The 204041-nt window shown below is 71.9% G+C and carries 164 protein-coding genes, 5 tRNA genes and 4 pseudogenes; 105 read left to right on the plus strand and 68 right to left on the minus strand.

The features are described 5' to 3' along the window. The first annotated feature begins 9 nt into the window (after positions 1-9). From ACGFRF_RS28495 to ACGFRF_RS28515, 5 genes are all read left to right on the plus strand, one after another. Positions 10-1071, plus strand: a complete 1062-nt coding sequence (locus tag ACGFRF_RS28495; RefSeq protein WP_393745116.1) for an iron-containing alcohol dehydrogenase family protein — start codon at positions 10-12, stop codon at positions 1069-1071. Between the two features lie 188 nt (positions 1072-1259). Next, on the plus strand, positions 1260-1580 hold the full coding sequence (rplU, locus tag ACGFRF_RS28500) for a 50S ribosomal protein L21 (protein ID WP_030653874.1): 321 nt from the start codon (positions 1260-1262) through the stop codon (positions 1578-1580). Between the two features lie 14 nt (positions 1581-1594). Further along, a complete protein-coding gene (gene rpmA, locus ACGFRF_RS28505; protein ID WP_023550764.1) occupies positions 1595-1849 on the plus strand; it encodes a 50S ribosomal protein L27 in 255 nt (84 codons plus the stop codon). Between the two features lie 119 nt (positions 1850-1968). Next, on the plus strand, positions 1969-3414 hold the full coding sequence (gene obgE, locus ACGFRF_RS28510) for a GTPase ObgE (protein ID WP_393744697.1): 1446 nt from the start codon (positions 1969-1971) through the stop codon (positions 3412-3414). Positions 3415-3626: 212 nt separating this feature from the next. Next, positions 3627-4733, plus strand: a complete 1107-nt coding sequence (locus ACGFRF_RS28515) for a glycosyltransferase family 2 protein (RefSeq protein ID WP_393744699.1) — start codon at positions 3627-3629, stop codon at positions 4731-4733. 100 nt (positions 4734-4833) lie between these two features. Here ACGFRF_RS28515 and ACGFRF_RS28520 read toward each other — a convergent pair whose 3' ends face one another. Next, positions 4834-8397, minus strand: a complete 3564-nt coding sequence (locus ACGFRF_RS28520) for a CDP-glycerol glycerophosphotransferase family protein (protein WP_393744701.1) — start codon at positions 8395-8397, stop codon at positions 4834-4836. Between the two features lie 23 nt (positions 8398-8420). After that, positions 8421-10652 carry a CDP-glycerol glycerophosphotransferase family protein gene (locus tag ACGFRF_RS28525; RefSeq protein WP_393744703.1) on the minus strand — a complete coding sequence of 744 codons (2232 nt, stop codon included), beginning with the start codon at positions 10650-10652 and terminating at the stop codon, positions 8421-8423. A 335-nt stretch (positions 10653-10987) separates the two neighbouring features. Here ACGFRF_RS28525 and galE point away from each other — a divergent pair, with 335 nt between their 5' ends. After that, the gene (gene galE, locus ACGFRF_RS28530) at positions 10988-11959 is read left to right on the plus strand and encodes a UDP-glucose 4-epimerase GalE (RefSeq protein ID WP_393744705.1); all 972 of its coding nucleotides are present in this window, start codon (positions 10988-10990) and stop codon (positions 11957-11959) included. A gap of 108 nt (positions 11960-12067) precedes the next feature. Here galE and ACGFRF_RS28535 read toward each other — a convergent pair whose 3' ends face one another. Continuing rightward, positions 12068-12796, minus strand: coding sequence for a L,D-transpeptidase family protein (locus ACGFRF_RS28535; RefSeq protein WP_393744707.1), 729 nt, complete (start codon positions 12794-12796; stop codon positions 12068-12070). Continuing rightward, positions 12736-13359, minus strand: a complete 624-nt coding sequence (locus ACGFRF_RS28540; RefSeq protein WP_393744709.1) for a hypothetical protein — start codon at positions 13357-13359, stop codon at positions 12736-12738. The genes ACGFRF_RS28535 and ACGFRF_RS28540 overlap by 61 nt, the downstream gene beginning before the upstream one ends. Before the next feature lie 216 nt (positions 13360-13575). Here ACGFRF_RS28540 and proB point away from each other — a divergent pair, with 216 nt between their 5' ends. The 6 genes from proB (at position 13576) to ACGFRF_RS28570 (ending at position 19897) form a co-directional block, all read left to right on the plus strand. After that, positions 13576-14682 (plus strand): glutamate 5-kinase, encoded by a 1107-nt coding sequence (gene proB, locus ACGFRF_RS28545; RefSeq protein WP_393744711.1) that lies wholly within the window; start codon positions 13576-13578, stop codon positions 14680-14682. 168 nt (positions 14683-14850) lie between these two features. Further along, on the plus strand, positions 14851-15276 hold the full coding sequence (locus ACGFRF_RS28550; RefSeq protein WP_393744713.1) for a hypothetical protein: 426 nt from the start codon (positions 14851-14853) through the stop codon (positions 15274-15276). Between the two features lie 87 nt (positions 15277-15363). After that, on the plus strand, positions 15364-16329 hold the full coding sequence (locus tag ACGFRF_RS28555) for a teichoic acid biosynthesis protein C (protein WP_393744715.1): 966 nt from the start codon (positions 15364-15366) through the stop codon (positions 16327-16329). 430 nt (positions 16330-16759) lie between these two features. Next, positions 16760-18046, plus strand: coding sequence for a glutamate-5-semialdehyde dehydrogenase (locus ACGFRF_RS28560; protein ID WP_393744717.1), 1287 nt, complete (start codon positions 16760-16762; stop codon positions 18044-18046). A 121-nt stretch (positions 18047-18167) separates the two neighbouring features. Further along, positions 18168-18740 (plus strand): hypothetical protein, encoded by a 573-nt coding sequence (locus ACGFRF_RS28565; protein WP_393744719.1) that lies wholly within the window; start codon positions 18168-18170, stop codon positions 18738-18740. A gap of 89 nt (positions 18741-18829) precedes the next feature. After that, positions 18830-19897: a hypothetical protein gene (locus ACGFRF_RS28570; RefSeq protein ID WP_393744721.1), complete on the plus strand. Its 1068-nt coding sequence runs from the start codon at positions 18830-18832 to the stop codon at positions 19895-19897. 158 nt (positions 19898-20055) lie between these two features. On the opposite strand, the gene ACGFRF_RS28575 is transcribed toward ACGFRF_RS28570, so the two are convergent. Further along, positions 20056-21150, minus strand: a complete 1095-nt coding sequence (locus ACGFRF_RS28575) for a M48 family metallopeptidase (RefSeq protein WP_393744722.1) — start codon at positions 21148-21150, stop codon at positions 20056-20058. A gap of 100 nt (positions 21151-21250) precedes the next feature. Here ACGFRF_RS28575 and ACGFRF_RS28580 point away from each other — a divergent pair, with 100 nt between their 5' ends. The 7 genes from ACGFRF_RS28580 to ACGFRF_RS28610 all read left to right on the plus strand — a co-directional run bounded on the left by ACGFRF_RS28580 (position 21251) and on the right by ACGFRF_RS28610 (position 25618). Continuing rightward, the gene (locus ACGFRF_RS28580) at positions 21251-21415 is read left to right on the plus strand and encodes a hypothetical protein (RefSeq protein WP_393744724.1); all 165 of its coding nucleotides are present in this window, start codon (positions 21251-21253) and stop codon (positions 21413-21415) included. 165 nt (positions 21416-21580) lie between these two features. Further along, positions 21581-21745: a hypothetical protein gene (locus ACGFRF_RS28585; RefSeq protein ID WP_190013708.1), complete on the plus strand. Its 165-nt coding sequence runs from the start codon at positions 21581-21583 to the stop codon at positions 21743-21745. A 56-nt stretch (positions 21746-21801) separates the two neighbouring features. After that, complete coding sequence (nadD, locus tag ACGFRF_RS28590) at positions 21802-22488, plus strand: nicotinate-nucleotide adenylyltransferase (RefSeq protein ID WP_393744726.1); 687 nt, start codon at positions 21802-21804, stop codon at positions 22486-22488. Between the two features lie 16 nt (positions 22489-22504). Beyond that, complete coding sequence (locus ACGFRF_RS28595; RefSeq protein WP_393744727.1) at positions 22505-24226, plus strand: LytR C-terminal domain-containing protein; 1722 nt, start codon at positions 22505-22507, stop codon at positions 24224-24226. A 113-nt stretch (positions 24227-24339) separates the two neighbouring features. Further along, positions 24340-24786 (plus strand): ribosome silencing factor, encoded by a 447-nt coding sequence (gene rsfS / locus ACGFRF_RS28600; RefSeq protein WP_393744728.1) that lies wholly within the window; start codon positions 24340-24342, stop codon positions 24784-24786. Further along, on the plus strand, positions 24783-25451 hold the full coding sequence (locus tag ACGFRF_RS28605) for a histidine phosphatase family protein (RefSeq protein ID WP_393744729.1): 669 nt from the start codon (positions 24783-24785) through the stop codon (positions 25449-25451). Before rsfS ends, ACGFRF_RS28605 begins: the two co-directional genes overlap by 4 nt. 94 nt (positions 25452-25545) lie before the next feature. After that, positions 25546-25618 (plus strand) — tRNA-Ala (locus tag ACGFRF_RS28610). 74 nt (positions 25619-25692) lie between these two features. On the opposite strand, the gene ACGFRF_RS28615 is transcribed toward ACGFRF_RS28610, so the two are convergent. Then, positions 25693-26589, minus strand: a complete 897-nt coding sequence (locus tag ACGFRF_RS28615; protein ID WP_393744730.1) for a helix-turn-helix transcriptional regulator — start codon at positions 26587-26589, stop codon at positions 25693-25695. Positions 26590-26712: 123 nt separating this feature from the next. On the opposite strand from ACGFRF_RS28615, the gene ACGFRF_RS28620 reads away from it, so the two are divergent. From ACGFRF_RS28620 to ACGFRF_RS28630, 3 genes are all read left to right on the plus strand, one after another. Then, on the plus strand, positions 26713-28290 hold the full coding sequence (locus ACGFRF_RS28620; RefSeq protein WP_393744731.1) for an MFS transporter: 1578 nt from the start codon (positions 26713-26715) through the stop codon (positions 28288-28290). A gap of 69 nt (positions 28291-28359) precedes the next feature. Next, positions 28360-28533, plus strand: a complete 174-nt coding sequence (locus tag ACGFRF_RS28625) for a hypothetical protein (protein ID WP_014672673.1) — start codon at positions 28360-28362, stop codon at positions 28531-28533. Positions 28534-28536: 3 nt separating this feature from the next. Further along, positions 28537-28770 carry a hypothetical protein gene (locus tag ACGFRF_RS28630; protein ID WP_006136074.1) on the plus strand — a complete coding sequence of 78 codons (234 nt, stop codon included), beginning with the start codon at positions 28537-28539 and terminating at the stop codon, positions 28768-28770. Here ACGFRF_RS28630 and ACGFRF_RS28635 read toward each other — a convergent pair. After that, entirely contained in the window at positions 28760-29968 is a 1209-nt protein-coding gene (locus ACGFRF_RS28635) for a glycosyltransferase 87 family protein (RefSeq protein ID WP_393744733.1), read from the minus strand. The genes ACGFRF_RS28630 and ACGFRF_RS28635 overlap by 11 nt on opposite strands. A 102-nt stretch (positions 29969-30070) precedes the next feature. Here ACGFRF_RS28635 and ACGFRF_RS28640 point away from each other — a divergent pair. Continuing rightward, positions 30071-30143: transfer RNA gene (locus ACGFRF_RS28640), tRNA-Ala, on the plus strand. Positions 30144-30264: 121 nt separating this feature from the next. Here ACGFRF_RS28640 and ACGFRF_RS28645 read toward each other — a convergent pair. After that, the gene (locus ACGFRF_RS28645) at positions 30265-31875 is read right to left on the minus strand and encodes an NADH-ubiquinone oxidoreductase-F iron-sulfur binding region domain-containing protein (protein ID WP_393744735.1); all 1611 of its coding nucleotides are present in this window, start codon (positions 31873-31875) and stop codon (positions 30265-30267) included. Further along, complete coding sequence (locus ACGFRF_RS28650; RefSeq protein ID WP_393744737.1) at positions 31872-33164, minus strand: cytochrome b/b6 domain-containing protein; 1293 nt, start codon at positions 33162-33164, stop codon at positions 31872-31874. The genes ACGFRF_RS28645 and ACGFRF_RS28650 overlap by 4 nt, the downstream gene beginning before the upstream one ends. Positions 33165-33565: 401 nt before the next feature. Between ACGFRF_RS28650 and leuS the strand changes: the two genes are divergently transcribed. The 8 genes from leuS (at position 33566) to holA (ending at position 44812) form a co-directional block, all read left to right on the plus strand. Beyond that, positions 33566-36448, plus strand: a complete 2883-nt coding sequence (leuS, locus tag ACGFRF_RS28655; protein ID WP_393744739.1) for a leucine--tRNA ligase — start codon at positions 33566-33568, stop codon at positions 36446-36448. Positions 36449-36589: 141 nt separating this feature from the next. Beyond that, entirely contained in the window at positions 36590-37330 is a 741-nt protein-coding gene (locus tag ACGFRF_RS28660; RefSeq protein ID WP_393744741.1) for a hypothetical protein, read from the plus strand. Between the two features lie 115 nt (positions 37331-37445). Beyond that, positions 37446-38291 carry a DegV family protein gene (locus tag ACGFRF_RS28665; protein ID WP_393744743.1) on the plus strand — a complete coding sequence of 282 codons (846 nt, stop codon included), beginning with the start codon at positions 37446-37448 and terminating at the stop codon, positions 38289-38291. Positions 38292-38874: 583 nt separating this feature from the next. Then, positions 38875-39648, plus strand: a complete 774-nt coding sequence (locus ACGFRF_RS28670) for a helix-hairpin-helix domain-containing protein (RefSeq protein WP_393744745.1) — start codon at positions 38875-38877, stop codon at positions 39646-39648. Continuing rightward, positions 39645-42458 carry a ComEC/Rec2 family competence protein gene (locus tag ACGFRF_RS28675; protein WP_393744747.1) on the plus strand — a complete coding sequence of 938 codons (2814 nt, stop codon included), beginning with the start codon at positions 39645-39647 and terminating at the stop codon, positions 42456-42458. Before ACGFRF_RS28670 ends, ACGFRF_RS28675 begins: the two co-directional genes overlap by 4 nt. A 78-nt stretch (positions 42459-42536) precedes the next feature. After that, positions 42537-43376 carry an arylamine N-acetyltransferase gene (locus tag ACGFRF_RS28680; protein ID WP_393744749.1) on the plus strand — a complete coding sequence of 280 codons (840 nt, stop codon included), beginning with the start codon at positions 42537-42539 and terminating at the stop codon, positions 43374-43376. 113 nt (positions 43377-43489) lie between these two features. Next, a complete protein-coding gene (locus ACGFRF_RS28685; RefSeq protein WP_393744751.1) occupies positions 43490-43735 on the plus strand; it encodes a hypothetical protein in 246 nt (81 codons plus the stop codon). 87 nt (positions 43736-43822) lie between these two features. Further along, positions 43823-44812 carry a DNA polymerase III subunit delta gene (holA, locus tag ACGFRF_RS28690; RefSeq protein WP_393744753.1) on the plus strand — a complete coding sequence of 330 codons (990 nt, stop codon included), beginning with the start codon at positions 43823-43825 and terminating at the stop codon, positions 44810-44812. Between the two features lie 603 nt (positions 44813-45415). Here the strand turns inward: holA and rpsT are convergent. Next, complete coding sequence (rpsT, locus tag ACGFRF_RS28695; RefSeq protein WP_360144457.1) at positions 45416-45682, minus strand: 30S ribosomal protein S20; 267 nt, start codon at positions 45680-45682, stop codon at positions 45416-45418. A gap of 226 nt (positions 45683-45908) precedes the next feature. Here rpsT and lepA point away from each other — a divergent pair, with 226 nt between their 5' ends. The 4 genes from lepA to hemW all read left to right on the plus strand — a co-directional run bounded on the left by lepA (position 45909) and on the right by hemW (position 53623). Further along, the gene (lepA, locus tag ACGFRF_RS28700) at positions 45909-47783 is read left to right on the plus strand and encodes a translation elongation factor 4 (protein ID WP_393744755.1); all 1875 of its coding nucleotides are present in this window, start codon (positions 45909-45911) and stop codon (positions 47781-47783) included. A gap of 257 nt (positions 47784-48040) precedes the next feature. Then, the gene (locus ACGFRF_RS28705) at positions 48041-49915 is read left to right on the plus strand and encodes an AMP-dependent synthetase/ligase (RefSeq protein WP_393744757.1); all 1875 of its coding nucleotides are present in this window, start codon (positions 48041-48043) and stop codon (positions 49913-49915) included. A gap of 627 nt (positions 49916-50542) precedes the next feature. After that, a complete protein-coding gene (locus tag ACGFRF_RS28710; protein ID WP_393745118.1) occupies positions 50543-52363 on the plus strand; it encodes a SpoIIE family protein phosphatase in 1821 nt (606 codons plus the stop codon). Between the two features lie 27 nt (positions 52364-52390). Continuing rightward, positions 52391-53623 (plus strand): radical SAM family heme chaperone HemW, encoded by a 1233-nt coding sequence (gene hemW, locus ACGFRF_RS28715; RefSeq protein WP_393744759.1) that lies wholly within the window; start codon positions 52391-52393, stop codon positions 53621-53623. An 11-nt stretch (positions 53624-53634) separates the two neighbouring features. On the opposite strand, the gene ACGFRF_RS28720 is transcribed toward hemW, so the two are convergent. Together ACGFRF_RS28720 and ACGFRF_RS28725 are read right to left on the minus strand one after the other, a co-directional pair. Beyond that, complete coding sequence (locus ACGFRF_RS28720) at positions 53635-54504, minus strand: DUF3097 domain-containing protein (protein WP_393744761.1); 870 nt, start codon at positions 54502-54504, stop codon at positions 53635-53637. A gap of 34 nt (positions 54505-54538) precedes the next feature. Beyond that, complete coding sequence (locus ACGFRF_RS28725; protein ID WP_393744763.1) at positions 54539-55273, minus strand: MBL fold metallo-hydrolase; 735 nt, start codon at positions 55271-55273, stop codon at positions 54539-54541. Positions 55274-55447: 174 nt separating this feature from the next. On the opposite strand from ACGFRF_RS28725, the gene hrcA reads away from it, so the two are divergent. From hrcA to ACGFRF_RS28775, 10 genes are all read left to right on the plus strand, one after another. Then, on the plus strand, positions 55448-56464 hold the full coding sequence (hrcA, locus tag ACGFRF_RS28730) for a heat-inducible transcriptional repressor HrcA (RefSeq protein WP_393744765.1): 1017 nt from the start codon (positions 55448-55450) through the stop codon (positions 56462-56464). After that, positions 56465-57601 (plus strand): molecular chaperone DnaJ, encoded by a 1137-nt coding sequence (gene dnaJ / locus ACGFRF_RS28735; protein WP_393744767.1) that lies wholly within the window; start codon positions 56465-56467, stop codon positions 57599-57601. A 138-nt stretch (positions 57602-57739) separates the two neighbouring features. Next, positions 57740-58828: a nitronate monooxygenase gene (locus ACGFRF_RS28740; protein ID WP_393744769.1), complete on the plus strand. Its 1089-nt coding sequence runs from the start codon at positions 57740-57742 to the stop codon at positions 58826-58828. After that, positions 58825-59565: a 16S rRNA (uracil(1498)-N(3))-methyltransferase gene (locus ACGFRF_RS28745; RefSeq protein ID WP_393744771.1), complete on the plus strand. Its 741-nt coding sequence runs from the start codon at positions 58825-58827 to the stop codon at positions 59563-59565. The genes ACGFRF_RS28740 and ACGFRF_RS28745 overlap by 4 nt, the downstream gene beginning before the upstream one ends. Positions 59566-59583: 18 nt before the next feature. Then, complete coding sequence (locus ACGFRF_RS28750; RefSeq protein ID WP_393744773.1) at positions 59584-59976, plus strand: VOC family protein; 393 nt, start codon at positions 59584-59586, stop codon at positions 59974-59976. A gap of 87 nt (positions 59977-60063) precedes the next feature. Beyond that, entirely contained in the window at positions 60064-60612 is a 549-nt protein-coding gene (locus ACGFRF_RS28755; protein WP_393744775.1) for a hypothetical protein, read from the plus strand. A gap of 46 nt (positions 60613-60658) precedes the next feature. Continuing rightward, positions 60659-63892 (plus strand): S41 family peptidase, encoded by a 3234-nt coding sequence (locus ACGFRF_RS28760; protein WP_393744777.1) that lies wholly within the window; start codon positions 60659-60661, stop codon positions 63890-63892. A 92-nt stretch (positions 63893-63984) separates the two neighbouring features. Beyond that, positions 63985-64338: a histidine triad nucleotide-binding protein gene (locus ACGFRF_RS28765; protein WP_393744779.1), complete on the plus strand. Its 354-nt coding sequence runs from the start codon at positions 63985-63987 to the stop codon at positions 64336-64338. Between the two features lie 6 nt (positions 64339-64344). Then, positions 64345-65250 carry a ribonuclease Z gene (locus ACGFRF_RS28770; RefSeq protein ID WP_393744781.1) on the plus strand — a complete coding sequence of 302 codons (906 nt, stop codon included), beginning with the start codon at positions 64345-64347 and terminating at the stop codon, positions 65248-65250. Between the two features lie 20 nt (positions 65251-65270). Continuing rightward, positions 65271-66275, plus strand: a complete 1005-nt coding sequence (locus ACGFRF_RS28775) for an adenosine deaminase (RefSeq protein WP_393744783.1) — start codon at positions 65271-65273, stop codon at positions 66273-66275. On the opposite strand, the gene ACGFRF_RS28780 is transcribed toward ACGFRF_RS28775, so the two are convergent. After that, on the minus strand, positions 66227-67456 hold the full coding sequence (locus ACGFRF_RS28780; RefSeq protein ID WP_393744785.1) for an MFS transporter: 1230 nt from the start codon (positions 67454-67456) through the stop codon (positions 66227-66229). The two genes, ACGFRF_RS28775 and ACGFRF_RS28780, sit on opposite strands and share 49 nt — an antisense overlap. A gap of 518 nt (positions 67457-67974) precedes the next feature. On the opposite strand from ACGFRF_RS28780, the gene ACGFRF_RS28785 reads away from it, so the two are divergent. From ACGFRF_RS28785 to ACGFRF_RS28825, 9 genes are all read left to right on the plus strand, one after another. Next, positions 67975-68871 (plus strand): 5-dehydro-4-deoxyglucarate dehydratase, encoded by an 897-nt coding sequence (locus ACGFRF_RS28785; protein WP_393745120.1) that lies wholly within the window; start codon positions 67975-67977, stop codon positions 68869-68871. Continuing rightward, a complete protein-coding gene (locus ACGFRF_RS28790; RefSeq protein WP_393744787.1) occupies positions 68868-70157 on the plus strand; it encodes a glucarate dehydratase family protein in 1290 nt (429 codons plus the stop codon). Before ACGFRF_RS28785 ends, ACGFRF_RS28790 begins: the two co-directional genes overlap by 4 nt. Positions 70158-70249: 92 nt before the next feature. Beyond that, positions 70250-71374: a carbohydrate kinase family protein gene (locus tag ACGFRF_RS28795; RefSeq protein WP_393745122.1), complete on the plus strand. Its 1125-nt coding sequence runs from the start codon at positions 70250-70252 to the stop codon at positions 71372-71374. A gap of 142 nt (positions 71375-71516) precedes the next feature. Beyond that, the gene (locus ACGFRF_RS28800; RefSeq protein WP_393744789.1) at positions 71517-72593 is read left to right on the plus strand and encodes a PhoH family protein; all 1077 of its coding nucleotides are present in this window, start codon (positions 71517-71519) and stop codon (positions 72591-72593) included. Positions 72594-72605: 12 nt separating this feature from the next. Then, positions 72606-73103, plus strand: coding sequence for an rRNA maturation RNase YbeY (gene ybeY / locus ACGFRF_RS28805; protein ID WP_393744791.1), 498 nt, complete (start codon positions 72606-72608; stop codon positions 73101-73103). A 9-nt stretch (positions 73104-73112) separates the two neighbouring features. Beyond that, complete coding sequence (locus ACGFRF_RS28810; RefSeq protein ID WP_393744793.1) at positions 73113-74414, plus strand: hemolysin family protein; 1302 nt, start codon at positions 73113-73115, stop codon at positions 74412-74414. Then, entirely contained in the window at positions 74411-74770 is a 360-nt protein-coding gene (locus ACGFRF_RS28815) for an MmcQ/YjbR family DNA-binding protein (protein ID WP_393744795.1), read from the plus strand. The genes ACGFRF_RS28810 and ACGFRF_RS28815 overlap by 4 nt, the downstream gene beginning before the upstream one ends. Before the next feature lie 43 nt (positions 74771-74813). Next, on the plus strand, positions 74814-75833 hold the full coding sequence (locus tag ACGFRF_RS28820; protein WP_393744797.1) for a S66 peptidase family protein: 1020 nt from the start codon (positions 74814-74816) through the stop codon (positions 75831-75833). 81 nt (positions 75834-75914) lie between these two features. After that, a complete protein-coding gene (locus ACGFRF_RS28825) occupies positions 75915-76268 on the plus strand; it encodes a cytidine deaminase (protein ID WP_393744799.1) in 354 nt (117 codons plus the stop codon). 84 nt (positions 76269-76352) lie between these two features. Here the strand turns inward: ACGFRF_RS28825 and ACGFRF_RS28830 are convergent, their stop codons facing one another. Together ACGFRF_RS28830 and ACGFRF_RS28835 are read right to left on the minus strand one after the other, a co-directional pair. Further along, complete coding sequence (locus tag ACGFRF_RS28830; protein WP_393744800.1) at positions 76353-76691, minus strand: P-II family nitrogen regulator; 339 nt, start codon at positions 76689-76691, stop codon at positions 76353-76355. Next, complete coding sequence (locus ACGFRF_RS28835) at positions 76688-78010, minus strand: ammonium transporter (protein ID WP_393744802.1); 1323 nt, start codon at positions 78008-78010, stop codon at positions 76688-76690. Before ACGFRF_RS28835 ends, ACGFRF_RS28830 begins: the two co-directional genes overlap by 4 nt. Positions 78011-78184: 174 nt before the next feature. Here ACGFRF_RS28835 and era point away from each other — a divergent pair, with 174 nt between their 5' ends. Next, positions 78185-79138, plus strand: a complete 954-nt coding sequence (era, locus tag ACGFRF_RS28840; RefSeq protein ID WP_393744804.1) for a GTPase Era — start codon at positions 78185-78187, stop codon at positions 79136-79138. Between the two features lie 181 nt (positions 79139-79319). Here the strand turns inward: era and ACGFRF_RS28845 are convergent, their stop codons facing one another. The 3 genes from ACGFRF_RS28845 to ACGFRF_RS28855 all read right to left on the minus strand — a co-directional run bounded on the left by ACGFRF_RS28845 (position 79320) and on the right by ACGFRF_RS28855 (position 82322). Continuing rightward, the gene (locus tag ACGFRF_RS28845) at positions 79320-80672 is read right to left on the minus strand and encodes a GH1 family beta-glucosidase (RefSeq protein ID WP_393744806.1); all 1353 of its coding nucleotides are present in this window, start codon (positions 80670-80672) and stop codon (positions 79320-79322) included. Between the two features lie 291 nt (positions 80673-80963). Beyond that, positions 80964-81230, minus strand: a complete 267-nt coding sequence (locus ACGFRF_RS28850; RefSeq protein WP_393744808.1) for a protealysin inhibitor emfourin — start codon at positions 81228-81230, stop codon at positions 80964-80966. 21 nt (positions 81231-81251) lie between these two features. Continuing rightward, positions 81252-82322 carry a M4 family metallopeptidase gene (locus tag ACGFRF_RS28855; protein WP_393744810.1) on the minus strand — a complete coding sequence of 357 codons (1071 nt, stop codon included), beginning with the start codon at positions 82320-82322 and terminating at the stop codon, positions 81252-81254. A gap of 344 nt (positions 82323-82666) precedes the next feature. Between ACGFRF_RS28855 and leuA the strand changes: the two genes are divergently transcribed. The 3 genes and pseudogenes from leuA to ACGFRF_RS28870 all read left to right on the plus strand — a co-directional run. Then, on the plus strand, positions 82667-84388 hold the full coding sequence (gene leuA / locus ACGFRF_RS28860) for a 2-isopropylmalate synthase (RefSeq protein ID WP_393744812.1): 1722 nt from the start codon (positions 82667-82669) through the stop codon (positions 84386-84388). Between the two features lie 184 nt (positions 84389-84572). Beyond that, positions 84573-85268 (plus strand): TerB family tellurite resistance protein, encoded by a 696-nt coding sequence (locus ACGFRF_RS28865; protein ID WP_393744814.1) that lies wholly within the window; start codon positions 84573-84575, stop codon positions 85266-85268. Positions 85269-85427: 159 nt separating this feature from the next. Beyond that, positions 85428-85496 (plus strand): annotated as a pseudogene (locus tag ACGFRF_RS28870) (DNA-binding response regulator); the annotation flags it as partial. A 23-nt stretch (positions 85497-85519) separates the two neighbouring features. On the opposite strand, the gene ACGFRF_RS28875 reads toward ACGFRF_RS28870, so the two are convergent. Beyond that, positions 85520-86446, minus strand: a complete 927-nt coding sequence (locus ACGFRF_RS28875) for a dihydrodipicolinate synthase family protein (protein WP_393744816.1) — start codon at positions 86444-86446, stop codon at positions 85520-85522. Between the two features lie 268 nt (positions 86447-86714). Here ACGFRF_RS28875 and recO point away from each other — a divergent pair, with 268 nt between their 5' ends. The 3 genes from recO to ACGFRF_RS28890 are packed head-to-tail and all read left to right on the plus strand — an operon-like array spanning position 86715 to position 89719. After that, on the plus strand, positions 86715-87464 hold the full coding sequence (gene recO, locus ACGFRF_RS28880) for a DNA repair protein RecO (RefSeq protein ID WP_393744818.1): 750 nt from the start codon (positions 86715-86717) through the stop codon (positions 87462-87464). Between the two features lie 36 nt (positions 87465-87500). After that, entirely contained in the window at positions 87501-88337 is an 837-nt protein-coding gene (locus ACGFRF_RS28885) for an isoprenyl transferase (protein ID WP_393744820.1), read from the plus strand. Between the two features lie 56 nt (positions 88338-88393). Next, on the plus strand, positions 88394-89719 hold the full coding sequence (locus ACGFRF_RS28890) for a histidine-type phosphatase (protein ID WP_393744822.1): 1326 nt from the start codon (positions 88394-88396) through the stop codon (positions 89717-89719). A gap of 146 nt (positions 89720-89865) precedes the next feature. Here ACGFRF_RS28890 and ACGFRF_RS28895 read toward each other — a convergent pair whose 3' ends face one another. From ACGFRF_RS28895 to ACGFRF_RS28910, 4 genes are all read right to left on the minus strand, one after another. Continuing rightward, a complete protein-coding gene (locus tag ACGFRF_RS28895) occupies positions 89866-90288 on the minus strand; it encodes a Fur family transcriptional regulator (protein WP_393744824.1) in 423 nt (140 codons plus the stop codon). A gap of 61 nt (positions 90289-90349) precedes the next feature. Next, complete coding sequence (locus ACGFRF_RS28900; protein ID WP_393744826.1) at positions 90350-91252, minus strand: metal ABC transporter permease; 903 nt, start codon at positions 91250-91252, stop codon at positions 90350-90352. Continuing rightward, on the minus strand, positions 91252-92019 hold the full coding sequence (locus tag ACGFRF_RS28905) for a metal ABC transporter ATP-binding protein (RefSeq protein ID WP_393744828.1): 768 nt from the start codon (positions 92017-92019) through the stop codon (positions 91252-91254). Before ACGFRF_RS28905 ends, ACGFRF_RS28900 begins: the two co-directional genes overlap by 1 nt. 20 nt (positions 92020-92039) lie before the next feature. After that, positions 92040-92996 (minus strand): metal ABC transporter substrate-binding protein, encoded by a 957-nt coding sequence (locus ACGFRF_RS28910; protein ID WP_393744830.1) that lies wholly within the window; start codon positions 92994-92996, stop codon positions 92040-92042. A gap of 174 nt (positions 92997-93170) precedes the next feature. On the opposite strand from ACGFRF_RS28910, the gene ACGFRF_RS28915 reads away from it, so the two are divergent. Further along, complete coding sequence (locus ACGFRF_RS28915) at positions 93171-94553, plus strand: glycine--tRNA ligase (RefSeq protein ID WP_393744832.1); 1383 nt, start codon at positions 93171-93173, stop codon at positions 94551-94553. Between the two features lie 67 nt (positions 94554-94620). On the opposite strand, the gene ACGFRF_RS28920 is transcribed toward ACGFRF_RS28915, so the two are convergent. Together ACGFRF_RS28920 and ACGFRF_RS28925 are read right to left on the minus strand one after the other, a co-directional pair. After that, on the minus strand, positions 94621-95673 hold the full coding sequence (locus ACGFRF_RS28920; protein WP_393744834.1) for a chitinase: 1053 nt from the start codon (positions 95671-95673) through the stop codon (positions 94621-94623). A gap of 291 nt (positions 95674-95964) precedes the next feature. Further along, a complete protein-coding gene (locus tag ACGFRF_RS28925) occupies positions 95965-97416 on the minus strand; it encodes an MFS transporter (protein WP_393744836.1) in 1452 nt (483 codons plus the stop codon). 150 nt (positions 97417-97566) lie between these two features. Between ACGFRF_RS28925 and dusB the strand changes: the two genes are divergently transcribed. Next, positions 97567-98700 (plus strand): tRNA dihydrouridine synthase DusB, encoded by a 1134-nt coding sequence (gene dusB / locus ACGFRF_RS28930; RefSeq protein ID WP_393744838.1) that lies wholly within the window; start codon positions 97567-97569, stop codon positions 98698-98700. On the opposite strand, the gene ACGFRF_RS28935 is transcribed toward dusB, so the two are convergent. From ACGFRF_RS28935 to ACGFRF_RS28945, 3 genes are all read right to left on the minus strand, one after another. After that, positions 98701-100527 carry a CDP-alcohol phosphatidyltransferase gene (locus ACGFRF_RS28935; protein ID WP_393744840.1) on the minus strand — a complete coding sequence of 609 codons (1827 nt, stop codon included), beginning with the start codon at positions 100525-100527 and terminating at the stop codon, positions 98701-98703. A gap of 104 nt (positions 100528-100631) precedes the next feature. Beyond that, positions 100632-102569 carry a glycogen debranching N-terminal domain-containing protein gene (locus tag ACGFRF_RS28940; protein ID WP_393744842.1) on the minus strand — a complete coding sequence of 646 codons (1938 nt, stop codon included), beginning with the start codon at positions 102567-102569 and terminating at the stop codon, positions 100632-100634. Then, positions 102566-104005, minus strand: coding sequence for a hypothetical protein (locus tag ACGFRF_RS28945; protein ID WP_393744844.1), 1440 nt, complete (start codon positions 104003-104005; stop codon positions 102566-102568). The genes ACGFRF_RS28940 and ACGFRF_RS28945 overlap by 4 nt, the downstream gene beginning before the upstream one ends. Before the next feature lie 121 nt (positions 104006-104126). Here ACGFRF_RS28945 and ACGFRF_RS28950 point away from each other — a divergent pair, with 121 nt between their 5' ends. Continuing rightward, positions 104127-105356 carry an ROK family protein gene (locus ACGFRF_RS28950; RefSeq protein ID WP_393744846.1) on the plus strand — a complete coding sequence of 410 codons (1230 nt, stop codon included), beginning with the start codon at positions 104127-104129 and terminating at the stop codon, positions 105354-105356. A 439-nt stretch (positions 105357-105795) separates the two neighbouring features. Next, on the plus strand, positions 105796-108516 hold the full coding sequence (ppdK, locus tag ACGFRF_RS28955) for a pyruvate, phosphate dikinase (RefSeq protein ID WP_393744848.1): 2721 nt from the start codon (positions 105796-105798) through the stop codon (positions 108514-108516). A gap of 351 nt (positions 108517-108867) precedes the next feature. Here ppdK and ACGFRF_RS28960 read toward each other — a convergent pair whose 3' ends face one another. The 5 genes from ACGFRF_RS28960 to ACGFRF_RS28980 form a co-directional block, all read right to left on the minus strand. Continuing rightward, the gene (locus ACGFRF_RS28960; RefSeq protein ID WP_393744850.1) at positions 108868-109641 is read right to left on the minus strand and encodes an SDR family NAD(P)-dependent oxidoreductase; all 774 of its coding nucleotides are present in this window, start codon (positions 109639-109641) and stop codon (positions 108868-108870) included. An 82-nt stretch (positions 109642-109723) separates the two neighbouring features. Beyond that, positions 109724-110308, minus strand: coding sequence for a TetR/AcrR family transcriptional regulator (locus tag ACGFRF_RS28965; RefSeq protein ID WP_393744851.1), 585 nt, complete (start codon positions 110306-110308; stop codon positions 109724-109726). Between the two features lie 57 nt (positions 110309-110365). Next, positions 110366-110716: a nitrite reductase small subunit NirD gene (gene nirD / locus ACGFRF_RS28970; protein ID WP_393744853.1), complete on the minus strand. Its 351-nt coding sequence runs from the start codon at positions 110714-110716 to the stop codon at positions 110366-110368. Next, the gene (gene nirB, locus ACGFRF_RS28975; protein WP_393744855.1) at positions 110713-113316 is read right to left on the minus strand and encodes a nitrite reductase large subunit NirB; all 2604 of its coding nucleotides are present in this window, start codon (positions 113314-113316) and stop codon (positions 110713-110715) included. The genes nirD and nirB overlap by 4 nt, the downstream gene beginning before the upstream one ends. After that, a complete protein-coding gene (locus tag ACGFRF_RS28980) occupies positions 113317-114531 on the minus strand; it encodes an NAD(P)/FAD-dependent oxidoreductase (protein ID WP_393744857.1) in 1215 nt (404 codons plus the stop codon). A gap of 208 nt (positions 114532-114739) precedes the next feature. Here ACGFRF_RS28980 and ACGFRF_RS28985 point away from each other — a divergent pair, with 208 nt between their 5' ends. Beyond that, positions 114740-115522: a sulfite exporter TauE/SafE family protein gene (locus tag ACGFRF_RS28985; protein WP_393744859.1), complete on the plus strand. Its 783-nt coding sequence runs from the start codon at positions 114740-114742 to the stop codon at positions 115520-115522. Positions 115523-115553: 31 nt separating this feature from the next. Here ACGFRF_RS28985 and ACGFRF_RS28990 read toward each other — a convergent pair whose 3' ends face one another. From ACGFRF_RS28990 to ACGFRF_RS29000, 3 genes are all read right to left on the minus strand, one after another. Further along, a complete protein-coding gene (locus ACGFRF_RS28990; protein WP_393744860.1) occupies positions 115554-116192 on the minus strand; it encodes a class F sortase in 639 nt (212 codons plus the stop codon). Positions 116193-116311: 119 nt separating this feature from the next. Then, positions 116312-116821: a hypothetical protein gene (locus ACGFRF_RS28995; RefSeq protein WP_393744862.1), complete on the minus strand. Its 510-nt coding sequence runs from the start codon at positions 116819-116821 to the stop codon at positions 116312-116314. A 321-nt stretch (positions 116822-117142) separates the two neighbouring features. Further along, entirely contained in the window at positions 117143-118792 is a 1650-nt protein-coding gene (locus ACGFRF_RS29000; protein ID WP_393744864.1) for a M4 family metallopeptidase, read from the minus strand. Between the two features lie 142 nt (positions 118793-118934). Between ACGFRF_RS29000 and ACGFRF_RS29005 the strand changes: the two are divergent. Then, positions 118935-119359, plus strand: a pseudogene (locus tag ACGFRF_RS29005) (gamma-glutamylcyclotransferase family protein). Between the two features lies 1 nt (position 119360). Here the strand turns inward: ACGFRF_RS29005 and ACGFRF_RS29010 are convergent. From ACGFRF_RS29010 to ACGFRF_RS29020, 3 genes are all read right to left on the minus strand, one after another. Beyond that, positions 119361-120191 carry an arylamine N-acetyltransferase gene (locus tag ACGFRF_RS29010; protein WP_393744866.1) on the minus strand — a complete coding sequence of 277 codons (831 nt, stop codon included), beginning with the start codon at positions 120189-120191 and terminating at the stop codon, positions 119361-119363. 57 nt (positions 120192-120248) lie between these two features. Further along, complete coding sequence (locus ACGFRF_RS29015) at positions 120249-122675, minus strand: molybdopterin-dependent oxidoreductase (protein ID WP_393744868.1); 2427 nt, start codon at positions 122673-122675, stop codon at positions 120249-120251. 437 nt (positions 122676-123112) lie between these two features. Beyond that, positions 123113-123790, minus strand: coding sequence for a vancomycin high temperature exclusion protein (locus ACGFRF_RS29020; RefSeq protein ID WP_393744870.1), 678 nt, complete (start codon positions 123788-123790; stop codon positions 123113-123115). Positions 123791-123949: 159 nt separating this feature from the next. On the opposite strand from ACGFRF_RS29020, the gene ACGFRF_RS29025 reads away from it, so the two are divergent. The 4 genes from ACGFRF_RS29025 (at position 123950) to dnaG (ending at position 129574) form a co-directional block, all read left to right on the plus strand. Further along, entirely contained in the window at positions 123950-124810 is an 861-nt protein-coding gene (locus ACGFRF_RS29025) for a sirohydrochlorin chelatase (protein WP_393744872.1), read from the plus strand. A gap of 161 nt (positions 124811-124971) precedes the next feature. After that, positions 124972-126261 (plus strand): deoxyguanosinetriphosphate triphosphohydrolase, encoded by a 1290-nt coding sequence (locus tag ACGFRF_RS29030; RefSeq protein ID WP_393744874.1) that lies wholly within the window; start codon positions 124972-124974, stop codon positions 126259-126261. Between the two features lie 104 nt (positions 126262-126365). Then, on the plus strand, positions 126366-127631 hold the full coding sequence (locus ACGFRF_RS29035) for an NAD(P)/FAD-dependent oxidoreductase (protein WP_393744876.1): 1266 nt from the start codon (positions 126366-126368) through the stop codon (positions 127629-127631). A gap of 47 nt (positions 127632-127678) precedes the next feature. Beyond that, positions 127679-129574 carry a DNA primase gene (gene dnaG, locus ACGFRF_RS29040; protein ID WP_393744878.1) on the plus strand — a complete coding sequence of 632 codons (1896 nt, stop codon included), beginning with the start codon at positions 127679-127681 and terminating at the stop codon, positions 129572-129574. Here dnaG and ACGFRF_RS29045 read toward each other — a convergent pair. Beyond that, positions 129545-130549 (minus strand): nucleotidyl transferase AbiEii/AbiGii toxin family protein, encoded by a 1005-nt coding sequence (locus ACGFRF_RS29045; RefSeq protein ID WP_393744880.1) that lies wholly within the window; start codon positions 130547-130549, stop codon positions 129545-129547. The two genes, dnaG and ACGFRF_RS29045, sit on opposite strands and share 30 nt — an antisense overlap. Then, positions 130546-131163 (minus strand): hypothetical protein, encoded by a 618-nt coding sequence (locus ACGFRF_RS29050; RefSeq protein WP_393744882.1) that lies wholly within the window; start codon positions 131161-131163, stop codon positions 130546-130548. Before ACGFRF_RS29050 ends, ACGFRF_RS29045 begins: the two co-directional genes overlap by 4 nt. A gap of 111 nt (positions 131164-131274) precedes the next feature. Here ACGFRF_RS29050 and ACGFRF_RS29055 point away from each other — a divergent pair. Next, positions 131275-132574 (plus strand): annotated as a pseudogene (locus ACGFRF_RS29055) (RNA polymerase sigma factor). Between the two features lie 113 nt (positions 132575-132687). On the opposite strand, the gene ACGFRF_RS29060 reads toward ACGFRF_RS29055, so the two are convergent. The 4 genes from ACGFRF_RS29060 to ACGFRF_RS29075 all read right to left on the minus strand — a co-directional run bounded on the left by ACGFRF_RS29060 (position 132688) and on the right by ACGFRF_RS29075 (position 138393). Beyond that, positions 132688-134613: an ABC transporter ATP-binding protein gene (locus tag ACGFRF_RS29060; RefSeq protein WP_393744884.1), complete on the minus strand. Its 1926-nt coding sequence runs from the start codon at positions 134611-134613 to the stop codon at positions 132688-132690. Further along, the gene (locus ACGFRF_RS29065; RefSeq protein WP_393744886.1) at positions 134613-136346 is read right to left on the minus strand and encodes an ABC transporter ATP-binding protein; all 1734 of its coding nucleotides are present in this window, start codon (positions 136344-136346) and stop codon (positions 134613-134615) included. Before ACGFRF_RS29065 ends, ACGFRF_RS29060 begins: the two co-directional genes overlap by 1 nt. 144 nt (positions 136347-136490) lie before the next feature. After that, on the minus strand, positions 136491-137948 hold the full coding sequence (locus ACGFRF_RS29070) for an FGGY family carbohydrate kinase (RefSeq protein WP_393744888.1): 1458 nt from the start codon (positions 137946-137948) through the stop codon (positions 136491-136493). A 139-nt stretch (positions 137949-138087) separates the two neighbouring features. Further along, positions 138088-138393: a YtxH domain-containing protein gene (locus ACGFRF_RS29075; protein WP_393744890.1), complete on the minus strand. Its 306-nt coding sequence runs from the start codon at positions 138391-138393 to the stop codon at positions 138088-138090. A gap of 160 nt (positions 138394-138553) precedes the next feature. Between ACGFRF_RS29075 and ACGFRF_RS29080 the strand changes: the two genes are divergently transcribed. The 6 genes from ACGFRF_RS29080 (at position 138554) to fxsT (ending at position 146343) form a co-directional block, all read left to right on the plus strand. Then, a tRNA-Asn gene (locus tag ACGFRF_RS29080) sits at positions 138554-138626 on the plus strand. Positions 138627-138632: 6 nt separating this feature from the next. Beyond that, positions 138633-138705, plus strand: a tRNA-Asn gene (locus tag ACGFRF_RS29085). 175 nt (positions 138706-138880) lie between these two features. After that, a tRNA-Ile gene (locus ACGFRF_RS29090) sits at positions 138881-138957 on the plus strand. A 290-nt stretch (positions 138958-139247) separates the two neighbouring features. After that, entirely contained in the window at positions 139248-140702 is a 1455-nt protein-coding gene (locus tag ACGFRF_RS29095) for a hypothetical protein (protein ID WP_393745124.1), read from the plus strand. Continuing rightward, the gene (locus ACGFRF_RS29100; RefSeq protein WP_393744892.1) at positions 140699-141835 is read left to right on the plus strand and encodes an AAA family ATPase; all 1137 of its coding nucleotides are present in this window, start codon (positions 140699-140701) and stop codon (positions 141833-141835) included. The genes ACGFRF_RS29095 and ACGFRF_RS29100 overlap by 4 nt, the downstream gene beginning before the upstream one ends. Further along, a complete protein-coding gene (gene fxsT / locus ACGFRF_RS29105; protein ID WP_393744894.1) occupies positions 141835-146343 on the plus strand; it encodes an FxSxx-COOH system tetratricopeptide repeat protein in 4509 nt (1502 codons plus the stop codon). Before ACGFRF_RS29100 ends, fxsT begins: the two co-directional genes overlap by 1 nt. A gap of 51 nt (positions 146344-146394) precedes the next feature. Here the strand turns inward: fxsT and ACGFRF_RS29110 are convergent, their stop codons facing one another. Continuing rightward, positions 146395-147738: a cation:proton antiporter gene (locus tag ACGFRF_RS29110; protein ID WP_393744896.1), complete on the minus strand. Its 1344-nt coding sequence runs from the start codon at positions 147736-147738 to the stop codon at positions 146395-146397. Positions 147739-148008: 270 nt separating this feature from the next. Between ACGFRF_RS29110 and ACGFRF_RS29115 the strand changes: the two genes are divergently transcribed. The 12 genes from ACGFRF_RS29115 (at position 148009) to ACGFRF_RS29170 (ending at position 160153) form a co-directional block, all read left to right on the plus strand. Next, positions 148009-149091 carry a hypothetical protein gene (locus tag ACGFRF_RS29115; RefSeq protein ID WP_393744898.1) on the plus strand — a complete coding sequence of 361 codons (1083 nt, stop codon included), beginning with the start codon at positions 148009-148011 and terminating at the stop codon, positions 149089-149091. Beyond that, positions 149088-150188, plus strand: coding sequence for a caspase family protein (locus tag ACGFRF_RS29120; RefSeq protein WP_393744899.1), 1101 nt, complete (start codon positions 149088-149090; stop codon positions 150186-150188). The genes ACGFRF_RS29115 and ACGFRF_RS29120 overlap by 4 nt, the downstream gene beginning before the upstream one ends. A gap of 86 nt (positions 150189-150274) precedes the next feature. Next, on the plus strand, positions 150275-150454 hold the full coding sequence (locus ACGFRF_RS29125; RefSeq protein WP_393744901.1) for a hypothetical protein: 180 nt from the start codon (positions 150275-150277) through the stop codon (positions 150452-150454). A 21-nt stretch (positions 150455-150475) separates the two neighbouring features. Then, on the plus strand, positions 150476-152302 hold the full coding sequence (locus ACGFRF_RS29130) for an HEXXH motif domain-containing protein (RefSeq protein WP_393744903.1): 1827 nt from the start codon (positions 150476-150478) through the stop codon (positions 152300-152302). A gap of 581 nt (positions 152303-152883) precedes the next feature. After that, the gene (locus ACGFRF_RS29135; protein WP_393744905.1) at positions 152884-154254 is read left to right on the plus strand and encodes an ATP-binding protein; all 1371 of its coding nucleotides are present in this window, start codon (positions 152884-152886) and stop codon (positions 154252-154254) included. 2 nt (positions 154255-154256) lie between these two features. Then, positions 154257-154679 carry a roadblock/LC7 domain-containing protein gene (locus ACGFRF_RS29140; RefSeq protein ID WP_393744907.1) on the plus strand — a complete coding sequence of 141 codons (423 nt, stop codon included), beginning with the start codon at positions 154257-154259 and terminating at the stop codon, positions 154677-154679. Continuing rightward, positions 154676-155029, plus strand: a complete 354-nt coding sequence (locus tag ACGFRF_RS29145) for a DUF742 domain-containing protein (RefSeq protein WP_393744909.1) — start codon at positions 154676-154678, stop codon at positions 155027-155029. Before ACGFRF_RS29140 ends, ACGFRF_RS29145 begins: the two co-directional genes overlap by 4 nt. Continuing rightward, positions 155007-155633 carry an ATP/GTP-binding protein gene (locus ACGFRF_RS29150; protein ID WP_393744911.1) on the plus strand — a complete coding sequence of 209 codons (627 nt, stop codon included), beginning with the start codon at positions 155007-155009 and terminating at the stop codon, positions 155631-155633. The genes ACGFRF_RS29145 and ACGFRF_RS29150 overlap by 23 nt, the downstream gene beginning before the upstream one ends. Next, positions 155630-156850, plus strand: a complete 1221-nt coding sequence (locus ACGFRF_RS29155) for a cytochrome P450 (protein WP_393744913.1) — start codon at positions 155630-155632, stop codon at positions 156848-156850. Before ACGFRF_RS29150 ends, ACGFRF_RS29155 begins: the two co-directional genes overlap by 4 nt. Positions 156851-156862: 12 nt before the next feature. After that, positions 156863-158089 (plus strand): cytochrome P450, encoded by a 1227-nt coding sequence (locus ACGFRF_RS29160; protein WP_393744915.1) that lies wholly within the window; start codon positions 156863-156865, stop codon positions 158087-158089. 802 nt (positions 158090-158891) lie between these two features. After that, the gene (locus tag ACGFRF_RS29165; protein ID WP_393745126.1) at positions 158892-159212 is read left to right on the plus strand and encodes an STAS domain-containing protein; all 321 of its coding nucleotides are present in this window, start codon (positions 158892-158894) and stop codon (positions 159210-159212) included. Then, entirely contained in the window at positions 159209-160153 is a 945-nt protein-coding gene (locus ACGFRF_RS29170; protein ID WP_393744917.1) for an anti-sigma factor RsbA family regulatory protein, read from the plus strand. The genes ACGFRF_RS29165 and ACGFRF_RS29170 overlap by 4 nt, the downstream gene beginning before the upstream one ends. A gap of 225 nt (positions 160154-160378) precedes the next feature. On the opposite strand, the gene ACGFRF_RS29175 is transcribed toward ACGFRF_RS29170, so the two are convergent. Next, complete coding sequence (locus ACGFRF_RS29175; RefSeq protein ID WP_393744919.1) at positions 160379-161416, minus strand: rod shape-determining protein; 1038 nt, start codon at positions 161414-161416, stop codon at positions 160379-160381. Between the two features lie 356 nt (positions 161417-161772). Next, a pseudogene (locus ACGFRF_RS29180) lies at positions 161773-162018 on the minus strand (CU044_2847 family protein); the annotation flags it as partial. Positions 162019-162230: 212 nt separating this feature from the next. Here ACGFRF_RS29180 and ACGFRF_RS29185 point away from each other — a divergent pair. Beyond that, positions 162231-165854 (plus strand): S8 family serine peptidase, encoded by a 3624-nt coding sequence (locus ACGFRF_RS29185; RefSeq protein ID WP_393744921.1) that lies wholly within the window; start codon positions 162231-162233, stop codon positions 165852-165854. Between the two features lies 1 nt (position 165855). On the opposite strand, the gene ACGFRF_RS29190 is transcribed toward ACGFRF_RS29185, so the two are convergent. The 4 genes from ACGFRF_RS29190 to ACGFRF_RS29205 are packed head-to-tail and all read right to left on the minus strand — an operon-like array spanning position 165856 to position 170598. Continuing rightward, positions 165856-167454 (minus strand): carboxyl transferase domain-containing protein, encoded by a 1599-nt coding sequence (locus ACGFRF_RS29190; RefSeq protein ID WP_393744923.1) that lies wholly within the window; start codon positions 167452-167454, stop codon positions 165856-165858. Next, entirely contained in the window at positions 167447-168892 is a 1446-nt protein-coding gene (locus tag ACGFRF_RS29195; RefSeq protein ID WP_393744925.1) for an acyl-CoA synthetase, read from the minus strand. The genes ACGFRF_RS29190 and ACGFRF_RS29195 overlap by 8 nt, the downstream gene beginning before the upstream one ends. Positions 168893-168947: 55 nt before the next feature. Next, positions 168948-169553, minus strand: coding sequence for an O-methyltransferase (locus ACGFRF_RS29200; RefSeq protein WP_393744927.1), 606 nt, complete (start codon positions 169551-169553; stop codon positions 168948-168950). 10 nt (positions 169554-169563) lie between these two features. Next, positions 169564-170598, minus strand: a complete 1035-nt coding sequence (locus ACGFRF_RS29205; RefSeq protein ID WP_393745128.1) for a MerR family transcriptional regulator — start codon at positions 170596-170598, stop codon at positions 169564-169566. 137 nt (positions 170599-170735) lie between these two features. On the opposite strand from ACGFRF_RS29205, the gene ACGFRF_RS29210 reads away from it, so the two are divergent. Further along, positions 170736-171611 (plus strand): RimK family alpha-L-glutamate ligase, encoded by an 876-nt coding sequence (locus ACGFRF_RS29210; RefSeq protein WP_393745130.1) that lies wholly within the window; start codon positions 170736-170738, stop codon positions 171609-171611. A 66-nt stretch (positions 171612-171677) separates the two neighbouring features. Here ACGFRF_RS29210 and ACGFRF_RS29215 read toward each other — a convergent pair whose 3' ends face one another. Continuing rightward, on the minus strand, positions 171678-172583 hold the full coding sequence (locus tag ACGFRF_RS29215; protein WP_393744929.1) for a LysR family transcriptional regulator: 906 nt from the start codon (positions 172581-172583) through the stop codon (positions 171678-171680). A gap of 153 nt (positions 172584-172736) precedes the next feature. On the opposite strand from ACGFRF_RS29215, the gene ACGFRF_RS29220 reads away from it, so the two are divergent. Continuing rightward, the gene (locus tag ACGFRF_RS29220) at positions 172737-173567 is read left to right on the plus strand and encodes an oxidoreductase (RefSeq protein ID WP_393744931.1); all 831 of its coding nucleotides are present in this window, start codon (positions 172737-172739) and stop codon (positions 173565-173567) included. Positions 173568-173779: 212 nt separating this feature from the next. On the opposite strand, the gene ACGFRF_RS29225 is transcribed toward ACGFRF_RS29220, so the two are convergent. Further along, positions 173780-174337, minus strand: coding sequence for a hypothetical protein (locus tag ACGFRF_RS29225; RefSeq protein WP_393744933.1), 558 nt, complete (start codon positions 174335-174337; stop codon positions 173780-173782). 159 nt (positions 174338-174496) lie between these two features. Between ACGFRF_RS29225 and ACGFRF_RS29230 the strand changes: the two genes are divergently transcribed. After that, positions 174497-175270 (plus strand): IclR family transcriptional regulator, encoded by a 774-nt coding sequence (locus ACGFRF_RS29230; RefSeq protein ID WP_393744935.1) that lies wholly within the window; start codon positions 174497-174499, stop codon positions 175268-175270. Beyond that, complete coding sequence (locus ACGFRF_RS29235) at positions 175267-176112, plus strand: SMP-30/gluconolactonase/LRE family protein (protein ID WP_393744937.1); 846 nt, start codon at positions 175267-175269, stop codon at positions 176110-176112. Before ACGFRF_RS29230 ends, ACGFRF_RS29235 begins: the two co-directional genes overlap by 4 nt. Before the next feature lie 146 nt (positions 176113-176258). On the opposite strand, the gene ACGFRF_RS29240 is transcribed toward ACGFRF_RS29235, so the two are convergent. Further along, positions 176259-177497: an MAB_1171c family putative transporter gene (locus ACGFRF_RS29240; RefSeq protein WP_393744939.1), complete on the minus strand. Its 1239-nt coding sequence runs from the start codon at positions 177495-177497 to the stop codon at positions 176259-176261. Beyond that, positions 177494-178096 carry a toxin-antitoxin system, toxin component family protein gene (locus ACGFRF_RS29245; RefSeq protein WP_393744941.1) on the minus strand — a complete coding sequence of 201 codons (603 nt, stop codon included), beginning with the start codon at positions 178094-178096 and terminating at the stop codon, positions 177494-177496. The genes ACGFRF_RS29240 and ACGFRF_RS29245 overlap by 4 nt, the downstream gene beginning before the upstream one ends. Positions 178097-178422: 326 nt before the next feature. Between ACGFRF_RS29245 and ACGFRF_RS29250 the strand changes: the two genes are divergently transcribed. Beyond that, positions 178423-179943, plus strand: a complete 1521-nt coding sequence (locus ACGFRF_RS29250) for an alpha-N-arabinofuranosidase (RefSeq protein WP_393744943.1) — start codon at positions 178423-178425, stop codon at positions 179941-179943. Between the two features lie 28 nt (positions 179944-179971). Here ACGFRF_RS29250 and ACGFRF_RS29255 read toward each other — a convergent pair whose 3' ends face one another. Further along, positions 179972-182941, minus strand: a complete 2970-nt coding sequence (locus ACGFRF_RS29255; protein ID WP_393744945.1) for a beta-galactosidase — start codon at positions 182939-182941, stop codon at positions 179972-179974. 75 nt (positions 182942-183016) lie between these two features. Between ACGFRF_RS29255 and ACGFRF_RS29260 the strand changes: the two genes are divergently transcribed. The 3 genes from ACGFRF_RS29260 (at position 183017) to ACGFRF_RS29270 (ending at position 184840) form a co-directional block, all read left to right on the plus strand. Then, the gene (locus ACGFRF_RS29260) at positions 183017-183475 is read left to right on the plus strand and encodes an RrF2 family transcriptional regulator (protein ID WP_393744947.1); all 459 of its coding nucleotides are present in this window, start codon (positions 183017-183019) and stop codon (positions 183473-183475) included. Between the two features lie 183 nt (positions 183476-183658). Continuing rightward, complete coding sequence (locus tag ACGFRF_RS29265; RefSeq protein WP_393744949.1) at positions 183659-184030, plus strand: DUF1330 domain-containing protein; 372 nt, start codon at positions 183659-183661, stop codon at positions 184028-184030. Between the two features lie 159 nt (positions 184031-184189). Next, on the plus strand, positions 184190-184840 hold the full coding sequence (locus ACGFRF_RS29270) for a DUF4360 domain-containing protein (RefSeq protein WP_393744951.1): 651 nt from the start codon (positions 184190-184192) through the stop codon (positions 184838-184840). Between the two features lie 120 nt (positions 184841-184960). Here ACGFRF_RS29270 and ACGFRF_RS29275 read toward each other — a convergent pair whose 3' ends face one another. The 8 genes from ACGFRF_RS29275 to ACGFRF_RS29310 form a co-directional block, all read right to left on the minus strand. Next, on the minus strand, positions 184961-186682 hold the full coding sequence (locus tag ACGFRF_RS29275; RefSeq protein ID WP_393744953.1) for a pyridoxal phosphate-dependent aminotransferase: 1722 nt from the start codon (positions 186680-186682) through the stop codon (positions 184961-184963). Positions 186683-186783: 101 nt separating this feature from the next. Next, on the minus strand, positions 186784-187944 hold the full coding sequence (locus ACGFRF_RS29280; RefSeq protein WP_393744955.1) for an aldose epimerase family protein: 1161 nt from the start codon (positions 187942-187944) through the stop codon (positions 186784-186786). 24 nt (positions 187945-187968) lie between these two features. After that, positions 187969-189213: a multiple monosaccharide ABC transporter permease gene (mmsB, locus tag ACGFRF_RS29285; RefSeq protein ID WP_393744957.1), complete on the minus strand. Its 1245-nt coding sequence runs from the start codon at positions 189211-189213 to the stop codon at positions 187969-187971. Then, positions 189210-190760 carry a multiple monosaccharide ABC transporter ATP-binding protein gene (gene mmsA, locus ACGFRF_RS29290; protein WP_393744959.1) on the minus strand — a complete coding sequence of 517 codons (1551 nt, stop codon included), beginning with the start codon at positions 190758-190760 and terminating at the stop codon, positions 189210-189212. Before mmsA ends, mmsB begins: the two co-directional genes overlap by 4 nt. Positions 190761-190794: 34 nt before the next feature. Next, positions 190795-191904 carry a multiple monosaccharide ABC transporter substrate-binding protein gene (gene chvE, locus ACGFRF_RS29295; protein ID WP_393744961.1) on the minus strand — a complete coding sequence of 370 codons (1110 nt, stop codon included), beginning with the start codon at positions 191902-191904 and terminating at the stop codon, positions 190795-190797. 144 nt (positions 191905-192048) lie between these two features. After that, the gene (locus tag ACGFRF_RS29300; RefSeq protein ID WP_393744963.1) at positions 192049-193026 is read right to left on the minus strand and encodes a hypothetical protein; all 978 of its coding nucleotides are present in this window, start codon (positions 193024-193026) and stop codon (positions 192049-192051) included. 145 nt (positions 193027-193171) lie between these two features. Then, positions 193172-194176, minus strand: coding sequence for a zinc-binding dehydrogenase (locus tag ACGFRF_RS29305; protein ID WP_393744965.1), 1005 nt, complete (start codon positions 194174-194176; stop codon positions 193172-193174). Next, a complete protein-coding gene (locus ACGFRF_RS29310; protein ID WP_393744967.1) occupies positions 194173-195330 on the minus strand; it encodes a mandelate racemase/muconate lactonizing enzyme family protein in 1158 nt (385 codons plus the stop codon). Before ACGFRF_RS29310 ends, ACGFRF_RS29305 begins: the two co-directional genes overlap by 4 nt. Before the next feature lie 285 nt (positions 195331-195615). Here ACGFRF_RS29310 and ACGFRF_RS29315 point away from each other — a divergent pair, with 285 nt between their 5' ends. Together ACGFRF_RS29315 and ACGFRF_RS29320 are read left to right on the plus strand one after the other, a co-directional pair. Further along, the gene (locus ACGFRF_RS29315) at positions 195616-196494 is read left to right on the plus strand and encodes a hypothetical protein (protein WP_393744969.1); all 879 of its coding nucleotides are present in this window, start codon (positions 195616-195618) and stop codon (positions 196492-196494) included. Positions 196495-196682: 188 nt separating this feature from the next. Beyond that, complete coding sequence (locus ACGFRF_RS29320) at positions 196683-197843, plus strand: serine hydrolase domain-containing protein (RefSeq protein ID WP_393744971.1); 1161 nt, start codon at positions 196683-196685, stop codon at positions 197841-197843. A gap of 156 nt (positions 197844-197999) precedes the next feature. Here ACGFRF_RS29320 and ACGFRF_RS29325 read toward each other — a convergent pair whose 3' ends face one another. Then, positions 198000-198419, minus strand: a complete 420-nt coding sequence (locus tag ACGFRF_RS29325; protein WP_393744972.1) for an organic hydroperoxide resistance protein — start codon at positions 198417-198419, stop codon at positions 198000-198002. Between the two features lie 98 nt (positions 198420-198517). Further along, a complete protein-coding gene (locus tag ACGFRF_RS29330; protein WP_393744974.1) occupies positions 198518-199516 on the minus strand; it encodes an NADP-dependent oxidoreductase in 999 nt (332 codons plus the stop codon). An 88-nt stretch (positions 199517-199604) separates the two neighbouring features. Between ACGFRF_RS29330 and ACGFRF_RS29335 the strand changes: the two genes are divergently transcribed. The 3 genes from ACGFRF_RS29335 to ACGFRF_RS29345 are packed head-to-tail and all read left to right on the plus strand — an operon-like array spanning position 199605 to position 201494. After that, positions 199605-200042, plus strand: a complete 438-nt coding sequence (locus ACGFRF_RS29335) for a MarR family winged helix-turn-helix transcriptional regulator (RefSeq protein WP_393744976.1) — start codon at positions 199605-199607, stop codon at positions 200040-200042. Positions 200043-200079: 37 nt separating this feature from the next. Continuing rightward, positions 200080-200883, plus strand: a complete 804-nt coding sequence (locus ACGFRF_RS29340; protein ID WP_393744978.1) for an EI24 domain-containing protein — start codon at positions 200080-200082, stop codon at positions 200881-200883. Beyond that, entirely contained in the window at positions 200880-201494 is a 615-nt protein-coding gene (locus ACGFRF_RS29345; RefSeq protein ID WP_393744980.1) for a LysE family translocator, read from the plus strand. The genes ACGFRF_RS29340 and ACGFRF_RS29345 overlap by 4 nt, the downstream gene beginning before the upstream one ends. On the opposite strand, the gene ACGFRF_RS29350 is transcribed toward ACGFRF_RS29345, so the two are convergent. Beyond that, positions 201466-202734, minus strand: a complete 1269-nt coding sequence (locus ACGFRF_RS29350) for a pyroglutamyl peptidase (protein ID WP_393744982.1) — start codon at positions 202732-202734, stop codon at positions 201466-201468. The two genes, ACGFRF_RS29345 and ACGFRF_RS29350, sit on opposite strands and share 29 nt — an antisense overlap. A 668-nt stretch (positions 202735-203402) precedes the next feature. Between ACGFRF_RS29350 and ACGFRF_RS29355 the strand changes: the two genes are divergently transcribed. Continuing rightward, positions 203403-204041: tetratricopeptide repeat protein (locus ACGFRF_RS29355; protein WP_393744984.1), on the plus strand; the 639-nt coding region annotated here is incomplete at its 3' end.

Genomic DNA, 204041 nt, shown 5'->3' on the forward strand with positions numbered 1-204041 from the left:
GGAGATCGCGTGCCAGTACTGACCCGGCTGATTCCCTCGCCGGTCGTGGTGGACATCCGCGCGGGTGCCCTCGACGACCTGGCGGGTGTCCTCGCTGATCAGCGGATCTCGCACTCCGGGCGGCTCGCCGTCGCCGTCAGCGGCGGCTCCGGGGCCCGGCTGCGCGAGCGCCTCGCGCCGTCGCTGCCCGGGGCGACCTGGTACGAGGTGGGCGGCGGCACCCTGGACGACGCGGTCCGCCTGGCGGACGAGATGAAGTCCGGCCGCTACGACGCGGTGGTGGGTCTCGGCGGCGGAAAGGTCATCGACTGCGCGAAGTACTCCGCGGCGCGCATCGGCCTGCCCATGGTCGCCGTCGCCACCAACCTCTCCCACGACGGCATCTGCTCGCCCGTCTCCATCCTGGACAACGACGCCGGCCGCGGCTCCTACGGCGTGCCGACCCCCATCGCCCTCCTCATCGACCTCGCCGTGATCCGCGAGGCGCCGATGCGTTTCGTGCGCGCCGGCATCGGCGACGCCCTGTCCAACATCTCCGCGGTCGCGGACTGGGAGCTGGCGAACCGGGTCAACGGGGAGCAGATCGACGGCCTGGCCGCCGCCATGGCCCGGCAGGCCGGCGAGGCCGTGCTGCGGCATCCGGGCGGATGCGGCGACGACGGGTTCCTGACCGTGCTGTCCGAGGGGCTCGTGCTGTCGGGCATCGCCATGTCGATCGCCGGGCACACCCGCCCGTCCTCCGGCGCCTGCCACGAGATCAGTCACGCGCTCGACCTGCTCCACCCCAGGCGGGCGGCGAGCCACGGTGAACAGGTGGGGCTCGGCGCCGCCTTCGCCACGCACCTGCGGGGCGACACCGAGGGCTCCCTGCTGATGGCCGAGACACTGCGCCGGCACGGGCTGCCGGTGGTGGCGGAGGAGATCGGCTTCAGCGACGAGGAGTTCGTCCGCGCCGTGGAGTTCGCGCCGGAGACCCGGCCCGGCCGTTACACGATCCTGGAGCACCTCGAGCTGTCCCCGGAGGGCATCAGGAGGGCGTACGCGGCCTACGTGGCCGCGGTCGCCGGCTGAGCACGGGCCCGGTTTGACCCTTACGGGCCGGGCCCGTAACCTTGACCGTCGGCGTGTCCACTGAGCACGCCACATCCCCGTAAACCTCTTCCTCCCGGGCACAGGGTTGGCCGGGAGAGGTCGTCCGTGCTGTTTGTGGGCGGCTGGCCTGCGGGGGTGCCGTTTCTTCGAGCGAAAGTGAGATCCGCGTGTACGCCATCGTGCGCAGCGGTGGTCGCCAGCACAAGGTTGCTGTCGGCGACATCGTTGAGGTTGACAAGATTTCCACTGCCAAGGTTGGCGACACGGTCGAGCTCTCGACCCTGCTCGTTGTCGACGGCGACTCCGTGACCAGCGACCCGTGGGTGCTGGCCGGCATCAAGGTCCAGGCCGAGGTCGTGGACCACCACAAGGGCCAGAAGATCGACATTCTGCGCTACAAGAACAAGACCGGCTACCGCCGTCGGCAGGGCCACCGCCAGCAGTACACGGCGATCAAGGTCACGTCGATCCCCGCGGCTGCGAAGTAAGGGACTGAGGAGAAATGGCACACAAGAAGGGCGCATCGTCCACCCGGAACGGTCGCGACTCCAACGCCCAGCGGCTCGGCGTGAAGCGCTTCGGCGGTCAGGTCGTGAACGCTGGTGAGATCCTGGTCCGCCAGCGCGGTACCCACTTCCACCCCGGCGCCGGTGTCGGCCGTGGCGGCGACGACACGCTGTTCGCGCTGCAGGCCGGTGCGGTGGAGTTCGGTACCCACCGTGGCCGCAAGGTCGTGAACATCGTTCCGGTCGCCTGAATCGTCTGATTCAGCACCGAACGCTTTCGCGAGGCGGACCTCACTTCCCGGTCGGGAAGGCGGGTCCGCCTTTCGCGCGTTAAGAGAGAAACACCCGTACTTTCTGGAGGCACTGAACCATGACCACCTTCGTGGACCGCGTCGAACTGCATGTCGCCGCGGGTAACGGAGGTCACGGCTGTGCCTCCGTACACCGCGAGAAGTTCAAGCCGCTCGGCGGCCCGGACGGCGGCAACGGCGGGCGTGGCGGTGACGTCATCCTGACCGTCGACCAGTCCGTGACCACCCTTCTCGAATACCACCACTCCCCGCACCGCAAGGCCACCAACGGCAAGCCCGGCGAGGGCGGCAACCGCTCCGGCAAGGACGGCCAGGACCTGATCCTGCCGGTGCCGGACGGCACGGTCGTGCTGGACAAGGCGGGCAACGTGCTCGCGGACCTGGTCGGCCAGGGGACGTCGTACGTCGCCGCGCAGGGTGGTCGGGGCGGTCTCGGCAACGCGGCGCTGGCCTCCGCCCGCCGCAAGGCGCCCGGCTTCGCGCTGCTCGGCGAGCCCGGCGACCTCCAGGACATCGTGCTGGAGCTGAAGACAGTCGCCGACGTGGCCCTGGTGGGCTACCCGAGCGCCGGCAAGTCCTCGCTGATCTCCGTGCTCAGCGCGGCCAAGCCGAAGATCGCCGACTACCCCTTCACGACGCTGGTGCCGAACCTGGGCGTCGTCACCGCCGGTTCGACCGTCTACACCATCGCCGACGTGCCCGGTCTGATCCCCGGCGCCAGCCAGGGCAGGGGCCTCGGCCTGGAGTTCCTGCGGCACGTGGAGCGCTGCAGCGTGCTGGTGCACGTGCTGGACACCGCCACCCTGGAGTCCGACCGCGACCCCGTCTCCGACCTCGACATCATCGAGGAAGAGCTGCGGCAGTACGGCGGCCTCGACAACCGGCCCCGGATCGTCGTCCTGAACAAGGTCGACGTGCCCGACGGCAAGGACCTCGCCGAGATGGTCCGCCCCGACCTGGAGGCGCGCGGCTACCGCGTCTTCGAGGTGTCGGCCGTCGCCCACATCGGGCTGCGCGAGCTGACCTTCGCGCTCGGCGAGCTGGTCGCCAAGGCGCGCGCCGCCCAGCCGAAGGAGGAGGCGACGCGGATCGTCATCCGGCCCAAGGCCGTGGACGACGCGGGCTTCACCGTCACCCGCGAGGAGGTCGGCGGCGAGCCGCTGTTCCGGGTGCGTGGCGAGAAGCCCGAACGCTGGGTCCGCCAGACCGACTTCAACAACGACGAGGCCGTCGGCTACCTCGCCGACCGCCTCAACCGCCTCGGTGTGGAAGAGCAGTTGATGAAGGCGGGCGCCCGCACCGGTGACGGGGTAGCCATCGGCCCGGAGGAGAACGCGGTCGTCTTCGACTGGGAGCCGACGGTCATGGCCGGCGCGGAGATGCTGGGCCGTCGTGGCGAGGACCACCGCCTCGACGCGCCCCGGCCCGCGGCGCAGCGCCGTAGGGACCGGCAGGCCGAACGGGACGACCCCGAGCAGGAGTTCGACGACTTCGAGCCCTTCTAGGCGCAGCGCAGCGGTGCTTCGGCTCGCTGTTACAGCACCTTTACGGCACTTCGCGCCGACCGTCGTACGAGTGACATCGAGTCGGCGGTCGGGCGGCGATACGATGACATGACCGATGGGTGAGGAGCGTCCGGTCGGCGCTCCTCACCGCATGCACGTCGTGTTCCGTGGGGGAAATACATATGGGCTCCGCGCCCGACAATCGTCCTACAGTGTCCGTGATCATTCCGGTCTACAACGCTGCCGATCATCTGCCGGAGTGCTTGCAGTCCATCGCCGCCCAGTCGATCGGGTTCGAGCGGCTCGAGATCGTCGCGGTGGACGACGGGTCCACCGACGGCAGCGGCGACCTGCTCGACACGTGGGCGGAGCGCCATCCAGGCCGGGTCCGGGTGGTGCACCAGGAGAACTCCGGCGCACCGGGCGGCCCGCGCAACCGGGCCATCGAGATGGCCGAGGGCGAGTTCCTGTTCTTCGCCGACCCCGACGACCATCTGGGCACCGAGGCGCTGGAACGCCTGGTCGCCGCCGCCGAGCGCAACGACTCCGACGTGGTGCTGGGGAAGATCAAGGGTGTGGGGCGCAAGGCCCCGGTCACCCCGTTCCGGGCGAACGTGGACGGGGGTGACGTCTTCACCTCCAAGGGCGTGTGGTCCCTCACCGCGCACAAGCTCTTCCGGCGCTCACTGGTCGAGGAGCACGGACTGCGGTTCGCGGAGGGCATCCGGCTGGCCGAGGAACAGGTCTTCGTCGTGCCCGCCTACCTGCACGCCCGGTCGATCTCCGTCGTGGCCGACTACGACTGCTACTACCTGGTCCGCCGCGACGACTTCCCGCACCTCACCCAGGAGGTCCCGGACCCCGCCCCGTTCTACGCGAACGTGCGCGACGTACTGAACATCGTCGTGGCGCACGTCCCGTCCGGCGGCCGGCGCAACAAGCTGCTGTACCGCTGGCTCACCCTGGAGATCCTCGGCCGCTTCGACGGACGCTTCGCCGACCTGCCCGAGGAGACCCGCGGTCTGCACGTGAAGCTGGCCGGGGACCTGCTGCGCGACTTCATGCCGCAGACGCTCGTGGACCAGTTGCCGCCGTTGTCCCGGCTGCGCTGCCTGCTGATCTCCCAGGGGCTCGTCGAGGAACTCACCGCCCTCACCACGCTGGTCCCCAGGCCGGAACCGAAACCGAAGCCTGAGCAGCGACCCGCGCCCGCCGCCGGGCCGGCCCGGCCGACACCCCGGCCGCGCGGCGGGCTGGGCCGGTACGCCCCCGCCAACGTGCTCAAGGGCGTCAAACGGCGTATACGCCGCAGGCGTTGACGGACTCTCCCGGACGGCGAAGGGCAGGATCCCACGTCCCGGAACGGCAAAGGGCGGGGCCCGGAGGACATTCCTCCGGGCCCCGCCCTTTCACGCTCGCTCAGAGCTCCTTGGCCTGCTCCAGCATCCGGTCCACGACCCGCGCCGAGGCGTGGCCGTCGTCCAGGTCGCAGAACAGGTGGTGGAAGCGGTCGAAGCGGTCCTGGTACTCGACGGACACCTGGTCGATGTCCCGGATCGCGTCGATCAGCTCCTTGGAGGTGAAGACCAGCGGGCCGGGCGAGTCCTGCTCGAAGTCGAAGTAGAAGCCGCGCAGGGTGTCCCGGTAGTGCTCCAGGTCGTAGGTGAAGAAGAGCATCGGCCGCTTCAGGTGGGCGTAGTCGAACATGACCGACGAGTAGTCCGTGATCATGATGTCGGCCGCCAGGTACAGCTCGGCGATGTCCGGGTACTCGGACACGTCCCACACGAAGCCGTTGCCGGCACCGGGCACCGCGTCCACCACGTTGGAGTGACGGCGGATGAGCAGGACATGGTCGTCGCCCAGGCGCCGCTGCGCGTCCTCGATGTCGATCCGCAGGTCGAACAGGTACTGGCCCTGGCTGTGCGCCTGGTCGTCCCGCCAGGTCGGCGCGTACAGCACGACCTTCTTGCCGGCCGGCAGGCCGAGCTGCTTCTTCACCCGCTCGGCGATGGCGTCCTTGTCCGGCGAGTACAGGTAGTCGTTGCGGGGGTAACCCGCCTCCAGGATCTCTCCGTCGTAGGAGAAGGCACGCTTCAGGATCGGCGTGCTGAACCGGTTGGAGGACACCACCATGCTCCACTGCTTCGCCTCCAGCGCCAGCTTCTCCTGGTAGCGGCGGTCGAAGTGCAGGGTGTCGATGTCGTGGCCGATCTTCTTCAGCATCGTGCCGTGCCAGGTCTGGACGATGACCTGGCCGGGGCGGCGCTCGATCCAGTCCGGCAGGTGGCCGTTGGTGACGATGTAGCGGCTGGAGGCCAGCGCCTCGTACCACTCGCGGCCCCACATGCGGACACGCTCCACGCCCTCGGGCAGGAGAACCTGGCCGTCGCGCACGGCCCACAGGTGCTTGAGCTTCGAGCCACGGGCCACCAGCTCTTCGTACATCGCCTTCGGGCTGTCGGAGAACTGCTTGCCGTTGTAGCTGAGGTAGAAGACCTGGTCCTTCAGCGGCTGCTGCCGCAGGGGCGCGTACACCTCCTGGCGCAGCTGCCGCTGCCGGTACGGGCCGCGCTCGAGGTCGTCGAGTTCGGAACGGCAGTTCAGCTGAGGGAAGTCCGCCCAGCGGTTCTCCAGCCAGTAGCGGCGGCCGCCCAGTTCGGCACGGAGCGGGAACTGCTCTGCCGCGAGACGGTCGGTGACGAAGGGCACGTCGGGCCCCTCGCCGTCGGCCGGGCGCAGGAAGAGGTTCCAACGGCCCGCGCGCAGCGGCACGTTGCCGTTGCCGCCGAGGGTCGAGGGGTCGAAGGCCACCTCGAAACGGCCGTCGTCGAACCAGCGCGGCTCCACGAAGCGCTCCTCGAAGCGGGCGCGGGGCTTGAGCAGCAGCCGGGCGCCGGTGAGCCGGGCGTCGGTGCGCGCGGTGATGGCGATACGGCCGTTCTCCAGCGCGACCCGGTCGATCACGGCGCGCCGGGTGCGGCCGGCCAGCTTCAGATAGCCGTTGTGGCCGCCGACCACGGCCAGTTCACACAGCTCGGCGTGGTCGCCGAGCGAGGCGGGCAGGTCGAACCGGCCGTCGGCCAGGCCCTCCTTCAGCACGGTGCTGAACTGGCGCTCGCCGCCCGTCGGGTCCGTGGCCACCAGCACGGTGGACCAGATGCGCTTCTCCGGCTGGGCCAGGGCGTCGACACCCTCGTGGAACATCAGCGCCACGTCGGCCACCGGGACCTGGACCGAGAACCGGCGGGAGCCGCTCTCCTCGGTCACGTCCACCGGGTACTCGTGGACCTCGGCGCCCTTCTGGTTCTTCACCCGCAGCGCCACGCGCTCGCCCGCTGCCAGGGGAACCCGGATCTCGCCGGTCACGCGCAGCAGGTCGCCCTCCAGCGTCCAGCCGGTGATCAGCGCGCGGACCTTCTCGATGCGCAGCTTGAGCGCACCGCGCTCGACCGACGGCAGCATCCGGAAGTCGGGGCTCAGCCAGCGGTACGGCGGGAAGTTGCAGGCGGCGCCGCCGCTGGACTGCACGGCGGCACGGCGCACCAGGCCGGAGGCGTACAGGCCGAGGCCCACGTGCCACAGGCCCTCCTGCCACTCACCGCCCTTGCGCAGCTTCGCCGGGTCGATGGTGACCTCCCAGCCGGCCCAGTCGTAGTTGTACCGGTCCTGGCCGGAGTCGGTGGTGCGCTCCGGGCACTCCGTGTTCCGGGTGGGCAGCACCATGCGGCGGCGGGACTTGTCCTTGCGCAGCTGCAGTACCTTGACGGACGAGCGCCTCGAGGGCAGGTCGATCTTGTCGATCCAGGCGTGCCCGGCCAGCACCAGCTTGCCCTCGGACCAGCTGACGTCCTGCAGCGGAGCGCGCATGACCAGGTCCTGGTCGATGCGCAGCGCCTTGCGCGGGACGTCCAGGTCGGCGCCGGCCAGGGCCGGGAAGGAGGCGTACTTGCGGACCAGGCCGCTGACCTCGATGGCCTCCTTGCGCCGCTGCGAGGCCAGCAGGGTGATCAGCTCGTCGAGCTGGTGCTTGCGGACCAGCAGCCACTGCACCCGCAGGTGGGTCGGCAGGGCCATCACGACCTTGGGGTCGATGTGGTCCAGGAAGCGGTTGGCCGACCGCAGGAACTCGGCGCGGTACTCCTCGTCGCCGTCGGGCACCACGTTGAGGAACAGCCGCAGGTCGTCCACGAGGACCCGGGTGTCGTACTCCTGCTTGAGGCGGGCGAAGGTCTCGCCGGGCTGCTTGCCGAGGAAGTCGCTGATCTCCAGGACCGAGGTGACGCGGTCGCGGACACCGGCCGGGTCGGTACGGCGCTGCGTGATGGAGGGGGCGGACTCACCCTCGCGCAGCCGCCAGTAGTAGCAGGGCTCGGAGATCACGTCGACGGCGTCGGCGAGGTAGTGCGCCCGCATGGTCACGGGCGTGTCCTCGTACAGGCGGCCCTCGGGGAAGGCGAAGCCGTGCTTCTCCCAGAACGTCCGGCGGAACACCTTGTTGCAGGCTATTCGGTCGGCGACGAGCTTGGCGTACTGGGCGATGTGCGTGCGCTGGCGTGCCTCGCCCGCGAGCATCCGCATCAGCGGGACCTGCCAGGTCTTCTCGCCCTTGAGGTGGAAGACGTTACCGGTGGCGAAGTCGGAGCCGGTTTCGTCGAGGCTGCCCACCATCAGGCGGTAGGCGTCCGGCGGGATGAGGTCGTCGCTGTCGACGAACGTCAGGAACTCCGCCTCCGGGGACATGTGGGCGATGCCGGTGTTGCGGGCGGCCCCCAGCCCTCCGTTCTCCTTGCGGATCAGCCGGAACCGCGCGTCGCGCGCCGCGTAGGTCTCGGCTATCGCCGCGGAGTTGTCGGGGGAGCCGTCGTCCACCATCAGGACCTCGAAGTCCTGGAACGTCTGCGCCGCCAGCGAGTCGAGACAGGCCGGCAGATAGTGCTCGACGTCGTACATGGGGACGATGACACTGAGCCGAGGGGCCATGTTTGTCGATCTCCTTCTCGGGGTCAGGCCCGCTCGACGGCTGCGAGCGCCTGGGCGGGGGCCGGTGCGTGGGAACGCTCTGCGAACGGCACGAAGGGCAGTGGCTGCGTCTCGCCGAGGAAGACGCGCCGTACCACGCGTTCGGCGGCGCGCCCGTCGTCGAACTCGCAGAACCGACGGCGGAAGGCGTCGCGGCGCGCGGCCGCGTCCTGCCCCCGGTACTCGTCCGATCCGAGCAGGTGGATCAGCTCGTCCTGCGAGGTGGCCACCGCGCCCGGCGACTCCTGGAGCAGGTTGAAGTAGGTGCCGCGCACGGCCGAGTAGATGTCCCAGTCGGGCGCGTAGATGATGATGGGCCGGTCCAGGACGGCGTAGTCGAACATCGCGGAGGAGTAGTCCGTGATCAGCGCGTCCGCGGCGAGGTACAGCTCCTCCACCCGGGCGTGCCCCGACACGTCGACGATCCGTCCGCTGCGGCGCAGCTCGGTCACGTGGGAGGAGCTGCCGTAGAAGTAGTGGCCGCGCACCAGCAGGGTCACGTCGGGCCCCAGCTCGTCGGCGAGGCGGGCGAGGTCGAGGCTCGGCACGAAGCCGGGCTGGTACTCGCGGTGCGTGGGCATGTACAGGAACGCCTTGGTGCCGTCGGCGAGCCCCAGCGCCGTGCGGGCCCTGCGGACGTCCTCGGACGTGCCGTTGACGAGGACGTCGTTGCGGGGGTAGCCGGTCTCCAGCGAGACGTAGGAGCACGGGTACACCCGCTCCCAGACGGCGGTGGAGAAGCGGTTGGAGCTGATGCTGAAGTCCCAGCGGTCGCAGCGCTCCAGCAGCTTGTCGAAGTCCATGTCCGTCGAGGCGGGGTACTTGCGCTGGTCGAGCCCCATGGTCTTCAGCGGGGTGCCGTGGTGGGTCTGCAGATGGACCTGGCCCTCGCGCTTGACCACGCTGTCGGCGAAGTTCACGTTGTTGACCAGGTACTTGGCGCGCGCGAGTGCGGCCCAGTACCCCTTGGAGCCGACCCGGACGTAGTCCACGCCCTCGGGCACCCGGTCCACCGCGTCCGGCCGCACGGCCCAGACCCGGCGGACGTGCGGGGCGAGCCGGGCCAGTTCGGCGCCGATGGCGGCCGGGTTGCAGGAGACGCTGCGGCTCCAGTAGGCCGAGAAGAGCGCCAGGTTCTCGTCCAGCGGCAGCCGGAGCTGCGACTGGTAGAAGACGCCCATCGCGCTGCGCTTGGACCGGTTGATGGCCGTGCGGGTGCGGGTCCTGACCGCCTTGCGGAGCTTCACGGCGGCGGTGGCACCGGCCATGGCGGTGTACGCGTCCTTCTCCAGCATCGCGTACTTGTGGCCGCGGCCGCCGCCCGGCCGCTGGAAGCCCTCGGGGAGCCGGGCGCGGTAGTCGGCGGAGGCGCGGTGGAAGAACTCCGCCCGCGCGTTCGCCGGCAGGCGGTCGGGCCGCTCCAGGATGGTCAGGAAGTGGTCGACCATCTTCCGGAACAACGGCTCCCGCCACTCGGCGAGTTCCGGGCGGGCGTCGAGGTAGTCGAAGACGCGGCGGTACTGGTCGAAGACGTCGAAGTGCTTACGGCTGACCGTCTTCAGGATGTTGCCGCCCTCGCGGCGCTGGCGGTACATCACGCAGACCCGGTTCAGCACCGCGATGCGCTCGGCACTGATCATGGAGCAGAACGTCCAGGGGGCGTCCTCGTAGTAGCCGGGCGGGAAGGTGAGGTCGTTGCGGGTGACGAAGTCCCGGCGGTAGGCCTTGTTCCACACGATCTGCAGCAGGTTCAGCAGCTGCGGCCGCTCGGCGAGCGGGAACGTCTGCGGGCCGTCGGGCTGGAGCAGTTCGGCGCGCTGGTTGGGGCGGACCCGGCCGTCCCAGTAACTGCGGGCGTAGTCGTAGACGAGGATCTCGGGGTCTCCGGCGGCTTCCAGCCGCTCGGCTATCGCCCGCAGCGCGCCGTCGGTCAGGGTGTCGTCGCTGTCCAGGAACAGTACGTAATCGCCCTGAATCTTCTCCATGCCCGCATTGCGTGCGCGCCCCAGCCCCACGTTCTCCGTGAGGTGAATCACGTGAATGCGCGCGTCCCGCTCCGCGTACTCATCGAGAATGGCACCCGAAGCGTCCGGCGAGCAGTCGTCGACCGCGATGACCTCGAAGTCCGTGTAGTCCTGCCCGAGCACCGAGTCCAGGCACTCGGTGAGGTAGCCCTGCACCTTGTAGACAGGGACGACGAGAGAAAGTCTGGGCATCCTTACAACCTGTTCCGAGACTGATCACGAGAGCGTGGGCCGAGGCCAGAGCACGCTCCGCCCGCCGACGGGCTGCAGCGCGCCGTCGCATCAGAGTAAAGGATTCACTTGAAGTTTCCGTGAGCAAGGTAGCGGGGCGGCGGGGTCACGGAACAGCCGCACAGACCATACCTCTCCTTGCTCAGAACATTGTTCCATCCGGACCGGCCGAGTAACTCCCCCTCACCTCCACCCCCAAAGCTTTTCGCCTTAGTTGTCCGAAATTACCCGACTCGATTTTCCGCACTCCATGAACGAGTCTGCTCTCCACTGACACAGACCGAGGAGGCACGGGAATGAGCTGGCTGGTCACGGGCGGCGCCGGGTACATCGGTGCGCATGTGGTGCGCGCCATGACGGAGAACGGCGAGCACGTGGTCGTGTACGACGACCTGTCGACCGGCAGCGCCGACCGGGTGCCCAGTGACGTCCCGTTGATCGTGGGCAGCGTGCTGGACCAGGCCCTCCTGGAACGGACGATTCGTGACCATGCCGTGACGGGTGTGGTGCACATCGCAGCCAAGAAGCAGGTGGGGGAGTCGGTGGAGCGGCCCCTGCACTACTACCGCGAGAACGTCACCGGCCTGCAGACCCTGCTGGAGGCGATGGCGGCCACCGGTGTCGGCCGGATCGTCTTCTCCTCGTCCGCCGCCGTCTACGGCATGCCGGACGTCGACCTCGTGACCGAGGACACCCCCTGCGTCCCCATGAGCCCCTACGGCGAGACCAAGCTGATCGGCGAGTGGCTGATCGACGCCGCCGCCAGGGCCCACGGGATCCGGGCCGTGTCCCTGCGCTACTTCAACGTGGCCGGTGCCGCCGCCCCGGAGCTGTCCGACGCGGGTGTCTTCAACCTCATCCCCATGGTGTTCGAGCGGCTCGAGGCCGGCGAGGCACCCCGGATCTTCGGCGACGACTACGCCACGCCGGACGGCACCTGTGTACGTGACTACATTCACGTCCAGGACATCGCCTCCGCCCACCAGGCGGCCGCGGCACGTCTGCGGGAGGCCCCGGAGGGGACCTCGCTCGTCCTCAACATCGGTCGCGGCGAGGGCAGCTCGGTCCGGCAGATGGTGGACCGCATCCTGAAGGTGACCGGCAACGAGCAGCTGACGCCCGAGGTGACCGACCGCCGCGCCGGGGACCCGGCGAGGGTGGTCGCATCCGCGGACCGCATCCACGCGGAACTGGGCTGGACCGCCCGTCTCGGACTGGACGACATGATCGAGTCCGCCTGGCTGGGGTGGCGTCACCGGCACGCCTGAGCACGCCCGCGAAGCCGGGCCGTCAGCCGCGGCCCGGCTCCCGGCAGGCGTCGGACCGCGCCTTGAGTCCGTCGGCGTTCAGCTCGCCAGTTCCCGCCCTGCGTCCCGTCAGGCCTTCAGGTCGGCCCTGTCGCCCATCACCACGACGGGGTGGAGCTCGGGGTCGAGGGTGCGCAGCAGGTACTCCATGTCCGACTGGGACTGGCTCACACACGCCGATGTGCCGCTGCCGTGGTCCATGTGCAGCCAGATGCTGCCGCCCTTCGACTGCCCCTGCGGCCGGGTCGGGTCATTGGGGGCAGTGCCCTTGACGCGGTTGTAGTCGATGGCGATGACGTAGTCGAAGTCGTGCCAGTACGCCTTCTTCCAGTAGTGGGGGGCCTGGAAGGCAGCGGACCGGGTGTACGGCAACTTGGCCCCCGGCGCCGCGAGTACACCGCCCGCGTCGCTCAGTGTGAACACCCCCACGGGGCTGCGCAGATCGCCCTCGTGATGGTCCGTCGTCCAGCCCTTGCGCCCGTTGTGCGCCGCCCAGGAGCGCTCCTGCTTCCAGACGGAGCCGTGCTTGGTGAAGAGAGCGACGGTGGAGTCGGGGGAGTTCTTCCCCGCGCCGTACACGGCGACCACCTGGCGGGAGCCGGCTGGTACGCGTCGCCACAGCCGGTCCCCGATGCCGGGTACGCGCTTCAGGACCGTCTTCCGTGGCTGCGCGTCATCGGCCCGGTCGTGCGCGTCGGCGGTCCCGTGGTCCGAAGCACCGCACGCCGCGAGGGACATCACCGACAAGGCACCGCAGACCGCGCCGACCGCGACCCGTATCGAACCTCTGCTCCACATGGGTTCCATGGTCGCAGACCGCCTGTAACGGGCCGGTATTGCCCTGTCACGGGATCAGACCAGTACGTCCTGTGCGTGTCCGTGCTGGAGGTCTCGGAGGCGAAACCGCTGCACAGGCACACGGCTTGGGGAGTGTTCGGGCCGGGGACCTGGATGGCCATGCCCTCGGGTTCGCGGTGGAGCAGGGTGTATCCGGCCTTGGTGAGTCGCTGCTCCACGAGGGCGCCGGTGTTCCAGTCCCCACTGGTGAGGCAGGTGTTGCCGTCCGGAGAGACCGAGCCGTCCTTGCCGTAGGCCGAGCCGGCCAGCAGGTAGAGGTGGCTGCCGTAGCTCGCGAAGCCCTGGCAGGTGTCGGCGTAGCCGGGCTGGAGGTCGGCGGGCCGGGCCACGTCGGCGAGGGTGGTCCGACCGCCCGCCCTGAAGGCGGCGAGGTCGTGGAGGCGGTACCGGAAGGCTCCGCTGACCCGGCAGCGGACCGCGAGGCGGTTGTTGACCGTACTGGGTGAGAGCGGGTGAGTCGGCGGTGACCCGGTGTCCGCGTTCAGCGCCGCCCTGACGGGCATCGGACTCCGGAGTGGCTGGGACCCGGCCTCACCCTCGCGCTCCTCCTCGCGGCGATCGTCGTGTCGGGTATCGGCTGACGCCGGTCCGCCTCCCGGACGAGTGGACGGTATCCGCTCCCCTTCGCGTAGATTGCCGTCTAGAGACCCGACTGGCGCGATGCGCGCCTTGCGCGCGTGAAGGGGACGAGGCCGCAGGTGGCAAGGGCAAGGCAGGCCGTGAACGAAGCCCGCAGGATCGTCGTCAAGGTGGGGTCCTCGTCCCTGACCACCGCCGCCGGCGGCCTGGACGCCGACCGCGTCGACGCGCTCGTCGACGTGCTCGCCAAGAGCCGCAGCGGGGGAGAGAAGGAGATCGTCCTGGTCTCCTCCGGCGCCATCGCCGCGGGGCTCGCCCCGCTCGGGCTGCGCCGCCGCCCCAAGGACCTCGCCCGGCAGCAGGCCGCCGCCAGCGTCGGACAGGGACTGCTCGTCGCCCGCTACACCGCCTCCTTCGCCCGCTACGGCGTCCGCGTCGGGCAGGTCCTGCTGACCAGCGACGACATGAGCCGCCGCGCCCACCACCGCAACGCCTCCCGCACCCTCGACAAGCTGCTCGCGATGGGCGCCTTCCCGATCGTCAACGAGAACGACACCGTCGCCACCGACGAGATCCGCTTCGGTGACAACGACCGCCTCGCCGCCCTTGTCGCCCACCTCGTCCACGCCGACCTGCTGGTCCTCCTCTCCGACGTGGACGGCGTCTACGACGGCGACCCCAGCAAGCCCGGCACCTCACGGATAGCGGAGGTACGGGGCCCCGAGGACCTCGCCGGCGTCGAGATCGGCAGCGCGGGCAAGGCCGGCGTGGGCACGGGCGGCATGGTCACCAAGGTCGAGGCCGCCCGCATCGCGGCCGCCGCCGGCACCCCCGTGGTGCTGACCAGTGCCGTTCACGCCGCCGAGGCGCTCGCCGGCGGTGACACCGGCACCTACTTCCACCCCACCGGCAAGCGCTCCGCCGAGCGGCTCCTCTGGCTCCAGCACGCCTCCACCCCGCAGGGCGCGCTGACCCTGGACGACGGCGCGGTGGACGCGGTCGTGAAGCGGCGTACGTCGCTGCTGCCCGCCGGAATCGCCGCCGTGGAAGGGGAGTTCAGCGCCGGCGACCCGGTCGAGCTGCGGGACGCGACGGGCCGGGCGGTGGCCCGGGGGCTCGTCAACTTCGACGCCAAGGAGATCCCCCGGCTGATCGGGCGTTCGACCCGCGAGCTGGCACGCGATCTGGGCCCGGCGTACGAACGCGAGGTCGTACACAGGGACGACCTGGTGCTCCTGCACGCGTGACCCTCGCCAGACCACTCGTAAAGCGGGACCCAAGGACCGCCCCGCTGGGGAACGTTCCGTAAAACCACCACGCGGAGCCCTGCGGCCTGCTCAACTTTGTCTCGGGGACCTGTTGGGGGGACACGTTCCGTCAAGGGGCCGTGCGAGCCATGCGTGAAGGAGGCCGTCGTGAGACGAGTGCGCCCTGGGGCGGCGTCCCGCGGTGCTCTGACGAGCGTCGCGGCCGGGGACACCTACGAGGAGCCCAAGGACCTGCCCCGGCTGTGGCATGTCACCCTCAGCGTCTCCGGTGAGAAGGTCCCGCTGCCGGAACTGCGGCGAGCCCTGGAACAGCTCGCCCACGACCACCCTTTCCTGCTGACCAGCAGATACGCGACCGACCACGCGGAGATCCGCTACTGGGAAGAGGCCCGCGACCTGCACGACGCCGCCGCAGTGGCGCTGCGTCTGTGGGGCGAGCACCGGCAGAGCGCGGGACTGCCGGCCTGGGAGATCGTCGGCCTGGAGGTCATCGACCGGGAGACCTACCACCAGCGCATCGCCGCGGGATACGGACCGGCCCCCGCCACCCCCGTCGGCGTCCACCCCTTCTGACGTGCGGGCTCCTTCTGCCTGCCGGTAGGTTCGGCTGGGCGCATGTGGATCATGCGTCCAACGACCTACTGCCACACAAGGGGGACCATGGAGCAGCACACCATCGGACGCCGGGGAATCCTGCGGGCCGCGGGCGGTCTCGGGATCGCCGCGCTCGGCGTGGGGGCCGCGCCGGGCACCGCGTCCGCCGCCATCGCCACCTCGCCGCGCTTCGACCTCGCCGCGCCGTCCTACGACCTGTTCCGCAACCGGCGGCTGCACGACGACACCGTCCAGCAGGGCTTCGCCTTCGACAGCGTCAACAAGCGCCTGTTCGTCGCGCAGCGACGCAACGGCAGCGGCGAGAAGTCCGGCGATCTCTGCATCACCGAACTGGACCTCAAGGGCAACTACGTCTCCGCCATGCACCTGAAGGGCTTCGGCCACGGCGTCTCCTTCGGCGTGGAGCCGAGGGGCCGCGACAGCCGACTGTGGATGGAGGTGGACGCGAACAAGAACGGTTACGGCACCCGGCTCGGCCGCTTCACGTTCGTGCGGGGCGGCACGCTGTCCCACACCTCCTCGGCGATCAAGAAGTACCGCCCGGTGGCCGGCGCCGTGGAGTTCACCTGCTCCATCGACCACGTGCACGGCATCATGCTCGTCCGCTACCACAAGAACGGCGCCAAGCACCTCGCCACCTACCGGATGAGCCAGGCCGCCGCCGGTGACTTCAGCAAGCCGCTGACGAACATCAAGCAGCCGTCGATCCCGGGCACCCCGCAGGGGTACACCTCCTACGGCCGCTACATGTACTACCTGACGGGCAACTCCTACTCCACCCACAACCCCCGGCCCGGGAACGCCCGCCTCACCTGCGTCGACCTGAACACGAGCGCCGTCAAGCAGGGGCCCGTCCTCACCAAGGCGGGCGAGAGCCTCTCCTTCCGCGAGCCGGAGGGCCTGGCCGTCTACCGCACGGACTCGGGGCAGGCCCGCCTCTTCCTCGGCTTCGCCTCCGGCACCGGGGGCGACCGCCGCTCCAACCTCTTCTACAAGAAGGGCCTGGTCTGACCGCCGGGTGAGACGGCAGGGCCCTGCTGTGACCGTGGGTGAGGGGGAGGGTCCCCCTGTGACCCCGTACGAGGCGGCAGGGCACTGCTGTGACCGCCGGATGCCGGGAGGGGGCGCTGGTCTGGTCGGCGGGTGAGGCTGGAAGCCCTGGTCCGGCCGGAGGGCGAGGCCGGAGCGCGCTGGTCGGCCGCCGGGTGCGGGGGAGGGCTCTGGTCCGGCCGCCGGGTGCGGGTGAGGGCTCTGGTCCGGCCGCCGGGGCGGGGGGAGGGCCCTGGTCCGGCCGCCGGGTGGGGCCGGACGGCCCAGGTCCGGTCGCAGTGTGGGGCCGGGCCGGCGGTGACGTTCCTGGGCCCTGTGCTGCCAGGGGCGTGCCGTCTCGGCTTCCGGGACGGTTGCCGCACCCCGTCTCCGCGCGCACTACCCTGCGGGTATGACCACGCTCTCGCCCTACGACTCGATGTCCCCGGTCACCCAGGCCGCCTACCGGGCCAAGGCCGCCGCCGCCGACCTCGCGCCGCTGCCGCGTGCCGTCAAGGACGACGCGCTGCTCGCCATCGCCGACGCCCTGGAGGTCCGGACCGCCGAGATCGTCGAGGCCAACGCCAAGGACGTGGCCAAGGCCCGGGAGAACGGCACCAGCGAGGCCATCGTCGACCGGCTCACCCTCACCCCGGAGCGTGTCCGCGCCATCGCCTCCGACGTCCGCGACGTCGCGAAGCTGCCCGATCCGGTCGGCGAGGTCGTCCGCGGCTCCACCCTGCCCAACGGCATCGACCTGCGCCAGGTCCGCGTCCCGCTCGGCGTCGTCGGCATCATCTACGAGGCCCGTCCCAACGTCACCGTCGACGCCGCCGCCCTCTGCCTGAAGTCCGGCAACGCCGTCCTGCTGCGCGGGTCCGCCTCTGCCTACGAGTCCAACACCGCCCTCGTCCGGGTGATCCGGGACGCCGTCGGCGGCGCCGGGCTGCCCGCCGACGCCGTCCAGCTGGTGCCCGGCGAGAGCCGCGAGTCCGTACGCGAGCTGATGCGCGCCCGCGGCCTGGTCGACGTCCTCATCCCGCGCGGCGGGGCCTCCCTGATCCAGACCGTGGTGAACGAGTCCGTCGTCCCCGTCATCGAGACCGGCACCGGCAACTGCCACGTCTACGTCGACGCCCAGGCCGACATCGACACGGCGATCGAGATCCTGATCAACTCCAAGGCCCAGCGGGTCAGCGTCTGCAACGCCGCCGAGACCCTCCTGGTCCACCAGGACATCGCCGCCGAGTTCCTGCCGCGCGCCCTGGACGCCCTCGCCGAAGCCGGCATCACCGTCCACGCCGACGAGCGGGTCATGGCCTACGCCAAGGACTCCACGGCCACCGTGGTCGAGGCGACCCCCGAGGACTGGGAGACCGAGTACCTCTCCCACGACATCGCCGCCGCGGTCGTCGACTCCCTGGACCGGGCCGTCGAGCACATCCGGCTGTGGACCTCCGGGCACACCGAGGCGATCGTGACCACCTCCCAGCAGGCCGCCCGCCGCTTCACCCAACTGGTCGACTCCACCACCGTCGCCGTCAACGCCTCCACCCGCTTCACCGACGGCGGCCAGTTCGGCTTCGGCGCGGAGATCGGCATCTCCACCCAGAAGCTGCACGCCCGCGGCCCGATGGGCCTGCCGGAGCTGACCAGCACGAAATACATCGTCACCGGCGACGGCCACGTCCGCCGCTGAGGTTCATCCCTTCGGCCGCGCACCGGTACAGCCGCCGGGCGCGGCCGAAAACGTGTCTCACCAGGCGGATGAATTTCCATACCGTCTGCCCAAATTGACCCCCCAGGTCTACTCTGGATGCGTGCCGGAGGACGTGGGGGGCACGCCGTTCCCTGACGGCTGGGAGCCCGACGACGACCGCGACCATGGGGTGTCGGACGAAGAGTTCGCCTCCGTGGTCTTCGACGAGGCCTTCGTGCAGGCGGCCACGGTCCATGAGCCGACCGCCGTCGAACGCCTCCTGGCCGCCGCGCAGGCCAGAGCCGAGGCCTCCGAGGCCGAGGCCCGCCGCGCCCACTCCAGAGGCGACCGCTACGACGACGCCTACGGCCCCGAGGAGACCGGATTCGGTCAAGATCGGGACGACGGCGAACTGGACGACACCTACGTCCTCGGCGACCACCACGGCCCCTTCGGCGCCTACGGCAAGCAGGTCCGCTGGCACCGCCCCGTGGCCTGGGTGCTCGCCGTCGTGATGGGTATCGGCATGGTCGCCCTGGCCTTCGCCGCGGTGTACCGGGGAGCCTCCTCGGGCACCCGGGACAGGGTGCCCGCGCCCGCCTCGACCGGCCTGGAACAGGGCAGCGCGGCCGCTCCGTCCGTCTCAGCCGACTACTCCCAGCCGGCCGTCTCGGCCAGCCCGCGCTCCCCCTGAGAGCAGGCGCCCGCGCCGGGTGAGAACCTGTCAGAACTTGTCGTGCAGCGGGGCGTTTACCCGGGGCCCGCCAGACCTACCCTGAAAGTATGGGCGGGCCTGGAGACCCACCGGAGGGGACACCCGAGGGCGGCCCCGGCGGTGCAGAGGACGAGTACCGATCCGTCGTGTTCGACGAGTCGTTCGTCCGTGCTGCCCGCCTCCAGGAGTACTCGGCCGAGGAGCGGATGGCCGATCACGCCCCCGCCGTACGCCGCCGCCCACCCCGGCACCGCGGACTCACCCGGCAACTGCTGATCCTCGCCGTGCTGGTCTCCATCGCCTTCGCCACCGCGATCTACCTGGGCGTCCGCCACCCCTACAGCTCCCCGCAGGGCCGGCGGCCCGTCGAGCCCCTGCGGATGACGATCATCCCGCTCGCCCCGCCGGGCAAGGTGCCCGGTGCCGCCGACGCCGAGAGCCTGTACGCGAACAGCCCCGCCGCCCACTTCGAGATCGGCGCCGAGGGCATACCGCTGCCCGCCTCCCGCAGCACCGCCCACTTCTCCGACAGCCAGGTCGTGGCCGCGCTCACCACCGCCAAGGACTACATCGTCCGCTCCTCGCTCTACCCGGAGGTACTGACCGGCCGCCAGGTCCGCCCCGCCCGTGCCCTCCTCGACCCCGACCAGCTGGACCAGTTCGACCAGAGCTTCGCCCACCCGGCGGCGGACGGCCGGCACGCCCCCAATGGCTGGCTGGTCCGCCTCGACCCCTCCCGGGCCCAGCTGGCCGACGACAAGATCCGCGTCCAGGGCAGCCTGCAGGCCGCCGAGAGCGACCCGGCCACGCTGAAGATCACCGCCGACCACACCTTCGTCTACGCCCTGCGCCCCACCGGGGTTGCCGACGCGCCCGTGTCCCTCTTCACGGTCCGCCGCGAGGTGACCTTCCGCTTCCACCGTGACGACCTGCGCACCCACCAGGTCCAGCTCGTCACGTCCTACGTCCAGGCGGGCCCCCTGTCCTGCGCCGAGGACTCCAGCACCTACCTCCGCCCCCTCCTGGCCGGCCAGACGGCCAAGACGGGTGGCCCCCCGGGCACCAACCCCTACGAGACGGACAACACCCCGGCCCTGTGCGGCACGCTGTCCACCGCGGCCGAGCCGAGGGCGTGAGGGGGCCCAAGGCCGTAGGCCCAGGCCCGCCCGCCCAGGGCGTAAAGGGGGCCCAGGGCGTGTGACCGGGGCCCCGGGGCGTGGCCCAGCGCGTGAGGGCCCGGGGCATGAGTGATTCCCCGGCGTGGGGGGAGCCGAGCGGTACGGGCTCCTGGCGGCTACTCCTGGTCCCCTCGCGGAGCATCCGCGGAAGCCCCGTCGGCCGGCGGCGGGCTCCTGAAGCCGTCGAAGCCGCGCCGGACCCGGCCGCCCAGGTCGCCCGCGCCGCCCGCAAGATCCGTGACCAGCTTCATCAGCGGGTCCTTGGAACCCTTCACATCGCTGGCGTAGCTGGCCGCCGACTCACGGAAGGAGTCGCTGACGGAGGTGTCCATGTCCTCGCTGCGCCGCGGGTAGTGGCCGTCCATGATCCGCTGGTAGTCCCGGGACTCGGCCCACTTCTTCAGCTCGGCCGCCCGCACGGTGGTGAACGGGTGTGACCGGGGCAGCACGTTCAGGATCTTCAGCACCGAGTCACGCAGGTCGCCCCCGGAGTCGTACTCCTCGGCCTGCTCCAGGAACGCGTCCACGTTCATCTCGTGCAGATGGTTGCCGCCGGCGATCTTCATCAGGCCCCGCATCGAGGCCCGGACGTCCTGGCCCACCAGCAGCCCCGCCCGGTCGGCGGACAGCTCCGACTTGCGGAACCACTCCCTGAGCGCCGTGACGATCGCCATGATCGCCAGGTTGCCCAGCGGGATCCAGGCGACCTTCAGCGCGAGGCTCGTCAGGAACAGCAGGATGGTGCGGTACACCGAGTGCCCGGACAGCGCGTGCCCCACCTCGTGCCCGACGACGGCCCGCATCTCCTCCTCGTCGAGCAGCTCGACGAGCCCCGTGCTGACCACGATGATCGGTTCGTCCAGGCCGATGCACATCGCGTTCGGCTGCGGGTCCTGCGTGACGTACATCGGCGGGACCTTCTCCAGGTCCAGGATGTAACAGGCGTCCAGCAGCATGTCGTGCAGGTGCGAGAACTGCCGCTCGGATACCCGCACCGAGTCGGACAGGAACAGCAGCCTCAGGCTCCGCTCCGGCAGCAGCCCGCTGAGCGCCTTGAAAACGGTGTCGAACCCGCTCAGCTTGCGCAGCGCGACGAGGGCCGACCGGTCCGCCGGGTGCTCGTACGCACGCGAGGAGATCCCCGGGAAGCGCCTGCGCTGCCTGCTCGGCACGCGCTCGTGCCCGGTCTGCTGGTGGCCGTCGTCGGACATGTCTTCCCCCATGTGCGTGTAAGTGCCCTGTGCCCCGAGGCGGGGCACAGCCTAGGCGGAGATACCGTGGACGGGCAGTACAGCCGAAGGAGTCCACGTCATGGAGCACCACCCCGCAGCCGCCTGGCTGACCGAGGCCGTCGCCGGCGCCGTCCAGCAGCACGGGACGGGCAATCTGCTCCGCATCGTCCTCATCGTGATGGTCCTGGGCTGTGTACTGACCGCCTGGTTCCTGCTGCGCGGCTACAAGCGGAAGGACGACTGACAGGCGGCGAAGGTTCCCCGCCGGGAGGCGGTGGACGTTCCCGCCGTGGGCGCCCCCGGCCGCCGCCCGTCACCAACGGCGGAGTCGGCGTGAGCGCCGCGCGGCCGCCCGCTTACGATGAGCCGACATCTTTAACCCGCCCACACGCGATAGGTCCTGCCGAAGATGAGCTTCCACAGCGCCGCAGCCCAGTTGGTCACCCTTGCCGCCGAGGGCGAGGAGCACGGCGGAAACCACAACAGCCTGAACCCGGCCGTCACCGGTGGTGGCGCCCTGATCATCCTGCTCCTCCTGCTGTGGATCACCACGCGCTTCAACCGCGACCGCTGAGCGGGGAGCCCGTCCCCGGCCGGACGCCCGAGGCCGGGCCGGTAGGGTCTGCACGCATGGGAGAGCAGGACATGCCTACCGGTCCGGCGCACGAGGCCGCCGACGACACGGTGAAGCACCCGCAGTACCGCCCGGGCAACGGACCCGTCCACACGGGCAAGCGCCGCCTGGGCGTCATGGGCGGAACGTTCGACCCGATCCACCACGGGCACCTCGTGGCGGCCAGCGAGGTCGCCGCGCAGTTCCAGCTGGACGAGGTGGTGTTCGTGCCCACCGGCCAGCCGTGGCAGAAGTCCCACAGCAAGGTCTCCCCGGCTGAGGACCGCTACCTGATGACGGTCATCGCGACCGCCGAGAACCCCCAGTTCTCCGTCAGCCGCATCGACATCGACCGCGGCGGCCCGACCTACACCGTGGACACCCTGCGCGACCTGCGCGCCCTCAACCCCGACACCGACCTGTTCTTCATCACCGGCGCCGACGCCCTGGCGCAGTTGCTGACCTGGCGCGACTCGGCGGAACTGTTCTCCCTCGCACACTTCATCGGCGTCACGCGCCCCGGGCACAACCTGACCGACCCGGGTCTGCCGGAGGGCGGCGTCTCGCTCGTCGAGGTGCCGGCGCTCGCCATCTCCTCCACGGACTGCCGGGCGAGAGTCGCCAAGGGAGACCCCATCTGGTACATGGTGCCGGACGGAGTCGTGCGCTACATCGACAAGCGCGAGCTGTACCGCGGCGAGTGAGCCGAGAGGGGCACCGGTGAACGACCGATACGACGCGGGGGACGCCAGCTACGGCGCCGGCCCGTACGAAGTCGTCGGCTACGACGAGTACGGCCGGCCCGTGTACGGGCAGGTCCCGACACAACAACAGGCTCCGCAAGCGACCTACGACCCGTACGCCCAGCAGCAGGGCGGCTACGGCTACGACCCGTACCCCACCGGCCAGCAGCCATCGGCGGCCTCCTACCACTCCGCTCCGCAGGCACCCGCCTACGACCCCTACGGCTCCCAGGCCCCCTACGACCCCTACGGCACCGGCGCCCACGACACCGCCTCCTACGACCCCTACGGGCAGGCCGCGAGCAGCGGGCAGCAGCCCCGGGTCGCCGAGCAGACCGCCTACATCCCGCAGCAGGGCGGCCCGGCGGAGGACAGGCATGCCCCGGAGGAGCCCGAGCGGCAGAGCGAGACGGGCGAACCGGACTACCGCACCGAGCAGTTCGCGTTCGTCGAGGAGCCGGACGGCGACTCCGAGGACGTCATCGACTGGCTGAAGTTCACCGAGAACCGCACCGAGCGCCGCGAGGAGGCCCGCCGCCGAGCCCGCAGCCGGATCATCGCCCTCGTCGTCGTCCTCGCCCTCGTCGCCGTCGGTGGCGTCGGCTACCTCTGGTACGCCGGAAAGCTGCCCGGTCTGTCCTCCTCCGGTGCCAAGACCGGCACGGCCACGTCCGCCGCCGCCCAGAAACGCGACGTGATCGTCGTCCACCTGCACAACACCGGCAAGGGCGGCACCTCCACGGTGCTGCTGGTCGACAACACCACCACCAAGCAGGGCACCACCGTGCTGCTGCCCAACTCCCTCGCGCTGTCCGGCGACGACGGCTCCACCACCACCCTCGCCAAGTCGGTCGACGCCGACGGTTCCTCCGGCACCCGCGACCAGCTCGACACCGTCCTCGGCACCGACATCCAGGGCACCTGGCGCCTCGACACCCCCTACCTGCAGAACCTCGTCGATCTGTTGAGCAACATCGACATCGACACCAACACCGACGTGCCGGACCCGGACACCAAGAAGAAGGGCACCGCACCCCTCGTCCACAAGGGCACCGACCAGACCCTCAGCGGCAAGATGGCCGTCGCCTACGCCACCTACCGCGCCGCCGGCGAGCCCCAGAACGCCCAGCTGGAGCGCTTCGGCCAGGTCATGCAGGGCATCCTGCGCAAGATGTCCTCCGAACCCTCCTCGGCCACCACCACCGTCCAGACGCTCGCGCAGATCCTCGACCCGCCGCTCACCGACAAGGACCTCGGCACCTTCCTCGCCAGGCTCGCCGACCTCGCCAAGAGCGGTGACTACAAGACCGCCCTGCTGCCCGTGCGGGCCGACGGCACACTGAGCGCCGACACCAGCGACAGCGTGGTCAAGGACATCCTCGGCGGCACCGCCAAGAGCCCCGACGCCGGCTCCGCGGTCCGGGTCTCCGTCCAGAACGCCACCGGCGTGAAGGACGACTCCGAGAAGGCCCGCGTGGCGCTCCTCAACGGCGGCTTCACCTTCCGGGAGGGCGGCACCGCCTCCGGCACCCAGGCCACCTCGAAGGTGCTCTACTCGGACGCCTCCCACAAGGCCGACGCCGCCGAGGTCGCCAAGACCCTCGGCCTGCCCGCCGGCTCCGTGACCAAGGGCACCGTCTCCTCCGGCGCCGACGTCTCGGTCGTCCTCGGCGCCGACTACGAACCCGCCGCCTCCTGACGGCGGAGCCACGACGGCCGGGGCACCCCACGCGACGCCGTAATCACGTGGGGTGCCGCGGGCGGTCCGTGAGACCCTTGAGGTCCAGTGACCGCCGACGGAAAGCCATGTAAGTGACCGCCACCGACCGTTCCCTTGAGCTCATCAACACCGCCGCCCAGGCGGCGGCCGACAAGCTCGCCCACGACGTCATCGCCTACGACGTCAGCGACGTCCTGTCGATCACGGACGCCTTCCTGCTGGCGTCCGCGCCGAACGACCGCCAGGTCAGGGCCATCGTCGACGAGATCGAGGAGCGCCTGCTGAAGGACCTCGGCGCCAAGCCGGTACGCCGCGAGGGCGACCGTGAGTCCCGCTGGATCCTGCTCGACTACGTCGACATCGTCGTCCACGTCCAGCACAGCGAGGAGCGCGTCTTCTACGCCCTGGAGCGGCTGTGGAAGGACTGCCCCGAGCTGGAGCTGCCCGCCGACGCCAAGGCCACCCGCGGCAAGGCCGAGGAGCACGCCAAGCTGCAGGCCGCCGAGGCAGACCAGGAGCCGGACGGGGAGTGGCGATGAGCGCCACCGGCGAGGTGACCGACCGCAAGGCCCGGGGCCGCCGCATCATCCTGTGGCGGCACGGCCAGACCTCGTGGAACGTGGAGCGCCGCTTCCAGGGCAGCACGGACGTCGAGCTGACCGAGACCGGCATCGGCCAGGCTCGCCGCGCCGCCCGGCTGCTCGCCTCCCTGGGACCCGACGCGATCGTCTCCTCGGATCTGCAGCGGGCCGCGGACACGGCCGCCGAGCTGGCCGCCCTCACCGGTCTCGACGTCACCCGCGAGGAGGGCCTGCGCGAGACCTACGCGGGCGTCTGGCAGGGACTGACGCACGACGAGATCATCGCCCGCCACGGTGAGGAGTACGCCGCCTGGAAGCGCGGCGAGCCGGTCCGCCGCGGCGGTGGCGAACTGGAGACCGAGGTCGCGGACCGCGCCGCCCCCGTCGTGCTGCGGCACGCCGAGAAGCTGCCCGAGGACGGCACCCTCGTCGTCGTCAGCCACGGCGGCACCATCCGCACCACCATCGGCCGGCTCCTCGGCCTGGAGCCCCAGAACTGGGAGAGCCTCGGCGGTCTCTCCAACTGCTGCTGGTCCGTGCTCGGCGAGGGCGTCCGCGGCTGGCGCCTGCTCGAGCACAACGCGGGCACCCTCCCGGAGCCCGTCCTCGGCGACGACGACTGAGCGTCCCGAGGCCCCCCGGACCCCGGATTTCACTTTCCGGCAGGTCACAGGCTAAAGTTCTTCTTGTTCGCCCCGCCGAGCGGGAAGAACACCAGGGGCTATAGCTCAGTTGGTAGAGCGCCTGCATGGCATGCAGGAGGTCAGGAGTTCAATTCTCCTTAGCTCCACTGATCGACACTCTGTTGAGTTGTCAAAGATCGGTATGAGGATCCCGCCCCCCCAGGGGCGGGATTTTCTGTGTTCAGGTGCGGATCAACTCGTCGGCCTCCCGGTCCTTCGGCGGCCACAGCGGCTGTCTGCGCTCCCGCAGCATCGCGATCTTCCGGCACGCCTCGTCGTCCGCCGGTCTGTAGACCACGATCCGGCACTCGGGCATCCCGTCGACGGACAGCGACTGCGAGGTCATCCGCAGCTGACCCACCGCCTCGTGCCGGAAGGTCTTCACCCTGGGCCCCGGAGGTGTCACCTCACCGCTCGCCCACAGTTCGGCGAAGTACGGACTGGCCGCACACAGCGCGCGTATGTACCCCTCCCAGGCCGGTTCCCCCACGTGTCTGCCGTACGAGGACCGCAGCGTCGCCACCATCACCGGCAGCTCGCGTTCCCGGTACAGGATCGGGCAGGTCTCCGCCGGCACGGTGAACAGGGTCCACAGCACGTTGGGCACGCCGGTCGCGCGGGTCTGCGGCACCACGAACAGATCCCGGTAGGCCGGGTTCGTCGCCAGGACGTCGTATCGCGAGTTGTAGACCACCGCCAGCAGTGGGTCCAGCGCGTCGATGATCGCCTGCACCTCCGGTCCGACCTGCCGGGTCAAGCCCTCCGCGTCCGGCTCGAACGGCACCTCCGCCAGCCGGTACAGGTGCTCCCGCTCCGGCGGGTCCAGCCGCAGTGTGCGTGCGACCGCGTCCAGCACCTGCGGCGAGGCGTTGATCGGCCGGCCCTGCTCCAGCCAGGTGTACCAGGTCACGCCCACGCCCGAGAGCTGCGCGACCTCCTCCCGGCGCAGCCCGGGAGTGCGCCGCCGCAGCCCCGGCGGCATCCCCACGTCGGCCGGTGTCACCCGCGCACGCCGGCTGCGCAGAAAGGCGGCCAGCTCCGGCCTGCGTCGCTGGTTGCCCGTCGCCCTCGTCACCATCGTCCAACCCCCGTAGTCCCCGTATCCATCGTCGGCACCCGGGCCTGCCCCTGCCAGGTGCTGGCAGTACCAGCATCGGCGGGCACTCGGCACCGGTACCGACCCGTCGTCAGGCTCGACGCCATGACGACGCCATCCCGCACCGGGCCGGACACCGAGGCCCTACCGAACCCTGCGAACAGTGAAGCATCCGCCACTGACAGTGACGCACCGGCCGCCGCAAACCCCGACCCGCCCGTCATCGGCAGCGCATTACCGACTTCCGGTCATGCGCCGACCGTCACGGACAGTGAAGCACCCGCCACTGACAACCGGCCCCGGCTGCTGCTCACCGTCCTGCTCGCCGCCCTGTTCATGGCGGCCCTCGACGTCTTCATCGTGAACGTCGCCGCCCCCACCATCGGTTCCGAACTGCACTCCTCCGGCGCCGACCTGCAACTGGTGATCGCCGGCTACGCCATCACCTACTCCGTGCTGCTGATCACCGGTGCCCGGCTCGGCGACCGGCTCGGCCACGGCCGGGTCCACCTCGCCGGGCTCGCCCTGTTCACCGCGGCCTCGCTGGCCTGCGGTCTGGCGCGGGCATCGACCGATCTGATCGTGTTCCGGCTGGTGCAGGGCGCGGGCTCGGCGCTGATGATCCCGCAGGTGCTCAGCCTGATCCAGCGCACCTTCACCGGCGAGGCCAGGGCCCGGGCGCTCGGCGCCTACTCGGCGGTCCTCGCCGTCGGCGCCGCCGCCGGGCAGATCGCGGGCGGGGTGCTGGTCAGCGCGGATCTCCTCGGCACCGGCTGGCGGCCGGTGTTCCTGGTCAACGTGCCGGTCGGCGCCGTCCTGCTGGTGCTGGGCAGGCGGGTGCTGCCCCTGGGCGCGGCGGCCGCGAAGGAGCGCGCCCGGCCGCTCGACCTGCCCGGACTCGTGCTGCTCGGCGCGGCCGTGTCGCTGCTGACGGTGCCGCTGGTGCTCGGCCAGGAGGAGGACTGGCCCGCGTGGTCCTGGCTGTCGCTGGCCGGAGCGGTGGTGCTGTTCGCACTGTTCTGCGGCTACGAGTCCCGGCTGGCCCGGCGCGGCGGCGCCCCGCTGATCGCGCCCCGGGTGCTGCGCCACCCCGGCATCGGCCTGGCCGTCCTGCGCATCCTCGCCGTGATGTCGGTCAACGCCGGGTTCCTCTTCGCGCTGACGCTGCACGTCCAGGGCGGCCTCGGCTACAGCGCGCTGCGGGCCGGACTGAGCTTCGCACCGACCGCGGCCTTCTTCGGTGCCGTCAGCCTGACCTGGCGGAAGTGGCCCGTGGTCTGGCAGCGGGCGCTCGCTCCGGCCGGGTTCACGCTGACCGCGGTGTCCATCGCCGTGGTGGGGCTCGCCCTCCACGACGGCGGCGACGGGGGAGCGGCCCTGTACGCCGGATACGCGGGGCTGGGTGTCGGGCTCGCGCTCGCCTTCAGCCCGACCCTGACCGGCGCGCTGGCGACGGTGCGCCCCCAGGACGCGGCGGACGCCAGCGGGCTGCTGGCGACGGTCACCCAGCTCGGTCAGCTGCTCGGCGTGGCGTCTTTCGGCACACTGTTCCTGAACCGGCTTGAGTCACTCGGGGCCCTGCGGTCGTATACCTCTGCGGAGGCGTTCTCGGTGTGTGCTTGGGCGCTGGCCGGAACGGCCGTGGTGGGAGCCGTGTCCGGACTGGTACTGAGGCGTCGCTGACCGTATTGGTCCGGCCGTGGCAGAATCAAACGGCCGGAAGGGGGCGCGGCCCGACGGGAGGGAGTAGCGATGCCTGCGAGCATCCTTGAGGAGGTCGGCCACCTCCTCGGTGCGGCGTTGATACGGGATACCACCACCCGGCTCAGCTGCCCTTCCTGCGGTTCCGCGCACGTGGCCCAAGTACTCGGCGACAACGGCGGAATCTCCTACGTGTGCACGGCCTGCGGCCACAGCTGGAGCTGATCGATGGGTGCACACAGGCGGAAGTGCGACTGGTGCGGCAGCGGCACGCCGATCGTCCGTGACATGGAGCCGATCAATCCCGACTACCAGTACTGGTGCGAGGAATGCGCGCGGGCGCTGATCATAAAAGGCGACCCGATCGAGACGTACCGGGAATTGGAGGGCGAGCCGATCTACGGCCGGCTCCTCGAGGAGCACTGCACGCTCAAGAGGTTCTATTCCTTCGTCACGGCTTGACGCGGACCGCACCGGCGCCGGGCCTCGGCAACGATGTCCACGCCAGCACGAGGAAGAGGGCACCGGCTCCTCCGTAGAGCGCCGAAAGCGTCAACTCGACGCCTCCCTGGTGCATTTCCGGTCGTCCGGCGCCATGGGGCACCCACCATGGCGCGTACGAGCAGAACACCAGCAGCGAGCCCAGGGCCACCGCCCTGTGCCCGCGCGTCCACAGCAGCAGGACCAGTGGCACGCACCACACCCAGTGGTGCGTCCAGGACACCGGGCTGATCAGCAGCGCGGTGACCGCGCAGACGCACACCGCCCACGCCCGCCGTCCGCGCAACTCCGCCGCCACGGCCACCGCGAGGCCCAGGGCGGCCACCACGGCCGCGAGGACGGCCCAGAGCGCTCCCGGGTCCGGCGTGTGCAGAAGACGGGCCAGGACGCCGCGCAGGGCCTGATTGGCGGTGTCCTCGGCATGCCCGACCCGGCCGGCGCGGAAGACCATGTCCGTCCAGAACCGCCATGAGTCGTACGGCAGGACGGCCGCCGCCAGCAGCGTCGCCCCGGCGAACGCGACGGCGGCCCCGCGCGCGTGCCGCAGCCAGGGTTCTGCGTCCCTGCCGCCGAGCCGGGCCACGACACCCGTGACGAGCAGGACCAGCGGGAACAAGGCGGGCGTCAGCTTCACCGCGGCGGCCAGCCCCAGCCCCACCCCGGCCCAGCGGTCGGGGCGGCGGGACAGGTCCCACAGCACCAGGACGGCCAGCAGCAGGTTGACCTGGCCGTAGCGCAGGGTCGTCCACACCGGCTCGCACCACACCGCCGACGCCGCGACCCACCAGACGGTCTCCACGCGCGCGTGGCCGACGAGTATCAGCGACAGCCGTACGAACACCACCAGCAGCGCGAGGTTGGCGGCCGTCGCCAGCGTGCGCAGGGGAACGGTGTCCAGCAGGGACAGCGGTGTGAACAGCAGGGCCGCGAACGGCGGATAGGTGGTGGGCAGGTGCGCGGCCGTCGCCCGCAGCGCGTAGAGGTCGCCGCGGGCGCGCACGGTGGCGCCCTCGGCCCGGTAGACCATCAGGTCGATCATCGACACGTGCGCGGCCCGCTGCGCGACCCAGAAGGCCGTGAACGACACCAGGCACACCCCCAGGGCGGCCGGTGCCCGGCGGGCTGCGGAGAACGCGATCACGGTCACGGAAGCCGACATTAGCGCCCGAATGGGAGCAGAGCGGAAACCAATTTGGTACTGCACCCCCGGGACCGTGTAATGTTGGCGTCGCCGCCAGGGAAACCGGGCGGAACGAAGCAAGGGGCTATAGCTCAGTTGGTAGAGCGCTTGCATGGCATGCAAGAGGTCAGGAGTTCAATTCTCCTTAGCTCCACAGAAATCGAAGGCGGATCATCCCGACGGATGGTCCGCCTTCGGCGTGTTCCGGAGCGAGAACGACGCACCCGCACGGCAACGGCGGGTCACCCGGCCCGGATGACCCGCCGTTCTCGCACTCAGCGGCCCAGAGCGCGCCGGCCGCGGCCCTGGGAGAGGACCGGCAGGTTGCGCGACGGTGCCTGCCCGCGCGTGTCCTCCTCGATGCGCAGGGCGAGCGCCGGGCAGCGGCGCACCGCGCGCAGCGCCTTCGCCTCCGCGTAGCGCGGCACCTGCGCCTGTGCCACGGTCGGGAAACCGTCCGCGCCGAGTTCGAAGACCTCCGGAAGGATGTCGGCACACAGTCCGTGGCCCCGGCACAGCGTCCAGTCGACGTAGATCTTTTGGCGGCTGGCACCGGTCTCCTCGGGCTCTGCGCCGCCCGGGATACCCGAAGGGGCCCTGCCCCCCTCGAAGAGCGGCAGAACGCCCTCCACGGGCCGTCCGCAGCCGTTTCCGAGGACATGGGCGGCCAGGTCGTCGGTGAACGCCTTGATGGTCGACTCCAGGAACATCGCCGAGCCGTCCGGGTGCGAACACGCCCCGCGCCGCTTGACGTTCTTCGCGACCTGTTTCAGCGCCTCCAGCGCGGCCGGTCCGCCGCCGTTGAGGATGTCCTCCATGCCGCGCGCGGCGGCGGGCAGTCCGAGGTAGCAGGGGCCGCACTGGCCGGCGCTCTCCTCGGCCAGCCACTGCGCCACCCGCAGCGACTCGCCCAGCGGGCAGGTCTCCTGGCTGATCGGCAGGATCGCGCCCGCGCCCAGCGAACCGCCCACCGCGTCCAGCGAGTTGCGGGAGACGATCGCCTCGTCGACGGTCGCCGCGTCGATCCACTTGCCGTGGTAACCACCGGTCAGCACGCCCTGCGGCACCGGCGGGGCCCCCGCCAGCTGCAGCACGTAGCGCAGCGGCACGCCCGTCGGGACCTCGATCACCATCGGGCGGGCGACCGCGCCGGAAACCGTCAGCATGACGGTGCCCGGCTCGTCGTACAGGCCGGTGTTGCCGTAGCGCTCGGGGCCGATGCGGGCGGCGATGGCCAGTTGCGCGAACGTCTCCGCGTTCGACAGCAGCGTGGGCGCGCCGCCGACGCCGGTCTGCGAGGCGCTGATCTTGCGGCCGGGCGGGATCGCCGGGCCGCCGTCGATCGAACGGATCAGCGACGCGGCGGCGCCGGTGACCATGCGCACCGGATTGCGCTGCACCCACGCGCGTAGCGCCGATCTACGGCTGTTGCTCAGACCTCGCTCGGCGAGCGCGGCCTCCATGGAGCGCTGTGTGGACTCCCGGGTGACGCCGATCACGAGGGTGCGGGCGCCGAGCGCCTCGGCGCACAGCAGCGCACCGTCCAGGATCAGGTGCGGGGCACGGTTGATGAGCACCGTGTCCTTGCGGCAGGCGGGTTCGTCCTCGCTGCCGTTGACCACGACGACCGGCCGCACCCCGCGCTTGATCGCCGACTCGGCGACCGAGCGCAGCTTCTTGTGGAAGGGGAAACCCGCGCCGCCCCGGCCCTTGAGGTTGATGCGTTCGGCGAGCTGGGCGAGCTGTTCGCCGCCCAGCGGATCGAGCGGCCCGTGCACCTTCAGGTGCATGGGCAGGTCGAGCCGCTCCACAAGGTCGAAACCCGACGTGAGCTGCGGAAGGCCGACCACGCGGACTTCGGGGACGTCGGGCAGGGCCTCGTTCACCTATAGCCTCCGGAAGGCATGTTCCAAGGTTCGCCCGAACCCGGCGCCTCGTAGGAGGTGCCGGGGGTTGGTTCAGTGGCGGGACCGCTGTTGAACGTGTCACTCGGGTTGTACGCGCCGTAGAGGCCGTTTGTCTCACCGGTGTCGTACACGTCACTTCCGCCGTACCCAGGCGTGCCCGAATTGCCGTAGACGGGGATGGTGTATCCGGTGTCCTGGAGCGGGTCGTACGCGGACGGCGGGGCCTCGCCGACCGGCGGCGGGGACGGGATCGGCCAGCTGCCCGAGGTGCTGGAGGGGCCGTCCACGCGCGGGACGGCCTCCGTGGGCTGGAGGTCCAGCGGCAGGTCCATGCGGGCGGTCCGGCCGGCCGCGAACGGCTCCTGGGCCCGGCCCGGTGCGGACACCGCGCGGTAGGCGGCCGCGAAGCCCGACGCGGGCTCCGCGGCGGGGGCCGCGGGGGACTGGTACAGGGGCGCGGAAGGGGAAGCCGCCGGAGCGGCGGGTGACGGCCTCGGCTCCCGCCGGCCCTCGTAGCCCGGCAGGGCCGAGTCGGCGACCCGGGAACGACTCGCGTCCAGCTCCTCGAGTCCCGGACGCTGCGAGCTGCCGAACAGCGCCACCAGCCGGTCGGCGACCTTGCGCTTGACCGGGCGCGGAGCGGCGCGCAGCGCGAGGGCGCCCATCACGCCGAGCAGGGACAGGCTGTACAGGATCACGAAGATCGGCTTGGCCGCGCGACCCGCGTAGAGCCCGTGGACCAGCGCCGCGCACCAGGCCGGATAGGCCAGCATGTGCATGGCCCGCCAGCGGGCGGCGACCGGGGCCGGGGTGGCGAAATTGCTGCGCAGGGCGCCGGTGACGCCCACGAAGATCATCAGCAGGCCGGCCAGCGAGCCCAGACCGATCAGACCGGCGATTCCGGTGACGCCGAGCGAGAACGGAATGATCGCCGCGATCAGCTTCGTGTGACCGAGCGCGATCTTCGTGGTGATGTGCAGCAACAGGAACGCGATGGAGGCGACCGCGGTCGTCCGGTGCACCGCCTGGCCGATGATCCGCTGCCGCGTGTTCAGGAAGATCCGGTCCTGGGCGAACAGGCCCCAGATCACCGAGCAGCTGAGCGAGACGAGGGACAGCACGCCCGCGCCGAAGTTCAGGAACTCGCGGAACTGGCTACCTCCGACCAGCACGACCAAGGGTATGAGCAGCAGGACGACAGCGGACGCCACCCCATAGGCCGAGCGGCCCGGTTTGGGGAGCGAGCTGGTACTACGACGAGGGTTCATGGGGGCAACTCCGAGCAGTTCCGGGAAAGCGGTCCCGCTGCCGAACTCTAAGTGGCGCCATACTGATCAGTACGGGGTTTGAGTTATTGCGTTGTTATCAACGGACAATGCGACTTGAGCGATGTCCCTTAGTGGGCGGTACGCGAAGTAATCCTTGACCTTGGTTCAGTTCCGGCGTGGTTCGTGGCATGTCCACCACTCATACGGAAGCGCGTCGCGGCTTGCTCAAGGGCTGCGGTACCCTAGCGCCATGCGTGCCGTACGCCTTCTGCTTAGCGGGCCGCGCTGATCAGTACCGACCCCCGGTCAGCCGTGAGGTCGGCATCGGCGCGGCGTCCCCTCCTGTGCGAGGGGATTTTTCATTTCCGCAGGCAGAGACGATCGATGGAGCTTTGAGGATCATGAGCGAGACGAACCCCGCTGCCGCCGCTGCTACGTCGGCGGAGGCCGCCCCGCACCGCTACACGGCCGCCATGGCAGCCGAGATCGAGGCACGCTGGCAGGACTTCTGGGACGCCGACGGCACGTACGCGGCGCCCAACCCCAAGGGCGATCTGGCCGGCGATCCCGAGCTGGTCGCCAAGCCCAAGAAGTTCATCATGGACATGTTCCCGTACCCCTCCGGTGCGGGCCTGCACGTCGGCCACCCGCTGGGCTACATCGCCACCGACGTCTACGCCCGGTTCCAGCGCATGACCGGCCACAACGTCCTGCACACCCTGGGCTTCGACGCCTTCGGCCTGCCCGCCGAGCAGTACGCCGTGCAGACCGGCACGCACCCGCGCGTGTCCACCGAGGCCAACATGGAGAACATGAAGGCCCAGCTGCGCCGGCTGGGCCTGGGCCACGACAAGCGCCGGTCCTTCGCCACGATCGACCCGGACTACTACAAGTGGACCCAGTGGATCTTCCTGCAGATCTTCAACTCCTGGTACGACGAGAAGGCGAAGAAGGCCCGCCCGATCGCCGAGCTGATCGCCCAGTTCGAGTCCGGTGAGCGGCCGGTTCCGGGCACCACGCGCGCGTGGAGCGAGCTGAGCGGCACCGAGCGCGCCGACATCCTGAGCGAGTACCGCCTGGCCTACGCCTCCGACGCGCCGGTCAACTGGTGCCCCGGCCTGGGCACCGTACTGGCCAACGAGGAGGTCACCGCCGACGGCCGCTCCGAGCGCGGCAACTTCCCCGTCTTCAAGGCCAAGCTGCGCCAGTGGAACATGCGCATCACCGCCTACGCCGACCGGCTGCTGGAGGACCTGGAGGAGCTGGACTGGCCGGAGGCCATCAAGCTGCAGCAGCGCAACTGGATCGGCCGCAGCGAGGGCGCCCGCGTCGACTTCCCGATCGACGGCGAGCGCATCACGGTCTTCACCACGCGCCCCGACACCCTGTTCGGCGCGACCTACATGGTGCTGGCGCCCGAGCACCCGCTGGTCGAGAAGTTCACCCCCGAGGCGTGGCCCGAGGGCACGCACGAGGTGTGGACCGGCGGCCATGCCACCCCCGCCGAGGCCGTCGCCGCCTACCGTGCGCAGGCCGCCTCCAAGTCCGACGTCGAGCGGCAGGCCGAGGCCAAGGACAAGACCGGCGTCTTCATCGGCGCGTACGCGACCAACCCGGTCAACGGCGACAAGGTCCCCGTCTTCATCGCCGACTACGTCCTGATGGGCTACGGCACCGGCGCGATCATGGCCGTCCCGGCGGGCGACCAGCGCGACTTCGAGTTCGCGCGCGCCTTCGAGCTGCCGATCCACTGCATCGTCGAGCCGACCGACGGCCGCGGCACCGACACCTCGACGTGGGAGAACGCCTTCTCGTCGTACGACGCGAAGATCATCAATTCCTCGAACGACGACATCTCCCTGGACGGCCTGGGCGTCGCGGAGGCCAAGACCCGCGTCACCGAGTGGCTGCAGGACAAGGGCATCGGTGAGGGCACCGTCAACTTCCGGCTGCGCGACTGGCTGTTCAGCCGCCAGCGCTACTGGGGCGAGCCCTTCCCGATCGTCTACGACGAGGACGGCGTCGCCCACGCGCTGCCCGAGTCGATGCTGCCGCTGGAGCTGCCGGAGGTCGAGGACTACAGCCCGCGCACCTTCGACCCGGACGACGCCGACACCCAGCCCGAGACGCCGCTGTCGCGCAACGAGGAGTGGGTCAACGTCACCCTGGACCTGGGCGACGGGCCGAAGAAGTACCGCCGCGAGACCAACACCATGCCCAACTGGGCCGGTTCCTGCTGGTACGAGCTGCGCTACCTGGACCCGCACAACGACCGGCAGCTGGTCGACCCGGAGATCGAGCAGTACTGGATGGGCCCGCGCGAGGGCCAGCCGCACGGCGGCGTCGACCTGTACGTCGGCGGCGCCGAGCACGCCGTCCTGCACCTGCTGTACGCGCGCTTCTGGTCCAAGGTCCTGTACGACCTGGGCCACGTCTCCTCCGCGGAGCCGTTCCACAAGCTGTTCAACCAGGGCATGATCCAGGCCTACGTCTACCGCGACAGCCGTGGCATCGCGGTGCCGGCCGCCGAGGTGGAGGAGCGCGACGGCGCCTACTACTACCAGGGCGAGAAGGTCAGCCGCCTGCTGGGCAAGATGGGCAAGTCCCTGAAGAACGCGGTGACCCCGGACGAGATCGCCGCCGAGTACGGTGCCGACACCCTGCGCCTGTACGAGATGGCCATGGGTCCGCTGGACGTCTCCCGCCCGTGGGACACGCGCGCGGTGGTCGGCCAGTTCCGGCTGCTGCAGCGGCTGTGGCGCAACGTCGTCGACGAGAACACCGGCGAGGTCACCGTCACCGACGCCGAGCCCGACGAGGAGACCCTGCGCGCCCTGCACAAGGCGATCGACGGCGTCAGCCAGGACCTGGAGGGCCTGCGCTTCAACACCGCCATCGCCAAGGTCACCGAGCTGAACAACCACCTGACCAAGGCCGGCGGTGCGGTGCCGCGGTCCGTGGCCGAGCCGCTGGTGCTGATGATCGCGCCGCTGGCCCCGCACATCGCCGAGGAGCTGTGGCGCAAGCTGGGCCACACCGACTCGGTCGTCCACCAGGACTTCCCGGTCGCCGACCCGCAGTACGTGGTGGACGAGACCGTGACCTGCGTCGTGCAGATCAAGGGCAAGGTCAAGGCCCGCCTGGAGGTGCCGCCGGCCATCTCCGAGGAGGAACTGGAGAAGGTGGCGCTGTCCGACGAGAAGGTCGTCGCCGCACTGGACGGCGCGGGCATCCGCAAGGTGATCGTGCGGGCGCCGAAGCTGGTGAACATCGTCCCGGCGTGATCATCGGCTGCCGGGTGGAACCGGCGTCGGGGTAGTCCCCTACGGGCAGGTTCGGGGTTCGTCCGGAACTCCGGACCTGCCCGCTGCGTTTACCGTGGAGAGCACAGCGGCTCGTGCCGTGCCGACCGGAGGAGGAGCGTCATGGAAGCAGTGTTGGCCGTGTTCGCCCTGCTCTTCCTGCTCTTCGTCGGCCTGGGCGCCTACGCCACGGTCAAGGCGGTCGGCGCCGCCAAGCGCGGGGTGGACCGGACGATCGCACAGGCCCGCCGCACGGTCGAGGACCACACCCTGCGCGCCAAGTCCTTCGCCCAGATCGGCCCGGCCGGAGAGATCGCCCAGCTGAGGCTCAGGCTGCGCACCTCCATGCGCGCCACGCAGGACGCGCTGTACGCGGGCGCGGCCGAGGACGAGTCCCTCAAGGAGTCACTCGGTCTGTTCGAGCGGCTCAGCGCGCACGGCCACGAGCTGGACGCGGACCTCAAGCGCCTGGAGTCCGAGCCGGACCGGGCCACGCTCGCCGCGCGCCTGCCCGAGCTCCGCAGCCGCACCGAGCGCATCACCGACTCGGCCGACTCGCTGCGCTGGGCCGTCCGCGACCGGGCACACCGCTTCGCCGACGACGATCTTGGTTCGCTCAGCGCCCAGATAGACATCGAAGCGGACGCCCTGCGCCACTGGACCCGGTCCGAGAACACCCGGACGCCTCCGCAGTGGCCGGCGGCCGACGCCGACGCCGACGCCGACGGCCCGGCAGCGCAGGGGACCCGGCCGACACCCGGTTCCCGCGCCGCCGAGGAACAGTCCCCCCACGCGATCACCTCACCACCGCCGCGCCCCGCGTATCCCTGGCAGAAGAAGCCCCGTCCCGAGAGCACCACCTGACCGAGGGCCGCGCCCGCCCCGCAGCACAGGGGCCGGGCTGCCGCGCCCGCCCAGCAGCCCAGCAGCACAGGGGCCGGGCTGCCGCGTCGGCACTACGGCAGGTAACCTCCAGCTCATGTCCCGCCATGTCGCGATCGTCACCGATTCAACGGCCTACCTGCCGCCACGGACGATGGAGCGCCACGGCATCACAGCGGTACCCCTGACAGTGGTCCTCGGTGACCAGGCGCTCGAAGAGGGCACCGAGATCTCGACGCGCTCTCTGGCCCAGGCGCTGCAGAAGCGGCGGTCCGTCACCACCTCCCGCCCCAGCCCTCAGGTCTTCGCCGAGACCTACCGCAGGGTTGCCGAGTCCGGCGCGACCGGCATCGTCTCCCTGCATCTGTCCGCCGAACTGTCCGGCACCTACGACGCGGCGGTCCTCGCGGCGCGCGAGGCACCGGTGCCCGTACGGGTGGTGGACACCGGGATGGTCGCGATGGCCCTCGGCTTCTGCGCGCTCGCCGCGGCCGATGTCGCGGAGGGCGGCGGCACGTTGGACGAGGCCGTCACAGCCGCGGAGAAACGGGCGGCGGGCACGTCCGCCTATTTCTACGTCGACACCCTCGACTACCTGCGCCGGGGTGGCCGCATCGGGGCCGCCCAGGCTCTCCTCGGCTCTGCACTCGCCGTCAAGCCCCTGCTCCAGCTGGACGGCGGCCGCATCGAGCTGCTCGAGAAGGTCCGTACGGCGTCCAAGGCGATCGCCCGCCTGGAGGAGATCGCCGCCGAGCGGGCGAGCAGCGCGGAGGTCGACATCGCCGTCCACCACCTCGCCGCGCCTGACCGCGCCGCCGCACTCGCCGACCGGCTGCGGGTTCGGGTGCCGGGCCTGGCCGATCTGCATGTCAGCGAGATCGGAGCGGTGATCGGGGCGCACACGGGGCCCGGACTGCTGGGAGCCGTGGTCTCGCCCCGCTGACGAGGGCCGGACTCCTTCGTCCGGCTTCACTCGTGCGGGTGGCGGAGTTTTCCACAACCGGGCGCTGGTCCACGGGAATTGACCAAGATCATCGCGAGACGGCGGGATGTTCCATCCTCGTCGCATGGCACTTCGATCACGTTCCCGTACAGCCACTCCGACCAGCGGCCCCGGCCGTGGTCCCGCCTCCGACGGCCGCGTCCGCAACCGCCGCGGCACCGACCACCGCCGGGCCCGTCACCGCCCGCCCGCACCGGCGGAAGAGCTGCGCCGCCGGGCGGAACTCCTCTTCGGCGAACGAGCCGTGCGCCGGCGGGAGTCAGGCAACGGACCGCCGGACGGGGCCGGGTCGCCGGATGGGGCCGGGTCGCCGGGCGAGGCCGGGGCCACGCGCACAGCGACGGAGACGGAGACGGCGACGGTGACGGTGATGGGACTGGCGCCCGGGATGAGTCCGGCGCGGACCGCAGTTCCCTCGGCTGCGACTCCGGCTCCGACCGCGCCTGCGACTCCCGCTCCCACCGCGACCGCGGCTGCGGCTGCGACCGCAGTTCCCTCCGCGGCTGCGACCGCAGCAGGACCGATGGTGGCGTCGGAGCCCGAACCGGCCGGATCCGCAGCCCAGTTGGAAGCGGGCGTGCCCGTGGTGCCGGACTGGCGGGAGCGGGCCGGGTTGGCACTGCGCGAGCGGCTGCCGGTGTGGTTGCAGGCGCGGTGCGGGGTGGAGCGGCGGGGAGTCGTGGCGCTCGCCGTGGTGCTCGTGGCCGCCGCCGTGTTCGCCGTGCAGCACTTCTGGACAGGCCGTACCCAGTCCGTGAGCGCCCCTCGGGTGGTGCGCGCCGAGGCGTCCTACGCCCAGCGGCACGACGACGCGAAGGGCGGTGCCTCCGTGAGTGCCTCGGCGGCACCGGGCGGGGAGATCGTCGTGGACGTCGGCGGCAAGGTCCGAAAACCGGGCATCCTGCGGTTGCCGGCCGGTTCCCGGGTGGCCGACGCGCTGCGAGCGGCGGGCGGTGTCCGTCCGGGCGTGAGCACCGAGGGCCTCAACCGGGCCCGCTTCCTGGTCGACGGCGAACAGGTCGTCGTCGGCGCAACCGCCGGGGCACCCGCTCCGCCCGGCCCGGTGGGCGGAACTGCCGCCGGACCGGCCGGCACGGGCCCCACGGCCCCGGTCTCCCTCAACACAGCCACCGCTGACCAACTCGACACCCTGCCCGGAGTCGGCCCGGTGCTGGCCCAGCACATCATCGACTACCGCACCCGGCACGGCGGTTTCCGCTCGGTGGACGAACTGCGCGAAGTGAACGGCATCGGCGACCGCCGCTTCACCGATCTGCGGAATCTGGTGCGGCCATGAGCCGCGTGCTCCACGAAGCCGCCCTCCACGCTGAGGGGGAGGAGCGCGGGAGTACACACGCCGACCGGGCGGGCCCCATGGATCTGCGCCTCGTACCGCCCGCCCTGGCCGCCTGGGCCACAGCGGCGCTGACGCTGGACGCACCGGCGCCCTGGACCGCCGGTATCGCGGTCGTCTGCTTGACCGTCGGGGTCCTCCTGCTGTCGGTGCGGCGGCCGGGAGGGGGTGCAAGGGCGGCGCGGAGCGGACGGGCGGGGCCGGCCGAGGGGACCGGGCCGAGTCAGGGGCCGGCCGAGGGGACCGGGCGGACTCTGCGAGCGGTCGGACGCCGCTCGCGCCCCGCGGGGCCGGAGCATGCACGCGGCCGGTTCGTATGGGCGCGCGCGTCGGCCGCCGCCGTGCTGCTCTGCGTCGCCGCGGCCGCCGCCTCCGCCGGACTGCACGGTGCGGATGTGCGGCGCGGGCCGGTGCCCGAGCTGGCCCGGCGGTTCGCGACCGTGACCGCCGAGGTGGAGGTGAGCGGTGACCCCTGGCTGAGCCGGCCGCGGGTGCGCGGCGATCACACGGCGCCCACGGCGGTGCTGGCCCGGGCGGAGGTGCGGCGGGTCGAGAAGGGCGACGGGACGAGTGTGCGGACGCGGACTCCTGTGCTGCTGGTCGTCGACGCGGACGTGCCGGCACCGCAGGGGAGTGCCGTGCTGAGCGGGAGTTCCGAGGAACCACCGGGCACGGCCGTCCGGGGAGTGCCGGGTGGGCCTGGCACGCGGAGCGAGGACTTTGAGGGCGTGCCCGCGACCGCTGCCCGGGGAGCGCCGGGTGGACGTGCTGCCTGGCTCGGGCTGTTGCCGTCCACACGATTGCGGGTGGGCGGGCGGCTGGCGCCGGCTCTGACCGATGGTGACCGGACCGCGGCCGTGCTGCGGGTGCGCGGCCGGCCGGGGCCGCGGATCGTTGCAGGGCCGAGCGGGCCTCAACGGCTGGCGGGACGGCTCAGAGCAGGGCTGCGAGAGGCGACCGACGGTCTCGGCGGGGATGCGCGGGCCCTGCTTCCCGGACTGGTCGTCGGGGACACCTCGCGGATCACGCCCGAGCTGGACGAGGCCTTCAAGGAGACGGACCTGGCGCACACGCTCGCCGTCTCCGGCAGCAACCTCACCGTTCTGCTCGCCCTGCTCATCGGACCGCCCGGCCTGGCCCAGCGGGCCGAGCGCCGCGGCCTCGCCCCGCGCCTGGGGCTCTCACTGCGGGCGACCGCCCTGTCCGCAGGAGCGCTGACCCTGGGATTCGTGGTCGTGTGCCGACCCGACCCCAGCGTGCTGCGGGCCGCCGCCTGCGGATCGGTCGCCCTGCTCGCCCTGGCCACCGGGCGCCGCAGATCCCTGGTCCCGGCCCTGGCCACGGCCGTGCTGCTGCTGGTGCTGTACGACCCGTGGCTGGCCCGCGGTTACGGCTTCCTGCTCTCCGTGCTGGCCACCGGGGCGCTGCTCGTCCTGGCACCCGGCTGGAGCGAGGCGTTGCGGCGGCGCCGGGTGCCCCCGCGGCTCGCCGAGGCACTGGGAGCGGCCGCCGCCGCGCAGGCCGTGTGCGCGCCGGTGGTGGCGGTGCTGTCGGCCCGCGTGAGCCTGGTGGCGATGCCGTGCAACCTGCTGGCCGAGGTGGCGGTGGCCCCGGCCACGGTTCTGGGGTTCGCGGCGCTCGCGGCGGCACCGGTGGCCATGCCGGTCGCCAAGGCGCTGGCCTGGTGCGCGAGTTGGCCGGCCGGGTGGATCGCCGGGGTCGCCCGGACCGGGGCGGCGCTGCCCGGTGCGGGAGTGGACTGGCCGGGCACCTGGGCGGGAGCGCTGTGGCTCGCGGTGGTCACGGTGGCCGTCGTCCTGGCCGGACGGAGGTTGCTGCGCCACCGGTGGTGGTGCGGACTGCTCGGGGCGCTGCTCCTGCTGGTGGTCGTCCGGCCGACGCCTTTGACCCGGGTGATCACGGGGTGGCCGCCACCGGGGTGGCGGCTGGCGATGTGCGATGTCGGGCAGGGCGACGCGACCGTGCTGGCGGCCGGGGAGGGAGCCGCGGTGGTCGTGGACGCCGGGCCCGATCCGGCACCGGTCGACCGCTGCCTGCGGCGGCTCGGCATCACGCGTATCCCGCTCCTCGTCCTCACCCACTTCCACGCCGACCATGTGGCGGGCCTGCGCGGTGTTCTGCGGGGCCGCTCGGTGGCCGAGATCGAGACGACGGGCTTCGAGGAACCCGCCGAGCAGGCCGAGTTCGTCAGAAGGGAGGCGGCCGCACGGCACATCCCGGTCACGCGGGCCGTGGCGGGGGAGGAGCGGCGCACCGGGCCGCTGGCCTGGCGCGTCCTGTGGCCCCCGCCGTACGAGCGGCTGCCCTCGGGCGCCCAGGCACCCCCGGCACAGCAGGGCGCCTCGCCGGAGCCGGACGGGCCGAACGACGCCAGTGTCGCGCTGCTCGTCCGCACGGGCGGCCTGCGGATGCTGTTGCTCGGCGACCTCGAACCACCGGCTCAGCAAGCGTTGCTGAGATCTCCGGCGGCGTCCGAGCTGGCCGGTGTGGACGTCCTGAAAGTGGCCCACCACGGCTCGGCCTACCAGGACCCCGAGTTGATACGGCTCGCGGCTCCCCGGGTGGCCCTCATCTCCGCCGGCGCCGACAACCCGTACGGTCACCCGGCACCGTCGACCGTCGCCGGGTTGCGGGCCGGTGGCGCGGTGGTGCTGCGCACCGACCGGGACGGAGCGCTCGCGGTCGGGGGCCCCGGAGAGGTGGGCGGGGAGGTGCGGGTGACGAGAGAGTGACCGAGGGCGTGCGAGCCGCCACCGTGACAGGTGAGCCCGGCGCAGGCTCCAGGGCGGTCGCTCGCCCACACTGGAGCCATGCGTACAGAACCGGTCGATGCCTATCTCCTCCGGCTCGGGGCGGCGCGCCCGCACCGGCCCACCAGCGAGGCCCTGCGCGAGCTGCACCTGCGCCATCTGCGGACCGTTCCCTTCGAGAACCTTTCCGTCCACCTCGGCGAGGAGATCGTGCTGGAGGAGAAGCGACTGCTGGACAAGATGACGGGGACCCGGCGGGGCGGCTTCTGCTACGAACTGAACGGCGCCTTCGCCACGTTGCTCACCGGCCTCGGCTACGAGGTGGAGTTGCTCGCGGCACGCGTGTACGACGACGAGGGGCGGCTCGGGATCCCCTATGACCATCTCGCGCTGCGGGTGCGGACGGCGGACGGGGACACCTGGCTCGCCGACGTCGGGTTCGGGGCGCACAGCCACTATCCGCTGGCGTTCGCGGAGCGCGGCGAGCAGGACGACCCGGGCGGGAGGTTCCGCCTGGTCGAGGCCGGGCCCGACGCGGCGGGAGCGCGGGGCGGGGGCGATTCGGCGAGCGCCGGGGACCTGGACGTCCTGCGGGACGGCAGGCCGCAGTACCGGCTGGAGACGCGGCCCCGGGTGCTCGGGGACTTCTCGGCCGGTGCCTGGTGGCACAGCACCTCTCCGCTGTCGCACTTCACCCGCTCGCTGGTGTGCTCACGGATCACCGAGGACGGAGGGAGGATCACGCTCGGCGGGCGCACGCTGACGACGACGGCCCCCGACGGCGCGCGCGAGAAACGGGAGTTGGAGACGGACGAGGAGGTGCTGGCGGTGTACGGGGAGCGGTTCGGGATCGATCTGGACCGTGTGCCGACTGTGCCGAATCGGAACGGTGGTTGTTGATCCGGCCCGTTTCCGGCGTGTGCGCCCGAATGTCGTGACGTGGGGTCCGTGTCGCCTCCCCCACCGGCCGCCCTCGCCCCTCGGCTGCTGGCCGGTGCCGGAGAATGGGGCCCGTGAGCGATGTGAGACATGTGCTGGTGCTGCCCGACCGCGATGCCGCGAAGGAAGCGGTCGAGGCGCTCGGGGAACGCTTCGGGATCGACGAGGAGCCCCAGCTCGTCCGGGACGCGCTGGCCGGTGAGGACGACGCCGAGGACGCCCAGTGGCTGGTGGTCCTGCGCGACGAGAAGGAGCGGCTGGACCCGGCGGAGCTGGACGCGTTCGCGGGGGAGTGGGACGGCTGGCGCGAGGAGCCCTGACCCTGAGACGGGCTCCGGGTACGGTCGGGGGCCGGCCAGGGTGCGCGGCCGGCTTCGTTGTCAGTGCCGCGTGGGATGCTGTAGGCGATGGCCAGGAAAACTGCGAATGACGACCCTCTCGCCCCGGTGACCCTTGCCGTGGGCCAGGAGGACCTCCTGCTCGACCGTGCCGTGCAGGAGGTGGTGGCCGCCGCCAAGGCCGCCGACGCCGACACGGACGTACGGGACCTCACCCCGGACCAGTTGCAGCCCGGCACGCTCGCCGAGCTGACCAGTCCATCGCTCTTCGCCGAGCGCAAGGTAGTGGTCGTACGCAACGCGCAGGATCTGTCCGCCGACACGGTCAAGGACGTGAAGGGGTACCTCACAGCGCCCGCCGAGGAGATCACGCTCGTGCTGTTGCACGCCGGCGGGGTCAAGGGCAAGGGGCTGCTGGACGCCGCGCGCAAGGCGGGGGCGCGGGAGGTGGCCTGCCCGAAGATGACCAAGCCGGCGGACCGGCTGGCCTTCGTACGCGGGGAGTTCCGCTCGTTCGGGCGGTCGGCCACGGCCGAGGCGTGCCAGGCGCTGTGCGACGCGATCGGCAGTGACCTGCGGGAGCTGGCCTCGGCGGTCTCGCAGTTGGTCGCCGACGTGGAGGGGACGATCGACGAGGCGGTCGTCGGGCGGTACTACACCGGCCGCGCCGAGGCCTCCAGCTTCACGGTCGCCGACCGGGCCGTGGAAGGGCGCACGGCGGAGGCCCTGGAGGCGCTCAGATGGTCGCTGGCGACGGGGGTGGCACCGGTGATGATCACCAGCGCGCTGGCGCAGGGCGTGCGGGCGATCGGGAAGTTGTCCTCCGCGCGCGGGGGACGCCCGGCCGATCTGGCCCGAGAGCTGGGCATGCCGCCGTGGAAGATCGACCGGGTGCGGCAGCAGATGCGGGGCTGGACGCCGGACGGGGTGGCCGTGGCGATGCGCGCCGTTGCCGAGGCCGACGCCGGGGTGAAGGGGGGCGGGGATGATCCCGAGTACGCGTTGGAGAAGGCCGTCGTGGTGATCGCGCGGGCCGCTCGGTCGCGGGGACGCGGCTAGCCGCCAGGGCCGCCCAGGTCCCCGTTCGCCCGCCACGCAGCCCGCCCCAGGGCCCGTTCGCCCGCCACGGCCAGCCCGCCCCGGAACCCCGTGCGCCGGCCACGCTCAGCCCGCCCCAGGGCCCGTTCGCCCGCCACGGCCAGCCCGCTCCGTCCGCTGAGGCGTGGCCGCCCGGAACCCCGTGCGCCGGCCACGCCCAGCCCGTCCGGGCCCCGCCACGGCCAGCCCGCCGGAACCCCGTGCGCCGGCCTGGCTCAGCCCGCCCCAGGGTCCCGTTCGCCCGTCACGGCCAGCCAGCCCGGGCCCCGTTCGCCCGTCACCCCCAGCCCGCTCCGTCCGCTGAGGCGTGGCCGGTTGCGCGGCCGTGGACTCGGACGGTCGAGGAGGAGCCGCCTCAGCCAGCCGACCCGTCAGCTCGCCGAGGAAACCGAAAACCCCGCCACCCGCCCTGGGGAAGGGAAGGCGCCGGGGTTCTCGGTTCAAGCTGGTGAGCCCGTTCCCGCGTGGCGAACGCAGGCCGCGAACAGGCTCTGGGTGCCGGACGGGAGCGGATGAGAGAGGGCCCGCTCTGGGTCCTTCCGGCGGTCAGATCAAAAGGGAGTTTCAGCCCTTGAGGGACACGACCTTGGAAGCAAGCGCCGACTTCTTGTTGGCGGCCTGGTTCTTGTGGATGACGCCCTTCGAGACGGCCTTGTCGAGCGCACGCGCGGCAGCGCGCTGCAGCTCGGTGGCCTTCTCGACGTCACCCGCGGCAGCGGCCTCACGGGCCTTGCGGATCGCGGTCTTCAGGGAGGACTTGACGGCCTTGTTGCGCAGCCGGGCCTTCTCGTTGGTCTTGATCCGCTTGATCTGGGACTTGATGTTCGCCACGAAGGAGCCTTTTCAGGTTCAGGCGCGGGGCCGCTCGGGTCCCGCTACCGGTGATCCAAAATTTTCTGTAGCGCCTCGCGCTGAGAGGGCATGAGGCACAGCCATCTACAGTACCAGTGGCCCTCCGGACGGCCCAAAACGGCTGCCGGTCCCTGCCCGTGGGACCATGGAGACTACGTATCGATCCGACCCGAGGCATAAGGCGCCTCAAGAGACAGGACCCTGCGTGCCCGCGACCCCTAACCATGTGCCCGAGCCGAGCCGTACCGCCCCGGCTCTGATCCGCAACTTCTGCATCATCGCGCACATCGACCACGGCAAGTCCACGCTCGCCGACCGGATGCTCCAGCTGACCGGTGTGGTCGAGCAGCGGCAGATGCGTGCTCAGTACCTCGACCGGATGGACATCGAGCGCGAGCGCGGCATCACGATCAAGTCCCAGGCGGTGCGTCTGCCCTGGGCCCCGACCGAGGGCCCCGACCAGGGCACGACCCACATCCTCAACATGATCGACACCCCGGGGCACGTCGACTTCACCTACGAGGTCTCGCGGTCGCTGGCCGCCTGCGAGGGGACCATCCTCCTCGTCGACGCCGCCCAGGGCATCGAGGCGCAGACCCTCGCCAACCTCTACCTGGCGATGGAGAACGACCTCACGATCATCCCGGTGCTGAACAAGATCGACCTGCCGGCCGCGCAGCCGGAGAAGTTCGCCGAGGAGCTGGCGAACCTGGTCGGCTGTGACCCGCAGGACGTGCTCAAGGTCTCCGCCAAGACCGGTCTCGGTGTGGACGCGCTGCTGAACAAGGTCGTCAAGGAGATCCCGGCGCCGGTCGGGGTCGCCGACGCGCCCGCCCGCGCGATGATCTTCGACTCGGTCTACGACTCCTACCGCGGTGTCGTGACGTACGTCCGTGTCATCGACGGCCAGCTCAACAAGCGCGAGCGCATCAGGATGATGTCGACCGGCGCCACGCACGAGCTGCTGGAGATCGGTGTCAACTCGCCCGAGATGCTGCCGGCCGACGGCCTCGGCGTCGGTGAGGTGGGCTACCTGATCACCGGTGTGAAGGACGTCCGCCAGTCCAAGGTCGGTGACACCATCACCAGCCAGGCCAAGGGCGCCACCGAGGCGCTCGGCGGCTACAAGGACCCGAAGCCCATGGTCTTCTCGGGTCTGTATCCGCTGGACGGCTCCGACTACCCCGACCTGCGCGAGGCCCTGGACAAGCTTCAGCTCAACGACGCCGCGCTGGTCTACGAGCCGGAGACCTCCGCGGCCCTCGGCTTCGGTTTCCGCGTCGGCTTCCTCGGTCTGCTGCACCTGGACGTGATCCGCGAGCGGCTGGAGCGCGAGTTCGGCCTCGACCTGATCGCCACCGCGCCCAACGTGGTCTACCGCGTGATCATGGAGGACGCCAGCGAGATCACCGTCACCAACCCGAGCGAGTTCCCCGAGGGGAAGATCGCCGAGGTGTACGAGCCGGTCGTACGGGCCACGATCCTGGCGCCCACCGAGTTCATCGGCGCGATCATGGAGCTGTGCCAGACCCGGCGCGGCACCTTGCTCGGCATGGACTACCTCTCCGAGGACCGCGTCGAGATCCGCTACACGCTGCCGCTCGCGGAGATCGTCTTCGACTTCTTCGACCAGCTGAAGTCCAAGACCCGCGGGTACGCCTCCCTGGACTACGAGCCCACGGGCGAGCAGAGCAGCTCTCTCGTCAAGGTCGACATCCTGCTGCACGGCGACAAGGTCGACGCCTTCTCGGCGATCACCCACAAGGACCAGGCGTACGCCTACGGTGTGCGGCTCGTCGCCAAGCTCAAGGAGCTGATCCCGCGGCAGAACTTCGAGGTGCCGGTGCAGGCCGCCATCGGCTCGCGGGTCATCGCCCGCGAGACCATCCGCGCCATCCGCAAGGACGTCCTCGCCAAGTGCTACGGCGGTGACATCTCCCGTAAGCGGAAACTGCTGGAGAAGCAGAAGGAAGGCAAGAAGCGGATGAAGATGGTGGGTTCCGTGGAGGTTCCGCAGGAGGCCTTCATCGCCGTCCTGTCCAGCGATGACAGCGCGGGGTCGGCCAAGGGCAAGAAGTAACCGCAGGTAACAAAGGGTTACGCCCGTAAACCGGGCGCAGCGGGGCCCGTCGTACGAAAGTGCGGCGGGCCCTACGCGTGCGTAGCGTCGCTCTGCGTGGAAAGTGACAGGCCGAGGCCCCTTACGCAGCGGCCGGTCGCCCCTTACTCTGAACCCTGCTCGATAGTTACTCGCGAGTTAAACAACGCTGAGACCCCACCGTGAGTTAACCCAGCCGCACCGAGTCAGCCGCACTGTCGCGGGCCCCGGAGGATGTCGTGAGCGACACACAGACTTTGATCGAGAACCGTCCGCCGTCCGTGGCGGCCCTCTTCCTGGAGCGCGTGGCGGCCACACCGGACGCCGAGGCCTACCGCTACCCGGTGCCGCCTGCCTCGGGCCAGGGCCCCGACGACTGGAGGTCGCTCAACTGGGCGCAGGCGGCCGACCGGGTGTACGCGATCGCGGCCGGTCTCATCGAGCTGGGCGTCCAGCCGGAACAGCGGGTGGCGCTCGCCTCCTCGACCCGTGTCGAGTGGATCCTCGCCGACCTCGGCATCATGTGTGCCGGGGGCGCGACGACCACCGTCTACCCGCAGACCAACGCCGACGAGTCGGCCTTCATCCTCTCCGACTCCGAGAGCCGGGTGCTGATCGCCGAGGACGCGGCCCAGGTCGCCAAGGCCCTCGAGAAGCGGGCCGAGCTGCCCGACCTGGCGAAGGTCGTCGTCGTCGACCCGGCCGGCGTCGAGACGGACGACTGGGTGACCACCCTCGCCGAGCTGGAGCAGCGCGGCGCCGCCTACCTGGAGCAGCACCCGCAGCTGATCAAGGAGCGGGTCGGCGCGATCACCAAGGACCAGCTCGCCACCCTCATCTACACCTCGGGCACCACCGGCCGCCCGAAGGGCGTGCGCCTGCCGCACGACAACTGGGCGTACATGGCGAAGGCGATCGCAGCGACCGGCCTGATCAGCGGCGAGGACGTCCAGTACCTGTGGCTGCCGCTCGCCCACGTCTTCGGCAAGGTGCTCACCTCCGGGCAGATCGAGGTCGGCCACGTCACCGCCGTCGACGGACGCGTCGACAAGATCATCGAGAACCTCCCGGTGGTGCAGCCGACGTACATGGCGGCCGTGCCGCGGATCTTCGAGAAGGTCTACAACGGCGTCGCGGCCAAGGCCCGTGAGGGCGGCGCCGCCAAGTACAAGATCTTCCAGTGGGCCGCCGAGGTCGCCCGCGAGTACGCCAAGGTCAGCCAGGACAACTTCCGGCGCACCGGCACCGCCGCGGTGCCCTTCAGCCTCGGCGCCAAGCACAAGGTCGCCGACACCCTCGTCTACAGCAAGCTCCGCGAGGCCTTCGGCGGCCGGTTGCGCGCCTGCGTCTCGGGCGCCTCCGCGCTCGCCCCGGAGATCGGCTACTTCTTCGCCGGCGCCGGCATCCACATCCTCGAGGGCTACGGCCTCACCGAGTCCTCCGCGGCGTCCTTCGTCAATCCCGGCGAGGCCTACCGCACCGGCACGGTCGGCAAGCCGCTGCCCGGCACCGAGGTCCGCATCGCCGACGACGGCGAGATCCTCCTGCGCGGTCCCGGCATCATGGAGGGCTACCACAAGCTGCCCGAGAAGACCGCCGAGGTGCTGGAGCCCGACGGCTGGTTCCACACCGGCGACATCGGTGAGCTGTCGCCCGACGGCTATCTGCGCATCACCGACCGCAAGAAGGACCTCATCAAGACCTCCGGCGGCAAGTACGTCGCACCCGCCGAGGTCGAGGGACAGTTCAAGGCGGTGTGCCCCTACGTCTCCAACATCCTGGTGCACGGCGCCGACCGGAACTACTGCACCGCGCTCATCGCGCTGGACGAGCCGGCGATCCAGGACTGGGCGAAGGAGAACGGCCTGGCGGGCAAGTCGTACGCCGAGATCGTCGCGGCGCCGCAGACGGTGGAGCTGGTCGACGGGTACGTGCGGGAGCTCAACGCCGGACTCCAGCGCTGGCAGACGATCAAGAAGTTCCGGCTGCTGCCGCGTGACCTCGACGTGGAGCACGGGGAGATCACGCCGAGCCTGAAGCTGAAGCGGCCGGTGGTGGAGCGGGAGTACAAGCACCTCATCGACGAGATGTACGCCGGGGCCCGGGAGGCGTAGGGGCCGTTCGCACCTGGGGAACCGCGGGTGGTCCGCGGCTGTCGGACCTGGGGAAACCGCCGGTGGTCCGCGGCTGGTGACGCGGTTCCCCGCAACCTCGGGGTTTCGCGGGCTGGTCACGCGGTTCCCCGCGCCCTGGGGTGTTCGCGGGCTGGTCACGCGGTTCCCCGCAACCTCGGGGTTTCGTGGGCCGCTCACGCGGTTCCCCCGCGCCCTGGGGTGTTCGCGGGCTGGTCACGCGGTTCCCCGCAACCTCGGGGTCTCGCGGGCCGCTCACGCCGTTCCCCGCGCCCTGGGGTGTTCGCGAGCCGGTCACGCCGTTCCCCGCAACCTCACCGGCCGGTCACGCGCATCCCCGCGCCCTCAGGGGTCGCCGGCCGGTCACGCGCATTCCCGCGCCCTCGGGGTGTTCGCGGGCCGGTCACGCGGTCCTCGCGCCCTCGGGGCTTTCGCGGACCGGTAACGCGGCTAGCGGTTCCCCGGCGCCCCGAGGGGTGTTTGCGCTCAGCCTCGCTCGAAAGTTGGCGTCTTCTGACCCGCCCGTAGCACCGTTCTCGGCCACGGCTGTCCACTTTGGTGACTCAACGCTCATGCGTGGGGCCTGTCTGTCACCCTGGCCGCATGGACATGGCGGCCATACCGACGCAGCGGGAGAGTTCGGCCCCGGGCCGTGAGGCGCGGGGGCGCGCCACGCTGCCCGGAAGTCCTCTCGCGCCGGCGTCGGCCCGCGCCCTGGTACGGGCTGCGCTGGCCGACGCGCCCGGGGTGCCCGCCCGGCTCGCCGACGACGCCATGGCCGTCGTCAGCGAACTGGTCACCAACGCGGTCGTGCACGCCGGCACCGAACTGGAGGTCGCCTGGCGCCTGGAGGAGTCGGGCGCGTTCGTCGTGGAGGTGTGCGACCAACATCCCTCCCGCGCCCCGCGCGATCCCGTCGGCGGGGAGGCGCCCTACGACGCGGCCGAGTACGGGCGCGGGCTGCGGCTGGTCGCCACCCTCGCGGAGTCCTGGGGCGTCACCTACCGCATCGGTGCCAAGACGGTGTGGGCGCGGCTGCCCCCGGGCGGCAGCGAGACCGCGGACGGGCCCGCCCCGAGCCCGGCCCTGGAGATCGCAGAGGAGCTGGCCCCCCAGCCGCACGGTGCCGACGGCGACCGGGACTGGCTCGGCCGGGGCGCGCTGTCCTTCCTCGCCGAGGCCTCCGACCTGCTCGCCGGACAGCTGGACGAGAACCTGGTCGCCGCCCTCACCGGCCAGCTGATCGTGCCCCGGCTCGCCGACTGGTGCGCGGTGTGGCTGGAGGACGAGGCGACCGCGCGCGGCGGCACGGGCTGCGGCCCGGCCCGGGTCTGGCACGCCAGCGAGGCCCGCATCGAGGAACTGCGGTGCGCCCTGGAGAAGGAGCCGCCGTGCCCGCGCGAGGGGCTGCGCTCCGGCCCGGAACCGTACCCCTGGCCCGGCGACGCGCTCGGTCCCCAGGGCGCTCACGGCACGGCGCTGGCGTACCGGCTGATCGCGGGCGGCCGGCCGCTCGGCACGCTGGTCATCGGCCGGTGCGGGCTGACCCGTTTCCCCGACGAGGTCACCGGGCTCGTCGAGGACCTCGGCCGGCGGGTCGCCCTCGCCATCGGCGCGGCCCGCCAGTACGCCCGCCAGGCCACCATCAGTGCCGTCCTGCAGCGCGGCCTGCTGCCCGGCGCGGTCGCCGAGATCCCCCGGGTGCGCAGTGCGCTCGTCTACGAGCCCTGCGACAAGGGCGGCCCCAGCGGCGACTTCTACGACCTGTTCCCGGCCGGCGACGGCCGCTGGTGCTTCGCCGTCGGCGACGTCCAGGGCAAGGGCCCCGAGGCGGCGGTCGTGATCGGCCTCGCCCGCCCCTGGCTGCGGCTCCTCGCCCGCGAGGGCTACCGCGTCGCCGACGTCCTCGACCGACTCAACCAGCTCCTCCTGGACGACGCGACGGAGGCCGCGGACGCCGCCGCCCGTGCCCTGGTGGCCGCCGGCGGCCGGCCCGTGACGTCCGGGGACGGCCCGCAGACCCGTTTCCTGTCCCTGCTCTACGGCGAGCTGACCCCGCACGACGGCGGTGTCCGCTGCACCCTCGCCTCCGCCGGCCACCCGCTGCCGCTCGTCCTCAGCCCCGACGGCGGCGTGCGCACCGCCGCCCGCCCGCAGACCCTGCTCGGCGTGGTCGAGGACGAGACCTACACGAGCGAGACCCTCGACCTGCGGCCCGGCGACAGTCTGCTGTGCGTCACCGACGGGGTGACCGAGCGCCGCTCCGGCTCCCGCCAGTTCGACGACGGCGACGGGCTCGCGCGGGCCCTGTCCGGTTGTGCGGGCCTGAGCGCGGAGCTGATCGCGGAAAGGATCCGCCGCCTGGTGCACGACTTCGGCGGCGGTCTGCCGGAGGACGACCTGGCCCTGCTGGTGCTCCAGGCCGAGTGACCGCCGTCGTACGTGACAATGGGGGACATGCCTTCCGCACTCCCCGACGGCGAGCCCGTCCCCGCCGACGGCGCGCTGCCCGCCGCCGCGCTCGCCGGGGCCGCCGACCGCCCCCTCGGGTTCTACCTGCACGTCCCGTACTGCGCGACCCGCTGCGGCTACTGCGACTTCAACACCTACACCGCGACCGAGCTGCGCGGGACGGGCGGCGTGCTCGCGTCCCGGGACAACTACGCGGACACGCTGACCGACGAGGTCCGCCTGGCCCGCAAGGTGCTCGGCGACGACCCGCGCGAGGTCCGTACGGTCTTCGTCGGCGGCGGTACGCCGACGCTGCTGGCCGCGGGCGATCTCGTACGGATGCTGGGCGCGATCCGCGACGAGTTCGGTCTCGCGCCGGACGCGGAGATCACGACGGAGGCGAACCCGGAGTCGGTGGACCCGCGGTATCTCGCCACACTCCGGGAGGGTGGCTTCAACCGGATCTCCTTCGGCATGCAGAGCGCGAAGCGGCATGTGCTGAGGATCCTGGACCGCACGCACACCCCGGGCCGCCCCGAGGCGTGTGTGACGGAGGCGCGGGCGGCCGGCTTCGAGCACGTCAACCTCGACCTGATCTACGGCACCCCCGGTGAGTCGGACGACGACTGGCGGGCGTCCCTGGACGCGGCGATCGGCGCCGGCCCCGACCACATCAGCGCCTACGCCCTGATCATCGAGGAGGGCACGCAGCTCGCCCGCCGCATCCGCCGCGGCGAGGTACCGATGACCGACGACGACGTCCACGCCGACCGCTACCTGATCGCCGAGGAGACCCTGTCCGCGGCGGGCTTCGACTGGTACGAGGTCTCCAACTGGGCCACCTCGGAGTCGGGCCGCTGCCTGCACAACGAGCTGTACTGGCGGGGCGCCGACTGGTGGGGCGCGGGACCGGGCGCGCACAGCCATGTGGGCGGGGTGCGCTGGTGGAACGTGAAGCATCCGGGGGCGTACGCGGCGGCCCTCGCCTCCGGCCGCTCACCGGGCGCGGGCCGCGAGCTGCTGTCCGAGGAGGACCGGCGGGTGGAGCGGATCCTGCTGGAGCTGCGGCTGCGGGAGGGGGTGCCGCTGTCGCTGCTGAAGGAGGAGGGGCTGCGCGCTTCCTCGCGGGCTCTGGCGGAGGGCCTGCTCGACGCCGGCCCGTACGAGGAGGGGCGCGCGGTGCTGACGCTGCGCGGGCGCCTGCTGGCGGACGCGGTGGTGCGGGACCTGGTGGACTGAGACCGTCGCGGTTACCGGGCCTGAGCGGGTGCCGTCACGAAGTCGATCAGTTCCTCCACCCGCCCCAGCAGCTCCGGCTCAAGGTCCTTGTAGGACCGCACCCGCCCCAGAATGCCCTGCCAGGCCGCCCCCGTGTTCTCCGGCCAGCCCAGCGCCCGGCACACGCCCGTCTTCCAGTCCTGCCCGCGCGGAACCGTCGGCCAGGCCTCGATCCCCACGGAAGACGGCTTCACGGCCTCCCAGATGTCGATGTACGGGTGGCCGACGACCAGCGCGTGCTCGCTCGTCACCGACTCGGCGATGCGCCACTCCTTCGTGCCCGGCACCAAGTGGTCCACGAGGATGCCCAGCCGCGCGTCCGGTCCCGGCCCGAACTCCGCCACGACCGACGGCAGATCGTCCACGCCCTCCAGGTACTCCACGACCACGCCCTCGACGCGCAGGTCGTCGCCCCACACCTTCTCGACCAGTTCGGCGTCGTGCCGGCCCTCGACGTAGATGCGGCCGGCGCGGGCGACACGCGCGCGTGCGCCGGGGACGGCCACCGAGCCGGATGCCGTACGGGCGGGGCGTACCGGACCCGAGGGGGGCCGTACGAGGGTGACGACCCTGCCCTCCAGCAGGAAGCCGCGCGGCTCCATCGGGAACACCCGGTGCTTGCCGAAGCGGTCCTCCAGGGTCACCGTGCCCGCCTCGCAGCCGATCACCGCCCCGCAGAACCCGGTGCCGGGCTCCTCCACCACCAGCCCCGGCTCGGCCGGTACCTCCGGGACCGGCTTCGGCTTCTTCCACGGCGGTGTCAGGTCGGCGGAGTACACACGAGGGCGCGGGCCCGAAGGGCCCTCGTGGGAAGGGCGGTTGCGGGAGACGGGTGGGCGCATTCGGATGACGATAGGAGAAGCCGCGCACCGAGGCTCACGACACGCCGAAACGCGCTGCCAGCTCCTCGCGTTGCCGTCGTACGAAGCCCGCGTCCACCACCGCTCCGTGCCCGGGCACGTACAGCGCGTCGTCACCGCCCAGCGCCAGCAGCCGGTCCAGCGCGTCCGGCCAGCGGGACGGGACCGCGTCCGGGCCGGCCTGGGGCTCGCCGGACTCCTCGACCAGGTCACCGCAGAAGACCACCTCCGGCCCGCCGGAAACGGAGCCGGGGACCAGGACCGCCAGGTCGTAGGCGGTGTGCCCGGGGCCCACGTTGGCCAGCAGGGCCTGGCGCCCGCCGCCGAGGTCGAGGGTCCACTCGCCGGAGACCAGGTGCCGAGGCGGGCCCAGCGCGTCCACCGCCTCGTCGGCGTCGGCCACCGGCAGCCCGTTGCGGATCGCGTCCAGGCGCAGCTCCCCGCGCTCGTGGGCGAACACCGCGTCGACGCCCACCGCCGCGTACACCTCGGTCCCGGCGAACGCGGCCGTCCCGAAGACGTGGTCGAAGTGGGGATGGGTGAGCGCGAGATGGGTCACACGGCCGCCGGACAGCTCCTGGGCCCGGGCCCGCACCCGCGCCCCTTCGGCCAGGCTCGAGCCGGCGTCCACCACCAGTGCCGTACCCTCGCCGAGGATCAGGCCCACCGTGCAGTCCCAGCCGGGCAGCCGGCACCGCCCGACACCGGCGGCCAGCCGTTCCCACCCCAGCTCTTCCCAAGTCACCGTCATACCGCGACGCTAGCGGTACGCGGGGTTACGAGCCGGTAGGGACGGGACCCGACCTTGCCCAGTGCGTACCTGACAGCCGTACACTGGGCCGGGGAAGTCTGGCACTCGCACGGGAAGAGTGCCAGGCGGACGACCTGACGGGCCGAGGGGACGACGTGCTGGAGGTGCGCGCGGATGCTGAGTGAACGCAGGCTGCAGGTGCTGCGCGCGATCGTCCAGGACTACGTCGGCACCGAGGAGCCGGTGGGTTCCAAGGCGCTCACCGAGCGGCACAACCTCGGCGTCTCCCCGGCGACCGTCCGAAACGACATGGCCGCCCTGGAGGACGAGGGGTACATCGCCCAGCCGCACACCAGCGCCGGGCGCATCCCCACCGACAAGGGCTACCGGCTGTTCGTGGACAAGCTCGCGGGCGTCAAGCCGATGACCGCGCCCGAGCGGCGGGCGATCCAGAGCTTCCTGGAGGGCGCCGTCGACCTCGACGACGTCGTGGCGCGCACGGTGCGGCTGCTCGCGCAGCTGACCCGGCAGGTCGCCGTCGTGCAGTACCCGTCGCTGACCCGGTCCACCGTCCGGCACGTGGAGCTGCTCTCGCTCGCTCCCGCGCGCGTGATGCTCGTGCTGATCACGGACACCGGCCGGGTCGAGCAGCGGATGGTCGACTGCCCGGCGCCGTTCGGCGAGACCTCGCTGGCGGATCTGCGGGCCCGGCTGAACAGCCGGGTCGCGGGCCGCCGGTTCACGGACGTGCCGAGACTGGTCGAGGACCTGCCGGACGCCTTCGAGCCGGAGGACCGCGGTACGGTCTCCACGGTGCTCTCCACTCTCCTGGAGACACTCGTCGAGGAGAACGAGGAGCGGCTGATGATCGGCGGCACCGCCAATCTCACCCGCTTCGGGCACGACTTCCCCCTCACGATCCGGCCCGTCCTGGAGGCCCTGGAGGAGCACGTCGTGCTCCTCAAGCTCCTCGGCGAGGCCAAGGACCCCGGCGTGACCGTGCGCATCGGCCACGAGAACGCCCATGAAGGACTCAACTCCACCTCCGTGGTGTCGGTCGGCTACGGTTCGGGCGGCGAGGCGGTTGCCAAGCTCGGCGTGGTCGGACCGACCCGCATGGACTACCCGGGAACGATGGGAGCGGTACGCGCAGTGGCACGGTACGTCGGACAGATCCTGGCGGAGTCTTAAGTGGCCACGGACTACTACGCCGTTCTCGGCGTGCGCCGCGACGCGTCGCAGGATGAGATCAAGAAGGCGTTCCGTCGGCTCGCGCGCGAGCTGCACCCGGACGTCAACCCCGATCCGAAGACCCAGGAGCGGTTCAAGGAGATCAACGCCGCTTACGAGGTGCTGTCGGACCCGCAGAAGAAGCAGGTCTACGACCTCGGCGGCGATCCGCTCTCCCAGTCGGGCGGCGCGGGCGCGGGCGGCTTCGGGGCCGGTGGCTTCGGCAACTTCTCCGACATCATGGACGCGTTCTTCGGTACGGCGTCGCAGCGCGGGCCACGCTCGCGCACCCGGCGCGGCCAGGACGCGATGATCCGTATCGAGGTCGAGCTGGACGAGGCCGCGTTCGGTACGACCAAGGACATCCAGGTCGACACCGCGGTCGTCTGCAACACCTGCAACGGCGAGGGCGCGGCTCCGGGCACCTCCGCCCAGACGTGTGACATGTGCCGCGGCCGGGGCGAGGTCTCCCAGGTCACGCGGTCCTTCCTGGGCCAGGTCATGACCTCGCGGCCCTGCCCGCAGTGCCAGGGCTTCGGAACCGTGGTGCCGACGCCGTGCCCCGAGTGCGCGGGTGACGGGCGCGTACGGTCGCGGCGCACGCTCACCGTGAAGATCCCGGCCGGTGTCGACAACGGCACGCGGATCCAGCTCGCCGGTGAGGGCGAGGTCGGGCCGGGCGGTGGTCCGGCCGGTGACCTGTACGTCGAGATCCACGAGCTGCCGCACCCGACCTTCCAGCGGCGCGGCGACGACCTGCACTGCACGGTCACGATCCCGATGACCGCGGCGGCGCTCGGTACGAAGGTGCCGCTGGAGACGCTGGACGGGATGGAGGAGGTCGACATCCGGCCCGGCACCCAGTCCGGTCAGTCGATCCCGCTGCACAACCGTGGCGTCACGCATCTGCGGGGCGGCGGCCGGGGTGACCTCGTCGTCCACGTGGAGGTCCAGACCCCGACCAAGCTCGACCCGGAGCAGGAACGCCTGCTGCGCGAGCTGGCCAAGCTGCGGGGCGAGGAGCGGCCCACGGGGCAGTTCCAGCCGGGGCAGCAGGGGCTGTTCTCGCGGCTGAAGGACGCGTTCAACGGTCGCTGAGAGGCCGGCCCCCGGGAAGGCACTGTCAGCCGGGGCGGCGGAGGCCGGACGGGGTGCCCCGGCACCCCGTATGCCGGTGTCCTATGCCACCGGAAGCCTGGGTTCGGACTTGTTCGGGCGACGTGACACCATGCGGTCATGTCCTCCGCGCTGACCGATCTCTTCCCTCACCCGATCGTGCAGGCCCCCATGGCGGGCGGTGTCTCCGTCCCGCAGCTCGCCGCCGCCGTCTCCGAGGCCGGTGGTCTCGGGTTCCTCGCCGCCGGGTACAAGACCGCCGACGGGATGTACCAGGAGATCAAGCAGCTGCGAGGGCTCACGGGCCGCCCCTTCGGCGTGAACGTGTTCATGCCGCAGGCCGAGTACGCCGAGTCCGGGGCCGTGGAGATGTACGCGCACCAGCTGGCCGGCGAGGCCGCCTGGTACGAGACCGAGCTGGGCGACCCGGACTGCGGCCGGGACGACGGCTACGACGCCAAGCTCGCCGTCCTCCTGGACAACCCGGTGCCGGTGGTCTCGTTCCACTTCGGCGTGCCGAGCCGGGAGGTGCTGGACTCGTTGCGCCGGGCCGGAACCTTCACGCTGGTCACCGCCACCACCGCCGAGGAGGCCCGCGCGGTCGAGCGGGCCGGGGCCGGCGCGGTGATCGCCCAGGGCGTGGAGGCCGGCGGCCACCAGGGAACGCATCGGGACCTTGCCGAGAACGACCGCGCCGGCATCGGACTGCTGTCGCTGATCGCGCAGGTCCGCGAGGCCGTGAGCATCCCGATCGTCGCCGCCGGCGGCATCATGCGCGGCGGCCAGATCGCCGCCGTCCTCGCGGCGGGCGCGAGCGCGGCCCAGCTGGGCACCGCCTTCCTCGCCACCCCCGAGTCCGGCGCCCACACCCTGCACAAGCAGGCGCTGACCAACCCCCTGTACGCGCGCACCGAGCTGACCCGCGCCTTCACCGGCCGCCCGGCCCGCGCACTGGTCAACCGCTTCCTGCGCGAGCACGGCCCGTACGCCCCCGCCGCCTACCCGGAGATCAACCACCTGACCGCGCCGCTGCGCAAGGCCGCCGCCAAGGCCGGGGACGCGCAGGGCATGGCGATGTGGGCGGGGCAGGGCCACCGGATGGCCCGGGAGCTGCCGGCCGGACGGCTGGTGGAGGTGCTGGCGGCCGAACTCGCCGAGGCGCGGACAGCGTTGTCGGAGCGTCCCGGGACCGGGGGTGACCGGCGGTGACCAAGCCCGTCTTCGTCGTGGACCAACTCGACCCCGTCGGCCCCGAGTTCGTGCTCGAGGGCCCCGAGGGGCGGCACGCCGTGTCCGTGAAGCGGCTGCGGCCGGGCGAGGACGTGGTCCTCACCGACGGGCGCGGCCGCTGGACCGAGGGTGTCGTCAAGGCGGCCGAGGGCAAGGACCGGCTGGTGGTCATGGACCTGGAGTCCGTCCACGCGGAGCCCCCGGCCACCCCGCGGATCACCGTCGTCCAGGCCCTGCCCAAGGGCGACCGCGGCGAACTCGCCGTGGAGACGATGACCGAGGTCGGCGTCGACGCCATCGTGCCCTGGCAGGCGTCCCGTTGTATCACCCAGTGGAAGGGCGACCGCGGGCTGAAGGCCCTCGGCAAGTGGCGGGCCACCGCCCGCGAGGCCGGCAAGCAGTCCCGCCGGGTCCGCTTCCCCGAGGTCGCGGACGCGGCGACGACCAGACAGGTCGGCGCGCTTCTCGCCGAGGCCGACTTCGCCGCCGTGCTCCACGAGAGCGGCGAGGAGCGGCTGGCCACCGCTGAACTGCCTACCCACGGCGAGATCGTGCTGGTCGTCGGGCCCGAAGGCGGCGTCTCACCGCAGGAGCTGGCGCTGTTCGCGCAGGCGGGTGCGAAGCCGTACGTCCTCGGTCCTACCGTGTTGCGCACATCCACCGCCGGCACCGCCGCCGCGGCCCTCCTGCTGGGACGCACCGGCCGCTGGTCCTGACACCGCCTGGGGGACACCGTGGAACTCGCCCAAGTCCGGCTCCTGGTCACCGACTTCGCCGCCTGCTACCGCTTCTACTGCGACGTCCTCGGCCTCAACCCGCAGTCCGGCATGGCGGAGGGCCCGTACGAGAAGTTCAGCCCGCACGCGGGCTCCGCCGGGATCGCGCTGCAGGACCGGGCGATGATGGCCGAGGTCCTGGACGAAGTGGGCGAGACCGCCACCGGCCACCGCTCCCTGGTCGTGCTGCGCGTGGACGGCCTCGACGCCTACTGCGCGGAGATCACCTCCCGGGGCGCCACCCTGCTGCACGGACCGGCCCCCCTGACCGACCGCATGCGCGTGGCCCATCTCAAGGACCCCGAGGGCAACCTGGTCGAACTCCAGGAGTGGCTGCTGCTGCGCGGCTGACGGCCACGCGGGCACCGGGCCCCACGAACGGGTGAGTGACCGTATGCGGCCTTTCGCCCCGCCCGTTCCGGTGGCACGCTGCCCTTCATGGGGGCATGGAGACTGATGCGGCGCGGGCCGCGCGGGACGCGGGCGGTGGCCGTCGCGGGCCTGGTCGTGACGGCCGGTGGTGTCATGGTGGCCTGCCGGCCGGGCGATCTCAGCACCGTGACCGCCGCCTACACCACCGACACGACCGCCACCGCCCGGCTCGAACGGCAGCACGTGGACGTGCGTTGGCTCACCTGCACCGGCGACTACCGCACCGGCGGCACGGCGGACAGGAACCCCTCGCCGACCGAGTCCACCGTCGTCTCCGTCGACTGCCGGGGCGAGACCGAGGACGGGCGGAGGATCACCGTCACCGGCAAGGTGACCAAGGCGGTCGACGGCGCCTGCGTGCGCGGTGACCTGACGGCCGAGGTCGGCGGCAGGCAGGTGTTCCACGTGACCGGGCTCGGCGACTGCGACGCCACGCCCGGACCGACCTACCGCCCGCCCACCGGGGGGCAGCCGCGGCCCACCGTCACGGTCACCGTCACCCAGACCGTCTGGTGCGAGCGCTACCCCACCTGCCGGCCCGTCGAGGGCAAGTGATCGGAACCGGGAGCGGGGCGCACCGGCCGCTGCGTACAGTGACGGGGTGACTCAGGGTGCTTCGACGGGAACCACGGAATCCTCCGCCTACCTCCGATTTCCCCATCTGCGCGGCGACTTGGTGACGTTCGTCGCCGAGGACGACGTCTGGCTCGCGCCCCTCGACGGCGGCCGCGCCTGGCGGGTCAGCGCCGACAACATGCCGGTGACCCGCCCCCGGATCTCGCCGGACGGGCGGCACCTCGCCTGGACCTCCACCCGGGACGGGGCGCCCGAGGTGCATGTCGCCCCCCTCGACGGGGGCCCCGCCGAGCGGCTGACGTACTGGGGCAACGTCCGTACGCAGGTGTGCGGTTGGACCACCGACGGGCGGGTGCTCGCGCTCGGCGCGCAGGGCCGGCCCAGCTTCCGCCACAGTTGGGCGCACGCCGTCCCGCTGGACGGCGGACCGGCCGAGACCCTCCCGTACGGACCGGTCGGCGATGTGGCGTCCGGGCCGGCCACCGTGCTGCTGTCCGCGCCGATGGGCCGCGAGGCCGCCTACTGGAAGCGCTACCGCGGCGGCACGGCGGGCAAGCTGTGGATCGACCGTGCCGCCGCGGGCGACGAGGGCGCCGGCGATTTCGTGCGGCTGCACGAGGAGATCGACGGGAACATCGAGTGCCCGGTGTGGGTGGGGGACCGGATCGCGTTCCTCTCCGACCACGAGGGCACGGGTGCGCTGTACTCCTCCCTCGCCGACGGTTCCGACCTGCGCCGGCACACGCCCCTCGGCGGCTTCTACGCCCGGCACGCGGCCGGAGACGGCAACCGGGTCGTCTACAACTGTGCCGGTGAACTCTGGCTGCTGGACGACCTGGAGGGAGCCGAGCCGCGCCGGCTGGAGGTACGGCTCGGCGGACCCCGCGTGGACCTGCGGCCGTATCCGGTGAACGCCTCCCGCTGGTTCGGGGAGGCATCCCCCGACCACACCGCCCGGGGCAGCGCCGTCTGCGTGCGCGGCGGCGTCCACTGGGTCACCCACCGCTCCGGTCCCGCCCGCGCCCTGGCAGCCACCCCCGGCGTCCGCGCCCGGATGCCCCGCACCTTCCGCGCCGAGGGCGAGGAGTGGGCGGTGTGGGTGACGGACGCGGAGGGCGACGACGCCCTGGAGTTCGCCCCCGCCACCGGTACCGTGCCCGGCGCCCCGCCCCGCCGGCTCGCCGCCGGGCAGCTCGGCCGGGTCCTGGAGCTGGCCGTGTCACCCGACGGCAGCCGGGTGGCCGTCGCCGCGCACGACGGACGGCTGCTGCTCGTCGAGCGGGAGACCGGCGAGGTCCGCGAGGTCGACCGCAGCGACGACGGCGAGGTATCCGGGCTCGCCTTCTCCCCCGACTCCGCCTGGCTGGCCTGGGCCCACCCCGGCCCACGCCCGCTGTCCCAGCTGCGGATCGCCCACACCACCGACCTGTCGGTCACCGAGGCGACCCCGCTGCGCTTCCAGGACTACGCGCCCGCCTTCACCCTCGACGGCAGACACCTCGCCTTCCTCTCCAACCGCGCCTTCGACCCGGTCTACGACGAGCACGTCTTCGACCTCGCGTTCGTGGTCGGCGCCCGGCCGCACCTGATCACGCTGGCCGCCCTCACCCCGTCCCCGTTCGGCCCGCAGCGGCACGGCCGCCCCTTCGAGACCCCCGACAAGGACGAGACCCCCGACAGCGAGGGCACCCCCGCCACCCGCATCGACCTCGAAGGCCTCGCCGACCGGATCGTGCCCTTCCCGGTCGAGGCCGGCCGCTACTCCGCCCTGCGGGCCGCCAAGGACGGCGTCCTCTGGCTGCGCCACCCGGTGCAGGGCGTCCTCGGCGCCTCCCGCGCCCACCCCGAGGACCCCGACCCGCACACCGAGCTGGAGCGCTACGACCTGGCCCAGCGCCGCCTGGAGCACCTGGCCTCCGACGTCGACCACTTCGAGGTCAGCGGCGACGGCAAACGCGTCCTGCTGTGGAGCGACGGCCGGCTGCGGGTCGTCCCCAGCGACCGCCGTACCGGCAGCGACGACGACGGCGACACCAGCGTCACCGTCGACCTGGCCCGGGTCCGGCAGACCGTCGACCCGGCCGCCGAATGGCGGCAGATGTACGAGGAGACCGGCCGCCTCATGCGCGACCACTTCTGGCGGCCCGACCTCGGCGGCGTCGACTGGGACGGTGTCCTCGCCCGCTACCGGCCGCTGCTGGCCCGGCTCGCCACCCACAGCGACCTGGTCGACCTGCTGTGGGAGGTGCAGGGCGAACTCGGCACCTCGCACGCCTACGTCAGCCCGCGCGGCGGCCGAGGCGGTGGCGCCCGGCACGGTCTGCTCGGTGCCGACATCTCCCGCCACGAGGACGGCAGCTGGCGCATCGACCGCATCCTGCCCGCGGAGACCTCCGACCCGGACGCCCGCTCCCCGCTCGCCGCCCCCGGCGTCGCCGTACGCCCCGGCGACGCGATCGTCGCCGTCGCCGGGCACCCCGTCGACCCGGTGACCGGCCCCGGCCCGCTCCTCGTCGGCACGGCCGGCCACCCCGTCGAGCTGACCGTCTCCCCGGCGGGCGGCGGCGAGCCGCGCCACACGGTCGTCGTGCCCGTCGCCGACGAGGAACCGCTGCGCTACCACGCCTGGGTCGCCGACCGCCGCGCCCATGTCCACGCGGCCTCCGCCGGCCGGCTCGGCTACCTCCACGTCCCCGACATGCAGGCCCCCGGCTGGGCGCAGATCCACCGCGACCTGCGCGTGGAGGTCGCCCGGGAGGGGCTCGTGGTCGACGTCCGCGAGAACCGCGGCGGCCACACCTCCCAGCTCGTGGTGGAGAAGCTGGCCCGCCGGATCATCGGCTGGGACCTGGCCCGTGGCATGCGTCCCACCAGCTACCCGCTCGACGCGCCCCGCGGCCCCGTCGTCGCCGTCGCCAACGAGTTCTCCGGCTCCGACGGCGACATCGTCAACGCGGCCATCAAGGCCCTCGGTATCGGCCCGGTCGTCGGCACCCGCACCTGGGGCGGTGTCATCGGGATCGACAGCCGCTACCACCTGGTCGACGGCACCCTGGTCACCCAGCCCAAGTACGCGATCTGGCTGGAGGGCGTCGGGTGGGACGTCGAGAACCACGGGGTGGACCCGGACGTGGAGGTCGTACAGAGGCCGCAGGACTGGGCCTCCGCCACGGATGCCCAGTTGGACGCGGCCGTCCGGCTCGCACTGGAGGCACTGGAGGAACGGCCCGCGCGAACCCCGCCCGGCCTGCCGACCTGAGGGGCGGGGAACTGCGCGATCAACCCCCACCGGCCCGCGGACGAACGACTACGATGCACCGGTATCGATCACCAGCGTGAGGAGGCACACGCATGGCCGGCGAACCGCAGAGCGACTGCCTGTTCTGCAAGATCGTGGCGGGAGAGGTCCCGGCCACGATCGTCCGCGAAACCGAGACAACCGTGGCCTTCCGTGACATAAACCCCCAGGCTCCCACCCACATCCTGGTGATCCCGAAGGCTCACTACGAGAACGCCGCCGCGCTGGCGGCCGGTGCGCCGGAACTCGCCGCCGACGTCCTCGCCGCCACCCAGGCCGTGGCGGACGAGGAAAAACTCGAGAGCTACCGCACCGTCTTCAACACCGGCAGCGGCGCCGGCCAGACCGTCTGGCACGCCCACGCGCACATCCTCGGCGGCCGTGGCCTGGAATGGCCCCCCGGGTAAGGCGCCATGTCCGTCCGTGAACTGGTGGTCCTCGGCACCGCCAGCCAGGTCCCGACCCGGCACCGCAACCACAACGGCTACCTGCTGCGGTGGGACGGCGAGGGCATCCTGTTCGACCCCGGCGAGGGCACGCAGCGGCAGATGCTGCGCGCCGGGGTCGCCGCGCACGACCTGAACCGGCTGTGCGTCACGCACTTCCACGGCGACCACTCCCTGGGCCTCGCCGGGGTCATCCAGCGGATCAACCTCGACCAGGTCCCGCACGAGGTCACCGCGCACTACCCGCGCTCCGGGCAACGCTTCTTCGACCGGCTGCGCTATGCCACGGCCTACCGGGAGACGGTCCGCCTCACCGAGGCCCCGGTCGCCGCCGACGGCACCCTCGCGGTGACCGGCTCGTACACCCTGGAAGCCCGCAAGCTGTCCCACCCGGTCGAGTCCTACGGCTACCGCCTGACCGAACCCGACGGCCGCCGCATGCTGCCCGACCGCCTCGCCGCGCACGGGATCAAGGGCCCGGACGTGGGACTCCTCCAGCGCGAGGGCCGGCTCGGGGACGTGCGGCTGGAGGAGGTCAGCGAGGTCCGGCGCGGGCAGCGGTTCGGGTTCGTCATGGACACCCGGCTGTGCGACGGGGTGCACGCGCTCGCCGAGGGCTGCGACCTGCTCGTCATCGAGTCCACCTTCCTCGACGAGGACGCCGCACTGGCCGTGGACCACGGGCACCTGACGGCGGGCCAGGCCGCCGCGGTGGCCCGGGACGCGGGCGTACGGCACCTGGTCCTCACCCACTTCAGCCAGCGCTACTCCGACCCCGGGGAGTTCGAGCGGCAGGCACGGGCGGCGGGGTTCGAGGGGGAGCTGACCGTGGCCCACGACCTGCTGCGGGTACCGGTTCCGAAACGGCGGTAAATCACCCGTACGATGCTTTGATGCCCCTCCCGAAAGCAGAACTGCACCTCCATATCGAAGGCACGCTGGAGCCTGAGCTGGCGTTCGAGCTGGCCGCCCGCAACGGCGTCGAGCTGCCCTACGCCGACACGGACGAACTGCGCGAGGCGTACCGGTTCGAGGACCTCCAGTCCTTCCTGAACCTGTACTACGAGCTGATGGCCGTCCTGCGTACCGAGCGGGACTTCGCGGACCTGGCGGACGCCTACCTCGCCCGGGCCGCCGCGCAGGGCGTGCGGCACGCGGAGATCTTCTTCGACCCGCAGGCCCACCTCGCCCGGGGCGTGTCCATGGGCACGGTCGTGGAGGGGCTGTGGCGGGCGCTCGGCCGCAGCGAGGACAACCACGGGATCTCCACCCGGCTCATCCTGTGCTTCCTGCGCGACGAGTCCGCCGAGTCGGCGCTGCGGACCCTGGAGGCGGCCGAGCCGTACCTGGACCGGATCACCGGGGTCGGCCTGGACTCCGCCGAGGTCGGGCATCCGCCGGTGAAGTTCCGCCGGGTGTACGAGGCCGCCGCCGCGCTGGGGCTGCGCCGCGTCGCGCACGCCGGTGAGGAGGGGCCGCCGGAGTACATCACCGAGGCGCTCGACGTGCTCGGTGTGGAGCGCGTCGACCACGGCCTGCGCTGCATGGAGGACCCGGCCCTGGTCGAGCGGCTGGTCCGGGACCGCGTCCCGCTCACCTTGTGCCCGCTGTCCAACGTCCGGCTGCGCACCGTGGACACCCTGGCCGACCACCCGCTGCCGGCCATGCTCGACGCCGGCCTGCTGTGCACGGTCAACTCCGACGACCCCGCCTACTTCGGCGGGTACGCGGGCGACAACTTCGAGGCGGTGCGCGCGGCGCTGGGCCTGGGGGAGGACCGGCTGCGCGAGCTGGCCCGCAACTCCTTCCTCGCCTCCTTCCTGGAGGACGACGAGGAGCGGCGCGCCCGTTACCTCGCCGAGGTCGAGGCGTACGAGTTCGCAGAAGCGGTGTCGTAGGCCCGCTGGGCGGGCACGGCGGGCGTCTCCACCGGGAGTTCCACGACCGGCAGCGGACGCCTGCCCGTGCGCAGCGCCACCGCCGTCATCGGCACGGCGATCAGGAGCAGTCCGGCGCCGAGGAGCAGGCCCATCACCGGGAACCCCGCCCACCCGGCCAGCACGCTCCCGGTCAGCGGGCCCGCCGCCGTGCCCAGCGACGACGCCGAGCCGACCAGCACCGCCCAGCGGCCCCGCGGGTCCAGGGAGGCGGCCAGGCCGATGACGTACGACAGCACCACCGGGTACAGCAGGTTCCAGGAGATCTCGCCCGCCGCGAACGCCGGCAGGTCCCTCGCCGACGCGCTGAGCGCGATGCAGCCGGCGATGAGTGCCGTACCGGCGCCGATGGGTACCGCCCGGCCCAGCCGGGGGCCGAGCGCGCCCGCGCCCAGCACGCCGAGCAGCCCGGCGCCGAGCGCGACCGCGAAGACCGCCCCGACGGTGACCTCGCCGAGATGGGCCTGGTCGAGGCCGATGCGGCCGCTGACGCCCCAGAGGGCGTTCTGGGCGAGGGACCAGCAGGGCATGGCGGCGGCCAGCAGCAGGCCGGCGCGGAGACGGGGGAGCCGGCCGAGGTGCTCGGCGCGGCGGTGGGCCGGGGCCGTGCGGCCGGGCAGGCGGCCGGTGAGCGGCCAGACGGCGAGCGCGGTCAGCGCGATGGCGGCCGGCGGGAGGCCGTGGCCCGGGCCGAGGCGGGGGATCGTCAGATAGAGGATGCCGGCGAGGGCGGATACGCCGAGCAGGCCGAGCGTGGTGACGCGGTGCGGGTCGCGCTGCGCGGCGATGCCGCTCGCGGCGACCGCCGTGACCGTGCCGGACCCGAAGCCGCCGGCCAGTGCGCCCGCGACGACGGCCGGGACGGACCCGGTGAGGGCGGCGCCGCCGTAGCCGAGGAAGGCGAGGGCGAGGCCGGCGCGGGCGAGCGTGCGGGGGCCGATCCGGTCCACCCGGGCCGCCAGCAGGAAGCCCGCCGTCGCCGAACTCAGCAGCAGGGCACTGCCGATGGCCCCGGCCTCGGTGGCGGTGAGCGGAAGCCCGCTGTCGAGTCTGCCGACGGTGGTCGGCAGCAGGTAGGGGGCGAGATAGCCGGCCGTGAAAAGGGCGACGAGGGGCCAGGGCAGGGTGCGGGCGGCGGACACGGGCGTTCCCAGGGCAGGCGGAAGGAGCGGCTCGGACGAGCCGGAAGAGGGGGAGGGGCGACGACCGTCGACGGACAGGAACGCGCGAGCAAGTTGTATCAAGCACGCGGTTCGAGTAGAAGGTGGGGGCCAGTGATCCGGGTCACTGTCGGTTTGCCGACGGCTGACGGGGGTAAAAGCCGTCGCTTGTCTGGCCGTTCGTCGGCTCCTCCGGGCGTGCGCTATAGTTGATCACGTCGCGGTGACCGGAAGTCCCGGTGCCAGACCGTGCGTTGGTGGTCCAAGGAAAGACGCCCCGCTTCCTGCGGGGAGATGCAGGTGCAAGGCCTGCCCGGCGCTCCAGACGAGCCCCATCCCGCTGTGTGCGGGGTGGGGCTCTTTCGTTTGCCCTCCCATTGACGCCCCCGTGTTCGTGTATCTAGCCTCTGTTCTCATACGTAGACGGCATTCATAAGGGGAGATGTCAGGTGGGCGGCGACCCGGCTCCGCAGGACGTGGCGCGGCGACTGCGGGAGGGGATGGCGCGCGGCGTGCTGTCCTTCCCGCTCACCGCCTTCCATGACGACGGCACCCTCGACCCCGACGGCTTCCGCGCCCACGTGGCCCACCGGCTCGCCGCCGGTCCCGGTGCCGTCTTCCCGGCGTGCGGCACCGGGGAGTTCTTCTCGCTGGACGAGGAGGAGTACCGGACGGTCGTGGGCACCACCGTGGCGGAGGCGGCCGGGCGGGTGCCGGTCGTGGCCGGTACCGGGTACGGCTGGGCGCAGGCCGCCCGGTTCGCACGGATCGCCGAGGAGGCCGGCGCCGACGCCCTGCTCGTCCTGCCGCACTACCTCGTCGACGCCCCGCAGGACGGCCTGGCCGCCCAGCTGGAGCGGCTCGCCGCCCGCACCCGGCTGCCGCTGATCGCCTACCAGCGGGGCCAAGTCGCCTATACGGTGGATTCGTTGCGGCGCATCGCGCGCATCCCGAACGTCATCGGCCTCAAGGACGGCCACAGTGACCTCGACCGGCTCCAGCGCCTCACCCTCGCCGCACCCGACGGCTTCCTCTTCTTCAACGGCGCCGCCACCGCCGAGATCCAGGCCCGCGCCTACGCCACCGTCGGCGTCCCCGCCTACTCCTCCGCCGTGCACGCCTTCGCCCCCGAGATCGCCGGCGCCTTCTTCACCGCGCTCCAAGACGACGACCACGGCACCGCGGACAAGCTGCTGCGCGCGTTCTACGTCCCCTTCGTCGAACTCCGCGACCGCGCACCCGGCTACGCCGTGTCCCTGGTGAAGGCCGCGGCCCGGCTGCGGGGGCAGCGGGTCGGCCCCGTACGCGCCCCGCTCACCGAACCCTCGCCCGCCGACCTCGCCGACCTCAAGGCCCTGCTCACCGCCGGACTCGACCTCGTAGGAGCCTCCCTGTGACCCGTGACCTGACCATCACCGAGGTGCGGCTGACACCGATCCTGGTCGCCGACCCGCCGCTGCTCAACACCCAGGGCGTGCACCAGCCGTACACCCCCCGGCTGATCGTGGAGATCGTCACGGCCGAGGGCATCACCGGGCTCGGCGAGACGTACGGCGACACCAAGTACCTGGAACTGGCCCGCCCGCTGGCCGAGCGACTCCCGGGCCGGTCGGTCATGGACGTGAACGCCTTGTTCGCGATGGACCTCGACGTCGACGAGTCGCGGGTCAGGGGCGCCGTGGACGCCGGCGGGCTGCGCGGGGTGCAGAGCGCCGACAAACTGCGACTGTCGGTGCTGTCCGCCTTCGAGGTCGCCTGTCTGGACGCCCAGGGCAAGGCGTTCGGGGTGCCGGTGCACGCGCTGCTCGGCGGCAAGGTCCGCGACGCCGTCGAGTACAGCGCCTACCTCTTCTACAAGTGGGCCCGGCACCCGGCGGGCGCTGCGGCCGAGCCGGACGAGTGGGGCGCCGCCCTCGACCCGGCGGGAGTCGTCGCGCAGGCACGGGAGTTGCAGCGGCGGCACGGGTTCGGCTCGTTCAAGCTCAAGGGCGGTGTCTTCCCGCCCGACGAGGAGATCGCCGCCGTACGCGCCCTCGCCGACGCCTTCCGCGGGCACCCGCTGCGGCTCGACCCCAACGGCGCGTGGTCGGTCGCCACCTCGCTGAAGGTGGCGAAGGAACTCGGGGACCTCCTGGAGTACCTGGAGGACCCGACGCTGGGCACGCCCGCCATGGCCGAGGTGTCCGCGGGCACGCACGTCCCCCTCGCCACCAACATGTGCGTGACCACCTTCGGCGAGATCAAGGAGGCCTTCACCAAGGACGCCGTCCAGGTCGTGCTCTCCGACCACCACTACTGGGGCGGGCTGCGCAACACCCAGCACCTCGCCGCGCTCTGCGCCGCCTTCGGGGTCGGGGTGTCCATGCACTCCAACACCCACCTCGGCATCAGCCTCGCCGCCATGACCCACGTGGCGTCGACCGTGCCGAACCTCCACCACGCCTGCGACTCCCACTACCCCTGGCAGTCGGAGGACGTCCTCACCGAGCGGCTCGCCTTCACCGAGGGCCGGGTCGCCGTCTCCGACGCCCCCGGCCTCGGCGTCGCCCTCGACCGGGACGAACTGGCCCGGCTGCACCGGCGTTGGGCCGAGGACGACGGCTCGCTGCGGGACCGCGACGACGCGGCGGCGATGCGGGCGGCCGAACCGGGGTGGCGGACACCGGTGATGCCCCGCTGGTGACGGGTGGCACGGGCGATTCCGGTGGGTGACCTGGTGCACACTGGCCAGAACCGCACCACGTCAGGGAGCGCACCGTGACCCCGTCGCACACGATCGCCGGAGAGGAACCGGAACACCTCACGCAGGCCGCGCGCTGTCAGGCCCAGGTCGACCCGCTCGCCGGCTTGCGCGCCCCCGGCGACCCGCCCTGGGACGTCTACCTCACGGGCACGGTCTTCCTCGACATCATCTTCACCGGCCTGGACTCGGCGCCCGTGCGCGGCACCGAGTCCTGGGCCCGGGGGATGGGCTCCAGCCCCGGCGGCGTCGCCAACATGGCGGCCGCCCTCGCCCGCCTCGGCCTGAAGACCTCCCTCGCCGCCGCCTTCGGCGACGACCACTACGGCGACTACTGCTGGGACGCGCTCGCCCAGGGCGAGGGCATCGACCTGTCGCCCTCGCGGACCGTGCCCGGCTGGCACTCCCCGGTGACCGTCTCCATGGCGTACGAGGGCGAGCGCACCATGGTGTCCCACGGGCACGAGCCGCCCCCCGAGGAGCCGGCGCCGGACTTCCCGCCCCGGGCACGCGCGGCCGTCGCCTCCCTCACGCCGGGGCGCCGGGCGCCGTGGATCGCCCAGGCCGCGCGCGCGGGCACCCGGATCTTCGCCGACGTGGGCTGGGACGAGACCGGCGCGTGGGACCTGTCCGGCCTCGCCGACCTGGAGCACTGCGAGGCGTTCCTGCCGAACGCGGAGGAGGCGAAGCGGTACACCGGCACCGACTGTCCGCGGCTCGCCGCGCATGCCTTGACCGAGTACGTGCCGGTGGCCGTGGTGACCCTCGGCTCCGAGGGGGCCTACGCGGTGGACCGGCGCACGGGGGAGGCCGCGGAGGTGCCGGCGATCGCCGTGGAGGCGCTGGATCCGACGGGGGCGGGGGACGTGTTCGTCGCCGGGTTCGTGACGGGCTCCCTGGCGGGGTGGCCGCTGGCCGACCGGCTGGCCTTCGCGGGGCTCACCGCGGCGCTGTCGGTCCAGGAGTTCGGGGGCTCGCTCTCCGCGCCGGGGTGGTCGGAGATCGGGGCCTGGTGGCGGCGGGTGCAGTCCCTGCCCGGGCAGGAACCGAGGGCGTTGCAGAGGTACGCGTTCCTCGACGGGCTGGTGCCGGAGGTGCTGGACCGGCCGTGGCCGTTGCGGCGGGCCGTGCCGACCATCGGGTTCCGCCGGTCCGGCTGAGCGCGGTGGAGAAGCGCACGAGCGGCTGCCCGGCGAAAACTCCTACAGGCTTGTCAGCCCCCCGTCGTACCCTGGAAGCGCGAGGCCGCCCTCAGCTATGCGGCCGTGACGAGGAGGAAGCGCAGGCCTTAAGCGCCGGCCCATGACAGAGACACCCACAGCTCACACCCCCGCGCAGGAGCAGGCGAGAGCGCAGTTCACCGTCCCCGCCCAACACCCCATGGTGACCGTGCTGGGTTCCGGCGACTCCCTCCTGCGTGTGATCGAGAAGGCCTTCCCGGCAGCCGACATCCATGTCCGGGGCAATGAGATCAGCGCGGTCGGCGACCCCGTGGACGTCGCCCTCATCGCGCGTGTGTTCGACGAGATGATGCTGGTGCTCCGCACCGGGCAGCCGATGACGGAGGACGCAGTGGAACGCTCGATCGCGATGCTCAAGGCGAGCGAGAACGGGACGAGCGACGGCCCGGAGACCCCGGCCCAGGTGCTGACGCAGAACATCCTGTCCTCGCGCGGCCGCACGATCCGCCCCAAGACCCTCAACCAGAAGCGGTACGTCGACGCGATCGACAAGCACACGATCGTCTTCGGCATCGGCCCCGCCGGTACCGGCAAGACCTACCTGGCCATGGCCAAGGCCGTGCAGGCCCTGCAGTCCAAGCAGGTCAACCGGATCATCCTGACCCGTCCGGCGGTCGAGGCCGGCGAGCGGCTCGGCTTCCTGCCCGGCACGCTCTACGAGAAGATCGACCCCTACCTGCGCCCGCTGTACGACGCGCTGCACGACATGCTCGACCCGGACTCGATCCCGCGGCTGATGGCCGCCGGGACGATCGAGGTCGCGCCGCTCGCGTACATGCGCGGCCGCACGCTCAACGACGCCTTCATCATCCTGGACGAGGCCCAGAACACCAGCCCCGAACAGATGAAGATGTTCCTCACCCGCCTCGGCTTCGACTCGAAGATCGTGATCACGGGTGACGTGACCCAGGTGGACCTGCCCAACGGGCAGAAGTCCGGTCTCAGGCAGGTGCAGGAGATCCTGGAGGGCGTCGAGGACGTCCACTTCTCCCGGCTGTCGTCCCAGGATGTCGTACGGCACAAGCTGGTGGGCCGTATCGTCGACGCGTACGAGCAGTACGACAGCAAGTACGGCACCGAGAACGGCGCACCCAAGGGCGGCCGTGGCAAGCCCGGCGCCAAGGCCAAGGGGAAGTAGACCAGCACGACCATGTCGATCGACGTCAACAACGAGTCCGGCACCGAGGTAGACGAGCAGGCGATCCTCGACGTCGCCCGCTACGCGCTCGCGCGGATGCGCATCCACCCGCTCTCCGAGCTCTCGGTGATCGTCGTGGACGCCGACGCCATGGAGCAGCTGCACATCCAGTGGATGGACCTGCCCGGGCCCACCGATGTCATGTCGTTCCCGATGGACGAGCTGCGACCGCCCACGAAGGACGACGACGAGCCGCCGCAGGGGCTGCTCGGCGACATCGTGCTGTGCCCGGAGGTCGCCGCCAAGCAGGGCGCGGAGGCGCCGACGCAGCACTCCATGGACGAGGAGCTGCAATTGCTCACCGTCCACGGCGTGCTGCACCTGCTCGGGTACGACCACGAGGAGCCCGACGAGAAGGCCGAGATGTTCGGGCTCCAGGCCGCCATCGTGGACGGGTGGCGGGCCGAGCGCGGCCTGACCGGGCCGTCCCCGGCGCCGACCGTCTCGTAAGCGGGCCGTATGTCTCCGCAGATCGTGGTCGGGGCGATCGCGCTGGTCGTCGTCGCCTGGCTCGCCGCCTGCGCGGAGGCGGGCCTGGCCCGGGTCTCCAGCTTCCGCGCCGAGGAGGCCGTCAAGTCCGGCCGGCGCGGCAGCGGCAGGCTCGCCCAGATCGCCGCCGACCCCACCCGCTACCTCAACGTGGCCCTGCTGGTCCGTGTCGCCTGCGAGATGGCTGCCGCGGCCCTGGTGACCTATGCCTGCCTGCAGCAGTTCGAGGCCACCTGGGAGGCCCTGCTCGTCGCCATCGGCGTGATGGTCCTGGTGTCGTACGTCGCCGTCGGCGTCTCCCCGCGCACCATCGGCCGCCAGCACCCGCTGAACACCGCGACCGCGGCGGCGTACGTGCTGCTGCCGCTCGCCCGGATCATGGGGCCCATCCCGTCCCTGCTCATCCTGATCGGCAACGCCCTCACCCCGGGCAAGGGCTTCCGGCGCGGCCCCTTCGCCTCCGAGGCGGAGCTGCGCGCCCTGGTCGACCTCGCCGAGAAGGAGTCCCTGATCGAGGACGACGAGCGCCGGATGGTGCACTCGGTCTTCGAGCTGGGCGACACCCTCGTCCGCGAGGTCATGGTCCCGCGCACCGACCTGGTCGTCATCGAGCGGTACAAGACCATCCGGCAGGCCCTCACCCTCGCCCTGCGTTCCGGGTTCTCCCGGATCCCGGTCACCGGTGAGAGCGAGGACGACATCGTCGGGATCGTGTACCTGAAGGACCTGGTCCGCAAGACGCACATCAGCCGGGACGCGGAGGGCGACCTGGTGTCCACGGCCATGCGCCCGGCCGTCTTCGTACCCGACACCAAGAACGCCGGCGACCTGCTGCGCGAGATGCAGAAGGACCGCAACCACGTCGCCGTCGTCATCGACGAGTACGGCGGCACCGCCGGGATCGTCACCATCGAGGACATCCTGGAGGAGATCGTCGGCGAGATCACCGACGAGTACGACCGGGAACTGCCGCCCGTCGAGGACCTCGGCGACGACCGGTACCGGGTCACCGCCCGCCTCGACATCACCGACCTCGGCGAGCTGTACGGCCTGGAGGAGTACGACGACGAGGACGTGGAGACCGTCGGCGGACTGCTCGCCAAGGCCCTCGGCCGGGTCCCCATCGCCGGCGCGTCCGCCCCGGTCGAACTGCCCGACGGGCGCAGCCTGAAGCTGACGGCGGAGGCCGCGGCCGGACGGCGGAACAAGATCGTCACGGTCCTGGTGGAACCGGTCCCCGTGCCGGTCGCCGAGGAGGACGAGCCCGAGTGACCCCCCAGGAGCTGCGCGCCTGCTGCCTGTCCTTCAACGCGGCCGTGGAGGACTTCCCGTTCGATGCGAAGACCTCGGTCTTCAAGGTGCTGGGCAAGATGTTCGCCCTGACCGACCTGGACGCGCGGCCCCTGAGGGTCAACCTCAAGTGCGACCCGGAGGACGCCCTCCGGCTGCGCGGTGAGCACGAGGGACTGATCGTCCCCGGCTGGCACATGAACAAGCGCCACTGGAACACCGTGACCGTCGACGGCGGCCTGCCGGACCGGCTGGTTTGCGAGCTGATCGAGGACTCCTACGATCTTGTCGTCGCCGGGCTGCCGAGGGCGGAGCGGCTGCGGCTGGACCGGCCGTAAACCTCTTCCCGGGGCCGGCTGACCGCATGTCAGAATCCGGCGCATGACTGTTCGATACCCGCGCCCGCTGCGCCCCGGTGACCGAATCGGTGTGACCTCCCCGTCCAGCGGGGTGGCCGAGACGCTGCGAGGCCGTCTCGACGTCGCGCTGGGCGACCTCGAGGCGCGAGGGTACGAGGTGGTCGTCGGCCGGTGCATGGACGGCTCCACGCACCTCAGCGCCCCGGCCGCCGAGCGCGCCGCCGAACTGACCGACATGCTGACCGACCCCACGATCCGGGCCGTGGTGCCTCCGTGGGGCGGGGAGACCGCGATCGACCTGCTGCCGTTGCTCGACTTCGAGCGGATCGGGCGGGCCGAGCCGACGTGGATGGTCGGCTGGTCCGACATCTCCACGATCATCACGCCGCTGACCCTGCTCACCGGGGTCGCGACCGTCCACGGCAACAACCTCATGGACACCCCGTACCGGACGCCCGAGGGACTGAAGTCCTGGCTGGACATCGTGGCCGCGCCCCGAGGAGAGACGTTCTCGCAGACACCGCCGGGGCGGCACCGGTGCGGCGGCTGGGACGACTGGGCCCAGCACCCCGGGATCCGCGACCTCACCCTGGACGCCGAGGGCACCTGGACCCGGCTCGACGGCACCGGTGACGTGGAGGTCGAAGGGCGGCTGATCGGCGGCTGCATCGAGACCCTCGGCCATCTCGCGGGGACGCCCTACCTGGACACCTCGCGCCTCGCCGGGGACGAGCCGCTGCTCGTCTACGTCGAGGCCTGCGAGGACAACGCCTTCTCCATCTGCCGCCACCTGCACGGCATGCGCCTGGCCGGGTTCTTCGACCGCGCGGCCGCCGTCCTCGTGGGCCGCACGCGCGCCCCCGCCGGCCGCACCCTCACCCAGTACGAGGCCGTCCTCGACGCGCTCGGTCCGCTGGGCGTGCCGATCGTCGCCGATGTCGAGTGCGGGCACGTCCCGCCCCACCTCCCGCTGGTGAACGGCGCACGTGCCCGTGTGGTGCACACGGCCGCGCGCAGCGAGATCGTCCAGACGCTGGCCTGACTCCGGCGCCGCCCCGGGCCGGCCGGGGTGCCGGGTACCCCGTGGCGGGGTGAACCCGCCGCGGCTTCGTATGCTCTGGGCATGACCGAGAGCAGCGCGCTTGATCCCGAGGACCGCAAGATCGTCACCCTGGCCCGTTCCGCGCGGGCCCGCAACGGTGTCCCCGAGGGGGCGGCCGTACGGGACGAGACGGGGCGTACGTACGTCGCCGGGTCGGTGGAGCTCGCTTCGCTGAAGCTGAGTGCGCTGCGGACCGCGGTGGCGATGGCCGTGGCCTCGGGGGCGCGGTCCTTGGAGGCGGCGGCGGTGGTGAGTGACGCCGAGGCGGTGCCGGGCGAGGACCTGGCCGCCGTTGCCGACCTCGGCGGCGCGGGGACGCCTGTGCTGCTCGCCTCTCCGGACGGCACCGTTCAGCTGACCGTACCCGCGGGTTGAGGCACCAGGGGGGCCGCCCCCTGGACCCCGTTCCGTCCCACCGGCTCATGACGGCCGGCCGGGAGGCGACCGGGGTGCTGTTGGTCAGAGGGCGTCGGGGCCGCGCTCGCCGGTCCGCACCCGCACGACCGTCTCCACCGGAACGGCCCACACCTTCCCGTCCCCGATCTTCCCCGTCTGCGCGGCCCTGACGATCGCGTCGATCACGTCGTCCGCCGCCGCGTCCTCCACCACGACCTCGATACGCACCTTCGGCACCAGGTCGACCCGGTACTCGGCGCCCCGGTACACCTCGGTGTGGCCGCGCTGCCGGCCGTAGCCGCTCGCCTCGGTCACGGTCAGACCGTGCACGCCCAGTTGCTGCAGGGCGGTCTTGACCTCGTCCAGACGGTACGGCTTGACGATCGCGGTGATGAGCTTCATGCCTGGGTCTTGACCTTCTGAGTGGGTGCCTGCTGGGCGGCGACGACGGAGTGGGAGACCGGGGCGCCATGGCCCAGGACTCCGTGATCGTAGGCCGTCTCGGCGTGCACCGTAAGGTCCAGGCCGGTGTGCTCCTGCTCCTCGCTCGCGCGGAAGCCCATCGCCTTGCCGATCAGCTTGCCGAGGCCGTACGTCACCGCGAAGGCGTACGCCGCCACGACCACCACGGCGAGGAGCTGCCTGCCCAGCGGGGCGAGACCGCCGCCGTAGAGGAGCCCCTCCGTGCCGCCGGTCATCGCCTTCTCCGCGAACAGCCCGATCAGCAGGGTGCCGATGATGCCGCCGACCAGGTGGACGCCGACGACGTCGAGGGAGTCGTCGTAGTTCAGCTTGAACTTCCAGCTCACCGCGTAGGAGCAGACGACACCGGCGGCCAGGCCCACGACCAGCGCGCCGAGCAGGGAGACCGTGCCGCAGGACGGGGTGATCGCGACCAGGCCGGCCACGGCGCCGGAGGCCGCGCCCAGGGTGGTCGGGTGGCCGTCGCGCTTCTGCTCGACGAAGAGCCAGCCGAGCAGGCCGGTGCAGCCCGCGGCGAGGGTGTTGAGGAAGGCGGCGGCGGCGAGGCCGTTCGCGCCGAGCGCGGAGCCCGCGTTGAAACCGAACCAGCCGAACCAGAGCAGACCGGCGCCGAGGATCACCATGGGCAGGTTGTGCGGCCGCATGGCGTCCTTCTTGAAGCCGAGCCGCGGCCCGAGGACCAGGCACAGGGCCAGTCCCGAGGCACCGGAGGTGATCTCGACCGGGAGGCCGCCGGCGAAGTCGAGGGCGCCGAGCTCGTCCACGATCCAGCCGCCCGGGCCCCACACCCAGTGCGTCACGGGAACGTATACGAGCAGGGTCCAGACCGGTACGAAGACCAGCCAGGCCGAGAATTTCGTCCGGTCGGCCACGGCGCCGCTGATCAGCGCGGCCGTGATGATCGCGAAGGTCAGCTGGAAGGTCGCGAACAGGAGGGTCGGGACCGAGCCGTGGACGCTGTCCGGGCCGAGGCCGCTCATGCCGGAGTGCTGCAGATCGCCGATGAGCCCGCCGAAGGCGTCGTCGCCGAAGGCCAGCGAGTAGCCGGCGACCAGCCACACCACCGTGACCAGGGCGATCGACACGAAGCTCATCATCAGCATGTTGAGGACGCTCTTCGTGCGGACCATGCCGCCGTAGAACAGGGCCAGGCCCGGGGTCATCAGCAGGACGAGAGCGGTCGCGGCGAGCAGCCAGGCGGTGTCGCCGGTGTTCACATGGGCTGCGGCGAGGGTCACGGGCGTCTCCAACGGTGTGGGGGCTCGTCAGAGGGTCACCGGTGTGCGTTTCCGGTCGCGTACGGGTGTGTTTCCGTGACGTTTCGTTGCGTGGGGGTTTCCGAAAGCTCACGCGGGCAGACGGTGGTGGCGACTGGTACAGCACGGGTTCGTGGATCAGGGAGAATGGTCGCCATGAGCGTTCGTACCCAGTCATCCGAGCAGCCGGCCGAGTCCGTCCACCGCGCCGGCTTCGCCTGCTTCGTGGGCCGCCCCAACGCGGGCAAGTCCACCCTCACGAACGCTCTGGTCGGGCAGAAGGTGGCGATCACGTCCAACCGGCCGCAGACGACCCGGCACACGGTACGGGGCATCGTGCACCGTCCGGACGCCCAGCTGATCCTGGTGGACACTCCCGGGCTGCACAAGCCGCGCACGCTGCTCGGCGAGCGGCTGAACGACGTGGTCCGCACCACCTGGGCCGAGGTCGACGTGATCGGCTTCTGCCTGCCCGCGGACCAGAAGATCGGCCCCGGTGACCGCTTCATCGCGAAGGAACTGGCCGGGATCAAGAAGACGCCGAAGGTCGCGATCGTCACCAAGACCGACCTCGTCGACCCGAAGGCCCTCGCCGAGCAGCTGATCGCGATCGACCAGTTGGGCAAGGAGCTGGGGATCGAGTGGGCGGAGATCGTGCCGGTGTCGGCGGTGGGGTCCAAGCAGGTGGGCCTGCTCGCCGACCTCCTGATCCCCCTGTTGCCGGAGGGCCCCGCTCTCTACCCCGAGGGTGACCTCACCGACGAGCCCGAGCAGGTGATGGTGGCCGAGCTGATCCGTGAGGCGGCGCTGGAGGGCGTGCGCGACGAGCTGCCGCACTCCATCGCGGTGGTCGTGGAGGAGATGCTCCCGCGCGAGGACCGCCCCGCCGACCGTCCCCTCCTGGACATCCACGCCAACGTCTACATCGAGCGTCCCAGCCAGAAGGGCATCATCATCGGCCCCAAGGGCAAGCGCCTGAAAGAAGTCGGCATCAAGTCCCGCAAGCACATCGAGGCGCTGCTCGGCACGCCGGTCTTCCTGGACCTCCATGTGAAGGTGGCGAAGGACTGGCAGCGAGACCCCAAGCAACTCCGCAAGCTCGGCTTCTAGCCCCCTTCCGGCCCACCCACCCACCCACCCGACTCGGTGGGCTAGGAAGCAACTGTCGGGGGGTTCCGCTCGGTCGGGTGGGTGGGGTGCTCGGTGGTTGGGAAGCGGCTGCCGGGGGGTCCGCTGGTCGGGTGGGTGGGGTGCTCGGTGGCTGGGAAGCGGCTGTCGGGGGCTTTGCCGGTCAGGCGGGTGGGTGGGGTTGCTCGGTGGGTCGGGAAGCAGCCGTCTGTGCCCTCAGCACGTCCCGGAACCAGTGGTAGGACGCCTTCGGGGTGCGCTTTTGGGTGGCGTAGTCGATGTGGACCAGGCCGAAGCGGCGTGCGTAGCCCTCCGCCCACTCGAAGTTGTCCATCAGGGACCACACGAAGTAGCCGCGCACGTCCACCCCGGCCTCCAGCGCCGCGTGCAGGGCGCGCAGATGGGCGTCCAGGTAGGCGATGCGGTCCTGGTCGTCGACGCCCTCGTAGGAGCAGCCGTTCTCGGTGACGACGATCGGCGGGAGCCGGTCGCCGTAGCGTTCGCGGAAGCCGCACAGCAGCTCGGTGAGACCCTCCGGGACGACCGGCCAGCCGAAGTCGGTCTTCGGCCGGCCCTCGATCTCGCGTACCGAGAAGGGGAGTTCGGCGGGCAGCGGCAGACCGCCGTACTCGGTGTCGCCGCCCCCGGGGGCCCCGACCCTGGTCGGCGCGTAGTAGTTGACGCCGTACCAGTCGACCGGCTCGGCGATGACCTCGAGGTCGGACTCCACGTCCCCGGGCATCAACTCGCCCATGCCGTCGGGATACCGCCCCAGGATGACCGGCTCGGCGAACAGGCGGTTGAGCAGGAGGTCGTAGAGACCCGCCGCCTCCACGTCGGCCGGCTCGGCGGAGGCGGGCCAGGTCGGGCCGTGGGAGTTGGCGATGCCGATGTCCGCCGCCCCGGCCGCGCGCAGGGCCCGTACCGCGAGCCCGTGGGCGAGGAGCTGGTGGTGGGCGACCGGGAGGGCGTCGAAGAGCAGCCGCCGGCCGGGGGCGTGGGCGCCGAGCGCGTGCCCGAGAAGGGTGTGCTCGGCGGGCTCGTTGAGGGTGATCCACTTCCTGACCCGGTCGCCGAGGCGCTCGGCGACGACCGACACGTACGCGGCGAACCGGTCCGCCGTGTCCCGGTGGAGCCAGTCCAGCGAGGCGGGCAGGTCCCAGTGGAAGAGGGTCGGCACGGGCCGTACGCCCGCCGCGCACAGCTCGTCCACGAGGCGGTCGTAGAAGTCCAGGCCGCCGGGGGAGTTCACCCGGGGCCAGGAGACCGAGAAGCGGTACGCGCCCACGCCTAGGCCGGCGAGGAGGGCCACGTCCTGCGGGTAGCGGTGGTAGTGGTCGCAGGCGACCGCCGCCGTCGAACCGTCCTTCACCCGCCCCGGCTCGGCCGTGAACACGTCCCACACGGAGCGCTCGCGCTTGTCGGCGGCCCCTTCGATCTGATGGGCCGAGGTCGAGACCCCCCACAGGAAGCCGTCCGGGAAACGGGGCATCGGATCGCCTGCGTCAGTCGCCATGGCCGGATCATCCTTACCCCGGGTAACGCACGTCAACGCCCCGGCACGGGCACCACCATCGGCGAGCGCGACCGCCGGGGCGGCGGCTACGGCGCCGAGGCGCCGCGGCGGGCCCGCTAGGGCCTGTCTGACCATTCCCGCCTGCCGCGCGACGCCATGCACGCACTCTCGCCGCACCGCCCCCAGACCCGAGTACGTCCAGTACGAGGGCCTGGGGCCGGCACGGCGAGAGCACGCACCTGACGCCGCGCGGCCGCCCTTCGGGCAACGACGCGAATGGTCAGACAGGCCCTAGGCGCCCTCCTTCAGCACCCGGGACACCAACTGACGTTCGTCCTCGGTGAGTCGGGGGTCGGCGGTGTGGACCGTGCGGCCGTCGACGGTGATCTCGTAGCGGAAGCCGTCCGGGACCCCCGCAGGGGGCGTGCCCCGGCCGGACGCGAGGACGCGTTCGGCCAGGGCCCGCAACTCATGGGCGTCGGGCCGGCCCGAGGTGTCCACCTCGGCCCGGCGCTCGATGCCCGCGAAACCGCCCGTGCGCCGTACTCGAATACGCATGGGTCACTGTGTAGTACGGAACTACAGCGTCCGCACCCCGACCTGTTCCCACGCCTTCTGCACGGCCTGGAGTTCGTCGCCCGCGCCGTACCGCTCACGCGCCGCCTTCACGGTCAGCGTGGCGAAGTCGGCGAACAGGGCGTCCTCCTTCAGTTCGCCGCCGGTCAGCACGTCGTACCAGATCTGGCCGGCCTTCTCCCAGGAGTGGCCGCCGAGGGCCGTGGCGGCCAGGTAGAAGGCGTGGTTCGGGATGCCGGAGTTGATGTGCACACCGCCGTTGTCGCGCCCGGTGTGGACGTAGTCCTCCATCCGGGCCGGCTGCGGGTCCTTGCCGAGGACGTCGTCGTCGTACGCCGTGCCCGGGGCCTTCATCGAACGCAGGGCGGTGCCGGTGACGCGCGGGGCGAGGAGGCCCGCGCCGATCAGCCAGTCGGCCTCGGCGGCGGTCTGGCGGAGCGTGTACTGCTTGATCAGTGAGCCGAAGACGTCGGAGACCGACTCGTTGAGCGCGCCGGACTGGCCGAAGTAGGCGAGGTTGGCGGTGTGCTGGGTGACGCCGTGGGTCAGCTCGTGACCGATGACGTCGACGGGGATGGTGAAGTCGAGGAAGATCTCGTTGTCACCGTCGCCGAACACCATCTGCTCACCGTTCCAGAAGGCGTTGTCGTAGCCCTCGCCGAAGTGCACGGTGGCGTCCAGCGGGAGGCCGTTGTCGTCGATGGAGTGCCGGCCGTACGCCTTCAGATACAGCTCGAAGGTGGCGCCGAGGCCCGCGTAGGCGCGGTTGACGGTGGCGTCGGAGCCGGGCTCGGAGCCCTCCGTGCGCACCTCGGTGCCGGGCAGGTCCTGGGTGTGCCCGGCGTCGTAGATGGTGCGGTGGGGCTGGTCGGCGGCGGCACCGGCGGGCGGGGCGACGGCGGGCGCGCCGATCACCGTGGTCAGGCGGCGCTTGGTGCGCTGAAAGGCGTCGTGCTCCAGGGACCGGCGGGCCGGTCCGGACAGCGCGGGATCCTCGGCGCGGGCGAGCTTGTCGAGGACGTGCGGCGGCACGATCGTGCAGAAGACGGGCACAGAGCCCCCGTTGGTCGTCATGTCGGCACCATTGCACTGAGTGACATCCGTGTCACTAGTAGCAACCATGATTGGTGAAATACGCGGACATTCGCCGTCGCTCTGTGTCACTCGATGGTATGGCCGCGTAGGGGGAAGTGGCGTAGCGCACTTTTTGCCCCATTTGCGCCCTCGATTCCGCATACTGATACAGGCCCGCGCACCCGGCGCGGCTCGGCTAGGCTGCGGAGCATCATGCGTTTCGGGCTGCTTCTCCTTAGCTGCCGCGGCGAGGGCCTGTAGTCAAAGGCCGACTCCCTCCCCGCGGAGCTTTGGCATTGCGTCGTCGGCCGTCCATCCGGACCTCCTGAGGAGCCCACGCAATCATGGCGAACCGCCAGCAGCCCAGTTCCCTGCCGATCCACAAGTACGGCCGTTACGAACAGGTCGACATCCCGGACCGCACCTGGCCCGAGAAGCGCATCACCACCGCTCCCCGCTGGCTCTCCACCGACCTGCGCGACGGCAACCAGGCCCTGATCGACCCGATGTCGCCCGAGCGCAAGCGCCGGATGTTCGACCAGCTGGTCAAGATGGGCTACAAGGAGATCGAGGTCGGGTTCCCCGCCTCCGGCCAGACCGACTTCGACTTCGTACGCTCGATCATCGAGGAAGAGGGCGCGATCCCCGAGGACGTGACGATCTCCGTCCTGACCCAGGCCCGCGAGGACCTGATCGAGCGCACCGTGGAATCCCTCAAGGGCGCCCGCCGCGCCACCGTCCACCTGTACAACGCCACCGCCCCGGTCTTCCGCCGGGTCGTCTTCCGCGGCTCCAAGGACGACATCAAGCAGATCGCCGTCGACGGCACCCGCCTGGTGATGGAGTACGCCGAGAAGCTGCTGGGCCCCGAGACCGAGTTCGGATACCAGTACAGCCCGGAGATCTTCACCGACACCGAGCTGGACTTCGCGCTGGAGGTCTGCGAGGCGGTGATGGACGTCTACCAGCCGGGCCCGGGCCGCGAGATCATCCTCAACCTGCCCGCCACCGTTGAGCGTTCGACTCCGTCCACGCACGCGGACCGCTTCGAGTGGATGCACCGCAACCTCTCCCGCCGCGAGTACGTCTGCCTGTCCGTCCACCCGCACAACGACCGCGGCACCGCCGTGGCCGCCGCCGAGCTGGCCCTGATGGCCGGCGCCGACCGCGTCGAGGGCTGCCTGTTCGGACAGGGCGAGCGCACCGGCAACGTCGACCTGGTCACCCTGGGGATGAACCTGTTCTCCCAGGGCGTCGACCCGCAGATCGACTTCTCCGACATCGACGAGATCCGTCGTACGTGGGAGTACTGCAACCAGATGGAGGTCCACCCACGCCACCCGTACGTGGGCGACCTGGTCTACACGTCCTTCTCCGGCTCCCACCAGGACGCCATCAAGAAGGGCTTCGACGCCATGGAGGCCGAGGCGAAGGCCAAGGGCGTCACGGTGGACGACATCGAGTGGGCGGTGCCGTACCTGCCGATCGACCCCAAGGACGTCGGCCGCTCCTACGAGGCCGTCATCCGCGTCAACTCGCAGTCCGGCAAGGGCGGTATCTCCTACGTCCTGAAGAACGACCACAAGCTGGACCTGCCGCGCCGCATGCAGATCGAGTTCTCGAAGCTCATCCAGGCGAAGACCGACGCCGAGGGCGGCGAGATCACGCCGAAGGAGATCTGGGCGGTCTTCCAGGACGAGTACCTGCCGAACCCCGACAACCCCTGGGGCCGCATCCAGGTCAGGACCGGCCAGTCGACCACCGACACCGACGGCGTGGACATGCTCACCGTCGAGGCCACGGTCGACGGCGAGGACCGGGTCCTGTCCGGCTCCGGCAACGGTCCGATCTCGGCCTTCTTCGACGCCCTGCAGTCCATCGGCATCGACGTACGCCTGCTGGACTACCAGGAGCACACGATGAGCGAGGGCGCCTCCGCGCAGGCCGCCTCTTACATCGAATGCGCGATCGACGGCAAGGTTCTCTGGGGGATCGGCATCGACGCGAACACGACGCGTGCATCGCTGAAGGCGGTCGTCTCCGCGGTGAACCGCGCCGCCCGCTGACGCCTCTGACCGGCGATTTCGAGGCCCTGACCGTTCTCCACGACGGTCAGGGCCCCGTCGTGTATCGGCCATCGCGCCTCGGACATAACAGAAAGGTCTCGTACGGGGTACTGACTCAGCGTCCAGGATGTGGCTAACATCACGCCAGCGCGGCGATGTTGCCGCGTGGTTACGGAGGTGCGACGTGCTGCCAGTACGGGGACGAGACGGCCGTGCCGCCAGGGCTGCGCGCATCCTGGGCACCCGCACCGCATGGACACCCGTGGGAGACGGCGAGTTCTTCTGCCCCGGCTGCGGAGGCGACCGCAACTACCAGCGGCTCACCGGGCGCCGCCGCCTCACCCTGCTCGGCGTGCCCCTGCTGCCGCGCGGGGTGACCGGACCGGTCGTGGAGTGCGCGTCCTGCCGCCACCACTTCGGCACCGACGCCCTCGACCACCCCACCACCCGCCGTTTCTCGGCGATGCTCCGCGACGCCGTGCACACCGTCGCCCTCGCCGTGCTCGCCGCGGGCGGCACCTGTTCCCGCACGGCCCTGGAGACCGCCGCCGGCGCGGTCCGCGGGGCCGGCTTCGACGAGTGCACCGAGGACCAGCTGGCCGCCCTGGTGGAGGCCCTGGCCGCCGACACCGGCCGGGTCTTCGAGCAGCCGTGCGGCGCGAGCCTGACCATAGAGCTGCACGAGGCCCTGGACCCGCTCGCCCCGCACCTGGCCCCGGCCGGCCGCGAGTCCCTCCTGCTCCAGGCCGCCCGCATCGCCCTCGCCGACGGCCCCTACACGCCCGCCGAACGCGACGCCCTCACCACCATCGGCGCGGCCCTGACCATCCGGGCCGACGACGTGACCAGACTGCTGGCCGCCGCGCGGACGCCGTCCTGACCGCGTCCTCCCCGGACCCGCCCGCCTGATACTCCCCGGGGAGTGACGGCGCCCTGGGGACGCCCGCGGCACTGCCCGCGCACTCGCCCCCGAGCCCGACGAGCGCGTCTGCTCGCGGCGGTGGCCCGGAAGCCGTATCCAGGCAACCGTTCCGGAGGGGTCCGCACGGTCGCCGCCGGCGAGGCGCTGCTCTCGCCGGGGCCCACGGCACGGCTGATCGGGCGGGTCCCCAGCCTCTCGGGGCGATACACCTAGAGCAGCCCGGCCGCCGCCAGGTGCTTGGCGACCTGCTCGACCTCCTCGCCGGACAACGGGACCTGCGGCTCGGCCGTGATCGGGCAGTCGATGACGCCCCGCAGGTGCAGTGCCGCCTTGAACGCGCCCAGGGCCGAGGAGCTGCCGCCCATGCGGGCCGGGTCGCCGACGCCGGTGATGCCGAACAGGGCGCACAGCCGCTCCTGTTCGGCCCGTGCGCCCTTCCAGTCGCCCGCTCGGCACTGGCGGTAGAGGCGGACGTACCCGTGCGGGTCGACGTTGGCCAGGCCGGGTACGGCCCCGTCGGCGCCCAGCGCCAGGGCGGAGTCGGTGATCAGCTCGGAGCCGGTCAGGACGCTGAAGCCGGGGTGCGCACGGGCGCCCGTGACGACCTCCCGGAAGGCCGCCAGGTCGCCGCTGGAGTCCTTGATCCCGGCCAGGACACCGTCCCCGGCCAGTCCCAGCACCAGGTCGGCGGGGAGCTTGCTGTGCACGGCCACCGGGATGTCGTAGGCGATGACCGGGACCGGGCTGGCGGCCGCGGTCCGGCGGTAGTGGTGGACGATCTCCGCGGGGTGGGTGCGGGCGTAGAAGGGGGCGGTCACGACGACGGCCTGCGCGCCCGCCGCGGCGACCGCCGCGACGTGGTCGAGTACGCGCGGTGTGGTCATGTCGATGGCGCCGGCCAGGACGGGCAGTTGACCGCCCACGTGTGCCGTCACGGTCTCCACGACCTGCTTGCGCCGGCGGTCCGTCAGGAAGGCCGCCTCCGAGGTCGAGCCGAGCAGGAACAGCCCGTGCACCCCGGCCTCCACCAGATGGTCGACCAACCGCAGCAGCGAGCGCACGTCCACCTCGCGCTCCGGTGTCAGGGGCGTGCACACGGGCGGGACGACACCGGTCAGCGGGGCGGGGAAGGTCATCGGGGGCTCCTGGCGTGCGCGGGTCGGCTGGTCCTCCTCCCCAGCATGGTGACAGCGGCAGCGGTGTCCGGGCCGCGACGCGGCCGAGCAGCCCGGCACCGCCTCGGCGCCGCCAGGTCGCGTGCCCGGTGACGGGCGGGTTCGTTCCAGGGGGGTCCGGGAGACCTGCCGGGCGCGGGGCGAGGGGGCGGAACGGATCCGCCGATCGTGCCCGCCCGGCCGTGCCGGGGCCGCCGTGGGTGGTCCCGGCATGGGCGAGAATGGGGTCATGACTCTGTTCCGCGACGACGGCATCGTGCTGCGCACCCAGAAGCTGGGTGAGGCGGACCGGATCATCACGCTGCTCACGCGCGGTCACGGGCGGGTGCGGGCCGTGGCCCGGGGGGTGCGGCGGACCAAGTCGAAGTTCGGGGCGCGGCTGGAGCCCTTCTCCCACGTGGACGTGCAGTTCTTCGCGCGGGGGAGCGAGCTGGTCGGCCGCGGGCTGCCGCTGTGCACGCAGAGCGAGACCATCGCTCCCTACGGCGGCGGGATCGTCACCGACTACGCCCGCTACACCGCCGGCACGGCCATGCTGGAGACCGCCGAGCGGTTCACCGACCACGAGGGCGAGCCGGCCGTGCAGCAGTATCTGCTGCTGGTGGGGGCGCTGCGGACGCTCGCCCGAGGTGAGCACGCGCCGCACCTCGTGCTCGACGCCTTCCTCCTGCGCTCCCTCGCGGTCAACGGCTACGCGCCCAGCTTCGGCGACTGCGCGAAGTGCGGCATGCCCGGCCCGAACCGCTTCTTCTCGGTCGCCTCCGGCGGCTCCGTCTGCGTCGACTGCCGGGTGCCCGGCAGTGTCGTACCGTCTCCGCAGACCCTGGTACTGCTCGGGGCGCTGCTTACGGGAGACTGGGAGACGGCGGACGCGTGCGAGCCGCGGTACGTCCGGGAGGGCAGCGGGCTGGTGTCCGCCTACCTGCACTGGCATCTGGAGCGCGGACTGCGCTCGCTCCGGTACGTCGAGAAGTCGTAGCGAAACCCCCAGATCGCAGAGGGAGACGAGAAGCACATGGTGGTACGCGGGATCCTCGGGCGCCAGCGGCGCGAGTACAAGGCGCCGGAGCCGCACCCGTCGGGCGCCCGCGCGCCGAAGCTCCCCGGCGAGCTGGTCCCGGAGCACGTCGCGATCGTCATGGACGGCAACGGCCGCTGGGCGAAGGAGCGCGGACTGCCCCGGACCGAGGGGCACAAGGTGGGTGCCGAGCGGGTGCTCGACGTCCTCCAGGGCGCCGTCGAGATCGGTGTGCGCAACATCTCGCTGTACGCCTTCTCCACCGAGAACTGGAAGCGTTCGCCCGACGAGGTCCGCTTCCTGATGAACTTCAACCGCGACTTCATCCGCAAGACCCGCGACCAGCTCGACGAACTCGGCATCCGGGTGCGCTGGGTGGGCCGCATGCCCAAGCTGTGGAAGTCGGTCGCCAAGGAGCTGCAGGTCGCCCAGGAGCAGACCAAGGACAACGACCTGCTCACGCTGTACTTCTGCATGAACTACGGCGGCCGGGCCGAGATCGCGGACGCCGCGCAGGCCCTCGCCGAGGACGTGAAGGCGGGCCGTCTCGACCCGTCCAAGGTCAACGAGAAGACCCTCGCGAAGTACCTGTACTACCCGGACATGCCGGACGTCGACCTGTTCCTGCGTCCGAGCGGCGAGCAGCGCACCTCCAACTACCTGCTCTGGCAGAGCGCGTACGCCGAGATGGTCTTCCAGGACGTGCTGTGGCCCGACTTCGACCGGCGTGACCTGTGGCGGGCCTGCGTCGAGTTCGCCTCCCGCGACCGCCGCTTCGGCGGTGCCGTCCCGAACGAGGAACTCCTGGCCATGGAGGGCAGGTCGGACACCTGAGCCGGTCACCTCGGCGTCACCGGTGGTTCATGCGGGCCGCCGAGGATGCGGGACTCATGAGACGTCTTACCCCTGTCCTCGCCCTCGGCGCCCTGCTGCTCACCGCGTTGCCCGCGCACGCGGCCGACGGACCCGCGCACCGCGACAGCTACGGCACGAAGGCGCCGTACGCGCCTCGGCAGAACCCGCACGGTTACCAGCAGGCCCCCGCCGGTTTCGTTCCCGTCTTCACCGAGAACGTCTCCCGGCACGGCTCCCGCGCGGCCGGCGACAGCGAGGACGGCGATCTGATCCTCGCGCTGTGGGACAAGGCCGAAGCCGAGGGGCGACTCACCGACAGGGGTGAGGAGTTCGGGCCGAAGGTGCGCGCCCTGCAGGCCGCCATGGCGAAGGTCGGCTACGGCAACCTCAGCGGGCGCGGCAAGCGGGAGCTGGCGGACACGGCCGTGCGCCTGGAGCGGCGGCTGCCGTCGCTGTTCGGGAAGATCGCCGACAAGGGCGAGAAGATCGACGTCGTCAGCTCCGGGCAGGGGCGGGCCGTGGACAGCGGCACTGTGTTCGCGGGCGCCCTCGCCGACGCCGACCCGGCGCTCGAGCCGCTGATCGGGCCGACCCGCACCGACAAGGACCTGCTGTACTTCCACAAGGCGGCGGGCGGCGCGGCCTACCGCGACTACATCGACAACGACCAGCGCCTCAAGGACACCCTGCACGGCATCACCGACCAGCCCAGGACGCGGCAGGCGGCCCGCAGCGTCCTGCGCACCATCTTCGAGGACCCCTTCCTCGAGCAGATCCCCGACCAGGTCGGTGCGGCCGAGGCCGTCTACAACCTGTACGCGATCGCCCCCGCGATGAGCGAGGAGAGCCCGGACGGTGCGGGCTGGGGCATGGAGCGTTACGTCTCCCGTACCGACGCGGCCTGGTTCGGCTACCTCGGCGACGCCGAGGACTTCTACGAGAAGGGGCCCGGGTTCGCCGACAGCGACATCACCTACAAGATGGCGGGCGTCCTCCTCGACGACCTCTTCGAGCAGGTCGAGGCCAAGCGGGCCGGCACCAGCGACCTCGGTGCCGAGCTGCGCTTCACCCACGCCGAGGAGATCATCCCGCTGGCCGCGCTGATGGGCCTGCCGGGCAGCACCCGGCCTGCGACGCCGGGTGAGCCGTACACGTACGCCGACAACCCGTGGCGCGGCGCGTCCGTCTCCCCGCTGGGCGCGAACATCCAGTGGGACGTCTTCGAGAAGGGCGACCGCTACCTGGTCCGCATGCTCTACAACGAGAAGGAGACCGCCTTCAAGGCCGGTTGCCGTCCCGTCGCCCGGGGCAGCGCCTTCTACGACCTGGACGAGCTGGAGCGCTGCTTCGGGCGCAGCTGAGGTGTGAGTGAGGGCTGGGGCGGGGTGGGTCGCGTACCGGCACTCGCAGGGTGCCGCTGCGCCCACCCGTGCCGCTCCAGCGCGGCACTACTGCCCGCAGCTCCGGCTACGAGCCGACGGCACGACAGCTCCCGAGGGGCGACGGCTCAGCCCGCGGCGCACCCCGCGGCGCAGTCCGCGCACGTGCCGAAGATCTCCACCGTGTGGGCCACGTTCACGTACCCGTGCTCCGCGGCGATCGCCTCCGCCCACTTCTCCACGGCCGGGCCCTCGACCTCCACCGCCTTCCCGCAGGCGCGGCAGACCAGGTGGTGGTGGTGTTCGCCGCTCGAGCAGCGGCGGTAGACGGACTCGCCCTCGGAGGTGCGCAGGACGTCGACCTCGCCGGCGTCGGCGAGGGACTGCAGGGTGCGGTAGACGGTGGTGAGCCCGACCGAGTCACCCTTGTGCTTGAGCATGTCGTGCAGTTCCTGCGCGCTGCGGAACTCGTCGACCTCGTCCAGGGCCGCCGCCACGGCTGCACGCTGTCGGGTCGCGCGGCCCTTCACGGGCGGTCCAGCGGTCGTCACCGGTTGCCTCCTCATGTCTGGCGTCTGCCCGGGCCATTGTGCCAGCCCGGGCTCGGCGCGGTCAGACGCCGACCTCGTCCGCGGCTGCCCGCGTGGCCGGAATCGAGCACTCCGCCGGGTCCCCGGCGGGCTGTGTCATTGCCGCCGCGCGGGCGCGTCGGCGGGCCAGCGGGGTGGCCAGGGCCGTCAGCGCGACGAACGCGGCGATGGTCAGCAGGACGATCGTCGCCCCGGGCGGGACGTCCTGGTAGTACGAGGTGACCGTGCCGCTGACGGTCACGGCCACGCCGATCGCGACGGCGATCACGAACGTCGCCGTGAAGCTCCGGGTCAGCTGCTGCGCGGCCGCCACCGGCACCACCATCAGCGCGGACACCAGCAGCAGGCCGACCACGCGCATCGCGACGGTCACCGTCACCGCGGCGGTGACCGCCGTCAGCAGGTTCAGCGCGCGCACCGGCAGGCCCGTGACCCGCGCGAACTCCTCGTCCTGGCTGACCGCGAACAACTGGCGGCGCAGGCCCAGCGTGACCAGCAGGACCAAGGCGGCGAGCACGCAGATCGCGGTCACGTCGGACTGCGACACGGTCGACAGGGAGCCGAACAGGTACGACGTCAGGTTGGCGTTGGAGCCGCCCGGCGCCAGGTTGATCAGCATCACACCGCCGGCCATGCCGCCGTAGAAGAGCATGGCCAGGGCGATGTCGCCGCGCGTCCTGCCGTACCAGCGGATCAGTTCCATCAGCACCGCGCCGAGCACGGAGACGGCGGTCGCCATCCATACCGGGGACGTTGACAGCAGGAAGCCGAGGCCGACGCCCGTCATGGCCACGTGCCCGATGCCGTCGCCCATCAGGGCCTGGCGGCGCATGACCAGGTAGATGCCCACCGCGGGCGCGGTGATGCCGACCAGCACGGCCGCGAGCAGTGCCCGCTGCATGAAGGCGTAGTTCAGGAAGTCCATCAGCTCAGCAGTCCCGTGCGGATCGGTTCGGTGCCCGCCGGTGCGTGCGGGTGTACGTGGTCGTGGCCGGGCAGTGCGTGCTGGCCGACCGCGCGGGGCGGCGGGCCGTCGTGCAGGACGCAGCCGTCGCGCAGGACGACCGCCCGGTCGATCAAGGGCTCCAGCGGGCCCAGTTCGTGCAGCACGAGGAGGACGGTGGTACCGGCTTCCACCTGCTGCCTCAGGGTCCGCGCGAGCACCTCCTGGCTGGCCAGGTCGACGCCCGCCATCGGCTCGTCCATGATCAGCAGTTCGGGCTCGGCGACCAGCGCGCGGGCGATCAGCACCCGCTGGTGCTGGCCGCCGGAGAGGGCGCTCGCCGCGTCCTTGGCGCGGTCCGCCATGCCGACCAGCTCCAGGGCGCGGTGCACGGCCTCGCGGTCCCTCCTGCGGAAGACGCCGAAGCGGGTGCGGGCCAGGCGGCCGGAGGAGACGATCTCGGTCACCGTCGCCGGGACGCCGCCGGCGGCCGTGGTGCGCTGCGGTACGTAGCCCACGCGCGCCCAGTCGCGGAACGACCGGCGCGGAGTGCCGAACAGCTCGATGGTGCCGGAGCTGACGGGCACCTGGCCGATGATGCTGCGTACGGCCGTCGACTTGCCGGAGCCGTTGGCGCCGAGCAGCGCGACGACCTCGCCGCGGCCGACCGTGAGGTCGATGCCGCGCAGCACGGGACGCGCGCCGAGTTCGGCGGTCACCCCGCGCAGGGCTATGACGGGCTCGTCCATGGTCCTGCCCTCCCTGCCGGTCACTGGGCGCCCAGCGCCTTCTGGAGCGCCTTGAGGTTGGCCTCCTGGACGGCGAAGTAGTCCTTGCCGCGGGACCTGCCGGTGATGCCCTCGATCGGGTCGAGGACGTCGGTCTTCAGGCCCGCGTCGCCGGCGATGGTCTTCGCGGTCTTGTCACTGACGAGCGTCTCGTAGAAGACGGTGGTCACCCCGTCGGCCTCGGCCGTCTTCTCCAGGTCCTTCACCCGCGCGGCGCTGGGCTCCGACTCGGGGTCGAGGCCGTTGATGGCCTCCTCGGTGAGGCCGTAGCGCTCGGCGAGGTAGCCGAAGGCGGCGTGCGTGGTGATGAAGACCTTGTTCCTGCTGCCGGCGAGCCCGGCCTTGAACTGCTTGTCCAGGTCGTGCAGCTTCCCGACCAGATCCGCGGTGTTCTTGCGATAGTCGGCCGCGTGGTCCGGGTCGGCCTTGGCGAAGGCCTTGCCGACGCCCTCGGCGACCTGGGCGTAGCGCACCGGGTCGAGCCAGATGTGCGGGTCCTTGCCGCCGGACTCGTCGGCCTCGTGCGTGTCGTGCTCGGCCGCGTGGCCGCCGACCTCGTTGCCGTGCTTCTCCAGCGTGGTCAGGGAGGCCGCGTCGATCTTGGTCCTGACCGGGGACTGGGCCACCGCGTCGTCGACGGAGGGCTGCAGGTCCTTCAGGTACAGCACCGCGTCGGACTCCTGGAGTCCGGCGATCTGCTGGGGGCTCAGTTCCAGGTCGTGCGGTTCCTGGCCGGGGGAGGTGAGAGTGGTGACGTGGACGTGGCTGCCGCCGATCCGCTCGGCGAGGAAGGCCATCGGGTAGAACGACGCGACGACGTCGAACTTGCCGGTGTCGGCCGCCGCGCTGTCGCCGGAGCAGGCGGAGAGCGTGCCGATCCCGAGGGCGGTGACCGCGGTGGCCGCGGCGGCGGGTATGAGGCGTCGTCGTACGTTCATGACAGTCATTTTCATCAAATATGGAAACCGTTGTCAACAACCCTCGGTGAGAACCCTCGGTGAGAGGCTCTGGGCAGGGGCCGATTTGGCCGTGGGGGAGCCTGCGCCGGTAACCTGAATCATTCGCTGGAAGCATCTCGCTTCAACGCCCGTCGTCGTAATGAAGAGAGCACCGTGGCCGCCGACAAGATCGACACCATCGTCAGCCTGAGCAAGCGCCGTGGCTTCGTTTTCCCCTGCAGTGAGATCTACGGCGGTCAGCGTGCCGCCTGGGACTACGGACCGCTGGGTGTCGAGCTCAAGGAGAACATCAAGCGCCAGTGGTGGCGCTACATGGTGACGTCGCGCGAGGACGTGGTCGGTATCGACTCGTCCGTCATCCTGGCCCCCGAGGTCTGGGTGGCCTCCGGCCACGTCGCCACCTTCACGGACCCGCTGACCGAGTGCACCGCGTGCCACAAGCGGTTCCGCGCCGACCACCTCGAGGAGGCGTACGAGGAGAAGAAGGGCCACGCCCCGGCGAACGGCCTCGCGGACATCAACTGCCCGAACTGCGGCAACAAGGGCCAGTTCACCGAGCCCAAGCAGTTCTCGGGTCTGCTCTCCACGCACCTCGGCCCGACCCAGGACTCCGGCTCCGTCGCCTACCTGCGCCCCGAGACGGCCCAGGGCATCTTCACCAACTTCGCCCAGGTGCAGACCACCTCGCGCCGCAAGCCGCCGTTCGGCATCGCGCAGATGGGCAAGTCCTTCCGCAACGAGATCACGCCCGGCAACTTCATCTTCCGCACCCGCGAGTTCGAGCAGATGGAGATGGAGTTCTTCGTCAAGCCGGGCGAGGACGAGAAGTGGCAGGAGTACTGGATGGAGCAGCGCTGGAACTGGTACACCGGCCTGGGCCTGCGTGAGGAGAACATGCGCTGGTACGAGCACCCGAAGGAGAAGCTCTCCCACTACTCCAAGCGCACCGCCGACATCGAGTACCGCTTCCAGTTCGGCGGCAGCGAGTGGGGCGAGCTCGAGGGCGTCGCCAACCGCACCGACTACGACCTCTCCGCGCACTCCAAGGCCTCCGGCCAGGACCTCTCCTACTTCGACCAGGAGGCCGGCGAGCGCTGGACGCCGTACGTCATCGAGCCCGCGGCCGGTGTCGGCCGCACCATGCTGGCCTTCCTGCTCGACGCCTACGTCGAGGACGAGGCGCCGAACGCCAAGGGCAAGATGGAGAAGCGGACCGTGCTGCGGCTGGACCACCGTCTGGCCCCGGTGAAGGTCGCCGTGCTGCCCCTGTCGCGGAACCCCGAGCTGTCCCCGAAGGCCAAGGGTCTCGCCCAGGCGCTCCGGCAGAACTGGAACATCGAGTTCGACGACGCCGGCGCGATCGGCCGCCGGTACCGCCGCCAGGACGAGATCGGTACGCCGTACTGCGTGACCGTCGACTTCGACACGCTCGAGGACAACGCCGTCACCGTGCGCGAGCGTGACTCGATGAAGCAGGAGCGGGTGTCGCTCGACCAGATCGAGGGGTACCTGGCGCAGCGTCTTCTGGGCGCCTAGTCGCAACGCCGAACGCCGGACGGGCTGATGTGCTCAGCCCGTCCGGCGTTCGCGTGTCCGCCCTCGCTCAACGCCCCTGCAGCGCCTTGACGTTGTCGCCGAACGTCCAGTTCTTCGAGCCGTCCCAGTTGATCGACCAGGTCATCAGGCCCTTGAGCGAGGTGCCGTAGTGCTTCCAGGCCTGGGAGACCAGCGAGGGGGACATGTAGCCGCCGCCCGCGCCCGGCTGGGCGGGCAGGCCCGGGACCTGCTTGTCGTAGGGCACCTTGATCGTGGTGCCCTGCACCACCAGGCCCTTGTTCAGGCAGTCGGTCTGGGCGGTGAAGCCCTGCACCGTGCCGGCCGCGTAGGAGTCGCCGGAGCAGCCGTACATGCTGCCGTTGTAGTACTGCATGTTCAGCCACCACAGGCGGCCGTTGTCCGCGTACTTCTTGACGATCGGCAGGTACGCGCCCCAGATCGAGCCGTAGGTGACGCTGCCGCCGGTGACGTACGCGGTCTCCGGGGCCATCGTCAGGCCGAAGTTCGGCGGCATCTGGGCGAGGATGCCGTCGATGATGCGGACGAGGTTGGCCTGGGAGGTGGAGAGCTGGGTGATGTTTCCGCTGCCCACCAGGCCCGTCTCGATGTCGATGTCGATGCCGTCGAAGTTGTACTTCTTCAGGATCGGCACGATGGTCGCCACGAAGCGGTCGGCCACGGCCGAGGACGACAGGTCGATGCCGGCCGCCGCGCCGCCGATGGAGAGCAGGATCGTCTGCCCGGAGGCCTTGGCCTGGCACATCTCGGCGGGCGTGGCCACCTTCACGCCGGAGTCCATGCCGTCCTCCCACAGCGCCGTGCCGTCCGAACGGATCACCGGGAAGGCGGCGTTGATCACGTTGTAGCCGTGCGCGGGGATGCGGGAGTCGGTGATCGGGGTCCAGCCGAAGGGGGGATGGACGCCGTTGGCGGCGCCGTCCCAGTTCTCCCAGTAGCCCTGGAGCACCTTGCCGGCCGGCCGCGACTTCACCGCGCACGTGTCGGCGGCGGACGCGGTGGGCGCGGCGGCGATGGCGAGCGGGGCGAGCACGGCCGTGGTGACGGCGGCGGTGAGCAGGCGCAGGGTGCGTCGGAGCATGCGGGCCTCCCGGTGGGGGTGCGGTGAGGTGTCGTAGGCATGACAGATCGGCGCTATGACAGTGCTCGTGGTCCAGACCTTTCGTCAAGAGGTCTGGACCAGATCGTCGCCGTGGCTCACGCCAGGTGACGGTGTCTCTTCAGTCCGTGACCCGCCAGAAGTGACGGACGCCGGCAGGGTGACAGGCATGCCGAGTCGGCCGAGCCGTGGCCTCGGTTCAGCCGACCTCGCGGGGCAGGCACAGGCTGAGCGGACCGGTCAGCACGACCCCGGCCGGCTGCACCCGACCGGTCAGGCGTGGCCGGAGGCCCGCACCACCTGGCGTGCCTCGACCGACTCGAGCCGCTGGGCCGTCCGTTCGGCGGTGTGGCGGGCCCAGCGACCGGTGGTGAGAAGGCCGAGGACGAGGACGGCCAGGCCGCAGGCGGTGAGGATCCACCAGCCGGGGCGGGCCGCCGGGACGAACATGTGCCGGTACGAGGACGAGCCGATGCCGGAGGCCAGGACGGCGCCGACCACCGCGACGCCGAGGGTCTGGCCCAGCTGCCTGCTGGTGGAGGCGACGGCGGCGGCGACCCCGGCCTGGGCGCGCGGCATGCCCGACACCGCCGTGTTGGTGATCGGCGCGTTCACGAACCCGAAGCCGATGCCGAAGAGGACGTATCCGATGAAGAGGGTGACGTTCGACGTCTCCGCCTCGAAGACCGCGAACAGCACGCCGCTCACCGTCATCGCCGTACCCGCGACGAGGAGCGGCAGCCGCGGGCCCCGGCTGCCGACCAGACGGCCGGACAGCGGCGCGCACAGGAACGTCGGGACGGCCATCGGCAGCATCCACAGGCCCGCGTGCAGGGCGTCCAGGCCGCGCACGTTCTGCAGATACAGGGTGGACAGGAAGAGGAAACCGCCCAGCGCGGCGAAGGCGCTCACCGCGATCACGGTCGCCCCGCTGAACGGCGCGGACCGGAAGAAGTGCAGGTCGATGAGGGGTTCGGCGCGGCGGGGCTCGTACCACAGGAGGGCCAGCAGCGCCGCCAGGGCGATCGCGGCGAAGGGGGCCGTCGTGCCCGGGCCCGCGTCCGGCGCCTCGATGATCGCGTAGGTCAGCGAGCCGAACAGGGCGATCACCAGCAGCTGGCCGGCCGGGTCGGGACGGCGGCCCTCGGGTGCGCGGGACTCGGGGACGAAGCGGAGGGTGAGGAGGAGGGCCGCGAGGCCGACCGGGAGGTTGACCCAGAAGATCGAGCGCCAGCTCACCGACTGCACGAGCAGCCCGCCGACCAGTGGCCCGGCCGCCATGGAGATGCCGACCACCGCACCCCACACGCCGATCGCGCGGGCGCGCTCCCGGGAGTCCGTGAAGGTGTTGGTGATGATCGACATCGCGACCGGGTTGAGCATCGAGCCGCCCACGGCCTGGACCATCCGGAACACGATGAGCAGTTCCAGGCTGGGCGCCAGGGAGCAGAGCAGGGAGCCGATGGAGAAGACCACCAGTCCCGCCATGAAGACCTTCTTGCGGCCGATGCGGTCGGCTGTCGAACCCGCGAGCATCAGCAGGGAGGCCAGGACGAGCGTGTAGGCGTCGATGGTCCACTGCAGGCCGGAGGTGTCGGCGTGCAGGTCGCGCTGCAGCGAGGGCAGCGCCACGTTCAGCACGGTGTTGTCGAGGCTCACGATCAGCAGACTCATGCAACAGATCGCGAGCACGAGCAGGCGTCGACGGTGGCTCAAGTCGTGCATGCCGCCCATCGTACGACGTTTTCGATAGTGCGCCTAACTAATGAGCGATACATCGTCTTCCGTACCGGCGGAACCGGCGGACGAGCGACCCGCGGGGTGAGGGACAATGGGTGCTTGCCCTGTGTCGTACATCCGTCCCGGAGCCCCGCGATGACCCACCCGCTCTCCATCGGCCCGCACGCCGTGGTGCCGCCCGTCGTGCTCGCACCCATGGCGGGGATCACGAACGCGCCCTTCCGCACCCTGTGCCGGGAGTTCAGCGGCGGCAAGGGACTGTTCGTCAGCGAGATGATCACGACTCGGGCGCTGGTCGAGCGCAACGAGAAGACCATGCAGCTGATCAGGTTCGACGCGAGCGAGCGGCCGCGCTCGATCCAGCTGTACGGGGTCGACCCGGCGACCGTCGGCAAGGCCGTCCGCATGATCGCGGAGGAGGACCTCGCCGACCATATCGACCTGAACTTCGGCTGCCCCGTCCCGAAGGTCACGCGGAAGGGCGGCGGCTCCGCCCTCCCGTACAAGCGGAACCTGCTGCGGGCGATCCTGCGCGAGGCGGTCGCCGGCGCGGGTGACCTGCCGGTGACCATGAAGATGCGCAAGGGCATCGACGACGACCACATCACCTACCTCGACGCCGGCCGTATCGCCGTGGAGGAGGGGGTCACCGCGATCGCGCTGCACGGCCGCACGGCCGCCCAGCACTACGGCGGCACCGCCGACTGGGACGCCATCGCGCGCCTGAAGGAGCACGTCCCGGAGATCCCGGTGCTCGGCAACGGCGACATCTGGTCGGCGCAGGACGCGCTGCGGATGGTGCGGGAGACGGGCTGCGACGGCGTGGTCGTGGGCCGCGGCTGCCTGGGGCGGCCGTGGCTGTTCGCGGATCTGGTGGCGGCGTTCGAGGGGCGCCCCCAGGACGTGACCCGTCCGTCCCTGCGGGAGGTGGCCGACGTCATGGTCCGCCACGCCCGCCTGCTCGGTGAGTGGATCGGTGACGAGTCGAAGGGGGTCGTCGACTTCCGCAAGCACGTCGCCTGGTACCTGAAGGGCTTCGCGGTCGGCTCCGAGATGCGCAAGCGGCTGGCCGTCACCTCCTCGCTGGAGGAACTGCGGGCCGGCCTCGACGAGCTGGACCTCGACCAGGCGTGGCCGGCCGGCGCGGACGGGCCCCGGGGCCGTACGTCCGGCAACAACCGGGTCGTGCTGCCGGACGGTTGGCTGACGGACCCGTACGACTGCGCGGGCGTGGGCGACGAGGCGGAACTCGACACGTCGGGTGGCTGATCACCCCGTCCTGGGGTGCGGAGTCGAGCCGAACGCCGTCAGGAAGCGGTCCCGGAAGGAACTCATTTTCCACACCGGGGCGTTGTGCGCGGGACGCAGGCCGTCGGTCCAGCCCCAGCCGGCGACCTTGTCCAGGACCCCGGCGTCCTTGGCGACGATCGAGACCGGCACGTCACGGCTGGCGTGGTTGCCGCTGACCCGGGCGATGGGCTGGTGGTCGCCGAGGAACACCAGGACGGTGTCGTCGTCGCCGTAGCGCTCCAGCCACTGGGTGAGCGCGGTCACCGAGTACTGGATCGACTTGCCGTACTCCTGGCGGGACCTGCTCGTGTCGGCGATGACGTCGGCCGGCTCGGCGCCCGCCGCCTGGATGTCCCCGAAGACCGAGCCGTCGCCCAGTTCGTCCCAGCCGACCATCTTCGGGATCGGAGCCCAGGGCTGGTGGCTGGAGGTCAGGATGAGCAGCGACATCCGCGACCTGCCGTCGGCCGGCCGCTTGCTGTGCACCCGCTCCTGGTACTGCTGCAGGGCGTACTGGTCGGGCATGGTCGACCAGCTGAACTTCGGCCCCCGGTAGCCGAGTTCGAAGGCGTTGTAGACCTTGTCGAGGCCGTACCACTTCTGTTCCGGCCACCCCTTCTGCACGCCCGGCATGACGCCGACCGTGTCGAACTCCCCGGTCTTCTTGAACGCCTCCGTCAGGCTGAGGTGGTCGCTGGCCATGACGGTGCGGTAGCGCTGCTGGTTGCTGATCCACAGGCCCGACATGGTGGTGGAGTGACCGAGCCAGCTGCTGCCGCCGTAGGTCGCGGAGGTCAGCCAGCCGCTCTTGGCGTGGAAACCGGCCTCGGCCAGCGCCTTGGTGCGGGCGTCGAGCGTCCGGTCCACGCCGGGCGCCATGACCGGGTCCTCGATCGCGCTGCGGCCGTAGCTCTCGATGAACGTGAAGATCACGTCCTTGCCGCGCAGATCCGGGACCAGCTGGCCGCCCGGGGTGTTCCCGAACGCGTCGACCCGGGCCACCTTCCGGAACTCCGCCTCGTCCGCGAGGGTGTCCGAGACCCGGCGGGCCTGGACCTTCAGCGCGGTGGCCGTGCGGTCGGACGCGATCGGCACGCCGGCTATCTGCAGGCCGAGCGAGGAGCAGGTGATCCAGACGACCCCGGCGATCAGCGTGCCCCGGGTCGCGGTGCCGGTGTGCCGGGCGAGCAGGTTGCCCAGCCGGACCGTGGAGAGCGCCAGCAGGACGAAGAGGAGCAGGACGAGGGCGATCACGCCGGCCACGGCGGCGAGGGTGGCGGTGCGGCCGAGGGAGTCCTCCAGATACGACTCGGCGTCGCCGAACAGGCTCCAGTCGAGGACGACGTTGAAGCTGCGGCCGAGGTACTGGTTGAAGCCCATGTCGAGCAGGTTCAGCACGGTCATGGCCCCGAGCGCCACCCCGGACACCGCCGCCAGCACCACCCTGGGCCGGCGCGGCAGGGCGAGCAGCACGGCGGCCCCGATCACGGCTTCCCCCGGGATGCGGGCGAACTTCGCCGGCCGGAGCCCCACGACGGTGTTCGGCAGCACGAGCGCGGCGACGACGAGCGCGGCGGCGAGCACGGTGACGGTGACGGAGACGGCCCGGGCCGCCGCGGGGTGCTGCTCCCGCCGGCGCCGGGCCCACGCCGACCAGGCGGCCCGAGGGCGGCGGAAGGAGCGGAGGAAGGGGCGGAGGAAGGGGCGGCGGGTCGGGCGCGCGCCGGCCGCGGGGGTGTCCTCGGACGCGGTCTCGCTCTCCCCGGCCGTACCCGTCGGCTGGCGCGTGCTCGTGTGCTGAGACAACCCGAAGGCCCTTCCGTGCGAAGCGGTGACGCAGTCTCGTACGGCCGCTCGCCGGCCCCTGTTCACCGCCCCCGGCAAACACCGGGCAAATCCGCGACGGCGCGCTACACGCCCCCCACCGCCGTCAGCAACGCGAGCGGCGCCGCAGCCGAACGGGACTCGCGCACGCACGCGTGCGGGTACGGAACCGGCTCCGGATGCGTGTCACGGCCGTAGCCCGCCAGCACCTCCGGCAGCCGGTGCCCGGTCGCCGCCGCCGCGTCGACCAACGCGTGGGCGACCGTACGGGCTTCGTCGTGCAGGCCGTAGCGGGCCAGCCCCAGCGTGATCAGGGCGTTGTCGTGCGGCCAGACCGAGCCGCGGTGGTAGGAGAGCGGGTGGTACGCCGGCTGCCCGGAGGCGAGCGTGCGCACGCCCCAGCCGGAGAAGAAGTCCGGTTCCAGCAGCCGTCGGCCCACCACCTCGCCGTACTCCTTGTCCAGCAGCCCCGACCACAACAGGTGCCCGGCGTCGGACGCCAGCGCGTCGATCCGGTGGCCCTCCCCGTCCAGCGCGAGCGCCGGGAAGGAGTGCTCCGGCATCCAGAAGTCCCGCTGGAAGCGGTCCCGGAGATCGGCCGCCGCCTGCTCCAGCAGGGCCGCGTAGGTCTCGTCGGACCACACCGCGCGCGCCACCCACGCCGTGCGGCGCAGCGCGTCGTACGCGTAGCCCTGGGCGCCCGCCGCCATCACCGCCCCGGTGGGCCGGGTGCCGTCGGCGCAGCAGATCGCGCCGGGGGAGTCCTTCCAGTTCTGGTTGGCGAGGCCGCCCTCGTCGGCGCGGTAGACGAGGTAGCCGCGCGAGGTGAGGCCCCCGTGGTCGAGCATCCAGCCGACGGCGGCCCGGGCGTGCGGCTCCAGGCGGCGGGCCAGGGCCGTGTCCGAGGTCCGCTCGACGTACGTCCCGAGCAGGATCAGGAACAGCGGGGTGGCGTCGACCGAGCCGTAGTAGCGCCCGAACGGCACCTGCCCGAAGTGCGCCAGCTCGCCGTGCCGCACCTCGTGCACGATCTTGCCGGGCTGGGCGACCGAGGACACACCGGTGCCGGTCGCCTGGGTCGCGGCGAGCGCGGGGAGCGTCGCGGCGGCCAGCCGCGGGCGGTACGGCAGCGCGAACAGGGAGGCGAGCAGGGCGTCCCGGCCGAGGAGCGTGAGGAACCACGGGGCGCCCCCGGCCGGCACCCGCAGCTCCTCGCCGTCCGGCCCGGTGGCCGGCACCTGGAGCGCGGCCAGGTCGGCGAGGCCCCGCGCACAGGACGCCGCCAGCTCCGGCCGGCCGGCCGGGAAGGCCACACCCTCCATGAACGCCTCCTCCTGAGCGGCGAGTTGTTCGTTCACGGCGGCCGGGTCGCGCGGCACGCGCAGGGCGCGCCGCTCGCCGTGCGGGCGGGCGATCACCCGCAGCACCAGCCGGGTCGTGCCGTGCGGTGCCAGATCGAGGGTCCACACCAGGCGCCGGGCGCCCGTACCCGTCTCCTCCACGGCGTCGGGAGCCGGGTCGGCCGTGATGGCCGTACAGGACCGCCATTCGGCACGCCGGTAGGTGAACTGGATGCCGTCGGGCAGGACTTCGCGGGTGCGCTGGGCGCCGGCCTTGACGTAGGTGCGGTGGTCGGAGCGGAGTTCGAACTGGTCGGTGAAGTCGGCGTCCACGGTCAGGGCGAGCCGGATCGTCGTGGGCACCGGGCGGTTGCTGGTCACCCGGAGCGACTCCACGAACGAGCTGTCGCCGACGGCCTGTTCACGGAAGAGGGTGTGTGCGGGCGGCTCCTGCCGGCCGCCACGGGGCACCAGGACGCAGCGGGCCGCGTCCCCGTCCGCGACCGGGGTGAGCACCTCTGGCACCGCACCGTCGACGGTGAGCTGCCAGCGGCTGAGGTGCCGGGCGTCCCGTACGAACAACCCGTCCGGGGCGCTGCCGCCGCGCACCCCGCTGATGTCGCCCCGGTCGCCCACGGCGGCGAACGTCGCCCCGTGCACGAGCAGATGATGCCGGTCCGTCATCGCCGGTCCCCTCCCTTGTCACTCCTGTCGAACGTGCCGGTGCCCGTCGGGGACACGCCCTGTCCGGTGTGCTTGAGAAGCTCTTTGTGCAGGTCCAGGGTGAGCGCGGCGGTCCAGCTGAAGCCGGTCGCGCCGCAGGCCTCGCCGGTGTACGGGTCGACGTACTCGGCGAAGCCGGTGGCGTCGGCGAGGCGCAGCACCGCCTCGCGCAGGGCGTCGGCCCGCTCCCGTTCGCCGTGCGTGCGCAGCCCGCGCTCCAGCAGCCAGCTCGTGTTGAACCAGGCCGGGCCGCGCCAGTACCGGTGCGGGTCGAAGGCCTCGCCGAGCAGGTCGTAACTCGGGACGAGCCGGGTGCGGTCGCCGAGCGAGAAGTGGGGCCCCCGGACGGTGCGGACGAGCGCGGCGGCGATGTCCCGGGGCAGGCCCGGCAGCAGCAGCGGGACCAGCCCGGAGACACCGCGCTCGCCGATCAGCCCCTCGCCCCGCAGGTCCCGGCACAGGAACATCCCGGCCGCCGGTTCCCACAGCCGCTCCACCAGCGCGGCCGTCAGCCGTTCGGCGCGCGCGTGCCGGGCGGTGCCGGCCGCGCCCAACTCCTCGGCGATCCGCGCGAGCGCGTGCTCGGAGGCGATGAGGAGGGCGTTGAACGCCGGGTCCTCCACGGCGAACTCCCCGCCGCCGTCGGCATATCCGCGATCCCGGTAGTCGGCGGCCAGCCGTACGTACCGCCCGTAGTCCAGATCCGTCGGGCGGTCCTGGGGCGCGCCGTGGTCGAGGTCGGCGCGGCGGAAGGAGCGGGCCGGGGCCGGGGTGATCCGGGCGAGCGGGGCGTCCCAGCAGGGGCTGTTGTCCATGCCCTGCTCCCAGGGGTGGACCACGGACACCAGCCCGCCGCCGCCCAGGTCGCGCCGGTGCAGCAGATACCGGTGCCAGGCGGCCAGCCGGGGATGGACCCGGGCGAGGAAGCCCCGGGCCCGGGACAGGACGGGGTCGGCGCGGTGCACCAGCCAGGCCGCCAGCGCGTGCACCGGTGGCTGCACGATGCCGGACGTCTGTACGGTGCGCGGGGCGCCCGCACGGTGGCCGGCGGTGGCGGAGCGCCAGAAGTCGGGGCTGGGGAAGTAGGCGTCGAGCGGTACCGAGGGGTTGAAGACGATGTGCGGGACGCGCCCGTCGGCCCACTGGGCCGCCAGCAGCGTCTCCAGCTCGGTCTGGGCCCGTAAGGGCGAGACGTGCCGCAGGCCGATCGCGATGAACGCCGAGTCCCAGGACCACTGGTGCGGATACAGGTTCCGGGAGGGGACCGTCGAGCCGCCCGTCCAGTTCGCGTCCAGCACCCGGGCGGCCCTGACGTGCAGGGCCGGGCCGGAGGGCGGTGGATCGTATGCGTTCTCGGGCTGCGGGGGACGGGCAGTGAGCTGGGCAGTGCGATCCACTCGGGGCTCCCCGGAAGACGTCCGACCGGCCGGGTTTGGTCCTGGCTACCGTAGGGTTACGTCTATTTAACACGCAAAACCCAATATGTAAGGCAAGCTTGAGAAACACAAGGGGGTGCGCATGACCGGACGTCCGGGCAGGACCGGGAAGACCTCGAAGGGCGGCAGTCAGGCCGGCGCCGGCGATCTGCTCCAACTGGTGCGCAGCGGGCGGGCCGTGACACGGGGTGCGCTCCAGCAGGCGACCGGACTGTCCCGCGCCACCGTCGGCCAGCGCCTGGACCGGCTGTTCCGGGCGGGCTGGCTGCGCGAGGGCGCCGGCGGCCCGGTCGACTCGCCGCTCGGCGGACGCCCGGCCATCACCCTGGAGTTCGACGACTCGCACGCCGTGGTCCTCGCCGCCGACCTCGACACCCGGCACGCGCGCGCGGCGGTCCTCACCCTGACCGGCGAGGTCCTGGCCGAGCACTCCGGCACGCTGGTGATCGAGGACGGGCCGGACGCGGTGCTCGGCGAACTCGGCCACCGGTTCGCCGCGTTGCTGGAGAAGGCCGGGCATCCCGCGGCGGAGGTCTGCGGGATCGGGCTCGCGGTACCGGGTCCGGTGGACAGCGAGACCGGCCGGGTGGTCCAGCCCCCGATCATGCCGGGCTGGGACGGCTACGACATAAGGGGCCGCCTCTCCCGCGCCTTCACCGAGCTCACCGGCGCCCCGGCCGTGCCGGTCCTCGTGGACAACGACGCCAACCTCATGGCCTACGGCGAACAGCGCACCGGGCACCCGGACTGCACGGCGTTCGTGCTGGTGAAGGTGTCGACCGGGATCGGCGCCGGGGTCGTGGTCGACGGCTCGATCTACCGGGGCGTCGACGGCGGCGCGGGCGACATCGGGCACATCCGGGTCGGCGCGGACGCGCTGTGCCGGTGCGGCTCGTACGGCTGTCTCGCCGCCGTCGCGAGCGGGGGCGCCGTGGCCCGGCGGCTGGCCGAGTCCGGGGTGCCGGCCGCCTCCGGCTCCGACGTGCGGGACCTGCTGGCCGCCGGGCACCCGGAGGCGGCCGCGCTGGCCCGGGAGGCCGGGCGCCGGGTCGGTGACGTGCTGTCGACGGTCGTCACCCTGCTCAACCCGGGCGTGCTGATGATCGCGGGGGACTTGGCCGGAACACCGTTCCTCACGGGCGTGCGGGAACTGCTCTACCAGCGGGCCCTGCCCCGCTCCACGGCCCACTTGGACGTGGTCACGTCCCGGCTGGGGGAGCGGGCCGCGCTCATCGGAGCGGGGGTGCTGGTCGTGGAGCACGTGTACGCGCCGACGCGGGTGGAGGAGCGGCTCATGGCGATGGGCGTGTGACGGCCGCTCCCGCACCCCTGTGACAGGCGTGTTCGCGCGTCGTTTCGGTTCCGGACGGCGTCCGCATGGTGAAATCCGGCTCGCTGTGGCAGCGTGATTCTCGCCACCCTTGATAAGGGTTGCGCTCAGATGAGCGGATCAAGCGCGGCTGCACTTCTCCAAGGGGTGGCACTCGGTGCCACCCCTTGATCGTTCATCGATCGAACTCAGTCGTGTTGAGGTGTGCTCATGTGAGCGTAGAAGCGCGCCTGGGACGCCCCATGCGTTCAAGAAGTGAAAACATCAAGGCGGCTTGGCTTGCCAAGCCTTGACTTTCGATCCGCTGGCGGACGGGTGGTTACAGGCGCATGACGCGCAAGTGGACGTACCCACAGACCTTCGATCTGGGTATGTTCCTCGCCGTCAGGGCAGCCACCGCGGCCTCAAGGAGTCGAGACCCGTGTCGGAAAACAAAGAACCCCACGTAGCGAAGTTCGTTTACGACTTCACCGAGGGCAACAAGGACCTCAAGGACCTCCTCGGCGGCAAGGGTGCCAACCTCGCCGAGATGACCAACCTCGGTCTTCCGGTCCCTCCCGGCTTCACCATCACCACCGAGGCCTGCAAGGTCTACCTGGAGAGCGGTGAGGAGCCCGCGGCACTGCGTGACGAGGTGAGTGCGCACCTCGACGCCCTCGAGCGGAAGATGGGCAAGAAGCTCGGCCAGGCCGACAACCCCCTCCTCGTGTCGGTCCGCTCCGGTGCCAAGTTCTCCATGCCGGGCATGATGGACACCGTCCTGAACATCGGCCTGTCCGACAAGTCGGTGCAGGGCCTGGCCAAGCAGGCCGGCGACGAGCGGTTCGCCTGGGACTCCTACCGCCGCCTCATCCAGATGTTCGGCAAGACCGTCCTCGGCGTCGACGGCGACCTCTTCGAGGAGGCCATCGACAAGGCCAAGGAGGCCAAGAAGGTCACGGTCGACACCGACCTGGAGGCCGCCGACCTGAAGAAGCTGGTCACCACCTTCAAGAAGATCGTCAAGAAGGAGGCCGGCCGGGACTTCCCGCAGGACCCGCGCGAGCAGATGGACCTCGCCATCAAGGCGGTCTTCGACTCGTGGAACGGCGACCGCGCGAAGCTGTACCGCCGCCAGGAGCGCATCCCGCACGACCTGGGCACGGCCGTCAACGTCTGTTCCATGGTCTTCGGCAACCTCGGCCCCGACTCCGGCACCGGCGTCGCCTTCACCCGCGACCCCGCCTCCGGCCACCAGGGCGTCTACGGCGACTACCTGCAGAACGCGCAGGGCGAGGACGTGGTCGCGGGCATCCGCAACACCGTCGCGCTCGCCGAGCTGGAGCAGATCGACAAGAAGTCGTACGACCAGCTCATGCAGATCATGGAGACCCTGGAGAACCACTACAAGGATCTCTGCGACATCGAGTTCACCATCGAGCGCGGCCAGCTCTGGATGCTGCAGACCCGGGTCGGCAAGCGCACCGCCGGTGCCGCCTTCCGCATCGCGACCCAGCTGGTGGACCAGGGCCTGATCGACGAGACCGAGGCGCTCCAGCGCGTCACCGGCGCCCAGCTGGCCCAGCTGATGTTCCCGCGCTTCGACGACAACGCCAAGACCGAGCAGGTCGGCCGGGGCATCGCGGCCTCGCCGGGTGCGGCGGTCGGCAAGGCGGTCTTCGACTCGTACACCGCCGTGAAGTGGTCCCGCTCGGGCGAGAAGGTCATCCTGGTGCGCCGCGAGACCAACCCCGACGACCTGGACGGCATGATCGCCGCCGAGGGCATCCTGACCTCGCGCGGCGGCAAGACCTCGCACGCGGCCGTCGTCGCGCGCGGCATGGGCAAGACCTGCGTCTGCGGCGCCGAGGAGCTGGAGGTCGACACCAAGCGCCGCCGTATGACGGTCCCGGGCGGACACGTCGTGGAGGAGGGCGACCTGATCTCCATCGACGGTTCGAGCGGCAAGGTGTACCTCGGTGAGGTCCCGGTCGTCCCGTCCCCGGTCGTGGAGTACTTCGAGGGCCGGATGCACCCGGGCGCCGACGACGCGGACGAGCTGGTCGAGGCCGTCCACCGCATGATGGCCTTCGCCGACCGCAAGCGCCGCCTGCGGGTGCGCGCCAACGCCGACAACGCCGAGGACGCGCTGCGCGCCCGCCGCTTCGGCGCCCAGGGCATCGGCCTGTGCCGCACCGAGCACATGTTCCTCGGCGACCGCCGCGAGCTGGTCGAGCGCCTGATCCTGGCGGACACCGAGGAGGAGCGCGAGGCGTCCCTCAAGGCCCTGCTGCCGCTGCAGAAGAAGGACTTCGTCGAGCTGTTCGAGGCGATGGACGGCCTCCCGGTCACCATCCGCCTGCTCGACCCGCCGCTGCACGAGTTCCTCCCCGACATCACGGAACTCTCCGTCCGCGTGGCCCTGGCCGAGTCCCGCCAGGAGCCGCACGAGAACGACCTGCGCCTGCTCCAGGCGGTCCACCGCCTGCACGAGCAGAACCCCATGCTGGGCCTGCGCGGCGTACGCCTCGGCCTGGTCATCCCCGGCCTGTTCACGATGCAGGTCCGCGCGATCGCCGAGGCGGCGGCCGAGCGCAAGGCGGCCAAGGGCGACCCGCGCGCCGAGATCATGATCCCGCTCGTCGGCACGGTCCAGGAGCTGGAGATCGTCCGCGAGGAGGCCGACAAGGTCATCGCCGAGGTCCAGGCGGCCACCGGCACCGAGCTGAAGCTCGCGATCGGCACGATGATCGAGCTGCCGCGCGCCGCGCTGACGGCGGGCCAGATCGCGGAGGCCGCCGAGTTCTTCAGCTTCGGCACGAACGACCTGACCCAGACGGTGTGGGGCTTCAGCCGCGACGACGTGGAGGCCTCGTTCTTCACCGCGTACCTGGAGAAGGGCATCTTCGGTGTCAGCCCCTTCGAGACGATCGACAAGGACGGTGTCGGCTCCCTGGTGAAGGCGGCGGCGGAGGCGGGCCGGCGTACCCGCCCCGACCTCAAGCTCGGCGTCTGCGGCGAGCACGGCGGCGACCCGGAGTCGGTCCACTTCTTCCACGAGGTCGGCCTGGACTACGTCTCCTGCTCCCCGTTCCGCATCCCGGTCGCCCGCCTCGAAGCGGGACGCGCGGCCACCCAGTCGGCGGGCAGCGACCACCGCTAGGCCCGCGTGGCCGGTTGAACCCCGGAGCCGCCGTTGGTCCCCGACCCTCACCGATCGGCGGCGGCTCCGGTGCACGAAAGAGGAGGGGCGGCACCCTGTGCGGGGGTGCCGCCCCTCTGGCGTGCGGTCAGCCGCAGGCGGCTCGCCACCGGGCCGAGCGGGTGCCGCCCCCCGGCCTGTCCGGCGGGTCGCATCGGCGGCTGCCGGCTGTGCGAGCAGGTGCCATCCCCTGCGCTGCGGGCCGTTCTCAACCGGGAGGCAGCAGCCCGTTCACCAAGGCCCGCAGGCCGTCCGCGCGGGATCGACTGGGCCGGCGGAACGCCGCTCACCGGGAGCCGCCCGGAACACGGGTCACAGGGAGCCGCCGCTGTCCACCACCAGGTCGGTGCCGACGACCGCGGCTGCGTCGTCCGAGGCCAGGTAGAGGACGGCGGCGGCGACCTCCTGGGTGGTGGCGATCCGGCCCAGCGGGAGGGTGGCCCGCGCGCGCTCGGCCCGCTCCGGCTCCGTCTCGCCGGGCTGCAGGGACATGGAGGTCTCGGTGGCGCCCGGGCTGACCACGTTGATACGCACCCCGTCGCGGATGTGGTCCAGCGCGGCTCCCCGGCTGAGCGCGGTCACGGCGGCCTTGGTCGCGGAGTAGGCGGCGGCCCCGGGGGAGGTGGCGTGCAGGCCGAACGTGGAGGAGACGGTGACGATCGCACCGCCCGCCGGCTGGGTGCGCATCTGCCGGATCTGGGCCTGCAGGGCCAGGTACACACCGGTGACGTTGGTCGCGAGCTGGCTGTGCCAGTCGTCCTCGGGGAGGTCCGCGAGGGGCTGCCCGCCCCGGAAGACGCCCGCGTTGTTGACCGCCACGTCGAGTGAGCCGAAGTGCTCGACGGCGGCCCGGACCAGGGCGTCGGCGTCGGCCGCGAGGGAGACGTCGGCGCTCACCGCGAGGGCCTTGCCGCCCTGCTCCTCGATCAGCCGGACGGTCTGCGCGAGGGGCTCGGGCCGCCGCCCGGCGACGACGACCTGCGCTCCCTCGGCGGCGAACGCGAGCGCGACGGTCCGGCCGATGCCGGAGCCGGCACCGGTGACGAGGGCGGTCCGGCCGGCGAAGCGGTTGCGTGCGGTGGTCATGATCTCCCCTTTTTCTTGACCGATCGATTCATTATGAGGTGCGGGAAAAGCGCCCTCGCGGGAGGGCGCTCACCGGGGTGGTTCAGTCGAGCAGCGCCAGGGCCTGCTCCGCCGCGTCCCGGACCCGGGCCGGGTCCGCCGACGCCTTGCCGACGATCCGCAGCCCCTGCATCAGCACCAGCAGTGTGCGGGCGAGCGTGAGCGGATCGCGGTCGGCCGGCAGTTCGCCCTGGCTCTGGGCGCGCACGAGCGCGGAGTGCAGCAGCGTCTCCAGGTGGTCCCAGTTGCGCTCGACGCGCCGGGCGGCGGCCGGGTCGTGCGGGGCGAGTTCGGCGGCCGTGTTGGTGATCATGCAGCCGTTCAGCCGCACTTGCTCGTCGGCCGCCTCCGCCGCGTAGCGCCGTACGACCCCGCGTACGGCCGGCAGGGCGGGGCCCGGCTGGGACAGCTCGCGCACGATCGCGGTCAGTCCCGTCTGCTCGTACCGGTCCAGCGCCCTCAGGTACAGCTCGTGCTTGCTGCCGAAGGTGGCGTACAGGCTGGCCCTGCCGATGCCGAGGTGCTCGACCAGGTCGGCCATCGAGGTCGCCTCGTAGCCGCGCCGCCAGAACAGCTCCAGGGCTGACTGCAGCGCGGCGTCGGGGTCGAATTCCTTGGTCCTGGCCACGTGGTGGAGCCTAGGCGTATTTGGAACGATCAGTCAAGCAGCTTGGTCAGGGGTGGGTCAGGCCGCCCGCACCTGGTACGCGGCCACCACCACCGACTCGTCGTCCAGGCACTGCCCGCTGGTCAGGTCGAAACGCTGCTTCAGCAGGGGGGACGCCACGAACGGGCGGCCCTGGTCGGTGCCGGTCAGGCCACGGGAGAGGACGGCCGCGCCGGTGAAGGGGTCGACGTTGTCGATGGCGTACAGGTGGTCGGAACGGTCGCGGAACAGGGCCACCTGACGGCCGTCCGGCAGCAGGGCGGCCACCCCGCGGCCCGGGATCAGCGCGCTCAGGTCGCAGACCGTGAACCAGCTGTCGTCCAGCTGCAGTTGCACCTTCAGGTCGGTGGTCTCGAGGGCCAGGGTCATCGCTGGGCGGTTCCTTCCAGGACGTCGGCGGGCCGCGTGCCGATGGTGAGCAGCGGCAGGTCGGGCTTGATCTGGTCGCGCTCGGGGACGAAGGCTACGACCGGGTCCGGGGTGTCCGGGGCGTTGACGAAGGACACGAACCGGGCGAGCTTGTCGGGATCGTTGATGGTCTCGGCCCACTCGTCGCGGTAGTTGCCGATGTGCGCCGTCATCAGCGCCTCGAGCTCCTCGCAGATGCCGAGCGAGTCGTGCACCACCACGTCCCGTACGTGGTCCAGGCCGCCCGGGATGCGCTCCAGCCAGGTCGAGGTGCGCTCCAGCCGGTCGGCGGTGCGGATGTAGAACATCAGGAACCGGTCGATCAGCCGGACGAGTTCGGCGTCGGACAGGTCCTGGGCGAGGAGGTCGGCGTGGCGGGGGGTCGCGCCGCCGTTGCCGCCGACGTACAGGTTCCAGCCGTTGGCCGTGGCGATCACGCCGAAGTCCTTGGACTGGGCCTCCGCACACTCACGGGCGCACCCGGAGACGGCGGACTTGAGCTTGTGCGGGGAACGGAGCCCCCGGTAGCGCAGCTCCAGGTCGATCGCCATGCGCACCGAGTCCTGCACGCCGTAGCGGCACCACGTCTGCCCGACACAGGACTTCACCGTGCGCAGCGACTTGCCGTAGGCGTGCCCGGACTCGAACCCGGCGTCCACCAGCCTGGCCCAGATCAGGGGGAGCTGCTCCACCCGTGCGCCGAACATGTCGATCCGCTGCCCGCCGGTGATCTTCGTGTAGAGCCCGAAGTCCCGGGCGATCTCGCCGATCACGATCAGCTTCTCGGGCGCGATCTCCCCGCCGGGGATGCGCGGCACGACCGAGTACGAGCCGTTCTTCTGCAGGTTGGCGAGGAAGTGGTCGTTGGTGTCCTGCAGGGCCGCCTGCTCGCCGTCGAGGACATAGCCGCTCGCGCCGATCGTCGGGGCGAGGGAGGCGATGATCGAGGCCACCGCCGGCTTGCAGACCTCGCAGCCGTCACCGCCCCGGGCACCCTCGCGGCCGTGGCGGTCCAGCAACTCCCGGTAGGAGGTGATGCGCAGGGCGAGGACGATCTCGTACAGCTCCTCGCGGGTCTGCCCGAAGCAGCCGCACAGGCCCTTGTCGACCTCGACACCGGAGGCCTCCAGCTCGGCGGTGACGAGCTGGCCGAGCACCTTCAGGCAACTGCCGCAGCCGGTGCCGGCCTTGGTGCACTTCTTCACCTCGGGCACGGTGGTGCACTGGTGCTCCGTGACCGCGCCGCGGATGGTGCCCTTGCTGACGTTGTGGCAGGAGCAGATGATCGCCTCGTCCGGCAGGGCCGACGGGCCGAGCTGGGCCCCCGAGTCCGCTCCGGCGGGCAGGACGAGGGACTCGGGGGAGATCGGCGGCACCGAACCGGTCAACGCGCGCAGCGTGCCGTACGCCTCCGCGTCGCCGACCAGGATGCCGCCGAGCAGCGTGCCGTCGCGGCCGATGACCAGCTTCTTGTACAGGCCCGCGCGGGAGTCGGAGTAGACGACGTCCAGGCAGTCCTCGGTGGTGCCGTGCGCGTCGCCGAAGGAGGCCACGTCCACGCCGAGCAGCTTGAGCTTGGTGGACAGGTCGGCGCCGGTGAAGGACGCCTCGTCCGCGGCGATGGTCGCGGCGGCCGTCTGCGCCTGCTCGTAACCGGGGGCGACCAGGCCGTACACCCGGCCGTCCGCCGCCAGCGCGCACTCGCCGATGGCGAAGACGTGCGGGTCGGTGACCGTACGGCACTGCTCGTCGACCGTGATGCCGCCGCGCTCGCCGACCGCCAGGCCGCAGTCGCGGGCCAGCTGGTCGCGGGGCCGGACACCGGCGCTGAACACCACCAGGTCGGTGGCGAGTTCGGAGCCGTCGGACAGCCTCATGCCGGTGACGGCGCCTTCGGCGTCCGTCACGATCTCCTGGGTGCCCACACCGGTGTGGACCGTCAGGCCCATGTTCTCGATGGTGCGCAGCAGGGCCGCGCCACCGCCGTCGTCCACCTGCACCGGCATCAGGCGCGGCGCGAACTCCACGATGTGGGCGTTCAGCCCGAGGCCCTTGAGCGCACCGGCGGCTTCCAGACCGAGCAGACCGCCGCCGACCACCGCACCGGTCGTCCGGGTCTTCGCGTACTCCTCGATCGCGAGCAGGTCCTCGATCGTGCGGTAGACGAAGCAGCCGGTCGCGTCCTTGTTCGGCACCGGCGGTACGAACGGGTAGGAACCGGTGGCCAGCACGAGGACGTCGTAGTCGACGACCAGACCCGAGCGGGCGGTCACCTTCCTCGCCTCGCGGTCGATCGTCTCCGCCGGGTCGCCGACGTGCAGCTCGATGCCGTGGTCCTTGATGAACTCCATGTCGGTCATGGAGAGGTCTTCCGGCGTCCTGCCCGAGAAGTACGAGGTCAGCTGGACGCGGTCGTATGCCGGACGCGGCTCCTCGCACAGCACGACCACGCGGTGCGTGGCGGTCAGGCCGCGCTCGGCCAGCGCCTCGAGGAAGCGCTGGCCGACCATGCCGTGGCCGACGAGCACGATCGTGGGGGTGGCCCCCAGGGTGGCGGTCATTCAGGAGCCTCCATCGTTGGTGAGCAGGTGGAGCAGGGGCCCGTCGTCGGGGAGCGGCTCTGCTCCCTCCCAGGCGCGGGCGAGCGCGCCGACGGTGCCGAGTTCGCCGACGAGAACCCCGCCGACCAGGCGGTCGTCGCGGACGACGACCTTGCGGTAGGTGCCCCGGGTGGCGTCGGCGATCCGCACCACGTCGTCGCCGGGGCGCGCCTCGGTCTCGCCGAACGCGGCGAGGTCGAAGGGGGAACCCGGGCCGGTGAGGGTCAGCCGGGTCAGGGAACGGGTGCCCGCGTAGCGGGCGTCCGCGTCGCCCGCGAGCGACCGAGCGAGCGCGTCGGCCTGTTCCAGGGCGGGGGCGGCCAGGCCGTAGACCGTTCCGTCGTGCTGGACGCAGTCGCCGACGGCGTGGATGTGCGGGTCCGAGGTGCGCAGCCGGTCGTCGACGAGAATGCCTTTGTGGACGGCGAGTCCCGCCTGCTCCGCCAGGCCGGTGCGCGGGCGCACCCCGCAGGCGAGCACGACGAGGTCGGCGTCGAGGGCGTAGCCGTCGGCCATCTCCACCGAGCGGACCGCGCCCGCGACGCAGCGCACGTCCCGCACCCGGCACTCGGTGTGCACCTCGACGCCCAGGTCCGTCAGGTGCCGCAGCACCAGCCGGGAGGCGTCCGGGTCCAGCTGGCGCTCCATGAGCCGCTCGGCCTGCTGGGCGAGGACCACCTGCGCGCCGCGCACGGCGAGCGCACGGGCGGCGGACACCCCCAGCAGCCCGCCGCCGATGACGACGGCCCGCACCCCCGGCCGGACCGCCTTGGCCAGTCCCAGGCAGTCGTCCATGGTGCGGAACGCGTGGACGCCTTCGGGGAGTTGGTGGTCGGGCGTGAACAGACCGCGCAGCGGCGGCAGTACCGGGTTGGAGCCGGTGGCCAGGACGAGCGTGTCGTATGCGATCGACATGCCGTCGGCGCAGTCGACGGTCCGGGCGGCCCGGTCGATGCCGGTGACCCGGGTGCGCAGCAGGCCCTCGGGCGCCGGCAGGCCGATCACCTCGGGGGCGTACCGGCCGGCCAGCACCTCGGCGAGCAGCACCCGGTTGTACGGCGGGTGCTCCTCCTCGCCGACGAGCAGCGCGGGCGTGCCCAGCTCGCCGAGCCGCCGGGCGAGCCGCACGCCCGCGAGGCCGGCGCCGATCACCACCACACGCTTATTCGAGGTCATGTCCATGAGCGTGCGACCCGGACGTTACCCGGCGGCATCACTCCTGTTTCCCGCGAGGAACGCTGCCCTCAGCGGGAGCGCCCGGGGTGTGTGAGGGTCCCGGGCGCGCGGCGGGGAGCGCTGTGAGGAGGCCCGGACCAGGCGGAAAGCCTCAGAAGCCGCTCAGATGCGTGGACGGCGCACCCGGCCGCTGCCTAGGGTCGCGATCATGCCCGACATACCCGTGACCGTCACAGCCCTGCTCTGCGTGGCCGCTCTCGCGGCCGGCTGGATCGACGCGGTGGTCGGCGGGGGCGGGCTGCTGCTGTTGCCGGCCCTGCTGCTGGGGCTGCCGTCCGCCACCCCGGCCGCGTACGCGCTGGGCACCAACAAGGCGATCGCGATCGTCGGCACCACCGGCGCGGCGGTGACCTACGCCCGCAGGGCGCCGGTGGACGTCGCTACGGCCGTGCGCATCGGCCTCGCCGCCCTCGCCGGTTCCTCGGCGGGCGCGTTCTTCGCGGCCGGGATGAGCACGGACGTCCTCAAGCCGGTGATCATGGTGGTGCTGCTCGGGGTCGCCGCCTTCGTGATCCTGCGCCCCGCCTTCGGCACGGCCCCCGCCGCCGGTCCCGCCACCCGCAGTCAGAAGCTCGCCGCGATCGGTCTGGCCGGCCTCGGCATCGGCTTCTACGACGGCCTGATCGGCCCCGGCACCGGCACGTTCCTGGTCCTGGCGCTGACCGCGGTCCTCCGGCTGGACCTGGTCACGGCCTCCGCCACCGCCAAGATCGTCAACTGCTGCACCAACGCGGGCGCCCTCGCCATGTTCGCCTGGCAGGGCACGGTGCTGTGGCGCTTCGCGGCCCTGCTGGCCGTCTTCAACCTCGCGGGCGGCACCCTCGGCGCCCGCACGGCGCTCAAGCAGGGCAGCCGCTTCGTCCGGGCCGTCCTGCTGACGGTGGTCCTCGCGCTGGTGGCGAACCTGGCCTACGAACAGTGGCCGGCCTGACGGCGGGGTCCCGCCCGCGAGGCGCCGCCGGCTACCGGCTGCCCGTCAGGTGGGCGAAGACCACCACGTTGCCCTGGTAGCCGGTCGTCCTGGAGTAGCCGCCGCCGCAGGTGATGACCCGCAGTTCGGGGCGGGGGGCCGCGCCGTACACCTTCTGGTCGGGGAAGCTGTGGGCCGAGTACACCTCCACCGCGTCCACGGTGAACACGGCCACCGTGCCGTCCTGGCGGTCCACCTCGATGCGGGCGCCCCGCCTGAGCGCGCCCAGGTCGTAGAAGACGGAGGGGCCGTCGGCGTTGTCGACATGGCCGGCCACGACCGCGGTGCCCCTCTCGCCGGGAATGGTGCCGGCCTCGTACCAGCCGGCGAGGTTCTTCTCCTCGGCGGGCGGCACGTCCAGGCTGCCGGAGCGGGTGAGGGCCAGGCCCATCAGCGGGGCGTTCACACGGATCGCGGGGATGCGGATGCGAGTGGGCGGGGACGGCGCCAACGCGGCGGCCGCGAGCCGCTCTCCGCCGGGATCGAGGCGGCTTTCGACGGCCGACGGCTGCGGTGGCGTGTGCGTCCCGGCGCCGCCGCCGAGCAGCCACACCGCCGAACCGAGGGCCACGACGGTGACCGCGGCTATCGCGGTGTCGCCGAGCCGGTCGAACCTGGCGCCCTTGCGCATGCGAACCCCTCTCCCGGGGGCGGCCCCCGAAGCTCCCTCCCCCTCCGGGCCGCGAGGGGCATCGGACCCGGAGGGGGTGGGACGTGCGGTACCGGCGGACGGACAGCGGAGGGTGTCCGTCAGATCCCGTCGCCTCTCGCCCGGCGATGCAGGAGCCAGGTACCGCCCGCGGCGGCGACGGCCAGAGCCGCCACGCCCGCCGCGGTCTGCACGGGGTCGGGACCGAGTGCGCCGCCGACCCCCGTCTTGACACTTCCCCGCGGTTGCACCTGGTCGTGCACCGCGCTCAACGCCACCATCAGATCGCCCTTCACCAGCCGGTCGCCCTCGGCGCACCTGGCGACGATCTCGTACGTCCCCGGCTGAGCGCTCGGCGGCACCTGGAACTGGCCGATCGCCTCGCCCTCGTGCGCGCTGGGCGCCAGCGTGAAGACGCCCGCGCCGACCGCGCTCGCGTCCCCGGTCGCGGAGCCCTTGTCGCCGCACGCGGCGGTGTTCACCGTGACCTGTGCCCCGGGTGCCACGGTGGAGGGGTACACGTCCAGGTGGCCGGTGCCCTCGGCGTAGGCGGGTGCCGCGACGGCCACGGCGAGCGCGGTACCGGTCAGCAGACGGGCGGTGCGTCGCATGGTGCTCCCCAGAGCTTGTCCGACTCGTGCCCTACCGAGATAAGTGGCTCCCGGTCCCGCCCGCTTGCTGAGGGAGCGTCAGAAATGCGGTGAACGGGTGTCGGTCGGGCCCCCCACACGGGCTAGTCCAGGCGAGATTCCGGCAGGTCACGGACGTCCCCGGGGGCCGCCCAAGGCAGCGGTATGAAAAGAACACGAATGGAGCGGCGGTACCGGTGAACGGGTGACGGCGCGTCAGTGCTCCGGGCTCCGGTCGCGGCAGGCGCGGCAAAAGGCCGGTGCCCGCCCAGGGGCACCGGCCTGTGCGCTCTCGCCGTCGGGTCAGTTCACGTTGACCGCGCTCCAGGCGGCGGCCACCGCGTCGTACTCCGCGCTGCCCGTGCCGTAGAGGTCCTTGGCGGCGTTCAGGGTGGCCGTGCGGGCGCCCTTGTAGTTCGTGGAGGACGTCATGTAGACCGTCAGCGCCCGGTACCAGATCTTGCCGACCTTGTCCCGGCCGATGCCGGTGACCGTCGAGCCGTTGGAGGTCGGCGAGTCGTAGCCGACCCCGTTGATGGTCTTCGCGCCGCTGCCCTCCGCGAGGAGGTAGGCGAAGTGGTTGGCGACACCCGAGGAGTAGTGGACGTCGAGGTTCCCGACCGACGAACTCCAGTAGTCCGCGGAGCTGCCGTCCTTGGACGGCTTGTCCATGAAGCGCAGGGCCGCCTTGCCGAAGCCGGAGCGGACGATCTTCTCGCCGATGAGGTAGTCACCGGTGTCGGAGGGGTTGTCCGCGTACCACTCGACCATCGTGCCGAGGATGTCGGAGGTGGCCTCGTTCAGCCCGCCGGACTCGCCCGAGTAGGTCAGCGCGGCGGTCTTGGACGTCACGCCGTGCGTCATCTCGTGTCCGGCGACGTCGAGGGCGACCAGCGGTCCGAAGGTGGTCCCGTCACCGTCGCCGTACGTCATGCAGAAGCAACTGTCGTCCCAGAAGGCGTTGTTGTAGTTGCTGCCGTAGTGGACGCGGTTGTACGAGCCCTTGCCGTCGTTCGCGATGCCGTTGCGGCCGTGCGCGTTCTTGTAGTAGTCCCAGGTCTCGTCGGTGCCGTACTGGGCGTCGACGGCGGCCGAGGCGCGATCGGCGTTGCTGCCCGTGCCCCAGTGGTTGTCGGCGTCCGTGAACAGGGTCGCGGGGGCCCGGCTGAAGCAGATGCCGAAGAAGCACAGGTCGGTCTTGTTCTCGGCGTCACCGGTGTAGGTGTTGCCGCGCGTCGGGTCCTTCAGCTGGTACGACGACCCCGACTGGGTGGTCTCCAGCGGCACCGTCCCGCTGTACAGCGAACTGCCGTCGCCGGTGGCCGTCTCGATGCTGTCCCAGGCGTCGATCCGGGCGCCGGTGCGGGCGTCGGTCAGCACCGTCCGGGCGACCGGGTTGCCGAGCGGGTCGAGGCCGGCGGCGGTGGTCCGCCAGGCCAGCTTCGGGGAGCCGTGCAGGGCGTCGACGACCAGCTGCGGCTTGGCCTTGACCTGCTTGAGCCCGGTGCCGAGGTGGGCGGCGCGCAGGGCGTTCACCGCGAGGTCGGCGGCCTTCGGACCGGACACCCGCGGACTGACGGAGGGCAGGGATATCAGGCTGCGCGTCGCCCGGTCGGCGTTGCGGTAACCGCCGTCGGATGCCAGGTGGACGACGAAGTCGCCGCCCAGGACGGGGAGTCCGTGGTAGGTGCGGTCGTAGCGGACGTGCTGGGTGCCGTCCTTGTCCACGATCACGTCCCGGACGCTGGTGTCCTGGCCGGAGGTGAGCCCCAGGCCGGTGGCGTGGGCGACGAGTGCCGACGCCGCGTTCTCGATCGCGGTGGTCCGGGTCGGTCTGCTGTCCGCGTGGGCGGCGGGGGAGAGAGCGGCGGCCAGCAGGGTCGCGGTGGTGACGGCGACACCGGTGGTGGCGAGACGACGGGTTCCTCGGGCGTGCTGCCGTATTCGGCTCATCTGTCTCCTCGGGGAGGCGCCGACGAAGGCGTGGGGGTGGCGCGTATGCCGCTTGAGATTTAAGAGGCCATGACATGTCATGTCCATAGCGCGTTCATGGAGATGTGTGCGGACCCGGAGGGGGTACAGAATCGTTTCCGTGATCGCTGAGGACCCCCGGCCGCTCCCGTTCTTCGTCTACGGCACCCTCCGCCCCGGCGAGCCGAACCACGACCTGTTCCTGCGGGGCCGGACGGCGGTGGAGGAACCGGGACGCCTCGCGGACGCCGTGCTGTACGACGGCCCGGGCTACCCCTACGCCGTGGAGCGGCCCGGGGAAGAGGTGCGCGGAGAACTGGTGACCGCCCGGCCGGAGGCGTACGAGGACCTGCTCGCGGCCCTGGACCGGCTGGAGGAGTACGTGCCCGGCGACCCCCGCAACCTGTCGTGCGCGTCGCCCGGGACGTCGTACGCGCCGACGGCAGCGCCGTGCGGGCCTGGGTGTACCTGGCCGCCCCACGCGTCGCCGCCCGGCTGCGCACGGCCGGCACCCGGATCGAGGGCGGCGACTGGCTCGCCCGCCGCTGACTCAGCCCAGCAGCGTCAGCCCCTCGGGAACCTCGATGCCGAACTCCTCCTCCACCACCCGACGCGCCCGCGCCTCGTCCGTCAGCTCGCGTTCGGTCACCGTGCCGTCGGCACGGGTCTCGGTGAAGCGGGGCCCGTCCAGGGCGAGATGACGCTCGGCGGTGGTCCGCTGCAGATAGGCGCGGCGGGTGAACGGAGAACGCGGGTTGGTGCCGACGTGCCAGTTGAACACCTCGAAGTCCGTGACGGCGAACGGTTCCAGCGTGAACGCGTACTGGCTCACCCAGTCCCGCGCCGCCGCGTCGTACGCCTGCAACGCCCACAGCTCCAGCGGCCCGTCGTGCGGCAGCACCGCGAACCGGTGCCGGCGCCCGCCGCCCTCGGACTCCTCGCCCAGAGCCAAGGGCACCGGCGCCAGTAGCGACCCGACCGCCCCGAAGCCCACATCCGCCAGATACGGCCGCGGCTCGCCCGGCACCTCGACCCGCAGCATCGCGTGCGTCCGCGGCCTGCTCTCCGGCGTCCTGGCCCCCAGCACCACCCGCGCCGCCAGCGCGGACACGCGGAAGCCGAGCGCTTCCAGCGCCAGCCACAGCAGGATGTTGTGCTCGTAGCAGTAGCCGCCGCGCCGGCCGTGGACCATCTTGGCCATCAGGTCGGCGGGGTCGAGGGACGGTGCCCTGCCGGACAGGGCGTCCAGGTTCTCGAAGGGCAGCGCCAGGGCGTGCGCCAGATGCACGCCCCGCAGGGTCGCCAGGTCGGCCCGCCTGCCGCCCTCCCATCCGATACGGCCGAGGTAGGCGTCGAGGTCGAACTTCTCGAAGTCGGACATGCCTCGAATCTACGCGAGGCCCACCCGCCCCGGCCGCGGCCCAGGGACCGAACCGGCCTACTCCTGTGGTCCCACGACCTCCACCCGTACCGCGCACGACTTGAACTCCGGCATCCGGGAGGTCGGGTCGAGGGCCGGGTTGGTGAGGGTGTTGGCGCGGCCCTCGCCCGGCCAGTGGAAGGGCATGAACACGGTGTCCGGGCGGATGGCACCGGTGATCCGCGCGGGCGCCACGGCCCGGCCCCGCCGGGAGACCACCGCGACCGGATCGCCGTCGGCCGCCCCGAGGCGGGCCGCGAGGCGGGGGTGCAGCTCCACGAACGGGCCGGGCGCCGCCGCGTTCAGTTCCGCCACGCGCCGGGTCTGCGCCCCCGACTGGTACTGCGACACCACCCGTCCGGTGGTCAGCAGCAGCGGGTAGTCGGCATCCGGCTCCTCGGCCGTCGCCCGGTGGGTCACGGCGACGAACCGGGCCCGGCCGTCGGCGGTCGCGAAACGGTCCAGGAAGAGACGCGGGGTGCCGGGGTGCACGACCGTTCCGGCGGATGGGCGCGGGTGCTCCGGCGAGGGCACCGCGTCCGGCTGCCGCGGGCCTTCCTGCGAGGCGACCCCGGCGGGCTGTCGCGGGCCTTCCTGCGAGGTGACCCCGGCGGGCTGTCGCGGGTCGTCCGGGGAGGTGGTCGCGGCCGGGCGCGGCCGGTTGTCGAGGGTGGCGGTTCGGTCCGGGCGTTGCGGGTCCTCCGCGGGGGCGATCCCGGCGGGCTGTCGCGGGTCCTCCGCGGGGGCGATCCCGGCGGGCTGTTGCGGGTCCTCCGGGGAGGCGACCCCGGCGGGCTGTCGCGGGTCGTCCGGGGAGGTGGTCGCGGCGGCCTGCCGCGGGTCCTCGGGGCACGGCCAGAAGACGCCGTTCTCCTCCGCCAGGCGGCGGTAGGTGATGCCCGAGTAGTCGGCGGGGCCGCCCGCGCTCGCCCGGCGCAGTTCGCCGAAGACCTCCTCCGGGTCGGTCGGGAAACCCTTCTCCACACCGAGGCGGGCGGCGAGTTCGTGCAGGACGTACAGGTCGCTGCGGACGCCGGGCGGGGGAGTGACCGCCTGGCGGCGCAGCAGGACCCTGCCCTCCAGGCTGGTCGTCGTGCCCGTCTCCTCCGCCCACTGCGTCACCGGCAGCACGACGTCCGCCAGCTCCGCCGTCTCCGACAGGACGACGTCCGCCACGGCGAGGAAGTCCAGCGAGCGCAGCCGCTTCTCGATGTGGGCCGCGCGCGGCGCCGACACCACCGGGTTGGAGCCCATCAGCAGCAGCGCCCGGACATCCCCGCCGAGGGCGTCCAGCAACTCGTACGCGCTGCGTCCGGGCCCCGGCAGGCTGTCCGGGTCCACGCCCCACACCCCGGCCACGTGCCGCCGCGCCGCCGGGTCGTCCAGCTTGCGGTAACCGGGCAGCTGGTCGGCCTTCTGGCCGTGCTCACGCCCGCCCTGCCCGTTGCCCTGCCCGGTCAGGCAGCCGTACCCGGACAGCGGACGGCCCGCCCGGCCGGTCGCCAGGCACAGGTTGATCCACGCGCCCACCGTGTCCGTGCCCTTGGACTGCTGCTCGGGCCCGCGCGCGGTGAGCACCATCGCCGACTCCGGTTCGCAGAACAGGCGCACCGCCTCACGGAGCTGGGGCACGGGCACGCCGGTTATCCGCTCGACGTACTCCGGCCAGTGCGCCATCGCCGCGGCCCGGGCCTCCTCCCAGCCGGTGGTCCGCTCCTGGATGTACGCCTCGTCCGTCCGCCCCTCGGCGACCACCAGGTGCAACAGGCCCAGGGCCAGGGCGAGATCGGTGCCGGGACGGGGCGCCAGGTGCAGGTCGGCCTGCTCGGCGGTCCGCGTCCGGCGCGGGTCGACGACGATCAGCGTGCCGCCGTTCTCCCGCAGCTCGGTGAAGAACCGCAGCGACGGCGGCATGGTCTCGGCGAGGTTCGAGCCGACGAGGATCACGCACCCGGTCCGCGGGATGTCCTCCAGCGGGAACGGCAGCCCCCGGTCGAGCCCGAACGCCTTCGTGCCGGCCGCCGCGGCCGAGGACATGCAGAAGCGGCCGTTGTAGTCGATCTGCGAGGTGCCGAGCACCACCCGCGCGAACTTGCCGAGCGCGTAGGCCTTCTCGTTGGTCAGCCCGCCCCCGCCGAACACCCCGACCGCGTCGGCACCGTACTCCTGCCGTGTGCCGGCGAGCCGCTCGGCGATCCGGTCCAGCGCCTCCGCCCAGCTCGCCTCCACCAGCCGGTCCCCGGACCGCACCAGCGGCGCGGTCAGCCGCACCGCCGGCGACAGCACCTCGGCCGCCGTACGCCCCTTGCCGCACAGCGCGCCCCGGTTCACCGGGAAGTCCGCGCGCTCGGACACCTCGACGCCCCCCTGCGGCAGGGGCGTGACGGTCATCCCGCATTGCAGGGCGCAGTACGGGCAGTGGGTGGGCGTCGAGGTGTTCTCCATGCCGCCCAGCGTGCTGCGGGCGTGTTACACCCCGTGCGGCGTCCTGTTACGGCGGTGTGCTGCTGCCCTCCCCGCAGGCCGCCCCCGGGCGTGAGGCACAGGACACCCTCCGTCGGGCCGTCACCGGGCACGCCGAGGCGTCACCGGGCACGAGGAGGGCGGGAGCGGGGCGCGCCGAGGGCGGGAGCGGGGCGCGCCGAGGGCGGGAGCGGGGCGCGCCGGCCCTGCTCCCGCCCCGCTCATGGGCGTCCCCCGTCAGCATGCCCGGGTCGCGGCGGACGGCCCGATCCGCCGCCGCACACCGAGCACACTACGAACGACCGGGTGGCCGCAGAGCGCTCCGGGTGTTGCTCCACACCGTCGAGTGAAGTGAGCGCGTCAACCCCGGCGCGTGAGAGCGCGGGGGACGCGCGCAGCCACCCGTCCGCCGCGCCGGGTCACCTCTGCGCCGCCAGTGCCCGGGCCACCCCCGGCTCCTCGGGCCCCAGGAACCGCGGGTCCGGCCGGAACACCGCGTCCAGCCCCGCCTTGCCGGCCGCGAAGACCTCCCTGGCACCCCCGTAGTACCAGGTCACGTCATGCTCGGCAGCGACCCCGACCCCGTACGAGTCGATCCCCGCCGCCTCGCACAGCGCGACGGCCCGCCGGATGTGGAAGCCCTGGCTGACCAGCACCGCCCGGTCGACCCCGAAGATCTTCTTGGCCCGCACACACGAGTCCCAGGTGTCGAACCCGGCGTAGTCGCTGACGATCCGCGCGTCCGGCACGCCGTGCTTCGTCAGATAGGCGCGCATGGCGTCGGGCTCGTCGTAGTCCTCGCGGCTGTTGTCCCCGGTGACGAGGACGACCTCGATCCGCCCCGCCCGGTACAGCGTGACCGCCGCGTCCAGCCGGTGCGCGAGATACGGCGACGGCTCCCCGTCCCACAGCCCCGCGCCGAAGACGACGGCGACCTCGGTGTGCGGCACGTCCGCGATCGTCCGCAGCCGGTCCGCCGTCGACACGCACAGCCAGGTCGACGGCAGCAGCGCCAGCACACACCCGGCCATCACGGCCTGCACCAGCCGCCGCTGCCCGGCACGGGTACGCGGCAGCCGCGGTCGACGGATCTTCATACGGTCCCCCGGAGGAATCGAACGCTTCCGAACGAGAAGGACGCAGGCGGCCCGGATCCGGTTCGCCTCACGCTGAGCGTCCGCCCGCCGTGAAGCCATGGAAAACACCCGTGACGGCCCGGCAACGGCGGCGCAACCTCAGCCCGCCAGGATCGTTCCATGACGGCGTCGCATCCTCCCCGCTCCCAGTCCCGCGTCCACCTCGACGGCACGGCGCACCTCATGGAGAGCACCAGCGGCGAGCCGGCCGGCCGGCTCCGGCTCGTCTCGCCGGCCGGACCCCGCCGCCCCGCCCCGCCGGCCCTCGTCCTGGTCGCCCACGGCAGCCGGGACCCGCGCGCGCTCAGCACCGCACGGGCCCTGATGGCACGGGTACGCGAGCTGCGCCCCGCCCTCGCCGTCCACCTGGGGCACATCGAACTGAACGAGCCCCTGCTCCCGGACACCCTCGCCGCCCTCGGCGACACCCCCGGCATCCTCGTCCCGCTCCTCCTCAGCCGCGGCTACCACGTCAAACAGGACATCCCCGAGATGGCGGCCGCCGCACCGGCACGCGCACACCTGGCCGCCCCGCTCGGCCCGCACCCACTCCTCGTGGACACCGTGTACGACCGCCTGACCGAGGCCGGCTGGCCCACCGCCATGGACGCCGCCACCCGCCGCACGAGCGCGGTCGTCCTCGCCGCGGCCGGCTCCCGCGACCCCGACTCGGCGACCGACACCCGCCGCACCGCCCGCCTCCTCGCCGCCCGCCTGGGCGTCCCGGTGATCCCGGCGTACGCCTCGGCGGCGGCCCCGACCGTCCCGACGGCACTGCGCGCACTGGCGGCCCGGGGCAGGCACCGGGTCGCGGTGGCGTCGTACTTCACCGCGCCGGGCCGCTTCGCGACCCAGTGCGCGCAGGCGGCACCCTGGATCGCTTCCGCTCCCCTGGGCGCCCACCCCGCGATGGCCCGCCTGATCCTCCACCGCTACGACCAGGCACGGGCGACGGCACAGGCGGAACTGGCCTCGGCCTAGCCGGAAGCGTGAAAGGGGCGCGGGGCCACTTCGGGTGTGCCACGCCGCCGCGTGGGCGCGACGGACCACACACCGCCCGCACCCGCCGGACGAACCGCCCCGGCAGACGACCAGGCACCCGGCACCGCCCTTTTGTCACCGCCGACGCTTACTGTCGAATCATGGAAGGCACCGCAGGCACCGGCATCGCACCCCTCTTCAGCTATGCCCCGGCCGCACTGGAACGCTGGGCCCCCGAGCCGGACAAACGCCCCGGCCGCACCGCCTTCCAACGCGACCGCGCCCGCATCCTGCACTCGGCGGCCCTCAGACGCCTCGCCGGCAAGACCCAGGTCGTGACCCCCGGAAGCCGCAACCAGATGTGGGACGCGAGCCCCAGGACCCGGCTCACCCACTCCCTGGAGTGCGCCCAGGTCGGCCGGGAGCTGGGCGCGGCCCTCGGCTGTGACCCCGATCTCGTCGAAGCCGCCTGCCTCGCCCACGACCTCGGCCACCCTCCCTTCGGCCACAACGGCGAACAGGCGCTGAACGAGTTCGCCGACGACTGCGGCGGCTTCGAGGGCAACGCCCAGTCCCTGCGGCTCCTCACCCGCATCGAACCCAAACGGTTCACCCGGGAACGCTCCGTCGGCCTCAACCTCACCCGCGCCACCCTCGACGCCGCCACCAAGTACCCCTGGCCGCGCGGCGCCCACCCCACCGACCCGGCGTCCCGGAAGTTCGGTGTGTACGAGGACGACCGCCCGGTCTTCGACTGGATCCGCGAGCCCGCCCCCGGCGCCCGCACCTGCTTCGAGGCACAGGTCATGGACTGGTCGGACGACGTGGCCTACTCGGTCCACGACGTCGAGGACGGTCTGCACGCCGGGCACATCGACCCCGACTGCCTGCACGCCGAGCCGGAGCGGCAGGCGGTGTTCGAGGTAGCCGTCGGCCGGTACGTCCCGGCGGACACCGACCCGGCCGAGCTCGCCGCCGCCCTCGACCGCCTCCAGGACCAGCAGTGGTGGCCGCACGGCTACGACGGCACGGCCACCGCCCAGGCCCGCCTCAAGGACGCCACCAGCCAGCTCATCGGCCGGTTCTGCCTGGCCGCCGAGGGTGCCACCCGCGCCGCGTACGGCAGCGGCCGGCTCACCCGGTACGGCGCCGAACTCGTCGTACCCCGCGAGACCCGTATGGAGTGCGCGGTGCTCAAGGCGGTCGCCGACCGGTATGTGATGCAGCGCGCCGAGCAGGAGCGGCTGCGCGCCGACCAGCGGGTGATCGTCGCGGAGCTGGCCGAGGCGCTCACCGCCCGGGCGCCGGAGGGCCTGGACCCGCAGTTCCGGGCACTGTTCGAGGCGGCGTGCGACGACCACGCCCGCAAGCGGGTGATCGTCGACCAGGTCGCCTCCCTCACCGACACCTCCGCACGCTCTCTGCACGCGAGACTGACGGGGCATATGTGAGAGGAACGTGACCCCCGCTGGCCTGATCGGGTCACTCCCTCTTCCCGCAGCCCGCCGGGTGCGGGACGCTCGCATGTGGCGGCACCCTTACGAGGAGGCATCAAGTGGTCGACGCGGATCAGACATTCGTCATCGTCGGAGGCGGCCTCGCCGGCGCGAAGGCGGCCGAGACGCTCCGCGCGGAGGGCTTCACCGGCCGGGTGATACTGATCTGCGACGAGCGCGACCACCCCTACGAGCGCCCTCCGCTGTCCAAGGGCTATCTGCTCGGCAAGGAGGAGCGCGACAGCGTCTTCGTGCACGAACCCGCCTGGTACGCGCAGAACGACATCGAGCTGCACCTGGGCCAGACCGTCGACCGCATCGACCGTACGGCGAAGACCGTCCACTTCGGCGACGACGGCACCCTCGTCCGCTACGACAAACTCCTCCTCGTCACCGGCGCCGAGCCGCGCCGCCTGGACATCCCCGGCACCGACCTGGCGGGCGTCCACCACCTGCGCCGGCTGGCGCACGCCGAGCGCCTCAAGGGCGTCCTGCAGCACCTCGGCCGGGACAACGGCCACATCGTGATCGCGGGCGCCGGCTGGATCGGCCTGGAGGTGGCGGCGGCGGCCCGCGAGTACGGCGCCGAGGTCACGGTGATCGAACCGGCGCCGACCCCGCTGCACGGCGTCCTCGGTCCCGAGCTGGGCACCGTCTTCGCGGAGCTGCACCGCGAGCACGGCGTCCGCTTCCGCTTCGGCGTCCAGCTCACCGAGATCGTCGGCCAGGACGGGATGGTCCTCGCGGCCCGCACCAGCGACGGCGAGGAGCACCCGGCGCACGACGTCCTCGCGGCGATCGGCGCGGTTCCGCGTACGAGCCTGGCCGAGGCGGCGGGGCTGGAGCTGGCCGACCGGGCCCACGGAGGCGGTGTCGTGGTGGACGAGCGGTTGCGCACGTCCGACCCCGACATCTACGCGGCCGGTGATGTCGCCGCCTTCCCGCTCGACCTCTTCGGCACCAGGCTCCGGGTCGAGCACTGGGCGAACGCGCTGAACGGCGGCCCGGCCGCCGCGCGCTCGATGCTGGGCCAGGACGTCGTCCACGATCGCGTGCCCTACTTCTTCACCGACCAGTACGACCTCGGGATGGAGTACAGCGGCTGGGCGCCGCCGGGGACGTACGACGAGGTGGTGATCCGGGGCGACGCCGGCAAGCGGGAGTTCATCGCGTTCTGGGTGAAGCAGGGACGCGTGCTGGCCGGGATGAACGTGAACGTGTGGGATGTCACAGAGCCGATCCAGCAGCTCATCCGTTCCCGGGCCCAGGTGAACATCGAGGCGCTCTCCGACCCGCACGTACCCCTCGGCAGCCTCACCTCATGACCTCCGCGCGCACCGGGACTGTCACCGCACCCCCGTAGAATTCACGCGTGGCAGGACGGATCAACGACGAGGACGTGAAGGCGGTACGGGACGCGGTCCCGATCGACGCCGTGGTCTCCGAGTACCTCCAGCTGCGCAACGCGGGCGGTGGCAACCTCAAGGGCCTGTGCCCGTTCCACGACGAGAAGTCGCCGTCCTTCCAGGTCAGCCCCGGCAAGGGACTCTTCCACTGCTTCGGCTGCCAGGAGGGCGGGGACACCATCACCTTCGTGATGAAGGTGGACCACCTCTCCTTCTCGGAGGCGGTGGAGCGCCTCGCCGCCCAGGCCGGGATCACGCTGCGGTACGAGGAGGGCGGGTACAACCCGGCCCACCAGCGCGGCGAGCGCATCCGCCTGGTCGAGGCGCACAAGATCGCCGCCCAGTGGTACGCCGAGCAGCTCGCCACCAGCCCCGAGGCCGAGACCGGCCGGATCTTCCTCGCCGAGCGCGGCTTCGACCAGGCCGCCGCCGTCCACTTCGGTGTCGGCTACAGCCCCCAGGGCTGGGACCACCTCACCCGCTACCTGCGCGGCAAGGGCTTCACCGACAAGGAACTGATCCTGTCCGGGTTGTCCCAGGAGGGCCGCCGCGGCCCCATCGACCGTTTCCGCGGCCGGCTGATGTGGCCCGTCCGGGACATCGGCGGCGAGGTCGTCGGCTTCGGCGCCCGCAAGCTGTACGAGTCGGACAACGGCCCGAAGTACCTGAACACGCCCGAGACGGCGATCTACAAGAAGAGCCAGGTGCTGTACGGCATCGACCTGGCGAAGAAGGACATCGCCAAGTCCAGCAGGGCCGTCGTCGTCGAGGGTTACACCGACGTCATGGCCTGCCACCTGGCCGGGGTGACGACGGCCATCGCGACCTGCGGCACGGCCTTCGGCGGCGAGCACATCAAGATCCTGCGCCGGCTGCTGATGGACAACGGCTCGGCCCGCGTGATCTTCACCTTCGACGGTGACGCGGCCGGGCAGAAGGCCGCCCTGCGTGCCTTCGAGGACGACCAGAAGTTCGCCGCCGAGACGTACATCGCGATCGCGCCCGACGGCATGGACCCCTGCGACCTGCGCCTCGCCAAGGGCGACGAGGCGGTCTCCGACCTGGTGGAACCCCGCACCCCGCTCTTCGAGTTCGCGCTCCGCCAGATCGTCGGCCGCTACGATCTGGACACCCCGGCCGGCCGCGCCGCCGCCCTGGACGAGGCCGCCCCGATCGTCGCCCGCATCAAGAACAGCGGCGCCCAGCACGAGGTCGCCGTCGAACTGGCCGGCATGCTCGGCATCCTGGACACCCAGTTCGTGGTCAAGCGGGTGGCCCAGCTGGCCCGCTGGGCGCGCGACCGTGGTGGCCAGGGACCGGCACCCTCGGGCCGGCAGCCGTACGAGGCCGCTGCCCGGCCCGCCACCGCGGGTCCCGCGCTCCAGCTCCGCAACCCCGTCTACGCCACCGAGCGCGAACTCCTCAAGCTCGCGCTGCAGCGTCCCGAGCTGGTCTCCCCGGCCTTCGACGCGTACGGCGTCGACGAGTTCACCGCCGCCCCCTACGCCGCCGTGCGCCAGGCCATCCTGGACGCGGGCGGTGCCGAGTACGGCATGCAGGACCCGCAGGAGTACCTGGTCCGCGTGCGCGAGGCGGCCCCCGACGACGCGGTCCGTGCCATGGTCACCGAACTGGCCGTCGAGGCGATCATGCGCCGGACGGTCGACGAGAACTACGCGGGTGAACAACTCGTGACCGTCCGCCGCCGCGCGGTGGAGCGCCGGGTGCAGGAGATCGCGATCACCGTCAGACGCCTGGAGGCGGGCGGCGATCCGGCCCAGCTCGCCGCCGCGCGGAACGAGCTGTGGGTCCTGCAGCAGTACGACCAGGCGCTAAAGACGCGTGGGGCCGCCGCCCTCTGACGGCCCCTCGAACGCCGGTGTGACCGCCCGGAGCAGCCGCTCGGCGAACTCCCGCCTCCGCTCGGCGAACTGGGGGTACTCGGTGACGAAGTGGCGCCACTCGACGTATCGGAGGGCCTCCTCGACGTCCTCCAGCAGGACGTTTCGCCGGTACGGGTCGGGCCACTCGCCCGACAGCCGGAACACCTCCTCCAGCAGCTCGTGGGAGAGCGGGTGGCGCTCGGCGAGCAGCACGGCGTCGTAGAGGTCCTTGCCCTGCGCGTACGTGTCGTTGATCAGCCACATCAGCTTCCAGGCGAGCGACAGCCCGGGCGTCGCGCCGAGCAGGACGGCACCGCCGGGCAGCTCCACGGGCTCGGGAGCCTCGGGCAGCCGCTCGTTGAAGACGAAGTCCAGCTGGACGTGCCCGCCGGGCAGCCCGGGCGCCGACCAGGGCAGGACCATGCGGCGGCCGGGCACCCGCTCGTAGGTCCAGATGTCCTCCACGACCGCGTCCCGTGCCGAGAAGCGGACCTCGCCCGCCCGGGCCTGCGCGGCCTCCGCGATCCCGCGGATCATCCGGTCCGTCCGCTCCTCGTCGATCCCCCAGGTGTCCGGTACGACGACGAAGTCCAGGTCACCGGGCTCACGGGCGGCGTCCCCGAACCACACCGACATCAGCACGCTGCCGCGCAGGACCACCGCGTCGGCCCATGCGGAACCGGCGATGGCCGCCGGCACCAGCCGCAGGGCCTGCCACCGGGCCGTACGCCACGCCTCGCCGAGCGCCGGGTCGGCGAAGACGGGGTCGGTGGCCCGGTACGCGTTCTGGTACTGCTTCAGCGCCGGCTCGAAGACGGGCCGCTGCCGCACGCCGTCGCCGGAGACCCAGGTCAGCGTCCTGGGCAGGTCCTTGGCCCGGCGGGTCGCCTCGTCCAGCGGCTCCCGCGGGACCTCCTCGCTGCGCCACCCGAACTCCCGCCACGTCCCGCTCATGCCCGCACCGCCCGCTCCTCGATCCACCCGTCGTCCACCGACTCGTCGCTGTCGTGGAGGACGAACTCCCGTTCCACGGACAGCACGTCGAGTCCGTCCAGCTCCGCCAGCAGCCGCTCCAGGGCCCGCCCGGCCGCCGCGCCGGAGACGTCCCGGCAGCGCTGCGTCACGAACCGCTCGTGCCGGCCGCCCCCGTGCACCCGCCGCGCGTTCCACGACAGGTGCGCGCCGTGCGGCACCACCCGTGCGGCCAGGGCGTCGAGGTCGGTGCCGGCGTCCAGCAGCAGCTTCACGTGGTGCTCGAAGTACCGGCCGCCCCCGCACGGCCCGTCCGGCACCTCCGGCGCCCACGGCGCCGACTCGGTCTTCACCCGCACCGGCAGGAAACCGTCCGCCCGCAGGGCCGCCACGGTCCGGGCCGCCCGCGCCGACTCCTCGGCGTACGACGCCGAACCGGCGAGGGTGAGCATCGGCTGCTGCCGCATCCGGCCGCGGGCCAGCACGATGTGCGTGAGCTTCAGGCCGGCCCGCTCCGCCCAGCCGCGCAGCCGCTCCGTCTCGGCGGGGTCGGCACAGCGGACGGTCACATGGGTTTCGTACACAAGTCCGGACACCCGGGGATCCTCCCAGATCAGGGCCGAACGGGGCGTCCGGTTTTCCGGCTGAGGTCACCAGCCGGTCACGGGCCGGACGCAAAAAGTCACCGCACGCCCCTCGTGGCGGGGATGTGTCGTACTCCACACTGGGGGCGGTGCCCGAGTCCTCGGAGCGCAGGCCGTCGACTCTCCGCTCCCGAAGTACCGCTGCCGCACACCTTCAGCAGCGATCATCCTGGAGGTCGCCCCCGTGCAGACCCAGACCCTCACCCAGACCGACAGCAGCACCAGCACCACCGCGGACGAGCCGGACGCGGAGCCGGACGTCCTCATGGCCGTACCCCCGCAGAGCCGTGCCGCCCTGCACCCGGAAGCGGTGCCCGGCGAGCCGGAGGAGCCGCCCGCCGAGGCGCTCGCCGAGGAACCCGAAGAGCCGGCGGAGCCCGGCGAGATCGAGGAGGCCGTCGAGCCCGTCGAGCCCGTCGAGGTGCCGGCCGCCGCCCGGGCGGAGTCCGGCGGCCCTTCGGCCGATCTGTTCCGCCAGTACCTGCGCGAGATCGGCCGCATCCCGCTGCTCACCGCCGCCGAGGAGGTCGAACTCGCCCGCCGGGTCGAGGCCGGCCTGTTCGCCGAGGAGAAGCTGAGCAACACCCCCGACCTGGACAGCCAGTTGGCGGGTGACCTGGACCGGATCGTGGTCATGGGCCGGATGGCCAAGCGCCGGCTGATCGAGGCCAACCTGCGGCTCGTGGTCTCCGTCGCCAAGCGGTACGTCGGCCGCGGCCTGACCATGCTCGACCTCGTCCAGGAGGGCAACCTGGGACTGATCCGCGCGGTGGAGAAGTTCGACTACGCGCGCGGCTACAAGTTCTCCACCTACGCCACCTGGTGGATCCGCCAGGCCATGTCCCGGGCCCTGGCCGACCAGGCCCGCACGATCCGCGTCCCGGTCCACGTCGTGGAGCTGATCAACCGGGTCGTCCGCGTCCAGCGCCGCATGCTCCAGGAGCGGGGCTACGAGCCGACTCCCGAAGAGGTCGCCGCCCACCTGGACCTGCTGCCGGAGCGGGTCGGCGAGGTGCTGCGCCTCGCCCAGGAGCCGGTGTCGCTGCACGCCCCGGTCGGCGAGGAGGACGACGTGGCCCTCGGCGACCTCATCGAGGACGGTGACGCGGCGAGCCCCGTCGAATCGGCGGCGTTCCTGCTGCTGCGTGAGCACCTGGAAGCGGTCCTGTCCACACTCGGCGAGCGCGAGCGCAAGGTCGTCCAGCTCCGCTACGGCCTGGCCGACGGCCGCCCCCGCACCCTGGAGGAGATAGGCCGCATCTTCGGCGTCACCCGGGAGCGGATACGGCAGATCGAGTCGAAGACCCTGAACAAACTGAGGGACCACGCCTTCGCGGATCAGCTGAGGGGCTATCTGGACTGACACCGGCCGCGGGCGGTCGTGCCGCTGGGGCGGCGCCCGGCCCGGAGAGGGGCGGCACCCGGCGAGCGCGGGCGAGCAGACCCACCCGCCCGCGCCGGCCGAGGGCGCCGCACTCAGTCCACCTCGGCCACCGCCTGCGCGAACTGCGCCTGGTACAGCCGGGCGTACGCACCCTCCGCGGCCAGCAGCTCCGCGTGCGCGCCCTGTTCGACGATGGACCCGTTCTCCATCACGAGGATCGTGTCCGCGTCCCGGATCGTCGACAGCCGGTGCGCGATCACGAACGACGTCCGCCCGGCCGCCAGCTTGGCCATCGCCTTCTGGATCAGCACCTCCGTGCGGGTGTCCACGGAACTCGTCGCCTCGTCCAGCACCAGGATCACCGGGTCGGACAGGAACGCCCGCGCGATGGTGATGAGCTGCTTCTCACCGGCGCTGACCCCCGTGCCCTCGTCGTCGATCACGGTGTCGTAGCCGTCGGGCAGGGTCCGGATGAACCGGTCGGCGTGCGCGGCTCGCGCGGCCTCCTCGATCTCGCCCCGGGTGACCTCCCGCGCGGCGCCGTACGCGATGTTCTCCGCGATGGTGCCGCCGAACAGCCAGGTGTCCTGGAGCACCATGCCGATCCCGGACCGCAGTTCGTCCCGGGTCATCCTCCGGATGTCCACCCCGTCGAGGGTGATCCGCCCGCCGGAGACGTCGTAGAAGCGCATCAGCAGGTTGACCAGCGTGGTCTTGCCCGCGCCGGTCGGGCCGACGATGGCGACCGTCTGCCCCGGCTCCACCGTGAGCGACAGGTCCTCGATCAGCGGCTTCTCCGGGTCGTACCGGAACGACACCTGCTCCAGCCGCACCCGCCCGCGCAGCTCCTGCGGCCGCTCGCCCGGTACCGGATCCGCCTCCTGCTCCTCCGCGTCCAGGAGTTCGAAGATCCGCTCGGCCGAGGCGACACCGGACTGCACCAGGTTCGCCATCGACGCGATCTGCGTCAGCGGCATCGAGAACTGCCGCGAGTACTGGATGAACGCCTGGACGTCACCGATGGACAGGGTGCCGGACGCGACCCTGAGGCCACCGACGACCGCCACCAGCACGTAGTTGAGGTTCGAGACGAACATCATCAGCGGCTGCATCACACCGCTGTGGAACTGCGCCTTGAACCCGGCCTCGTACAGGGCCTCGTTCTGCTCGGCGAACTGCTCGGCCGACTCCTGCTGCCGCCCGAACACCTTCACCAGGGTGTGCCCGGTGTACATCTCCTCGACGTGGGCGTTGAGCTTGCCGGTGGAGCGCCACTGCTGCACGAAGTGCGGCTGCGAGCGCTTGCCGACCCGGGTGGCCACCACGAACGACAACGGCACGGTGGCGAGGGCGACCAGCGCGAGGATCCAGGAGACCCAGAACATCACCGCGAGCACGCCGACGACGGTCAGCACGGAGTTGATCAGCTGGCCCATCGACTGCTGCAGCGTCTGCCCGATGTTGTCGATGTCGTTGGTGGCGCGGGACAGCACCTCGCCGCGCTGGCGCTTGTCGAAGTACGACAGCGGCAACCGCGACAGCTTCGTCTGTACGGACTCCCGCAGCCGGTACATCGTCCGGTTCACGGCCCGGTTGGTCAGCCTGGTCGCGACGGCCATCAGCAGACCGGCGACCAGGAACGTACCGAGCGCGAGCAGCAGCACGTCCCCGACGGCAGCGAAGTCGATGCCCTTGCCGGGGGTGAAGTCGGTGCTGCGGAGCGCGTCCGCGATCTGTCCCTGGCCGCGCTCGTGCATCGACCGGAGCACCTGCTCCTTGGTGGCCCCGGCCGGGAACTGCCGGCCGATGATGCCGGCGAAGACCAGGTCGGTGGCCTTGCCGAGGATCTTCGGGCCGATCACGCTCAGGCCCACGCTGACGACCGTGCAGAACAGCAGGCCGTAGAGGGTGACCCGTTCGGGCTTGAACCGGGCGACGAGCCGTTTGCCCGACCCCTTGAAGTCCATCGAGCGCTGATCGGGGCCGCCCCCGGCCATCATGCGCATGGGCCCGGCCATCAGGCGGCCTCCGCTTCCGTCAGCTGGGAGAGCACGATCTCCCGGTAGGTCTCGTTGGATGCCATCAGCTCGTGGTGCCGGCCGGAGCCGACGACCCGGCCCTCGTCCAGCACGATGATCCGGTCGGCGTCCCGGATGGTCGCCACCCGCTGGGCGACGATGACGACGGTCGCCTCGGCGGTCTCCTCGGCGAGCGCGCCGCGCAGCGCCGCGTCCGTGGCGTAGTCGAGCGCGGAGAAGGAGTCGTCGAAGAGGTAGATCTCCGGGCGCTGCACCAGCGTGCGGGCGATGGCGAGGCGCTGCCGCTGGCCGCCCGACACGTTCGTGCCGCCCTGCGCGATCGGGGCGTCGAGGCCGCCCTCCAGCTTCCGCACGAAGTCCCCGGCCTGCGCCACCTCCAGTGCGTGCCACAGCTCCTCGTCGGTGGCGTCCGGATTGCCGTAGCGCAGGTTGGTGGCGACCGTGCCCGCGAACAGGTACGGCTTCTGCGGCACGAGCCCGACCGTCCGCGCCAGCAGCGTCGGGTCGACGTTCCGCACGTCCACGCCGTTGACCAGCACCTCGCCCTCGGAGGCGTCGAACAGCCTGGGGACCAGCCCGAGCAGCGTCGACTTCCCGCTGCCGGTGGAGCCGATCACGGCCGTCGTCTCACCCGGCCGGGCCTGCAGGTCGATGCCCTTCAGCACCGGCTCCTCGGCACCCGGATAGCGGAAGCCCGCGCCCCGGATCTCCAGATGCCCGTGCCGGCGCAGCTCGGTGACCGGCGCCACCGGCGGCACCACGCTGGAGTCGGTGCCGAGGACGTCCTGGATGCGTTCGGCGCACACCTCCGCGCGCGGCACCATCATGAACATGAAGGTGGCCATCATCACAGACATGACAATCTGCATCAGATAGGCGAGGAACGCGGTCAGATCGCCGATCGCCATACCGCCGCTGTCGATCCGGTGGGCGCCGAACCACACCACCGCGATGGACGACACGTTGACCACCGTCATGACCATCGGGAACATCAGGGCGAGCATCCGGCCGGTGGCCAGCTGCATCTCGGTCAGCTCGCCGTTGGCGTTCCCGAACCGGCCCTGCTCGTAGTCGTCCCGGACGAAGGCACGGATCACCCGGTTGCCGGTGATCTGCTCACGCAGCACCCGGTTCACCGTGTCGAGGCGGACCTGCATGGTCCGGAACAGCGGCCGCAGCCGGCGCACGATCAGCGTCACACAGATGCCGAGCACCGGGACGACCGCGACCAGTACCCCGGACAGCGGTACGTCCAGACCGAGGGCGAGCACGATGCCGCCGACACACATGATGGGCGCCGACACCATCAGCGTGAACGTCATCAGGGCCAGCATCTGGACCTGCTGTACGTCGTTCGTCGTACGGGTGATGAGCGAGGGCGCCCCGAAGTGACCCACCTCGCGGGCGGAGAAGGACTGCACCCGGTCGAAGACCGCGCCGCGCACGTCCCGGCCGAGCGCCGAGGCGGTCCGGGCGCCGTAGTACACGGCACCGATGTTGCACACCACCTGCGCCAGCGAGATGCCGATCATCAGGGCGCCGAAGGACAGGATGTAACCCGTGTCACCCTTCACGACACCGTTGTCGATGATGTCCGCGTTGAGCGTGGGCAGGTAGAGGGTGGCGCAGGTCTGCAGGAACTGCAGCAGCACCAGGAAGGCGATGGGTTTCTTGTAGGGCCTGAGATAGGTCCGCAGAAGTCGTATGAGCACGCTTGTCTCTCGGAGTCGGCGGGAGGGGTGGGGGGGTGTGCCCCCTGGCCCCTATCGTCGGACACTCCACCCGCGTTACCTCAACCGATTAACCCGAGAGCGGCACCCGCACGGGCTCGCGGGGTCGCGGTACCGTCCGCGGCACTACTGGTGGAAGGCCCCGGGGTGGGTCTGCTCCCGCACCGCCGTGAACTGCTGCCGCACCGCCTGTCCCACGGCCAGCTCGTCGCCCGGCTCCAGCACCTGGGCCGCCGCGCCCTGCCAGGCCGGCGGGGTGCGCGGGTCGAGTGTGCCCTGCGACACACCGAGCGCCCACGCGGCCTGCCGGGCCGCGCCGATCGCCGCGTAGTCCGCGGGCTGCGGTACGACGACCTGCGTGCCGAACAGCGAGGGTGCCGCGGCCTGCACGGCGGGCAGCTCGGCGGCCGGGCCCAGCAGGAAGATCCGCCGCACGTCCACGCCCCGCCCGCGCAGCACGTCCAGCGCGTCGGCCAGCCCGCACAGCATGCCCTCGAACGCGGCCCGCGCCAGATGCTCGGGCTTCATCGACTCGCGTCGCAGACCCGCGAGCGTCCCGGCGGTGTGCGGCAGGTTCGGCGTCCGCTCGCCTTCCAGATAGGGGAGCAGCACCAGCCCGTGGGACCCCGGCGTGGACTTCATCGCCAGCTCGGACAGGCTCTCCAGGTCCGGCAGCCCCAGGAGTTCGGCGGTGCCGCGCAGGGTCCGTACGGCGTTCAGGGTGGTGACGACGGGCAGGTGCAGGCCGGTGGCGTCGGCGAGGGAGGTGATCATCCCGGACTGGTCGGCGAGCGCCTCCGGGTGCACGGCCATCACGGACCCGGACGCCCCCAGGGACACGACCGCGTCCCCGAGCCCGAGCCCGAGCCCGAACGCGGCGGCCATGGTCTCCCCGGTCCCGGCCGAGATCAGCAGCCCCTCCGGGGTCGTACCGGCCGCGTCCGCGGGGCCGATCACCTCGGGCAGCATCGCATGGTGCCCGAGGGCCAGCTCGACCAGATCGGGCCGGTAGGCGCCGGTGGCCGCGGACCAGTACCCGGTGCCCGAGGCGCCACCGCGATCGGTGGTGCGCCGCACGGGCCGCCCGAGCAGCTGCCACACCAGCCAGTCGTGCGCCTGGAGCAGTACGGCCGTCCGCAGCGCGTTCTCGGGTTCGCTCTTGGCGAGCCAGCGCAGCTTGGTCACGGGCTGCGCGGCCTGCGGGACGCAGCCGACCGCCTGCGCCCACGCCTCCCTGCCGCCCAGCGCGTCGATCAGGTCGGCCGCCGCGACCTGCGCCCGCTTGTCGCCGCCGACCATCGCCGGGCGCACCGTGTTGCCCTGGGCGTCCAGCGGGACCAGCGCGTTCTGCTGCGCGGAGACGCCGATGGCCTGCACGCCCTCCAGCAGGCCGCCGCCCGCGGCCTCGCCCAGGGACAGCAGCCAGGCCTGCGGATCCACGTCGCTGGGCCGCCCGCCGGTACCTGCCGGCGGCTCGACCGGATGCGGGGCGTACCCCTGCCTGAGCACGGCGCCCGTGTCCGTGTCGCACACCACGATGCGCGTGAAGTCCGGTGAGCTGTCCAAGCCGGCGACTATCCCCATACCGAGAATTTTGCCGTACCGCAGCGCCTGCTTCGGCCGAGGGCGGATCGGCGTCCGCGGGAGGCGGTGGTGCGTCGCACCGGTGCGGACCGGTCGCGCCGTTTCCCCGCGCCCCGGGGGAGTCGTTGCCAGGGGGCGCTCAGGTGTTGCTCGTGCCCCAGTCGTCCTCAGGGGTTCCGTTGATGGTGCGGTCCCGCAGCGAGCGGACCCGCTGGGCCACCGAGGCCGGGACGTGGTCGCCGACCTTGCCGCTGACCGTGTGGAAGGCCTTGCCGGCGTAGACGCGGCCCTGCTGGGCCGCGGTCTCGGCGGTGTTGCGGACGGCCGGGTTCCGCGCGATCTGCTGAGCGGACTTCTTGAGCTGCTCGTAGCGCTCGCGACCGGCCCTCGTGCCGAGTACGTAACCGAGGGCCAGTCCGGCGACGAACGTGAGCCGGTAGCGCATGGCTGCCACCCTTCCCTTTGCCTAGGTGTCTGGTGCGGCGTCGGCGCCGGGGGATACCGATTGGCGGAGCACCCCCCTGCTTGCGCTAATGTATGTGTCGCAGCGAGCGCCCGCCCCCTGGCGAATACCCAGGTAGGTACGTTCGATGCAATCGAGGCGATCCTCCGTAGCTCAATTGGCAGAGCAGCCGGCTGTTAACCGGCAGGTTACTGGTTCGAGTCCAGTCGGGGGAGCTTCGGTCCTCCGTAGCTCAATTGGCAGAGCAGCCGGCTGTTAACCGGCAGGTTACTGGTTCGAGTCCAGTCGGGGGAGCACGCTGAACGAGGACCCCTCAGGGGTCCTTTTTCATGTCCGCGGAACCGCCGCGCCTGCGGCGATGTCCGCACGGTCATGAGCAGCGCGGAAGCCGACCATCCGAAGCAGGAGATCGTATGAGCGGCTATGCTGCGGCAGACGGCGCGCACACATGTACGCGACACGCCGCTATGGGGCGGTAGCTCAGCCGGTTAGAGCAGCGGACTCATAATCCGTCGGCCGTGGGTTCGAGTCCCACCCGCCCCACCAGGAACCGCAGGTGCAGAAACGATGTGACCTGCGAGGGACAGCGTGATCAAGCGCGGGCCGGGAGTGCTCCCGGCCCGCGCTTTCGTCTGTGGTGACCGGGCGGCATCCGGCCGCTGCGCAGGGTGGCGACGTGTCAGGCCCGCGCCATACCCTTGATGCAGGGCGGCGGAGCCCGGACCACCCCCCTCCGGTGCGGAGTTGGGGAGGCCGCGGCCGAGACGGGGGGACGCTTGTACAGCGAAGGAAATGGCGGTCACACGCCAGGACTCGAGCGTGAGCTTGTTGATCAGATGTGCGCGGTGACGGGACTCGATGCACCGGAGGGGCGCGATCTCTTGATCAGTATGCTGGCGAGCCGGTTACCCGAGTTAGGTGACATCCGGCGGCACGGCCGGACACGGCTCGAGATGCTGGAGATCGTCCGCGCATGCCTGCAGGAGCCGCGCGGACTGCCCGAGCTGGTCGCCACCCTGCACGACTACGCACCCCATTCCGCTCCCGTGCTCAGGATCCGGGAACTCGTCGTCGCCTCCCCGGTGCTGGCGGTCCTGTCCGAGGCCGAGTTACGGGAGGTCCACTCGCTGCTGGCCCGTGTCCGTCATCTCGACGTGCGCGGCGTGCTGTACGCGGCGGCCGGTGACCTGGTGCTCCAGGACCAGCGCGTGTCCACCCTCCGGGAGGCCTTCGACCTCCTCGCCGGGGTCAACGCCCGCGCCGACGGTCTGCTCCCCGTGATGGCCCTGGTCGAGCACGTGCTCGTGGCGCTCGAGGAGTCCGACGTCCACCGGCCCGTCGCCGACGGCCTGCGGGAGTGGAACGACGCCCAGGCCGTCAAGCTCGGCCTCGGTGCGCAGCTCAAGGCGCTGCGCGCGGAGATCGCCCAGGCCCCGGCGGCACAACCAGCTCCCGCCTGCCTCGTTATCCAGCTGAGCAGACACGGGATGAGCCCGGACCGGTATCTGCTGTCCCACTGGCGTCAGATACGTCCGGGCCCCTGGCGGCCGGAGCGGGGAGAGGACCAGATCGTGGCCCTGAGCGACGTGGAGGCCACCGTGGAGCGGCTGGTCGTCCGCGCCGAGAAGGAGTGGGCCGGCCGCCCCGGCAGGCCGGTGCTGGAGTTCGTGCTGCCGATCCATCTGCTGAACCACCCGATGGAGTGGTTGCCGATGGCCTCGCAGTCCTCCTCCGCGACCGCCCTGTGCCTGAGCTATCCGGTGGTGCTCCGCAGCCTCGAGCGCATGCGGGCCCGGGAGTTCCACCGGCGGTGGCACAACCGCTGGCAGCAGATGATGGAAGACGCCGGCATCGCCTGCCACTGGGACACCACCGGCCGGCGCGGCCACGACCCCGTCCAGTGGACCAGCAGGCTGACCGCCGACGAGCGGCTGGTCTCCGTCGCGCTCAACGCTCCTCCCTTGCCGGGACCCGGGGGCAGCCAGGCCTCGCTGGAGGCCGCCCTGCGCGCCGGGGTGCCCCTGGCGGTCTGGGACCGCCGGCCGACGCCACCGGGCGAGTTCCGAAGACGGGTCAAAAAGCTGATCAAAGGAAAAGCCATCGAACTGCCGCAGCGGGTCCAGAAGTTACGGAACGAAGCGGCCACCGCGGCCGCCTCGCAACGGGACGCGCACGCAGGCCGCCATCTCGCGGTGCTCTTCGACGACCCGAACCGCATCGTCGATTGGTCGTCCTCAGGGCCGGAACCCGGGGGCGCGGGTGGCGGACACAACGCCGAGGGGGAGTCATGAGCGGTGTCCATCACCCGGTCCACAGCGCCGGGAACGGAGGATCGGTCAGCAGCCGCAGCTGGTGGATCTACCGAGGTACCGGGCAGCCGTTGGCCGACATCCGCCTCTCCGACATACTGCCCCCGCCACCCGCCTGGCGGAACTTCGACGGCGGCCCGGTGCTGCCGCCCGTGCCCGCCGAGAGCGCCGAGACCGACCGCCGGCTCGGTGCCGTGGGGCGCGCCACCCCCCGGCAGAACCCGCACGACATCGACATGATCAACACGGCCCTGCTGCTGCGCCGTCCGCTGCTCGTGACGGGCCGGCCCGGCATCGGCAAGTCGACGCTGGCCTACCTCGTCGCGCGCGAGCTGGGCCTGGGCCGGGTACTGCACTGGGGAATCACCTCCCGGAGCACCCTGCGCTCCGGCCTGTACGAGTACGACGCCATCGGCCGGGCCCAGGCCTCCCTCGGGCGTGGCCCGGCGGGTGCCCCGGCGCCGACCGCACCGGCGGCACCGGCCGCCCCGGACGCCGCGGCCGAGCCTGCCCCGGACGGCGGCGACGGCGAGGGACCACGGATCGGGGACTTCGTGCGGCTGGGCCCCCTGGGCACCGCGCTGCTGCCGTACGAGCTGCCCCGCGTCCTGCTCATCGACGAGCTGGACAAGAGCGACATCGATCTGCCCAACGACCTCCTCCATGTACTGGAGAACGGCTCCTACGACATCCCGGAGCTGGTCCGCGCCCGCCGGCGGGAGAGGCACGCGCAGGTCTTCACCGACGACCCGGACGGCACGGTCACGGTGACCGACGGCCGCGTACGGTGCCGGGCCTTCCCGTTCGTCGTCATCACCAGCAACGGGGAACGGCAGTTCCCGCCGGCCTTCCTCCGCCGCTGCGTCAGGCTGAATGTCTCACCGCCGCGCCAGGACCAGCTCGCCGCCATGATCGCGGCCCACTTCAGGGACCAGGACGGCCGGCACGACGCCCTGATCCGGGCCTTCGTGGAGCGCAGCAAGGCCAACGGCGGACTGGCCACCGACCAGTTGCTGAACGCCGTCTTCCTGCGGACGGCCGGCGTCCGTGAGGAGGACGAGTCCTGGGGTGAGCTGCTGGACGCACTCTGGCGTGAACTGTCGGGGGCGCCCTGATGGGTGAGGACCCGCGTCCGTACCCGGAGCCCTTCGAGCTGGCGGAGGCGCTGTGGCTGCACGCGTACCAGACGCTGGCGGCGCGGCTGCCTCCGTCCGCCCGTCCGCCGCAGCCCCGGCCGCCCACGCTGCCGGGGCTCTCCGGGCTGCCCGAACCCGAACCGCCCGGGCCGCTTCCGGCGGGCGGTGCCGGGCGCGACGGTGCGCCCGGCGCCGGGGCGGACCGCGCGGGGGCCGACCGTGCCCCGGAGGGAACGGCGGACGGCGCGACGGGCGGGGCGACCGGTGCCGCGTGGCCGGAACCGCTACCGGTGGGTGACCCGGTCCAGGTACCCCTGCGGCTCGTGTCCGCGGGGCCGGCCGTATCCGCGCCCGGGTCCGGGCGGGAGTTCCCCGTCGCGTACGTCCGGGCCGAGGAGGCCGCGCCGGGGCCGGACCTGCGGGACGCACCGGAGATCAGCCGCCGGCTGCGGCCACTGAAGCAGGTGGTGCCCTCGGCGTTCGACATCGAGCTGGACGAGGAGGCCACCGCCGAGCACGCCGCCGAGGACGGCCTGTGGCTGCCGTACACCCGGTCGGCGGACGAGCGCCGTTTCGATCTGGTGCTGGTGGTGGACGATCACGCGACCATGGTGATCTGGCAGCAGACGATCACCGAGTTCACCGCCGTGGCGGAGCAGCTGGGGGCCTTCCGCGATGTGCGGGTGCGGCGGATGGGCCTGCGCGAGGGCCGTGGCGGCGAGGAAGCGGTGCTGCTCGGCCCGTACCCGGACGACGACCGGGTCGGTGTCCCCGGCGAGCTGGTGGACCGGACGGGCCGCCGGATCATCCTCGTACTGACCGACGGACTCGGGCCGCTGTGGCAGACCGAGGCCGGCCGGAAGGCGCTGGAGCTGTGGTCGGCGGCCGGGCCGGTGGCGCTGGTGCATCTGCTGTCCCAGCGGGACTGGCACCGCACCGCCCTGGTGCCCCGGCAGGTACGACTGCACAGCCCGCGCGGGGGAGCCCGCAACACCGAGCTGTCCGTGGACTTCCCGGCCGAACAGCGCGACCCGTTCGACCCGCCGCCCGACAAGTGGACGGTGGCCGTCCCCGTCCTGGAGCTGGACGCCGACTGGCTGGGCCGGTGGGCCGCTCTCGTGGCCGGTGAGGAGGCCGGCTGGGTGGACGCCTTCGTGCTGCTGCTGGGCGTGCCCGACCGGCCCGGACCGGATGTCCCGGAGCCCCCGTTCACATCCCCGGCGCCCTCGGTGCGGGAGCGCATCCGGCGCTTCCGCAGCCACGCCACGCCCACCGCCTTCCGGCTGGCCACCCATCTGGCCGCCGCGGTCCTCGAACCGCGCCTGGTGCGGGACGTACAGCGCAAGTTGGTGCCGGAAGCCCAACCGGTCCATCTGGCCGAGCTGTTCCTGAGCGGTCTGCTCGAGCAGACCCCGCCCGGCGAACCGCAGGGTGACGACTCCCGCATCCCACTGGACTTCGTCGACGGCGCGCGCGAGGAGCTGCTGTCCGCCGCGATGCGTGCGGACACCGCGCGGGTGGTGAGTTCGGTGTCCGATTTCTACGGTGACCGTTTCGAGGCGGCCCGTCGGCTGCACGGCGCACTGCTCGCCCCGGAAGAGGTTCCTGATCCTCCGCTGACGGCGGAGAGCCTGCCGTTCGTGCGCGTGGAACTGGCCGTTCTCCGTGCCCTCTCAGGGCCTTACCTGCTCCGCGCCCGACGGATCAGCGCGGCCCTGGAAGGGGCTGGGCCTGGAGCGTCGATCACGCCGAACGCGGAGCGGATGGTCCACGATGTCAGTAATGAACACATAAATTCCGACACGGACGGCCTGATCATGACCGACACCACTGCCAGTCAGCACCAGCGCGAAGACGGGGGTTCCAGGAACAGGACCCCGGCCAAGGGGATTGCGGTCCCGAGCCCCGACGGCGAGCCGGGCGCTGACTCCTCGTCACACGGCAACCAGGTCACGGGCCCGGCCGCACCGCAGGCGCACCAGCTGCACCCGCGCAGTTCCGTGCCCGCCGTCTGGGGCAACGTCCCCCCGAACAACCCCAATTTCGTCGGCCGTGAGGATCTGCTCGCGCAAGTACGGGACCAACTGCTGACCGGCGACACCTCTGCCGTACTGCCGCACGCCCTGCACGGCATGGGCGGTGTCGGAAAGTCACAGATCGCCATCGAATACGTGTACCGGTACGCGTCCGACTACGACGTCGTGTGGTGGATCCCGTCCGAACAGCCGACGATGATCCTGACCGCGCTCACCGAACTCGCCCACCGGCTGGGCCTGAACGTGAGCAGCGAAGCCAACCGGGCCGTTCCCGCGGTCCGTGAGGCACTGCGCCGGGGTCACCCGTACGACCGATGGCTCCTGGTCTTCGACAACGCCGAGAACGTCGAGGCCGTACGCCCCTACTTCCCGACCGGCGGCACCGGGAAGATCCTCATCACCTCCCGGAACCAGGAGTGGGACCGGGTGGCCCGGACGCTGTCCGTCGACGTCTTCACCCGCGAGGAGAGCAAGGCACTGCTCCGCCGCCGCGCCCGCGACCTGAGCGACAGCGACGCCGACCGGCTCGCCGAGGCCCTGGGCGACCTGCCGCTCGCCATCGAGCAGGCGGCGGCCTGGCAGGCGGTCACGGGGATGTCCGTGCCCGAGTACCTGCGGCTGATCAACGAGAAGATCGCCGAGCTGATGCTCGAACTGGTCCCGTCGCCGGACTATCCGATGTCGGTGGCCGCGGCCTGGGACGTCTCGCTGCGCCAGCTCGAGCAGCGCAACCCCGCCGCGCTCCAACTCCTGCAGGTCTGCTCCTTCTTCGCACCCGAGCCGATCTCCCGGAGCCTGTTCAACAACTCGCGGAGCACCACCATCGCCCCCGAACTGGACGAGGCTCTGCGCCACCCGATCAAGCTCGGACGGGCCATCCGGGAGATCAACGTCTACGCCCTGGCCCGTATCGAGCACCGGCACGACACCATCCAGCTGCACCGCCTGGTCCAGGCGGTGCTGGTCAACCGCATGTCCCCGCAGCAGCAGGCGGACATGCGGCACGGCGCGCACCTGCTGCTCGCGGACGCCAACCCCAACGGCCCCGGCTCGCGGGAACTGTGGCCGCGCTACCAGGCGCTGCTGCCGCACGTGGTGGTGTCACGGGCCGTGGAGTGCGACTCCCCCTGGGTGCGCGGCCTGCTGCGAGGCATCGTGGAGTTCCTCTACATCTGGGGCGACCACGACGGTGCGGCGTCGATGGCACGCGAAGCGGTGGACATCTGGACCGAGAAGTTCGGCGCCGAGGACCAGCAGACGCTGGAGATGGCGAAGTGGCTGGCCTTCATCCTGCGTGTGCTCGGCGAGTACCAGGAGGCCGCCGAGATGATGCAGCGCACCGCGGACATCTACATCCGGGTCGCGGGCGAGGACGACGAGGGCACCCTCGACGCCCTCATCCAGCTGTGCAGCGGCCTGCGGTTGAGGGCGGAGATCGCGCGGGCGCTGGAGATCAACCGGTCGGTCTACGAACGCTCACTGCGGGCCTTCGGCGAGGACGACCCGGCCACGCTCCGCGCGGCCCACAGCCTGGGCGTCGGCCTGCGGCTGATGGGCCTGTACCAGGAGGCGCGCGAACACGACACCGAGACGGCCCGGCTGCGTGCTCTCACGCTCGGCGAGAACCACCTCGACACCCTGAGCACCCTCAGCGGCCTGTCCATCGACATGCGCGAGGCCGGCGACTACCTGGGAGCCGTCGCCCACCAGGAGGACGTCTACGCCCGCTATGTCGACACCTACGGCGAGGACAACCCCGCCAGCGTCAGCTGCGCCCGTGTCCTGGCGGTGTGCCGTCGGCGCGCGGGGGACCACGACGGGGCCCTGCGACTCGGTGAACTGGCGTTGTCGAAGTTCGAGAGCCGCTACGGCGCCGCTCACCCCGACGCCGTCGCCTGCGCGGCCAACCTGGTCAACGACCTCCGTCAGGACGGCCAGCTGAGGCGCTCCAGGGAACTCGGCGAAGCGACCATCGACCGCTACACGGCGAAGCTCGGCAGCGCCCACCCCTACACCCTGTCGGCCCGTACGAACGTCGCCATCACCCTGCGCCACCTCGGGGACCTGGACGCCGCCGGGGAACACCTCGCCGTGGCGCTGCCCGGTCTGCGCGAGTCGTTGGGCGACGAGCACATCCTCACCCTGACCACGGTCATCGGTATGGCCAACCAGCACAGCGCCAACGAGCGTCACGCGGAAGCCCTGGAACTGGACCGGCAGGCCCTGGAGGTTCTGACCCGCAACCACGGCGAGGACCACCCGACCACTCTGGCCTGTGCCAACAACGTGGTCCTCGACCTGCGTGCGCTGGGCCGTGAGGACGAGGCCACGGCTCTGCACACCGAAACCCTGATGCGCTTCCGCCGTACGCTCGGCGACAGCCACCCGGCGACCGTCGCCGCCGCCAGCAGCCAGCGGGCCGACGTCGACATCGCCCCGGTGCCCTTCTAGCTCCGTGCGAGCCGGTCGGGTGGACCCGACCGGCTCGACACGACAGGGGGACTACGGCCGCGGCGCCGGTTCGGCGTCGGCGGCGGGGGACTGGCCCGGCTCCGGTCCGGGCCGGGTGCCCGGCGCCTTCTCGCCGCCTGGCTGGGCTCCGGTGGGTCCGGCCGGCGATGTGCCGGCCGGACGGCGGAGCAGCGCGAGCAGCGGGCCGGAGGCCGCGGTGGTGAGGAGCGCCATCACGACCAGCAGCGCGTAGAGCCGGGGGCCGATCACCCCGGCCTGCAAGCCGACGTCGAGGACGATGAGTTCGGTCAGCCCGCGGGTGTTGAGCAGCACGCCGATCACCAGCGAATCACGCCAGGGCATGCGGGCGACACGGGCCGACAGCGAGCCGGCGGCCACCTTGCCCACGATCGCGGCGGCGCATATCACCGTCAGCAGCAGCAGGTCGGACGCGCGCAGCCCACCGAGCTCGACCGCCGTACCGGAGATCGTGAAGAACACCGGCAGCAGCAGGCCGCCGGTCTCCTGGAGCGGGCGCAACAGCTGGTTGTCCGGGACGCCGTCGGGCTGGCGGGGCATGATGATCCCGGCCAGCAGCGCGCCGAAGATCACATGCAGCCCGAGCGCGCTGGTGACACCCGCCGATCCCAGCGCCACGGCGACGGCGATGGGGACATGATTGGTCATCAGGGCGCCGGGCCGGTACATCCACCACATCAGCAGCGGCCGTACGGCGAAGATCATCACCAGCACGTACACGGCCAGCAGGGCCACCCTGACGGTCCAGGTCTGCGCCGAGCCGTGCGCCCCGCCCACCAGGACCACGGCCAGCACCGGCCAGCTCAGCGCGTCGATGACACCGGCGGAGGCCATGGCGATCGTGCCCGGCCCGCTGCCGGCCAGTCCCTGGTCCCTGATGATGCTGGCCAGCACGGGGACCGCCGTGATGGACAGGGCGACGGCCATGTAGAGGGTGAAGGTGGCGTCGACCGGATGGCCGCCGTTGGCGGAAGAGAATCCTCCGGGGAAGAGCAGGACGACTCCGGCGCCCAGCAGCATGGGAATCGCGAATCCGCCCAGGGATACGGCGGTCACCGCGCCCCGACCACGCAGCAGACGCAGGTCCAGTTCATAGCCGACCGCGAAGAGAAAGAACACCAGCGCCACCTGCGCCAGGGCGGTCAGAATGGGCTGGATCTGCTCCGGGAAGAGCATTTCGTAAATGCGTCCCGGTGCCAGGCCCAGCAGACTGGGACCGAGTGCGATGCCCGCGAATAACTGCCCGATGACCGGCGGCTGACCGAGTCTGCGGGCCGCCGCGCCCAGGACGTACGAGGCCGTGATCACCACCGCGAGAGCCGCGGCGACATGGGTGACCATGGAGTCGGTGCTCACCGGCAGCCCCCTTCCGGCACGTGCCGCCCGCTGTGGCACAGTCTGTACGGAGTGTAGCCGGGTCTCGGGTGAACAGCCTATTGTTGAGTGCACTTGGTATATGCCGTCATGAGCGGGGGGTCAGCGGTGACGACGGTATTATTCGTACACGGCACCGGAGTGCGCGAGCCAGGATTGAGCGAAACTCTGGAACGCATACAAGAGGGCTTCCGGCCGTTACGGCCTGAAATCCGTATAACTTCCTGCTATTGGGGGGGAAACGCAGGATCGGTGCTTCATTCGAACGGTGTCTCCGTGCCGGGGTACGCGACCCGGCGTGGCATACCGGAAGCGGGCGCCCCCGAGACGGGGGACGACGACCCGGACACGGACATCGAGTTCTGGGGGCTTCTCTATCTCGACCCGCTGCTCGAACTGCGCCTGCTCACCGCGGAGAGCAGCACCCGGGCCGAACTGGCGCCGGGCGCCCGGCCGCCGGGCGAGGCCCTTTCCTCGGCGGCCCTGTCGCTCACCGGGGACGCCGGGCTGCGCCGGCTGCTGGAGGCCGCGGGGATCGGGGAGGACTTCCCGGCCGCCGTGGCCGCCGTACTCACCGCACCGGACGGCCGCCGCTTCCTGCGCGCCCCCGCGGCGCAGGCCGAGGCGGCCGCGCTGGCAAGGGCGTTCGTCGCCGAAGCGGTACGCAGGCGGGCCGGGCGGGAAGGACCGGCACCGGCCTTCGACGGCACCGCCCGCGACGAGGCGGTCGCCCGGATCGTCGCACTGCTCCCCGGGGATCCCGCCGGTGCGGACGAGCCCGGAGCGCACCGCGGCCCGGTGACCCGCCGGGTCAAGCGGCTGGCCGGACGACTGGCGCTGGGGCTGGCCTCCGCCCAGGCGGTGAAACGGCGTTCGGCGCTCACCGACGCGGCCCACCCGGCGGCCGGTGACGTGCTGCTCTACCTGGCCCGGGGCGCCGCGATCCGGGAGGCCGTCGCGGAAGCGGTACGGGCGGCCGAGCCGCCGGTCGTCCTGCTCGCGCACAGCCTCGGCGGCATCGCCTCGCTGGACCTGCTGGTGCTGCGCCCGCTGCCGCAGGTCACGCTGCTGGTGACCGTCGGCTCGCAGGCGCCGTTCCTGTACGAGCTGGGCGCACTGCCCAGCCTGGAGCACGGCAGCCCGCTGCCCGCGCACGTACCGCGCTGGCTGAACGTGTACGACCGTCGGGACCTGCTCAGTTATGTCGGCGCCGGGATCTTCCCCGGCCGGGTCCACGACATCGCCCTGGACAGCCGGCAGCCCTTCCCCCTCTCCCACAGCGCCTACTGGAGCAACCCGGAGCTGTACCGGATCCTCGCCGGGGAGTTGCCGTGACCGCCGCCCGCCCGGATCGTACGTACGCCGTCGTGGTCGGCGTGGAACGCTATGCCGCCGGCCGGTCCTGGGATCTGCCGGGCCCCGCGGCCGATGCCCGCCGCTTCACCGCCTGGCTGCGCGGGCGCGGAGTGCCCGCGGCCAACATCCACCTGCTGCTCGATGACTTGCCCGGAGCCGGCGGACCGGAGGTCGACGTCGTCGCGGGCGCCGCCGGGCGGGAGGCGGTGCAGGAGGTGCTGACCCGCCGGCTGCCCGCACTGGACGGCGACCTGCTCTGGGTGTTCTGGGGCGGCCACGGCGTCACCGACCCGCAGGGCCACCGCAGGCTCTTCTACGCCGACGCCGCCGCCGACGACCGGCGCAACCTGGACCTGGACGCCTGGCTGACCGCCTTCACCACCGATCTGCTGCCCGGCTTCCGGCGCCAGATCTGGCTCGTGGACTCCTGCCAGACCTTCGTCGAGGACCTCGGCTTCGCCCGCTCGCTGCCCGCAGAACTCCCGCCGGGCGGCGACCGGTTGCCGGGCCGGGAGCAGTTCGTCCTGCTGGCGTCCGGTCCGGGGCAGCGGGCGGTCAACGACCCCGCGCGGCAGACCGGGGCGTTCTCCCGGGCCGCGCTCGCCGCCCTGGCGGCCGCTGACGGCGCGAACTGGCCCCCCGACATGAGCGCGGTCGCACAGACGGTGATCGGGCAGTTCACCGAGGGAACCCAGCGGCCCACCTCGCTGTGGTACCGGTCCTGGGCCAGCGACGTCCGCCATCTGACCTTCCCCGCTGCCCGGCGCCGGGAGGAACCGGTGCCGGACGCGGCCCTGAGCGAGCTGATCAACCTCCTGGCGGGGTGGCCCGGCATGACGGACCGGGACCAGCGCCAGCTCGTGCTCGGCATGCTGCCCGCCGACCTGTCCGGTGCCATCCCCCGGCTCGGGGCGGCGCGGCTCGACATCATCAGCATCGTCCGTACCTGCCGCCGCCATCCGGGAGGACTGGCCGCCCTGGTCGAAGCGGTCGCCATGGTGGAGCCGGGCTCGCTGGAGCAGCGTGAGCTGAAGGACTGGGCCGCCCGCTGGCTGCCACCGGAACAGGGCGCCTGACCGGCTGATCACGGTCTTCCCGAACACTTCCGCCATGCGTCATCATGAAGTCATCGGGATGCAGGGCGTTCTCAGGGGGATGGCGCATGGATACGTCCGCGGAGTTCATGGGATCCGAACTGGTCGATCTCAGCGGCATCCCGCTTTCCGTCCTGCGGTCGCAGAAGCCGGACATCTACGCGCACTCACTGGAACGGCTGCTGCGGCAGGTCGAGCGGCCACGGGTCAACTTCGCCGGTGAGCCCACACCCGGACGGGCTGACTGACGGTCCCCGGGGAGGAGATCCGTGCAGACCGACGGACGTTCCGGACCCGCCCGTGCCGCGCACCATCTCATTCCCTCGGCGTACTTCCAGGACCTGGCCGCGGGCCGGGGCGGTCCCGAGACGATCCGTTTCCTGCGGACCACCGAGTACAGCAGGCGGCTGTTGCTGCTGCGGGTCCTGCTCGGCACCATCGCCGCGACTCCGGGCGCGCTGGGCCCGCTGCCCGGCGTGGACAGCGCGTGGGACACCCTCACGGCGGTCCAGGAACACGCTCCCGAGGACTTCCAGGAACTGCTGCTCAACCCGCAGATCGGCGTCTGGCTGGGGCACAGCCTGCGCCGGCTGTCCCGCACGGCCTGGGGTGACGGGCCGCTGTGGACGGACCTCGGCCATCTGTACGCGGTGTGCTCCGTCGCCGCGCTGCGAGCTGGCCTGCGGCTGCGCACCACCGTGCCGTTGCGTGACGGCGCCGCGATGTTCCCCACCCTCGGCCTGGCCCGCTTACCGGGCCGCCCGCACTGGGGGACGGCGGAGGTGGTGGTGGAGGCGGGCCGGCTGAGGGTCGATCCGTACGGCGCGTGCGTGGGCCCGCCCGAGCCGCCCGGGACCCCCGACGGCGACGCCCCGGGATGGCAGGGGCTGCGCCGGCTGCGGGCGGATGTGGCGGGGCGACCGGTGGACGTCTGGCTGGACGACATCGACCCCTACCGTGACCTCAGCGAACCACTTCCCCCGGAGCGGCTCGACAAGGACGAGACCGCCCGCTGGCAGGAGCGGTTCACCCGCGCGACGGCCCTGCTCACGCGCAGCGACCCGAGCATGGCCGCCGCCGTCGCGGAGGGACTGCGCACCATCACCGCGGTCCGACCGGCGAAGCCCGGGGTGGTCGTCAGCGCCTCCTCCGGCGACGCCTTCGGCGGCATGCTGGCGTCACTGCCGCCGGATCCGGTCACCTTGGCGGTCACCCTGGTCCATGAGTTCCAGCACACCAAACTCGGTGGCCTGCTCCATCTGCTGACGCTGGAACAGGACAGCGGAGCCGAACGGCACTACGCCCCCTGGCGGGACGACCCCCGTCCGCTGGGCGGACTGCTCCAAGGCGCGTACGCGTTCCTGGGCATCACCGACTTCTGGTGCCGGTACCTGGACGAGGCGCCGCGGGCCGAACGGCCACTGGCCGAGTTCGAGTTCGCCTTACGCAGGCGGCAGACCCAGGACGCCCTCCGTGTCCTCGACGCCGATCCCGGGCTGACCGCGCACGGGCGCCGCTTCCTGCGGGGCATGACGGCGCGGCTGCCCTCCTGGTGGGCGGACAACCGCATCCGGCCGGACATCGCCGCGCTCGCCGAATTCGCCGCCACCGACCACCGCACCGGCTGGCGGATCCGGCATCTGAGCCCCGCCCCGGACGACGTCCGCGCCCTGGCCAGGGCCTTCGTCGCCGGCGCCGCGGCCGACTGGCGGATCGCCGAGTCCTTTGTCGTCCCGGACCTCGCCGCGCCCTGGTCCCACGCCCGCACCGGCCTGATCCGGCAGCGTCTCGCCGGACCGGCCGACGGGACCTGGCCCGAGCCGTCCGACGCCGACCGTGCCCTCGTCGCGCGGGATCCCGCCGCCACGGACGCCTACGCCCGCCTCCTGGCCGACGATCCGGAAGCCCCCGAGCCCTGGACCGGCCTCGTCCTCGCCCTCGCCACCGGCGGCCCCGCCGCCGGCCCGCTGCTCCGGCGCCCCGAACTGCCCCGCGCGGTCCACCGCGAACTGCGCGTCACCGGCACGGCCGCCGACCCGCGGCACGTGGCCTGTTGGCTCGCGGCGGGCACGGCCTGGCCGAGCAGCGGGAACTGATCGTGCCTTCCCCGTCGCCGAGGCAGGCGACCGCCTACCTGACCTACTCGCCAACTACACTGCATATCTGGCTAGTTGGGGCACAGACCCAGGAACGGCCCGGCCGGGGCCCGCCCGGGCGGGCCCTCATCGATCTTTCACAGGGTTCCGTGTCCAGAGCGTCGAACACACTGCTGGTTTGCCGTTAAGCTCGGGCGAGACCGGAAACGGCCACCGGGCGTCGCGGACGTGACGCAGGACGACAGGACCGCGTACCCGGAGGACACTGTGCCCGCCGCCCTCCCTGCCTTAGCCGGCAGGCCCGTTCACCTCGGCCGCACCCGCGCCGTGGTGCCGACCGGCGGCGCGGTCGGCACACCCTGCGCCCCCGCCTCCCCCTTCATCACCGCCGGCCAGAGCCTCGCTGCGGCATTGTCCCGCAGGGCCGTCCGCGAGATCGCGGGCGCGCGAGGTTTCCGGCTTTTCGTCTGTCATGCCCGCATCCAGAACCATGCCGTCGTGGCAGCCGGTGGCACCACCTCGCCGGGTCGTGATGTCCAGCGCCGACCGGTTCGCGAGCCGGACACCTTGGAGAGGACTTGATGACCGATCTGATACTGGCCGTCAGTACCGTGGTCGCCGTGGCGGCCGCGGGGACCACCTGGCACTTCCACCGCGCGTACCGACGCGAGCGCAGCAGGGCCGACCAGTCCCAGGGCCGGGTGGAGCAGCTCACCCAGCAGCTGCGTGCCACCGAGTACGCCCTCGGCCAACTGGCCGCGGACATACCCGCGTTGGGCTCCGCCGCCGGGCCCGGCGAGCGTCACGCCGGCGAAGTGGCCGTGCCCCCGCCGCTGGCCCACACGGCCCTCGCCGACCGGCTCCGCGACCTGACCGGCCAGGTCACCGCCACCGTCACGCGGGTGCGGGAGACCACGCAGGCCTCGGCCGACCAGCACGTCGCCCGGATCCGGTCCGCGGCCGACCAGGAGATCGCGAAGGCACGCCGGGAGTCGCAGGAGGCCACCCGGGCGGCCGTGCGCAGCTTCGCCTCCAACGTGGTGGCCCGGGCGTCCAGGCTGAGCCGGGAGATCAGCCAGGGCGTGCGCTCCCACCAGGACGACGAGGCGTACGCGACCTTGGTGCACATCGACCACATCGCCCAGCAGATGCTGCTCACCGCGCAGGGCTACGCGGTGTTGGCCGGCGACAAGCTCTCCCGGCGCTGGCCCCGCACCTCCCTGACCGATGTGATCCGCGCGGCGATGGGCCGGATCGAGGGCTACCAGCGGGTGGAGCACCACGAGCTGGACACGGTCGCGGTGCAGAGCCGGGCGGTCGAAGCCGTCGTACACACGCTCGCGCTGCTGCTGGACAACGCGCTGCGGTACTCACCGCCGGCCGCGCGGGTGCACGTCTCCGTGGAGGAAGGCCATCACGCCTGCTTCCTGATCGTGGACGACGCCGGCCTGCGGATGGACGACGAGCGGCTGCTGTGGGCCAGCGACATCATGTCCGGCAAGCACCGCGACGACATCACACGACTCGGCGCCCACCCGCAGACGGGCCTGCGGGTCGCCTCGCTGCTCGCCGAGAACTACGGCTTCCGGGTCGAGCTGACCGCGCCGAACATCTACCAGGGCACCCGGGCCGTCCTGGTGCTGCCGAAGAACCTCCTGGTCTTCCCCGCCGCCGCGCCCGCGCCCGCCGCCGTCGCCGCGCCCGCGCGCGTCGCCGTGCCCGAGCCCGCCGCCTTGCCGGCCCCGCGGGAAGCCGCCGCCCCGACACCCGCAGCGACCACCGCGAGCGGCCTGACCGTCCGGCAACGCCCCGCCAGGGGACGCAGTACGCCCCCGTCACCGTCCGAGGCACCGGTCGTGCCGGGCCGGCCGAGCGTCGCCGCCGCCTGGGCGGCGGGCACCCGCCGGGGACGCCAGACCCAGGAAAACAACGGAACCACCGAAGGACACTGACCATGCGCGACACGCACAGCAACAGCCTGGGCTGGCTGCTCGACCAGGAACTCGGCACCGTCGAGGGCGTCGAGTACGCGGTGCTGATGAGCAGCGACGGCCTTCTGCAGGCCCGCACGCAGACGATCGGCCAGGAGGACGCGGAGAAACTCGCCGCCGTGACCGCGTCGCTGCGCGCCGCCGGCAAGGCGTGGGACGAGCACGTCGGCGGCAAGGGAATGTGCCAGCTGCTGATCGAGTCGCAGGGCCGCATCGGGCTGACGACCGCGGCGGCGAAGAACTCCATGCTCTCGGTGGTCACCACCGGCCCCGAGGCCGACGTCGGCCTGATCACCCACCACATGGTGCGGCTGGCGACCCGGCTCGGCCACGAGCTGGAAGTAGGGGACCGCCGCCCCGCCGCGGAAGGCGGCACCGCGACGTGACCGGTCCGCGGCACGACCCGGACCTGATCAGGCCCTACGTCCGCACCGGCGGACGCAACCGCCCCAGCCGGGATGTCCGCCTGGAGACAGTGCTCATCGCCGCGTCCGGCCCCACCGAGGTGCTGGGGCCGGACGCCCGCAAGGTGATGCGGCTGTTCGCCGGCGGGCGCGGCGGTCTGGCCGTGGCGGACATCGCCGCCGCCCTGGAACTGCCGCCCTCCACCGTGCGGATCCTCGTCTCCGCGCTGATGGACAGCGGCCATCTGGCCAGCCCGGCCCCCGTCCAGGAGGGCCGGCCCGGACTCGACCTGCTACAGGAGGTGCTGCGTGGACTCCGCGAACTGGTCTGACCAGCCCGCCCCCCACTATCTGGCCCCCGCCGTCACCCGGTCGGCGAAGATCGTCGTCGCCGGGGCATTCGGGGTCGGCAAGACCACCTTCGTCGGCAGCGTCTCCGAGGTGACACCGCTGCGCATGGAGGAGCCGATCACCGAGGCCAGCGTCGGCGTGGACGATCTGCGCGGCACGCCGCACAAGACGACCACGACGGTCGCCATGGACTTCGGCCGCATCCATCTGCTCGGCGACCGCCTGGTGCTCTACCTGTTCGGCACTCCGGGCCAGACCCGGTTCCGGCCCCTGTGGGAAGGGCTGACCGAAGGCGCGCTGGGCGCCCTGGTCCTGGTGGACACCCGGGACCTCGACGGCTGCCACGAGGTGCTGAGCCTGCTCGAGGAGCAGCGGACGCCGTACGCCGTCGTCATCAACGTCTTCCCCGACGCGCCCCGTTACCCCCTGCACGAGATCCGGCAGGCGCTCGCGCTGGATCCCGACACCCCGCTGACCGAATGCGACGCGCGTGACCGCCGGTCCTGCGTGTACGCGCTCATCACCCTCATCGAGTTCCTGACCTCCCGTCACACCTCTGCCTCTCTTGTGGAGCCCCGTTCATGACCACCCCCGGCCCCGGCACCGCAAGCCCCCCGACGCCCCGCATCGCGCTCTACGACGCCGAGTTCGCCGGCGATCCCCACGCGGCGTACGCGCGCATGCGCCGCCTCCACGGCGCGCTGGTCCCCGTGGATCTCGCCCCCGGTGTTCCCGCGACCCTGGTCATCGGCTTCCACCAGGCCCGGCGCATCCTCAACGACCCGCTGCACTTTCCCGCCGACCCGCGGATCTGGCAGCAGGCGATACCCGAGACCTGCCCGGTCCGGCCGATGATGGAGTGGCGCCCCAACGCGCTGCGCTCGGCGGGCGCCGAGCACACCCGCTACCGGGCGGCCAACACCGCGAGCCTCCAGGCGGTGGACCAGCACGAGCTGCGCGCCCTGGTGGAGAAGGTCGCCTCCGCGGCCATCGGCGACTTTCGCGCCCTGGGCCACGCCGACCTGCTCATCCAGTACTCCTGGCCCATCGCCTTCCGCGTCCTGAGCGCCCTGCTGGGCTGCCCGGACGAGATCGGCCGGCGCATCGCCGACGGCATGGCCAAGATCTTCGAGGCGGAGGCCGAGACGGCCGCCGAGGGCAACGAGATCCTCGGCCGGGCGGTGGCCGAACTCGTCGCCCTGCGGCGGCAGCAGCCCGGGGACGACGTCACCTCACGGCTGATCGCCCACGCCGCCCGCCTGGACGACATCGAGATGTCCCACCAGCTCGTCACGCTGTACGGCGCGGGCATCGAGCCGCTGACCAACCTGATCAGCAACACCGTGCTCCGGATCCTCACCGACGAGCAGTTCTCCGCGGGCCTGCACGCCGGCCAGCCCGTCCGGGACGCCCTCGACACCGTGCTGTACACCGACCCACCGCTGGCCAACTACTGCATCACCTACCCGCCCTACCCGATCGACATCGAGGGCGTGCTGCTCCCCGCCCACCAGCCCGTCGTCATCTCCATGGCCGCCTGCAACAACGATCCGGCCATCACCGGCGGGGCCGGCGCCGCCGAACTCAGCGGCAACCGCGCCCACCTGTCCTGGAGCATCGGCCCGCACACCTGCCCGGCCAGGACCCACGCCTACCTCATCGCCGAGACCGCCATCACCTGCCTCCTGGACGCGCTTCCCGAGATCGACCTGGCCTGCCCCGAGTCCGAACTGGCCTGGCGGCCCGGTCCGTTCCACCGCGCCCTGGACGCCCTGCCCGTCCGCTTCCCCGCTGTCGTCTGAAGGAGACCGGCCATGTCCCAGCACACCCCGCTCGTCCTCGACCCGACCGGCGCAGCCGCGCACCTGGAGCACCGGACCCTGCGCGACCGGGGCCCGGCCGCGCGCGTGGACATCCTCGGCGTCCAGGCCTGGGCCGTCACCGACCCCGCCCTGCTCAAGCAACTGCTGACCAGCCCCTCCGTGTCCAAGGACGCACGCGCGCACTGGCCGGAGTTCGAGCAGCGGGCCACCACCTGGCCGCTCGCCCTGTGGATCGCGGTGAAGAACATGTTCACCGCCTACGGCGCCGACCACCGCAGGCTGCGGCGGATGGTCGCCCCCGCCTTCAGCGCCCGTCGCATCGCCGAACTGCGCCCGGCCGTCGAGGCCATGGTCACCGAGCTGATCGACGCCCTCGCCGCGCGGCCCGCCGGGCAGGTCGTGGACCTGCGTGAGCACCTGGCCTACCCGCTGCCCATCACCGTGATCGGCCACCTGATGGGCGTACCGGAGGACCAGCGGGCCGATTTCCGGCAGCTCGTGGACGGTGTCTTCGACACCACGCTCACCCCGGAGCAGTCCCAGGCCAACACCCTGCGCCTCTACGGCGTCCTCGACGAACTGATCGCCACGAAGAGCGCCGCCCCCGGTGACGACATGACGTCCCTGCTCATCGCGGCCCGTGACGAGGAGTCGGACGGCACCGGCTTCACCGGCGAGGAACTCCGCGACACGCTCGTGCTGATGATCAGCGCGGGGTACGAGACCACCGTCAACGTCATCGACCAGGCCATCGTCGCCCTGCTGACCTCCCCCGACCAGCTCGACCTGGTCCGCACCGGCAAGGCCGGCTGGGACGACGTCGTGGAGGAGACCCTGCGACACGAACCCGCCGTCAAGCACCTGCCGCTGCGCTACGCCGTCACCGACATCGAACTGCCCGGCGGACAGACCATCGCCCAGGGCGAGGCCATCCTCGCCTCGTACGCCGCCGCCAACCGCCACCCGGACTGGCACGGCGACAGCGCCGACACCTTCGACATCACCCGCACCCCCAAGGAACACCTGGCCTTCGGCCACGGTGTGCACTTCTGCCTCGGCGCCCCCCTGGCCCGGCTGGAGGTCGCGGAGGCCCTCCGGCAGCTCTTCGGCCGCTTCCCCGAGCTGTCCCTCGCGGTTCCGGCCGGTGAACTGCGGCCGGTGGCCTCCCTGATCAGCAACGGTCACCAGGAACTCCCCGTCCGTCTGACCCCCGCGTAGGGCCGGCGAGCGGCAGGCCGGGACCGTACCGGGCCGGGAGACGGCGGCAGGGCTCGCCGTCTCCCGGCCAACGTCCGTGCTCGAACAATGAGTTGAACTCGTTCGTGCTTGAACGGGCCGTGTCCTGGGCACGCACCTCCTACCGGCGTCCACCGCCGGGCCGTACCGGCAGGAGGAGGGCGTCATGGACCGTCGGATCCGGGTGCGTGTCAGCCGGCGCCCAGCCGCCCCGCGCGGGCAGGAGATCGACCGCAGGACCCCCTCGGGACGCATCCTGCCGTACTGACCGCCGCTGCCGTGGTGCGCGTCAGGATGCCGCGGGCCCGGTCGATGACCGGGCGCGAGTCGATGGCGTGGCGGAGCCGTTCGATCTCCGGGCGCGACACCTCCCGTTGCCCGGCGCGCTCCCGGGACACCACGGAGGCGGTGCGGGTGGCGGAGGCGGCGGGCCGCGCGCAACGGGTCCAGGGTCCCGGCCGGAGTGCCCGCACGACCGAGGACCAGCTGGCCCCGGGCCCGCGGGAGGGACCGGTCCCCGTCCGCCCGGCCGTCCACGACCGGCGTGTCCGGCCGTCCGCCGTGCGGTGCGCGTGCCGCTGAGCCCATGTCTGCGTCCTGTCCGGTCCTCGGATCACCGCACTGTTCGCCCGCCCTTGCGTTCCGGAGTACATCCCGTTCCTCCCGGATCGCGTCCGGCGCGGGGGAGTCGAGGCGCATACTGGGCACTCGTGTTCCTGTGCAGCTGGGAGAAGGCGTGAGCGGACCTGAGCCGGTGCGGCCCCTACGGGCCGGTGCCGTGCCGATGCCCGCGGTGCCGCGGCTCGACGTGTACCCGCTGAGCGGGCGGACCGGTATCCGGGCGGCGGGCGAGGTGAGCCTGCCCACGCGCGGTATCTGGGAACGTGCGCTGGAGCGGGCCGTTCGCGAGGGCGAGGATGTGTACTACTTGGAACTTTCCGCGCTGACCTTCGTCGACGTCGCGGGCGCCGGCGCGCTCGCGGACGCCGCCCGGCGCCTCGGCGACCGGCGACGCCTGGTGCTGTACCGCCCGCCGCCGGGGCTGCCGCGCATACTGGAGATCCTGTGGCCCGGACTTCCGGCGATCGAGGTGTCGACGTCATGACCACGACAGCCGAGCCCTTCGTTCATCCGGCTCTCTTCTACGCGGACCCACAGGAGTACCTGGCCGGCACCGTCCCCTTCGTACGGGAGGGTCTCGCGGCCGGCGAACCCGTCGCGATCGCCGTCCCCGGAGAGAACCTGCGGCTCATCCAGGACGAGCTGGGCTCCGACGGCGACGCCGTACGGTTCCTGGACATGCGGGAGGCGGGACGCAACCCCGGCCGCATCATCCCCGGCGTGCTGCGCGCCTTCGCCGACGCGCAACCGCCCGGCCGCCGGGTGTGGATCATCGGCGAGCCGATCTGGGCGGGCCGCAGCCCGGCCGAGTACCCGGCCTGCGCCCAGCACGAGGCGCTGATCAACGCCGCGTTCCAGGGCCGCGAGGTCAGCATCCTGTGTCCGTACGACACCGCCCGGCTGGACGAGCGGGCGCTCGCCGACGCCCATGCCACCCACCCGGTCGTCATCCCGGCCGGCGCGGGCGCGGAGCGGCTCAGCGAGGCCTACGACCCCGACGGCGTGGTCGCCCGCTACAACGAGCCGCTGCCGCCCGCCCCCGACGCCCTTGTGGACGTCCTCTCCGTCACCTTCGACGAGGACGCGCTCTCCGTCGTGCGGCACCTGGCCACCGATCACGGCGCCCGGCTGGGTCTGGCCGGGCTGGCCCTGGAGAACCTGGCCCTGATCACCGCCGAGCTGACCACCAACAGCGTCCTCCACGGCGGCGGCACGGGCGCGCTCACGGTATGGCCCGAGGACGGGCACGTGCTGTGCGAGGTCCGCGACAAGGGCCGTCTCATCGACCCGCTCGCCGGCCGCCTGCCCGCCTCCCGCGACCAGCGCGGCGGACGCGGCCTGCTACTGGTCAACCTGCTGTCGGACCTCGTGCGGACGCACACCGGACCGGACGGGACGACGATCCGCTGCTACCTGGCGCGGTGAGGCGGCGCATGCCGCACCTCCCGCTCCCACCCGGCGCGGTACGGCCGGGCACCCCGTAGCGGTCGGGAGCGCGGGTGGTACGGGCCACCCGCGGCGGCGGCCCCGCGCGGCGGGCCACGTCGGGCAGGGCGCGCGACCTCCGCTCGCCGAGCCGCGCGGCGGTGCCCGCCACACGCCCGCGGCCCGCACGGACGCCGAGGACGGACGCGGCCCGACCGGTGCCGTTCAGGCGGCCAGGGGGTTCAGCGCCAGTGGCTGGATCCGGCCCTCCAACATGTCGCCCAGGCCCTGGGCCGCGCAGATGTCCGGCCGCTCGGCGATGTGCACCGGCATTCCGGTGGCCTGCCGCAGCATCTGGTCGAACCCGGGCAGCAGCGCGGAACCGCCCACCATCATCAGCCCGCGGTCGGCGAGGTCGGCCACCAGGTCGGGCGGGCAGTCGCGCAGCACCTTGCCGATCCCGTCCAGGACCGACGTCAGCGGGGTCTGGATGGCATTGCGTACGGCGGCGGTGTCGACCCGCACGCTGCGGGCGAGCCCCGTGGACACGTCCAGCCCGTGGATCTCGGTCGAGAGCGGCCCGTGCGGGGTGAGCCCGTTGCCGGAGAGGGCCAGCTGCAGCGGCCGTACCGACTGGCTGGGCAGCATCAGCTCGTGCTCGTGCCGCAGGAGCTGCACGATCGCGTGGTCCACGGCCTCACCGCCCACCGGCATCCGCTCGGCGGTGACGATGGACCCGAGCGAGAGCACCGCGACCTGGGTGGCCGCCGCCCCGCACACCATGATCATGGTGGCTTCGGGGCGCTCCACGGGCAGCCCGCAGCCCACCGCGGCCGCGATCAGCGTGTCCACCAGCTCGACCCTGCGCGCCCCGAGCCCGACCAGCGTCTCGATCGTCGCCCGCTGGGCCAGCGGATCGGCGTTGTGCGGGGTGCAGGCCGCCGCGCGCAACCGGGGCTTGCGGCGCAGGGCACGGCGCATCTTGTCGCCGAGCAGCTGCCGCAGCATGCGCTGGGCCATCTCGATGTCGACCACCGTGCCACCGGAGATGGGCCGTACGACCCTGATGTAGCTCGGCGTCCGCCCCGTCATCTTCTCCGCGAACTCGCCCACCGCGATGAGCGCGCCGGTACGGGTGTTGACGGCCGCCACCGAGGGCTGGTCGACGACGAGACCGGCGCCCTTCACATAGATCCGGGTGCGGGCCGCACCCAGGTCGACGGCGAAGTGGCAGCGGCGCAACTGCTCCAGACTGACGGTCACGGCGGAACCTCCCGAGTGCGCGGGGCCTTGGGCGCCCGGCCGGTCGGCGGGCCTCTTGCCCACATCCTGCGGGGCGCGCGGGGGCGGGCGCCTTCTGGAGGGGGCCGGGCGGGGCGCCGCTGAATGGGGGTTTTCCACCGCGGCTCACCGCGAGGTGCTGGACTGCGGCGCCGGTGCCGTGCTCGACAGGCGCGCACACCCGAACACGTCACAGGGCGCGCGCGGCGTCCAGGAGCGGCTGCAGCGTCCGGCTGTGCAGCACGGAGGCACCCGCGATCGTGAGGTCGGCACCGTCCAGCCAGATGTACCCGACTCCCGCGGGCCTGTTCAGCAGCTCGGCGAGCCGGTCGGCGGACCGCGGTCAGCTTCACACCGAATTCCAGCTCCACGGAGTCGGGGCGCAGACTGCCGTCGCGGAAGACGCGCAGCGCGGACTGGGCCGCCGAGCGGACGCCGTCCAGGGTGCCCTCGAGGGTGCGGGCGGCCTGGGCCGCCGGGCCGCCCTCGCCGCGGCCGACGAGCCGGGTGCCGCCCGCGCCGTCCGTGGCCTCCACCACGACCACGGCGCCGTCCTCCGTGGTGAACTCCATCAGTTTGTTCATGACGTCGTCCGCCCCCGTTCTCCTCGCCCACGACCAAGTCCTTTGTTACGGACGGCAAGCAGGCCTGTCCCCGCTTCCGCACCCGCGCCGCCCGGCCGTTGGCGGAAAGCCGCCAGGACACCTTTCCGCCACCCACGCCCAACCCCCCTGTCGCAGACGGCACATGACACTCGTCCCAGCACTCGACGCGCTCGACACGAGAAGAGGCGTGGATGACCAGAGGACCAGCCGGCCGCGGGGCGGCGCTGCTCGCGACGGGGCTTGTGATCGCCCTGTCACCGACGGCCCCCGCGGTTGCGCGGCAGCAGACGCCGCCCCCGCACATCACCCGGGGCACCACCGGCACCCCCACCACCGTCACCCTCGTCACCGGCGACAAGGTGACCGTCACCGAGCTCGGACAGGGCCGCAGGACGGTCACCGTGCAGCGACCCCGCGGGGCCGCCGGCGCCGTGCGGACGCAGCAGAGCAACGGCGACCTCACCGTCGTACCGGACGAGGCACTGCCGTACCTGCGGGCCGGAACCCTGGACCGGCGGCTGTTCGACATGAGCGGGCTGATCCGGCAGGGGCTCACCGACGCCCAGGCCGACACGCTGCCGCTGATCGTGGCCTACGGCAGGAACGCGCGGGCCGCCACCCCGGCCGGCGCCGAACGGACCCGCGGCCTGCCCAGCCTGCGCGGGGCGGCCGTGGCGGCGGACCGGGGGCGCGCCTTCTGGCGGTCCTTCACCCGGAGCTCCGGCATCGACAAGGTCTGGCTCGACGGGCGGGTGACGGCGGACCTGGCCGAGAGCAACGCCCAGATCGGTACGCCGACCGCCTGGGAGGCGGGGCTCACCGGCAAGGGCGTCACGGTCGCCGTCCTCGACACCGGCGCGGACCTGAGCCACCCCGACCTGCGGGGCCGGGTGAGCCGGACCCAGAGCTTCATCGACGGGCAGGAGGTCGCCGACCGCAACGGCCACGGCACCCACGTCACCTCCACGGTCGGCGGCAGCGGAGCCGCCTCCGACGGCAAGGAGAAGGGGGTGGCGCCGGACGCCACGCTCGCCGTCGGCAAGGTGCTCAGCGACCAGGGCTCGGGCAGCGAGTCCCAGATCATCGCCGGGATGGAGTGGGCGGCGCGGGACGTGCACGCCAGGATCGTCTCCATGAGCCTGGGCTCCACCGAACCCAGCGACGGCACCGACCCGATGGCCCAGGCGGTGAACACCCTCTCCCGGGAGACCGGCGCGCTGTTCGTCGTCGCCGCCGGAAACACCGGCGCCCCTTCTTCCATCGGCTCGCCCGGCGCCGCAGACCTGGCCCTCACCGTGGGCGCGGTGGACGCCGCCGACCAGGCGGCCTACTTCACCAGCGCCGGCCCCCGCTACGGCGACAACGCCCTCAAGCCCGACCTCTCGGCCCCCGGCGTCGACATCCTCGCCGCCCGCTCCCAGCTCGTCCCCGGCAGCGGTGCCTACACCTCCATGAGCGGTACCTCCATGGCGACCCCGCACGTCGCCGGCGTGGCGGCCCTGCTCGCCGAGGAACACCCCGACTGGACCGGCGCCCGGCTCAAGGACGCCCTCATGTCCACCTCCGGGCAACTGGACGCCCCCGCCTACACATCGGGCGCGGGACGGCTCAGCGTCCCGGACGCGGTGCACGCGCGGGTCACCGCCACCGGCAGCGCCGACCTCGGGTTCCACAGCTGGCCGTACGACGCGGACGAACCCGTCACCCGGACCCTCACCTACGCCAACTCCACCGACGAGCCGGTTGAGTTGGAGCTGTCCGTGCGGGGCGCCCCGGACGGCATCGCCACCCTCGCCGACACGTCCCTCACGGTCCCCGCCCACGGCACCGCCTCCACCACCGTCACCGGGGACGCGGCCAAGGCGCCGGCCGGCGCGACCAGCGGGCAGATCGTGGCCACCGACCCGGCCGGCGACACGGTCGCGCACACCGTGTTCGGGCTGGTCAAGGAGGACGAGCGGTACACGCTCACCGTGCACGTCAAGGACCGGTCCGGCGCGCCCGCCGCCGCCGACCTCGCCGTCCAGCGGCTCGCCGAGGGCGAGGACCCCCAGCCGGCCCGGGTGGGCGACTCCGGCACCCTCGAACTGCGCCTGAAGCCCGGCACCTACGCGCTCACCTCCTTCCTCGACGTGCGCGGCAGCCACGGCGCCGACTCCCTCGGCCTCGGCTTCCTCGCCGCCCCCGAGATCACCCTCGACCGGGACCAGGACGTCACCCTGGACGGCCGGACACTGCGCGAGGTCAGCGCGGTCACGGACCGGCGCACCGAGACCCACCAGCTGCTCATGGAGTACGACCGGAAGGCGAACGGCGCCGACCTGTTCGGCGCGGTGCAGGTGCCCCTCACCTACGACAGCGTCTTCGCCGCCCCCACCGGACAGGTCACGCACGGCGACTTCGAGTACCGGACCGTGTGGCGGCTGGCCAAGCCCATGCTGGAGGTCGAGGGCATCGGCGAGGCGACCGTCCAGGCGGGCGGCACCCTGATCGAGGGCCGCAGCCGCCTGCCGCTCGTGGACGTCGGTGACGGGCCCGTCACCGGGGTGTCCGGCAAGGCGGTGCTCGCCCGCCTCGCCGAAGGCGGCGACCCGGCCGCGCTCGCCCGGGCCGCCCAGGACGCGGGCGCCAGGGCACTGTTCGTCACGGACGACGAGCCCGGACGGCTGATGGCCTGGTGGGGCAAGGACGACAACGCCGACCGGCCCCTGCAGATCGCCACGGTGAACACGGCCGACGCGGCACGCCTGCGGGCGGCCGGCCGGGTCGACATGACCGGCACCGCCGACTCCCCGTACGTGTACGACCTCTCCGAGGGCCACCGGGGCGCGATCCCCGACCGGCGCCTCACCTTCGCCCCCTCGCGGCGCGAACTCGCTGCCGTGCATGTCAAGTTCCACGCCGCGCAGCCGCTGAACGGCGGCGAGTTCCGCTACTCGATCACCGATGCCTTCCCGGTCGGCCTCGGCTTCCAGGAGCGCGTCGACCTGCCCGCCGCGCGCACCGACTACGTCTCCACCGGCCCCGGCCAGCTGTGGCACGAGTCCGTCACGGCCGGCGACGGCGCGCTGGAGGAACGCAGCGGACTCGTCCGGTACGACGGAGGCACCCGGCCGGCGCTGAACTGGTTCCGGCCGGTGTGGCACCCGTGGCTGGGCACCGGGCTCGGCTGGGGCCAGCAACGCGCCGGGAACCAGATTCAGTTGAACACCCCCGGCTGGGGCGACTCCGGGCCCGACCACACCGGCTTCGGCGACGTGTGGAGCGAGGACAGCGGGATGAGCCAGACCACCGCCGTCCACCTGGACGGCACGCTGGTCGACAAAAGCACCGGCTCCGCCGCCTATGTGTGGGACGCGCCCGCCGACGAGCACACCTACCAGGTCGTCACCGACACCGCCCTCGACGCCGGCCGCTGGAAGCTCGCCACCCGGGGCCACACCGAGTGGACCTTCCGCTCGGCGGCCACCCCCGAGGACCACTGGACCTACCTGCCGCTGATCAACCTCGCCTACGACGTCGGCACCGACCTCGCCGGCGCGGTGCGCGGCGGACAGCGGGTCCCGGTCACGCTCGGCGCCGCGTACGTGGCCCACGCGGCGGGCACCGGCACCCTCGGCGGCGGCCGGCTCGAGGTGTCGTACGACGACGGCGCCACCTGGCGGCCCGTCCCGCTGAAGGGCCGGAACGCCTCCTGGCGCGGCACGCTGACCGTGCCGCGCACCGCCGCCCACGTCGCGCTGCGGGCCTCGGCCCACGACGACAAGGGCGGCTCGGTGACCCAGGAGATCATCCGGGCGGTGGCGGTGAGGTGACCTACGGCTGGGGGCGGTCCGCGTGGCCCACGATGCCCCGGACCACCCCCAGCTCCACCAGGTCCTGCGGCCGGATCCGCAGCTGCCCGGCGGTCGCCTCCACCTCGTCCGGCGGGCGTTTGAGGATGGCCGCCGCGAGTTCCGGGGCGATCACCGAGAAGTAACTGTCCGGCGTGGCCCAGGTGTTGCCGGGCGCGGCCAGCGCGAGCGCCCCGCCGGAGCCGCCCTCGCCGACGACGAGCGTGGTGACCGGGACGCGGGCGGCGGCCACCGCCCCGAACACCTCCGCGATCGCCGCGCCGGCGCCCTGCCGCTCCGCCTCCGCGTCGTTCGCGGCACCCGGGGTGTCCACCACCGTCAGCACCGGGACGCCGAGCCGGTCCGCCAGCCGGATGAGCCGGGCCGCGGTGCGGTACCCCGCGGGCCGGGTCGCCGTACCGGTCTGCGCCGCGTAGGCCACGGTACGGCCGTCCCGCTCACCGAACCCGCACAGCATGCCGTCGGGGTCGGCACCGCCGCACCGGTCACCGCTGAGGGCGACGCGGTAGGTGAAGTAGGCGTCCAGGTAGGCCTGGGCACGGGGCCGTTCCGGGGACCGCGCACGCCGGACGGCATCCCATCCGGTGACGGGCAGAACGGCGCTGCCGAGGGCGGCCGGAACGGGAGCGGCCGCCACCTGCCGCCCACGCCCACCGGACACCACGGCCTCTTCCTCACCCTGGGGGAGGTCGGCGGGGTGTGTGGGGGCCGTCGGTTCTTCCGCGTCCGTGGGAAGTCCGGCCGAGCGTGTGGTGGTCGTCGGATCTTGCGCGTTCTCCGGAACGCCGGCCGGCCGCGTGGTGGGCTGCGCGGTGTCGGGAGTGGTGCCGGGACGTGTGGGTATCGGTGGTGTGCCGGAGGCACTGCCGGGGCGCACGGACGTCCCGCGGGACAGCAGCCGTAGCCACGACCCCAGCACCCCCTTCAGCTCCGCCGGGGTCACCACCGCGTCCACCGATCCCGCCGCCAGCTGGGCCTCCGCCGTGTACGCGGCCGGGTCGGCGTCCGGTGGGCGGACCCGGGAGCCGGCGAAGCCCACCTGGGCGCCCGGCAGGGCCAGGACGACGTCCGCGCCCGCGCCGAGCGTGGCCCAGCCGCCACCGGTCGTCGGGTCCCGCACCACCGCGATCTGCGGCAGACCCGCCTCCCGGGTGAGCGCCGACTGGCGGGCCACGCGCTGGAGCTGGGTCAGCGCGAGCATGCCCTCCTGCATCCGGCTGCCCCCGGTCGCGATCAACGGCACGACCGGCAGCCGGTGTTCCCGGGCGTACGTGTACGCCGCCACCAGCCGGTCACCGGTGCGCTCGCCCAGCGAGCCGCCCAGGAAGCCGAACTCGAAGGCGGTCAGCACGGCGCGGGTGCCGTCGACGCACGCGGTGCCGCAGACGACCGACTCCTCCTCGCCGGTGCGCTCGGCGGCACGGGCGCGCGAGGCGTCGTACCCCTGCCAGCCGAGGGGCCCGTCCGGCGTCGGCTCCCGCGGCGCGCACGGAATCTCCGTGAAGGTCCCGGTGTCCGACAGGAGCGCCAGGACCGCCCGCGCGGAGCGTCGTTCAGACATCGGCGAGGGCCCGCTTCATGATCTTCCCCATGTCGTTGCGGGGCAGCGCGTCCAGGTAGCGCACGACCCGCGGCCGCTTGTGCGGGGCCAGCCGCCGCGCCACATGGTCCGCCAACTCCTCCGCGGCGGGCGGTGCCTGCGTGTCCGCCGGCACGATCCAGGCCACGATCCGCTCGCCCAGGTCCTCGTCCGGCTCCCCGGTGACCGCCGCCTCGCGCACCCCCGGGTGCTCCAGCAGCGCGTTCTCGATCTCACCCGCCCCGATCTTGTATCCGCCGCTCTTGATCAGGTCGGTGGCCTTGCGCCCGACGATACGGACGTACCCGTCGGGCTCGCGCACCGCCATGTCCCCGGTGCGGAACCAGCCGTCCTCGGTGAACGCGGCGGCCGTGGCGTCGGGCCGGTTCAGGTACTCGGAGAACAGGTTCGGGCCGCGCACCTGGATCTCGCCGACGCTCTCCCCGTCGTACCCGGCGATCTTGGTGCCGTCCTCCTCCACCAGCCGCAGTTCCACGCCCGGCAGCGGCACCCCGACCGTGCCGGCCCGGGCCTCCCCGTCGGCCCGCACACTGGTGTTCATCAGCGTCTCGGTCATGCCGTACCGCTCGATCACCCGTCGCCCGGTCGCGGCCAGGATCCGCTCGTGGTCGTGCACGGGCAGCGCGGCCGAGCCCGAGACCAGCAGCCGGGCCCGGCCGAGTGCCTCGGCCAGCTCCGGGTTCCCCGGCAGCGCCTCGGCGATGCGGTGATACATCGTCGGCACTCCGAACAGCATCGTCGCGCCGCCGTTCAGCTCCCGTGCCACACCCTCGGGGCTGAACCGCCCCAGGTGCCGCAGGGAGCCGCCGCGCCGCAGCGGGCCGAGGGTGCCCAGGACGAGACCGTGCACATGGAACAGCGGCAGCCCGTGCACCAGCACGTCCTCCCCGGTCCACTGCCAGGCGTCGGCGAGGGCGTCCAGGGTCGTGGCGAGCGCCCTGCGCGGGAGCACCGCGCCCTTGGGCGGTCCGGTGGTGCCGGAGGTGTAGACGATCAGCGCCGGGTCGCCGTCCGAGGACCGCTCCTCGGGGAGGGTGCCGGTGGCGGAGGCGTCCACGTCCAGCCGCTCCAACCCGTCGAAGACGGGCGGCAGTTCGGTGCCGGGGGCGGCGAGGACCAGGGACGGCGCACTGTCGGAGAGGATGTGTGCCAGTTCCTTCTCGCCCGACTTGGGGTTCAGCGGCACCGCGGCCACCCCGGCGAGCAGCGCGCCCGTCACGGCGACGGCGGTCTCCAGCTCCGGGGTGGCCCACACCGCGACCCGGCCGGCACCCCGCAGCCGCGCGGCCAGCGCACCGGCGGCCCCCGCGAGGGCGCCGTACGTCGACGACCGTTCACCGAACCGCAGGGCGATCCGTTCGCCCGGACCGTCCGCCAGGGCGGGAAAGAGGGAGGACACGTGGCGCACTCCTTACTGCCGACACGGTCGGCTGTCGGGGACGACAGCACCCTTCCTACACCAGGAGCCTGGTACCGACGACTGTGCTCAGGTCGGGGGCGAGCCGCAGCTCGGTCGCCCGCAGCGCGGGATGCTCCAGCCAGTGCAGCCGGGCCCGGTCGACCTCGCCCTCGTGCAGCGGCGGCCATCCGGTCGCCGGGGTGAAGTCGTCCACGACGACCGTCCCGCCCGGCACGAGCAGCCGCTCGACGTCGGCGGGCGGGTCCCCGGGCGCCTTGCCCTGCCCGCCCCCGTCGAGGACGAGCAGGTCGAAGGGCGCGTACTCCTCGATCCGCCGCCAGTCGCCGGTCAGCACGCTGACGTCGGGCCGGTCGGCGAAGACCCCGGCGGCCACCCGCGCCCGCCCCGGATCCCGCTCCACACTGCACAACCGCACGCCCGGGCCCGCCCCCGACACCAGCCAGGCGAGCCCCACCCCGAAACCGGTCCCGGTCTCCCCCACCCGGAGCCGGGCCCCGCCCGCCAACGCGTGCAGCAGGCGCCCCTGTTCGGGGCGGCAGGAGTGGGGGAAGCCGGCGGTGCGGGCGGCGGCCAGGGCGTCCCGTACCAGGGGCGGGAGCCCGTCGTCCGCGGTGTACGCGCCGGTGCCGTGAGTCGCCATGCGGTCCCTTCTATCCGACGGCGGACACGGGTGGCCGGGTGGGCAGGACGACGTCGGCGACGACACAGCTCACGTTGTCGGGGCCGCCCACCGCGTTCGCCGCGTCGACCAGGACCCGGACCGCGCCCTCGGGGCCCGGCTGCCCGGCCAGCAGCTCGCGGATCCGCTCGTCGTCCACGACCTCGGTGAGACCGTCGGAACACAGCAGGTACCGGTCCCCCTCCCGGGCCTCCTGCAGCCGCAGATCCGGCACCGGGTCCATTCCCCCGGTCAGCGCCTTGAGCAGCAGGAGCGACCGCATGTCCACCCGGTGATCCTGGGTGATCCGGGACAGCTGCCCGTCCCGCAGCAGATACGCCCGCGAGTCCCCGATGTGGACCAGGGCCAGCTGCGACCCCGTCCACAGCAGCGCCGTCAGCGTGGTGCCGTCCTCCTGGCGGCCGCCCGCCAGATCCTGTACGGCGTGACCCGCGGAGCGCACCGCGTCCTCCAGCAGGTGCAGCACGCCGCCCTCGGCGAGTTCCTCGCTCTCGTCCAGGTACCGCAGCGCCTCCACGGCGGCGCTGCTCGCGGGCGCCCCCGCGGGCCCGAAGCCGTCGGCCACGGCGAGCAGCCGGCGGCCCGCGTACACCGTGTCCTGGTTGACCGGGCGGACCTGCCCCCGGTCGGAGTGGGCGAAGTGACGCAGTTCCAGCATGGTGGGTTCCCCTCTCGACTCTCCGGTCAGCTGGTCGACGAGGAACGCGGCCAGGTCCCGCCGTACGGCGGTCTCCGCCTCGACGCGCGCCCAGTACGCCCGGATCGCCCGCGCGGCGTCCGCCGCGTCCAGGGCACACACCGCACGGATCTGCGCGAGCGGCATGCCCAGCCGCCGCAGCCAGGCCACGAGCCGGGCCTGCCGCAGCTGCGTGCGGGCGTAGTACCGGTAGCCGGTGCCGGGGTCGACCCGGGCGGGCCGCAGCAGCTCCAGCTCGTCGTACAGCCTCAGCGCCTTCGGGGACAGCCGGCTGGCCTTGGCGAAGGCCCCGATCGTCAGGAACTCGATGTGCATCGCCCGCTCCTCCTCGTCCGCCACCGATGCTGGGGCTTCACCGAAGGTGAAGGTCAAATGCCCTGTCCCGGTTCCCGCGCCGATTGTTAGCCTCGCCGGTGATCGAACCGTCGTACGACAGGGAGTCCGCCGTGCCCCGCATCGCCCTCGCCACCTACGACCCCGGAGCCGAACCCGGCCGCGACGCCGACCTGCCGGTACTGGTACGGGCGCTCACGGACGCGGGCGCCGAGGCCGAGGCCCGCTACTGGGACGACCCGGACGCGGACTGGGGCGGCTACGACCTCGTCGTCATCCGCTCCACCTGGGACTACAGCTGGCGGGCCGAGGAGTTCACGGCCTGGGTGGAGCGGGCCGGCGCGCTGACCCGGCTCGCCAATCCGGCCCCGGTGGTGCGCTGGAACACCGACAAGCGGTACCTGGGCGAACTGGCGGCGGCCGGCGTGCCCACCGTCCCCACGCGCTACCTGGCCCCGGGCGAGCCGGCCGACCTGCCCGCCGACCACGAGTACGTCATCAAGCCGACCTCGGGCGCGGGCGCCCGGTTCGCCGCCCGCTACACACCCGCCGAGCACGACACGGCGCTACGGCAGCTCGCGCGGATGCACGCGGAGGGCTTCACCGCGATGGTGCAGCCCTATGTGCGGGGCATCGACGTCAGCGGGGAGCGCGCGCTGCAGTTCTTCGGCGGCGGCCTGCTGCACGCCAGCCGCAAGGGCGCCGTCCTCGCGCCCGGCACCCCCTACGACGCGGACAAGGTGGCCCACCCCGACCTGGAGCCCTGGCAGCCCACGGACGCGGAACTCGCCGTGACCGACAAGGCGTTGGCGGCCGTACCGGGCGGAACCGGGCTGCTGTACGCGCGCGTGGACCTCGTCGACGGCGAGGACGGCGAACCCCGCCTGATGGAACTGGAACTGGTCGAGCCGAACCTGTTCCTGTGGCTCCACCCGGACTCCCTGCCCCGCGTGACGCAAGCCATCCTGGCAGCGGCCGAAGGCCACTAGCCGCCTGCTGGTGATCCGTATGTTTCGGGCCTCATGGTTCGATGTGCGCGCATGGCCGGACAGGCCCTAGCGGACCCCCACCGTGGCCCGGCAGGCCTCGGCGTACGCCCGTACCAGGGGCCGTCCGCCGTCCTCGCGGCGCCAGGCCAGCACGTACCGGCTGGGGCCGACACCCCGCAACGGGCGGGTGGTGACACCGCCCAGGCTGACCAGCGGGGCGTTGCCGACGGCGACCAGGCAGACGCCGAGGCCCGCGACCAGCGCCTCGTACGTCTCCTCCGCGCCCGCGATCTCCGCGCCGATCCGGGGCGGCCGGCCCGCCCGGGCGTCCACGGCCAGCCAGTGGTCGCGCAGCACGCCCGCGCTCTCCGGCAGGGCCAGGAACGGTTCGTCCAGCAGGTCCGCGAAGTCGATCTCGGCGCGGGCCGCGAGCGGATGCGTCTCGGGCAGGGCGAGCAGGCGCGGTTCCTCGGCGACCACCGTCCAGCCGTAGCGCTCCTCGTCGGGCAGTGGCAGCCAGACGAAGGCGATGTCCGTGCCGCCGTCCGCCAGCCCCGCGGTCGGATCGTCCCAGCTCAGTTGGCGCAGCCGGACGGTGACCTCGGGGTGCGCGGCGGTGAAGCGGGAGCGGATGGCGGGCAGCAGCCCGCCCCGGCCCGGGCTGGTGCTCATGCCGACGACCAGCGTGCTGCGCTGCACCGCCTTGGCCGCCTCCACCGCCGCCGCGCCCGCCTCCCACGCGGCCAGCACCTTCCGGGCGTGCGGCAGCAGCGCCTCGCCGGCCGCCGTCAACGCCACCCCGTGCTGATCCCGCCGGAACAGCTCCGTACCCAACTGCCGCTCCAGCGCCCGGATCTGCTTGCTGAGCGCGGGCTGCGACACATAGAGCAGCTCGGCCGCGCGGGTGAAGTGCAGTTCCTCCGCGACCGCGACGAAGTACCGCAGGTCCCGTGCGTGGACGTCGCTCGTCATAGCCCTTGGTTATCACCACGGATCTTGGACGGGCAACGGCATGCGGCGGGAGGCTGGTCCTGTCGGCCGGCGAGTTCGGCGGACGGCGAATCCAGAAGACCACGCGTGCGGAAGAGCACGTGTGGGGAAGAGCACGAGTTACGGGGAGTTGCCGTGAACAAGGTATGGCTGGTGACCGGTGCGAGCAGTGGCTTCGGGCGGGCGATCACCGAGGCGGCCGTGGCCGCCGGCGACGTGGTGATCGGCGCGGCCCGGCGTCCGGAAGCCCTTCACGACCTGGTGGCGGCCCACCCCGACCAGGTGGAGGCGCTGGGTCTGGATGTGACCGACACGGCGGCGATCGACGCGGCGGTACGGGATGTGCTGGCCCGGCACGGGCGGATCGACGTGCTGGTCAACAACGCGGGCCGCACGCACGTCGGAGCGGTCGAGGAGACCACGGACCAGGAGCTGCGGGACCTGTTCGACCTGCACGTCTTCGGCCCCACGGCCCTCGTCCGGGCGGTGCTGCCGCACCTGCGGGAGCGGCGCTCGGGTGCGATCGTCCAGATGAGCAGCATGGGCGGGCAGATGTCCTTCGCGGGCTTCGGGGCGTACAGCGGGACCAAGTTCGCGCTGGAGGGCATCTCCGAGGCGCTCGCGGACGAGGTGGCCGAGTTCGGGATCAAGGTGCTGATCGTGGAGCCGGGCGCGTTCCGGACCTCGCTGTTCGGCACCGGCCGGGCCGGGGTCAGCTCCGACAGCGGGGTGTACCCGAAGGTGGGCCGGACCCGTGACTTCGTGGCCGACGGCGACGGCACCCAGGCCGGCGACCCGGCGAAGGCGGCGGCCCTGATCCTGGCCGCGCTGGAGGCGGAGCACACCCCGCTGCGGCTGCCGCTCGGCGAGGACGGGGTGAACGCCGTGCTGGGCCACCTCGACCAGGTCCGCGAGGACGTCATGGCATGGGAGAAGCGGACCCGGGCGACGGCCTTCGACGACTGAGCGCGGTGCCCACGGCGGTCGCCGCCCGGCGCGGCGGCCCCGGCCGTTCCTGCGCCGACCGCGTCCGGTGGGGCGGCCCCCACCGGCTCACCTTGTGATCGCGGCCCGGTGCGGCGGCTGTCATCGGCCCACCTTGTGATCGCGGTCCGTTGTAGCAGCCCTCGTCGGCTCCACCGCACGATCGCGCTCCGTTGCAGCAGCCCCCGTCGGCTCTACCGCACGACCGCCGTCCGTTGCAGCAGCCCCCAGGTGAACTCGGCGACCACCTCGTGCCGTACGCCGTCCCGGTCGGGCGCGGTGAAGGCGAGGCCCCACCGGGTGGGCGCCGTGCCCTCCAGCGGGCGGGCCGGGGCGAAGGCGCGGGCGGCCTCGTCCACCGTGCAGGACCAGGGGATGAGGTCGTCCAGGGTGGCCAGCGCGGGCGCCGGCGCGTCCGGCGCCCGCACCAGCCACTCGTTCCACACCGCCCCGTCGGGCCCGACCAGCACCTCGAAGCGCAGGTCCGGCCAGAGCGGCAGGGCCCACCGCCGGGCCTCGTAGCCGACGTCACCGAGGCGGCGCGGGACGACGGACTCCGGCTCGCCGAGGACCGAGCGGTACCGGGCGGCGGCGGACCGCGATCTCGGCGAACGGACCATGGCCTGCCAGCGTTTGTTGGTCTCCCGCATGTCCGCGATCGACACCCCGAGCCGACGGCGGGCGTCCTCGACCAGTCCCGGATTGTGGTCGGCCATGCGGCGCAGCAGCACCAGCTGGAAGTCGAGTGGCATGCCCCCATGGTGCCCGTGCGACCGGCGTGGTCCCGGCCATTGCCCGCGCAACGCTCGATGACTAGCCTGTGTTCGTCATGCCGATCGCCTGTTGAAATCTCGAACATCTTGCATGCCGATGTCTCGCCAGGCGCCTAGACCCAAGGGAGGGGGCCGGACGTGGGACGCCTCGTGCCTGCCGTGACCCGGGCTCTCGACATTCTTGAGCTGTTCCTCGACGGGGACGGGACGCTCTCCGCCCCCGACATCGTGCGCAAGCTGCAACTGCCGCGCACCACCGTGCACGAACTGGTCACCACGCTCGCCGCACGCTCGTACATCGTGCAGGTTCCCGGACAGCCGGGACGCTACCGGCTCGGCGTACGCCCGTACCAGCTCGGCAGCCGTTACGCCGAGCAGCTCGACCTCGCCGCGGAGGGCCAGCAGGTGGCCCGCTCGGTCGCCGAGACGTGCGACGAGACGGTGCACGTGGCCATCCTCGAGGGCACCGACGTCATCTACATCGCCAAGGTCGACTCCACGCACGCCGTGCGCATGGTCTCGGCGGCCGGCCGCCGGCTGCCCGCCCACTGCACCTCCGTCGGCAAGATGCTGCTGGCCTCGCTGCCGGAGCAGGAGCTGGCCGCGCGCATCCCGGACGGCGCCGAGCTGACCGCGATGACCCCGAACAGCCTCACCGACCCGGCCGCACTGCGCGAGACCCTGGCGGGGATCCGGCAGCGGGGCATCGCGGTGGAGAACCGCGAGTCCAACCCGGACGTCTCCTGCGTGGCCGCGCCGGTCCGCGACCGCACCGGCCAGGTCGTGGCCGCGCTGTCCATCTCCGTCCCCATGATCCGCTGGAGCGAGGAGCGCCGGGCCGAGCTGGAGCAGCTCGCCGCGAAGGGCGCCGCCGAGTTGTCGGAGCGCCTCGGCCACCGGAGCGCGGTATGACGGCGTACGAGGTCGCGGTACGGGCCGAGGCGACGCTGGGCGAGGGCCCGACCTGGGATCCGGCGTCCGGGCGGCTGATCTGGCTCGACATCCTGGGCATGCGCGTCCACACCTACGACCCCGCGACGGGCCGGCGTACGGTGCGGGCGACCGAGCAGCACGTCGGCGCGGTCAAGCCGCGTGCGGGCGGCGGTCTCGTGCTCAACCTCCGGGACGGGATCGGTCTGCTGGACCCCGACGACACCTTCCGCTGGCTGCACCGCGAACCGGTCGCGGGGCGCCGCGCGAACGACGCGGCGGTGGCCCCGGACGGCTCCCTCTGGGCGGGCACGATGCGGTACGACGAGGCCACCGGCGGCGGCACGCTGTCCCGGGTGGCCGGGGACGGCACCGTACGGGCGGTCCTGCCCGACGTCACGGTCAGCAACGGCACCGGCTGGAGTCCGGACGGCCGCCTGATGTACTACGTCGACACCCCTACGCGCCGCGTGGACGTCTTCGACCACGACGGTGACGGCGTGCGCAACCGCCGCCCGCTGACCGAGATCGAGGAGGGTGCGGGCTTCCCGGACGGCCTCACGGTCGACGCGGCCGGGTGCGTGTGGGTGGCACTGTGGGACGGGGGAGCGGTGCGTCGCTACACGCCTGACGGTGAGCTGGACCGGGTGATCACCTTGCCTACGCCGCGTACGACGGCCTGCGCGTTCGGCGGCGCCGATCTGAGCGACCTGTACGTGACGACGGCCCGCACGGGGCTGTCGGCGCCGCACCCCACCGCGGGCGCGCTGCTGGTGGTGCCGGGCGTGGGCGAGGGCCTGCCCCAACCGGCGTTCGCGGGCTGACGGGAACAGCTGCGGGGGTCCGCGGACCGGGGGCGGCCGGGGCCGTGCGCCGGCCGCGGGCGGGTGGGCGCCGGCCGCGCGGCTTCCCGCGCCCCTGGAGTGCCGCGGCGCCCGTGTCCGCAGGACACCGCGGCCGGCGAACGGCCTCAGCCACCCCCCGCCTGCACCACTCCCGCGGCCCTGTCCTCCTCCGTCGCCGCCCGTGCTCGCACCGCGGCGAGGTCCTCGGGGCGCCGCAGGGCGCGGGAGACGGCGGTGATCTCCTGGAGGAGGCTCGTGGGGTCCGGGCCGGCCGCGGGCTCCGCCGCACGCGCGGCCCTGCTCCCGACCGCGTCCAGAATGCCCACCGCCGCGGCCAGCGCCCGCGCCCGCTCGGGTGGATGGCCGAGAGCGAGCGCGGCGTCGTACGAGCGTCGGCCGAGGTCCGCGTCGATGTGCCGGGCCAGCGTCAGCAGCACATCCCGGATGAACGTCTCGCGCCGGGTCAGCCGCAGTTCCGCCGTGGCCCGCAGCGCGAACGGCACGCCCTCCCCGCTCGCGGCCCGTAACAGCCGGTACAGCGGCCGCAGTTCGCGGCAGGCGAGCCGGATCCGCCAGCGGTCGTGCAGATACTGGCCGGCGTGCGGCAGGATGAAGCCGGCCGCGACCAGGATCGCGGCCAGCGAGGCGACCGGCGGAGCCAGGTTCGTGCTCAGCCAGTCCACCTCCCGCCCGCACCAGCGTGCGAAGACGGCGGTCAGCTTGGCCCCGTCGTAGACCAGGTTCAGCGCGTACCCGGCGCCCAGCAGCCTCAGCCCCCAGCGCAGCCAGGCGTCCAGGCCCTGGGTGCGGGCCCAGTTCCGGATGAGCCGGAAGGTGATCAGGCAGGCCACCCCGTGCGCGCCGAGGTAGAGCAGGATCTCCTCGCGCATGAAGGGTGTGCCGGCGTAGTACGTGTCGAGGTCCCGGATCCGCTCCACGGGCACGTCGGCGAGCAGGAACAGCACCCACAGCGCGACGATCACGCCGCAGTACACCGAGACCACCCGGCGCAGTGCGTGCCGGGTGGTCACCGAGCGGTCGGACAGGCCGTTTCGCCAGGTGATGATCAGCAGCAGGCCGGCGCCGGACATCGCGGTGATGAGCGAATAGCACCAGGGCGCCGAGAAGTTGGTCATGCCGGTCAGCCGGTTCATCCGCGTGATCACGGACGGCGTGCAGAACACGAACACCGCGCAGGCGAGCAACAGCAGTCCGCCGACGGCGCGCAGCAGCGGGTCCCGCCACAGCCGGATGATCGTGGGCAGCTTGATCACCAGGGCGACGGTGAGCACCGCGGTGGGGACCCAGAAGGAGATGTAGAACTCGGCCAGGAGCGCGGAGGGGTCGAGGGCCAGTCGGGTCACCGCACGGTTCCTCCCCGTCCGCGGTAGCCGAGGGTGCGCTGTACGGGGTCCGGCGGGGCGTCGCCCGGTGCGGTCACATGGGAGCGGAACAGGGTGGCCAGGCGGTGCCCGAAGTCGTCGGCCTCGGCCTCGTCGACCTCCCGGGAGCCGTTGCGGGCGGCCACCGTGAGCGCCGTGTCCCGCCAGCCGGGCCGCTCGGCCAGCGCGCGGGCCGCCGCGGCCCCGGCCAGGTGGTGATGGCGGTGCCCGGCGTGCAGGTGCCACAACTCATGGCCGAGAATGACCAGTTGCTGAAGGTCCTCGGCGCGTTCTTCCACGATGACCAGGTCGAAGTCGGCGAACTCCATCCAGAGTCCGGTGACCTCGATCTCGTCCGGGAACCGTTCGAAGCGCAGCTCCACCGGCCGCCCGCCGCGCAGTGCGCTCATCTCCTCGCAGAGCGCCCGGCCCAACTCCCGTATTCCGTCGGGCCGTGCGGGCCGGGCGCGGACGGCGGCGGCGAGGTCGCCGGCCAGGGAGCGCATCGCCGGGCCCGGGCGGGAGCGCCGCAGTCGTGCGGCCAGGCGTGCTGCCCGTTCTCGCGCGCCCCCGAAGCTCATCGGTCTCCCTTCTCACCGCCGGCGTGCGGCCGGTCCGAGCGTACGCGCCCGCATGTGTCCGCGTCATGCGATCCGGTGACTGTCGTTCAACGAGGAACCACCTATGAGCTTGTGTGCGACCCATTGACGCGGAAGCGCTTCGAATCTACGGTCCCGTTCGAAGTTACGAGTGTTATGCGAAATCCCGAACGTATGGCTTGGCTCATTTCGAACGGTGGGGGCAAGGTATGGGACAACCTGCGCGCACCCGCGTCCGCTACTGGAACCTCTTCATGGGACACCACACGGGCCTGGCCGGCCAGTGAACCCGTTGCGGAAGGACCCCCATGAGCAAGAGCACCGCCCGCCTCACCCTCGATGCCGCCTTCACCGTCGGCCCGGTCAACCCCCGCCTCTTCGGCTCCTTCGTGGAGCACCTCGGCCGCTGCGTCTACACCGGTATCTACGAACCGGACCACCCCACGGCGGACGCCGAGGGCCTGCGCACCGACGTGCTCGACCTCGTCCGCGAACTCGGCGTCACCACCGTCCGCTACCCCGGCGGCAACTTCGTCTCCGGGTACAAGTGGGAGGACTCGGTCGGCCCGGTCGAGGAACGCCCCCGCCGCCTCGATCTCGCCTGGCACTCCACCGAGACGAACCGCTTCGGCCTGTCCGAGTACATCGCCTTCCTGAAGAAGGTCGGCCCCCAGGCCGAGCCCATGATGGCCGTGAACCTCGGCACCCGAGGCGTCGCCGAGGCGCTCGAACTCCAGGAGTACGCCAACCACCCCTCCGGCACCGCCCTCTCCGACCTCCGCGCGGCCCACGGCGACAAGGACCCCTTCGGCATCAGGCTCTGGTGCCTGGGCAACGAGATGGACGGCCCCTGGCAGACCGGCCACAAGACCGCGGCGGAGTACGGCCGTATCGCGGCCGAGACCGCCCGGGCCATGCGCCAGATCGACCCCACCGTCGAACTGGTCGCCTGCGGCTCCTCCAGCCAGGCCATGCCCACCTTCGCCGCGTGGGAGGCGACCGTCCTCGAGGAGGCCTACGACCTGGTCGACCACATCTCCCTGCACGCCTACTACGAGCCCACCGACGGCGACCTGGACTCCTTCCTCGCCTCGGCCGTCGACATGGAGTCCTTCATCGAGAACGTGGTCGCGACGGCCGACCACGTGGGCGCGAGGCTGAAGTCGAAGAAGAAGATCAACCTCTCCTTCGACGAGTGGAACGTCTGGTACCTCTCGAAGTGGGAGGAGCACGCGAAGACCGTCGCCCCGTCCGACTGGCCGGAGGCACCCCGCCTGCTGGAGGACAGCTACAGCGTCATGGACGCCGTCGTCTTCGGCTCGCTCCTCATCGCGCTGCTGCGGCACGCCGACCGGGTCACGGTCGCCTGCCTCGCCCAGCTGGTCAACGTGATCGCGCCGATCATGACCGAGCCGGGCGGCCCGGCCTGGCGGCAGACGACCTTCTTCCCGTTCGCCCAGGCCTCCCGGTACGGCCGGGGCGAGGTCCTCGACGTCCGCGTGGACTCGCCGACGTACCGGACGAAGAAGTACGGCGAGACGGACCTGCTGCACGCCACCGCCGTCCGCGCGGCCGACGGCACGGTCACCGTGTTCGCGGTCAACCGCGGCCGCACCGAGCCGCTGCCGCTCGAAGTCGCCCTGCACGGCCTGGACCTGACTGCGGTCACCGAGCACAGCGCCCTCGCGGACGCCGACCCCGGCGCCCGCAACACCCTCGACGACCCCGAGCGGGTCACCCCGCACACCGTCGAGGGCACCGCCCTGACGGACGGCACCCTCACCGCCGTGCTGGAGCCGCTGTCCTGGAACGTGATCCGGCTGGCCTGAGACAGGCCCCAGCGGTGCCGGGCGGCACTCAGCGGCCGGGGGAGGGGACCGGGGCCACCGGTACTCCTCCGGCCGCCGTGCCCAGCAGGGACAGGCTCACCCTGCCCGGCCCGGACAGCGTGGTGAACTCCGAGAGGACCGCCAGCGCGAGGGTGTTGGTGCCCCGGGTGCGCAGGATGCCGTTGGGCAGGACGAAGGTGTGCTGCGGGCCGACGTTGTTGATGTACTGGCCCATGTTCCAGCCGTTGAGGAAGATCTGCGCCCGGTAGGCCCGGTACGGGTCGTCGTCCAGGACCAGGCCGATCGAGGCGTCGACATCGGCCGGCACCGACAGCCGGAACGTGGTCCGGAACCACGTCACGCCCTGGTACCGGGCGGCCCGCGGGAAGGTCACCGCCTCCCAGTCCCGGTCCGGGAAGCCGGGCAGATGCCAGCCCTCCCGCTCCCCGAACAGCCCGCCGTTGTTCATGGGCCCGCGCACCGGGTCCACGGCCGCCTCGCCCTGGATGCGCCATGTGAGGTCCGGGGACGCCCCCTTGAAGGAGGCCGCGGTCAGCCCGCGGGCCACCTTGTGGGTGTCGAGCGCCTTGCCGTCCTGGTCGTGCTGCATACGCCGGACGAGCACCGACAGCACGTGCCGGCCGGGGGAGCGCAGCCGCTCGCGGACCGGGAAGACCGCCGTGTCCGCCCAGCTGCCCTTGCGGATGGTGGTGGTCTTGTCCGGCACCGGCATCCGGTGCGTACCCAGCGGTTCACCGTCCAGCCACGCCATCAGCAGGCCCTGGGTACCGGTGCTGTAGGCGAGCGAGATCTCCTCCAGGCCGCTGGAGTCGGTGAAGGAGCCCCGGTACCAGACGTCCCCGTAGTGGAAGCCGTAGTCGTCGGCGAACAGCACCGGCCCGCCGTCCGGCACCGCCGTCGTGCTGTACGACGACGCCTTGTCGGCGAGCTTCCACGACGAGTCGTCGAAGCTCGGACTCACCTCCGGGTTCTCCCTGCGCATCCGCCAGCCGCCCAGCTCGGGCAGCCGCACCTCGGGGACCGCGGGCAGCAGACCGGTGGTCATCACGCTGCCGGAACGGGTGACCCGGGTGGGCAGGGTGCGCCCGTTCCACACCAGGGTGTCGATCCCGCGCGGGCCCCACACCTCCACGCCCGTCGTCTCCCTGACGTCACCCGTCAAGTGAGCCTCGGAGCCCCGCAGTTCGGCGTGCCGCAGCAGCTTCGGGCCGTACACCAGCAGGGTCCCGGACGGGGTGTCGTACGGGAACAGGCGGACGGCGGTGGCGTCGTCGGCGAAGAGCAGCAGCAGCGGCGTGTCGCTATCGCCCTTCTGCACCAGCACCCGCGTCAGCCCGTCCTCGCCGAGGGGCGCGTTCACATGCAGTTCGTCCCGCTCGTAGGCCCAGGCGGCCTCCGGGTCCAGCCGCTGGACGTTCGGCTCGGCCGGGCACTTCAGCACCAGCTCCGCCATGTCGCCGGACCGCCCCGAGAACAGGGCGATGTCCTGCCGGCCCGTCGTCAGGCAGAGCACGGGCTCGGCGGTGGCGTACTTCAGGGTCCGCCTGCCCAGCGACAGCCCGGTGGTCAGCAGCCTCGCGTCCTTGCCGGGAACGGTGATCCGCAGGTCGCCGGCGTCGGTCGGCAGCTCGGTGGTGACGGGCTGCGTGCCGTCGTTGCGGGCGATGTACACCTGGGCGCCGGTGTCCGGGTTGGCGAGGTGGTAGACCGTCAGGCCCTCGGCCCTCACCTCCGCCGCCCGGTCCAGCTTGGCGAAGTCGGGCACGCGTTGCAGCAGGTGGCCGAGCTGGTGCATCGGCGCGATCTTGTCGGTGACGTTACGGCCCTCGTCGATCGCGGCGCCGTAGTCGTACGACGTGTAGACGACCGGCGCGGGGAGCCAGCCCCACGAGGTTCCGCCGAAGGTCATGTACACGTTGTGCAGGGTGAGCCCGTTGGCGAGGTTGGTCAGGTAGAAGCGGCGTTCGTAGGCCGCGTCCCGGGTGCGCCGCGACTCGGCGTACCCCTTGCCGTCGAACCAGGCCCCGCCCCAGGGATCGAACCAGCCGCCCCCGAACTCGGGCACGAACCCGGGCGTACCCGGCGAGGCGGTGGCACCGCCCTTGAGCCCGCCGGGCCCGTAGTGCCCCCAGTCCGGCGGCGTCTGGGAGGGCGACGGATACCCGTCGAACCCGTACAGCCAACCGCCCTTCTCCCCGCCGGTGTCGAACGAACCCGGGATCCAGTAGCCGTTGCGCCCCTTGTCGTTGTGGAACAGCGGGACGTCGATGCCGTCCGCCCGCACCTTCTTGTACAGGTGGGACATGTACGCGCGGCCGGTGTCCTCGGTGACGTGGGAGTCGTACTCGTTCTCGATCTGGTAGAGCAGGATCGTGCCGGTGCCCCGGGTGAAGAGGTGCTCGCGCGCGATCCGGTCGACCTGTGTGAGCCACTCGTCCACGTGCTCCAGGTAGGCCGGGTCGTCGGTGCGTGCCGTGCCCTTCGCCGCCGTCAGCCAGCCCGGGAAGCCGCCGCCGTCCACCTCGGCGTTGATGTAGGGACCGGGCCGCAGGATGACGTACAGGCCGGTCTCGGCGGCCATGCGCAGGAACAGGTCCAGGTCCCGGACGCCCGTGAAGTCGTACCGGCCGGGCGCGGGGGAGTGGTAGTTCCAGGCCACGTAGATGCTGACGGCGTTGTAGCCGTGGGCCCGCATCTTCTGCAGCACGTCCCGCCACAGGGAGGGGCTCGGCAGCCGGAACGGGTGCAGCTCACCGGACCACAGGACCAGACGCCTGCCGTCGACGAGCAGGGAGTAGTGGTCGTACCCGATGGTGTGGCGCCGGCCGTCGGCGCTCGGCGGGCCGGGCGCCGGGCCGGTCGGCACACTGCGCGCCGCGTACGCCGAGGGCGCCCCCGGGCCGCCGCTGCCGCCCATGGCGAGGCCGAGCGCGGTCGAGCCGGCCAGGGCACTGAAGGTACGTCTGCTGAGCGCCAAGGTGGATCCTCCCGGGCGATCTTACGGGGCGCGGGTCCGGCCATTCTCCATGGAGGTACGCCCCACAATGGACCCATGAGGATCTCGGCACGGGCGGATTACGCGGTACGGGCGGTTCTGGAGCTGGCCGTACGGCAGGGTAACGGCCCGGTGAAGGCGGAGGAAGTCGCCGCCGTACAGGACATCCCCCACAAGTTCCTGGAAGGGATCCTGGGCGACCTGCGGCGTGCGGGAATCGTCGACAGCCGGCGTGGCGGGGGCGGCGGCTACCGGCTGGCCCGGGACGCGGCGGCGATCACGGTCGCCGACGTGATCCGCGCGGTCGACGGCCCCATCGTCTCCGTACGCGGCGAACGCCCGACCGGCCTCGCCTACACCGGCACGGCCCGGCCCCTGCTGCCCCTGTGGATCGCCCTGCGCGCGAATGTGCGACGGATCCTGGAGGGCGTCACCCTCGCCGACCTCGCGGCGGACGCGCTCCCCGAGCCGGTCCGGGCGCTGGCGGCGGAACCGGCGGCCTGGGAGAACCCCTAGGTCGTGTCCGGCCATGCGCGTCGTCACCCGAAGCGCGGCAGACGGGAATCGCCGGACAGACCCGCGGGTCGCGGCCGGCGCCGGTGGCCGGCGTGTCGTCCTTACCCCTCAGGTCATCGACCCCCGCCCGCCCCGGCGGCAGGATCGTGGACGTCGGAAGCCGACCACGGCCGGAAGGATGCCATGTCCGCCTACGCGATAGCCCACCTGCAGGAAGCCGCCCCGCACCCGGAGATCGCCGCGTACATGGCGCGTATCACCGCGACCTTCGCACCGTACGGCGGCCGGTTCCTCGTCCACGGGGCCGCGCACGAGGTGAAGGAGGGCGCCTGGCCCGGACACGTCGTCGTGATCGGCTTCCCGTCGATCACCCAGGCACGCGCCTGGTGGGACTCGGACGCGTACCAGGAGATCGCGCCCCTGCGCTCACGTCACATCGACGGCGACATCATCCTGGTGCCCGGCGTGGCCGAGGGCTACGACGCGGCCGTCACCGCGCAGGCGATGCGGGAGGCGCTCCCCGCCGATCGGGGCGGGGCCGGCACGGGGAAGTGAACACCCCTGTGTGAATGGCCGGAGTTCGCTCTCCCCGGCCCGGGCGGGGCTCCCTACGCTACCCACGCCTCCCTTCCCCCTTCACAGATGGCGCACAGTTTCTTCAAGGAGAACGGGTGGACGGGAGGCGCACCCCCCACTCGACAACAGGGAGAAACCATGGCTGGTGGGCTTTTCCTGAGCGGTGCCGTAGCCGCTCTCCTCACCACCGCGCTACCCGCCCCGTCCTCGTCCCCCGTGTTCGACGACCCGCCCCCGGACAAGATCGTCATCGACGTGGCGACGGTGAACGGCTCGGGCTGTCCCGCGGGTACGGCCGCCGTGGCCGTGTCCCCGGACAACACGGCCTTCACGGTGACGTACAGCAGCTATCTGGCCCAGGCCGGCGGCAACTCCGACCCCACGGCCTTCCGCAAGAACTGCCAGCTGAACCTGGTGGTCCACGTGCCCCAGGGCTTCACCTACGCGATCGCCAGCGCGGACTACCGGGGCTTCCTCTCGCTCCAGCCCGGCGCGTCCGCCACGCAGAAGGCCTCGTACTACTTCCAGGGCTCCTCGAACACGGTGCCCCGGAGCCACCCCTTCAACGGCCCCTACAACGACGACTGGCAGGCCACCGACAGCACGGACTGGGCCCAACTCGTCTGGGCGCCCTGCGGGGCCCTGCGCAACTTCAACATCAACACCGAACTGAGGGTGAACGCCGGAACGTCGGCCCCGGCCAAGGTCAGCTTCATGACGATGGACTCGACGGACGGCGACATCAGCACGGTCTACCACCTGGCCTGGAAGGAGTGCCCCACACCGTGATGCCGAGGCGGTGATCGGCAGGCGTGTCCCGCACTCCACGCTCCCACCACGCCCGGCACCTGCGGTTCGCCGCAGCGGGCCCGGAACGGGTCTGCCCGTCACCGCGCTCGATGCCGGTCGCTAGCCCGTCTGGCTCATGCCTGCGGCGTTCGGCCAGCTCTGGGCGTTGGGCCAGCCCGTCGCCGGGGCCGGGGTCAGATCCGTGGCGGGGGTCAGGCCCGGGGCGGAGGCCGGGGCCGTCATGCCCCGTACCTGGGCTGCGGTGAGGCCACCGCGGGCCGGGACACCGGGCGGGGTGGGCGCCACGGCGGCCGCGGGTGCCGGGACCGGTGCCGGCGCCGACACGGGGGCGGGCCGCGGTGCGGGTGCCGGTGCCATCGGCTGCTGGACCGGCAGCGGTGCGGGCACCGGGGCCGGCGTGGGCACCTGCATCGGCGTGGGCACCGGGGCCGGTGTGGGCACCGGGGCCGGTGCGGGTACCGGCGTCGGTGTGGGCAGTGCGGTCGGCTGGGCTGCCGCCGGCATCGGCATCCCGGCGCCGGGCTGTACGGCGGCGGGGAGCGGCATGCCGGTGCCGGCGGCCGGGGCGGGAGCGGGAGCGGCGGCGGCCTGGGCGGCAAGCCCCCGCATACCGGACCCGTTGGTCTCGCTCATCAGCCGGTCCACGGCCGCCGTACCCGAGCTGTAGCTGGTCCCGGTGCCCAGCTCGGGTACGGCGGCGCTCCTCCCGGACCCGTAGAGCACCTGTTCCAGGCCGGACACCAGGCGACGCACGTCGACCTGGGGGCGCACCACGAGTCTCAGGAAGCGACTGGAGGATCCGATCTTGTTGCCGCACTCACGGACCAGGATCCGGTGCTCGGTGAGCATCCGGTCCCGGACCACCGTGCCCTCGGCGCCGACGGGAAGCCGGACGAAGAGGAAGTTGCCCTGCGAGGGGTAGACCGTGAGCCCGGGGAGCGCGGAGAGCCGGCTGGCCATCTCCAGCCGGTCGCGACGGACCTGCGTCAGGCTCTGCGCGTACTCCGCGCCGTGCTCCTTCAGCATGAACACCACGTGCTCGGCGAAGGAGTTGAGGTTCCACTTGGGCAGCATCGAACGGACCTTGCCCGCGAGCGCCGGGTTGGCGACCAGATAGCCGAAGCGTATGCCGTGCAGGCCGAAGTTCTTGCCGAGGCTGCGGAGCACCACCACGTTGGGGCGGAGCATCGCCTCCTGCACGACGCTCGGTTCGGCCTCCGCGTCGGCGAACTCCAGGAAGGACTCGTCCACGACCACCAGGTCGAGGTCGGCCATCGCGTCCATGAACTGCACCACCGACTGCTTGCGCAGATAGCCGCCGTCGGGGTTGTTGGGGTTGCAGATCACCGCGACCCGCGTGCCCCGGGCGCGGAGGAACTCGGCGTACTGGGCCAGGTCCAGGGCGAAGCCGTTCGCCTCCTGGAGCGGGAACATGTCGACCCGCTTGCCCGTCTCCATCGGCTGGTCGGTCCAGCGGCCGAAGGTGGGGACCGGGATCGCCAGGGACTCGCGGACGAGGAGGTGGTCGATCCAGGTGATCAGCTCCGTGGAGCCGTTGCCCATCGCCACGCACTGCGGCGGCAGTTGCAGCAGGCCGCACAGCTCCGCCGTGATGGTGTCGGCGCTGCTGGGGTAGTACGTGACGATCTCACGCAACCGGGCCGCCATCTCCTCGAACATGGCCGGAGTGGGGAAGTACGGGTTGCACGGGATGCAGAAGTCCACCGGGCCGGTCCCGTCGCCGCCCTCCCGGGTCAGCGCCGCCATCGAAGGGCTGTGCGCGGCGGTGCCGCGGAACAACGAGGTGACGTTGCCGGCCAAGGGGACCTCCGTTCAGGGTGGCCCGTGCGGGGGAGCACGGGCCGCCCTTGGATACGGAAGGGACGCCAGTGGCGTTCAACTCACCGGCTGTGTGAGCCGGTTCACGACCCGAACGTGTGGATCGTCGTCGTCCGGTACGTCTGGCCGGGCCGGAGCACGGTCGACGGGAACGCGGCGTGGTTGGGCGAGTCCGGGAAGTGCTGCGTCTCCAGGCAGAGCGCGTCGCCCTGGCGGTAGGTGCGGCCGCCGGTGCCGGTGAGGGTGCCGTCGAGGAAGTTGCCGGAGTAGAACTGCAGGCCCGGCTGGTCGGTGGCGATCTTCAGGGTGCGGCCGGAGCGGGGGTCGCGCAGGGTCGCGACGTGCTCGGGCTTCGCCGTGATGCCCTTGTCCAGGACCCAGTTGTGGTCGTACCCCTTGGCCTGCACCTGCTGCTCGTGGCCGGCCCGGATGTCCCGGCCGATGGGCTTGGCGTGCCGGAAGTCGAAGGGAGTGCCCGCGACCCCGGCCAGTTCGCCGGTGGGGATCAGGCCCGAGTCGGTGGGGGTGTAGCGGGAGGCCGCGATGCGCAGTTCGTGGTCCTCGATGGTGCCGCTGCCCTCGCCGGCCAGGTTCCAGTAGACGTGGCTGGTGAGGTTGACGACGGTGGCCCGGTCGGTGGTGGCCTCGTAGTCGATGCGCCACTCGCCGTGCCGGCCGAGGGTGTACGTCACCTTCGTCCTGAGGGTGCCCGGGTAACCCATCTCGCCGTCGACGCTCGTGTAGTGCAGGTGCAGGCCGACGTCGGAGCCCCGGGTGAACGGCTCCACGTCCCACACGTGCTTGTCGAAGCCCTGGGCGCCGCCGTGCAGGCTGTTCACGCCGTCGTTGACGGACAGCTGGTAGCTCTTGCCGTCGAGGGTGAAGGTGCCCTTGCCGATGCGGTTGCCGTAGCGGCCGATCAGCGCGCCGAAGTACGGGCTCTTGGCCACGTAGTCGTCGATGGTGTCGAAGCCCGCCACCACGTTGGCGTGGCGGCCGTGCCGGTCGGGGATCTCCAGGGTCTGGACGACGCCGCCGTAGGAGAGGACCTTCAGGCGGGTGCCGCCGTTCTCCAGGGACCAGCGGTGGACCTTGGTGCCGTCGGCGAGCTTGCCGAAGAGTTCCCGCACCGGCTTCCTGCCCGGCGAGCCGGTGGCGGCCTGGGCGGTGCCCGTGCCGAGGGTGGTGGCGGCGATGCCCGCCGCGGCTGCTCCTGCGATGACCGTGCGTCTGTTCAGTTCCATGGTGCGGCTCCGTTTTCTGGGCGCTTACGAACCGGACTTGCGCTTGTTCCACACGTCGAATCCGACCGCCACCAGCAGGGCCAGGCCCTTGATGACCTGCTGCCAGTCGGTGCCGACGCTGAGGAGGTTCATGCCGTTGTTCAGCACGCCGAGGACGAGACCCCCGATGATGGCGCCGAGGACGGTGCCGACACCGCCGCTCATGGACGCGCCACCGATGAACGAGGAGGCGATGGCCTCGAGTTCGAAGTTGACGCCCGCCTTCGGCGAGGCCGCGTTCAGCCGGGCGGCGACCACCAGACCCGCCAGGGCCGCGAGCACGCCCATGTTCAGGAAGACATAGAAGGTGACCTTCTTGTCCTTCACGCCGGACAGCTTGGCCGCCGGCAGGTTGCCACCGATCGCGTAGATGTGCCGGCCGAACACCGAGTTGCGCATCACATAGCCGTAGCCGACCACCAGCGCGCCGAGGATGATCAGCACGATCGGTGCGCCCTTGTAGCTGGCGAGCAGCAGGGTCAGGACGAGGATCGCGGCGACCAGGGCGGTCAGCTTGAGCAGGAAGAGCCGGGTCGGCACGACGTCCAGGGAGAACTCCTGCTGGCGGCGGCGGTCCCGGAACTCCTGCCACACCACGGCCGCGATCAGCACGAGCCCGAGCAGCAGGGTGAGGTTGTGGTAGTTGGTGTCCGGGCCGGTCTCGGGCAGGAAGCCGTTGCCGAGCTTCTGCAGGCCGTCGGGGAAGGGGCCGAGGGTCTGGCCCTTGAGGAGGATCTCCGTCAGGCCGCGGAACAGCAGCATCCCGGCGAGGGTGACGATGAAGGACGGTATGCCGAGATAGGCGATCAGGAAGCCCTGGACCGACCCCGCCGCCGCGCCCACCAGCAGGCACAGCACCAGCGCGATCGGCCAGGACACGCCGTGTTGCACGGTCAGCACGGCCGCGAAGGCGCCGACGAAGGCCGTGAGCGAGCCGACCGAGAGGTCGATGTGCCCGGCGATGATCACCAGCATCATGCCGATCGCGAGGATCAGGATGTAGCTGTTCTGCAGCACCAGGTTGGAGACGTTGCGCGGCAGCAGCAGGTCCCCGTCGGTCCAGATCGCGAAGAGGACCACGATCAGGCCGAGCGCGATCAGCATGCCGTACTGGCGCATGTTGCGGCGCAGGCCGCTCAGCACCAGGCCGAGGAGTCCCCCGCCGGCGGCCGATCCGCTCCTGCCCGGCGGCGCGGGGGCCGGGCTCTTGGCGGTCACATCCGTGCTCATCGCGTTACCTCTTTGTCCTTCGTCATCTGGCGCATCAGCACTTCCTGCGTGGCCTCGGCCCGCGGCACCTCACCGGTCAGCCGCCCCGCGGCCATCGTGTAGATGCGGTCGCACATGCCGAGCAGTTCGGGCAGCTCGGAGGAGATGAAGACGACCGCCTTGCCCTGGGCGGCGAGCTGGTCGATGACCGTGTAGATCTCGTACTTGGCGCCCACGTCGATGCCGCGGGTCGGTTCGTCGAGGATCAGCACGTCCGGACCGGCGAAGATCCACTTGCTGAGGACGACCTTCTGCTGGTTGCCGCCGGAGAGCTTGCCCACCGGCTCGAAGACCGTGGGCGCCTTGATGTTCATGGACTTCCGGAAGCCCTCGGCGACCTGCCGTTCCTCGTGCTCGTCCACCACACCCCGCTTGGCGACCTTGTCCAGCGCGGTCAGCGAGATGTTCCGGTTGATGGTGTCGATGAGGTTGAGGCCGTAGTGCTTGCGGTCCTCGGTGACGTACGCGATGCCGTGCCCGATCGCCTCCGCCACGGTCTTGGTCCGGATCTCCGTGCCGTCCTTCAGGACCGTGCCGTCCGCGTACCGGCCGTAGGTCCGCCCGAAGACGCTCATCGCGAGTTCGGTGCGGCCCGCGCCCATCAGGCCCGCGATGCCGACGATCTCGCCGCGGCGCACGTGGAGCGACACGTCGTCCACGACCTTGCGCTGCTGGTCGATCGGGTGGAACACGGTCCAGCCGCGGATCTCCAGCGCCGGTGCCGCGCCCTCCTCCGGCTGGTGCGGCGTGCGCTCCGGGAAGCGGTGGTCGAGGTCGCGGCCGACCATGCCGGCGATGATCCGCTCCTCGTTCGTCTCCGGCGCCTTCACATCGAGGGTCTCGATGGACCGGCCGTCCCGGATGATCGTCACCGAGTCGGCGACCTTGCGGATCTCGTTGAGCTTGTGGGAGATGATGATCGAGGTGATGCCCTGGTTCTTCAACTCCAGGATGAGATCCAGGAGTTTGCCGCTGTCCTCGTCGTTGAGGGCCGCCGTCGGCTCGTCGAGGATGAGCAGCTTCACCTCCTTCGACAGCGCCTTGGCGATCTCCACCAGCTGCTGCTTGCCCACGCCGATGTCGGCGACCCGGGTCTCCGGGTGCTCGTCCAGACCGACCCGGCGCAGCAGCTCGGTGGCGTGGCGCAGCGTCTCGCGCCAGTTGATGAGTCCGCGGGTGGCGTGCTCGTTGCCGAGGAAGAGGTTCTCCGCGATGGACAGATGCGGCACCAGCGCCAGTTCCTGGTGGATGATGACGATGCCGTGCTGCTCGCTCGCCCGGATGTCCTTGAACTGGCAGATCTCCCCCTCGAAGAGGATGTCCCCCTCGTAGCTGCCGTACGGGTGGACGCCGGAGAGCACCTTCATCAGGGTGGACTTGCCGGCGCCGTTCTCCCCGCAGATGGCGTGGACCTCGCCCTGCCGGACGGTCAGGGTGACGTCCGAGAGCGCCTTGACACCGGGAAAGGTCTTGACGATCGAGCGCATTTCCAGGACGGGTCCCGCCATGGTCGTGCCTTCCAATCCGTAGGAAATGGGCGGGTTACTTCAGGTCGGCCTCGGTGTAGTAACCGCCGTCGACCAGCACCTGCTGGTAGTTGGTCTTGTCGACGCTCACCGGCTGGAGCAGGTAGGCGGGCACGACCTTGGTCCCGTTGTCGTAGGTCTTGGTGTCGTTGACCTCGGGCTTCTTGCCCTTCAGGGAGTCGTCCATCATCGTGGCGGCGACCTCGGCGAGCTTGCGGAGGTCCTTGTAGACGGTCTGCGTCTGCTGACCGGCGATGATCGACTTCACCGAGGCCAGCTCGGCGTCCTGGCCGGTGATGACCGGCAGCGGCTTGCCGGCCGAGCCGTAGCCGTCCGACTTGAGGGCGGACAGGATGCCGATGGAGATGCCGTCGTAGGGGGAGAGGACCGCGTCGACCCGGCCGCTCTTGTAGGAGGAGGTGAGGATGTCCTCCATGCGCTTCTGCGCGGTGGTGCCGTCCCAGCGCAGGGTGACGACCTTGTTCAGCGCGGTCTGCCCGGACTTGACGACCAGCTGCTTCTTGTCGATGTACGGCTGGAGCACGCTCATGGCGCCGCCGAAGAAGTACTTGGTGTTGTTGTCGTCGTTGGAGCCGGCGAACAGCTCGATGTTGAAGGGGCCCTTCTTGCCCTTGCTCAGCCCGAGCTTGTCCACGATGTACTGGCCCTGGAGCTTGCCGACCTTCTCGTTGTCGAACGAGGCGTAGTAGTCGACGTTCTCGGTGCCGAGGATCAGCCGGTCGTAGGAGATGACCGGGATCTTCGCGTCCGCGGCCTCCTGGAGGACGTTCTTCAGCGACTTGTTGTCGATCGCCGCGACGATCAGGCCCTTCACGCCCTGCGTGATGAGGTTCTCGATCTGCGAGACCTGGGTCTCCGGGTTGTCCTCGCCGTAGACCAGCTTGGTCTTGTAGCCCTTGGCCTCCAGGTCCTTGACGACGTTCTTGCCGTCGGAGATCCAGCGCTCGGAGGACTTGGTCGGCATGGCGATGCCGATGGTGGCGCCCTTGACGTCGCCCGACTTCTCCTCGCTGCCGCCCTCGCTGTTCTGGCCGCAGGCGGTCAGGGTGAGGGCGAGCGAGGCGGCTCCGGCTATGGCGGCCAGGGCGCTTCTGCGAGTGCGCATGGTGATCGGTCCCTGTTCTTCTCGTCGTTGAGAGCTTGTTGAGCGGGGTCGGTGAAGCGCCCCGAAGGGGCGCGGGGCTGTGGTCGATATGCGGCTCCGCCGCGTGGGCGCGACCAGCCACACACGGCCGGCAGCCCCCATCGGTCATCCAGTGGCACCTTCGGAGGGGAACCGGTTCAAAGCCCCCGGCAGCCGGGAGCCGAGCGGCGCCATGTCGCCGTCCGCGCCGTGCCGGGCGAGCAGGTCCAGGGCGAGCCGGCCGCGCCGCACCCGCTCCCGGGCGGTGTCCAGGGTCACGTCCCGCAGATGGGTGCCCCACGGGTAGATGCCGGGAGCCTTGGACAGACCGAACTTCAGGTAGAGCGGTGCGCCGCGCCGGATCAGCTCGGCGACCTCGTACATCCGCACATAGCCGCCGAGGTCGTCGGGGGCCTCGATGTACATGTCCATGGGGGCGCGGGACACCCGGCGGATCTCGGTGAGGTGATCCAGCGTCAGGTCGCTGGGCACGTTGACGGAGTCGGCGCCCAGCCGCTCGTACACGGCGTACGAGGCCGGGTTGACGGGGCCGATCAGCGCCGAGACCTTCAGCGTGGTGTCGGCCGGGATGATCCCGGTCTCGCGGGCCCGGTGCAGGGTCCACAGCACGCCCTCGTCGGCGACCAGCAGGCACTTGACGCCCAGCTCGGTGGCCCGGACGGCGTCCTCGACGCAGCCCGCCACGGCGTCGTGGCCCCGTGCCCGCAGTCCGGCACCCCGCGAGTCGGTCCGCACCGAGCCACCGATGTCCCAGGTGCCGCGCGGACCGGTGAACAGGCACAGCTCGATGTCGCGTTCGGCGGTGGCCTCGACCATCTCGGTGATCTCGGCGTCGGTGAGCATCCACACGCCGCTGCCCTGGCTGATCCGGTGGATCGGCACATCGAGGCGGGAGGCCTCCTTGAGCACGACCGCCAGCGCCTCGGGACCCTCGCACGAGGGGATCTCGGTGCGCCAGCGGCCGCCGCCCGGGAAGCTGTGGGCGGAGGCGTCGGCGGGATCGAGGGCGGGTGCGCCCAGGCCGAGTGCGGCGAGCACCTGCTCGCCGGGCCTGCGGGCTGCCGGGGCGGAAGCGTCGGTCACAAGCTGTCCTTAAGGTCCTGAGTGTTCGAAATATCGGACGAGGTTCGCGGCTCGGAGCGGAAGAGGGCCTGCGGGGCACCGGAAAAGGTGCCGTGGTGGTACGCCGGTCAGGGCGCCGTCAGGTCACGCCCCGACCGGCGTACGGCTAGGGGCGGAGCAGCACCTTGCCCACGGTCGGGTCGCCGGCCCCGACCAGCTCGATGGCCTGCGAGAACTCGGTCAGCGGCAGCTCGTGCGTGACCAGCGGCAGCGGGTCGAGCAATCCGGCACCGAACACCCGTACGGCGTACGCCCAGGCGTCCGGCGGAGCCCCGAAGACGGTGTGCACCTCCAGCTGCCGTACGACGAGGTCGGTCGGGTCCAGCCCGTCCGCGCCCGGCGCCGGGATGCCGGTCAGGACCAGGCGTCCGCCGCGCCTGAGCAGCGAGGCGGCGGTACGCGCGGCGGACGCCGACCCGGCGGTCTCGATCACCACGTCGAAGTCGTCGGGCAGCTCCTGGTCCTTGGTGCGGAAGTCGGTCGCCCCGAACCGCCGGGACAGCGCCTCCCGGTCGTTGCGCGTGCCCACCACCAGCAGCTCCACCGGCGAGACCGCCTTCAGGAACTGCACGGCGAACATCCCGAGTGTGCCCGTGCCGACCACCGCGACCCGCTCGCCCGGCCGGGCGCCCGCCTTGAGCGCGGCGGCCGCGATGCAGGCGGCCGGCTCCAGCAGCGCGGCGGCGGTGAGGTCGGCGTCGTCCGCCAGGACGTGCAGCAGCCGAGCGGGCAGGGTGAGCGTGCCGGCCATGGCGCCCGGCTGGGTGAAGCCGGTCTCCTCGTAGCCGTCCGTGCACAGTGTGGTCTCGCCCGCGTGGCAGCGGTCGCAGACCTGGCAGTTGCGGAAGCCCTCGCCGACGACCCTGCGCCCGACGAGCGTCGTCGGCACCCCGGCTCCCACGGCCTGGACCGTCCCCGACCACTCGTGACCGGGCGTGAGCGGGTAGCGCACGTACCCCTCTGGCCGGTTGCCCTGGTACACCTCGCGGTCGCTGCCGCAGATGCCGACCGCGTGCACGGCCACCCGTGCCTCGCCGGGGCCGGGCTCGCGAGGCGTGTGCGCCTCGACCCGGTGCCGGCCCGGCGCCTCGACCAGGACCTGGGAACTCACTTGGTGCCCTTCGGCTTGCGCTGCTCCCAGCCCTCGGCCCACAGGTCGAAGCGGGCCTGCTGCTGGGGGAACTCGGCCGCCGCGTCGACGTCCAGCTCGACACCGAGACCCGGCGCGTCCGACAGGTGGAAGTACCCGTCGACGACCTCGGGGGCGCCCTTGACCACCTTCTTGATCTCCGCGTCCGCGAAGTCGTTGAAGTGCTCGAGGATCTTGAAGTTGGGGGAGGTGAAGCCGACCTGGAGGGAAGCGGCGGTCAGCACCGACCCGCCCACGTTGTGCGGCGCGACGAGCATGTAGTGGGTCTCGGCGGTCGCGGCCAGCTTCCGCGTCTCCCAGATGCCGCCGATGTGGCCGACGTCGGGCTGGATGATGTCCACCGCCTGGCTCTCGAACAGCTCGCGGAACTCGATCCGGTCGTGGATGCGCTCACCGGTGGCGACCGGGACGTCGACCTTGGCGGCGACCTTCTCCAGCGCCTTGAGGTTCTCCGGCGGGCAGGGTTCCTCCAGCCAGGCGGGCTTGAAGGGCGCCAGCTCGCGGGCGAGCCGTACGGCGGTCGAGGGCGAGAACCGGCCGTGCATCTCCAGCATCAGCTCGGCGTCCGGGCCGATCGCGTCGCGCACGGCCTCGATCAGCGAGACGGCGTACAGGGTCTGCTGGTGGTCGAGTTCGAAGTGCCCGGTGCCGAACGGGTCGATCTTCAGCGCCTTGTAGCCGCGCTCCACGACCCCCTGGGCGGCCTTGTGGTAGGCCTCCGGGGTTCGCTCGGTCGTGTACCACCCGTTGGCGTAGGCCTTCACCTTGTCGGTGACCTTTCCGCCGAGCAGCTGCCAGACCGGCACACCGAGAGCCTTGCCCTTGATGTCCCAGCACGCCATCTCGACCACCGCGATGCCGGACATGACGATCTCGCCGGCGCGGCCGTAGTCGCCGTACTTCATCCGGCGTACGAGGTCCTCGACAGCGAACGGGTCGGATCCGAGAATGTGGTTGGCCTCGGCTTCCCGCAGATAGCCGATCAGCGCGTCGGTGTGACCGAGCATCCTGGTCTCGCCGACTCCCGTGATCCCCTCGTCGGTGTGCACCTGGACGTAGGTCAGGTTGCGCCACGGCGTGCCGACCACGTGCGTGCTGATTCCGGTGATGCGCACGGCAGTTGCCCCTCAGCTGTTCGAGATTTCGTCACACGTTCGAAATGTTGGCGTGACAGTAAGGACGGGGTGGTGGGGGTGTCAATGGGTCGAACAGGTAACGGTTTCGGCACGGCTTTCGATAATTCTTTCGCTCCCCCACGAAACCTTCACAAGGGCGGCTAGGAACGTGACCTGCGCGGACCTTAGTCTTCCCGCGTCATGGACTTCTGCCACCCGTGCCAACGGCACCTCAACGGCGCCCTGGCCTGCCCCGGGTGCGGCGCACCGGCCGAGCGACTCGCCGTGTCCACACAAGCCCCGGTCGCGCACGCGTACGCGGGTGCGGGGGAGACGTACGGCGGCCAGGTCCCGGCGCAGGGGTACGGCGGCCAGACCGCTTCCGCGGGCCACGACGAGCACGTCGCCCCCTCGGGCTACGACGTGCGCGTCCCCGCCCAGCGGTACGGCGGTGACGCCCCCGCCGGGGACTACGGCGTCACCCAGGAGTACGAGTCGGTCGGGCCGGAGGAACCGGACGAGCCCGAGCAGCCCGAGGAGCCCGAGGAGCCCGAGGAGGGCGAGCCGCAGGAGGAGCCCGAGGCCGGGGGCCGGGCCGCCCGGCGCAAGGCGCGCGGCACCGTCGCCGCGAACCCCGCCGAGGCCGACTCCAGCCGGCGGGACCGCAAGGCGGCCGCACACCGTCGCCGCCGTCGCCGTACGGTGCTGGTCGCCGCGGGCTTCGTCCTGGCCGCGGGCGGACTCAGCCTCGCCGAACTGGGCACGGACGCGCCCTTCCTGCCCTTCTCCAGCGACACGCCGACCACGAGTGGGGACCCCGCGACGGACGGCGGCGCGTCCTCCCCGGCGCCGGACCGCACGGCCGACCCGGTCGACGGCACCGCCGGCGCCACCCGGGGGGCCTCCGCCTCCCCGGACGCCTCGGCCTCCGCGTCCGCCTCCGAGTCCCCCGAGGACAAGGACTCCGCCTCCCCGTCCGCCGAGGACACCGGCAAGGCGCAGCAGTCGGCCACGGCGGCCCCCGGTGCGACCGCCACCACCCCCGCCGCTCCGGGCGCCACCGGGCCCTCCGCCACTCCGACCGCGGCCCCGACGACCTCCGAGCCCACCCCGGAACCGTCGCCCACCAAGACCTGCAACCGCTTCCTGTGGTGGTGCAACTGAGCCGCGGCCGGGGCGCGCCGCGCATCACCCCCCTACGCCATACGGGGTACCGGTGACACCCTCAGGCCCGTCCGGCGGTTGAGTCGATCAGGTACGTCTCGCCGTACCGCTTACGGGGAACGCCCGGAGCGGGAGGGCGCGTTGTGGTGAGAGTGAGCAGCGAGCAGCGGCTCGGTCGAGGAGAGCGGATGTCGCAGGAGATCACCGTCCAGGGCACGGTCGCCGAGGGCTTCGAGACCGTGCGCGAGGAGTTCGCCGCCGTCGTCGCCGGGGAACGGGACGACTACGAGGGCCAGTTGTGCGCGTACGTCCATGGGCGCCGCGTCGTGGACCTGTGGGCGGGCGAGGGCGTGACGGGCGAGTCGCTCTACGGCGTGTACTCGGCCACGAAGGGCGCGGCCCACCTGGTCGCGGCGCTGCTCGTGCAGGACGGCACGCTGGAGCTGGACCGCAAAGTCGTCTACTACTGGCCGGAGTTCGCCGCCGAGGGCAAGGGCGCCCTGACCCTGCGGGACCTGCTGGCGCACCGCGCGGGGCTCATCGGCACCGACACCGGCTTCACACTCGCGGAGCTGTCCGACGACCGGGTGATCGCCGAACGCCTCGCCGACCAGCGGCCGTTCTGGCGACCGGGCACGGCCTTCGGCTACCACGCCCTGGTCATCGGGGCGCTGACCGGCGAGGTGGTCCGGCGGGCGACCGGCCGGACCCTCCAGGAGCTGTACGAGGAGCGGATCCGCGCGCCCTACGGCCTCGACTTCCACCTGGGCCTGCCGGCCGACCGGGAGCCGCGCTTCCGCCCGGTCCAGCCGATGCTGCCGACCCCCGAGCAGCAGGCCTTCCTCGACGGACTGCCGTCCGGCCCGCACACGCTCGCCGCGATCGCCTTCAACCGGCACGGCACCGAGCCCACCGATCTGGAAGGCCTGCTCGGCGAACGGCAGATCCGCGCCAAGGGCCCGGCCTCGGTGGGCGCAGTCGCCTCGGCGCGTGGTCTCGCGGGGATGTACGCGGCGGCCGTCAGCGAGGTCGACGGCAAGGCCCCGCTGCTCAAGGAGGACACGGTCGCGGAGTTCGGGCAGATCCACTCCACGGGGTACGACCTGGTGGCCCGCGCCCACAAGTCCTTCGGCCTGGGCTTCCAGGCGACCGCCGACACCTGGCACCCCTTCCTCGGTGCCGGCACGATCGGCCACAGCGGCGCCAACGGCACCCAGTCCTTCGCCGACCCCCGCAGCGGCCTCGCCTACGGCTACACCCGCCGCCGCTTCGCCTTTCCGGGCGGGGCGGCCCCGGAGAACAACCGACTGGCGTCAGCGGTACACCGAGCGGCACTGGCGGTCGATTGACGCGCGCTCGCCACGTACGGCCTGCAGCGACGCGGGGGACTGCGCGAGCGATCCACGACGACCCGCGGCCGACATCCCACCGCACCCGGCGGACGCCGAACGGCAGCCGCACCCCACGTCCAAGGATGCGGCTGCCGTTGTACGCAACGACCGACGTCAGGCCAGCGTCACGCTGATGTTCCCCCGCGTCGCCTTCGAGTAGGGGCACACCTGGTGCGCCTTCTCGATCAAGGCGCGCGCGGTGCTCTCGTCGACGCCCGGAATGTCCGCCGAGATCTCCACGATGATCCCGAACCCGTCCTCGTTCCTGCCGATGCCGACCTTCGCGGTGACGGTCGAGCCGGAGACGTCTGCGCCCTCCTGCCGGGCGACGACGGCGAGCGCACCCTGGAAGCAGGCGCTGTACCCGGCGGCGAACAACTGCTCCGGGTTGGTGCCGACGCCGCTGCCGCCCATCTCCACGGGCGGGTTCACGACGACGTCGAGCTTGCCGTCGTCGGTGGCGACACGGCCGTCCCGGCCGTTCTCGGCGGTGGCGACAGCCGTGTACAGGACGTCGGACTGCTGAATGGGCATGCGGTTGTCTTCCTCCTCGGTCCGCCGCGACTCGCGCCCACGATCGACGGCGGATTTCGGAAAGAAGCTACCGCATGTCGGAAAGTCCGGGCCAGCGCTCAGAGCTTGACGATCATCTTGCCGGTGTTGTCGCCGCGCAGGACCCCGAGGAACGCCTCCAGGTTGTTCTCGATGCCCTCGACGACCGTCTCCCGGTACTTCAGCGCGCCCGAGGCCACCCAGGGGCCGACCTCCTGGACGAACTGCGGCTGCAGGTCGTAGTGGTCGCCGACCAGGAAGCCCTCGATGCGGCCGCGGGTCTGGATGAGCCGGGCGAGGTTCTTCGGGCCGGGGGCGGGCTCGGTGTCGTTGTAGACGGAGATCATGCCGCAGACGGCGATCCGGCCGCCCTGGTTCAGCGATCCGATGGCGGCCTCCAGGTGGTCGCCGCCGACGTTGTCGAAGTAGACGTCGATGCCGTCGGGCGCGGCCTGACGCAGCTGCTCGCCCACCGGGCCGTTCTTGTAGTTGAACGCGGCGTCGAAACCGTACTCCTCGACCAGCAGCTTGACCTTCTCGTCGGACCCGGCCGAGCCGATGACCCGCGAGGCGCCCTTGAGCTTGGCGATCTGGCCGACCTGGCTGCCCACGGCACCCGCCGCGCCGGAGACGAAGACGATGTCGCCCTCCTTGAAGGAGGCGGTGCGCAGCAGACCGGCGTAGGCGGTCAGGCCGGTCATGCCCAGGACGCCGAGGTACGTCGACAGCGGCGCGGCCCCGGGGTCGACCTTGACGGCGTTCTTCGCGTCCACGGCCGCGTACTCGCGCCAGCCGAAGAAGTGCAGCACGTGGTCGCCGACCGCCAGGCCCTCGGCGTTGGAGGCGACGACCTCGCCGACCGCGCCGCCCTGCATGACCTTGCCCAGCTCGAAGGGCGCGACGTACGACTTGGCGGCGCTCATCCGGCCGCGCATGTACGGGTCGACGGAGAGGTACTTGTTCCGCACCAGCACCTGACCCTCGCCCGGGGTCGGGACCGGCGCCTCGACCAGGGCGAAGTCCTCGGGCTTCGGCCAGCCGACGGGACGGCTGAGCAGGTGCCACTCGCGGTTGATCATGACAGAGCCTTTCCTGTTACTTCAGTACCTGAAACAACAATGCTCATCAATATTTCATGATGTCAAGTAACTCGGTATCCTGGTGGGCATGTCCACCCCATCGAAGCCCCACCGTCCCGACGCGCTCACCATGGAGGTCGTCGAGCTGATCGGTGACGTCGTGGCCCGCTTCTACGCGGACTACGAGAGCGCGGCGGGCGAGCACAAGCTGACCGGCCCGCAGGCCCGCCTCCTGAGTCTGCTCTCCCTCGAGCCGCTGCCCATGCGCAAGCTGGCGCAGAAGCTGAAGTGCGAGCCGTCCAACGTCACCGGGATCGTGGACCGTCTGGAGTCCCGCGGCCTGGTGGAGCGCCGCCCCGACCCGGGCGACCGCCGGGTCAAGGTGGCCGCCGCCACCGAGGAGGGCCGTGCCGTGGCCCGTGATCTGCGCGAGGGCCTCCACTTCGCCCGCGAACCCCTCGCCGGTCTGTCGGAGGAGGAGCGGCGCTCCCTGCGGGACCTGCTCCGCCGCATGCTGGACGACTGAGGACGACGGCGGCCGACGAGCCAGTAAAGTCCTCGGCATGCGCGATCTCGGGGTGGGTTTCGGTTATCTGCTGAAGGGCCAGCGCTGGGTGGCCCGGCACGGCCGTAGTTACGGCTTCGGTCTGCTGCCCGGCCTGATCACGCTGGTCCTCTACGCGGCGGCGCTGGTCGCGCTCGCCCTGTGGGGCGACGACGCGGTCACCTGGGCCACCCCGTTCGCGGACGACTGGTCCAGCCCCTGGCAGGGCCTGTTCCGCGGCTTCCTCACGGCCGTCCTGTTCGCCCTCGGGCTGCTGCTGGCCGTGCTCACCTTCACCGCCGTCACCCTGCTGGTCGGCCAGCCCTTCTACGAGAACCTGTCGGAGCAGGTCGACGCCGACGTCTCACCCGACGGCACCGCCCCACGCTCCGATCTCCCGCTCTGGCGCGAGCTGTGGATCTCGGCCCGCGACAGCCTGCGCGTCCTGGTCCGGGCCGGCCTGTGGGGCGTGCTGCTCTTCGCCCTCGGCTTCCTGCCGTTCGTCGGCCAGACCGTCGTGCCCGTGCTCGGCTTCTTCGTCACCGGCTTCTTCCTCACCGAGGAACTCGCCGCCGTCGCCCTGCAGCGCCGGGGCGTGGACCTGCGCACCCGGCTCACCCTGCTCCGCTCCCGCAAGACCCTGGTCTGGGGTTTCGGCACACCCCTGGGCCTGGCCTTCCTGGTTCCGTTCGTCGCGGTGTTCCTGATGCCGGGCGCGGTCGCGGGTGCCACGCTCCTCGCCCGCGACCTGCTGGGCGAGGAGAACGCCGACGGCGACTCCGCTGCCGACAGGCAGCCCGAGTCGGAGGACATCACCCCGTGACCCAGATACTCGCCGTCGCCGTCATCACGGTCCTCGCCGTGATCGCCCCGGGCGCCGACTTCGCGATGATCGTCCGCAACAGCTATCTGTACGGCCGCCGCACCGGTCTGCTCGCCGCCGCGGGCGTGGCGGCCGGCGTCCTGGTCCACGTCACCTACACCCTGCTCGGCGTCGGCCTGCTGATCGCCTCCTCCACCGCCCTGTTCACGGTGATCAAGCTGGTCGGCGCGGCCTACCTCGTCCACATCGGCGTCCGCACCTACCGCACCCGCGGCGAGCTGCGGATCGACCTGGACGACAAGCGGGAGCTGACCCCGTTCGCCGCCCTGCGCACCGGCTTCCTCACCAACGTCCTCAACCCGAAGACGACGCTCTTCGTCGTCTCCACCTTCGCCCAGGTCGTCAGCCCCGGCACGCCGCTGTTCCAGCAGGTGGGCTACGGCCTGTTCATGTCGCTGGCCCACCTGCTGTGGTTCGGCGTGGTCGCCGCGTTCTTCTCGCACTCCCGGATGCGTGCCGTGATGCTGCGCGGCCAGAAGGTCCTCAACAAGGTGATCGGCTCGCTCCTGGCCGGTCTCGGCATCAGTCTCGCGCTCGCTCCGTCGCACTGAGCGCGACCGTCACGATCGACCGTACCTGCGCGATGATGTCCAGCCGGTTCCGTACGAACTGGGGATCGGTCACCGCGCCCGCCGCCGGGTCGGTGTTGCCCGCACCGAACTGCAGGACGGGTGTGTGCACATGGCCGCCCGGCAGGCGGTCGTGCAGGCCGAGGCGGTCCCGCAGCAGGGTGGCCCGGTAGGCGATCTCGTTGGACAGGTAGTCGCCGCCGCCCCCGGCGCGCGCCGTCGAGCCGGGGCTGGGGCCGTCCGGCCGTACGACGGGGCCGGTGCCGCCCGCCGGGATCTCGGTCACCTCCGTGTGGTCGTAGACGGGGAAGCGTCCCGTGTCCGCGGCCACGACGGCGGAGTACGGCAGGGTCGTCGTCGTCCACTGGGGCTGCGAGGCCGGATCGGCGACCGGGACGGTCTCAGTCCGCGAGACGTTGTCGTTGTCCGGGAAGCCGCCCCGCCAGGCGCCGTTGGTGCGCTCGATGTCGAACCGGCCGACGCGGCCCTGGCTCACGGTCGTGAACAGGTCCACCCCGGGCAGATACGGTCGCAGCGTCCGCTCCACCGTGCGCTCCGCGAAGTCCTGCCAGCGCACCGGGAACACGGCCGTCTCGACGCGCGCCGGGCCCTGGGCCGTCTCGATCACCGTGCCGTCGAGGGCGAGCGCGGTGGCCCCGGAGGGATTGGAGATGCGGATGTCCCGGTCCAGGGTGAACGGGTCGAACCCGGTCAGGAGGACCCGCCGCAGGTGCCCCTTCGCCGGATAGCGGATGTCGGTCTGGCCGCGTGAGGCCCGCTCCAACCGGTCCAGCAGGGCGGCCCTTTGCCGGTCGCTGATGCCGAACTCCGGCTCCCAGGCGCGCAGGTCCCGCGTCAGCCCCAGCCGCGCCCAGTACAACGGCCGGTCGTCGTCCCGGCTCAGGTCACCGTCCGCCCGTCCCCGCCCCTGCGCCCGGTCCACGGCCCGCCGCCACAGCGCGGCCCCCTCCCGTACGACGATGCGCCGGGCCTGCGCGTAGGAGTGCGCGCGCCCCAGCTCGCGGCCGAACCTCGGTGCCGCGTCGTCGAATCCGGAGCGGCGGAGGATCTCCTGCGGTACGGCCGAGTCGAGCCGCTGCTCCTCGACGGTGGGGGAGGAGGCGGCCGCCGGACCGGCGGAGGAGGCCGTGGCGGTGGGTGCGGACAGACCGGCCAGCAGGGCCAGCGCGAGAACGCCGAGGCGAACGCGTGGGGAAATCAAGGCAGTTCGGGTCCTTCCGTCGCTGTGGGGCGCGTGATGTGGGGGACGGCGGCAGTATCGCGTGAGGCGCGTGACCGGCGCCATGGTGCGGACGGCCCGGATCGCGGAAGTCATGCGGCCGGCACATGGCACCCGCAGTGCCCTGGTGTTCCTGTCCGGGCAGATCGCCGAGGGGCGCCCCCCTGACCGGCTGGCATGACCTCCGTAGGTGCCGCGGCTGTTCCGTCCGGAGGCACGGGCGGGATCGGGGTCGTGGCGGCGGTGCCGGCCGGCAGGTGTAAGGCGACCGCCGCTGGGTCCACCAGGCCCGCCCAGCGGTCGCGGGGAGGCCGGTGGGGCGGCGAAGGCGTGGGCTTTTGTGAAAGGTTCGTACGAGATCGCCGCCGGACGCTCGATCGCCGACCGCGGGCCGACCGCGCGGCTTAACGTCTGATCCGGGACAAGTCCCCCTCATGAGCAGCCCCGGTCCGGGACCTGACCCCTGGACCGGGGCTCGTGACGTTCTGGGCGGCACCAACGGGGCCCCGTACCGTGCCCGCACCCGTCCGCCAGACAGGCGAAAGTGCCATTCGGGTGGGTGCCGCCGGCACCGGACCGGTTGCGGGTGTCCGGGTTTCGCCGGTTGCTGAGGGTGTCGTCGTGAACGGCGCGACATCCCGGGAGAGACCATGAGCTATCAGCAGGACCTGATAATTTGCCGCGAGCTGGGCGAGCGTCATGGCGAGAGCCGGGCGCTGAACAGCCTCGGTGTCGCCCTGCAGCAGGTGCAGCGGTTCGACGAGGCCATCGCGGCCCACCAGCAGGACCTCCTGACGTGTCGCGAGCTGGGCGAGCGCCATGGCGAAGGCCAGGCCCTGAACAACCTCGGCACGGCGCTGCAGCAGGTGCAGCGGTTCGACGAGGCCATCGACGCCCACCAGCAGGCCGCCGCCCGCTTCATCGAGCTGGGCGATCACCACCGTGAAGGGCAGGCGCTGAACAATCTGGGGACGGCGTTGCAGCAGGTGCGGCGGTTCGACGAGGCCACTGACGCCCACCAGCAGGCCGCCGCCCGGTTCGCCGAGCTGGGTGACCATCATCGTGAAGGGCAGGCGCTGAACAATCTGGGGACGGCGTTGCAGCAGGTGCGGCGGTTCGACGAGGCCATCGACGCCCACCAGAAGGCCGCCGGCCGTTTCGGCGAGCTGGGGGACCATGACGGTGAGGGCCGGGCGCTGAACAATCTGGGGACGGCGTTGCAGCAGGTGCGGCGGTTCGACGAGGCCATCGACGCCCACCAGAAGGCCGCCGGCCGTTTCGGCGAGCTG

This window comes from Streptomyces sp. NPDC048521 (genome assembly GCF_043199855.1).
Classification (GTDB): Bacteria; Actinomycetota; Actinomycetes; order Streptomycetales; family Streptomycetaceae; genus Streptomyces.

Coding starts and splice junctions, on each gene's coding strand:
- rpmA (WP_023550764.1), top strand. CDS start 1,595: ATGGCACACAAGAAGGGCGCATCGTCCACCCGGAACGGTCGCGACTCC.
- obgE (WP_393744697.1), top strand. CDS start 1,969: ATGACCACCTTCGTGGACCGCGTCGAACTGCATGTCGCCGCGGGTAAC.
- ACGFRF_RS28520 (WP_393744701.1), bottom strand. CDS start 8,397: ATGGCCCCTCGGCTCAGTGTCATCGTCCCCATGTACGACGTCGAGCAC.
- ACGFRF_RS28525 (WP_393744703.1), bottom strand. CDS start 10,652: ATGCCCAGACTTTCTCTCGTCGTCCCTGTCTACAAGGTGCAGGGCTAC.
- galE (WP_393744705.1), top strand. CDS start 10,988: ATGAGCTGGCTGGTCACGGGCGGCGCCGGGTACATCGGTGCGCATGTG.
- ACGFRF_RS28535 (WP_393744707.1), bottom strand. CDS start 12,796: ATGTGGAGCAGAGGTTCGATACGGGTCGCGGTCGGCGCGGTCTGCGGT.
- ACGFRF_RS28540 (WP_393744709.1), bottom strand. CDS start 13,359: ATGCCCGTCAGGGCGGCGCTGAACGCGGACACCGGGTCACCGCCGACT.
- ACGFRF_RS28555 (WP_393744715.1), top strand. CDS start 15,364: ATGGAGCAGCACACCATCGGACGCCGGGGAATCCTGCGGGCCGCGGGC.
- ACGFRF_RS28560 (WP_393744717.1), top strand. CDS start 16,760: ATGACCACGCTCTCGCCCTACGACTCGATGTCCCCGGTCACCCAGGCC.
- ACGFRF_RS28570 (WP_393744721.1), top strand. CDS start 18,830: ATGGGCGGGCCTGGAGACCCACCGGAGGGGACACCCGAGGGCGGCCCC.
- ACGFRF_RS28575 (WP_393744722.1), bottom strand. CDS start 21,150: ATGTCCGACGACGGCCACCAGCAGACCGGGCACGAGCGCGTGCCGAGC.
- ACGFRF_RS28580 (WP_393744724.1), top strand. CDS start 21,251: ATGGAGCACCACCCCGCAGCCGCCTGGCTGACCGAGGCCGTCGCCGGC.
- ACGFRF_RS28585 (WP_190013708.1), top strand. CDS start 21,581: ATGAGCTTCCACAGCGCCGCAGCCCAGTTGGTCACCCTTGCCGCCGAG.
- nadD (WP_393744726.1), top strand. CDS start 21,802: ATGGGAGAGCAGGACATGCCTACCGGTCCGGCGCACGAGGCCGCCGAC.
- ACGFRF_RS28605 (WP_393744729.1), top strand. CDS start 24,783: ATGAGCGCCACCGGCGAGGTGACCGACCGCAAGGCCCGGGGCCGCCGC.
- ACGFRF_RS28615 (WP_393744730.1), bottom strand. CDS start 26,589: ATGGTGACGAGGGCGACGGGCAACCAGCGACGCAGGCCGGAGCTGGCC.
- ACGFRF_RS28620 (WP_393744731.1), top strand. CDS start 26,713: ATGACGACGCCATCCCGCACCGGGCCGGACACCGAGGCCCTACCGAAC.
- ACGFRF_RS28625 (WP_014672673.1), top strand. CDS start 28,360: ATGCCTGCGAGCATCCTTGAGGAGGTCGGCCACCTCCTCGGTGCGGCG.
- ACGFRF_RS28630 (WP_006136074.1), top strand. CDS start 28,537: ATGGGTGCACACAGGCGGAAGTGCGACTGGTGCGGCAGCGGCACGCCG.
- ACGFRF_RS28635 (WP_393744733.1), bottom strand. CDS start 29,968: ATGTCGGCTTCCGTGACCGTGATCGCGTTCTCCGCAGCCCGCCGGGCA.
- ACGFRF_RS28650 (WP_393744737.1), bottom strand. CDS start 33,164: ATGAACCCTCGTCGTAGTACCAGCTCGCTCCCCAAACCGGGCCGCTCG.
- leuS (WP_393744739.1), top strand. CDS start 33,566: ATGAGCGAGACGAACCCCGCTGCCGCCGCTGCTACGTCGGCGGAGGCC.
- ACGFRF_RS28660 (WP_393744741.1), top strand. CDS start 36,590: ATGGAAGCAGTGTTGGCCGTGTTCGCCCTGCTCTTCCTGCTCTTCGTC.
- ACGFRF_RS28665 (WP_393744743.1), top strand. CDS start 37,446: ATGTCCCGCCATGTCGCGATCGTCACCGATTCAACGGCCTACCTGCCG.
- ACGFRF_RS28670 (WP_393744745.1), top strand. CDS start 38,875: ATGGTGGCGTCGGAGCCCGAACCGGCCGGATCCGCAGCCCAGTTGGAA.
- ACGFRF_RS28675 (WP_393744747.1), top strand. CDS start 39,645: ATGAGCCGCGTGCTCCACGAAGCCGCCCTCCACGCTGAGGGGGAGGAG.
- ACGFRF_RS28680 (WP_393744749.1), top strand. CDS start 42,537: ATGCGTACAGAACCGGTCGATGCCTATCTCCTCCGGCTCGGGGCGGCG.
- holA (WP_393744753.1), top strand. CDS start 43,823: ATGGCCAGGAAAACTGCGAATGACGACCCTCTCGCCCCGGTGACCCTT.
- ACGFRF_RS28710 (WP_393745118.1), top strand. CDS start 50,543: ATGGCGGCCATACCGACGCAGCGGGAGAGTTCGGCCCCGGGCCGTGAG.
- hemW (WP_393744759.1), top strand. CDS start 52,391: ATGCCTTCCGCACTCCCCGACGGCGAGCCCGTCCCCGCCGACGGCGCG.
- ACGFRF_RS28720 (WP_393744761.1), bottom strand. CDS start 54,504: ATGCGCCCACCCGTCTCCCGCAACCGCCCTTCCCACGAGGGCCCTTCG.
- ACGFRF_RS28725 (WP_393744763.1), bottom strand. CDS start 55,273: ATGACGGTGACTTGGGAAGAGCTGGGGTGGGAACGGCTGGCCGCCGGT.
- hrcA (WP_393744765.1), top strand. CDS start 55,448: ATGCTGAGTGAACGCAGGCTGCAGGTGCTGCGCGCGATCGTCCAGGAC.
- ACGFRF_RS28740 (WP_393744769.1), top strand. CDS start 57,740: ATGTCCTCCGCGCTGACCGATCTCTTCCCTCACCCGATCGTGCAGGCC.
- ACGFRF_RS28755 (WP_393744775.1), top strand. CDS start 60,064: ATGGGGGCATGGAGACTGATGCGGCGCGGGCCGCGCGGGACGCGGGCG.
- ACGFRF_RS28765 (WP_393744779.1), top strand. CDS start 63,985: ATGGCCGGCGAACCGCAGAGCGACTGCCTGTTCTGCAAGATCGTGGCG.
- ACGFRF_RS28770 (WP_393744781.1), top strand. CDS start 64,345: ATGTCCGTCCGTGAACTGGTGGTCCTCGGCACCGCCAGCCAGGTCCCG.
- ACGFRF_RS28775 (WP_393744783.1), top strand. CDS start 65,271: ATGCCCCTCCCGAAAGCAGAACTGCACCTCCATATCGAAGGCACGCTG.
- ACGFRF_RS28785 (WP_393745120.1), top strand. CDS start 67,975: ATGGCGCGCGGCGTGCTGTCCTTCCCGCTCACCGCCTTCCATGACGAC.
- ACGFRF_RS28800 (WP_393744789.1), top strand. CDS start 71,517: ATGACAGAGACACCCACAGCTCACACCCCCGCGCAGGAGCAGGCGAGA.
- ybeY (WP_393744791.1), top strand. CDS start 72,606: ATGTCGATCGACGTCAACAACGAGTCCGGCACCGAGGTAGACGAGCAG.
- ACGFRF_RS28810 (WP_393744793.1), top strand. CDS start 73,113: ATGTCTCCGCAGATCGTGGTCGGGGCGATCGCGCTGGTCGTCGTCGCC.
- ACGFRF_RS28820 (WP_393744797.1), top strand. CDS start 74,814: ATGACTGTTCGATACCCGCGCCCGCTGCGCCCCGGTGACCGAATCGGT.
- ACGFRF_RS28825 (WP_393744799.1), top strand. CDS start 75,915: ATGACCGAGAGCAGCGCGCTTGATCCCGAGGACCGCAAGATCGTCACC.
- ACGFRF_RS28830 (WP_393744800.1), bottom strand. CDS start 76,691: ATGAAGCTCATCACCGCGATCGTCAAGCCGTACCGTCTGGACGAGGTC.
- era (WP_393744804.1), top strand. CDS start 78,185: ATGAGCGTTCGTACCCAGTCATCCGAGCAGCCGGCCGAGTCCGTCCAC.
- ACGFRF_RS28845 (WP_393744806.1), bottom strand. CDS start 80,672: ATGGCGACTGACGCAGGCGATCCGATGCCCCGTTTCCCGGACGGCTTC.
- ACGFRF_RS28850 (WP_393744808.1), bottom strand. CDS start 81,230: ATGCGTATTCGAGTACGGCGCACGGGCGGTTTCGCGGGCATCGAGCGC.
- ACGFRF_RS28855 (WP_393744810.1), bottom strand. CDS start 82,322: ATGACGACCAACGGGGGCTCTGTGCCCGTCTTCTGCACGATCGTGCCG.
- leuA (WP_393744812.1), top strand. CDS start 82,667: ATGGCGAACCGCCAGCAGCCCAGTTCCCTGCCGATCCACAAGTACGGC.
- ACGFRF_RS28875 (WP_393744816.1), bottom strand. CDS start 86,446: ATGACCTTCCCCGCCCCGCTGACCGGTGTCGTCCCGCCCGTGTGCACG.
- recO (WP_393744818.1), top strand. CDS start 86,715: ATGACTCTGTTCCGCGACGACGGCATCGTGCTGCGCACCCAGAAGCTG.
- ACGFRF_RS28885 (WP_393744820.1), top strand. CDS start 87,501: ATGGTGGTACGCGGGATCCTCGGGCGCCAGCGGCGCGAGTACAAGGCG.
- ACGFRF_RS28890 (WP_393744822.1), top strand. CDS start 88,394: ATGAGACGTCTTACCCCTGTCCTCGCCCTCGGCGCCCTGCTGCTCACC.
- ACGFRF_RS28900 (WP_393744826.1), bottom strand. CDS start 91,252: ATGGACTTCCTGAACTACGCCTTCATGCAGCGGGCACTGCTCGCGGCC.
- ACGFRF_RS28905 (WP_393744828.1), bottom strand. CDS start 92,019: ATGGACGAGCCCGTCATAGCCCTGCGCGGGGTGACCGCCGAACTCGGC.
- ACGFRF_RS28910 (WP_393744830.1), bottom strand. CDS start 92,996: ATGAACGTACGACGACGCCTCATACCCGCCGCCGCGGCCACCGCGGTC.
- ACGFRF_RS28920 (WP_393744834.1), bottom strand. CDS start 95,673: ATGCTCCGACGCACCCTGCGCCTGCTCACCGCCGCCGTCACCACGGCC.
- ACGFRF_RS28925 (WP_393744836.1), bottom strand. CDS start 97,416: ATGCACGACTTGAGCCACCGTCGACGCCTGCTCGTGCTCGCGATCTGT.
- dusB (WP_393744838.1), top strand. CDS start 97,567: ATGACCCACCCGCTCTCCATCGGCCCGCACGCCGTGGTGCCGCCCGTC.
- ACGFRF_RS28940 (WP_393744842.1), bottom strand. CDS start 102,569: ATGACGGACCGGCATCATCTGCTCGTGCACGGGGCGACGTTCGCCGCC.
- ACGFRF_RS28950 (WP_393744846.1), top strand. CDS start 104,127: ATGACCGGACGTCCGGGCAGGACCGGGAAGACCTCGAAGGGCGGCAGT.
- ACGFRF_RS28960 (WP_393744850.1), bottom strand. CDS start 109,641: ATGACCACCGCACGCAACCGCTTCGCCGGCCGGACCGCCCTCGTCACC.
- nirD (WP_393744853.1), bottom strand. CDS start 110,716: ATGACCCTGGCCCTCGAGACCACCGACCTGAAGGTGCAACTGCAGCTG.
- nirB (WP_393744855.1), bottom strand. CDS start 113,316: ATGACCGCCACCCTGGGGGCCACCCCCACGATCGTGCTCGTCGGCCAC.
- ACGFRF_RS28980 (WP_393744857.1), bottom strand. CDS start 114,531: ATGACCTCGAATAAGCGTGTGGTGGTGATCGGCGCCGGCCTCGCGGGC.
- ACGFRF_RS28985 (WP_393744859.1), top strand. CDS start 114,740: ATGCCCGACATACCCGTGACCGTCACAGCCCTGCTCTGCGTGGCCGCT.
- ACGFRF_RS28990 (WP_393744860.1), bottom strand. CDS start 116,192: ATGCGCAAGGGCGCCAGGTTCGACCGGCTCGGCGACACCGCGATAGCC.
- ACGFRF_RS28995 (WP_393744862.1), bottom strand. CDS start 116,821: ATGCGACGCACCGCCCGTCTGCTGACCGGTACCGCGCTCGCCGTGGCC.
- ACGFRF_RS29000 (WP_393744864.1), bottom strand. CDS start 118,792: ATGAGCCGAATACGGCAGCACGCCCGAGGAACCCGTCGTCTCGCCACC.
- ACGFRF_RS29010 (WP_393744866.1), bottom strand. CDS start 120,191: ATGTCCGACTTCGAGAAGTTCGACCTCGACGCCTACCTCGGCCGTATC.
- ACGFRF_RS29015 (WP_393744868.1), bottom strand. CDS start 122,675: ATGGAGAACACCTCGACGCCCACCCACTGCCCGTACTGCGCCCTGCAA.
- ACGFRF_RS29020 (WP_393744870.1), bottom strand. CDS start 123,790: ATGAAGATCCGTCGACCGCGGCTGCCGCGTACCCGTGCCGGGCAGCGG.
- ACGFRF_RS29025 (WP_393744872.1), top strand. CDS start 123,950: ATGACGGCGTCGCATCCTCCCCGCTCCCAGTCCCGCGTCCACCTCGAC.
- ACGFRF_RS29030 (WP_393744874.1), top strand. CDS start 124,972: ATGGAAGGCACCGCAGGCACCGGCATCGCACCCCTCTTCAGCTATGCC.
- ACGFRF_RS29045 (WP_393744880.1), bottom strand. CDS start 130,549: ATGAGCGGGACGTGGCGGGAGTTCGGGTGGCGCAGCGAGGAGGTCCCG.
- ACGFRF_RS29060 (WP_393744884.1), bottom strand. CDS start 134,613: ATGGCCGGGCCCATGCGCATGATGGCCGGGGGCGGCCCCGATCAGCGC.
- ACGFRF_RS29070 (WP_393744888.1), bottom strand. CDS start 137,948: ATGGGGATAGTCGCCGGCTTGGACAGCTCACCGGACTTCACGCGCATC.
- ACGFRF_RS29075 (WP_393744890.1), bottom strand. CDS start 138,393: ATGCGCTACCGGCTCACGTTCGTCGCCGGACTGGCCCTCGGTTACGTA.
- ACGFRF_RS29095 (WP_393745124.1), top strand. CDS start 139,248: ATGTGCGCGGTGACGGGACTCGATGCACCGGAGGGGCGCGATCTCTTG.
- ACGFRF_RS29100 (WP_393744892.1), top strand. CDS start 140,699: ATGAGCGGTGTCCATCACCCGGTCCACAGCGCCGGGAACGGAGGATCG.
- fxsT (WP_393744894.1), top strand. CDS start 141,835: ATGGGTGAGGACCCGCGTCCGTACCCGGAGCCCTTCGAGCTGGCGGAG.
- ACGFRF_RS29125 (WP_393744901.1), top strand. CDS start 150,275: ATGGATACGTCCGCGGAGTTCATGGGATCCGAACTGGTCGATCTCAGC.
- ACGFRF_RS29135 (WP_393744905.1), top strand. CDS start 152,884: ATGACCGATCTGATACTGGCCGTCAGTACCGTGGTCGCCGTGGCGGCC.
- ACGFRF_RS29140 (WP_393744907.1), top strand. CDS start 154,257: ATGCGCGACACGCACAGCAACAGCCTGGGCTGGCTGCTCGACCAGGAA.
- ACGFRF_RS29155 (WP_393744913.1), top strand. CDS start 155,630: ATGACCACCCCCGGCCCCGGCACCGCAAGCCCCCCGACGCCCCGCATC.
- ACGFRF_RS29160 (WP_393744915.1), top strand. CDS start 156,863: ATGTCCCAGCACACCCCGCTCGTCCTCGACCCGACCGGCGCAGCCGCG.
- ACGFRF_RS29165 (WP_393745126.1), top strand. CDS start 158,892: ATGCCCGCGGTGCCGCGGCTCGACGTGTACCCGCTGAGCGGGCGGACC.
- ACGFRF_RS29170 (WP_393744917.1), top strand. CDS start 159,209: ATGACCACGACAGCCGAGCCCTTCGTTCATCCGGCTCTCTTCTACGCG.
- ACGFRF_RS29185 (WP_393744921.1), top strand. CDS start 162,231: ATGACCAGAGGACCAGCCGGCCGCGGGGCGGCGCTGCTCGCGACGGGG.
- ACGFRF_RS29190 (WP_393744923.1), bottom strand. CDS start 167,454: ATGTCTGAACGACGCTCCGCGCGGGCGGTCCTGGCGCTCCTGTCGGAC.
- ACGFRF_RS29200 (WP_393744927.1), bottom strand. CDS start 169,553: ATGGCGACTCACGGCACCGGCGCGTACACCGCGGACGACGGGCTCCCG.
- ACGFRF_RS29215 (WP_393744929.1), bottom strand. CDS start 172,583: ATGACGAGCGACGTCCACGCACGGGACCTGCGGTACTTCGTCGCGGTC.
- ACGFRF_RS29225 (WP_393744933.1), bottom strand. CDS start 174,337: ATGCCACTCGACTTCCAGCTGGTGCTGCTGCGCCGCATGGCCGACCAC.
- ACGFRF_RS29235 (WP_393744937.1), top strand. CDS start 175,267: ATGACGGCGTACGAGGTCGCGGTACGGGCCGAGGCGACGCTGGGCGAG.
- ACGFRF_RS29245 (WP_393744941.1), bottom strand. CDS start 178,096: ATGAGCTTCGGGGGCGCGCGAGAACGGGCAGCACGCCTGGCCGCACGA.
- ACGFRF_RS29250 (WP_393744943.1), top strand. CDS start 178,423: ATGAGCAAGAGCACCGCCCGCCTCACCCTCGATGCCGCCTTCACCGTC.
- ACGFRF_RS29260 (WP_393744947.1), top strand. CDS start 183,017: ATGAGGATCTCGGCACGGGCGGATTACGCGGTACGGGCGGTTCTGGAG.
- ACGFRF_RS29265 (WP_393744949.1), top strand. CDS start 183,659: ATGTCCGCCTACGCGATAGCCCACCTGCAGGAAGCCGCCCCGCACCCG.
- ACGFRF_RS29270 (WP_393744951.1), top strand. CDS start 184,190: ATGGCTGGTGGGCTTTTCCTGAGCGGTGCCGTAGCCGCTCTCCTCACC.
- ACGFRF_RS29280 (WP_393744955.1), bottom strand. CDS start 187,944: ATGGAACTGAACAGACGCACGGTCATCGCAGGAGCAGCCGCGGCGGGC.
- mmsB (WP_393744957.1), bottom strand. CDS start 189,213: ATGAGCACGGATGTGACCGCCAAGAGCCCGGCCCCCGCGCCGCCGGGC.
- mmsA (WP_393744959.1), bottom strand. CDS start 190,760: ATGGCGGGACCCGTCCTGGAAATGCGCTCGATCGTCAAGACCTTTCCC.
- chvE (WP_393744961.1), bottom strand. CDS start 191,904: ATGCGCACTCGCAGAAGCGCCCTGGCCGCCATAGCCGGAGCCGCCTCG.
- ACGFRF_RS29320 (WP_393744971.1), top strand. CDS start 196,683: ATGTCGCAGGAGATCACCGTCCAGGGCACGGTCGCCGAGGGCTTCGAG.
- ACGFRF_RS29325 (WP_393744972.1), bottom strand. CDS start 198,419: ATGCCCATTCAGCAGTCCGACGTCCTGTACACGGCTGTCGCCACCGCC.
- ACGFRF_RS29330 (WP_393744974.1), bottom strand. CDS start 199,516: ATGATCAACCGCGAGTGGCACCTGCTCAGCCGTCCCGTCGGCTGGCCG.
- ACGFRF_RS29335 (WP_393744976.1), top strand. CDS start 199,605: ATGTCCACCCCATCGAAGCCCCACCGTCCCGACGCGCTCACCATGGAG.
- ACGFRF_RS29340 (WP_393744978.1), top strand. CDS start 200,080: ATGCGCGATCTCGGGGTGGGTTTCGGTTATCTGCTGAAGGGCCAGCGC.